The following is a 230686-nucleotide window of genomic DNA, read 5'->3' on the forward strand; positions in this document are numbered from 1 at the left end:
ACAGGACATCGTTCCCGAACATGGCGGCTGGCAGCATTTCTGACGCCGCCCTGTAAAAATCCGGCCTTCAGGCCGGATCGTCGATTGGTCGTTCATAGAGCCGATAGCGCTTGTATGGCTCGGGAACGATGCTTTCAGCCAGATTACGCATGTTGGAATCGGAAGCCTGAATCCACCCCAGTTCCACCCAGGAATAGGGCAGGGACTTCCGGCGACGCATCAGTTCGGCAATTGCCAGCGAAGGCAGAAGCGCACCCAGAACGGTGCCACGCAAACGCTGCGTCACACCCAGCAGAATGACACGCGCCGAATGAAAGCGGTGCGTTGTCAGACGGGCCGCAAGTTTTACCCAGCCCAGAGGAGAGGGAGAGCCTCCAAGATCGCCAGCAATGTCGTAAAGATTGGGAACCACCAGCGCCATGGCAACAGGTTCGCCATCCTGGTCGATCTGGACATAATGCTCAGGACGAAGAACCGGACCAAGCTGTTTGATCATGGCCTTCATTTCGTAGTCCTGAAGCGGTACGAAATTGAACTTGTCGCTCCAGGCATCATTGTAAAGCTGGCGCAGGATTTCGCCCTGATCGGCGATCTGCTTCTTCGACAGGCGCCTGATGGCAATCGAGCCGAGTCGGCCTTCGCCAATCTTGAGATCGCCTGGAACCTTGAAACGCGACTCCGTCTGGTCATCGAGATCGAGCTTGTAGCTGAGCAGATCCTCAACCGGCGTATAGCCCGCCTCTTCGACCAGCTTGCCCATCAGGCGCGGGTGCCAGGGCATGGCAACCATCAGAGGCTGATCCTGCCCTTCGATCATCAGGCCGGATTCGCCATTGCCGCTCAGCGTGACAGGGCCGCGCATCGTCTGCATCCCCTGAAGACGCAACCAGTTCCGGGCCGTCTCCAGAAGCGCACTGACGACACTGCCTTCAGGAACGGCGTCCAGTGCGCCGAAACATCCGATTTTCATGCCCCAGTGCTCGATGGCACGATGATCCACAATTGCCGCGATACGCCCCACAGCCGTGTTTCCACGCCATGCCAGGAAGTAGCGAATGCTTGCATGCCGAAAAATCGGCGCTTTTTTCGGATTCAGAAGGTCATCCTGTTCCATGTCGAAAGGCGGGACAAAACCTGCCATTCCAGCATAAATGCGACGGGGTAGCGTCGTGAACAGTTTGAGATCAGCCCGCGTCGTTACTGGCCGGACCACAAGATCATCATGCGGCGCAGGGATGTCAGTCCTGTCGGGCAGTGTCATAATGGCAGGTGTACCTCTGATCGAAAAAAACATCCCGTCCAGCGGGGTGATGTGCCAATACGGCACGGGGTCGCATCTTGTTGCATGGGAGGGCTATACCCTTCCAGTCCCGATCCGACCACGAATAAAGCGGTTTCCCATGTCAGATGCTTCTGTTTCCTCTTCAAACGCTTCGTTTCACGTCCTCATTACCGGAGGATCGAGCGGTATCGGCGCTGCTCTGGCCCTCCAGTACGCCCGACCGGGAACGCATCTGACGCTCTGGGGCCGCAATCCCGCACGCCTTGAAGACATTGCCGCACAGGTCGTCCGCAAAGGAGCCTCGGCAGAGACACTGTCCCTGGATCTCTGCCGGACTGACGACGCCCTGGCCGCCCTGCGCAAAACGGACGATACACAAAAGATCGATATCCTGATTCTGGGCGCCGGACTGGGCGATATCCGCCCTGAAGGCGCCCTGACGGAAACAGCCGAGCAGGTCCGCGACATCTCTCTTGTCAATTTCACAACGCCTGCGACCCTCGCCACAGAAATGGCCTCGCGCATGGCCGTCCGCAAAGAAGGCCGGATCGCGCTGGTGGGTTCAGTTGCAGCCTTCCACGATCTCCCGGTTGCCACGGCCTATAGCGGCTCAAAAGCAGGTCTGGCACGCTTCAGCACGGCCCTGCACGCCGCCATGACCCCGCACCATGTGTCTGTCACACTAATTTCACCGGGTTACGTCGACACACCGATGAGTCAGCGGCTCGAAGGGGCGCGACCTTTTCTCGTATCCTCGAAGCATGCTGCCCGCATGATCGCACGTGCCATCGGGCAGGGAAGGGCGCATCTGCTTTTTCCATGGCCTTTTGCCATCGCCCGTTTTCTTGAAATGATCGTGCCACGCGCCATTGTTCACAGGCTGCTGCGGACGGCGGAGGTCCGGCAGCGCCCAGTCCGCTGAATTACGACTTCCATCACATCCGGAACTTGACGCGGAGGAACCGGTAGGCAACTGCTGCGCATAGAAAAAGCGCAGGCCGTCGGCCAGCATCGCCAGAGGACTTGAGGTGCCATGAGGGAAATCGTCGCCGTCGATATCGGTGGAACGCACGCACGTTTTGCAATCGCGACCATCGAGGATGGCAGGGTCGTCACGCTGGGTGAGGCCACGACACTGAAATGTGCGGAACATGGCAGTCTGGCGCTGGCATGGGAAACATTCGGCCGGTCCCTGAACCGTGACCTGCCGCGCGAAGCCGGCATTGCGGTAGCCTGTCCGGTCAGCGGAGAAATCCTCAAGCTGACCAACAACCCCTGGATTATCCAGCCCAGTCAGCTCCCCGCGCGCCTGCACCTTGATAATTTTGTGCTGGTCAATGACTTCGGCGCTGTGGCCCACGCCGTGGCACAGGTTGATTCATCCTACATGAAGCATCTGTGTGGACCGGACATCGACCTCCCAACCGAAGGCGCCATCACTATCGTCGGACCGGGAACGGGTCTGGGAGCCGCCTGCCTTCTCCGCCGCAACGACCGGTATTTCGTAATGGAAACCGAAGGCGGCCATCTGGATTATCCTCCCCTCGACGAGCTGGAAGACAAGATCCTCAGTGCGCTGCGCCTGCGTTTCCGCCGCGTTTCCGCCGAGCGCATCGTCTCCGGCCCGGGACTGACCAACCTGTATGAAGTCATCGCGGAAATGCAGGGCTGGCCCATCACCCTGCGTGACAACCGGACCCTGTGGCAAAACGCGCTTGACGGCTCAGACACCGTGGCCGTTGCCGCGCTGGAGCGATTCTGTCTCAGCCTGGGCGCCGTTTCCGGCGATCTGGCTCTGGCCCATGGCGCACGTGGTGTTGTCATCGGCGGCGGACTGGGCCTGCGCCTCGCAGACAGTCTCGGCCATTCCGGATTCGCCGAACGCTTCGTCGCAAAAGGACGCTTCGAGACCATGATGACCGAAATGCCGGTCAAGATCATCACTCACCCACAGCCCGGCCTGTTCGGAGCTGCCGCCGCATACGCAGAAGCTCATCCGTAAAAAAAACTACTGTCTGGATTTCTGGGGAAAGTCTCTGGAGGTCCGGGCGGGAATCGAACCCACATACGCGGATTTGCAGTCCGCTACATCACCATTCTGCCACCGGACCTCGATGGAGACAGGCGCTATATCCCTCTTAGCGCCTGAAGGGTCAAGACCGATAATTGATCTGCAGAAGGATTTTTCTTCTGCCTTCGAACAGGCTATTAAGAACTCATTCACATAACGTTGTGATATGATGCAGACTTCAAGAGCAGGAAATCTCATGACTTCAGGGTGCAATGGCGCGACGAAACTGACGGCCCCGCTCGGGCTCGGTCTACTGTCGCTTCTCCTGAGCGGAACTGCTCTTGCCCAGAAATATGATGGCAGTGGCTCACCAAATTTCATTCCACATACGCTGCAGGAAGCTCTCTCAACAGCATATCTGACCAATCCGACACTTCGTGAAGAACGCGCGCATTTGCGGGCAACCGACGAGCAGGTGCCTACCGCACTTGCAGGCTGGCGTCCGACTGTTCAGACGAGCATGAATCTTACTTACTACGACGGAAGCACGAACTATGCTTCAAGCGGCGGCTATCTCGGAAGTTCCCGGCGCTATCAGACGCCTGGTTACATGGGAAGCGTCACCATTACACAGCCGCTCTATCAGGGTGGGAAGACCGTCGCCAGCGTTCACGCCGCAACAAACCAGATCATGGCTGAACGTGCCCATCTGATCCAGACGGAGCAGGAGGTCTTCACCGATGTTGTCAACGCTTATGTCGGCCTTATTGAAGACGAACAGCTACTCCAGATCGCAATCAACAACGAGCACGTCCTGCAACAGCAGGTCGAGGCAACCCAGGAACGTTTTCACATTGGTGAAATCACCCGGACCGACGTAGCACAGGCGCAGGCTGCCCTTGCAAGCGCCACGGCTGAACGACAGCAGGCCGAAGGCACGCTCCAGAGTGCTCAGGCAACGTATCTTCAGGTCGTTGGGATCGCAGCTTCTCCCAATCTGGAAGCGCCCCAGCCGCTTAACCTGCCGGTACACAGCGAACAGGAAGCCGTTGCCGTCGCAGTCCAGAACAATCCTCAGGTCGTGAATGCGCTCTTCACCGAAGCGCAGCGCAAAGACAACATTTCCGTCCAGATCTCCCAGATCATGCCTAAGGTTTCGGCAAGCCTGAACTATCAGCGCTCTGTCAATCAGGCTTACGGCGATTCCCTTCAGGATAACAAATTCGGCGAAATCGAATTTTCCGTTCCTCTTTATCAGGGCGGATCGGAATATGCTTCCATCCGGGGCGCCCGTCAGGATGCTCAGGCTGCCCATCGGGAAGTCGATGTACAGCGTAGAACAGCGCTGCAGAAGGCAGCATCCAGTTGGCAGCAGATGGTGGCCTACAAACAGTCCATTTCCAGCGATCGTATGGCGATTTCCGCAAACGTGATTGCACTGGATGGCGTCGAACGGCAGGCCCTCCTCGGAACGAGTACCACGCTCGCGGTTCTTCAGCAGCAGCAGACCCTGCTACAGTCCCAGAGAACGCTCGTTCAGCACCTTTCGAACCTCGTGACATCTTCATACTCTGTTGCAGCCTCGATCGGACGACTGACAGCAGTGGACCTCAAGCTGGGCGTCCCGCTTTATGATGAAAAAGCCTATTACAACGCCGTCAAGAACAAGCTCTGGGGCATGAGCGACTACGCGATCAACCAGCCCGGTCGCTAATTTCAAGCAAAACGGAATATCCGACATCCATGACCACTTCTGATTTGAACCAGCATGAACATCACGACGGCGAAGACATGACGGACGTCCTGAGTTCCATCAGGCGTATTCTTCACGACGATCCCGCCCCGGCTGCGACAACCGAGGAGACACAGAGCATGCCACATCATGCAGAAGAACTGACCCTTGACAGTTCCATGATGGTCGCCCCGCCTGCACCCTCCGCAGCAACCATATCCACTCCGGAAGCCGCTCCTTCAACAGGAGACGGGACAACTGCACCTTCCGCAGAAACCGAGCAAAGCCAGAATGATCTTATGAACGCCCAGACCGTCGCAGCGGCGGAGCGCTCCCTTGATGAGTTGCATGCGGCATTCAGCGGCACGACGCCCCTGGCATCCGATACCGTCATCAGCCGTGGAAGCGGCCTGACGATCGAAGACATGGTTCGCAGCGAAGTCCGCAGCATGGTCCGGACATGGCTGGACGCCCATCTGCCGTCACTGGTTGAAATTCTTGTCCGTGCAGAAATTGCTCGTCTGCGTCCACGAGAGTAAGAAGGGAGGTGGAAGAGAATTCTTCCACCTGCTGTACTGACTGTCCTGGATAACCATGCTCGAAAAAAGCTTCGTCCCCGCCGACCATGAAAACGCCCTCTACGATGCGTGGGAGAAAAGCGGCGCTTTCCGGGCTCACCCCGACAAACCCGGTGAGCCTTTTTCGATCATGTTTCCCCCACCGAATGTCACGGGAACGCTTCACCTCGGACATTCGCTGAACTTCGTCCTTCAGGACATGCTGATCCGCTGGAAACGGCAGGAAGGGTTCAACGTTCTCTGGCAACCCGGAACGGACCATGCCGGCATTGCGACGCAGATGGTTGTCGAACGTGCCCTGGACAAGGAAGGTACCAGCAGAACCGCTCTGGGACGCGAAGGCTTTCTCGAACGCGTCTGGGACTGGAAGCATGAGTACGGTGGCACCATCGTCCAGCAGCTTCGCAAACTCGGCGCGTCAGCGGACTGGGAACGTGAACGTTTCACGATGGACGATGGACTGTCCCGCGCGGTCCGCAAGGTTTTTGTCACCCTTTACAAGGAAGGGCTGATTTATCGGGACCGCCGTCTGGTCAACTGGGATCCGAAATTCCGCTCGGCCATATCGGATCTGGAAGTGGAAAACCACGAGACCAAGGGGTCCATGTGGTACATCCGCTATCCGCTGGATGATGGCCGGACCATCACTGTTGCCACGACACGTCCGGAAACAATGCTCGGCGACGTCGCGGTCGCTGTCCATCCCGAGGATGAACGCTACGCCGACATGATCGGCAAGAGCGTGACCCTGCCCCTGACAGGACGACGCATCCCCGTTGTCGCGGATCTCCATTCCGATCCGGAAAAAGGCACAGGCGCCGTCAAAATCACGCCTGCCCACGATTTCAACGATTTTGAAGTCGGCAAGCGTCACGAGCTGCCGGCTCCCACGGTTCTCGATGAAACCGCCTGTCTGTGGATCGAAGAAATACGTCCTGAGCTGCGGGATATTGAGGGGCTGGCTTCGGTCGCATTCGTCGAAACCCTGAATGGCCTGAGCCGTGAAGAGGGGCGCAAGCAGGTCGTCGCAGAGCTTGAGCGTCTGGAATGGCTGGAAAAAATCGAGCCGCACAAGCTTCAGGTGCCGCATGCAGAACGCGGCGGGGCCATCGTTGAACCACGACTGACGCTCCAGTGGTACTGCGATGCCAAAACGCTCTCCGGCCCTGCGGTTGAAGCGGTTGAGAGCGGGAAAATCACGTTTGAACCTCGCCAGTGGGAAAATACGTTCCATGCCTGGATGCGTGATATCCAGCCTTGGTGCATCAGCCGTCAGCTTTGGTGGGGACATCGCATTCCGGCCTGGTACGGGACGGACGGCAAGGTCTATGTTGCCGAAAACGAGCAGCAGGCTCAGGCTCAGGCCGGTGAAGGCATAACGCTCTCACAGGATGAAGACGTTCTGGACACCTGGTTCAGTTCCGCGCTCTGGCCATTCACCACGCTCGGCTGGCCGGACAAGACGGAAGAACTCGCCCGCTATTATCCGACCAGTGTGCTCGTCACGGGCTTTGACATCATTTTCTTCTGGGTCGCCCGGATGATGATGATGGGGCTGCACTTCATGGATGATGTTCCGTTCCGGACTGTCCTGATTCATGGGCTGGTCCGGGACGAAAAAGGGCAGAAAATGTCCAAGTCCAAGGGCAATGGCCTGGACCCGCTGGACCTTGTTGCCGAGTTCGGGGCAGATGCCACGCGTCTTGCGATCTGTGCAGGAACGGGGCCGGGGCGGGATATCAAGCTCGGGCGCAAGCGCGTCGAAGAACATCGCGCGTTCATTACAAAACTCTGGAATGCGGCGCGTTTCCTTGAAATGAACGGGGCGAAGCCAACAGAAGGCTTTGATCCGGCAAGCGTCAAAACTGCGCTTGGGCGCTGGATCCTGACGGAAGCAAATGACGCGGTGGCGGAAGCTGGACGCGCTCTTTCGGCGTATCGTTTCGATGAATATGCCAACTGCTGCTACCGTTTCGTCTGGAGCCGGTTCTGTGACTGGTTCGTGGAGTTCTCGAAGCCCATCTTTGCGGCTGAGAACGAGGAAACCCTCGAATTGCGGGCTGTCAGCGCGCATGTCCTGGGGCTGATCCTGCGGCTGATGCAGCCGGTTATTCCGTTTGTGACGGCCACGCTGTGGAAAGAACTGGGCTATGCGGGGGCTTTTGAAAACAGCCGCTGGCCGGAACGGATGAATGTTGATCAGGCAGACGCGGCCCGTTCAGAGCTGGACTGGGTCATTCGTCTAATCAGTGATGTCCGGACCGTGCGCTCGGAAATGAACATCCCGCCTTCGCAGAAAGCGCCGCTTCTGCTGCGCGATGCGACTGCAGAAAATCTGGCTCGCGCCCAGACCTGGGCTGAGGCCATTGGACGGATGGCACGTGTGTCCGAGGTTGGCGTGGTGGGTGACGATGCGCCCCGTAACGCCGCACAGATCGTGCTTGATGAGGCGACCGTTTTCATCCCGCTTGAAGGACTGATTGATCTTGATGCGGAGCGGGCCCGTCTTGCCAAGGAAGCTGCGCGGATCGAAGGCGAGATCCTTAAAGTGACGCGCAAGCTGGATAACGCGGATTTCGTTGCCCGCGCCAAGCCGGAAGTGGTGGAAGAGAACCGGGAGCGTCTGGCATCCTTTCAGAGCGATCTGGCCCGTCTCAAGGCGGCTCTGGGGCGTCTTGCCTGACTTAAAAACCTCTGCCTGCCTTGGCGCGGTCATTCTTGCTGTCATGGCAGGAACGGCCGCAGCCCGGGCACTGCCGGAAGGCCGAAGCCTTGAGAATGCCGTCATAGCGGGCGAGCATCTCGATGTTTCGGTCTTTCGGCCTGCGTCCTGCCAGATCCGGGCCATCCTGATCGTTCTGGCAGGAAAAGAGCGGAACAGCGCGACATATCGTGACGACGCCATTCCGCTGGCCAGACATGAATGCAGTCTAGTGTTTGCGCCTTATTTTTCCATATCCCGTTTTCCCGTCCAGCAGTATCAGCGCGGGGGGTTTCCAGCCTCGGCACAGAGCATGGTTCCTGCCGCCCTGTATATGAGGCCGCTGGAACAGTGGGCCCGCAACGTTTCCGATGAGCCGCACGTGCCGATCATTCTGGTAGGGCATTCTGCAGGAGCCCAGTATCTGGAACGGGTTGCAGCTTATGCTCCGGGAGAAGAGGTCATGACGATCATCATGAACCCCTCCACCTATGTCGAACCTGAGACGAATACGGCCGTTCCTTACGGCTTCCGCAACTGGCCCGAAGCGGCCAGCCTGCCGGACCTCCGGCGCTATCTTTCAAGCAATATTGCCGTCATTCTGGGCGCGGAAGATACGGAAACCTCTTCGGCGACGGAACATCTGGCCGCCGCGACCGAACAGGGGCGCAACCGTCTTGAACGGGGACAGTGGGCCTATGCGCAGGCCCGGGAGCAGGCCGACAAGCTCAATGTTCCGTTTGGCTGGACGATTACCCTTGTTCCGGCAACGGGACATGCTTCCGCCAAAATGCTGGCGTCCGCCGAATTGCAGGACGCCGTCGAGAGTGCAATCAGGTCCGCGTCTTCACGATGATCTGTGACAGGTCGCGGACGGCGCCATGGGCGGCACTCGTGGTCATGGCGGCATAGGCCTGAAGGGCTTTCGAGACCACGCGCTCCCGGTTGGGCTTCCACGCATCTACGCCACGCGCATTCATCCGCTCCCGCCGATCGGCGATGTCGGCATCCGAAACAGCGAGATGCAGGCCGCGCCTGGGGATGTCGATCTCGATACGATCGCCGTCCTCGACCAGTCCGATCAGGCCGCCTTCGGCAGCTTCGGGAGACATGTGACCGATGGAAAGACCCGAGCTTCCGCCTGAGAAGCGGCCATCCGTGATGAGGGCGCAAACCTTGCCCAGACCTTTCGATTTCAGATAGCTCGTCGGATACAGCATTTCCTGCATGCCGGGGCCGCCCTTGGGGCCTTCATAGCGGATGACTACGACGTCTCCGGCCACGATGCGGTTACCAAGGATCGCCGCCACGGCGTCATCCTGGCTCTCGAATACGCGCGCCGTTCCCGTGAAGGTCAGGATGCTGGCTTCGACACCAGCCGTTTTGACGATGGCTCCATCTTCGGCGAGGTTGCCGTACAGCACGGCCAGTCCGCCATCCTGCGAGAAGGCATGGGCCTTGTCGCGAAGCACTCCGGCTTCACGGTCCTGATCCAGCTCATGATAGCGGCTGGACTGCGAGAAAGCGTGGACCGTGCGGACGTTGCCCGGCGCGGCCTTGAACAGATGGGCGGCTTCCTCATCCCCGTTCAGGATGTCCCATTTCTTCAGCGCATCGCCGAGTGTGGGCGCGTGAACAGTGGGGACGTCCGTGTGGATCAGGCCCGCGCGGTTCAGTTCACCCAGAATGGCCGGGATGCCGCCTGCGCGATGGACGTCTTCCATGTGCACATCATTCTTGGCGGGCGCGACCTTGCACAGATTGGGAACACCACGCGACAGACGGTCGATGTCGTGCATGTGGAAATCGACGTCGCCTTCGCGCGCAGCGGCCAGAAGATGCAAGACCGTGTTGGTCGAGCCACCCATGGCGATGTCGAGCGTCATGGCGTTCTCGAAAGCCGCGCGGGTGGCGATGCTGCGGGGCAGGGCGGAGGCGTCGTCCTGTTCGTACCAGCGACGTGCGAGTTCCACGACCAGACGGCCAGCGCTCAGGAACAGTTCGCGGCGGTCGCTGTGCGTGGCGAGCAGGGAGCCGTTGCCGGGAAGGGACAGGCCCAGCGCTTCGGTCAGACAGTTCATGGAATTGGCGGTGAACATGCCCGAGCATGAACCGCAGGTCGGGCAGGCGGAGCGTTCGATCTGTTCGGATTCGCTGTCGGATACGTCCGGATTGGCGGCGGCGACCATGGAGTCAATCAGGTCCAGCTTGCGCGTCACACCCGGGCCGTTGATTTTGCCGGCCTCCATCGGGCCGCCGGAGACGAACACGACGGGGATGTTCAGGCGCATGGCCGCCATCAGCATGCCGGGCGTGATCTTGTCGCAGTTGCTGATGCAGACGATGGCGTCAGCGCAGTGCGCATTGACCATATATTCCACGGAATCCGCGATCAGCTCCCGCGATGGCAGGGAATACAGCATGCCGCCATGGCCCATCGCGATGCCGTCATCGACTGCAATCGTGTTGAATTCCTTGGCAATTCCGCCGACTTCCTCGATCGCGGACGCCACCAGACTACCCATATCCTTCAGATGGACATGGCCCGGGACGAACTGCGTGAAGGAATTGGCAATGGCGATAATGGGTTTGCCGAAATCGCCATCCTTCATACCCGTCGCCCGCCAGAGCGCACGGGCGCCAGCCATGTTGCGGCCGTGAGTGGTGGTGCGGGAGCGATAGGCAGGCATGGAACAGACTTTCATGACGGAAGAAGGCCCTGATCCATAGCGAATCAGACGCGCAGAAGCCAGTGCAGGAAAGATATGAAAACCGGAGCCTGCTCCTCTTGCCCGGATGTCGCCCTCCGGTCCAAACTCGGGACAAAGATCAGGAGCCCTTCGTGAGACGTCATTTTCTGAGCCTCGGCACAGCTCTGGCCGTAACCTGCCTGTGTACAGCGCAAGCCGCCGAACCCGTTCCCAGCCTGCCGGTCACGCCCGACATGATCCAGACCGGCAGCGACATCCCTGCCCATGTCAGCATGCCACCGGTCGAGCGCGACTACATCAAGCGCGACGTCATGATTCCGATGCGCGACGGTATCAAGCTCCATACCGTCATCGTCATTCCCAAAGATGCCAAAAACGCGCCGATGCTGCTGACGCGCACGCCCTACAATGCCAGCAAGCGCGCCAGCCGCGATGCCGATGCGAAAACCATGCGTGCGCTCCTGCCGCAGGGAGACGACGTGTTCGTGGACGGGGGCTATATCCGCGTTTTTCAGGACATCCGCGGCAAATACGGCTCACAGGGGGATTACGTAATGACGCGCCCCCCGATCGGTCCGCTGAACCCGACGAAGACGGATGATACGACCGACGCCTGGGATACGGTCGACTGGCTGGTCAAGAACGTACCGCAGGGAAATGGCCGCGTCGGCATGACTGGATCGTCCTATGAGGGCTGGACGGTCGTCATGGCGCTGCTGGACCCCCATCCGGCCCTGAAGGTCGCGTCTCCGGAAAGCCCGATGGTTGATGGCTGGATGGGCGATGACTGGTTCCATTACGGCGCATTCCGCCAGCCCAGTCTGGACTATTTTGCCGGACAGATGGCTGCGGCGGGTTCCGGCGTCTCTCTCGACCGTCCTGATGAGGACGACTACACGACGTTCCTTGCGGATGTTTCCATCGGCAATTTCGCGACGAAAGCCGGGCTGGACCAGTTCCCCTGGTGGCGCCGTACGAAAGCGCATCCGGCCTACGACGCCTTCTGGCAGGATCAGGCGCTGGATCAGCTGATCGTAAAAAAGCCGCTCAAGGTTCCGACCATCTGGGAACAGGGGCTGTGGGACCAGGAAGACATGTGGGGGGCAATCCATTCCTGGATGAACCTCAAGGCGCACCATACGCAGGTTCCGAACATTCTCGTCATGGGGCCGTGGCGCCATAGCGGCGTGAACTATGATGGCTCCACGCTTGGTCCACTGCATTTCAATGGCGATACCGCGCTGTGGTATCGCGCCAATGTCATGCGCCCGTTCTTTGACCACTATCTGAAGAACGCGCCGGATCCGCATCTGGATGAAGCCATCATTTACAATACCGGCGAGAACCGCTGGGATCACTTCCGCAACTGGCTGAGCGACTGCGGAACGTCCTGCATGCAGAAGGGCGAGCGCCTGTACCTCCAGCCGGATCACGGCCTCGCGTTCAAACGGACTTTGCCTGGAACGGACAGCTATGTGGCCGATCCGGCGCATCCGGTGCCGTTTGTCGAGCGTCCTTACATGATGGACGGAGATCCGCGCTGGAAGCCCTGGCTTGTGTCGGATCAGCGTTTCGCCGAAAGCCGTCCAGATGTCCTGACCTACGAGACCCCCGTTCTCGATGCGCCGGTTCGGGTGTCTGGCGTACCGACTGCGGATCTGTTCGCCACGACCACCGGGACGGATGCGGACTGGGTTGTGAAGATCATCGACGTCCAGCCGGGACACACGCCGGACAATCCCAAAATGGGCGGCTATGAACTGCCGATGTCCATGGATATTTTCCGGGGCCGCTACCGGCAGAATTTTGCCCATCCGTCCGCTATTCCGGCGGGGCAGGTGCAGGAATACCACTTCACGCTTCCGGCCATGAACCATGTGTTCCTCAAGGGACACCGGATCATGATCCAGATCCAGTCGAGCTGGTTTCCGCTCTATGACCGCAATCCGCAGACCTTCGTGCCGAATATCTTCGACGCCAAGGCACCGGATTACCATTCGGCCACGCAGACCATCCACCGGGGTGGCGACCATGCCAGCGCCGTGTGGCTCCCGATCGTCACGGCAGCCCCATAAAATCCAGCCTGAAACTCGTCAGACAGGTTCAGCCTCCCCATATGGGGAGGCTGTCCTTTTAATGGAGCATCATCATGACGACCCCGTCTTCCAACCTGTCCTCCATTCTCCTTGGCGCAGGCTGCTTCTGGTGTGTCGAGGCTGTCTTTACAGGTCTGCGCGGCATTATTTCGGCTGAGCCGGGTTACGCTGGCGGCAGCGTCGATCACCCCAGCTACGAAGCCGTCTGCACGGGTCGGACGGGCCATGCCGAAGTTGTGAAAGTCGTGTTCGATCCGGCCGAGATCGGGCTGGAGGACGTACTGCGCGTATTTTTCACGACGCACGACCCCACACAGCTCAACCGCCAGGGCAACGATATCGGGACGCAGTACAGATCCGTTATTTTCGGAGATGACGACCAGCAGGAGACAGCCAGCAAGATTCTGGAAGAAATTACGGCGGAAGGCCTCTGGCCGGAGCCGATCGTCACGTCCATTGAAGGCGTGGCCCATTTCTGGCCAGCCGAAGAAAAGCATCACGATTATTTCGCCCGCAACCCGCAAACGGCCTACTGTGCAGCCGTTGTGGCTCCCAAGGTTGCCAAGGCGCGCAAGCTCTATCGGGATCGTCTCAAACAGCCTGACTGAAGAGCGCAGGGTGCTTTGTCAGAGAGCGTTTTTCGGATAACGTGACAAACCATGACAAAAACACCCATGTTTCCCACGCTCCGCACCCGTCAGGCCCGTTACGCAGCGGGCGTCGCACTGCGCAAAACCGTCAAGCGTAGCAGCCACGCTCTCTGGACGGCTCCAGCCAAACGGCCTGATCCGATTGGAATTCTGCTGGAGCAGGGGAAGAGCCGGATTGCGGACCTGCTTCCCATCCGCCATCAGCGCATGAAAGCCTCGCCCTTTGCATTCCTGCGCGGGGCGGCGGCGGTCATGGCCTCGGACCTGTCTTTTACGCCTGCGACCGGGATACGCGTCCAATCCTGTGGGGACTGCCATCTGGATAATTTCGGGTGCTATCCGTCTCCGGAAGGGCTGCCGGTTTTCGATATCAATGATTTTGACGAAACGGCACCCGCGACATTCGAATGGGATCTCAAACGTCTGGCAACCAGCCTTGTGCTGGCCGGACGCGAAGCGTCTCTGCCTGAAAAGCACTGTCGTCGTCTGGCGGTTTCCGCGGTCCGACATTATGTCGAGGAAATTACCCGTCTGTCGGAGCTGCCGCCGCTTCAGGCCTGGAACGTGCGGATTGATCTGCGTGCGGTCATAGACGGCATCAAGGACGACACGACGCGCACGGGCATGATGGAGAAAATCCAGTCCGAACTGGGGGCAATTTCCGGTCATTTCGGAATGATCGACCCCAAATCTTCGGTGCGCCTGAAAGAACATCCGCCTTTCGTCACGCGCCTGCCGCAGCATAACGATATCGTCCGTGGGGCCTTCGCCCGCTACGTCAGCGACATGCCGCCCGAGCGCAGGATCGTGCTGGAACGCTATGCGCTGCAGGATGTGCTGTTCAAGGTCGTGGGGATTGGCAGCGTCGGGACGTTCTGTGCGCTCGGACTATTCACGACAGCCGATCACGAGCCGCTGATCCTTCAGATCAAGGAAGCCCAGACATCTGTGCTCGAACCTTTTCAGGGTGCCGTCGACATGACCAATCATGGCGAGCGCGTCGTGACGGGGCAACGCATCATGCAGGCCAGTTCGGACACGTTTCTGGGCTGGACCCATACCAGCGGCAAGCGCACGACGGCCCAGACCGGCCGTAAGGCGGGTGGCGGGCGGGATTTTTATGTCCGCCAGACCAAAGACGTGCGGCTGGCCATGATCGGCGAGAAAATCGAAAACGGTCTTCTGCCTGAATATGCGGCGTTGTGTGGACGCACGCTTGGGCGGTCGCATGGCCGATCGGCCGATCTTCCGCTGTTGGCCGGGTATCTGGGGAAGGGTCATTCCTTTGCCCGCGCCATTGCCGATTTCGCGGTTCACTACGCCGATCAGAGCGAAAAGGACTGGCAAGCCTTCACGCAGGCAATTGCGGACAAGCGCGTTTGCTGCGCCTGAGGGTGGAGCTTACTCCTCGTTCTCCAGATGGAAGCGGTCGGACTCTTCGTCATAGTCGAAGAGTTCGGCGTAACGGGCCCAGCCGATCGCTGTGGTGAGGGTCTGGCGTGCGTAATCGGGCGACATACTCTCTTCCATCGCCTTACGGAAGCGTGCGGCATCAACGACATGGCTCGAACGCTCGTCCAGCGTGCCGCGGATGGAGCGCAGCAGGGGCAGGTGATGCAGCAATGCCGTCCGCATCAGGTCCTTGCGGGTGTCGGAATCGCCTTCGACGAACGCCTGGCCATCAGGCGTGAGCAAAATATCGCCGTCTTCCAGTTCCGCCAGATCCAGAAGCTGGAGCGATTCTCCGAGCGGCAACAGGTCATCGAGCGTCATCTGAAGGCGCTGCGCCAGTTCGGGCAGATCCGCACGGCCTGACAGCGGTTCACTTTGCAGAACTTCCATCAACCCGACCAGAACCTCGACCGCGAGATCGGGGAGCACGATGGAAAATGGCGGGAGGGTCATGCCAGAGGCAGAGGCCTGCTGGACGGGGTCGGCTTCGGACACGATCGGGGCACGGCGTGTCATGAGCGTATAGATCTGGTCCACGAAACGGCGGAAATCCTCGTCCTCGCGATTGCGCGGATGGGGAAAAGGCACCGCGATTTCATGTGTCACGCGCCCGGGGCTGGACGAGAAAATGAGGATCCGGTCACACATCAGAACTGCCTCCTCAATCCCGTGCGTGGCCAGAAGCATGGCCTTGAGCGGCAGGCGCTTTTCGTCCCACAGTTCGATCAGGTCGGTCCGCAGGTTTTCCGCACTCAGCATGTCCAGCGCAGAAAACGGCTCGTCCAGCAGCAGCAGCGAGGGCTGAAGGGCCAGCGCACGGGCAAAGGAGACACGCTGACTGAGGGCGTCTGAGAGTTCCTTTGGATAGGCGTTTTCGTAGCCCTCAAGTCCCATAACCGCGATGGCGGCGTCCGTCATGGACTCGCGCTCGGCACGGGGCAGACGGCGCATTTCCAGACCCAGAGCCACGTTCTGTCTCAGTGTCAGCCAGGGGAACAGTGCGCCGGACTGAAAGACGGTCGCCACGCCATCCAGCGGACCTGTCACTGGCGTGCCCTGCCAGAGCACCTCTCCCGACACCGGCGGCGTCAGCCCGGCCATGATCCGCAGCAGGGAGGATTTTCCGGAACCCGAGCGCCCAAGAAGGCCAAGGATTTCTCCCGTTCTCACATCAAAGCTGATGTGATCAAGGACGACCAGATCCGTGCTGCTCTCCTTGAGATAGGTCTGGCGACATTCGCGAAGGGACAGGAGGGATTTCATGGATCTGTGGATTTCAGCCTGAGGTTCAGATGGTATATTTCTGGGCCGCGTTCACGGCGAGGGGTTGCAGGACCAGACGATCCAGCAGCATGGACAAAAGCGTCAGCAGCATCAGCGCAAGGATCTGCGCGCCCATGGCACCGCCGAGCACTTCGGAAAGCAGCGTGGCGCCGAGCCCGCTGTCGGATGGGACGAAAGCCTCCGCCACCATCACGGCATTCCAGACCGGAACGACGGCCGTCAGCAAACCGCCGCAGAGTTCGGGGGCGATGGCAGGCAGGAGCAGTCTGCGCCACAAGAGGAAGCCCCGCAGCCTCAGGCCGATGGCGACCTGCCGCAGGCCTGAGGGAATGGCTTTCGCCGCATCCAGCACCACGATCCCGACCAGCCAGTGCGCGCCCAGAAACAGAAGCACGACCGCGGAGTTGAGCCCCAGTTCCCGGCACAGAGGATAGAGAAGCACGGCAGGGAAAAGACCGCAGGCCGCCACGGCACTCCGGCACAGATTCCGTAAGGCGGGTTTGCGTTCGCTGATCAGCAGACCCAGCGGCACCCAGACCAGAAGACACAGAACCAGCGTTTCACACACATGCGACAGGGTCAGGATGCTCTGGGCCAGATCCGACGGAACAAGCCGCAGAAGACCGGCATGGTAGACCGCATAAATGAGCAGAAGCAGCGAAATGCCGGGCAGGAGCGCTCTGGGGAGTTCCGGGGAAGCGCCGCTGTCCTGTTCGGGAAGAATGCTCCGAGGGCGGCCGATGCGCCAGTTTCCGATCCAGGTGAGAGCTTCCCCCACCATTCCGCTGAGCCAGAGCATCGGCTTTGTCCGTCGCCAGATCGTCAGAAGCCATGACTGGGGACGCGGACGCTCCTCAATCGGGCCTTCCGGTCGATAGCGCTGCGCCCAGCCAAGAACCGGGCGCATGACAGCCTGATCGACGAGAAGAATTAGCAGAAGAATGACGAGCGATATTTCAACGATCCTGAACGGATGGTGATCCAGCATGGCGTGCAGGACCGCTGCGCCACATCCTTCGTTCGTCTGATGGCTCATCAGCATCATCAGACCTTCCACAGCCAGCAGGCGCACCCAGAACGCCGGCATGGCCTGCATGGCCCTGAAGGTTGTCAGCGGCACTGCGACGGGAATCTGCAAGCGCCAGAAACGCTGCCATCCCGTCATCCGCAGGCCGGTCGCCACTTCGTCAAGCGCAGGCGAAAGCGTATCTTCCGCATCCAGAACTGCTGTTACGATCCGCCAGATCATGCTGGAGGCCGCAACCAGAACGATGGTCACAGAAGCAGGAAAAACAGCCGCACAGATCCCGATCAGGCCAAGGCCTGGGACAGCGCGAGCGACCGAGAGGGCCGGGATCAGGAAGGCCCTGAAACGCGGCCACTGGCATGCGGCTCCTGCCACGAGCAGGGACGCCGCCACGACGGTCATGAGCGACAGCGCAACATGCAGCAGGGTCAGGGCTGCGATGACCCAGAGTCCCACAGAGACACCCGGTAACGCTCCCGTCACGACAGGCACGGCTGGAGCATGCCGGACGACAAGAAGCGCGACTGCGGTTACACAGAACAGGATCGAGAGTTCAACGCCACTCATGCGCTGGCGCCAGCGATGCATGATCCGCAAGGGCATGGCCATCGGGCTGCCCGTCATGGTGAGTGCTGTCCCCGTTCCTTATGGAAACCAGAGGTTAAAAAGAGACCTCTGGAAGTCTCAAGTGTTTTCTGCATGCTCGGAAAAATTCTGAGGCCGTTGAGGAATCAGTGACCGGTGCTGCCAAAACCGCTGTGGCCACGAACCGTCTCGTCCAGCGTTTCGACTTCCGACCAGCGCAGGCGCGAAACCGGGGCCAGAATGCCCTGCGCGATCCGGGTGCCACGCTCAATCGTAAAGGGTTCGGTCCCCGCGTTCATGACGATGATGCGAAGCTCGCCACGATAGTCCTCGTCGATAGTGCCGGGCGAATTGGGCAGGGTGATGCCATGCTTGAGCGCCAGGCCTGAGCGCGGACGGACCTGAAGCTCATAAGCCGCGGGCAGAGCGATACACAGGCCCGTTGGAACGAGAACGCGCTCGCCCGGAGCGATCGTCATGGGCGCATCCACTGCGGCCAGGAAGTCGAAACCCGCGGCACCGGCTGTGGCGTAGGCAGGGAGGGGAAGCCCCTCGGAATGAGGCAGGCGCGTGATGCGCACATCAATCAGGTCTGTCGTCATGGCCTCTGTCTTACCCCGGATTGCGCGCCCTATGAAGGCGGATTGACAAAGAACGCTGCAATACGCTGAACGAGCTGTTCCGCAACTTCTGTCTTGTCCATTTCCGGCCAGTTCTGAAGGCCGTAGTCGTCAATCAGGCTGACGGTATTGCGCATGGCACCGAACACGCCGTGGCGGACATCATTGGCCACCAGCCAGTCACATCCCTTGCGCAGACGTTTGGCCTGCGCGTTTTGCAGCACATCGTCCGTCTCGGCCGCAAAGCCCACGACGAGGCGCGGACGTTGAGGCGCATGGCAGAGGGTTGCCAGAATGTCCGGGTTTTCCACCAACTCGAGCGTGGGCGGCACGTCGCCGGTTTTCTTGATCTTGCCGGGGGCGAGGTCTTTTGCGCGCCAGTCGCTGACGGCCGCTGTGCAGATTGCGGCATCGGCTGGCAAAGCGGCTTCACAGGCGGTCAGCATGTCGCGCGCTGTCTGGACTGGGATGCGGCGTACACCCTCGGGGACAGGGATCGAAACCGGACCGCTGACCAGCGTGACGCTCGCGCCCCGCTTCGCCAGAGCCGCCGCGATGGCATAGCCCTGTCGGCCTGAAGAATGGTTCGACAGGAAACGCACGGGATCGAGCGGCTCAACCGTCGGGCCCGCCGTTACCAGAATGTGGCGCCCGAAAAGGGAACGATCGGGAGTCAGAAGACGCAGAATCGCATCGCGCATTACCGGAGGTTCGCTCAGACGTCCGGCGCCGACTTCACCACAGGCCATGCTGCCCACATCGGGACCAATGACGGAGACACCCCGCGCCTCAAGCAGTTTCAGATTGGCCTGTGTGGCAGGATGCTCCCACATCCGCACATTCATGGCCGGGGCCAGCAGAATGGGAGAGGTAGTGGCGAGAAGCAATGTAGTCGGCAGATCATCCGCGAGCCCATGGGCCATGCGGGCCAGGATGTTGGCTGTGGCGGGGCAGACAACGACCAGATCCGCGCTCCGGGCCAGAGCAATATGGCCGATCTCGCTCTCCTGCGTGGGTTCGAACAGCGCGTTATGCACGCGCTCGCCTGCCAGCGTCTCGAGACTGAGCGGCGTGACGAAGGCTTTGGCAGCTTCAGTCATGACTGGCGTGACGGCAATGCCATCCGCCCGCAGCAGGCGCACGAGTTCGAGCGCCCGGAACGCCGCAATCCCTCCCGAGACGATCAGCAGGACGCGGCGCATGGTTTTACAGGCGCCAGCCGGAATGGATGGCGGCAATACCACCGGACAGATTGCGGTACTGGACCTGCTCCAAACCGGCATCGCGCATCATCTGGGCCAGCGTTTCCTGATCGGGGAACATGCGGATGCTCTCGGCGAGATACTGGTAGCTCTCGGAATCCTTGGCGATGATCTGTCCCATCTTGGGCAGAACCTGGAAGGACCACAGATCATAAATCGGTGCGAGAGCCGCGATCTCGACTTGCGAGAATTCGAGGCAGAAAAAGCGTCCGCCCGGTTTGAGAACGCGACGCGCCTCGCGCAGGACAGCCGACTTGTCCGTGCAGTTGCGCAGCCCAAAGGCAATCGTCACGCGATCAACGGAGCAGTCGGGGAGGGGGATGGCTTCCGCGTCTACGACACAGACCTCGATCTTGCCGATCAACCCGGCCTTGATGGCGCGGTCACGGCCCACGGACAGCATGGCGGCATTGATGTCGGACAGGATGGCCGGACCACCCCCGGCACGCAGCCAGCCAAATGTGATGTCGCCCGTACCGCCTGCCAGATCCAGCAGCTTCATATTGGGGCGCGGATTGAGCATCCCAACGAAAATGCGCTTCCAGACGCGGTGGATTCCCAGCGACATCACGTCATTCATGATGTCGTATTTCCCGGCGACGCTCTCAAACACCTCCCGGACCATCGTCTTTTTCTGGCCACGCGGGACATTGCGGTAGCCGAAATCAATGGTGTCCTCGGCCTGGGCGGAGGACTGGAAGGGCGAGGCGTTGTGTTCTGCGCTATCGGTCATGAGGCAACCGATATATCGTTGAGGCCAGCCATGCCAGAGCTTCCAGAAGTCGAAACCGTCATGCGCGGGTTTCGTGATGCCTTTGAAGGGCATCGAATCAGCCATATTTCTGTCAACCGCCCGGACCTTCGATGGCCGTTTCCCGCAGATCTGCGGGAGAAGCTGGAAGGCCGGCGCATTCTCTCGTTCCGCAGGCGCGCGAAGTATATTCTCATGCGTCTTGAGGGCGGGTGGAGCATGCTGCTGCACCTGGGCATGTCGGGCCGGCTCACGATCGGCAGGGCAGGGACGAATGCGACTCCGCCAGCCCACGAACATCTGGTTCTGGAGACGGACAGCGGTGCGCGGGCAGGGCTTGTCGATCCCCGGCGCTTCGGAATGGTCGATCTTGTGCGGACATCTGGCGAGGACGATCACCGCCTTCTCGCGCATCTGGGCATGGAGCCTCTTTCTCCCACGATGACGGGACAGGCACTGACGGCACTGTTCCGGAACAGGCGTACACCAGTGAAATCCGCCCTGCTGGACCAGAAACTGATTGCCGGGCTTGGCAACATCTATGTGTGTGAGGCGCTGTTCCGCTGCGGTATCCATCCTGAACGGCAAGCCTGTACCCTGACCGCTCCGGAGACCGCAGCGCTTTCAGAGGCCATCCCGCAAATTCTGGAACAGGCCATCGCCTCCGGAGGGTCGTCCCTGCGCGACTACGTGCAGACTGACGGCACCAAAGGCGGGTTTCAGGACCTGCACCTCGTCTATGGGCGGGAAGGGGATCCATGCCCCAATTGTGGAGAAGCCAGCCCGATCCGGCGCATCACACAGGCGGGCCGTTCGACGTTCTTCTGCCCGACCTGTCAGAAATAACCAGGCACGGAAAGATGCCCCCATCCTGTGTAAAATGTGCAAAACGCTTGACGGGACCCGTCCGGGGGGAGTAGAGGGCGCCAACCATTTACGCGACCAAAACGCAAAGTGAACCGAAAGATCCATGGCAAACACAGCTTCTGCCCGCAAGCGCATCCGTCAGAATGAACGTCGCCGTGAGCGCAACGTTGCCCGCATGTCCCGCATGCGTACGTTCATCAAGAAGGTCGAACTCGCCATCCAGTCCGGCGACAAATCCGCTGCTGCGGAAGCCTTCAAGGTTGCACAGCCGGAAATGCAGCGCGCAGCAGGCAAGGGTGTGATCGCAAAGAACACGATCAGCCGCAAGCTGTCCCGTCTGTCCGCCCGCGTGAAGGCTCTGGCAACCGCCTGAGCTTCACCTTCGGGTTGGAACTGAAGAACGCGCTCCCATCCGGGAGCGCGTTCTTTTTTGACCGCATCCCAGAACTTTCCCCAAGCGTCTGACTTTGGGTTGCTTATGGGGAACACCCTCATGACATCCCGCTGAACCCTTCGTGTTCCAGCTTGCTTCGGGCAGAGCGGGCGCCTATCCTGAGCGTTCGACAAAAAAGTATCGGATGCCCGGCTCTCCGGAAATTCTCCTGCGTTTCTGCTGCAGATTTTCTGTCGAGAGCACAACCGCCCTGCGCGCAGGGAACCACAACTGATGCCCGCCTGCTGCGGGACTGGACATGAAAGGGGGTACAATGGTGGAAAACGCTCAGTATCTGGACGCCAGCGCCTCCGCCCCCGGTTCGACGACATCGCTTGAGACCGCCTGGGTCCGCGTTCGTGAGAAACTGAAGAGTGAGGTTGGCGAGGTCGAATACCGGACATGGCTCCGGCAGATCGTTCTGGGGCCACTCGACGAAGATGAACTGACACTCTATCTGCCCACGCGATTCCTGCGCGACTGGGTTCGCAGCCAGTATGAGGAGCGCCTTCAGACGCTCTGGCGTACTGAACGCGAAGACATCAAGGGCGTGGAGCTCCAGGTCAAGCGGGGGCTGCCCGAGGTCCCCGCGGACGATGCTGAAGATACAGAGGACGCAACCGGCCCCTCCAGCGACAGTACGCCGCAAAGCGTTGTGTCCGAGAGCCGCAGCGATCTGGCCGTACCGCTTGATCCGCGCTTCACGTTCGACACCTTCATCGTCGGCAAGCCGAACGAGTTTGCCTATGCCTGCGCACGCCGCGTGGCCGAGAAGCCTTCAAGCCCCGGCTTCAACCCGCTTTTCCTGTATGGCGGTGTCGGACTGGGTAAAACGCATCTGATGCATGCCATCGGAACGGAGCTGACCCGGACAGGCAAAGTCTCCGTGGCCTATATGTCTGCGGAAAAATTCATGTACCGCTTCATCGCGGCCATCCGCTCGCAGTCCACAATGGAGTTCAAGGAACAGCTCCGTTCCGTTGACGTGCTGATGATTGACGATCTTCAGTTCCTGATCGGCAAGGACAACACGCAGGAAGAATTCTTCCACACGTTCAATGCTCTCGTGGATGCCGGCCGTCAGATCATCGTCAGTGCCGACAAGAGCCCGTCCGACCTTTCGGGTCTTGAAGACCGCCTGCGGACCCGCCTGGGCTGCGGGATGGTCGCGGATATCCACGCTACGACCTTCGAGCTGCGTATTTCCATTCTGGAAGCCAAGGCCAAGGCCTCGGGGACGCATGTTCCGTCCAAGGTTCTGGAATATCTCGCGCACAAGATCACGACCAATGTCCGTGAACTTGAAGGCGCGCTGAACCGCCTGATCGCCCATGCGGATCTGGTCGGACGTCCGGTCACGCTCGATACGACACAGGATGTTCTCAAGGACATGCTGAAGGCACATGATCGCCGCGTTACGATCGAGGAAATCCAACGCAAGGTTTCCGAGCACTGGAACATCCGCCTGACGGACATGTCCTCTGCACGCCGCGCCCGTGCCGTTGCACGCCCACGTCAGGTGGCCATGTATCTCGCCAAGCAGCTGACGAGCCGTTCGCTTCCGGAAATCGGACGCAAGTTCGGCAACCGCGATCACACGACGGTCATGCACGCCGTCAACCGCGTGACCGAGCTGATGGATCAGGATGCGTCCTTTGCCGAGGACGTGGAACTGCTGCGCCGGATGCTCGAAGGCTGACCTCTGCCAGCCCCCGATCCCTCTCTTTCCCGAGGGGCGGGAGTCTGCTAGGTTCTCTCAATTAATTCAAGATCTTCCTGAGGCCCGGAATGAAATTCAAGGTTGACCGTACCCTGCTGCAACGGGCTCTGGCGCATATTCATGGCGTTGCGGAAAAGCGGAATACCATTCCCATTCTGGCCAACGTTCTGATGAGCTTTGAGAACGATGTTCTGCGCCTCACAGCCACGGATATGGAAATTGCCGTCGTGGAAGACGTTCCCGCCACGGGCGAGCGCTCCGGCTCCACCACCGTGCCTGCCGCGGTACTTTTCGAAATTGTCCGCAAACTGCCGGATGGTGTCGCACTTGAGTTCGATCATCAGGACAGCGAAGCACCGCTGGCCCTGCGTGCAGGCCGTTATGCCACCAGCCTGAACGTTCTGCCGGTCGATGATTTCCCGGCCATGGTCGCCGGAGATCTGCCGCACCGTTTCTCGCTGCCCGCAGCAACGCTTCGCGGTCTGATCGACCGCACCAAATTCGCCATTTCAAACGAAGAAACGCGCTACTACCTGAACGGCATCTATCTGCATGTTGCAGAAAACGGGGCCACTCCGATGCTGCGAGCCGTCGCCACGGACGGTCACCGTCTGGCACGCGTTGAAACGGACCTGCCCGAAGGTGCTCGCGGCATGCCCGGCGTCATCATTCCCCGCAAGACCGTCAACGAACTCCGCAAGCTTCTGGACGAAGGGGCGGCTGATCTGGAAGTCTCCCTGTCTGACACGCGGATCCAGTTCCAGGCTGGCCCCGTCCTTCTGACCTCCAAGCTGATTGACGGAACCTTTCCAGAATATGAGCGCGTCATTCCCAAGGGCAATGACCGCATCCTGCGCGTCGGCAAGCGTGATTTCGCAGCAGCTGTCGGCCGCGTTGCGGCCATCAGCCAGGAACGCTCGCGCCCGGTCAAGCTGTCTGTCACGCAGAATATGCTGAATCTCTCCGCCACCAGCCCCGATCAGGGCGTGGCTCATGAGGAACTGGACGAAAACGCCGTCTCCTACGATGCCGCTCCGATCGAGATCGGCTTTCAGGCGCGTTACCTGACGGACATCACCGATCAGATCGACGTGGAAGTGGAATTCGCATTTTCCGACAGCTCTGCGCCCACCATCGTTCGTGACACGGCATCGCCTTCGGCGCTGTATGTCCTGATGCCCATGCGGGTCTGAACACGAGCCGCGATTGAAACTGACCCGGCTCGCGCTGACGGATTTCCGGAATTACACCCATGCCGTCTGGACCCCGGATGCTTCCATTCTGGTCCTGACGGGAGAAAACGGGTCCGGAAAGACCAATCTGCTGGAAGCCGTTTCGCTGCTGGCTCCAGGGCGTGGATTAAGAGGCGCGCCACTTCCCGCACTGTGTCGCACTGGCGCCGAGCGCTGGGGCGTTGCGGCGACGCTCCAGTCCGGTCTGGATGAATTCCGGATCGGAACAGGAAGTGAGTTAAACGAAAAACAGCGTCGGACATTCCGCCTCGATGGGGAAAATATCCGCTCTCAGGCCGCGATCGGCCAGAGATTTTCCTGCGTCTGGCTGACCCCGCAGATGGATCGGCTGTTTCAGGAAGGGGCCAGCGGTCGGCGGCGCTTTCTGGATCGGCTGGTCATGGCCCTTTCTCCCGATCATGGTCGCCAGATTGCCGCCCATGACCGCTCGGTTGTCAGCCGCAACAGGGTTCTGGCCGACCGCCCGACCGAGACGGCGTGGCTTACATCCATTGAAGATTCCATCGCCCGTCATGCAGTTGCGGCGTCTGCTGCGCGCCTCGCACTCGTTGAGAGCATGAACGTTCATCCGTTTGAAAATGCTGGATTTTCTTCCAGCACCCTCCATCTGGACTGCGCCATTTCCACCCGTTTGGCCTGTCAGCCCGCACTGGACGTCGAGGACTGGATCAGAGGCAGTCTTCAGCAGTCCCGCACCGAAGACCGGCAACGCGCCACCACGTCCATCGGGGCGCACAGGGCCGATTTCACCCTTTCGGACACCGCCACGGGACGTCCTGCAGAACTCTCCAGCAGCGGTCAGCAGAAAGTCATGCTGACCGGCACAGTTCTGTCCCATGCGCGGCTGATGACGCAGGAACGGGGCCATGCTCCGGCCATCCTTCTGGATGAACCTCTGGTCCATCTGGACGAAACCCGCCGCCATGCCCTTCTCGACAGTCTTGAGAAACTGCGCGCGCCCGTTCTGATCACCGGCACGGACCACGCGCCTTTTGCAGCACTAGAAGGCCGGGCCCAGTTTTTTTCGGTCAGAAACGGAAGCATATCTCCGGCCTGACGCATGCCCACCGCTGGTCTAACCGTCCGGCGCAGGCTATACTGACCCAACAGTTTTTCAGAGTACCACGGAGACCGTCACGCGCATGTCAGAGACCCAGAACCAGCCCGAGACCCCAGGCGCAGACGGTGAAGATTACGGCGCGTCGTCCATTTCGGTACTCAAGGGGCTGGATGCCGTCCGCAAACGTCCGGGCATGTATATCGGCGACACGGACGATGGCTCGGGCCTGCACCACATGGTTTTCGAGATCATTGACAATGCCGTCGATGAAGCCCAGGCCGGGCACGCGACATACTGCATCCTGACCCTGAACGGCGATGGTTCCGTCTCGGTCCGCGACAATGGCCGTGGTATTCCTACCGATTTGCATCCTGAAGAGGGCATCAGCGCGGCTGAGGTCGTGCTGACCAAACTCCATGCGGGCGGCAAGTTCAATCAGAATTCCTACAAGGTTTCCGGCGGTTTGCATGGCGTGGGTGCGGCCGTGGTGAATGCCCTGTCCGAATGGATGGAGGTGCTCATCTGGCGCAATGGTCTGGAGCACAAGATCCGCTTCCAGCATGGCGAACGCGATGAAGCCCTGCACGTCATCGGTCCGTCCACGGAAGACCGTGGCACTCTGGTCACGTTCAAACCCAGCAAGCAGACCTTTACGAAGGTCGATTTTGAGCTCTCCATTCTTGAACGCCGCGTCCGCGAACTGGCGTTCCTGAACTCCGGCATGCTGATCATCCTGCGCGATGAGCGTCATGCAGAGCCAAAGGAACTGCGTTTTCATTATGAAGGCGGCCTGAGCGCTTTCGCGGAATGGCTTGATTCTTCAAAAACTTCCATCGTCACGCCACCGATCGTGGGCGAGATCGACAATCCGGAAAGCGGCATTCGCGTCGAGTTCGCACTAACCTGGAACGACAGCTATCACGAGACGATGCTGTGCTTCACGAACAACATCCCACAGCGCGATGGCGGTACGCATCTGGCGGGCTTCCGTCAGGCTCTGACCCGTGTTGTGGGCAAATATGCCGAAGGGGTGGCCAAGCGTGAGGCGGGCTCGCTGACGGGCGAAGACATGCGTGAAGGCATGACAGCCGTGCTGTCCGTCAAGGTACCGGATCCGAAGTTCTCGTCCCAGACGAAGGACAAGCTGGTCTCGTCCGAAGTCCAGCCCGTTGTGCACGCAGCTGCCTCGGATGCGATCTCTCACTGGTTCGAGACCCATCCCAAGGAAGCCAAGGCGATCGTCGCCAAAATCATCGACGCCGCCAGCGCCCGTGAGGCCGCCCGTCGTGCGCGTGAACTGACGCGCCGCAAGGGCGTGCTGGATGTTTCGTCGCTTCCGGGAAAGCTCGCGGACTGTCAGGAGCGCGATGCGTCCAAGGCTGAAATCTTCATCGTCGAGGGTGACTCTGCAGGCGGCACGGCCAAGCAGGGCCGGGACCGTCGCTTCCAGGCCATCCTGCCGCTGCGTGGCAAGATCCTGAACGTAGAACGCGCGCGCTTTGACCGGATGCTGGGCTCTGCGGAAATCGGTACGCTGATTACGGCTCTTGGCACCGGCATTGGCCGCGGTGAAGTTGATCAGGGTGGTTTCTCGGCCGAAAAGCTGCGCTACCATAAGATCGTCATCATGACAGATGCCGACGTGGACGGCTCGCACATCCGCACGCTGCTGCTGACGTTCTTCTTCCGCCAAATGCCGGAGCTGATCGAGCAGGGCTATCTCTACATCGCCCAGCCTCCGCTCTATCGCGCCAAGCGTGGTCAGGAAGAGCGTTACCTCAAGGATGACGCCGCTCTTGAACAGTATCTGCTGGACAAGGCGCTGACGAATGCAACCTTGCGTTTTGCTGACGGTCGGGAACTTACGGGCGAGGCGCTGGCCGAAGAAATCACATTCATGTCGGCTGCGGCCCGTCGCCTTCAGAGCATTGCCTCCAAGGTGCCGGTCTGGGTCATGGAGCAGGCAGCCATTTCCGGCGTTTTGGACAGCAATATCGCTGTGGCGACCTCGCGCATGGCGGAATTCCAGCAGCGGCTTGATGGTGCCTCACTGCCCAACGAACGCGGCTGGAAAGTCTCCATTTCAGAAACCGGCCTAGAATGCGCGCGTTCCGTCCGCGGCGTGGGCGAAGTGTACCGCATCGAGCCTTCGCTCCTGCGCTCGGTGGAATCCCGCTGGCTGGTTTCGGAATGGGAGCGTCTGGCCCGTGATTTTGCAAAACCCGTCACCCTGACACTTGATCCCACGTCCTACGACCTGTTCGGTCCCGCAGCTGTCATGGAGCGTATTTTGCTTCAGGGACGTCGCGGACTGACCATCAACCGGTTCAAGGGACTGGGCGAGATGAATGACGAGCAGCTGTGGCACACAACGCTCGATCCTTCGACGCGGACCCTGTTGCAGGTCAGGATCGGGGATGTCGAAGATGCCGGTCAGGTTTTCTCGACGCTGATGGGGGATGTCGTGGAGCCGCGCAGGGACTTTATCGTCGGTAATGCCCTGAAAGTTGCCAATCTTGACGTTTAAGGCTTTTGCAGTCGCAGTCAGCCTTGCCCTGATGGCGGGACTGGCTTGTGGTTCAGCCGCCCGAGCTGAGCCGCAGGTCAACGCGACTTATGCTGTCTATATCAAGGGCTTTCACGTTCTGAACGCCAAGACGTCCTATCAGCTCCAGCCTTGGGGCTATGGCGGCAGCACCCAGATCAAGCCGGCAGGCCTGATCAGCTGGTTCGTAACGATGGATGTGACGTCGCATGTGCAGGGGCAATTCATTCCGGACGGCAATGTGCAACCGGTGCTGTTTGACAGCGGTGGCATTTCGCGCGGCAAAAACAGGCATGTCCGGCTGGAGTTCTCGAACGATACTCCGAAGGTGGTGGACCTCCAGCCACCGGAAACCGATCGCGAACCTATTCCTGCAGATTTGCTGCCTCACACGGTCGATACCTTGAGCGGCATGGCGCATCTGCTACATTCCCTCGCGACAACGGGAAAATGCGATGGCTCGCAGGTCATTTTCGATGGCCTCCGACTGACACAGATGGTGGTGCACGGCCCCGTCATGGTCGATATCCCGCAGGGTCAGGACGAAGCCTATTCCGGGCAGGCCATGCGGTGCGATTTCGTTGGTCGCCAGGTTGCAGGGTTCATCAAGGACTCTCCGAACAGGGAAAAACTGGCTGCTCCCCAGCCAGGTGCTGTCTGGTTCAGAAAGATCGACGGTCTGGGAATTGTTCCAGTGCGGATCGAGTTCAATCATCCCAAACTCGGTCACGTCATGGTCGTCATGCAGCATGCCGTGGCTCCGTGAGCGAGCACTCGAACGAATTGCAATAATCGGCAATTCGAAGTGATGACACAGTCTGCGGGCTTCATTTGACGCGAACCCGCGGTTTGGATACCCCGGGCAGGACATGACCGACACAACCCATCGCACCACCGCCATCATTCTTGCTGCGGGCCTCGGCACACGCATGAAATCCAGCCTGCCAAAGGCACTTCATCGTCTGGGCAACCAGCCCATGATCAACCACCTCATCACAACCGCCCGGCAGGTCTTCGACAATGTGGTCGTCGTCACGGGACCGGATATGCCGGAACTCGAACAGGCTGTCAGTCCGTTCAGAACAGTCACGCAGACCCAACGGCTCGGCACGGCCCATGCGGCCAATGCAGCGCGGGATCTGTTCGGGGATGGGGATATCGCTGTTCTTTATGCCGATAATCCGCTGATTACCGCAGAGACCATGGAAAGCCTGCTCGCGGCCCGCAGACAAGGTGCCAGTCTGGCGTTGCTGGGAATGCGTCCGGCTGTACCGGGACGTTATGGCAGGATTATCGAAGATCACGGCAAGGTTGTGAAAATCGTCGAGTTCAAGGACGCAAGCGAAGACGAACGCGGCATCACGCTGTGCAATGCCGGCGTCATGTGCGCCGGAGCAGAGGACTTCCGCAACTGGCTGGAAGAAGTTCGCAACGAAAACGCCCAGGGCGAATATTACTTGACGGACGTCGTTGAAATGGCAGCTAAAGCCGGTTCGGTTGTTTGCGTGGAAGCACCTGAAGACGAACTGGCTGGCGTCAATTCCCGCTCTGAACTCGCGCGTGCTGAAGCGACCCTCCAGACGCGCCTGCGAAACGCGGCGATGGATGCCGGAGTGACGCTCGTTGCACCGGACACCGTCTTTTTCAGCACAGACACTGTCCTTGAAGCGGATGTAACGGTCGAACCGAACGTCTTTTTCGGGCCGGGTGTGACAGTCCATTCAGGCGCACTGATCCGCGCTTTTTCGCATCTTGAAGGGTGCACGGTGGGTGAAGGCGCGATGATCGGCCCCTATGCCAGGCTCCGTCCCGGAACGGTCTGTGCTGCACACACGCATGTTGGCAATTTCGTCGAGCTCAAGAACGTGGAGTTGGGCGAGGGCGCAAAGGCCAACCATCTGACCTATCTGGGCGACACTTCGGTCGGACGCGGCACCAATGTCGGGGCAGGGACAATCACCTGCAATTATGATGGCGTTTTCAAACACCGGACTGTCATCGGGGAGCGGGTTTTCGTCGGGTCAGACGCCATTCTCGTGGCACCTGTGACCATCGGAGACGATGCGCTCGTGGCCGCGGGCAGTGTGATTACGGATGATGTGCCTGCCGGTGACCTGGCTCTGGGCCGGACGCGCCAAACACTGAAATCCGGACGCGGCCTTCAGATCAAACAGTCTCTCAAAGCTCGGAAGGAACAGGGCTGATGTGCGGTATCTGCGGTATTGTCGGACACAAGCCTGCCAGCCCGATCGCATTCGAGGCGCTGCGACGCCTGGAGTATCGGGGATATGATTCTGCCGGGATCGCAACCCTGACGGCGTCCGGCGATATCGAACGCCGCCGAGCTGCCGGAAAGCTCGACAATCTGGAGCGCGTTCTCAAAGAGCATCCGCTACACGGCACCACGGCCATCGGGCACACCCGTTGGGCGACGCATGGTGCTCCCACTGAAAACAATGCTCACCCCCACGAAGCCGGGCGTGTCGCAATCGTCCATAATGGGATTATCGAAAACTTCTCGGCCCTCAAGGAAGAGCTGGAAGCGAAAGGCTGCGTGTTTCGGACCGAAACGGATTCAGAAACCGTCGCCCATCTGGTCGATGACTATCTGGGACAGGGGCTGGAACCGCGGGAGGCGGCGTTTGCGGCCATCAAGCGGCTGGAAGGGGCCTATGCAATCGCCATGATCTTCAAGGATCATGAAGGTCTGCTGATTGGCGCTCGTCATGGCGCGCCGCTTGCTGTCGGTTACGGCAATGGCGAGATGTTCTTGGGCTCAGACAGCATTGCACTGGCGCCCATGGCCCGGAAAATGACCTATCTCGAAGACGGGGACTGGTGCGAACTCACGACCGACAATGTCAGAATTTTCGACATGACCGGTGCTGAAGTCAGCCGTCCGGTTCAGGATCTTACCTTCATGGCAGGGCAGGTCGGCAAGGATGGCTACCGGCACTACATGGAGAAGGAACTCCATGAACATCCGGTCGCCATTGGGCAGACGCTGAAGCGGATCACCGATCCAGCGTCAAAGCGTATTACGCTGCCGCCAATGCCTTTCGATCTGGCACAGGTTCCGCGTGTCACCATCACGGCCTGCGGTTCCGCCTACTATGCCGGTATGGTCGGCCGGTACTGGCTGGAATCCCTTGCGCGTATTCCGGTTGAAATCGACGTCGCATCCGAAATGCGCTATCGCGAGCCGCCCCAGCCGGACAAAGGTATGGCGCTGCTGATTTCACAGTCCGGCGAGACTGCGGATACGCTGGGTGTTCTGCGCAGCCTCAAAAAGGCCGGTCAGAGCATCGTCTCGGTCCTGAATGTCGAACACTCCACAATCGGGCGGGAGAGCGATCTCGTACTGGGCATGGATGCAGGACCGGAAATTTCCGTTGCCTCCACCAAGGCCTTCACTGCGCAACTCTCTGTTCTGGCGGCGCTGGCGATCGAATTCGCCCGGGCTCGTGGGACCATGGATCAGGCCCGCGAAGAACGTCTGACAGCCAGTCTGTTGGATCTGCCGTCCCGGGCGGCAGAAGTTTTCACCCGGACCAAAGACATCCAAACCATGGCCGCCGTTGTGGCGCAGGCACGCGATGTCCTGTATCTGGGGCGTGGGATCTGTACGCCGATTGCGTTTGAAGGTGCATTAAAATTAAAAGAAATCAGCTATATCCACGCGGAAGCTTATGCCGCCGGTGAACTGAAGCATGGCCCGATCAGCCTGATTGACCAGACCGTTCCGGTCGTCGCCATTGCTCCCTCTACGATCCTGTTCGACAAGACCCTGTCCAATCTTCAGGAAGCAAAAGCGCGTGGCGGGCGGATCCTTGTTTTCACGGATGCCGCAGGGGCCAAACGTCTGGAAGGCGTGGCGGAACAGATCGTCATCATGCCCGATGTGGACGCTTTCGTCGTGCCGATCCTCTACGCCATTCCTGTTCAGATGCTGGCCTATGAGGTCGCGCTTCTGAAAGGCACAGATGTGGATCAGCCGCGTAATCTTGCGAAATCCGTGACGGTCGAGTGAAGAATTTTCCTGTCCGGAGAGCTTATTTTTCATTCATTATCACGGTATGGACCATGAAACACTAAAAGGGACGTAAAGATGGGTGGAGACGCAATATCCGGAACACCAGCCGGAAATTCAGGCCTTTCCCCCAGCGCTCCCGAAATCGTCCTGCGTGAAGCTTTCGTCAGAAGGCTAAACGAGCAGGGCTTTGAAGGGGATATCGACCTGCGGGTCTCCTCGCGGCTGGTTTCTTCAACCGATAACAGCATTTACCAGCGCCTCCCGGCTGCCATCATTCATCCCCGCACTGGCGAAGACCTCAACCGGGCCGTGCAAGCGGCTTCTGAAGGTGATCTGACGCTCGCAATCCGGGGCGGTGGAACAGGCACCAACGGCCAGTCCCTGACCGATGGCGTCGTGGTTGACGTCTCACGCCATCTGGACCGGATCCTCGATTTCGATGCCGAAACAGGCACAGTCACCGTTGAGCCGGGCGTTATTCTGGCGCGGCTCAACGCCTTTCTGAAGCCACATGGGTTTTTCTTCCCGCCAACCGTCTCAACTGCCACCCGAGCGACGATCGGAGGCATGATTGCGACGGATGCCTCCGGCAAAGGGTCCCGGATCTATGGAAGGACATCCGATTATATCGAGACGCTGGATGTCGTTCTTGCGGATGGAAGCGATCTTTCAGTCGGCCAACTGACTGCTGAAAAACTGAAAGAAGCGATGAACGGGGCGGGGCTTGCAGCACAGGCCTACCGCGAGGTCCACCGGGTTGTTACGGAACGTGCGGACGAAATCCGGCGCGTTTTCCCGGACATGAACCGTGGTCTGACCGGATACAATCTGCAGAATGTCCTGCTCGAAGACGGGAGCTTTCATCTCGCACGACTGCTGGCGGGATCGGAAGGCACGCTTGCCCTGACCAAAAAAGTCGTTCTGCGAGTCAGACGATTACCGAAATACCGTCAGCTTATCGTCGTCCGCTATGCCAGCTTCAATGATACTCTTCAGGACGTCCAGACACTTCTACCTGCCAACCCTTCAGCCGTTGAAGTGCTGGATGACCGTGTCCTCGCCAAGGCCCAGCAGGACGTGACATGGCATGCTCTTGAACGCGTTCTGGGCAACACGTCAGCCCTTCCGGTCAAGGGAATGAGCTTCGTCGAGTTCGTGGGAGACAATCTGGAAATCCTGAAGGGGCAGATGGCTCATGCTATCATGCTCCTTGAGAGCTCCTCTCAAAAACCCATTGATCATAAAGCAGTTTCTGATCCGGAAATCATTGCGAATCTCTGGACGCTCCGGGAAAAATCCGTAGGGCTGCTCGGGCGTCCGGACGGTCACAGGCAGGGTGTTCCCTTCGTAGAAGATACGGCTGTCCCTCCCGAAGTCCTGCCGGAATATGTCAGCGAGTTCCGTAACATTCTGGACGGTTACGGGCTGTCCTACGGCATGTTCGGTCATGCGGATGTCGGGTGCCTGCATGTGCGCCCGTTTCTGGACATGCTGACGGCCGAAGACCGGTCGCTGATCCGTCCAATCTCAGACGCGGTGGCTGAGTTGACGAAGCTTCATGGCGGTCTGCTCTGGGGGGAACACGGTCGGGGATTCCGCGGGGAGTTTTCGCCACTGTTTTTTGGAGAAACGCTTTTTGCAGAGCTTTGCCGGATCAAGGATGTCTTTGATCCCAAAGATATTTTCAATCGTGGCAAGCTGGCTCCGGGTGGGGCGGGTTATCCTGTTGACCGGATTGATGGCATTCCATTCAAGGGCGGGTTTGACGAGGAGATCACGCCGGCACTGCGTGCCCCCTACAGCCTGTCCGTAAGCTGCAACGGCAACGGTGCCTGTTTCAATCGTGAGCCGGACATGGCCATGTGCCCGTCTTACAAGATCACGAAAGACCGCTCGCAGTCTCCGAAAGGCCGCGCCCTGCTGCTTCGAAGCTGGACCAGACTGCGCTCCCTGCCGGAAGATGCTCCAGACCGGGCTATGCTTCCCGTTCTGACAGAAGAACTCAAGGCCTCGCTGGATACGTGTCTGTCGTGCAAAGCCTGCGCCACACAATGTCCGATCCGCGTGGATATTCCGTCCATGCGTTCGAAATTTCTTTCAACGTATTTTCGTGAGAACCGCAGACCCGTCCGGGATTATCTTGTCTACTGGCTGGAACCACTTCTGGCGGCAGGGCGAATGGCCCCCAGGCTCGCCAATCTCCTGATGCACAGTCCTGCATCGCAAGCCATTCTCTCCCGTCTGGGGCTGGTGGATCTGCCGCATCTGAGACCGGCGCGACTGAAGACGGGCAGTCAGGTCAGCCGTTCATGGCTGCGCCGCAACCGCGGCAATTCCCGCGCTGTTATTGTGGTTCAGGACTCATTCACCGGCAGTTTTGATGGTGTTCTTGTCGAAAAGATTCATGCGCTTCTGACGCAGCTTGGGTTCGATGCAAAACTCACCCCAGTCTGGGACAACGGCAAGGCGCGCCATGTTCTTGGATTTCGCAAAGGCTTTGGGGTGACGGCACGCTTAACCCTGAAGAAACTCAGGGCACTGGCCGCGTTCGATATTCCTGTTGTTTCTCTGGATGCCGCCACCGGCCTCATGTTCACGCAGGAATACCGGGACATAGCAGGCGCTCAGCCCATACCGACAGTTCTTCCGCTGGAGACTTTTCTCCGGCAGCAGATTTCCAAGGGAACGCTCCAACCTGTTTCGGCCAGCAGCGAAAATTCTGGCATGACTGTGATTTCGCATTGTACGGAACAGGCTGCCCGACCGGAGAGTGCAGGGGACTGGGCCTTTATTCTCCGACACTTTGGCGTTCCGGCAGATGCCGGGAAAGCAGGCTGCTGCGGAATGGCCGGGCTGTTCGGTCATCAGACGGAACATGCCAAGATGTCGCGAGATATGTTTGAGCAGAACTGGGCCAGAAAAGTTGAGATGCCGGTTCTTGCGACCGGTTTTTCCTGCCGCTGCCAGACCGAGCGCATGGCCGGAATCCGTCCGTCCCATCCCGCAGAAACACTGATTTCCGTTTTGCAGGAACGCTTGTGAAAACAGGGCGTTGATAACGATGTCACGCCTCTGGACGCGTAGGGTCCAAACTGTAACAGTGTTGCCCGATCTCAAGAGGTACGGCCTTGCCTGCGGGCCCTGTGGAGTATGAACGTCATGTCGTCCCTTCCATCCCGGATCTACGCCGTTGTTGACCAGCCCCGATGGGTGGAGCGGCTTGGTGGAGCCGGACTGCGCTTCATCGAATTGTATCTCCGGGATCTGTCTGAAGAGGACGTCCGTGCGCAGGCTCTGCTGGCTCAGGAACTTGCGGTCCGTTTCAATGTGTCACTCGCCCTGAACCGCTACTGGCAAACTGCCATCGAACTGGGCTATGAGTGGTTGCACCTTGGTCCGGAAGATCTGGAAACCGCTGATCTGGAGGCCATCCGGACCGCAGGTATCAGATTTGGTATCTCGACCCATACCCGGCAGGAGCTGGAAACGGCTTTGGCCTGCAAGCCGGATTATATTTCCTTTGGTCCTGTCTGGTCCACGGAGCTTCGGGGCGTAAAGCTGACGGGCAGGGGCCTGAAGCAGCTGGCGGAGTGGCGGGAGCTGTGCGGCGATGTTCCGCTCGTAGCGATCGGTGGCATTACGGTGCCGCGGCTGGCGGAGTGCCTTGAAGCCGGAGCGGATACGGTGGCTGTGATGAGCGATTTCATCGCCCATTCCGATCCGGAAGGACAGGTCCAGCGCTGGATGAACGCCACTTCCGAAGAAGCCATGCCAACTTGAAACATGCCACCTCGTCTGCGGACGATCTGATGAAAGAGCCGAGACAACGATGATGGTGACAGGACTTGCAGCCGTACTCCTAGCGCTCGCGTTCCTGCTCACGCTTGTCAGCATCATTCAGCCTCTCGCGAAACGTCTTGAAATTTCAGAGGCTGTCCTGCTGGCCCTGACCGGGATCGGGCTGGGGCTGATTGCGTCTCTGATCGTCCGGTCGTCTGCGACCGATCTTCTGGACGGCGCGGCGGAAGCGCTGATCTATTTCCCAGTCAACAGCGAAGCCTTTCTGCTGATTTTTCTGCCCGTGCTGGTTTTCCAGGGCGCAATGGCCATTGATGTGCGCCGTCTGGCCCATGAGACGGCGACGGTCCTTCTTCTGGCGGTCGTGGCGGTCATTGTGTCCACGGCAACAATCGGCTTTGCGCTTTATCCTTTTGCCAAACAGAGCCTTGTCGTCTGCCTTCTTCTGGGCTCCATCGTCGCCACGACCGATCCATCCGCCGTGGCCGGAATTTTCCGCGAGATCGGCGCGGCGTCACGCCTGACACGCCTCGTCGAGGGAGAGGCACTCCTGAACGATGCCGCGGCCATTTCGATCTTCTCAATCCTGCTCGCCGCCGTCACATCCCATCATCAGATCCACCCCACCGAAGCCCTGATGGATTTTCTGACGGCCTTCATCGGGGCCATTGTGGTTGGCGTCTGTCTGGCGCGACTAACACTGTTACTGATTGCGGGCTTGGGCGGGTCAGCGGCTTCGGAAGTCACACTGACGCTGGCGCTCCCCTATGCCGTTTATATCCTGTGTGATGAGATGCTTGGCTTTTCGGGAGTAGTTGCGACGGCTGCTGCGGGTCTGACCGTTTCCGCTTACGGGCCGTCAACCTTCCGCCCACAGGTCTGGCGTTTTCTGAACGAGATGTGGGAGCAGCTCGTTTTCTGGGCCGGTTCGCTCGTGTTTCTTCTGGCGGCCATGCTGGTTCCGCGCCTGCTGATCGGCATGACGAAATGGGATTTCGTGCTGATCCTGATCGCAAGTGTGGCTGGTCTGATCGCGCGCTCGGCCGTGATTTTCGGCATGCTGCCTCTTCTGGCCATCACGAAACTGTCGCCGCCTGTTCCCAACCCTTTCAAGGCCACGATGGCCTGGGGTGGCATCCGCGGCGCCATCACGCTTGCTCTTGCCCTTGCAGTAACAGAGAACCAAAGCGTTTCAAGCCCTGTGGCCCATTTCGTCGGTATCATCGCCACCGGCTTCGTTCTCATCACGCTTCTGATCAACGGCACGACGCTGCGGGCTCTGGTCCTGTTTTTCAAACTGGATCAGCTTTCGCCCATTGATCAGGCCATCCGCCAGCAGATCGTGGGAATTGGATTGGGTGAGGTTGCCGAACGAACGCGGGAACTGTCCGAAGAGCTTGGCTTCAGCGAGCAGACCCGTGCGGGTGTCATCAGCCGTCTCGAGCGTCGCGCCGAGAAGGAGAGGGCGGCCAATAATTTCGAATCTGCGCTGAGCGACCGTAACCGCGTCAACATCGCCCTGATTACCATCGCCAATCAGGAACGCTCCCTCCTGCTGGACCTGTTCCGAATTCAGGGACTGTCACGGCGTGTGATGGAAACACTGCTGAGAACAGCGGAATCCATGGCGGATGGTGCCAGACTGGAAGGGCGCTACGGCTATGTGCGCGCGCTCAAGCGGCGCCTTCAACCCTCCCTGCGATTTCGCATCGCGCAGGAACTTCACAGCCGCCTGCATATTGATGAGCCCCTGACGAACTGCATGATGGAGCGCTTTGAGATGCTCATCATCGCGCATCTCGTCTCGCTTTCGCTTCAGCGCTTTGTTCGCCAGCGTATGGAACCTACGCTTGGCCCGCGCATCACGGAAATCGTGTCCGAAGTGCTCGGCCGCCAGCGCAAGCTGCTGGACGATGCGCTGGAGACTCTTCGCCTGCATTATTCAGGTTATTCCGAAGCGCTGGAAAGCCGCATCCTGCGACAGATCGCCCTGCGTCTTGAGGACGAGGAATACGATGCCCTTGAAGCCGACAGCCTGATTTCCGAAGAACTTCATCGCGAACTGCACCGTGAGATCGAACGCCAGCGTGCCCGGCTGGACGCTCCGCTACGCTTCAATCTCAAGAGTGGCATCGAACAGCGTCTCCGGGCGTTCCCTGCATTCAACGGCGTTCCCGACAGTGTACTGCAAAAACTGTCAGCCAAGGTTTCGATGCATTTCGTTTCTCCGGGAGAGGTGCTGTTCAAACGCGGACAGCGCGTCCGTGTCGTGTATGCCCAGGTCGCGGGACTGGCTGAGGTCAATCTGGCCGAGCAGGAAATCCTGTTCGGGAGCGGGGATCTGATCGGCGCGGCGTCCGTCATCCGCAACGACACGATGCCCGGCACCGTCCGCTCCCTTCAGTTCAGCCATCTGCTGGCCATTCCGCGACCGGTTTTCGAGAAGCTGATCCGGGATTACCCGATCGTTCAGCGCCTGATTATTCAGCGTAGCCAGAAAAGAGCGGATGGGCTGCTAATGCCTGTCACGGTTCGCACGCTGGACGGGGACGCCGTCTCCACGGCCTCCGCCTCAGAGATGCGCCATCTGGTTTCGCCTCCTTAAAGATCTGGAGACGATGTCTCTTTTTCGGGAGCAAGCAGGTCGCGGAACCGGAGCGCACAAAAACAAAGAATGGCCGCCGCCAGCAGCGCCGCTCCCGAGTGCAGCAGCCAGAACGAAACATCGGAAATACGCCCCAGAAGCGTCGCAAGCTTTCCAATCAACAGATTGGAGAGAAACAGATGCAGCGAAAAGCAGGCCACGAGAATGGTATTGACGCTCACAGGAGCTGCCCGTGAGAAAAGCGCCATTCCGATTGCGTAATTCATTGCAAAGCCGATGTCATTGATGATGTGAAACGCCAGTCCCCAGAGCAGGCTGACCTCATGCGGCCCCGGGCTGATCCATGACCCCAAAGCCAGCATCAGGGGGCCAAACGCCGCGATAAACGTTCCCAGTGCGACCTTGGCAATTTCGGAAAGATCCTGCCGCCGTCGGGAATAGGCCTTCCAAAACCAGAGGACTGCCACGGCACACAGGGTGCTGATGAAACCGTCCAGGGAGATCAGGTCGCTCACTGGCATCTCGTGTCCCAGAAGACGAAGCTGGAAATGCTCGCGCCCCCAGAGCAGATACCCGTCAAAAATTTCCGAATTCGGGATAGCGCCAACAGCCATGACCGGAACAAGCGCCAGAAGGAGCAGGATCGTCTTTTTTTCCTGAGATGTCAGGGCAGGGCGCGTGGGCTTTGAAACGTCCAGGGCATCCGGCGTCTCACGCACTGCCATTTCTGATGCAGGAAGCCAGCGGCGCCCGAAAAGATAGACGACAAGCCCGATCAGCATGCCGACGCCAGCAGCCAGAAATCCCCAGTGCCAGTCGATCTGCGCAAGACTTCCACACAGCACCGGAGATACGATGACAGCAACCTGAAGCCCCATCATGTAAATCTGGTAGGCATCCGAACGTCTCCGGTCGCCTAGAGCATAAAGCGCACCGACCTGCGCCCGCAATCCTCCTGCCATGCCCAGACCTGTCAGCAGGAACCCCAGCGCCAGCACGAAACTCCAGTCAAATGACAGCAGGAAGTGACCGGCCGTCATCAGAACAGCCCCGAGCAGAATGGTTCTTGTCTGGCCGAGCACGCGGTCCGCCAAGAAACCGCCGAGGAGAGGGGTGGCATAGATCAAGGCCAGAAACAGCCCCGTAATGGCGCCGGCCATGGCCCTCGGCCCAACCGGCGCATACAAAGCCGAAACAAACGTCTCCAGCGGTGCCAGCCCAAATACATGCCCGGAATGGTCCGGCTGGAGCAGATGGTCGGTCAGATAAAGCGCGAGGATGGCCTGCATGCCATAAAGAGAAAACCCGACCCAGCCTTCCGTCAGCGTTAGAACCCACAACCCGATGGGATGCCCCCAGAGTTCACGCTGCTTTGTGGAGACAAACGGTTCGATGAGGGGGGAAGCAGGAAGGATCTCGGTCATGCAGCCTCAGTGACGCAGGGGAGGAAGATCCTGCGTAACGGCAGAAACCCACAGGGGTAAAGGGGAGAGATGAGTATGGCAAAATGCCAATCATCATGCTTATGGCATTTTGCCATGGTTTCTTAGTCGAATATTGCCGTGGCAAAATGCCCCAATCTGACTAGTGGCATTTTGCCATAGGTCTGAATTTATCATCTGACGTGTGATCTACGACTCAAAATCCGGCTCAAAAGAGCCGAAAACCGGGATAAATCCTTACACATGGCAAAATGCCACATGCAGAAACTTTATAGTTCTGCGGCTCAATGCTTTTTGGGCACGGATTTAGAAAATTTGAGGATCCGGACATGGATAAGAAGCGGGATCTCGAGCACACGAATGTCGTATAATATATATTATGCCAACTTATAGGCTCAAAAACTCTAAATTTCTGACTTTTTTGTGAGAACACATCCTATTGTTGCGAAGAATGTCTCCATTCGCGCTAGGAAAAGCGGTGTAGTCCATTCTGCCGGTGAGAGCACATACTCGATCACCGGTATATCCGCGGGAGCGGCTGTTTATATGTCATCTATGTCCCTGTGCCGCCTGAGTCTTCTGGGAAGCACATTCTGCGTTGCTGTTCTCTCCGCCCTCCCGACCATCGCACGGGCTGATGATTATACGGAACTGCTCGACATCCTTCGCGCCAAAGGCAGCCTGAGCCGTTCGGAATACAACGTACTGCTGTCACATCACCAGCATCACGCGCACCCCTCGCTGCAACGTGACGACGACGGGGCATCCCCGGCCCCCGCACGCCATCGCAACCGTTACATGCGCTATGGCCCCCAGAACGAAGGCAGCAGCCTCGATGCTCCTCCGGACGTAACGACGATTGCCGCCGTTTCTGCAGCGCGCCGCGCTGCCATGGAAGCCTCGGCGAGCGCACAGGATGCTCGCAATTCCCTGATGGAAGCACGCAGGACGTATAATCCGGACAGTATCGTGCGCGTGAAGCCCTATGTTGCGGGCAAAGGCGTTACGATCCAGGCAGGCCAGATCGACATCAACATCTCGGGCTTCGTGAACGCCTATTACACCTATAACAGCCCCAGCGGCGGTCGCCCTGTCGCAGGCGGTGTTTCGACCGGCAGCAGCGGGTTCGATTCCTCGTCCGTCCGTAACGGACTTCTGCCGGGTGGTCTGATCCTCAAGCTGAATACGGTGCAGGAAGGAATCAAACTGGGTGCCGTCTTTGGGATGTATCCTGGCATCAACAACAACGATCCCAGCACTTTCAATGCCAATTCCGGCGGCAGCCCGGTGGGTCTCGGAACCGCTGGCCTCGATTTCCGTCAGGTCTTCATGACTGCGGGAACCGACGAACTCGGTACGGTCAAGCTCGGTCGCGATATCGCGCTGTTTGCTTCGGATGCCATCCTCAACGACGCCACGCTTCTCAGCGTTGGCAGCACCGGAAGCAACGCCAATCCCGCCAATACGTCTCTGGGCCGTATCGGCGTCGGTTACGTCTATACCGACTGGCTCCCGCAGATCACCTATATCTCGCCGAAATGGAAAGGCTTTCAGGCCTCGGTCGGTGTCATGACACCGCTTGACGAATTTAACTTCGCAGGCGGCGGACTTTCTGCGACCACCACCCAGCACAGTTCTCCCATGCTTCAGGGCAAGGTCACGTATGATGGCAATATCGCGGGCTTCACGACACGCTTCTGGAGCAGCTTCCTCGTTCAGCACCAGCAGAACCTGACCAGTGCAACCCTGGGTAGTAGCAGCCGTAAAGGTACGACCGTTGAAGCCGGAGATGTAGGCGTAAAGCTTTCGCGCGGACCGTTTGAAGGCGTGGCCTATTACTATTACGGCAGTGGCCTCGGCACGACGGGTCTGTTTTTTGATGGCGTTTCCGCCGAAGGGCGCAAGCGCAATTCGGAAGGCTACTATGTTCAGGCGGCCTACAAGATCCTGCCAAGGCTCAAGGTTGTCGGAAGCTATGGTGTCAGCAATCTCTATCAGGCACCGGGTGAAGACAATCCATCCATGGTTCGCCGCAACCAGTCAGAAGTCGGAGCAATCTATTACAACCTGACGGACTGGTTCACGCTCGTGGGCGAATACGCTCATACGGAATCCGATGCCCACGGGATTGCTCATGAGAGCGACCACACGATGTCGGCCGGTGCGATGATGACGTTCTGACCTGAAAGACCGGGCCAGTGCTCCCTGCCCGGTCTTTTAAAGGAACATTCTCATGAGAATGTTTTTATTCTACGTCCTATGTGCTCAGTTCATGCTTCATGGACAGGCTGATGCAGCACCTCCCAATCCGATGCCGTGCATCATAAAGGCGAAGCTCGGGCTATCACTTTATCAGGGCGCAGGCGCCGCGCTCGACGCGACAGGCAAGACGCAGCAATATCTCGTTTATGCGCGGACCAGCGAATGGTGCGGTGCAAGCGGTGGCTGCACACTCTTCATTCTTACGAATAACAGGGGTACATGGCACCTTCTGTCACGCATAACGCTGGTTCATCTGCCGGTTCGCATCCTGCCTAACCTGACTCATGGCTGGCACGATCTCGAAATTTCCTATTCTGGACAGTTGCCAGATGGGCGCCCTGCCCTTGTCCTCAGCCGCATGCGGTTTGACGGAAAACGATATCCGCTCAATCCCTCAGTTCCTCCAGCCGAACCGCTCGCACACCCAACAGGACAGAGTGTTCTCTCACCAGACAGCCCGCTCCATTAAGCCTGGAGTTCGAGAACCATCCCGTCATAGGCAGGCTCAACACCCTCGGGCAGCGTCTTGCACAAGGTCTGGTAATCCATGTCCGGACCCATATGTGTCAGAATCACATGCTTCACGCCAAGACGCTCGCGCCATTCCAGCACGCGTTCGAGCCAGGCATGGGCGGGGTGCGGATCATACTGGAAGCAGTCCACAATCCAGGCCTGAACCCCTTCGAGCAGCAACAGCGCCTCATCTGAAAGCGTTTCGACATCTGTGCTGTAGGCAAAGTTTCCGCACCGTACGCCCAGAGATGTGATCCGCCCGTGGCGCTGTTCGAAAATCTGAGCATTCAATCCGGGGAACAAAACTGTCTCCCCAGTCTGCACGATCCGTTCATCAAAAACCGGCCGATAGAAGTCCGGGCCCTTCCAGGGCGCGAACGCATAGGCATAGCGCAAGCGTAGTTCCTCAAGCACGTCCTGCGTGCCGAGAAGTGGCAGTGGCGTTCCGATCACGCGGTTGATGGCCCGCAATTCATCCAGACCACCAATATGATCGCTATGCGGATGCGTATAGAGGACCGCATGAACATGACTCAGGCCACAGTTCAGCATCTGATCGCGGAAATCCGGCCCTGAATCTACCAGAAGCCGAAAGCCGCCCTCGCCTTCGATCACAACTGAGGAGCGCGTCCGACGGTTACGCGGCTCCGTGGGGTCACACGCACCCCAGATCCCCGTCTGTGGTCCCTCTTCGCCCCCGATCATGGGAACCCCAGCGGAACCTCCACATCCAAGGATCGTCACCTTCATGCAGCGATCCTCGTGAACAGACGACGGGCATTTTCGGTCGTAATCCGTGTGATCTCGTCCAAAGAAACACCGCGCTCCTCTGCCAGACGTGCTGCCGTGTAGGCAACATATCCCGGCGTGTTGGGCTTTCCGCGTTTCGGGACAGGCGCAAGATACGGGCTGTCCGTCTCAACCAGAAGACGATCTTCCGGCACCATCCTTGCGACTTCGCGGATTTCCTCGCATTTCGGAAAGGTCAGCAGGCCAGAGAAGCTGATATAACCCCCCAGTTCCAGAGCGGCTTCTGCCAGTTTCGGACCAGATGCGAAGCAGTGGATCAGGAACGGAAACGCGCCCTTCGCATGCTCTTCGCGCAGGATGCCTATCATGTCGTCATCGGCATTACGTGTGTGGATGACGACTGGCAGTCCCGTCTGGCGTGCAGCCGCGATATGGGTGCGAAACGCAGCATGCTGGGCCGGTTTAGCCTCATCGCCGCTATGGAAATAATCCAGCCCCGTTTCCCCAATCGCCACGACGGAAGGCGCTGCGGTCTTGGCAACAAGCTCTTCAACCGATGGTAGGCGCTCCTCACCCGCATAATCCGGGTGAATGCCGATTGCACACCAGATCCGAAGATCCGGCGTGTCATGCTGCGTCAGGGCAATCTGCGTATCTGCTTTTGAAAACCGTGTCCCGATCGTGATCATTCCGGACAGACCCGCTTCCCGCGCCTGCGCGAAAGCGGGCGCAAGGTCGTCGAGCTTGTCCAGATGACAGTGCGTGTCGATCAATCCTGTCATGCCTCTTCCTCGACAAAGCGGGGAAACAGGCCTTCGGGTTTGGGGAGCGTCCGGCCAGCCGGAAGCAGGGTTTCAAGAGCGGCGAATGTCCGTTCGTCGTCCTGCACACCGAGCTGGACCAGCATCTTGTCCATTGTGTCCGGCATGAAAGGCTGAAGCATGGTTGCGATCCCGCGGATCATATCCACCAGAACCCGCAGCACATCCGCCATCCGCTCCGGATCGGTCTTTTTCAGCGCCCAAGGGGCCTGGCGGTCGATATAGGAATTGGCGGCGCGAATGACCTTCCAGACTTCTTCCAGCGCATCGGTGATCGCCTTGCGCTCGATCTGTTCGGACATGATCGTCGGCAGCAGCGTCACCATCGCCAGCATGGCTTGATCGTCTTCGGTCAGCGTGCCACGCTCGGGCAGAACGCCGCCCAGATTACGGGCCACCTGGCTCAGCGTACGCTGGCACAGATTGCCGAGATCATTCGCCAGCTCGACATTCGTGCGCGTGATCATGGAGCGGCGGCTGAAATTGGAATCGCCGCCGAACGGCACTTCGCGCATCAGGAAGAAGCGCAGCGCATCCAGCCCGAATTCGTCGGCCAACGCCTTCGGATCAAGGACATTGCCGAGAGACTTGCTCATCTTCTCGCCCTCGACCGTCCACCAACCATGGGCAAACACGCTCTTCGGCAGATCAATGCCCGCCGCCATCAGGAACGCTGGCCAGTACACGCAGTGGAAGCGTGCGATTTCCTTGCCCACGACATGCACATCCGCCGGCCAGAACTTCGCCCGCGGATCGTTGAGATCGGGGTAGCCCACGGCCGTTAGATAGTTCGCCAGTGCATCGAACCAGACATACATGACATGGTCCGGATCGTTTGGAACCGGCACGCCCCATTTGAAGCTCGTGCGGCTGACGGACAGGTCGCGCAGCCCCTGACGGACGAAGCTTTCGATTTCACGACGCGGGCCGACGGGACCGATGAAGTCGGGATTGTCTTCGTACAGCTTCAGGAGGCGGTCCTGAAAATCGGACAGACGGAAGAAATAGGACGGCTCCTTGACGCGCTCGACCGGCGCACCGGACGGCGCCACGAACGTTCCGTCGGACTTCTTGACCAGTTCGTCCTCCCCGATGAACGCTTCATCGCGCGTGGAATACCAGCCCTCATAGGCGCCCAGATAGATATGCCCGTTCGCTGCGACCTTCTCCCACAGCGCCTTGGCCGCGCCCTTGTGGCGCTCTTCGGTGGTGCGGATGAACTCGTCGGTCGAAATCGCCATATCCTTCTGCATCTGGCGGAAGGAGGCCGAAACCTCATCGGCGTAGGCCTGCGGGTCCATGCCCTTGGCCACGGCCGTCTGCTCGACCTTCTGGCCGTGCTCGTCGGTGCCGCTGACGAACAGGACCTCTTCGCCGTTCAGGCGATGGAAGCGGGCCAGAACGTCGGCCGCGATGGAGGTATAGGCATGCCCGATATGCGGAGCGCCGTTCACATAGAAGATCGGGGTCGTGATGGTGAAGCGCCGCGTCATGTCCACTCGTTTCATAACGCCCGGACCATCTCAGCTGCCGACAGCGAGTTCCGCTGCCTGACGGATGGCCTGGGCCTTGTCCAGGTTTAAGCCTTCGGTCTGACGCCTCAGCGTGTCCAGTTCGGAACACTGCCGCGCCGCCAGATCAGCCTTTGCAAGATCCCCGCGCCGCGCTGCCGAGCGCGCACGGTCTGCCAGTCCCTCGCCTAGCAAATCGCAGAGCAATGCGAAACCTTCAGCCTCTCTCGCAATACGTTCGCTCAGGGCCATGGTTTCCGATCCACGCACCTGTCCGCCAAGGATTTCCGCCACAAATGATGCAATCGCGCCGTCCCGGTCCTGCGAGAGAAAGAGTGCCCGGCCCGGCGATCCGTGGGCCCGTGCCAGCACATCCGCAGAGATGCCGGGAAATGCGGCGCGCATATCCGCGTCTGACAGCGCGGACAGCGAAAGCATCCGGCATCGGCTGCGGATCGTGGGCAGAAGCGCCCCCGGAGAAGACGTGGTCAGCAGCAGAACGCAGCGTGGGGGCGGCTCTTCAAGGATCTTGAGCAGGCCGTTGGCTGCGAAGCGGTTCAGATATTCCGCGCCGTCCACGATCACCACGCGCCAACCGCCTTCGGTCGCCGTGTGATGCAGGAAGGTTTGCACCGGGCGGACATCAGCCGCCGTGATCTCCCCACGCAGACGGCCTTTTTTCTCGTCAACGGCCCGCGAAATTTCCAGCAGGTCCCCGTGCGTGCCCGCCGCAATGCGCCGTGCCTGCGCCAAGTCCGGATTTTCCGCATTCAGCAGCAGTCGGGCCAGACGGAAGGCCAGCGTCGCTTTGCCAATTCCCGCCGGACCGCAGATCAGCCAGGCATGATGGAGCTTGCCGCCGGCCAGAGCCTGCCGGAACGTCGCTTCTGCTTCGCCGTGACCGTACAGACCCAGAGTATGACGCGGATCGCTCACACGCCCTGAACCGTCAGGTGGTTCTGCACCGCCCGCAGAAGAGCTGCACTGACGGCTTCCGGCGTCTGTCCCGCATCCACGCGTTTCACACGCGCCGGGTCAGAGGACGCAATGGCCTCAAAGCCGGCCAGAACGCGCTCGTGAAACGCTTCCGCCTGACCTTCGTAACGGTCCGTCTGACCGCCGCGGGCGTTAAGACGCGCAAGCGCCTGCGTCCGGGGGAGTTCCAGCATGAGTGTCAGATCGGGCTCGAAATTCACGAGTTTGCGCGCACCATTCAGGAACGCCAGAACCTCAGGTGCACCCTGACCGACACCATGGCCCTGATAGGCCAGCGTCGAATCATGGAAGCGATCGCACACTACGATCTCACCACGCCTCAGTGCCGGAAGAATGGCATTGTCCAGATGGTCCGACCGGGCAGCCATATGCATCAGGATTTCCGCCCGCCAAGAGAGATCGACCTTCCCGAACAGCAGCAGGTTGCGGATTTCTTCCGCGCCCTGCGTGCCACCGGGTTCCCGCGTCAGAAGGACATCGTGTCCCTCCGCACGCAGGGCTTCGGCCAGAAGGCGGGCCTGGGTTGATTTCCCGGCGCCCTCGCCGCCTTCAAGCGTAATAAACAGTCCTGTTCCAGCCATGCCCTTACTGCGCGGTGCCATGGCCCAGACGGGTCATGGCACGGGCGACCAGTCCAAGTTTCGCAACCGATTCGCCGGCTTCAAGCGGCACACGGATATCGGCCATGTTCGGCGCGGAAATCACGAGAGCTCCACAAACCTGCCCCTTCGTCACCGGTGCGATAACCGGCGACGCGTAATCCACGGCGATATGAGAGCGCTGCTGCCAGCCGACGGGCAGAGTCATGACGATATCGGCCCCGGCAACCAGCGGAACCTGACGGTGTTCGCCCATCCACACAGGTGCGGAGTCCACGACCTGCCCGCGACGGAACAGCGTGGCGTTCTCGAAATTCGCAAACGCCCAGGACATCAGACGCTCGCCTTCATGGGCGCGCTCGTTGCTCGACGCCGTGCCGTTGATGACGACGATCACGCGGTTGCCGTTGCGCTTGGAACTGGCACAGAGACCAAAACCGCCCGCATCGGTGTGACCGGTCTTCAGGCCGTCAGCAAGGCCCTTGTCCACCAAGACGTTCCGGTTGCCCTGACGGATGTGATTGTAGGTGAACTCAAGTTCGCCGAAATAATGGTAATACTGCGGGAAATCGCGGATCAGATGCGAGGCCACGGTCGCGACATCGCGGGCCGTCATGTAGTGCCCGTCCGCCGGAAGGCCCGTCACGTTGAGGAAGTGCGAGTTCATCATGCCGAGCTTCGGCGCTTCCTCGTTCATCATCGCGACGAAGCGCTCTTCGGACCCGGCGATTCCTTCGGCGAGCACGATGCAGGCATCATTGCCGGACTGGATCAGCATACCCTGGATCAGGTCGGACACCAGAACGCTCTGGCCCAGCGGCACGAACATCTTGGAGCCCTGCGTGCGCCAAGCCTTCTCGCTGACCGGCAGGCTCTGTTCCAGACGGATACGGCCCGTCGCGAGCATACCGAACACGATATAGGCCGTCATCATCTTCGTGAGCGAAGACGGGGCCATACGCTCGTCAGACGCCTTGTCGAGCAGGACGGCGCCCGTGTCATAATCCACGACATAGGCCCAACGCGCCACGGTATCGAACGGGCCGATCGGCGTGTTCGCGGGCGTTCCAGCCGGCGCGTCTGCCGCAGGAGCCGCAGCAGCTTTCGCAGCGTGCGCCGCATGGTGGTGCGGGCGGGCAAACGCCTTCAGGGGTCCCGCAAAAGAAGCACAGGCCGCAATGCCTGCCACCCCACCGAAAAGAGAGCGTCTAGTCCGCACGTTCGTCCCCAGTTCCACGGCCTTCAGACAACGGGCCGTCATTCCACAATGATCCGCGCGCCCTCTACCCCGCACAGGCGGGTGTGGTCCAGTGCCGCATCCGCCTGTGCGATGTCAGCAAAGGGTCCACCAAGAACACGCCACTCAAGTCCAGCACCTTCGGAGGCATGCAGAACCGTACCGTTACAGCGCAGGGCGACACCTGCCGCCGCCGCATGACCGGAAAATATTCCCATCAGGACATACAGCCCGGCTGGCCCCGGACTGCCCTGCATCCATGTTACGGGCAATGGCCCTACGGCCACGGACGTCGCCGCAGCGGACGAGTCGTTGCCATAGACGTGCGAGGACCCGTCACTCAGCGATGTTTCGCGCACTTCGCCCACCGGAGCGGCAGAAATGCTCTGTGCGGCGGGTCTGCCACCCAGTCCTTCCGCCAGTGTACGACTGGCAAACTCGTCTTCCATGACTTCGACAGGCGTGTCTGCCGTCATGCCCAGCAGGTCAGCCGCTTTTGGGGAAAGTGCGATAATGCGCCCCTGCCCCTGTGGTCCACGATCCGTCAGGCGGATGCGCACGATCCGCCCGTTCAGCAGATTGCGGACGCTAACGATCGCCGGAAGCTGGAGCGTCTGATGTGCGCCGGTCATTCCCTCTGCGGACCAGATCTCCCCATCGGCGGTCAGGCCCGAGGCAGGCGCTTTCTGACGCGTTGCCAGGCCTGTCATGCGGTAGTCGAACTGCTCGCCGGGATAGAACCATCCCTGTGTGCCATGCCAAGCAGCGCCCAGTTCATAATGCGGATGCGCAACAGGCGCGGGTTCGTCGCGATGACACGCGCCCAGAACCGGCAGAAGGGCCAGAACGGCCCCGCAATTACGCAGAGACAATGCCCGTCCCCAGAAGCCCGACGCCCAGTGCATAGTAGTCCGACGGGTTGTAGCGGCGGATCACGTTGAAGTTGTGATAGACCATGAAAGCCTGCGTTCCGGGGCCATCGGGCTGCACGACAGCGCCCTTCACGTCCCGGCGCGAGAACGCTGTCCCGTCCGCACGGCGCACGCCCAGCGCCATCCATTCGGCCAATGTTCGCTGCCTTGTCCGGCCGGTCTCGGTCTTGTCGAGCGCTTTGGTGAGAGTGATTTCCTGCCCCCAGGGCTCGTTGACCTGCCAGCCGCACTTGCCGAGATAATTGGCGATGGACGCGAACACATCGGCTTCCGACGTCCAGATATTCCGCTTGCCGTCTCCGTCTCCGTCCGCCGCATAGCGCAGATAGGCGCTGGGCATGAACTGCGCCTGCCCCATGGCCCCGGCATAGCTGCCGATCATGGCGGCCGGTGCGATGTCGCCGTCATTGAGGATCTGGAGCGCTTTCATGAGCTCGTTACGGAAAAATGCCGAGCGTCGTCCGTCGAAGGCCAGCGTCGCCAGCGCGTCTATGACGGAATACGTTCCGTCATGGGCGCCAAAACCCGACTCGAGTCCCCAGATTCCCATGACGGCACGGTCGTCGCATCCAAAGCGCGCACTTACGGGAGACATCACGGACTGCTGGGCACCATAGACACTCCGCCCTTTCGCAAAACGCGACTCCGGCAGAACGCGGTCCCGGTACTGCGCCCAGGTCAGGGTAAACTCCGGCTGATGACGGTCCAGCTTGAGGACAGAGGCATTGGGGGTGCGGGTCAGGGCGAGCGCCTGTGAGACGATCGACGGCGCAATCCCCTGTGCCAGAGCCTGCGTCCGGACGCTGTCGAGAAAAGCTGCGTAACTCTGCGCCGAAGTCTGGGCCGCAGCCTGCGCTCTGGCAGAGGAAAGCCCCATTGCGGCCGAACCGGCAACGGAGGTCAGGGTGGCAAGCAGATGACGTCTTTGAAGCACGGTCAGGACCAGTCCCTTGCAGGGAGAAATGATAGGGCACACGCTAGCAATCCGCAGCCCGGACCGCCAGCCTCGCCAGAACTCTCTCAGGACCCTGGCAGAGCATTCGCGCCGAAATATGGCACGGCAAGATTGTCGCGGGCGCGCTGGCGTGCGAAACCGGCGACTGAATGTTCATGGACCCTCCCCACTCGTGATCGCCATCGGCCCCGCCATGGCCTCGCAGCCAGCATGGCTGAAGGCAGCCACCATCATTGTGGGCACCTTCATCCTTGAAGACGTGGCCACAGTGCTTTCCGCTGTCGCGGCCCGTGCCGGCGAGGTCAGTATTCCGCTGGCTCTGATGGCGCTCTATTTCGGCGTGGCGGTCGGAGACCTTGGCCTGTACGGCCTTGGGGCCGCCGGTGCACGCTGGCCTTACCTCAGGCGCTTCCTGACGCTCCCCAAGCGCGAACGCACACAGGACTGGTTCAGCGCCAATGTCATCCGCATCGTCGCCATCTCCCGCTTTGTGCCCGGCGCCCGGCTTCCGCTCTATACGGCCTGCGGTTTTTTCCGCGCGCCCTTCCTGCGCTTTGCCCTGACGGCAGTTCTGGCTACGCTGGTGTGGACGACATGTCTTTTTCTGCTCGCCATGCGGGTCGGCGGCTGGCTTCTTGCCCATCAGGGCGGCTGGCGCTGGGCCGGACTGGCGGGGTTTGTCCTGTGTATCGTCGTCGTCGGGCGTCTGATCGCCCGTCTCCAGACCGTGAGCCAATAACAGCAATGTCCAAGCCAGAAGCCGATCAGAACCCGCTTTCCCTCTTCGAGTTCTGGCCCGGTTCCATCTTCTACACGCCCATCGTCCTGTACTGGATCGTCATGGGGATCAAATACCGTGATCTCAGCATCTCGACCGCCGCCAATCCGCGCATCGAAACGGGTGGCCTGTGTGGTGAGAGCAAATCGTCCATTCTCGACATGGGGGGCGCCACGGCACAGTCCTTTATCGCGCCCTATGCCGTCTTCCGCAGCGGCAAAGGGGCGGACCACCGTGCGCTGGATGCCATGACGCGCAAGGGCCTGTCCTTTCCCGTCGTCATCAAGCCCGATATCGGCTGTAATGGGACTGGCGTGAAACTCGTCCACTCCCGTGAGCAGCTTGAAACGGTCCTGCCGCAGTTTCCCGACGACGTGGACATGCTGGTGCAGGAACTCATCACCTATCCCGTCGAGGCCGGACTGTTCTACATCCGCCATCCCGACGAGCCGCATGGCCGCATCACCTCCATTACCTACAAGGAAGCACCGGTCCTGACAGGCGACGGCGTTTCCACAATCGAGGAACTGGTCCTGAGCGACGCGCGCATGAGCCTCGTCCCGCAGATCTATCTGCCCCGCCTTGCGGGGCGGGAAAAGAACATTCTTGCCAAGGGAGAAGAGATGTCGCTGGTCTTCGCGGGCAATCACTGCAAGGGGTCCGTCTTCCGGGATGGCCGCGCCGATACGACCGACGCGCTGACGGCTCGTCTGGACGCCATCATGCAGGATATTCCGGATTTCCATTTCGGGCGCGTGGACGTGAAAGCCGCCTCCATCGAGGATCTGCGGCGTGGCGAGAATTTACGGATTATTGAAATAAACGGCGTCGGGTCTGAAGCCACCCATATCTGGGACCGGCGGACGACGCTCTGGGAAGCCTATCGCGCCCAGTTCTCCCATTACCGCCAGACCTTCCTGATCGGTGCCGCCAACCGGGCGCGGGGCTGGAAAACGTCAGGCGCGTTCTCGATGCTGCATTCCTGGCGCAAACAGCGTCGCCTGCTGGCGTCCTATCCGCTCAACGACTGAAGGGCCGCGGGCCTTACTGGCCCAGCTTGCCACCACCGAAAATATAATTGCTGACCTGCTGCTCTAGCGAGAGCTGATCCTGCGTATCGGTGATCTTGCCCTCGCTGGAGAGCGTCGTGCGGGAATGACCCGGCTGGATCTGCAGGGCGTTGTCGGCCGTCATGGTCGGGGCACCGATTCCCACAGCCGTATCCACCGGAAGATGCAGGCGCTGGTCCACCGTAAAGGCAACATCCGCCATCTGCGATCTGGGGTCGAGCGTGATGGACACGACGCGCCCGACTGGAACACCCGCGAGATCGACATTCGCCCCCGCATGAAGCCCGTTCGCGGAATTAAAGGCAGCATGCAGGACGGAGCCCTGAAAATCCGGTCCCTTGCGCAGGGCATTGCCGTAGGCGAGGAACGTTCCGGCAATCGCCAGCACCAGACCACTGGCCAGGATGGCGCCCCCGCGGCCGCTCAATGTTGACTGCATGCCAGCCTCGCCTTCCGGAAAATCTTGAACAGACCGGGAGTTAGTCCTCCCATGACCGACCGGTCAAGGCTACATCCGTGGTTGCGTCGATTGTAACCATCGGGCAAGTGATTTCTTTTCCGCCTTTGTAAACGAAGGCCTTCACCGAGACAGGCTCCATGACGCTTCTTCAAGCCCTCATTCTCGCCGTCGTCCAAGGAATTACCGAACCCTTTCCGGTAAGCAGCCTTGGTCATGCCGTTCTCCTTCCCGCGCTTCTGCACTGGGATCTGGATGAGCACGCACCGATGTTCCTGCCGTTCCTGACCATGCTTCACGTCGGAACGCTGGTCGCACTGGCGGGTGTGTTCTGGAAAGACTGGGTAGCTATTCTGACCGGAATGATGGGCCGTCATGGCCGCCACGCCCAGATGGATGCGATTCGGGTCTTCCTGCTCCTCGTCATCGCCACCATTCCCGCCGTGCTGGTCGGCTGGCTTCTGGAGCATCGTCTGCGGAATGTTTTCGGCTCTCCCATCGCGGTGGCGGGTTTCCTGATCCTCAACGGATTCCTGCTGATGGCTACCGAGTGGCTCCGCCGCCAGAAAGGCCAGCGCGACCATCGACCCATTTCGACACTCGCTCCGAAAGATGCCGCCATCATCGGCGTCTGGCAGTGCCTTGCCCTTCTGCCCGGCCTGTCGCGCTCCGGCGCCACCATGAATGGCGGTCTCCTGCGGGGGCTGGACCATGAAACGGCCGCGCGCTTCTCCCTGCTGATGGCCCAGCCGATTGTGCTGGCCGCAACGGTCCGGGAAGCCTGGCAGATGCGTCACATGACGATCTCACATGATGTCATGGTGCAGTGCGTTGCAGGCGCCATCGTCGCGGGGATAACTGCGCTGATCTGCTCGCTCCTCATGCTGCGTTTCTTCCGCAACCATGACGGATGGGCGCTCACACCGTTCGGCGTCTACTGCATCGTGGCCGGGACGTTTTCCGCAGCCGTCATCCTTCTCTGAACTTTCCAGCCGCCGTTTTTCGCGGCACATTGCGGATCATGCCAGCTTCGATACAATCTCCTCCTGACGTTTCCGGATCAGGTCGCCGGAAGACCCTTGAACAGGTCCTGTTCGAAAACGATACGAACGGCCTCAAGCGCAGCCTGACGGCGACCCAACTGGTCATTCTTGGCGTCGGATCCACGATCGGCGCTGGCATCTATGTCATGACAGGCACGGCCGCTGCCGAATATGCCGGTCCGTCCGTCCTGATCTCTTTCGTCATCGCCGCCCTCGCCTGCCTGTTCACGGCGTTTTCCTACGGCGAGCTGTCTTCGACCCTGCCTGTCTCGGGATCGGCCTACTCCTACGCCTATATCTCGATGGGCGAGAAAGTGGCGTGGATGGTGGGCTGGCTGCTGCTTCTGGAGTACGGCATCTCATGTTCCGCCGTTGCCGCCGGTCTTTCGGGCTATGCCAGTTCCCTTCTGGGCATCACCGGACTGCACATCCCTGCGGCCCTGACCCACGCCACACTCCAGCCTGTCGCGGGCACGGCCGGTGCACAGATCAGTGCCGGGTGGCGGTTTGACCTGATCGGTTTCGGGGCAACACTGCTTGTAACCGCACTGCTGGTCCGGGGCGTTGAGGAATCCGCCCGCATCAACACCCTGATCGTAGCACTCAAGGTCGGCGTTCTGTTCGTCTTCGTGGCGTTCGGTATCGGTGCCATCAATCCGGCAAACTGGCATCCGTTCATTCCCCCCAGCGAAGGCGGATTTCATTATGGCGTGCGCGGCATCTTCCGTGCGGCATCTGTTATCTTCTTTGCCTATGTCGGGTTCGAAGCCGTCTCCACGGCGTCTGCGGAAGCCCGCAATCCCACACGGGACGTCCCGATCGGCATCATCGGCAGTCTGGTGATCTGCACGGTCGTTTACATGATCGTCGCGACTGTCCTGCTCGGCATCGTGCCCTATCGCGAACTGGATGTTCCCGACCCGCTCGCCATTGCCGTGAAAATCATGCATACGCCCTGGCTGGCTCTGCTGGTTAATGTCGGTGCAACAATTGGCCTCTGCTCTGTTCTCATGGGCCTGATGTACGCCCAGTCGCGCGTTCTGTTGACCATCAGTCGTGACGGCCTGATCCCGCAGATGTTCTGCGTCATTCATCCGCAGTTCCGCACACCGTGGATCGGCACGATCGTGCTCGGCCTTGTGGTGGCGCTCATCACTGCGACACTGCCGATCGACATCATCAGCGACCTCGTTTCTATCGGTACGGCCGCTGCTTTCGGAATTGTCTGTTTCACGGTCATCTGGCAGCGCAACACACGCCCCGATATCGTCCGTCCTTTCAGCGTTCCACTGGGCGGCATCCGTATCCGGGGAATCTGGATCGGCACCACGCCTGCGCTTGGGATCCTGTTCTGTCTGGTCATGACCATTCCACTGGTTTCGGACATGATCCATGCCGTCAGCAGCGGAAACCCTGTTCCGCTCATCCTTCTGGTGTCCTATCTGACGCTCGGGATCGCCACTTACGTTTTTTATGGACGCAGGCACTCGAAAATGCGCCCGAGGCTGCCCTCAGTCTGAGGACATTGACGCACTACTGGGGCCCATTCCTGGCCCCATACTCGGGCCCATATAGCTTCCCGGTGGCGGGCGCCCGATCGGAGGCGCCATCCGCTCCCACGGCTCCTGACCACCTGCGCCGGGAGGCATCATGGAAAAACGCGAACGCGGCAATGCTTCGGGGCATTCATCACGGATCCGTGCAATAATCTTCTCCCGGATATCGCACCGCAGATCCCAGCTCTGAAGCGCCGTCCGCGCACTCGCGATGATACGGATGGACATGACATGCGCGTCGCAGTCTGCCACCTGCACATCAAACACGCGCCCGTCCCATAACGGACAGCCCCGCACGATCTCGTTCAGCATCTCGCGGATCTTGTCCATCGGCGCCTGATAATCGACCCATAGAAACACAACGCCGATGATGGCTGCGGAATTATGCGTCCAGTTCTCGAACTGGTTCTCCAGAAAATACGAGATCGGTACGATATGCCGCCGCCAGTCCCAGACGCGCAGCACCACATAGGTCGCGTTGATTTCCTCCACCCAGCACCAGTCACCATTGATGATGATCAGGTCCTCCATGCGGATCGGCTGTGTCAGTGCGATCTGTACGCCTGCGATCAGATTCGTCAGAAGTCCACGTGCTGACAGGCCGACGATCAGGGACGCCGCTCCCGCCGAAGCGAACAGTGACAATCCGTATTGCTTGACGGACGGGAACAGCATCAGGGCCGATGCCACCGTCACGATCCCCACCAGAATCTCCGTCAGACGCCGCAGAACACGGATCTGCGTCTGGTGCGAACGGATCATGATGTCGTCGGTCTCTTCCCTCGCAGCCAGACGGTTGAGATAAACCTCCGTCATGATCCGAAAGACCATGATCGCTGAAAATCCGAATGTCAGGATCAGCAGGAACAGGAAAAAAAGCTGAAGATCCTCTTCCTGCGTCGCCGTAAAACCCGTCGCCGCCGGAAGTGCGGACAGCATGGCCAGCAAAGCGACCATCAGCCGCGTCGGCCTGCGCAGGGACGAGACGATGCGCCGGATCAGCGCGGCCTTGCGCGATCCCGGAATTTTCAGAAGCTGTGTCGTGACAAGATTGCCGCAATAGAACGCCAGCACCCCCACCATCACAAGCATCAGCACCGAGACGACAGAAGCCGGAAGCCAGGTGAAATAGGATCTTATGGCAAACAGGGTGCTGACGAAGTGTTGCGTCACCAGATGAAAGACTCCTTGCATTGAGAGAAATTGAGAACGCCCCGAAGGCCGGATTGATTGGAAAACCGTGATACCTCAAATGCCACGGGCAGCCGCAGGAATGCGACCCGTAAAAAACATCTTATTTTACGTCCTATTTTCCTGAACCTAACGTGTTGACACCCGGAAAGATCCCCCTTAAAACCCCGCCACAACGCCGGTTCGACCGGCAGGATGGCGGTGTAGCTCAGTGGTAGAGCAGGGGAATCATAATCCCTTGGTCGGCGGTTCAAATCCGTCCACCGCTACCATTCTTTCTTCCAAAAATAAAAAATCGTCGTGACCGGTCTCTATTGTGCAGGTCTGTTTCCTGTATTCTGCGGGGCATGATCAAAAAGCCCCTCGCCGTCGTGACCATGGTTTACAACGAGCCCGAGCATCTTCAGGTCTGGCGGCGTCATTATGGCGCACAGGTTGGGGAAAGCGCCTGTTACGTCATTGATCACGGCTCCGATGACGGGTGTACGGCCCATCTGGGACAGGTGAATGTCGTCCGGATTCCCCGCTCCCCCCAGGACGATGAGCGCCGCACCCGGGCTATCGGGAAATTCTGCGACAGTCTGCTCGAATGGTATGACAGCGTCATCTATGCGGATGTGGACGAAATTCTCCTCGCGGACCCGGCATTCGTCCCGTCCCTGACGGAATTCGCGCTGCTGAACCGAAGTCCCGTGGTCACGGCGACCGGCTTTGACGTCATCCACCTTCCAGATGAGGAAGGCCCGTTCGACTACAGCCGCCCCTTCTCCCTGCAGCGCCGCCATCTCCGCTTTTCGAGCGCGATGTGCAAACCGGTCCTGACTCGAATTCCCATCACCTGGGCTCCCGGTTTCCACTGCTGCGCAGAAGCCGTTCCCAGTCTCGCCGCTCCCCTTTTTCTCTTCCATCTGCGTTATGCCGATCTGGGCTCAGGCCTGGCACGGCTGGAGCGGACCCGCAGGCAGCCCTGGGTCTCGGAAGATGTCGGACGCCATCAGCGTCTCGAAAATATGGACTGGAAAAACATGCTGCTCGCAATGGCGGGGCTGCCCAGAACGGAAGGCACGCTCGACAACCGGGACGGGCGCCTCACGCACTGGCGGCAGCAGGTTGAGGACAGCGCCCGGACACGCCTGCACGACCTCTACCGCCTTGACCTGCATCTGAGTGGGACAGAGCTCTGGCGCCTGCCCGACCGCTTTATGGCGCGTGTCTGAGGCATAAAAAAACCGGCTCCTTGTAGGGCCGGTTTTTTTTATGCGCTGAAAACTGAAAGCCTTACTCTGCTTCCACTTCCGCTGCACGGCGATCGTGGCTTTCCTCGGAGGGGCGCTCCGAAGCATAGTCCGCCTCCTGCTCGGATGACGGAGCCTCATCCTCGCCCCGTTCACCGCGCGGTTCACGACGGTCCTCATAGGCCCGCTGCCGCTGCTGCTGACGCTCGGTGCGTTCCTGCTGGCTTTTCTCGGCGGCCTGATTCATGGCGTTGAGAATACGGAAATAATGCTCCGCGTGCTGGAAATAGGCTTCTGCAAGAATGCGGTCGCCAGTTCCGGTTGCGTCGCGGCCGAGCTGGAGATACTTCTCGAACAGCTGCTGCGCCGTACCACGGACCCTCAGATCAGGCCCGTTACTGTCAAACACATGGTTGCGGTTCAGAGGTGTCTGGGCACTGCTGCTGCGTGACGGCCCACTGCCCGCACGATGATGCCGGCCTCTTATGCGCTTCATATTCATCGACCCGTGATGCACTTTCATGATGACGTGGACCGTTCTGCAACCGCAGAAAGTTCCGACCGCCGCTATCGAAAAAGACGTCTGTCTGTTCCGCTATGGCTGAACCCGGCTCAGCCAGTCTTCCATCGTCAGTGCAGGATGACGTGAACGATGGGCAAAGATACGTCTGAGAGTGCCTGTAAAGCACTTTCAAATCGCATGCATTGGCTTTAGCCATACCAAGTTCCGTCAGTCAAGCCAACGGTTTTTCGTCATCTGACGCTCCTGACTGCGTCCTTATCTGGGTAATTGCAGGACGAGCGCTCTTTCCACGCCGCCAAGATCCTTTCGGCGCGCCACTTCCCGCAGACCGTTCTGCACCCCCAGTGCGGAGACGTCGTCGATCTGTCCGACCCCCATCTCAAGGATCGCATACCCTCCCGGCACCAGAAGATCCGGCAGGGCTGCGCACAGGACACGATACGCTTCCAGCCCATCCACCCCACCATCCAGCGCCCGCGCCGGTTCATAGCGCACGACTTCAGGCATCAGCCCCGACAGATCTCCGCTCTCAATATAAGGCGGGTTGGACAACACGATATCGAACCGGGCGTTCAGCGCGTCTGCCCAGCTTCCGGCCAGAAAGGCACTCCGGTCCCCAAGCCCCGTACGCTTGGAGTTCCGCCGCGCCAGAGCCGCGGCCTGAGGAGAAAGATCGACACCCACGCCTGTCGCCTGCGGATATTCAGACAGGGCTGCGAGCAGCAGACAGCCCGTTCCGGTCCCCAGATCCAGAACGGACAGCGGCGCCTTACGATCCGGCCTGATATCCAGCAGCGCTTCGATCAGCGCCTCGCTGTCGGCACGGGGGATCAGCGTGTCACGCCCCGTCTCCAGATCCAGCGTCCAGAACCCTGTCTCGCCCGTGATGAACGCCAAGGGCTCGCGCCCCAGTCTGCGCTTCAGGGCGTCTGCGAATCGCGCTTTCTGTGACGCATCCACAGCATCCAGAGACAGTAGTCCGCCCAGATCCCGGCCTGTCGCCCAGCCCAGCAGAAGCCGCGCCTCGCGGCGCGCATCTTCGATCCCGGCCTTCTCCAGTGCCTGTGAGGCCTCGCGCAAAAGATCATCTTTGGGCATCATCTTAAAGCGAACCTGCTATAGTTGGTGTCATGAAGTCCAAACGTGCGCTCCTCTTTTCCGCTCTGCTGCTTGGCTGCACCCTCACACCCGTTCAGGCACAGTCAGACCTGTCGCGGGAACTACCCCCGTCTTTTACGGTAACGGACGAGCGTGCGCCTGAAGAAATTTCAGAAGTCTCGCGCCTCTATCTGGATGGCAATCTGGTTGCAACGTTCAGACTCGGGTTGTCCAAGGCACATGAGACGCAGACGATCGCGCTTCCGGTCGGCCGCTCAGATGTGGATTACGCCCTGTGCGGGGAAATCACCATTGTGCGAAACGGCCATCAGGAAACCCATCAGGTGAGCAGCGAAGGCCAGCTTCACCATCCGGAAGGCCATTCGCTTGATGCCGTGGGGACTAACAATTTCACCGATTTCTTTCTGGTAGATTACGACGATGCCGCCGTTGCAACGCACCGACATGGGCGTGCTGCCGTCTGCGCCACACCGAACACCTGAGTTTCAGAACCCTGCAGCGGCGAGCAGTTCGGTCTGCTCTTCCCGCGTCAGGGCGTCGATGATCTCGTCGAATTCACCGCCCATGATCCGGTCGATCTTATAGAGCGTCAGGTTGATCCGGTGGTCCGTCACGCGGCCCTGTGGGAAGTTATACGTCCGGATGCGCTCCGAACGGTCGCCGGTCCCGACCTGTGATTTCCGGTCCGCCGCCCGCGTGGCATGGAGCTGCGCGCGTTCGCGCTCATAGAGCCGGGCGCGCAGGATCTTCATAGCCTTGGCCTTGTTTTTGTGCTGGCTCTTCTCTTCCTGCATCGCCACCACAATGCCGCTGGGCATGTGGGTCACGCGCACCGCGCTCTCGGTCTTGTTAACGTGCTGACCACCGGCACCAGAGGCGCGATAGACGTCAATCCGCAGATCGTCGTCATTGATCGTGACATCGACATCTTCGGCTTCCGGCAGCACGGCGACAGTCACGGTCGAGGTATGGATGCGGCCCTGACTTTCCGTTGCCGGAACACGCTGAACGCGATGCACACCGGATTCGTACTTCAGACGGGCAAAAACCGAGCGGCCTGAAATGGTCGCCATACCTTCTTTGAGGCCTGCGACTTCATTTTCGGAATATTCCATGACCTCGAAACGCCAGCCATTCTGCTCGGAAAAGCGGCGATAGGCATCGAAGAGTTCGGCCGCGAACAGTCCGGCTTCGTCTCCGCCAGCGGCCGGCCGGATTTCGAGAATGGCGCTGCGCTCATCTGCCGCATCTTTCGGCAGAAGCGCCAGACGCAGGGCGTGCTGGAGATCGGGCAAGGTCGCCTCGATCTCCGCAAGCTCCATCTGCGCCAGCTCGCGCATTTCCGGATCGTCAAGCAGGGCCTGCGCCCCCGCTTTCTGTTCCTCAGCGCTTTTCCAGGCCTGGATGGACGCGACCACCGGCTCCAGTTCGGCATATTCCTGCGACAGACGGGTGAAATCCTCACCCGTCAGATCGCCCGAAGACATCAAGGCCTGAACTTCCTCCGAACGCGCGACAATCCGCTCAAGCCTGTCATCAAACGCCATGTGCTCAGGCGCGTCCTGCGCTTAGAACACGCACCAGATCCGCAAACGGAACTTCCTGCTGCTCGCGGCTGGACAGATCCCGAAGCTGCACGACGTCTTTGGCAATTTCTTCATCACCCAGAACGACGGCATGCGATGCGCCGGATTTCACCACCCGCTCCATCCGCTTCTTCATGTTGCCACGGGTCTCGATTTCGGCCCGTAGCCCGGCCGAACGCAGCGCGCGCGCGAGCGACGCGGCTTTGAGAACAGCCTCGTCTCCCATCGGGACCAGTGCAATTCCGGCAGGAAGTTCAGGCACAGAGTCCAGCAGCATCGCCAGACGTTCGATCCCGCCAGCCCAGCCGATCGCGGGTATAGCCGGACCGCCCATCTGCTCCACAAGACCTTCATACCGCCCACCGGCCAGCACGGTGCCCTGAGCACCAAGCTTCGAGGTCACGAACTCAAAGGCCGTATGGCTGTAGTAATCAAGCCCACGGACGATGCGCGGGTTCTCAACGAAATCCACGCCGAAGGCCTGAAGGCTGGAGCGCAGCGTGTCCCAGAACTGGCGGGATTCATCGTTCAGATAGTCCGCGAATGCCGGGGCGTCGTCGAGCAGCTTGCGGTCCTGCTCGGACTTGCTATCCAGAATCCGCAGCGGATTGGCTTCGAGCCGGACGCGGCTTTCTTCCGACAGCGCATCGGCATGATCGCGGAAATACGCCACCAGAGCTTCCCGCCAGGCCTGACGGCTGGCCAGATCACCAAGGGTGTTGAGTTCCAGCGTGACGTGATCGCCCAGACCCAGTTCGCGCAGGATGTCCTGGGCCATGGCGATCGTCTCGGCATCGCGCAGCGGACTTTCCGCACCGATCAGTTCGGCACCGATCTGGTGGAACTGGCGGTAACGCCCCTTCTGCGGGCGTTCGTAGCGGAACATCGGCCCGTGATAGAACACCTTCTGCGGCAGGGACTGCGTCAGGCCGTTCGTAACCAGCGCGCGGCAGATCGCCGCCGTGCCTTCGGGCCGCAGGGTGATACTCTCACCGCCGCGATCCTCGAACGTATACATCTCCTTGGACACGACATCGGACGTCTCGCCGAGCGTACGCGAAAAGACGCGCGTGTCCTCGAAGATGGGTGTGCTCCATTCCTCGAAACCATAGGTCCGCAGAACCCGGCGCGCCGTCTCCACGACATGGTGGTGGCGGCGCATGGTGTCGCCGATGAGATCGTGGGTTCCGCGGGGGGGCTGAAGTCCGGACATCAGTGCGCTGCCGGGTCCATCTGCTTGGCCGTGGAAGCCTCGACCTTGCCCGCCTCGATGTCTGCGACCTTCTTTTCCACGAGGTCCACGATATGCTCGATCATGTCGCCACCCGGCATCGTGTGATCCTGACGACCGGCCGCATACACCATGTGACGGCCATTGCCGCCACCGGTCACGCCGAGATCGGTCATCAGTGCCTCACCGGGTCCATTCACCACGCAGCCGATGATGGACAGCGTCAGCGGCGTTTTGATGTGCTGAAGGCGATCTTCCAGCGTCTGGACGGTCTCGACGACATTGAAGCCCTGACGGGCACAGGACGGGCAGGAAATGATCTTCACACCGCGATGGCGTAGACCGAGGGACTTCAGGATATCCCAGCCGACCAGCACTTCCTCTTCCGGCGCGGCGGAAAGCGAGACGCGCATCGTGTCACCCACGCCGGCCCAGAGCAGATTGCCCAGACCGATGGACGACTTCACGGTGCCCGCACGCTTGGAGCCTGCCTCGGTGATGCCGATATGCAGCGGGTGATCACAGCAATCCGCAAGCTGCTGATAGGCTGCAACCGCCATGAACACGTCGGAAGCCTTCACGCTGATCTTGAACTCGTGGAAATCGTGATCCTGCAGGATCTTCGCGTGTTCCAGAGCGCTCTCGACCAGAGCCTCGGGGTTGGGCTCACCGTATTTTTCAAGCAGGTGCTTTTCCAGCGAACCGGCGTTCACGCCGATCCGGATGGAACAGCCATAATCCTTGGCGGCGTTGACGACTTCACGCACGCGCTCGGCGCTGCCGATATTGCCCGGATTGATTCGCAGGCACGCAGCACCGGCTTTGGCCGCCTCGATGGCGCGCTTGTAGTGGAAGTGGATGTCCGCAACGATGGGGACGTTCACTTCGCGCACGATCTCCGCCAGAGCCTCGGTGCTGGCCTCGTCCGGACAGGACACGCGGACGATGTCCACGCCGGCCAGTTCGGACAGACGGATCTGGTCGATTGTGGCCTGTGCGTCAGACGTCAGGGTGTTGGTCATGGTCTGCACGGAAATCGGGGCATCACCACCGACCGCGACCTTGCCGACATGGATCTGGCGCGACTTGCGACGTTCGATGTGCTGATACGGACGGTAGCTGCTCATGATTTACCTCTTCGTGCCCGGTGGAAACCGGAAGCTCTAACGCAGGGGGCTGTATTCAGGGGCACTGAGCCCCCCTGACGGATATAAGGGTTTAATGCGGTGGCGACGATTGTTCCAGCGGCTGATGTTCAAGCTGCCGGGCATTCAGGTCATCGGCCGAAACGTCGTGCTCCGGCGGCGGGGCTTTGTGCGGAACAGGTGCAGACGCCGGTTTGGCAGCCACAGGGGGCGCCAGCGCCGGTGTGGCCGTGGTGCCCCCTGTGGCCGGAGCTGGTGCCGGGGAACTGGGCTGAACCGGTAGGGCTACACCCGATCCGAAAGAGCCGGAGCGGATGGCGTCTGCTGTCACTTCCACATTGCGGCGGACCTGCCCTTCCCGGCCCAGAGGCGCACTGGTCGCCCCCGCCGTGGTTAGGACCACACCGCCCGCATTGCCGAACGACATGTGGAAAGGCGCGCCTGCCGGATCACCCTGCCAGCTTTCGCCCGGCTGCATCACGCGCGAGATCAGGACATGTCCGTCCTTGTCCCGGACCTGCGTCCAGACCTGGGACAGCGCCCGCACGACAACGGCCCCTTCGGGAACAGCCGGAGGCAGGTCCGTGGCGGGCTGTCCGGCTGTTGGGATCTTTTCAGGCGCCACGGTCTCAGGCGCAACTGTACCAGCCGGCGGCGGGACAGTCGTATCATCTTCGTCAGAAGAGGGAGCCAGTGGTGCAGCCTGTTCAGGAACAGGCGTAGGCTGACTTTGCGGAGCCGGAGCCGTCTGCGCCAGACCGGAAACTGCGGATGCCCCCACAGGGGCTGACGACGCGACAGCCGGAGCGTGAGGCTCCGGCGTTGGTGCACGTCCCGGCATGACGGAGGCGACCTGCGGAGAGGTCGTGGCAGGGGTTGCAGCGCCCGGCATCAGCTCTGCAACGGCCGGAACCTGTCGCTGGGCTGGGGTATCATGTGCCGTAAAGCGATACCAGCCGACATATGCCGCAACCACAACCACAAGTCCGGCGCCAACCAGAACACCAACTGGCAGGCCCCGGTCCCCTTCGGGTTGCGGGAAAACCAGTTCCGTTTTGCGCGTCACGGCCCCACGCGTATCGCGCCGGAAACGCTCGACCAGCGCATTCGCATCAAGCTGCATGGCATGCGCATAGGTCCGAAGAAAGCCTACCGCATACGCCACACCTGGCAGGCCCGACAGATCGTCCGCCTCAAGAGCCGCCAGAAGTTTCGGGCGGATTCGCAGCCATTCCGCCACGTCCTCAAGCTGCCAGCCCAGTTCCTCACGACGCTCGCGCAGCACCTTTCCGACACTGGGCTGGTCGGAAGGCGGCGACAACGGGCGGCTGGAGGACGAAGAGGACATGACCGGACAATCCGTTAGCTGGAAGCGTGAATACGGGTTTCACGCTGCTTTATGGCATCAACGGCCTGCTGCACCAGCGTTGCGAGAATGTCGGCGACCGGACGGATTTCCTTGACCATGCCAACCGACTGGCCGGCCATGACGGAACCCGTTTCCACGTCACCCTCGATAACGGCACGACGCAGCGCACCAGCCCAGTAATGCTCGATCGAGAGCTGGGCTTCTTCCTTGGTCAGTTCGCCGCTCTGGAACTTCTGGAGCGCCTCACCCTGAAGGCGAGCATAACGGCGACCACCTTCATTCGACAGGCCGCGCACCGGAATGACCGGGAACAGCTCGTCGAGCTGCACGGTCGTCACGGCATCGCGGGCATTGGCGCGGAGGAAAGCCTTCTTGAAGTTTTCATGCGCGATGCTCTCTTCGGATGCCGCAAACAGCGTTCCGAGCTGCGCACCAGCAGCTCCCTGCTCCAGATAGGACAGGACCGCATCACCACGCCCAAGGCCACCGGCAACAAACACAGGCACATCGCGGATATGGGGCAGGATTTCCTGAGCCAGAACCGTCAGTGACACCGGCCCGACATGGCCACCCGCTTCCGAACCTTCGATCACGAGAGCCTCGATCCCCATCCGCACCAGCCGCTTGCCCAGTGCCAGAGCCGGAGCAAAACCGATCGCCCGCGCTCCGCCATCACGGACCTTGCGGATCGTGGCGCTGTTCGGCACCCCGCCTGCCAGCACGATGTGGGAGACGTTGTGCGCCAGACAGACATCTACGAGACGGTCCAGCTCGGGGTGCATGGTGATAAGGTTCACGCCGAACGGGCGCTGCGTCATTGCCTGCGTGGCAACGATTTCCTCTTCCAGACGCTCGGGCGACATCGCGCCACAGGCAATGACACCAAACCCGCCAGCATTGGAAATGGCGGACACGAGATGCCGCTCGCTGACCCAGGACATAGCGCCGCCGAGGATCGCGACCTCACTGCCCAGGAAGTCACAGCCTGGCTTCCACAGCCGGTCCAGCGTCGCGCGGGCGTCCAGGGTCTCGCCCCGGGTTTGGCTCAGGGTTTCGCTCACGCGTCAGCTCCCTCTTTGGCATCAAGGCCGTAAGCCGTGTGCAGTGCGCGCATGGCCAGTTCCGTATATTCGGAATCGATCAGTACGGAGATCTTGATTTCGCTCGTGGAGATGACCTGCACGTTGATGCCCCGATCGGCCAGCGTGCGGAACATCCGCGCGGCCAGACCGGCATTGGAGCGCATGCCGATACCCACGACACTGATCTTTACGACGTTGTGGGACGTAATCAGCTCGCCATACTGGACGTATTCGCGGGCCTTCTCCAGCACAGAGCGGGCCGCAGCCTCGTCGGCCTTACTGACCGTGAAGGTCATGTTCGTCATGTTGTCCACGCCAACACTCTGGACGATCATGTCGACATTGATGTTCGCGGCCGCCAGCGGATCAAAAATCGCAGCAGCAATGCCCGGACGGTCCGGAATGTTCCGCACGGAGATTTTCGCTTCGTCATGCGAGTTGGCAATCCCCGCAACCAGTTCCTTCTCCATGATCTCGTCCTCATCAACAACAATCGAACCACTGTCGTCATCCGTCTCGGCGAATGATGACAGCACCCGCACCCGGACATTCTCGCGCATGGCGAGGCCGACACTGCGGGTCTGAAGTACCTTGGCGCCTACGGAAGCCAGTTCAAGCATCTCTTCATAGGTGATGCGATCCAGCTTCTTGGCACGTTTCACGATGCGCGGGTCGGTCGTGTAGATCCCATCAACATCGGTATAGATATCACACTGATCGGCATGGATGGCAGCTGCGACGGCCACGGCGGATGTATCCGACCCACCGCGCCCCAGCGTTGCGATCCGTCCATCCGGCCCTACGCCCTGAAAGCCTGCGACAACCGGCACGACGCCGTCATCCAGACAGGCCAGCAGCGCCGCTCCGTCCACGCTCTCAATGGCAGCCTTGCCGTGGGCGTCATCCGTCACAAGCGGGATCTGCCAGCCCTGAAAGGACCGCGCCTTCACACCGAGCGCCTGAAGCGCGATGGAGACAAGTCCGCTTGTCACCTGTTCGCCTGCCGCAACCACGGCATCATATTCCTTCGGATCGGCCAGCGGATCGAGTTCCGCACAGTATCCGACCATCCGGTTTGTCACGCCAGCCATCGCCGATACAACGACCGCCACGCGGCGGCCGCGATCATGTTCCGCCTTCACGCGTTTTGCAACGTTCCGGATACGCTCGATATTTCCGACGGATGTGCCGCCAAATTTCATGACAACCGTCTTCCGTTTCCCAATTTCGCCAGTCATGGCGGCATGAGGATCGGCACGACCGGAAAGCTGGTCGTGGACGGGAGTATCGGGCATGGACATCGCGGATAAGGCTCCAGTACGTGTCTGGCGTTGCGCGCTCGGGTCTGGCATCGGGTAACGCAAAACACCCGGCGCCTGAACAGACTCTGCCGGTCCACATACTCGTCTCGCTCCGCCACGTCCAGATGACGCACGGCAGACAGGCACACAGAAGGACAGTTCTGATGCCCACAGAAACATCCCGGGGACAGGATTTCAGACGTTCATCCGTTTCGGAATCCGAAATTGCCCATTTCAGCGCTCTGGCAGAAGACTGGTGGAATCCGCGCGGCCCGATGGCCCCGCTTCATGCCATGAACCCCCTGCGGACCGAATGGGTCAGCCGGCATGTGGCTCCCCTGCGCAAGGCATCCACCGGGCCTCTGAGCCTGCTTGATATCGGTTGTGGCGCGGGGCTGGCCAGCGAGGCTTATGCCAAACTCGGATTCAAGACACTTGGAATCGATGCCAGCGCCCCCGGCATCCATGCGGCACAGGCGCATCTGGCCGAACATCCCTTGCCGCCCGAAGCCGCCCCCCTGTCCTATCGCAATGGCAGTGCGGAAGACCTTGTTGCGGAAGGTGCGCGCTTTGACGTCGTCAATGCGCTTGAAGTCATCGAGCACGTCAACGATCCCCAGGACTTCCTGACCATGCTGGCGACCCTGACGAAGCCGGGCGGCATGGTTGCGGTGTCCACACTGAACCGCACGCCGCGCTCTTTTGCCGTCGCAAAGCTCGGCGCGGAATATCTGCTGCGAATGCTGCCCGTAGGCACGCATGACTGGAAGAAATTCATCAAGCCGGACGAACTGGCCGCCATGGCCCGACAGGCTGGCCTACGCCTGCTTGATATCGCGGGTATGAGCTATGTGCCGTTCAAATGGCGCGAAAGCCGTGACATCGGCATCAACTACATCGCGATTTTTCGTAAGGACTGAACAAAAAAGGCGATTGCAGCGGAGTACCCCGTCGCAATCGCCCTTGCCGGAAAAACAACCGGTCAGACCTGCGTGTTCATGAACGCGAAGGTTGTCGGGCTTCCCACCGGCGTGAAATTATTCGTAAAGGCAATTTCACCCGTTTTCTTGTCCACCTTGAAGGACGTCACCGCATCAGAGCGCTGGTTGGCGCAGAACAGGAACGTTCCGGACGGATCGAACATCAGGGCCCGACCGTAATCCGCATGCATCCAAACTTCGTCCTGAAGCGTGAGCGTTCCATCAGTACCGATGGCGAACACGGCCAGGGAGTCGCCCAGCCGGTTGGAGACGTAAACGAACTTGCCGCTGGCCGAGATCAGGATTTCGGCCGCAAGCGTCGAGCCGCGGAAATGCGACGTGACCGTGCTGACCGTCTGGATATTGCTGATCGCGCCGGTGACCGGATCGAAATTGGAAACAACGACTTTCGAATCCTGTTCACACAGATTGTACAGGATCCGGCCGGAATGGTTGAACTGGAAGTGGCGCGGCGCCGACCCCGGCTCCATGTCGTAATACGGCGTCTTGGCCGGGATCAGCTTGCCAGTGTCGATGTTCAGCGTCCAGACATACACCCTGTCCAGGCCCGCATCATCGGCCAGCACGAATTTGCCACTCGGATCGGAATGGATCATGTGGGGATGCGAGCCCGAATGATCGGAGACGGCAAAATTGCCCTGCGGATTATCCGCGGCGCGCTCCGGCTGGCGCGGCCCCGTGTTGTGCACGACATCCGATGCCTCCCCAAGAGACCCGTCCGAACGGATGGGCAGAACCGCGACGTTGCCGCCCACATAGTTGGCCACCAGCACATACCGGCCTGAATGATGGATGCTTACATAGGCCGGAACAGCCCCCATCGAGCTGACGACATTCAGCTTGCGCAGTGAACCCGTCTTGGGGTCGATCGCAAACGCCGTAACGGACCCGTCACCATCCTTGTTGAAATCGTCGATTTCGCTAAGCGCATAGAGGAAGCGCTGGTCTTTCGAGATCGTCAGAAAGGACGGACTGGCAATATCCGTGAACGTCGTGATCGGCGTCAGAACGCCCGTATCGCGGTCCATGTCGAAAACAGAGATGCCCTGCCCGTTTCCGGTTCCGCCCCCTGGAGGTCCGTGTTTCGTATATCCGCCGACAAAGCAGATCGTTTTCGAAACCGGCTTGGGTGGCGGAGGCGGCGTTGGAACGGTCTTTTCAGGATCGGCGGCACCAGCAACACCAGTACCGGCAGCCGCAACACCGGCAACCAGTCCGGCCGCAAAGCTGCGGCGGGAGACAGGGTGGGACATGATGGGTCTGCATTCCTTTCAGTATGGCGGGGATAACGCCCGGGCCATGATGCAGGTTTCCCAGCAACAGGCCTAGCGCGCGTCTTTCGGCAGCTTGCATTGTGGCCCGACGGGCGGACCAGTGTAGCGGCTCCATGTCTGGGTTTCACCCAGAAGAGGCATTCCCAGAACGAATCCGCGCAGCTTCAGAACATTGGGTTGAGAAACCCATATCCGCGCCTGATAGACCCGTCCGGTTCTTGGATCAAGAATATGGCCCTGCCACTTGCGATCCTCGATTGGGACAAAGTCTGTCAGCATGCGGATACCGCATTGCGAGCGTCCCCAGACGTCCTTCGGCATTTCCCCGTCATAGGCCATGCCAATCAGCTGCCCGCAGAGCGCATGACCGCAGGGCTGGATCGAAAAAAGCCCGTCATGCCCTTCCGACAGCCACAAGCCCTGCTCGGGAATATTCTGCGGCAGAGCATCCGCCGGACCGGGGGACTGGGCCCGGACACCTGAAAGTGACAGCACAGCCATCAGGAAAGCAGCGAAAAGGCCCGCACCGCGCATTCAGACGGTGCCCAGCAGGGCATCAAGCCGCCCGGCGCGATCAAGCGCCATCAGGTCATCGCAACCTCCGAGAGACTCTCCGTCAACAAACGTCTGGGGCACCGTGCGACGCCCCGAACGACGGATGGACTCCTCACGTTCGACGGATCCGTGCGGGGCGTTGATTTCCTGAAACGTCACGCCCTTGGAGCGGAGAAGACTGACGGCATGCACACAGTAAGGGCATCCAGGCTGGGTAAAAATCTCGATTTTCGACATAGGATTCTCATTCCTGGACAAAGCGCGGGTTCTGTTCATCCACTCTACCGGTCCGGGCTGCAACCAAAATATCCACGCTCGCCGCACCGGCCTTCATCAGAGCCAGCGTACAGGCAGTTGCCGTGGAGCCTGTTGTCAGCACGTCATCCACCAGCAGAACAGCCTGTCCCCGTATCCGGGCGTCCCGCCCTTTTCTGATCCGAATTGCCTGCGCCATCTCCCGCTCGCGCTCTGCGGCGAACAGGCGGGCCAGCGCTTTTGTGGGACGGACGCGCTGAAGGGCGTCCACAGCACAGGGCAGCCCCGCGAGCCGGCCTAGACCCTGCGCCATCAGACCGGCCTGATTGTAACGCCGTTTCCACAACCGGGTACGATACAGCGGAACGGGAACGACAAGCGTTGCCTTCCCGAGCAAATCTTCGGCCGCAGCAGCCATATGCTGTGCCAGAACCGCAGCATTTTCAGTATGATCGGAATATTTCAGAGGCAGGATCAGGCGTCGGGACCAAGCGTCATAAACAAACGCGGCCCGGGCGGAACGCCAGACAGGAGGATGAGCCTGACAGGCGGCGCAGCAGTTCTGCGTGCCCCCCAAACCCTCGTTTTCCAGCGGGACACCACAACGATCACAGTGGGGGGAAACAATCCGGTGAGCGGTTTTGAAACACGTGCCGCAAAAAGCCCCCTCGGTCATGACTTCTGTGCCACAGGCCGCACATACGGGAGGAAGGAGAGTATTGAAAAGCGTGCGGACGCTACGGGCGACAAGGCCACCTGTCAGCATCACCGTGATTTCGGCAGCAGTCTGAGCGTAACGCGTGACGCATCAATCAGGACTTTGCCCTGATGCTGGAAATTGACCGTCACCCGCTCGCCCACCGCAGACTGCACCTGCCCCCAGCCCCAGTCCGGGTAATCGGGATGCAGGACAATCTGCCCCGGCTCAAGAAAGGACTGCAACGGCCCGCTTACTGACATACTTGCCAGACTCCTTGCCGCAGGGTCTGCCCTGACCGGATGTAGTCTTTTGTCCGATGTCCTGCAAATAGCATGCCTTGCAGGACAACCGGATCAAATCGTACCTGAGAGGAATCAGGGCGCTTCTGTGTACTGCTTGTACTTCTTGAGGAACGCCTTCACCGACGATCCAAGATCCTCGCGGTCGATCGAGAACGCGATCTGTGCCTCAAGGAAGCCGGCCTTGTCGCCACAGTCATAACGGGTGCCTTCGTAGCGCAGACCGTGGAACGGCACTTCACCGATCGTTTTGGCCATCGCATCCGTGAGCTGGACTTCGTTGCCTGCGCCACGCTCCAGCTTCGCCAGGTACTTCATGACGTCCGGCGTCAGCACGTAACGTCCGATAATGGACAGGTTCGATGGAGCATCTTCAGGAGCAGGCTTTTCAACCAGCCCCTTCACTTCCACCAGCTTTCCGTCGTCGCTGCCAACATCAAGGATGCCGTAACGGTTCGTGTGCTCGCGCGGCACTTCCGTCACGGCGACCACATTACCACCGGTCTTGTTGTAGGCTTCGACCAGCTGGCCAATGCAGCTGCGTCCCTTGACGATATCGTCCGGCAGCAGGATCGCAAACGGATCATCGCCGATGAAGGAGCGGGCGCACCAGATCGCATGACCCAGACCCAGCGGCTCCTGCTGACGCACAGCTACGAGAGACCCGGCCTGCACGCTGCTGGGAGCCAGCGCTTCAAGCGCGCTCTTCTTGCCGCGCTCACGAAGCGTGGCTTCGAGCTCGTAAGCAATATCGAAATAATCAATCAGGCTGTCTTTGCCACGGCCGGTAACAAGACAGAATTCTTCGATGCCGGCTTCACGAGCTTCGTCGATCGCGTACTGGATCAGAGGCTTGTCGACGACAGGAAGCATTTCCTTCGGCATGGCCTTCGTCGCGGGCAGAAACCGCGTACCGAGTCCGGCAACGGGAAGGACAGCTTTTTTCAGTGGCTTGATCACGAAACCTCACACATCAGACGAGATGACGCCCGACTGCCGAACGGAAGCCCAGACGTTCTTCAAAGACGCAAGAGGAATACCCATGTCTTAATAGTCTGGCAACAAGATGGCACAGACTATCGGAGCCTTAATAAAATCTTCCCCCTTGAGGGAGAAAATAATCAATTCAGGGATCGCTATTTTTTTGGGATACACCGACATCTGAATGTCAGTGGTGCGGCCGAGAAGACTCGAACTTCCACGGGGTTGCCCCCACAAGCACCTCAAGCTTGCGCGTCTACCATTCCGCCACGGCCGCCCCGTGACAAACGATCCTGCTTGGTGCATGACCGTCCGGTGTGGGAGGGGCTATAGCCGATGACAGAAACGAGGGCAATGACCCGCGACGAGATTTGTGAAGAAATTTTGTGGACGGCCTCACCGGGGCTGACACCTTACCCTGATGCGCTGGCGTTCATGGAGGAGCGTGCACGCGCGATTCATCAGGGAACATCTGACCCGCTGGTCTGGCTTGTCGAACATCCACCCGTTTTTACGGCTGGGACGTCAGCCAAGGACGCCGATCTCTACAATCCCCGCGGCTATCCAACCTATGATGCGGGACGCGGAGGGCAATGGACCTATCATGGACCGGGGCAGAGGCTCGGTTATGTGATGATGGATCTAACGAAGTCGAACGGCACTGTCCCTCCCCGCGATCTGCGGGCGTTCGTGGCGGGTCTGGAGGGCTGGATGATCGACGCCCTCGCCCGGCTTGGTGTAACGGCCTTTACTCGTGAAGGACGGATTGGCGTCTGGACGGTTGATCCGCTGAGCGGACTTGAAGCCAAGATCGGCGCCTTAGGTATCCGTGTCAGCCGCTGGGTGAGCTGGCACGGCGTGTCGATCAATGTCAGTCCTGACCTAAACGACTTCGACGGAATCGTGCCCTGCGGCATCCGCGAATTCGGCGTCACCAGCCTTCAGCGATTCGACAGCAGTCTGACAATGAAGGATCTGGATGACGCGCTGGCCGCCGTATGGCCAGAGCGCTTCGGTTCTATCCCGCAGGAGGCGTGAAAACGGAGGGGACGATCACCACCCCCTGCTTCACATCAGACAGCAGAACACCGAAATGATGCTGCCGGGCATCCACACCCTGCAACCCGATCAGGCTGAGCTGACCGTTCACGTCCGAAAACTGGAGCGTCAGCAGGCCCTGCGAAGGATTATCGGCCTGTGCGACGGAAATCTGAAGCGATCCGTTTCCATGCCGCACATCCGTGACCTGAATGTCGCCATCAAAGCGGATCGGGTGTTTCAGCAACAGCCCAAGCGGATTGTGCCGCAGCGACAGATGCGTGACGGCGCCCGTTCCCTGATCGTCCAGAACGAGATGCCCTTCCCCGGCCACGAGCTCCATTGGATGCGGCACGACATAATCCAGCCTCAGATGGCCCGGAATATACGAAAAGCGGCCGCCGCTTTCACCTGCGTCCGGTCCATGCTGGACAAAAGCCGCCTGCAATCCCTGGATGCCGTTCAGATAGGCTTCGATACGATGCACATCATTCTGGTCGGCTTTGGGAAGACGATCATATCCACTGGTTGCGCAGCCCGAAAGCAGCATCAGAACGAGAAGAGCGCGTTTCATGGGGTCTGTTCTCCATGCAGGACAAGTGACAGCGCATGCAGCCCGGAGCGGAACTCCTCCGCCAGCAGGTCATTGACCAGCCGGTGCCGCGCCACCCGGTTCAGTCCATCAAAACGCGCGCTCGTGATGGCGATATTGAAATGCGTTTCGCCTCCTCCCCCAAGAGCCTTGGCTCCGGCATGATGGGCATGGCGGGCGCTGTCATCATGGATTTCGAGATTTGTGGGTGCCAGTCCCTGCTGCAGGAGGATCGCAATCCGTTCGCGTCGGCTGGAGGGCTGTGCGGAAGGGTGTGAAGCTGTTTCAGACATGATGAAAATCGTCCGGCTTGAGGAATGGCCGCTTGCATCGGGCCGCGGTGATTGCCCATATCAGACACCATGCAGCGCAAATCCACCAGACACCGGGCCTTCGATCCCGATCCTGACGCGCCGGAACAGGTCTGCGACCATCCGGGCTGCAACGAACCTGCCGGCTACCGTGCGCCGCGCGGGCGTGACGCCCTGCGCTCGTATTTCTGGTTCTGTCTTGAGCATGTGCGTGAATACAACTCCCGCTGGGATTTCTATCGCGGCATGACCCCGGGCCAGATCGAAGCGCATCTGCGGGCCGATGTTTCATGGCAGCGGCCTTCGTGGAAGCTGGGCACCGGCACGGCCAACAAGGCGGAGTTCAATGAGGACGACGTCATTGATCCGCTCGACATCCTCGGTGCGACCCGTCACAGCCGTGCGGAACGTGCAAAAGACGCGGCAAGACAGCGCGCGTCCGCCCAGGCCGCCGGTATTCCCGAGCCTCTGCGGCAGCCGCTCGCCACACTGGACCTGACATGGCCCGTTTCTTTCGATGACGTGAAAAGCCGTTACCGTGCTCTCGCCCGTCAGCATCATCCCGATGCCAATATCGGCGATGAGAAATCCGAAGAGCGGTTCAAAGCCATCGGTTCGGCTTATGCCGCGCTCAAAGTCCATTTCACGCGTCAGGACGATTTCGTTTCCTGAATTTTTAGACTGGAACAGAGGGCGCCGAGGCTCCATCTTCTCCAGAACGTCCTGTATTCAAAGATCCAACGAAAGCCTGACAGTCCCATGAGTGATTTCGCGACGATTGACACCCCGGAAGCCGTGACCACCGCTGAAAATGCCTCGGTCCCGACCAGCGTTCTCGGCGCGCCGGATCTCATGGTCTCCTCGGCAGACGTTTTCGGCATTCGCACGGACATGCAGGTTCCGGCGTATTCCGTCCGTACGGAACACGTCCCCGACATCGACCCGTCCTACAAGTTCGACGAAGACACGACTCGCGCAATTCTGGCCGGGTTCGCCTTTAACCGCCGCGTCATGGTTCAGGGCTTTCACGGTACGGGCAAATCGTCCCACATCGAGCAGATCGCAGCACGCCTGAACTGGCCCTGCGTCCGCATCAATCTGGACAGTCACGTCTCGCGGATCGACCTGATCGGCAAGGACGCCATCGTGCTCAAGGACGGCAAGCAGGTCACGGAATTCCGCGAGGGTCTGCTGCCCTGGTGTCTCCAGCATCCCTGCGCCCTGATCTTTGACGAGTATGACGCGGGTCGTCCGGACGTAATGTTCGTCATCCAGCGCGTGCTGGAAGCCGAAGGCCATTTGACCCTTCTGGACCAGAACCGCGTCATCCGTCCGAACCCTGCTTTCCGTCTGTTCGCCACAGCCAACACGGTCGGACTGGGCGATACGACCGGTCTGTATCATGGCACCCAGCAGATCAATCAGGGCCAGATGGACCGCTGGAACATCGTCGCCACACTGAACTATCTACCGCTGGAACAGGAAGTTGGCATCGTCACATCCAAACTGAAGATCCCCGCAGAGGACACGGACGCCACGACACTCGTGGAACGCATGATCGCACTGGCAAACCTCACGCGCTCCGGCTTCATGGCCGGTGACATTTCCACGGTCATGTCCCCGCGGGCTGTCATCGCATGGGCGGAAAACAATCGTATTTTCAATGACGTGGCGTTTTCTTTCCGCCTGACCTTCCTCAACAAATGTGATGAAGCCGAGCGCGGAATTGTGGCGGAATACTATCAGCGCTGCTTCAACACCTCGCCGCTGGCCTGATCCCTTGTCCGCTCCCCAGACTTCCCTCACCGACGAAGAACGGCAGGAACGCTTCCGTCAGGCCACCATCGCCACCCTGCGCGCCATGGGTGGCGCCCCGGAACAGGGCGTGGATTTTCAGGGTGCCGTCAGCGGAAACCGCAAGGCAGCACCAGAAGCCGGAAACGTGGAGCTTCCCTATCTGTCGCGCCATATGCACGACTGGGAAATCCGCAAGATCCGGGGGGCTGCGGACGCCGCTGCACTGCGGATGCGGTATCATGCGGACAGAAACGCAAACGCACCAGCTGAACCTGTAGCCCGGCAGGCTTTCGATGCGCTGGAACAGGCGCGTTGTGAAGTTTACGGCTCCCGCCACATGGCGGGTGTCCGCGCCAATCTGGAGCAGAAACTCGCCCAGCATTGCGCCGAAATCGGCTGCAACCGCATGAAAACCCGCGAAGACATGCCAGCCCCCGTGGCGCTGGATCTTCTCGCGCGTGAAGCCATGAGTGGCCATTCGATGCCGGTTCAGGCCGGACCCGCGCTCGATGAATGGCGCGCGACCCTGACGCCTGCGGCAAAGGCCGCTCTTGCCGACATGGCACGCACCCAGAGCGACCAGACAGCCTTCGCCCGCGCCACAACCCGCTTCCTCGGAGCGTGCCAACTCACGACCGTCCCTGATGAAGACGAGGAGCAGACCGCACCGTCCGATCTGCCCTCCGATGAAGAGGAGACAACCGAGAGCGATGCTCCGGAAACCGAAGGGCAGGATCAGCAGGCTCCCGCCGCGACGGAAGAAGAAGACGGCTACCAGCCCGAAAGTGGCGAAACCGGCCTTTCTGGAGAAAGCGAGGCTACGGACGCCGCTGAAATGTCGGAAGATGGCACGGAAGAAGCTGCTGGTCCTTCGGAGCAGCAGGCAGACACAGGTCCGTCCGAAGCGCCAAACACCTACAAGGCGTACACCACGGATTTCGACGAGGAAGTGAATGCGTCCGATCTGTGCGATCCGGATGAGCTGGACCGCCTGCGCCAGAAGCTCGATCAGCAGATGTCCCAGCTTCATGGGCTTGTGTCGCGCCTCGCACACCGACTGCAACGCCGCCTCATGGCGCAGCAGCAGCGCCGGTGGGAGTTCGAGCAGGAAGAGGGCATTCTCGACGCCGGGCGCCTTTCGCGCGTCGTGACGAATCCGACCCTCCCGCTATCGTGCAAGCATGAATGCGAGACCGAGTTCCGCGATACGGTTGTCACCCTCCTGATCGACAATTCAGGCTCCATGCGTGGCCGCCCTATCGGAACGGCAGCCATCTGCGGCGATATTCTGGCCCGGACGCTCGAACGCTGCGGCGTGAAGGTCGAGGTTCTTGGCTTCACCACACGGCAGTGGAAAGGCGGACAGAGCCGTGAACGCTGGCTCAAGAGCGGTCGTACGGCCCAGCCGGGACGTCTGAATGATCTGCGCCACATCATCTACAAGGACGCGGACACGCCTCTGCGGCGGGCCCGGCGCAATCTGGGCCTCATGCTGCGTGACGGGCTGCTGAAGGAAAACATTGATGGCGAGGCCCTGCTCTGGGCCTGGAAGCGCCTGCGCCGCCGTTCGGAGCACCGCCATATCCTGATGGTGATTTCAGATGGCGCGCCGGTTGATGACAGTACGTTCTCGGCCAACCCGCACAACTATCTGGAAGACCATCTCAGACAGGTGATTGCCCGGATCGAAGCGGACCGTGGCACGGAGCTTCTGGCCATCGGCATCGGGCACGACGTGACGCGCTATTACCGCAACAGCGTCACCATCAGCTCCGCCGAGGACCTCGGCGGGACCATGATGGCACAGCTCAGCGCGCTGTTTGCGCCTTCAACCGGTCGTCGCGCAGCGCGATAACGGCGTCCAGCATCCGGTCGGTATGGGCGGTCGTGGTCCGGTGATTGACGATTGCCGCCCGGACCGCCAGCCGACCGTTGATCCTTGTCGTGGACGGCGCAGCGATCCCGCTTTCATGCAGATCCTGCACCAGTTCCGAGACTTCAACATCTTCCAGACCGTCGAGGCCGAAACAGACGATATTCAGCGTCACGGGTGCCAGTAAAGCCAACCCTTCGGTCCGTTCTACGCGCCGCGCCAGATCAGCCGCGACATCGCAGCATGTCTCGACCATGTCTCCCATACGCTCGGACCCGTAATGGCCCAGCGTCATCCAGACCTTGAGTGCCCGAAACCCACGCGACAGATCCGGGCCAAAATCGCAGAACCATGGGGCTCCTGCGGCAAGCCCGCGCTCTTCACGCACGAGATAATCGAGGGACTGCGCAAAAGCCGCAGCATGCTTATGGCTGTCGCGCACCAACACGCAGCCGGCGTCGTAAGGAACCTGCGCCCATTTATGGAAGTCGAACGCCAGACTATCCGCTTTTTCGATTCCGGAAAGCTGCTCTTTGAAACGGGGCGAGAGACAGGCCAGCGCTCCAAAGGCTGCATCCACATGGAACCAGATCCCCGCTTCATGAGCGACAGCCTCGATCGCAACGAGATCATCAATCGCCCCGCAATCAACCGTGCCCGCCGTACCCGCAACCATGAACGGCACAAAGCCCGCTTTCCGGTCCGCTGCGATCATGTCGGACAAGGCCCCGACGTCCATGCGATGATCGGCCAGAACCGGCACCCGACGAAGCGCCTCGCTCCCAAGCCCCGCCAGATCAAACGCCCGCGGCAGGCATCCGTGCGCGGTCGTTGCAGCATAGCCGACAAGCCCGCGACCGCCGATCCCGTTTTTGCGGATCGCAAGGTCCTGCGCGCGGCTCGCCGTAATGACGCTGATGAAATTGGCCATGGACGACCCCGTCACCAGACAACCCGATCCGTCCTGAGGCATTCCGACCATCTGCAGGGCCCAGCGGATCACTTCACGCTCGACTTCGATCGGCGCGTGGTCCCGCCCACCACAGTTGGCGTTCAGCCCCCGGCCAGCATCTCGGCGAGCATGCCGACCGGCGTTCCCGCACCATGTACCCATCCCATGAAACCGGGATGGGTATTCCCCACGCCGTAAGGCACGACAAGTTCCTGATAGCGGGCGTACAGAGCGTCGAGAGGATGTCCTTTTTCCGGCAGGCCTTCTTTCAGACCCTGCCGGGCAGCAGCAGGCATAGGCCGCCAGACAGGGCCCTCGCCCATATGCTCCATGCGGTCAAAAACTTCATCCAGCATCCGATGCCCGATCTCACGGATACCGCGCCAGTCCGTGGGGTCCAGTCCGGCCATGAAAAATATCCCTTCACCTGAAATCCGTCAGGTGTCTGCGATACAGGGCCTCACACAGGATGTCACGTCAGAGAGACAGGTTCAGAACAGCGCCGAATACAGGGAAGAACTGCTGTCCGAACTGTCACTCGTGAAAAGGGAAAGGATGCTGGTTGTGGAGCCGTTTCCTCCGTAAAGGGTCAGCATACTTGCGGGGGTCGTGGTCTTTGTTGGGTGGATCTGCAACAGCGCCAGATACTGCTGGGCGAACTGCTGGATTCCCTTGGTCGTACTGAGCTTGGACAGATCGAGTTTGGAGCCGAGCAGACGAACCTGCTGATCGTAATCCAGCGCACCGAACTGGGTCGTATCAAAGCCGGACACGACTTCCGCCACTTTCAGGAGTTTCGGATCAGCCATCACGTTTTCAAGCGTCATGTCCGTTTTGGCAGTCCGGGTAAAATAGAGCGCATCCCCCAGACCCGGCGTTTCCGTTTGCAGACTGTCTTCATAACTGTTGGTCAGGTAGCTCTGGGTGATACTCTGGATGGTATCGGCAGACGCCAGCGGAGAGGTCGACCAGTCGGAAAATGCTTTTGCAAACGCTTTCCAGGACGAGTTGCCGCTGGTCTGAGCCAGGGATTTCGCCGATGTCGGGTCCTGCGTCATCAGCTTCGTCAGAACGGCTGTCTCGCCAATGGCCGAGGACATTCCATAGGCGCCCAGAACGACCTTGAGGGCCTTGTAATTTTTCAGAAGCTGCTGCGGGGTCTTGATCGAAGACGCATCACTCTGGAACGCTGCAACCGCCTGCTGGGTCGAGACGCTTGTTTTTTCCCACTTGTTCGCTGAAGACTCTTCATTCTTGATAATGGAGACATACTGCGGAATGGCGGGCATGGCGGAAATGGAGGACGACACGCGCATTTCTCCGAAAGAGGAGGAGGTGCCATCATTTTACCGCTTCATTCCCTAATACGGTCTTAACGCTTCTTTCTCCTCTCCACAGTCCGGAACCCTCTCATGTCCCTGCGCCTTACCCTGCTCGCCGCGACGGCCGCACTCCTGACACCTGTCATGGCCAGTGCGTCCACACCCGGCGGCCTTCCCGCTTCGTGCGTGACCTATGAACTGGGAGGCACCCAGACCACTGCACATGGCCTGACGGCGAAGACCCTTCATGCGACACTCACCGGAACGGACATCACGCTCGACATCCATGGTGTGACCCTCTCCGACCCTTCCGGCCACGTCGAGACTGCAACTCTGCAGCGGTTCAATGCCGTTGCGGCCTACGCCGCGCTCAGCGCCTTTCGCGGCGGCATCAGTCCCGCCTGCAAGGACCAGAGCCTGACGATCAACAGCAGCGACATCCGCGGCGGCACTCCGCAGGCCACCTGGACGAATGTGACCCTCGCCCGCCCCGGTCACGACATGACGATCCGCAAGGCGTCGATCCAGGCGGTCCAGACAACGCCGGACCTGCGTCTGAAGGTTGAGGGCAGCGGCATCCACGACACCAAGCAGCCGCTCATGCCTACGCAGCTTTCGGCAGACCTAACGATTCAGGGCCTCGACACCGCCCGCCAGCAGATCACGATCAACGCCCTGCATGCCGTCACGGGCAGCAGCGCCATCGACGGCAAGGGCACCATCGAGCCCGGCGCAACGGCATCCACCTCGGCTGCGGACCTGCATATCGGCGTGACCAACGTTGATACCCTGATCGGCCAGATCCGTGACACGGCCCCCAAGAAAGTCGTGGCCGCGCTCACGATTGCCCGCCTGATGGGCCGTCAGAGCGGTGATGCGACCCTGTGGGATGTCGGACTGAGCGGCGGCGTCGTGACCGTCAACCGCATCCCGCTGCCGTTCTCAGTCCCCTGATGTCTGGACCTCAAGCTTGCGGATCATTTTGCATAGGACGGTCGTGACCTTCTTGGCGTAGCCAATACGCGTCGCATTCGTCATTTCACGGATGACCGCAAGCTTGTGATCGGGGCGGATCTTTACGCCCGATTCCTTCTTGCGCGTTACCCAGTCTATCAGCGCGGCGGGGTTGCCGAACCGGTTGCGGCGGAACTGGATCACCATGCCCTTCGGCCCGGTTTCCAGACGCTCTACTCCGGCCTCGCGACACAGGCGCTTGATCAGGACCACATCGAGCAGATTTCCCACTTCCGGCGGAAGCGATCCGAAACGGTCCACCAGTTCCGCGCGCATCGCCTCGACCTCGGCCTCGTTCGTCAGCGACGCAATCCGGCGATACAGCCCCAGACGCACCGGCAGGTCCGGCACATAGGTTTCGGGGATCAGCACCGGCAGGCCCAGAATGATGGTCGGGGTCCAGCTGTCCTCTTCCTCCAGACGCTTGCCGCGCTCGCGACGCATGTCGATTACGGCGTCTTCCAGCATCTGCTGGTAGAGTTCGATCCCGACTTCCTTGATATGCCCGGACTGCTCATCCCCCAGCAGGTTGCCCGCGCCGCGCAGATCCAGATCGTGAGAGGCCAGCGTGAAGCCCGCCCCAAGCGAGTCCAGCGTCTGCATGACCTCAAGCCGTTTTTCAGACGAAGCAGACAGCGGACGGGTCTGCGGCCAGGTAAGGTAGGCGTAACCACGCTGCTTGCCACGGCCCACGCGTCCGCGAAGCTGGTAGAGCTGCCCCAGACCGAACATGTCCGCACGGTGGATGATGATCGTATTCACGCTGGGCATGTCCAGCCCGCTTTCCACAATATTGGTGGAGAGCAGGATGTCGTATTTCCCGTCCGCGAACTCCGTCATGACACGTTCGAGTTCGGTCGGCGTCAGGCGACCATGTGCCTGAACGGTCTTGGCGTCCGGCACGATTTCCGCCAGACGCTCGGCCATCCGGTCCATATCCGCCAAACGCGGCACGACACAGAAGACCTGACCGCCGCGGAAGCGTTCGCGCTGGATCGCCTCGCGGATCATGACGCTGTCAAACGGCGTGATGAATGTGCGGACCGCCAGACGGTCCGTCGGCGGCGTCGCGATCAGACTCATTTCCCGCACGCCGGACAGCGAAAGCTGAAGCGTTCTTGGCAGCGGCGTGGCGGAGAGCGTCAGGACATGCACGTCCTCCCGCAGCGCTTTGAGGCGTTCCTTGTGAGAGACGCCGAAATGCTGTTCTTCGTCGATGATCAGCAGGCCCAGACGCTCGAATGCCACGGTCTTGGCCAGCAGCGCATGGGTGCCGACAACGATATCCACCGTGCCGTTCGCCATGCCCTCGCGCACCTTCGTGGCTTCCTTGGGCGTTACAAGACGCGAAAGCTGCACCACATTGACGGGAAAGCCCTCGAAACGTGCCGTAAAGCTCCGGAAATGCTGGCGGGCAAGCAGCGTCGTCGGCACCACGACCGCAACCTGCATTCCCGAAAGGGCGGCCACGAACGCCGCCCGCAGGGCGACTTCCGTCTTGCCGAAACCCACATCGCCGCAGACCAGCCGATCCATCGGCCGCCCGGCGCTCATGTCTTCCAGAACGTCGGCAATCGCGCGGGACTGATCCTCCGTTTCCACGAACGGGAAGCGCGCGCAGAACTCGTCCCACAGCCCCTCGGCGGGCGCGAGCATTGGCGCATCCTTCATGGCTCGGGCTGCTGCCGTCTTGATCAGCTCGCCCGCCATGACGCGGATGCGGGATTTCATCTTGGCTTTGCGGGCCTGCCAAGCAGTTCCGCTCAGCTTGTCGAGCTGAACCCCGGCCTGCTCGGAACCAAAACGGCTGAGAAGTTCGATATTCTCGACGGGCAGAAGCAGGCGCTGCTCCCCATCATACAGGATCGACAGATAGTCATGCGCGACCCGGCCTTCGACGACCGTCTCCAGCCCGACATACCGCCCGATCCCGTAATCGGAATGCACGACCAGATCGCCTTCCGCAATCTCGCCGACCTGCGAGATGAACTGCTCTCCACGCTTGCGGCGGCGCGGCGGACGCGAAATCCGCTCGCCCAGAAGGTCCTGTTCGGAGACGAAGCACAGACGGTCCGAGACGAACCCGCGCTCCAGCCCCAGCGTCAGCAGTCCGGTCGTGCCTTTCGGCATTCCCGCCGCATCTGGCCAGTCGTCATAGGACGTGACCGTAACGCCATGTTCCGCCAGCAGATGGGAAATCCGCTCCCGCGAGCCCCGGCTCCAGGCCGTAACATAAGTCCGTCGTCCGGCTTCGGCCCAGGTTTTCACCTGCTGCCCAAAAGCCTCGAACATCCCTGCCCGGCTTCCATCCTTTGCCCGTGCAAAGAGCGGGCCAGGCCGATAGCCTGCATCCACGCCCTGTGCCGTATCCGGCATGGCGAACGCATTGAGGATGACAGAGGGCACATCCGCCAGCATCGATTCCCAGCCGTGCGTATCCAGATAGAGCCGGTGTGGCGGCAGCGGACGGTACGGGATTTCCCCTTCACGCGTCGGAACACGCCGGGCCTGATAATGATCGGTGATCATATCCAGCCGGGCCTTGAGGATCTCCGGCGCGTGTTGATCGAAGCTGACCGCCCCGCTCGGCAGATAATCCAGCAGCGTTTCCATCTGGTGCCCGTCACCGTCATGGAACAGCGGCAGGTAATGCTCCAGCCCCGGATACCGCCGACCGTCCGAGACGTTCTCGTAAATCGTATCGGATGTCGCCGCCGGGCCGAACGAATCGCGCCAGCCGGTGCGGAAGCGACTGATGCTGTCGGGGCCCAGCGAGAATTCGGACACCGGGCGAAGTTCGAAGCGTTTCAGCGTTTCGGTTGAGCGCTGCGTTCCGACGTCGAACGCACGGATGTTCTCGACTTCATCCCCGAACAGATCCAGCCGGATCGGATCGCTTTCCCCGGCCGGGAACAGATCGAAAATGCCACCCCGTGTCGCGAACTCACCCGCTTCCATGACTGTATCGGTCCGGGTGTAGCCATTGGCCACCAGCAGTTCGATAAGCATCGCCTGATCGAGGCTCTCGCCCGTTTTCACGCTGATGGACTGCCCTCGGAACGCCGAGCGTGGAGGCACGCGCTGGATCAGGCTGTGCACGGTCGTCAGGACAATGCGACGTGCCTTGGTGGGCTCTAGCAGACGACACAGTGTCCCGGCCCGTTCGGCAATCAGAACCGGATTGGGCGAAACGCGGTCATAGGGCAGACAGTCCCAGGCCGGGAGGCGCAGGACTTCCACTTCCGGCACCAGCCAGGCCAGCATGTCGGCCAGCGCGGCCACGGCAGCGTCATCGCGCGCAACATGCAGCAGTGGTCCGTCATGCTCGGCAAGGCGCTGACGGAGAAGAAAGGCCACACTGCCATCAGGCACGCCCCAGACAGTCGGCCCGAAAGACCTATCGAAGGACGTTGTGGACATTTCACGGGTCATGGTTTCGTTTTGTTCCATCCTGCTCATGCCCTATACCTTCCGTTCCATCGCCTGTCAGCCCGAGGAGCACGGGAAGCGCCCGTTGTCACGATGCCGTCCGAACAGTTCCCGTCCCCTTCCGATCCCAACTCCGAAACGGAGCATGCGCTCGCACCGCTTTTTGCGCCGCTGACAAGCCTGCCCGGAATTGGGCCGCGGCATGCCAGCCTGCTGGAAAAGATCGCAGGTGGCCGAAAGGTGCTGGACCTGCTGTTCACCCTGCCCGAACGGGTGGTTGACCGGCGCATTCTGCGCACAGTTGCGGACGGACACAATCTCGCCCCCGGCGAAATCCTGACGGCCCATGTCCGGGTGCTGGCCCTGCGCAAGGCCGGACGCCCTGGACAGCCTTCCATCATCCGCACCGAAGACGATACCGGAACGCTCGATCTGGTCTTTTTCCAGACACGCAACATGCCCAGCCCGACCGTGGGCGCCGAACTTCTGGTCTCTGGCAAAACCGGCAGCTTTCAGGGCGAGCTGACGGTGCCGCAGCCCGATCATGTCGTGAGCTGGGCCAAACGCGACAGCTTCCCCTCGCTCGAACCCGTCTGGCCACTCACCGCCGGGCTTTTCCCCTATACGGTCCGCAAGGCCATGCGCGCTGCACTGGGCCTTTTGCCCGACCTGCCGGAATGGCTGGACCCGGCCCTTGTTACCCAGCGGAAATGGCCGTCCTTCACCCAGGCCCTGCGCCTGATGCAATCGCCTGAGATCATTCCACCGGACATCGCGTGGGAGCCTGTCCGCAACCGCGCCCTGTCCCGCCTTGCAGCGGATGAACTGCTGGCCGATCAGCTTTGCTTCGGGCTCGCGCGTCTCAAGGCCCGCGAGAGGCACGGGCGCAGCTTTCCCGGCACCGGTGCACTTCAGGCCGAAATGCTCCAGCGCTTCGGACATAAACCAACTCACGCCCAGACCATGGCCATTGCGGAAATTGCCGCCGACCTCTCTGCGTCGACGCCCATGATGCGGCTGCTTCAGGGGGATGTCGGCGCAGGCAAGACGTTCGTGGCCATGAACGCCATGCTTCAGACCGTCGAGTCCGGCGCGCAGGCCGCGCTAATGGCTCCCACCGAGATCCTTGCCCGCCAGCATTTTGAAACGCTCTCCCGTCTCTGCCCGACGGAGTGCGCCTATCTGAGCGGCACGATCAAAGGCGCGGCCCGGCGAAAGGTGCTCGCAGCCATTGCAGATGGCACGGCAAAAATCATCGTCGGGACGCATGCACTGTTTCAGGATGGGGTGACTTTTCACGATCTCGGCCTCGCCGTCATCGACGAACAGCACCGATTCGGTGTCCGGCAGCGCATGAACCTGAGTGCCAAGGGCGAAGCAACCGACATCCTTGTCATGACCGCAACGCCCATTCCCCGCACGCTTCAGCTCATGGAATGGGGCGAGATGAGTGTCAGCCGTCTGGACTCGAAGCCCCCCGGCCGCCAGCCGATCCGCACGACCCTGCACAGCATGGACTCGCTCGACAGCGTTCTTGCAGGCATCAGCCGGGCGATACGCGACGGAGTTCAGGTTTTCTGGGTCTGCCCGCTCATCGAAAACAGCGAAACGCAGGCCGCGGCTGCCGCGGAAGAGCGCTGGGCCTCACTGGAGCAGCGCTTTGAGGGGCTTGTGGGTCTCGCGCACGGCAAACAGGACATTACCGTTCGTCAGGAGGCGCTGGATACGTTCCGTCTGGGCAAAACGCGGCTTCTTGTCGCCACGACCGTCATCGAGGTCGGCGTGGACATCCCCGCTGCATCCGTCATGGTGATCGAACAGGCCGAACGGTTCGGACTGGCCCAGCTTCACCAGCTTCGCGGTCGCGTCGGACGCGGCTCGAAACAGTCCTTTTGTCTTCTGCTGCATGACAGGACTGCCACACCCACCGCCGTGCGACGTCTGAGCCTGCTGCGCGACACGAATGACGGTTTTCTGATTGCTGACGAAGACTACCGGATCCGTGGAGGGGGAGACATTGCGGGAGACCGTCAGTCCGGTCTTCCCGGTTTCCGTCTGGCGCAGGGCGCTCGCCTTGCCCTGCTGCTGGCCGCCATGCAGCAGGACAGCGAGCGCGAAATCGTCCGCAACCCTCAACTTAAAGGCGTCCGTGGCCATGCACTCAGGCTTCTGCTCGAAATATTCGACCGGAATGATCCCGAAAGGCTTCTGATTTCCGGTTAGACAGAAAAATTCGCACCGATATAATACTGTGAATTTATCAGTAATGCGCTTAACCGAGTTTTATGGAGTCTTCGAATGACAGGCAGTCCGGCCAGAGACGTTCAGGAGAAGACTCCTCACGAATACTCCGCCCCCTCTCCGGACAGCCGATCGCTGCTCTTTCGTCTGCTTCTGGCCGCAACTGGCGGGTCGGCTGTCGCATTGCTGGAAATCCCGGCAAACGGAATACCCTCCATCCTCCAGTCCGCAGGATCGCTTCCGGTCGCCCTGTACAAGCGGGACGCGGGGGAGATGATCTTCGCAGCCGAGCAGAAACGGAATGGCAAAGCCTTTTTTTCATGTCCCTTCTTCAAAGACTGGTCGCTCATCGGCCGTCCGATCGCCAGCAGATCAGATGACGGCCGCTCCGGACAGTTTCTCGTAGCTCTCCGCCTGAACGGCAGCAGCTTCCTGCCGACGGCCGAAGACTCCCTTCAGGACGTGGCAAGGCAAATTGCGGGCGAAGCGATGGAAGAGACCGGAAAATCTTCGCTTCCCGACCGCGAGGAAAGCCTGCTCGTTCTGCAGCAGTTCATTGAAAGAACCGGAAAGCTCACGCGCCGGGCGGTTTTCAGCCTCATTCATCTCAATCTCGATCACCTCTCGCTAATTAACGAACGTTATGGATGGGACACAGCTGACCTGATCCTTGCGGAAATGATCCGGCGCCTGAAATCCGTTCTGCCCGAGGGAGCTTTCCTCAGCTCGATCGGAGGCGGACATTTCATGGTTCTCACCCCGCCTGGCACAACGGCCGTCACGACCCGTACCCTGGTCAACGCCATCCTCCAGATTTCCAGCACCCCTGTTCCTCTGGACATGGGAGCGGTCCCTTTCTCGATTTCCGCCGGCTGGAGCGTCTATCCGCAGGATGCCGAAGATGCGAACCAGCTGATCCTCGCTGCGCGGGCTGCCCTGACCGAAGCAAACCGCAACGGTGGCGGCCATGAGCGGCGCGCGACTGCAGAACTCACCAACGCCTACACCATCACATCCAATCTTGAGCAGGATCTCCTCAAAGCCGTTGAGGACGACGCGCTCTTCCTCAAGTGGATGCCCATCGTTGATACGGAATCCCAGAAAATTGTCGGGCATGAAGCCCTGCTGCGCTGGATGCGCCCCGGACATGGCGAAGTCGCGCCCAACCTCTTCATCCGTTACGCCGAAGAGGCCGGCATGATCGAGGCCCTCGACAGCTGGAGCCTGCGGAGCGCCTGTCTGGCTGCCCTGCGCTGGCCTGCTCCGCTGCGGGTCTGCGTGAATGTTTCTCCGGTCTGGCTGGTCAATGAGCGCCTTGCCCCTCTTGTCGATACGATCCTGACCGAGACCGGCCTCCCTCCCGGCCGTCTGCAGATCGAGCTGTCCGAATGTCGGCCCTTTGGCCCGTCCGACATTGCATTTCGCGAACTCTCCCGCGTTCGTGCCCTGGGCGTCCGTCTCGCCATCGACGATTTTGGAGCAGGTTATTCTTCGCTGGAGCGCCTCCGGATTTATCCACTGGATCAGATCAAGCTTGATCGCGCCTTTGTTCAGTATCTGGGCGAAGACATACGCGCCGACGAAGTAATGTACGCCATCCTGTCGCTGGCACGGTCCCTGAACATTACCTGCTGCGCAAAGGGTGTTGAAACCGAACACCAGATGGCCCTGCTGGACGCCAATGGCTGCGAGGAAGTCCAGGGCTACCTTCTGGGCGCACCGGTCCGTGACAGCCACACACCCCATCTCGCCCTGACATAAAAAAAGCCGCCTTCACTATAGAAGGCGGCTTTTTCAGATCGTCCGTCGGCTCAGATCAGAACTTTACGGAAAGCTTGAGCGATCCGTAGTTGAACAGGCCGGCCTTTTGCGTCTGGAACTGTGCTGTTTGCCAGTTCTGGCTGTAGGACAGGCGTACACCATGCCACATCACCGCGACACCGGCATGAACCTCACCCACATCCCAGACCTTGCTCACATGCGGCGCATTCGGTCGGACCGTGCTGCCCTGAAGCGTCACGTCATAGCCCACGGCCTGCCCCTCAACGCCACCATAGAAATACCAGGCAAAAGGACGAGTCGCACGGAACGCATCCGTTCCATCCAGCCCTGGTCCGATTGTCGCATTGCCGAAATCGCTGTCGAGCCCCTGACCGATGCGGAATGTCGTGGCCACGTCGGCATAGGTCCGGTAATCACCCGCGGCGCCCGAGATGGCGGGCAGCACGTCAGCATGAATGCCATAGACATTCAGAACCGGCAGACGCCAGATCCGCCCGGCCTGAACCTGGAAGATCGGCTGATTCGCAAGCTGGTGGCCCCAGCCCGTGCTCGGCGTATCGCTGATGGCCTTGTGGAACCCGTTCTGCACCTGGCGCCCGAGTCCTGCCGGACCAAGCATGCCAAACTGGATCCCCATCACGGTCCGGGAACGATCGGTGTCGTTGATGAGGTTGACCGTTCCCAGCAGCAGGCCCGCGTAAGGCCGGTCGCCCTGCGGCGGATTGTCAGCCTGCGTGTCGCGTGGGGTATCAATGATCTGCTGCAGACCGATGCTGATGCGCTGGACGCCTTCCCCCATCAGGATGCGGTTCAGCTTCGCAATCGGACGCGGCAGATTGTCGGTTCCAGACGTCCAGTTGATCCGCAGACCAGACGTATAGTACTGATCCGACGTCCCTTTCAGTGTGGAGATGGCATCATTCTCACCCTGAACAGTCCAGGTTCCGTAAGGATCCTGCAACGGTGTCGCCATGGCGGATGAAGACAGCGCCAACACGGCAGTGGCTCCAATAGAAAAAGTCAGTCTGCTTCGCATGGACACCTCTGTTACGCGCGGGATCGGGAACCATCAAATACTGGAAAACGTGTGTATGTCATTTCCCCGACCGAAATCAAAGTGTCGGCGGCGCACTTCATAATCTTAAAATCAGCGCGAGTTATGTTTCAGCCTGATATTCCCTGTGGCAGAGAAGGAAAAAACCGTGCTACAGCTTATTTCAGGGGAAAAGCAGCATCGTTTTTTTCCAAATTTTTGAAATTACGTCACGGCAGGGTCCGCCCTATCATGACACCCCAGTCTCGGGATTAGACCGTTGAGAAACAACAGAACCGACCGCAGCAGCTTCAACTCACCTCGCCGCGGCGGGTTTGACGACACATACTCGTCCCAGCCGTCCTATGGCGACCGTGGAGGCTTTGGTGGTGGAAATGGTGGCGGTGGTGGCGGCTACGGCGCACCTCGTCGCAGCAACAGCTTCGTCGCAGCTTCAGGCCCGGAAATCAGCTCCCGCGTGAAGTGGTTCAACACCGAAAAGGGTTTCGGTTTCGTTGAACTGTCCGACGGTTCGGGCGACATCTTCCTGCACGCCAACGCGCTCACCAATGCTGGCGTCAGCGCCGTGAACCCGGGTGCAACCGTCGTGGTCCGCATCGGCCAGGGTCCGAAGGGCCGTCAGGTCGCTGAAGTTCTCTCCGTTGACGAGAGCACGGCAGAAGCACCGCGTCCGCGCGCTGCTTTCGGCGACCAGCCCCGTTTCGGTGGTTCGGCTCGTCCGGGCCGTCCGGCTCCGGACCTTTCCCGCGCTGAAGAAATGCGTGGCACGGTCAAGTGGTACAACGCCACGAAGGGCTTCGGCTTCATTACGCCGGAATCCGGCGGCAAGGACATCTTCGTCCACGCTTCCGCTCTCGAGCGCTCCGGCCTGCCGACACTTGACGAAGGCCAGACGATCAACGTCAAGGTTGTTCAGGGCCAGAAGGGTCCGGAAGCTGCTGAAATCAGCGCTGACTGAACGACCCGGACTTCGGTCTGAGTAATAAAAAACCGCTGCCAGCTTATGCTGCAGCGGTTTTTTTATGCCCGGAATTGCGGACATTGTCTCAAGCCATAAAAAAGGCCGGATCTGATCCGGCCTTTCAGGTTCTCACCCATAATCTTTACCACTACTGCGGACCAGCCTGGCTTTGTCCCGTTTCCAGTCCCGCTCCGCAATAGCGTGCCGTTTGTCTTCCTTGCGACGCCCCTGACCCAGACCAAGCGTCACTTTTGCCATTCCACGATCGTTAAAGTGGATATCAAGCGGCACCAGACTGGCGCCTGCACGACTGACCGAATCCAGAAAATGCACGATCTGTTTACGATGCATCAGGAGCTTTCGTGGCGCCCGAGGCTCGAAACGCGAGAGGACACCGCCCTGATATTCGGGAATATAGGAATTGAAGAGCCAGATTTCGCCATCACGCTCAGCCGCATAAGCTTCCGTGATTGTCGCCCGTCCAAGACGCAGGCTTTTGACTTCTGGCCCCTTCAGGACAATCCCGGCTTCCGTCGTTTCCAGAATCGTATAATCAAACCGCCCTTTGCGGTTCTGGGCGGCAATGCCATGAGAAATCATGCCGCTCTTGGTTTTCTTTCCCGCCATGCCTGCACTCAGTCCAGAAGCTCAAGGGCACGCAGGGCATCATCAACAGCCCGCCGAGTCGCTTCCTGGGGCTCTGCCAGAGGAAGACGCAGCGTCGCGCCACACAGACTGAGCCGCGACATCGCGTACTTGACCGGCCCAGGATTACTTTCCATGAACATCGCATCATGCAGCGGGGTCAGATGGTCCTGAATGGCGATCGCATCCTCAATCCGCCCTTCCTGCCAGGCCAGATGCATATCAGCGCACAGATGCGGCACGACATTGGACGTCACGCCAATACATCCGTCGCCGCCCGCCGCCAGAAACGACAGAACGGTATTGTCATCACCGGCAAGCTGGTTGAAAGGTTTGTCCACCGCCCGACGCACCGCGATCGGCCGTGCCATATTGGCCGTTGCATCCTTCGTACCGACGATATTGGGGTGTTTCCCCAGACGCGCCATGGTCGCCACCGAAATGTCGACAACGGAGCGGCCCGGAATGCAGTACAGGAAGATCGGGAGCGGCGTCGCATCTGCAATCGTCATGAAGTGGCGATACAGCCCTTCCTGAGATGGCTTGTTGTAATACGGCACGACGACCAGCAGACTGTCTGCCCCGACAGAATGGGCATGCTTCGCCATAAGAACAGCTTCAGAGGTACTGTTCGAGCCAGCCCCCGCCATGACACGCACCCGGCCATTTGCCGTCTCGACACAGTGTGCGACAACACGGCCGTGTTCTTCATGCGACAGCGTGGGGCTTTCACCTGTCGTTCCGGCAGGGATCAGTGCCGTAGTGCCGGCGTCGATCTGACGCTCGATCAGCTTTGTCGAAGCGTCGAAATCAATCCGCCCGTCCGTATGCATCGGGGTCACCAGAGCCGTCAGAGACCCCTGATACATGCTCGTGTCAGCCATTGTTCCGTCTTCTGTCATGGGTTCCTGTCCTGCCGTCACGCGGCGTGGCGTGAGAGGCTGCTTGGGTAAACACCCAGAATTCTGAGATCATCGCTGACCTGCTCCAGTTCCGCGAGCGCGCTGGCCAGAGCCGCCTGTTCGGGATGTCCTTCGACATCCATCAGAAACTGCGTCGCCGTGAACGAGCCGTCCAGCATGTAACTTTCGATCCGCGTCATGTTGATACCATGCCGGGAAAATCCACCCAATGCCGCATAGAGCGCACCCGGACAGTTTCCGACCCTCATCAACAAAGTCGTCAGAACATCTGTGCGTTCGGGCGAAGGAATGCAAGGCTTGCGGGAGACACGATAAAAGCGCGTCGTGTTGTGAGAGGCATCTTCCACATTGCTTCGCAGCACCGTCAACCCGTTCAGTTCAGCCGCGAGAGAGGAGGCAATGGCCGCATCTGCTTTCCGTCCCCACTGCGAGACCATCTCAGCCGCGCCTGCCGTATCGAACTGCACCACCGGTTCCACGCCAAGCTCGCTGATGAGCTTGCGCACCTGCCCCAGAGCCACCGGGTGCGTGTGAATTCGCCGAATATCCCCGATCTCTGCTCCCGGCACCCCCAAAAGACAGTGCTCCACGCGCTGGAAATATTCTCCGACGATATGAAGCCCTGCGTCAGGCAGCAGGGAATGAATGTCCGGAACCCGCCCGGCGAGCGTATTCTCACAGGCCAGCAGCGCTTCATCGGCCCGGCCATCATGCACGGCATCAATCGCGTCAGCAAAGGTCGGGCACGGCAGCGTCGTCCAGCCCGGACGCGCCTGACGGCAGGCCAGATCGGAATAGGCACCCGGACGGCCCTGAAATGCAATGACGGGCATCAGACCAATCCTCTCACATGCTCAAGATCAGCAGGCGTATCCACGCCCTGGGGGGCATGGTCAATCCTTGCACACCCAATTGCCATCCCAGCCTGTAGGGCACGAAGCTGCTCAAGGCTCTCCCGGCGCTCCAGAGCGGAAGGCGCGAGCGTCACGAAACGCTCAAGCGCAGCCCGGCGCCAGGCGTATACGCCCACATGATGCCAGTGGAGTCCAACACCCCATGGAATGGGCAGGCGCGAGAAATACAGCGCCCGCGCTACTTCCGCCTCCTTAAAATCACACGCAATCTTGACGACCTGTGGGGCGTCGCGTTCGGCATCGCTTGTGACAGGAGCAGCCAGTGTTCCGATGTCGAAGGCCGGATCTTCCAGCGGCTTGAGAACAGCGACCAGACTGGAAGGCGCAATCAGAGGCAGATCGCCCTGAAGATTGATGACCACATCATGAGCTCCATCAGGATCCACTTCCGCCAGAGCTGCGTGGACACGGTCCGAGCCGCTCGCCAGCTCCGAATCGGTCAGTACGCCCTTTACGTCAGGTATCCCTCTGATGGCCTCCAGAATTTCTTCGTCTCCCGCGGCCACGACCACCGGACCGATCTGCGCTGCCAGAGCCTGACGCACGACCCGGACAATCATGGGAACCCCCCCAATATCAGCGAGGGGCTTGCGCGGCAGACGGGTCGAAGCAAGTCTGGAGGGAATAACGATGATCGGATGCATGGTTCCCCTGATGCCGCCCGCCACCACGGGCGTCAATCTCATGCAGCGCTCACAGGACGGGAATAGACACAAATCATGAATGAAACCGTGGTGCAGACTGCCATCGACGCAGCAACGGCCTGTGCGGACATCGCCCGCAAGACTGTCCTGCCCTATTTCCGAACCTCCCTGCGCGCGGACGCAAAATCCGATGACAGTCCCGTCACCATTGCCGACCGGCAGGCAGAACAGGCCATGCGAGACATTCTCACACAACGCCTGCCGGAACACGCCATTCTCGGTGAGGAAAATGGCATGAGCGGCGCGAACGGAGACTGGCTGTGGGTTCTCGATCCCATTGATGGTACCCGCGCCTTCCTGACCGGCCGCCCCACCTTCGGCACGCTCATTTCGCTCTTTCACAAGGGGCGTCCCGTGCTCGGGCTGATCGACCAGCCTGTGACCGGGGAGCGCTGGATTGGTGTTTCGGGACGACCCACGCAGTTCCTATCCGACCGTCTTCCCGGAGCCATCGGCACCCGCCCGTGCCTGCAGGCCTCTGAGGCCGAACTCTCCTGCACGGCACCCGAAATCATGACCGCCGATCATGCGCCGCGGTTTGCCAATCTGCAGAAGCACACCCGCCGCACGTCCTGGGGCGGAGACTGCTACGCTTACGGCCTCCTCGCCCTTGGGCAGATCGACGTCATTGCGGAATGCACCATGAATCCATGGGACTGGGGGGCGCTCGTTCCGGTTGTGGAAGGTGCGGGGGGCCGCATTACCGACTGGCAGGGACAGAGCCTGACCCTCGAAAGCGATGGCACGGTCCTGGCCTGCGGAGACGCAACCCTGCTTCCCGAACTTGTCCACCATCTTTCCTGAAACCCGCTGATCGGCTAGGGAGGGGGCCCCGGCGGACGTGGCGGCAGACATCAGCCGGGGCCGGTCTGGTCACGGCCAGATCTGGTGAACCAGTTTGAATTGAAACCGGAGCCTTCCGGTTCATGACCGGGACGGATTTATGGAAACGCAGTTCTCTCTCCCCAAGAACAAGATCCGCATTCTTCTTCTGGAAGGCATTCACGAAAGCGCCGCTTCCCATTTCGCCGCAGAAGGATATGCAGAGGTAACGCGGGTCAAGGGCGCCCTTGAAGGCGACGCGCTGAAGGAAGCCCTTCAGGGCGTGCACATGGTCGGTATCCGCAGCCGGACCCAGCTCACGCGCGAAATCCTTGAAGCCGCAGACCGCCTCATGGCCATCGGCTGCTTCTGCATCGGCACCAATCAGGTCGATCTGAATGCTGCCCGCATGCTGGGTATTCCGGTGTTCAACGCGCCTTTCAGCAACACCCGTTCCGTGGCCGAACTGGTCATGGGCGAGGTTGTTATGCTGCTCCGTCGCATCCCGTCGCGTTCGGAAGCCTGCCACAAGGGCGGCTGGGACAAATCCGCCACCAACGCCTGGGAAGTCCGCGGCAAAACGCTCGGTATCGTCGGCTATGGCTCCATCGGCTCGCAGCTTTCCGTCCTTGCCGAAGCTTTCGGCATGCGCGTCCTGTATTTCGACGTGATGCCTCGTCTGCCGCACGGCAATGCCATTGCTGTTCCGACTCTGCATGATCTGCTGGCCGAGTCCGACATCGTGAGCCTCCACGTCCCGCAGACTCCGGAAACCGATCTGCTGATCGGAGAAACAGAAATCCGGGCCATGAAGCCCAATTCCATCCTACTTAATAACGCACGCGGCAACGTCGTGGACCTCGACGCCCTCGCCGCGGCCCTGAAGGACGGCCATCTCATGGGCGCGGGCGTGGATGTATTCCCCGTGGAGCCCAAAAAGGCTGGGGAAGCGTTCAAATCCCCGCTCCAGGGTTTGGAGAATGTCATTCTCACGCCGCATATCGGCGGCTCCACCATGGAAGCGCAGGAGCGCATCGGCGTCGAAGTCGCGCGCAAACTGGTCGATTATTCCGACGTGGGGTCCACGATCGGGTCGGTCAACTTCCCCAGCGTCCAGCTTCCCGAGCGTCCGCGTGGCACGCGCTTCATGCATGTCCATGCCAACCGTCCCGGCATCATGCGACAGATCAACGATCTGTTCGCGGCGCAGAACTGCAACGTGACCGCCCAGTATCTCCAGACGGATGGCGAAGTGGGCTATGTCGTCGTCGAAGCCGAGTCGGAGGGCCCTGAGATGGACACGAAGCTTCTGGACGGCCTCAAGGCGCTTGACGGCACACTCCGTGCCCGTCTGCTCTACCAGCGTTCCTGACATCTTTTCCGTTAACCAACAGGAAATAATTTCGGGCTAGGATTTGTCTCATGACGAGTCCCAGCCCGCATGCACCTGCCCTCGCCCGTATCCAGAGCTTCGCCTTTTCGGGGATCGAAGCCGTTCCGGTCACGGTCGAGGTTCAGGTGTCCAGCGGCCTTCCGGCGTTTCTCGTTGTAGGGCTAGCGGACAAATCCGTCGGTGAGGCGCGCGAACGTGTCCGCGCCGCACTGACGGCCATGGGACTGGCGCTCCCACCCAAACGTATTCTCGTTAATCTCGTGCCCGCTGATCTTCTCAAGGAAGGCGCACATTTTGACCTTCCCATCGCGCTTGGCCTGCTCTGCGCCATGGGGATCCTGTCTTTCGAGGCAGTCTCGGCCTATGCCGCTGTCGGCGAACTCTCGCTGGATGGTCGGATCAATCCCGTTGCGGGCGTCCTTTCAGCCGCGATTGGCGCCGTCGCGGACGAACTCGGCCTGATCTGTCCGGCCGCGCAGGCTCTGGAAGCACGCTGGGGTAATGGTAGTACGGACGTTCTCGGGGCACCGACGCTCGCCACTCTCGTCTCCCATTTTCAGGGACAGCAGATCCTGCCCCCGGCACCGCCACCAACGGGACAGGTGATCGAATACGGCCCCGATCTGGCGGACGTCAAAGGCATGCTGCTTGGACGGCGCGCTCTGGAAATCGCTGCCGCAGGAGCGCATTCCATGCTCATGAGCGGACCGCCTGGTGCCGGAAAATCCATGCTCGCCAGCCGTCTGCCCGGTATTCTTCCCAATCTGACACGCGAAGAAGCCCTGGAAACAAGCCGCATTCACAGTGTCTCCGGCATTCTGCAGAACGGCAGGCTGGTCGTCCGGCCACCCTATCGCGCACCGCATCACAGCGCGAGCCTTCCCGCCATTGTGGGTGGTGGCGCGAAAGCCCGGCCCGGCGAGGTCAGCCTTGCCAATAATGGCGTCCTGTTCCTCGACGAACTTCCAGAATTCTCACGATCCTGTCTGGAGTCTCTGCGCCAGCCGATCGAAACCGGCAGCATTTCCATCGCCCGCGCGGCCCATCACACGACCTATCCCGCGCGCTTTCAATTCATTGCCGCCATGAACCCGTGTCGCTGCGGCTATCTGGGCGATCTGGAGCGAAGCTGCCGTAAGGCGCCGCGCTGTGGGGAAGACTATACGGCCAAGATTTCCGGCCCGATGCTCGACCGTATCGACCTGTGCGTGCAAATCGATCCGCTCTCCCCCATCGAGATCAGCCGCGCCCCGAAAGGTGAAACCAGCGCGACGGTTCGGGCCCGCGTGGAAATTGCCCGCAGGCGCCAGATTGTCCGTCAGGGCGTTCCCAATTCGCAGGTCTCCCCTGACGATCTCGACATGGACGACGACGCCCGGTCCATCGCTGAACAGGCGGCTGAAAAACTACGCCTGTCCAATCGCGGGATCACGCGCCTGATCCGCGTCTCCCGCACAATCGCCGATCTGGAAGGTACCCAGAGCATCCAGCGCCATCACGTCGCTGAAGCCCTGACTTTCCGCCGCCGCTAAGGTTCAGAACTGAAGGCCATCCAGTCCGCGTGCCAGATCGGTCTTCAGGTCCTCAACGTCTTCAAGTCCGATATGGAGGCGGAACGTCGCGGATGTCGGGCCGCCCTCACCCGTGACGCGCCGGATATGCCCGGTCGTTGGCAGGACAAGACTTTCATAACCGCCCCAGGATGCCCCGATCCCGAATAGGCTCAGCCCGTCGATCATCCGTTCGGTCGCCTCAATGGAAATGTCCGGCTGAAGCTCTACGCCGAACAGTCCACAGGCCCCCGTAAAATCCCGTTTCCAGAATTCATGCCCCGGGCAGTCCTGCAGTGCCGGATGCAGAACCCGCGCGACTTCAGGGCGCGTTTTGAGCCACTGCGCGATTTCCAGTGCCGAACGTGCCTGATGCGCCAGCCGCACGCCCATCGTCCGCAGTCCCCGCAGCGTCAACCAGCAGTCATCCGGACCTGCGCATTGTCCGAGCTGGATCGCCGCGTCACGCAGCGTTTTCCAATGCGCTTCGTCGTTGACCGTGACCGACCCCATGATGACGTCCGAATGCCCGGCGGGATATTTCGTCAGCGCCTGAATCGACACGTCCACGCCATGGACGAAGGGCTGAAACACGCCAATGCCCCAGGTGTTATCAAGCATCAGAAGTGCCCCAGCCTCATGCGCCACTTCGGCCAGCATCGGCACGTCCTGCACTTCAAACGTATGACTGCCCGGGCTTTCAGCGAACAGGACCTTCGTCTCTGGGCGTATAAGTGCTGTGATCTCGGCGCGTGAGGCCATGGGCGGATAATAGGTCGTCACCACGCCCAGCCGCTGAAGCATCGTCCCTGCAAAACGTCGCGTGGGGCCATACACCGAATCGGGCAGAAGCAGGTGATCGCCGCAGCCCAGAAACGCCAGAAGCGGCATCGTACACGCCGCCAGCCCCGAATTGACGACCTGCGTATGCGTCCCGCCTTCGATCAGGCTGAGCATTTCCTCAAGCTGGTGCTGGATCGGCGATCCCATCGCCCCGTACACCGCCTTGTGCGCGTGGCTGCGGCCGTCCGTCCTGTTCATGGCCTCCAGCGTCGGGAACAGGACGGTCGAACCCCGGCTGACCGGTGCGTTTACGAACGTTCCTGTTTCGGGAAGCTCATGCGAACGCCCTTCCCGCACCAGCATGGAGCCCATCCGGCTCCATCCCGCACTCACCCGCTGTTCCAGATCACTCATTCTTATGCCTCTCCCGTCACAACCGGCGCGTCGGGGTCGCTTCCCCATTCCGCCCAGGATCCATCATACAAAGCTGCGTCGCCATATCCCGCGATGGCCAGAGCCGCCACGATCGTTGCGGCTGTCAGACCCGAACCGCAGCTCGCAATAACGGAACGTCCTTCCGCACCTGCGAGGACCCGTTTCAGCTCGACGGTGGGCAGAAAGCAGCCATTTCCGTCCACAAGGCGCGTCCAGTCCATGCTCTGCGCGCCTGGCATGTGACCGCCACGCACACCCGGTCGGGGCTCAGGTACCGTCGCAGCAAAACGGCCCGCACTTCTTGCATCCAGCACCATCGCATCGGTCCGTTTCAGCGCCTGACGGACATCGCCCGAACCCGCCAGGAGCCCATAATGCGGACGGGGACGAAAAACTGCCGGTTCAATTACAGGTGGTGCACCACTTTCAACCGCACCGCCCGCCTTCACCCAGGCCTCAAGACCGCCATCCAGAATCCGCGCATTCCGATGCCCGAACAGCCGTGCAAGCCACCATCCACGACAGGCACCCACACTTCCACGCCCGTCATAAAACACGACCGGTATTTCCTCACTCACGCCTAGTTCACCCATCAGCCGGGCAAACCGTGCCGCGCCCGGCACCGTATGAGGGAGCGGACTCTCCGGATCGGCGAAAACGTCGATATCGAATCGGCGTGCACCGGGAAGGTACTGCGCGATAAACGCGGAATCGGGATCGCCCTTCTGCCCCGGCAAAAGCACGCTGGCATCAAGGGGAATGAACCGGCCGACCTCCGGGATCAGGGTCGCGGCATCAACAAGTGGCGAGATCGTCATGACCACACCATAGGTCGAGGGATGCGTCCGGCGCCAGAGCGTGCCAATGTGTCATTCCATGAGCACGCAGCCCACACCGTCATGCCATCCGTGTCGTCCCTTCGCCTTCGGATCGGGGCATATCCGCGCATGACGACCGAACGGATTATCCTAGGCTTGGTCCTGGCGGGAATCGCCTATGGATGCGGCATCATCCTGTGGCCGTTCCTTTCAGCCATCCTGTGGGCGGCAATTCTCGCCTTCACGACATGGCCGATCTATCGCCGCATGCGCCGCCATGTCCGCCCCGTTCTCGCAGCCCTTGCCATGATGGCCCTGAGCGCCCTGTTCATTCTGGTCCCGATGACGGTGCTGACAAGCGCGGGCATCAACGACATTCCCGGCACGATCTCGGAAATCGACACCCTGATCCTGCATGTCACCAGCGCCAATCCGCCTCCGGAGTGGATGAACCGCATTCCCATGGCAGGCCCGCATCTCGTCAATGCCTGGCACCATTTCAGCCATGATGTCGGTGCTTTTGCGACTGAAGTCCTGCGTCCTTATGCCGGACAGATCGCGCATCTCACCCTGACGGTCCTCCTGCGGCTCGCAAGCGGCCTCGCTGAACTCGTCATGGCGTTGTTCGTCGCCTTCTTCCTGTGGCTGAACGGCGATACGCTCGGCAATACCATTGCGGCCCTGATCGACCGCATCGCGGGTCCGCAGACCACGCCAAGGCTCATCAACATCATTGGCCGCACCGTACGCGGGACGGTCTATGGTATCCTCGGCACGGCGCTGATCCAGGGCGTGCTGACGGGAATCGGCCTGATGCTAGCAGGAGTGCCGTCTCCCGTTCTGCTAGCGGGCATCACCGCTTTCGTTGCAGTCTTCCCGATCGGCGCACCGCTGGTCTGGGTGCCGGCCGCCATCTGGCTGGGCATGACGCATCATGTCGGGCACGGACTGTTTCTCGCGATTTATGGCGTTCTCATCATCTCCGGCGCGGACCACATCATCCGTCCGGCCTTCATTGCGCGTGGCGCCCAGCTTCCCTATCTGCTGACCGTCCTCGGCGTTCTGGGGGGGATCGTGACCTTTGGCGGCGTAGGCATCTTCCTCGGTCCTGTCCTGCTGGCGGTCGGCTACACCCTGACCAGCGAATTCGCCGCCGGTCCCCATCACCGCGGGCGTAACCCTCTCTACCTGTCGGAGCCTCCGAAATGACGGCATTTCCTCAATCCGGAGCCTCTTTCAAAATCCTGAGCTGGAACCTCTATCGCTGGGAAGGCGCCTCGCTTGAGGACGTCCTGACCGTCATCCGCGCGGAAAATCCGGACATCGTCGTGATGCAGGAGGCGCAGGAGGCCGTGGACGAACTCCCCGAAATTCTCGGCGGCTATTATGACCGCATCCCGCTTCCCGGCCGTCCGCATGGCACAGCCTGCTGGAGCCGCCTGCCCTTCACGCGTCCGCCGTCATTCTGCCGCCTGCCGCGCGGCCTGCTGGTCAAACGCACGGCACAGCTTATTGATTTCGGCAGTTTTTCGCTCGCCAACGTTCATCTGTCTCACGGCCAGCTGCTCAACCGGCGGCAGCTTCGCAGCATCAGCACCAATATGCGCCACCGTGCCGTCATCATGGGCGATTTCAATCTGGTCGGCCCTGTTCTGCTTCCCGGATTTCTCGATGTCGGTCCGCAGGAAAAGACACATCGGATGCTGAACCATCTTCCCCTGCGGCTTGACCGATGCCTCGTGCGTGGACTGGCGCGCATGGAGGCACGCGCCCTGCCGCGCTTCGGCTCGGATCATCGCCCCATCTGCGTCACCCTGAGGCTGGGCGCCTGATATCTCTTACCTGACATCTCTTAGAGGTACGGCAGCAAAAGCCTGACGGCATTATTGCGCATCCGGATCAGGAACGGCTTGCTGTCCAGATCATGATGTGTCAGCCGGTTGCGACGATGCGTTTCCATGAATGTGGCCAGTTCTTTCGCCACGTCCCGGTCATAAATTTCCAGATTGATCTCAAAATTCAGCCGCAGGGAACGCATGTCGATATTCGCACTTCCGACAAAACTCCATTCATCATCCACGACCATCAGCTTGGAATGATTGAACGGCGGATCTGCCATCCAGACCCGGCACCCTGCATCCAGAAACTGCCGCAGATTGGCGTCCCGTGCATGATCTATCAGGGCGTGATTGCTGCTTTTCGGCACGACAATATCAATCACCACGCCCCGAAGAGCGGCAAGAACAAGCTCCGTCGAGAAACGGTCGTCCGGCAGGAAATAGGGCGTCATCACCCAGATATGGCTCCGCGCCAGTGAGAAAGCCTGCAACATCCCGTATTCGATCTTTTCCAGATCCGTATCTGGCCCGGAGGTGACAATCCGCATGGGGACGTCTCCCTGCGGTAACGGTTCAGGCAGATAACGCTCGCCCTGAAGTTCTTCGCCCGTCGTAAATGACCAGTCCCACGCGAAGGCAACTGCAAGCTGATGCACGATCGGCCCCTGAAGACGGAAATGCGTATCCGCCACCGGCAGTTTCGTCCGCAGGCGGAGCATGTTTTCTTCGCCGATGTTCAGGCCGCCCATGAAGCCGACCGTACCATCTACCACGAGGATTTTGCGGTGGTTGCGCAGGTTGATGAACGGCATGCGCCAGGGCCAGACCGAATGCATGAAGCGCGCGCAGGCAACCCCCTCACGCCGAAGGCGGCGCTCGATACCGCATCGGAAATACCCGCTCCCGATCCCATCCACCAGAACCCTGACCTCGACGCCGCGCCGTCTGGCCGCTACCAGCGCCTCCGCAAAACGCTGGCCGACTTTGTCGTCACGGAAAATATAGGAACACAGGATGATCGACGTCTTCGCCTGCCCGATCGCCTCCAGCATCACGGGATAGGCGTTATCTCCGTCATGCAGGCAGGTGATGGAGTTGCCCCGCATCAGGGGCCGTTCCGTCAGACGTCCCAGCATTTTTGAAAGTGGCGCCAGAGTGCCATCCACGGTCTGCCGGTACTGCGCCAGCGGGTCGCGCCCCTCCCACAGGTGACGGTTGACCATTTTCTGCGCCCGGCGTCGGACGCGATTGATGCCGAACATCAGATAGAGAACCGTACCCAGAAACGGCGCGATCCAGCAGATGCCGATCCATCCTGTGCAGGACGCCGTATTCCGCTTGTGCACGAGTGCATGAACCGTCACCAAAAGAGGAAGAGCCCAGCGCAGGATCTGCACAAGAATATGGAAAACAGTCCAGTGCAGCATAAATTTCCCTGTTATGGACGCCCGAACGAAGCACGAGCGACCGCCGTGCGGATAGTCTTTCGTCATCCTTTCGCAAAGATGATGGATGCGCCAGCCCCCGTCCTTGCGATAGGATCATCTTTCAGCCCGTCATCTGAAAAGGAGAGCGTCTTATGCAGCACCGCCCACAGCTCTTCTACACGACGGCTCCGGCCCCGTGCCCCTACCTGCCCGACCGCACAGAACGCAAGGTTCTGACCGAGCTGGCTGGCCCCGACGCCGTTGCCCTGCATAACCGTCTGTCACAGGCCGGCTTCCGCCGCAGCCATGCCATCGCCTACGCGCCGGTGTGTGTGGGTTGCCGCGCGTGTACGCCCATGCGCATTCCGGCCGCAACGTTCGCCCCGACCCGGACCCAGAAAAAAATCCGCAGCCGCCACGCTGATCTTATCGCCAACATGGTGCCTCCGGTTCCCACGGACGAGCAGTTCCGCCTGTTCGAGATGTATCAGGCCGTCCGCCATCCTGATGGCGACATGGCCCATATGTGCTGGCGCGATTATGCCGAGCTGATCGCCAACACGCCGGTCGAAACGTTTCTGGCCGAGTTCCGTCGTCCGGATGGCACGCTTGTCTGTGTCAGCCTGATTGACCGTCTCTCGGACGGACTGTCTGCGGTGTACACGTTCTATGACGTCAACGATCTGACGGCGTCGTGGGGGACGTTTTCGATCCTGTGGCTGATCGAACAGACCGCCCGGATGGGGCTGGAACACCTGTATCTGGGCTATTACGTCCCTGGCAGCCCAAAGATGGCCTACAAAGCCGCCTTCGGGCCAGCCGAAGTTTTTCGTGACGGTCACTGGAGCCTGTTGGGGAGCCTGCTGGCCGGGACACTCCCGGCCTGAGCAGGCCCCGGTTCATTTTCAGCCTTTGTTCCGCAGCATCCATTGGGGCGCAGCGCGGCCCACGGCGCCACGGCGGCCTTCAAGCGGTGTCAGATCTGCGGTCGGCCGGACCCGCTGGCCCTCCTGCCACAACAGACCCTCGGACAGTGTCAGGGTCCGCATGTCACGCAGCGTGCTGTCACCCAGCTTCTGGAACGCGACACCACCTCCACGGGTCATTTCCGGAACCTGTTCCAGCGGGAAGATCAGCGCCCGCTTGTTCTGCCCCAGCGTCAGGACATGCGTGCCACTGACCGGGATGCAGGCAAAAACCTCATCACCGTCCTTGACGTTGAAGACCTGCTTGCCCGTCCGCTTTTCCGCCACGAGGCCTGCTTCGGACACGATCATCCCACGCCCTGATACGGATGCGATCAGGCGGCGCCCCTCGTCCGAAACGGGGAACAGGGTCACAATCCGGTCTTCCTGCGGCACGTCAACCACGGTCCGGAACGGCTGCCCGAAGCCACGCCCGCGCGGCAGATCGGCCGCCTTGATCGTAAAAGCCTTACCGCTGCTGGAAATCAGGCACAGCCTGTCCGTGCTCTGACATTCCACAGAAAGCCAGGCCTCGTCGCCTTCCTTGAAGCGATGTCCCTGCGGGTCGAGACCGTGGCCCTTCATAGCCCGGATCCACCCCTCGCGGGACAGCAGAACCGTCAGAGGCTCACGGTCGATCTCCAGAGCCGCCGAAATATCCACCGGTTCCGGGGCTGCCGCAATCAGCGTACGCCGGTCCCCAAGCGGGCCGGAGCCGAACTTCTTGATGGTGCCATCCAGATCCTTGCAGATCCGGGTCCAGCGCCGACGCTCCGAACCCAGCAGCGTTTCAAGCGCCTTCTGCTCGTCGGCGAGCTTGTCCCGCTCCCGCCGGATTTCCATTTCCTCAAGCCGCCGCAGTGAACGCAGGCGCATGTTCAGCACGGCCTCGGCCTGAACATCCGTCAGGCTGAACGTTGCCATCAAGCTGACCTTGGGCTCGTCTTCCTCGCGGATAATGCGGATGACCTCGTCAAGGTTCAGATAAACCGCAAGGAAACCTTCAAGGATTTCCAGCCGTCGCAGCACCGCCGCCAGACGATGGTTCGACCGCCGCACCAGCACTTCGTGCACATGGTCCAGCCACGCCCGCAGAACCTCTTTCAGAGACAACACACCCGGAACGCGATCACCGCCCAAAACATTCATGTTCAGACTGAAACGGTTCTCAAGCGCCGTATTGCGGAACAGCGTCTCCATCAGGACTTCGGGCTCGACACCCTTGGTCTTGGGTTCCAGCACGAGGCGGATATCGGTCGTGCTCTCGTCCCGCACATCGCCCAGAAGCGGCAGTTTACGCTGTTCCATCAGGTCCGCGATCTGTTCGATCAGGCGCGATTTCTGCACCTGATACGGGATCTCGGTGACAATAATCATCCAGGTGCCGAAACGTCCCTGTTCGACTTCCCAGCGCGCGCGGGTCCGGAAACTCCCGCGTCCTGTTTCATAAGAGCGGATAATGGAGTCGCGCTCTTCCACCAGAATGCCACCCGTGGGGAAATCCGGCCCCGGCATCAGATCCACCAGCTCGGCGATCGTCACATCCGGCTTTTCGATCAGAAGCTTCGCGGCCCGGCAGATTTCAGCGGCATTATGGGGCGGAATGCTCGTCGCCATGCCCACGGCAATGCCTGCGGCACCATTGGCCAGCAGATTCGGGAACGTCCCCGGCAGCACGATCGGTTCGTGATCTTCGTTGTCGTATGTCGCGCGGAAATCGACCGCATCGTCCTGAATGCCGTCCAGCAGCGCCTGTGCGACTTCCGTCAGGCGGCTTTCCGTGTATCGCATGGCTGCCGCGCCATCACCGTCGATGGAGCCGAAATTGCCCTGCCCCTCGACCAGCGGGTATCGGACCGCAAAATCCTGCGCCAGACGCACCAGTGCCTCGTATACGGACGCATCGCCATGCGGATGGAATTTACCAATCACATCACCGACGACACGTGCACACTTTTTAAACCCTGATGTGGGATCAAGGCGTAACTGCTGCATCGCATAAAGGAGGCGGCGGTGGACCGGCTTCAGGCCATCACGCACGTCCGGAAGGGAACGCGACATGATTGTCGACATCGCATACGCAATATATCGCTCGCTCAGAGCCTCAGCGAGCTTGGTATCCTCGATATGACCCGCCAGATCCGTTCCCATGCTTCTCCCCTCTTTCGTGCAGGACTTAGACACTGGCATGCTCTTCTGTCCAGCGCTCTCCTCATCGGTATGGCCGCCTGCTCACCATACCGTCCGATCCAGAAAGCCGAGATGTCTCTCGCACTGGCAGGGTTTACGGCGCACCCGGCCGACACGACGGCACGCTGGGCGATGATGAACCTCCTGCCCCCCGACACGCTGGCCTATCGCATGCAGAACGGACAGCCGGTCCTGCTCTACGCCGACCCCATCGCGTGTGGTTGCGTCTATATGGGCGACAAAAGCGCCTATGCTGCCTACAGAGCCAGCCATCCGGTCGACCTTGCGCAGGAACAGCGCATGACAGCCGAGATTAATCAACATCCTGGCTGGGACTGGTCCGTCTGGGCGAGTACGGCCGACGTGGATGTCGTCAGCGGCCTGCGTCCCGGCCCCAGCCACGTTTCCTACTGAGCCGGGTCCGCGGCATTATCCGGACCAATCTGAAGCCGCTGCACATAATCGACCAGCCTCTCCCGCGCTGCCGGCAGGGGCTGATGCCGCACACCGAAGACCCAGCGCGACAGGAAATGCCCTGTCAGCGCAAGACCGTTTTTCCAGTCTTCAGGCGTCCCGTCATCGGCCTCATCCATCATCAACGCCGGCAACGGCAACAAACGGTCCCGCCACTCTCCTGCGGCATTCCGACTTACGGCGTGACCAGAGCGTGGCGACACGTACACCAGATCGTCCGCCGAACCTGTCACCGCACAGTCCGAAAGATCCAGTCCATAACCGAGCCCGGTCAGAAGCTGGCTTTCCCAGCGCAGATAGGCGCCCATTGGGGCCGGTTCCGGGGCTACACTGATCAGCGTCAGAAGCCGCACCAGCCGCATGAACAGTTCCGGATGCGCCTCGCCCTGTGGCAAGGCTCCGTCCACCAGGGCGCAGGCACTGCTCACCATCTCCAGCTGTAGCGGTGCATCCAGAATACGCCCTGCCACACATTGCACAGGCTCGGCTGTTAATGTGCCGAGCTGATCCGCCAGCCGCGCCCGCCAACGCGCCATAACCAGATTGCCCGTCTGCCACAGGGATGCCTGCCGACGCGAAGCACCGCCCCTCACCATTCCATGCGAGACGCCCTGCTCCTCGCTGAACAGATGGACCAGTGCACTGCCCTCGCCATAAGGCCGGACCGACAGAACCAGCGCCGCCGCTTCCCATTCCATCCCTGATCCTTCCAAAACGGCCAAAAACGAAAAAAGCCCCCGTACGCCAAAGCGCACAGGGGCCTTTCTACAGACTTTCACCTCCGACCTGAACCAGACAGACCCGGCTCAGGGCAGAAACGGAAAACCTTACTTGGTGCCAGCGGCAGCAGCGACTTCGGCAGCGAAGTCGTTCTCTTCCTTCTCGATGCCTTCACCGAGCTGGAAGCGCTCGAAACCGGCCAGCTTTGCGCCAGCCTTTTCGACGACCTTGGACACGCGGCTCTCGCCGTCCAGCACCCACACCTGCTCCAGAAGAACGACTTCTTCATAGAACTTGCGGATACGGCCTTCGACCATCTTCTCGATGATGGCTTCCGGCTTGCCGGACTCACGGGCCTGCTCGATCAGAACAGCGCGCTCGCGCTCCAGGGACTCCGGATCGACGCTGGCAACGTTCAGGGCAGCCGGACGGGTTGCCGCAACATGCATGCCGATCTGGCGACCCAGCGTCAGCAGCGCATCGGACTCGGACGGAGCTTCCAGAGCGGCGAGAACGCCGATCTTGCCAATGCCCGGGCGCAGTGCGCTGTGGACATAGCTGGCAACAACGCCGGACTCGACCGACAGGACCTTGGCCCGACGGATGGCCATGTTCTCGCCGATCGTGGCGATCAGGTGTGTCAGTTCGTCAGCAACCGTACGGCCGGACGGAACCTTTGCAGCCTTGATGGTGTCCAGATCGTCACCGACTTCGAGCGCAACATGAGCAACCTGCTCGACGAATGCCTGGAAGGCTTCGTTACGACCAACAAAGTCCGTCTCGGCGTTGACTTCAACCATGGCGGCGCGGTTCTTGGCGGACACAACGCCAACCAGACCTTCAGCCGTCGTGCGACCGGACTTCTTTGCAGCCTGGGACAGACCCTTCGTGCGCAGCCAGTCGATGGCGGCGTCCATGTCGCCGGCAGCTTCCGTCAGGGCCTTCTTGCAATCCATCATGCCTGCGCCAGTGGCTTCGCGCAGTTCGCGAACCAGGGCTGCTGTGATTTCTGCCATTTATCTCATCCCTCAAAAAAGATCATGCGGCCGGACGAACTCGCCCGGCCGCATGCCATGTTTCAGTTGCCGTTTTCCATGACCGGACCCCGGCAGTCTGTTCAGCCTGCGGAAGCGGGAGCTTCTGCGCCTTCAGCAGCGGCGGCTTCCAGAACAGCCGTCTCAGCCGGCAGTTCCTCGGCAGCACCGATGTCCTGACCTGAAGCAGCCATCTCGGCGGAAATGCCGTCGAGAACCGCGCCGGAAACCAGATCGCAATACAGGGTGATGGCGCGGATGGCGTCATCGTTACCCGGGATCGGATAGGTCACGCCGGCAGGGTTGGAGTTGCTGTCCAGAACGCCGATGACCGGAATGCCGAGCTTCGTGGCTTCTTCAATCGCCAGCTTTTCCTTGTTCGTGTCGATCACGAACAACAGGTCAGGCAGGCCGCCCATTTCCTTGATGCCACCGAGGGAACGCTCGAGCTTCTCGCGGTCACGCGTGATGTCGAGAACTTCCTTCTTCGTCAGACCAGCCGTGCCACCGGAGAGCATTTCGTCGATCTGGCGCAGACGCTTGATGGAACCCGTGATGGTCTTCCAGTTGGTTAGCATACCGCCGAGCCAGCGGTGATTGACATAGTACTGGCCGCAACGCTGTGCAGCTTCAGCAACATGGTCAGCCGCAGCGCGCTTGGTGCCAACGAACAGGACGCGACCGCCGTTTGCAACGGTGTCACGAACAACCTTCAGGGCGCGGTCCAGCATCGGGACCGTCTGCTGCAGGTCAATGATATGAACCTGGTTGCGCACACCGAACAGGTACGGCGCCATGGCCGGGTTCCAGCGACGGGTGTGGTGACCGAAATGAACGCCGGCTTCGAGCAGCTGGCGCATGGTGAAATCAGGCATTGCCATGATTCAGAATTCCTTGCGTCTGGTTGAACCTCCGCATGGCAACGTCCTTAAAATCAGGACACCAGAAAACCCGAGAGCCATGCGTGCGGATTGTTCCCATCGAGAGATCCCGATGAAGAACGGTCGCGATATGACGGAAAATCCTTGCGGACGCAAGGTCTGTCCGCAGGATTTCACACAGTATCCGCACACGGGATCAGACCTGTTGCGCCTTTTCGACGCCCCGGATTGTCCGTAGTCGTTCCGCCAGCCGGGGGGTCACGCGATACAGCCCCGGAATGGAGATTTCCACGTCCTGCGTCTCCTCAACGGACGGCAGGAGTTTCACCCGGCCAAAGCCGCCCTGAACTTCTTCGAGAAGAGCCGTGAGCTCGGACAGAGCGCTTTCCTGCTTCAGCCAGACCCTGATTTCAGAACGCTCTGCAGCGGCCGCAGCCTCGAGATCAATGACGCTCTGGGCTGTAATCCGCAGCGCATCCCCGTCAATCTTGAGTTCGGCATTCACCAGAATGGCCTGTCCGGCCACCAGCAGATCGCGGCAGGAAATCAGCGTTTCCGAGAAGAGCGTGACCTCACATCCTCCGCCGCTATCAGACAGATTGACCCAGGCCATCTTCTTGCCCGTCCGGGTTGGACGCTCCTTACGATCTACAACACACCCTGCGATTTTGACACGGGTAGTGCCTGTTTTTGCAGCATTTTCCAGAGCGTTAGATGGGGTGACCCCAAGCCTGCGCAACACGCTGCGATAGGCATCCAGCGGATGGGCACTCATGTGAAAACCGATAGCCGAAGCCTCAAGCGAAAGACGCTCGAAATCCGGCCACGGGCGACCTTCGTTCAGTCGCAGGATCTCGCGCTCCTGTCCCGCTCCACCAAAAAGTCCGGTCTGGCCCATTTTTTCTTCCTGCGCACGCGCCTGCGCGCGCCTCAGAAGAATGTCCGCACTGGCAAAAACAGTATGTCTGTCTTTAAGAAGACTGTCGAAAGCCCCTGCTTTTGCAAGACTTTCGATCTGGATCTTGTTCAGGCTCCGGGGATCACAGCGCTCTGAAAAATCCGTCAGATCCTGAAACGGACGATCCCCACGCGAAGCAACAACGCTTTCCATCGCCGCGGCTCCCACACGCTTGATCGCGGAAAGCGCATAGCGAATACCCTGCTGTCCGTCCCCCAGCATCTCGATGGAGAAATCCGACATAGATTTATTAATATCAACGGGTAACACGGGAATTTTCATCCGGCGTGCTTCCTGACACAGCGCCGCCAGTTTATCCGTCTTTTCCCGAGCCAGAGACATACAACCCGCAAGAAACGCTACAGGATGGTTCGCTTTCATCCAGGCCGTCTGATAGGATACCAGTGCATAAGCAGCCGCATGCGACTTGTTAAAGCCATAATCGGCAAAACGAGCCATAAGATCAAAGACTTCGACGGCTTTATCCTGCGGAATTCCTCGCGCCGTTGCACCTTCGGTAAAGATCGCGCGCTGCTTTTCCATTTCAGAGGCAATCTTCTTGCCCATCGCACGCCGCAGCAGATCAGCGCCACCTAAACTGTAGCCAGCCATCTTCTGCGCGATCTGCATGACCTGTTCCTGATAGACCATGATGCCATAGGTCTCTTCAAGAATATCGCGGATTTCCTCGTGCGGAGGCTCCCAGTGCTCTCCATGTTTGCGACGGCAGTAATCCGGAATATTGGCCATTGGCCCCGGACGATACAGCGACACACCCGCAATCAGATCTTCGAGCCTGCTGGCCGCCATCTGCTTGAGCATGTCCCGCATGCCTGCGCCTTCGAACTGGAACACGCCGGCCGTATCGCCTTTGGCCAGCATTTCGAAGGTTTTGGCATCATCCAGTGGAATGCGTGAGAGATCGACTGTAATGCCCTGTTCTTTAAGGAAATCCAGGCCACGTTTGAGGATCGTAAGTGTCGTCAGACCAAGAAAGTCGAACTTTACCAGACCGGCCTGCTCGACATATTTCATGTTGTACTGCGTAACGAGCATGTCGCTCTTCGGGTCACGGTACAGTGGGACAAGTTCCACCAGTTCTCGATCACCGATCACCACACCCGCAGCATGGGTGGAGGCATGACGGTACAGCCCTTCGAGTTGCAACGCGATTTCCATGAGACGCTTGAGCGACTCATCACTGTCGCGCATTTCCTGAAGCCGTGGCTCTCCATCAATCGCGTCCGAGAGCGACACGGGCTTGGCGGGATTGTTCGGGATCAGTTCGGCAACACGGTTGACCATGCCATAAGGCAATCCCAGAACACGGCCCACGTCCCGAACCGCCGCCTTGGCCTGAAGCTTACCGAACGTGATGATCTGCGCCACACGACTTCCGCCGTATTCCTCGCGCACATAACGGATCACCTCGTCGCGGCGATCCTGACAGAAATCGATATCGAAATCCGGCATCGAGACACGTTCGGGGTTCAGAAACCTTTCGAACAGCAGCCCGAACGGAATGGGATCGATATCCGTAATCGTCAGAGCATAGGCCACAAGTGACCCTGCGCCTGACCCACGCCCCGGACCGACCGGAATGTCGTGCGCTTTTGCCCACTGGATAAAGTCGGCAACGATCAGGAAGTAGCCGGGGAAACCCATCCCTGCGATAATATCGAGTTCAATCTGAAGACGTTCGGAATAAAGTCTGCGCTTTTCTTCATCCGCACTCACTGCTTCAAGACGCTTTTCGAGCCCTTCCCAGGCCATGGCCCGCAGAGTCTCTTCTTCCGTCGAGCCTTCCCGAACCTTCGGGCAGATTGGCAGAAGCGGCTTGCGCGTACAGGCAGCCACAGCGCATTTCCGGGCAATGATCAGCGTATTGTCGCATGCTTCCGGCAGATCATGAAAGACAGCCCGCATCTCCCCCGGGGTCTTGAACCAGGCCTGCGGAGACACATGCCAGCGATCATCTTCAGCAATGGTCCGCCCCTGTGCGATGCAGAGAAGAGCGTCATGGGCCTCATGCATTTCAGGCTTGGGAAAAAAGCATTCATTGGTCGCCACCAGAGGAATGTTCATCTCATCCGCCATCGGGATCAGAACGCTCTCGACTTCCTGTTCTCCAGCCTCTCCAAGCCGGTTCAGTTCGACCGCGATATTTCCCCGGAAAGCCTCTTCCAGCCGTGTCAGAAGCGCTTTTGCCTCAGACTTCTGCTCTTCAAGAATCAGTCTGTTGATCGGACCGCGATTGCCGCCCGTCAGCAGGAACAGCCCCGCCGCGTGCTGACAGAGAAATTCGACCGCAATGGAAGGATCGGCAGGATCTCCGTTCAGAAACCCTTCGGAGGACAGGATCTGAAGATTTGCGAGCCCTTCCTCATTCCGCGCCAGAATGACTAGGGGTTCTGAAACGGCTCCGGGTTTGGTCGAGCGCGCTGGAAGCGAAATCTGACAGCCCACGATAGGCTGCACCCCATTGCTCCGACAGTAGAGCGAAAATTCCAGCGCTCCGAAAAGATTGCCGCTATCCGTAAGGGCCACGGCTGGCATTGCGTTTTTGGCGGCCAGACTCACAAGTTCCGGAATCCGGATCGCCCCCTGACTCAGGGAATAGGCAGAGTGATTTCTGAGATGAACAAAATCGGCATGAGACATGCTACAAGTCTATCAGGGACGGGCATCAGATGCAGGGGTTTTTGAGACCTGACGCTCCGATTCAGCGCCTTACAGCGAAACCAGTTTTCCGTCCCGCAATGTCACTGTCAGGTCCATACGTGAGGCCAGTTCGTCGTTATGCGTGGCAATCAGCGCCGCTGCGCCCTCTTCCCGCACAACGCGCAGGAGCTCCCCAAACACATGATCGGCGGTTCCGATATCCAGATTACCTGTCGGTTCGTCCGCCAGAAGAAGCTTGGGCCGATTGGCCAGAGCACGCGCAATCGCGGTCCGCTGCTGCTCTCCGCCGGACAGACGACCGGGCAGCGACTCAAGGCGATGGGAGAGGCCAAACCGTCCGAGAAGGTCTTTGGCACGTTCACGTGCTTTTCGGGGGGAAACGCCCGCAATAAGCTGCGGGAGCATGACGTTTTCGCAGGCAGTGAACTCACCCAGAAGGTGATGGAACTGATACACGAACCCGATCTGGTCCCGACGGATCGCCGTTCGCAATGTATCGCTCAATCCGCTTGCCGGACGATCCGCCACGAAAACCGTACCTTCTGACGGCGCTTCCAGCAGACCTGCAAGGTGCAGAAGCGTGGACTTTCCGGTACCACTCGGTGCCACCAGAGCCACAATCTCACCAGCCCGCAGGTCGAACTCGGCACCGCTCAGAATTTCAAGCGTCTCTTCACCCGACCGGAAACGGCGCTTCAGACCTTCAAGACGCAGGGCACTTGCCCCGACGGAATGCTCATTCATGACGCAGGGCCTCGATCGGATCGGTTCTGGCCGCGCGCCAGGACGGATAGAGCGTCGCCAGAAGCGAGAGAGCCAGAGACATTCCGATCACTTCCCACACCTGAGACCACACCAGTTTCGCGGGCAGACGCTCCAGAAAATAAACTTCCGGGTTAAACAGGTTGGTTCCGGTCAGCGACTGCAGCCACTGACGGATTCGTTCGATGTTCAGCGCAAAAGCAATTCCCAGCGCAGATCCCGCCACGGTTCCCACAATCCCGACAGACGCACCGCACATGAGGAAAATCCGCATGATGGCACCCCGGCTCGCTCCAAGCGTCCGCAGCACCGCGATATCCCGCGTCTTGTCCTTGACCATCATGATGAGAGACGAAATCACGTTGAACGCAGCCACCAGAATGATGAGCGTCAGGATCAGGAACATGACGTTCTGCTCGACCGTCACCGCATCCAGAAAACCGTTGGCGCTCTGGGTCCAGTCCAGTACCCGCAGGCGCGGATCTTCCAGACGCTCGGCAATCGCCTTGCGCGTCGGCTGGACATTGGACGGATCATCCGTCGAAACCTGAATGAGGGAAACAGCGGAAGATCCCAGCATCAGGAATTTCTGTGCGGCAGGCAGCGGCATCAGGACGATGCTGGAATTGTAATCGTTCCAGTTCGCGTCGAAAATGACGGCCACATGATAGGTTTTGACCCGTGGCATTGTTCCGAACGGCGTGGCCTGCCCGTCTGGCGACAGAAGCGTGATCGGAGAACCGATCGACAGCCCGGCCCGATCAGCCATCGTCGTGCCGATCGCAACCGCATCGTCACCCGTGAAATTGTTCAGGCTTCCAGCAATGATCCCGCTGCTCAGCGCCGTCCAGTCCCGCAGAGACTGCTGGGACACGCCCTGCATTTCCGCTCCGGACGAGAAACGCCCCGCTTCCACCAGCACGGTTCCCTGCGCCATGGGAATGACGGATTTTACGCCCGGAACCTGCCGGATGGCAGCTACGTCATTTTCGTAAACTTCGATAGGACGCCCGTAGCCATACACTGTCAGATCCCCGTGTAGCCCGAGGATGCGCCCCATCAGATCGGCCTTGAACCCGTTCATCACCGACATGACGATGATGAGCGTCGCCACTCCGAGCGCTATCCCGATCAGGGAGAAAATGGCGATGATCGAGGCGAAACGTTCGCCACGGCGGGCACGGAGATACCGTCCCGCCACCATGCGCTCGAAGCGGCCGAACATCAGGCGGCTCCGATTTTGGCCAGAGCATCCTCGACCGACAGTTCAAACCGCTCGCCCGTGGCGCGCTGCTTGAGTTCGACCTTGCCTTCTTTGGCCCCACGCGGGCCAACGATGATCTGCCAGGGATGTCCCATCAGATCCGCATCGTTGAACTTCACGCCCGCACGTTCGGAGCGGTCATCATACAGCAGGTTCTCGGGATCGGTGCCGTAGATGCCGTCACAGATCGCATCGCAGGCCTCATCGCCCTGACGCAGATTCAGGATCGCGGCCCGATAGGGCGCGACCGATGCAGGCCAGATAATACCTGCGTCATCATGCGACGCCTCAATGATCGCGCCGACCAGACGCGACACGCCCACACCGTAGGAACCCATGTGCGGGTGGAACGGGGCACCGTCCTGACCACTCACTTCGATCCCCATGGACGCGGTATATTTCGTCCCGAAATAGAAGATATGGCCGACTTCGATCCCGCGGCCTTCGCGCTTGCGCTCGCCCGGGACCTTGGCCCATTCGGCCTCGTCGTGCTTTTCATCCGTTGCCGCATAATGATCGGTGACGGTCGAGAAGAACGTGGCGAGGCTTTCAGCGTCGTCACAATCAACCGGACGGCCCAGCCAGTCCTGTTCTTCAAGCGCTGCATCAAAAAACACGCCGCTCTCGCCCGTGGGTGCCAGAACGAGGAACTCATGGCTCAGGTCGCCGCCGATCGGCCCCGTATCGGCCACCATCGGCACGGCCCGAACCCCCAGACGCTGGAAGATGCGCAGATAGGACAGCATCATCTGGCGATAGCTGGCGACGGCACCTTCATAAGACGCATCGAAGGAATAGGCGTCCTTCATCAGGAATTCACGCCCACGCATCACACCGAAACGGGGCCGCACCTCGTCACGGAACTTCCACTGGATGTGATAAAGCGCCTTGGGCAGATCCTTGTAGGACTTCACGGACGCTCCGAAGATGTCCGTGATCATTTCCTCGTTCGTCGGCCCGTACAGCAGATCACGGCCATGACGGTCCTGAACCCGGAGCATTTCCGGACCATAAGCGTCATAACGCCCCGAGCGACGCCACAGATCAGCGGACTGCAGGGTCGGCATCAGGACTTCCTGTGCGCCGATAGCATCCTGCTCTTCGCGGACGATCTGCTCGATATTGCGCAGAACCCGCAGGCCTGCCGGCAGCCAGGCATAGATGCCTGAAGAGGTCTGGCGCACAAGGCCAGCCCGCAGCATCAGGCGGTGAGACGCGATCTGCGCCTCGGCCGGAACTTCCTTCAGCGTCGGCTGAAAGGCTTTCGTCAAACGCATGTGTTACTTCTCTCAGACGCGCAGCAGATGAACATCGACAAGCGGGCGCTTCTGAAGCTTGCGCCCCAGAGCACGACGCAGGGCCGTTTTGGCCGCATCCCGGAAGGCTGCATCGTCCTGACGCAGTTCGTCGGGGATCTGGTCGATGGAGTCGGCAAATTCCTCCTGGATCCGGATGCTTTCGGGATCGTCGGATTCCAGAAGACCCGGTGCACTGATCTTCGGCTCGCCAATGACATAACCTTCGTCATCGACGGCAAAGCTGGCCAGCACGATGCCGTTGAACAGCATCTTGCGACGCGCAGCCAGAACACCGCCCGTCATGGGCAGCAGACGGCCCCCGTCCAGGGCCAGACGGCCCGTCGGCGCCGTATCAACAACCTTCACCTCGCCCGGTGAAAGGTTCAGGATATCGCCATCTTCCAGCAGGATCGGCTCGGAACCCATTTCATGCGCCAGTGCGGCATGGGCCGTCAGGTGACGCCATTCGCCATGGGTCGGGATGCTGTATTTCGGACGAACGATCCGATAGAGCGTGCGGATATCTTCGCTGGTCGCATGACCGGACGTGTGGACCTTCGCATCCTTGTCCGTCAGGACTGTCACGCCACGACGCGACAGATTGTCCTGCACGGCCATGACGGCCTGTTCGTTGCCCGGGATCATCCGCGAGCTGTAAATCACCGTGTCGCCTTCACCGAGAGCGATGTTCGGATGCGTGTCGGACGCAATCCGAGACAGGGCCGAGCGCGGCTCACCCTGACTGCCCGTGATGATCATCAGCAGGCTGTCATCATCCACGTCCCGCGCATCCTGCTCGGTCAGGAATGGTGGCAGGTCCTGAAAATAACCGCACTCACGCGCCGCCGTCTCAAGGTTGCGCAGCGAACGGCCGACGATCATGACTACACGTCCCGAAGCCTGGGCCGCCTTGGCGATGCTCTCGACGCGCGCCACGTTACTGGCAAAGCACGTCACGGCAATGCGGCCTTCCAGCCCCATGATCAGATCCGTCAGGCCCTTGCGGACGTCTGCTTCGGATTCAGACTTACCCGGCTTGAGCACATTGGTGCTGTCGCCGACCATGGCCAGAACGCCTTCGTCACCCAGCTTGCCGAACGTTTCGAGATCCGTCACCGGGCCAACCAGCGGGTTCTCGTCCAGCTTCCAGTCACCCGTATGCACGATCAGGCCATGCGGCGTTCGCAGTGCCACCGCCTGCGCCTCGGCGACGGAATGCGTCACGGAAACGAACTGAAGATCGAACGGCCCCACCTCAAAGCGCGAAGCCGGACGGATGACGTGGATCTTCACCTGGTTGTTCAGATGCGCTTCCTGCAACTTACGCCGCAGAACGGCAGCCGCGAACGGCGTTGCGTAAACCGGGCAACGCAGATACGGCCACAGATGCGCCACCGCACCCAGATGGTCTTCATGCGCATGCGTAATCACCAGACCACACAGGTCCCGCGCGCGATCCGCAATAAAGGTCGGGTCCGGCATCAGCACTTCGGCTTCAGGTGTGTCGTTGCCCGAAAACCCGATACCGCAGTCAATGGCAAGCCAGGTGTCGCGACCGTTCTTCGTGAGGCAGTAGAGATTGAAATTCATGCCGATCTCGCCCGTCCCGCCCAAGGGCAGGAAAGACAGACCGTCCGGTTTTTCCGTCATGATTGTTCCTTACAGATGCGATATAAAATCAAAGCGAGAGTCATTGCCCGGCGCCCTGTGGGCGCTCAGGGGAATAGGAAAGGGGCGGACCCGTATTGCGGTCGGCCAGAAGGCGCAGGCCATCCAGTGTCAGATCAGGCGCCAGCACATCAAAAAGCGGCGTTCCCTCAGAGAACAGTGGAGCCAGACCGCCCGTTGCGATCACAGTCGGTTTTGCGTCCATTTCATCGGAAATACGACGGATCAATCCTTCAACCAGGCCGACATAGCCCCAGAACAGGCCAGAGCGCATCGCAACGCTCGTGTTGCGGCCAATCGCCGTTGAAGGACGTCCGATGCTCATACGTGGCAGTCGCGCCGCAGCACGATGCAGCGCATCAATCGACAGGTTCACACCCGGAGCAATAGCGCCCCCACAGAACTGGCCTGCCGTATTGACCACATCGAACGTCGTCGCAGTGCCAAAATCAACAACGATCAGAGGCGTGCCATAAATTTCACGTCCTGCCAGACCGTTCAGACGCCGGTCGGCACCCAGTTCGTTCGGATTTTCCACAAGAACGTCGATCCCCCAGTCCAACCTTGCATTGGCGACAAGAGGCACGACATCCAGCCATTCACGACAGAACCGACGGAGTTCATACAGGGCAACGGGAACAACGGTCCCAATGATGGCGCGGCTGACCTTTGAGGCATCCAGACCCACCCGGTCAAAAAGCGTCAGAAGCCACGCCGCATATTCATCCGCTGTCCGTGCTTCATTCGTCGAGATTCGCCATTGCCCGAGCCACGACTTCCCGTCGTGTACAGCGAACACGATGTTGGTGTTTCCAGCATCAATGACGAGAAGCACGTTGCGGTCCGGTCCTTCAGTCCAGCAGGATATCGCCGGTTACAACCGGAATGGTTTCACCGTTGGGAAGGGTCAGCAGCAGGCGTCCCTGCGCGTCGAGCCCTGAAAACGAACCTGTAATATAGGTTTCACAACCCTGAACCGCAAGCCGCGACCCGACAGGGTGCGCACGGGCCAGCCACGCCGCCCGGATCGGTGCAAACCCCTGCTTTGCCAGAATGGCGGTCCAGCGCTCGATCTGCGCGACCAGAATTTCACCAAATGCTTTCGCAGACGGTGCGGCAGTTTTTTCAGAAAGCGCCGCAAGACTGCGACCGGGGATCTCGGGGGCCTGCGTCAGATTGGCTCCGATTCCCACTACAACCCACGGCCTGCTCTGCGGGCCTCCCGTCTCAATCAGGACACCAGCCATCTTCCGACCGCCCAGCAAAAGGTCGTTTGGCCATTTCACCATAAAAGGGGTAGGCCCCACAGTTGCGGGACAGAAATGCATGGCGGTCTCGTACAAGGTAACCGCGGCAAGAAATGGAAGAGCTGCTATGAACGTCGCAGGATCAACGGGCCGGAACAGGAGCGAGATCGCAAGGTTCCCACCCGGATCAGTCCAGGTTCGTCCGCGTGTACCGCGCCCTGATGTCTGGGAAAAAGCCTGAACAGCCAGATATTCCGGCTCACCCGCTTCAGCTCTGATTTTACACAGATCGGAAGTGGAGCCGAGCGTTTCATGGTATTCGAAACGCCAATTCATGGCCGCATAGTATTCATGATGGTGGGCGATGACGGGATTGAACCGCCGACCCTCTCGGTGTAAACGAGACGCTCTACCGCTGAGCTAATCGCCCTCAGAATGTTTGTGAGGTCTATATACACGGTTCCGGATGGCGGTAAAGCCACCCAGAACCGTTTTGTGAGCTTTCTCAGCTCACGGCGTCCTTCAGACCCTTGCCCGGCTTGAAGCGGACAGAGGTGGATGCCGGAATGTCGATCTCTTCGCCCGTACGCGGGTTGCGGCCCTTGGCAGCCTTACGCGTTGCGGTCACAAAGCTGCCGAAGCCGACGAGACGGACTTCCTGCTTCTTGGCAAGCGTCGCTTCGATCGTGCTGAACACCGCATCGACAACTTCGCTAGCCTTGGCCTTCGGAAGATCGGCAGCGTCTGCAACGGCGGCGATCAGTTCCTGCTTGTTGAGGGGCTTCTCCATGATGTGCCTTTCTGGTGTTAGAGGGCCTGAGCCGGGCTCTGGTGAGTCCCTTCTGGCTCAGGCGCCTTGTTCGATCTGCGGCCGCACTATGAAGCGGATTTTGCCCGCGTCAACTGTCAGAATCGCAGAAGATCATCCGTGTTAGTGGGGAAGTGCCTGCGGAGCCGCTTTATCCACCGTTATTTCACTGATCGGATCAACATTTTCATCCCATTCAATGGCTTCCGGCATACGAGTCAGCGCAATCTTGAGCACCTCATCCACATGGCTCACCGGAATGATCTTGAGCGCATGACGGACATTGTCCGGCACCTCCGCGAGATCCTTCTCGTTGTCCTTGGGAATCAGGACCGTCTTGATTCCAGCCCGCAGGGCCGCGAGCAGCTTCTCCTTGAGCCCCCCGATCTCCAGAACCCGGCCCCTCAGGGTGATCTCACCCGTCATGGCCACATCCCTGCGGATGGGGATCTGCGTCATGATGCTCACCAGGGACGTCGCAAGCGCAATACCGGCGGACGGACCATCCTTGGGGGTCGCACCTTCAGGAAGATGGATATGGATGTCCCTCTTCTCGAACAGCGGCGGCCGGATTCCGAAATCCTGGGCCCGCGAGCGGACATAGGAGAGCGCGGCAGAAATGCTTTCCTGCATGACTTCGCCGAGCTTGCCGGTCTGCTTGACGTTCCCCTTGCCCGGAACCATCACGCTTTCAATTGTCAGGATCTCGCCACCAACCTGCGTCCAGGCCAAGCCTGTCACGACGCCGACCATATCTTCCGTCTCGGTCTCACCATGACGGAAACGGCGGACGCCCGCATATTTCTCGAGATTTGCCGGAGTGATCTCGACATGACTAACGCCGGTCGTGATGATTTCCTTGACCGTTTTGCGCGCCAGCTTGGCAAGCTCACGCTCAAGATTTCGCACACCGGCTTCCCGGGTATACGCCCGAATAAGTTCACGGATCGTATCATCCGTAACCGTCCACTCACCAGGCTTGAGATTATGTGCTTCGGCCTGCTTGCCCAGAAGATGACGGCGCGCGATCTGCACTTTCTCATCTTCGGTATAGCCGGACAGGTTGATGATCTCCATGCGATCCAGCAGCGGCTGGGGCATGTTCAGACTATTGGCCGTCGTGACAAACATCACATCCGACAGATCATAATCCACTTCAAGATAATGATCGGCGAACGTAGCGTTCTGTTCCGGATCCAGCACCTCAAGCAGCGCCGAGGACGGATCACCACGCCAGTCGGCACCCAGCTTGTCGATCTCGTCGAGCAGGAACAGCGGATTGGACGTCCGCGCCTTCTTCATGCCCTGAATGATCTTACCCGGCATGGAGCCGATATATGTCCGTCGATGACCACGGATTTCGGATTCATCGCGAACCCCACCCAGTGACATACGGATATAGTTACGGCCCGTCGCCTTGGCGATGGAGCGTGCCAGAGAGGTTTTACCCACGCCCGGAGGCCCGACAAGACACAGAATTGGCCCCTTGAGCTTCTGCGAACGCGTCTGCACCGCAAGATACTCAAGGATCCGCTCCTTGACCTTTTCCAGACCGTAATGCTCGGCTTCCAGCACATCTTCAGCATGCTGGAACTCGCGTGTGATCTTTGAACGCTTCTTCCAGGGAATTCCCAGAAGCCAATCGAGATAGTTGCGGACAACCGTGCTCTCGGCCGACATCGGGCTCATGCCACGCAGCTTCTTTAGCTCGGCATGGGCCTTTTCCTTGGCTTCACGGCTCAGGCGGGTCTTGTTGATCTTTTCCTCAAGCTCGGAATTCTCATCCTTACCATCCTCGCCCTCCCCGAGTTCCTTCTGGATCGCCTTGAGCTGCTCGTTCAGGTAGTACTCGCGCTGGGTCTTCTCCATCTGCCGCTTCACGCGGTTGCGGATGCGCTTCTCGACCTGAAGAACACCGATTTCCGTCTCGATATGCGCGAAAACCTGTTCCAGACGACGCGCAGGCGAAGCAGTTTCAAGAATTTCCTGCTTTTCGGAAATCTTGAGATTCAGATGGCTCGCAATCGTGTCAGCCAGCTTGGAAACACCCTCGATCTGGTTGATCGAGACCATGACTTCCGGCGGAATTTTCTTGTTGAGCTTGATATACTGTTCGAACTGCGAAACCGTTGAGCGGCTCAGCGCCTCAATTTCGCTTCCCGGCGCCGCATCAACGGCCTCTTCGGGAATTTCCTCGATTTCAGCTTCGAAATGCCCGTCCACATCGAACAGACGCGTGATGTGCACACGACGCGTCCCCTCGACCAGAACCTTGACGGTCCCGTCCGGCAGCTTCAGCAGCTGGAGGATCGTCGAGACCGTCCCGTAACGGTAGATATCATCGACCGAAGGATCATCCAGCGAGACGTCCTTCTGCGCCACAAGCAGGATCTGCTTGCTTTCACGGGTCACGGTTTCCAGCGCCTTCACCGACTTTTCACGCCCGACAAACAGCGGCACGATCATGTGGGGGAAGACCACGATATTGCGCAATGGCAGAACAGCCATCACATCGTGGCGCACTGGCTCCTGTACGGTTTCCGCCACCACAGGCGCCGCAGTTTTGCGAGGCTTGCGAACGGCTTTCTTTGGAGCCGCCACGGGCGTTTCGGTAACAACCACGTCATCCGTTTTTTTCGTCCGGCGACGGGTTTTCGGCTTGGTATCGTCAGTCATTCACTTGATCTCCAGAGGGACGATCTTGCGATGCCAACCTGCCTTGCAGCGTCAGCATCGCATCTCTTTCATGCCTGAGAGGCATGAATTGGGACAACCTCAGTCAGTTATGTCGAAACCCGGAAGCTCCGACACAAGAGCCGAAACCATTTTTACGCAGACTGCTCAGCGGGCTCGGACTTGCCTTTCCCATAAACATAGACCGGCTGCGCCTTGCTTTCGGCCACTTCACGGTTGATGACGACTTCTTCCACGCCCTCAAGGCCGGGAAGATCGAACATCGTACCGAGCAGGATATTTTCCAGGATCGAGCGCAATCCGCGTGCACCGGTTTTGCGCTCGATGGCACGCTTGGCGATGGCCGCAAGTGCATCATCCGTGAAGGTCAGCTTGACGCCTTCCATCTCGAACAAACGGCCATACTGCTTCACCAGAGCATTCTTGGGCTTGCTCAGGATCTGGATCAGAGCAGATTCGTCCAGATCATTCAGAGCAGCGATCACCGGCAGACGGCCAATAAATTCGGGGATAAGGCCAAATTTCAGCAGATCTTCCGGTTCAACGCTCTGAAGGATGGCTCCCAGACGCCGCTCATCCTCGGAACGCACATCTGCGCCAAACCCGATCCCCGAACCCTTGCCGCGAGCCGAGATAATCTTGTCCAGACCGGAGAACGCTCCGCCGCATATGAAGAGCATATTGGTCGTATCGACCTGCAGGAACTCCTGCTGCGGATGCTTGCGCCCACCCTGCGGCGGCACGGAAGCAACAGTGCCTTCCATGAGCTTCAGAAGCGCCTGCTGCACGCCTTCGCCCGAGACGTCACGGGTAATGGACGGATTGTCGGACTTGCGGGAAATCTTGTCGATCTCGTCGATATAGACGATGCCGCGCTGCGCCCTGTCCACGTTGTAGTCCGCGGACTGGAGCAGTTTGAGAATGATGTTTTCCACGTCCTCGCCGACATATCCGGCTTCGGTCAGGGTCGTGGCATCAGCCATCGTGAAAGGTACGTCGAGAATACGGGCCAGCGTCTGGGCGAGCAGCGTCTTGCCCGAGCCTGTCGGACCAATCAGAAGGATGTTGGACTTCGCGATCTCGACATCGGAGCTCTTCGCGGCATGGGCGAGGCGCTTGTAGTGATTGTGAACCGCTACGGAAAGCGCACGCTTGGCCTCGAACTGACCGATCACGTAATCGTCAAGAACCTTGCATATTTCCTTGGGCGTCGGAACACCGTCACGCGACTTCACGAGATGGGTCTTGTGCTCCTCACGGATGATATCCATGCACAGCTCGACGCATTCATCACAAATGAAGACCGTGGGACCCGCGATCAGCTTACGGACTTCGTGCTGGGATTTCCCACAGAACGAGCAATACAGGGTGTTCTTGGAATCGCCGGATTTGTTGCTCACTGCTGCTTCCTTTCCCTTGCGCACGACATGACCGCATTCACGCAGCAGACATGCGAAAGAACTTTAACTTTAGGCCGAGGTCAAAGCCTTCGGCAACCCCGGAGCCTGAAAGCCCCAAGACACGAAAAGCGGCATATCGGGATGCCGCTTTTCGGTTCCAAGAGGAGCATCAGGCTCCCCGCGCTGGAAACGCCTTAACTCGGGTCTGCTGTCGTCTCATGCGGATTACGCTCAACGACCTTGTCGATCAGGCCGAATTCGCGTGCTTCACGCGCCGAGAGATAGCTGTCACGCTCGAGCTTCTGCTCGATCTGTTCCAGTGTCTGACCGGTATGCTCGCGATAGATCTCGTTCAGGCGCTGACGGATAATGAGGATTTCGCGAGCCTGGATCTCGATGTCCGAAGCCTGCCCCTGCGCACCGCCGGACGGCTGATGGACCATCACGCGAGCATTCGGAAGGGCGTAACGATGTCCTTTCTCGCCACCTGCGAGCAGCAGCGACCCCATGGAGGCAGCCTGACCGATACAGACGGTACTGACCGGGCAGCGGATATACTGCATGGTGTCATAGATCGCGAGACCGGCGGAGACGACACCGCCCGGGCTGTTGATATAGAACGAGATTTCCTTGGTGGGATTGACGCTCTCAAGATAGAGAAGCTGCGCACAGATCAGGGAGGAAACCTGATCGTAAACGGGTCCGGTCAGGAAAATGATGCGCTCCTGAAGGAGACGCGAAAAGATGTCGAAAGCGCGCTCTCCGCGGGCAGTCTGCTCGACCACCATCGGCACCAGAGAGTTGCTCAACACCTCGAGGGGATCACGATCCCGAATGGCCATGCTGTCTGTTCCTCAATGCCCGATGGGCTTTCTTCTGCTCCCTAACATGGACCCGACATGGCGTTCCGTCAAAGGGAGCAGGCAGGAAAAAACGGGCACCCCGAAGAGTGCCCGCTGGTTCCCCCGCCGAAAGATCAGAGTTCGGCGGGCGGGATTTCTGCCAGTTCTTCCGGCGTCACGTCCTTGTCGGTGACGTCGGCCAGCTCGATCAGGTAATCGACGACCTTGTTTTCCAGAATCGGGCCACGGAGCCCTTCGACGGCCTGCGGGTTCTTGGAGAAGAACTCGAAAACCATCTGTTCCTGACCCGGATAACGCTGCGCTTCCTGCTGCATTACACCCAGAAGCTCTTCACGGGAAACCTGAATCTCCTGCTTGCGGCCGATTTCAGCCAGCAGCAGACCCAGCTTCACGCGACGCTCTGCAATGCGGCGGTAGTCGGTCTTGAGGGTCTCTTCGTCCTTGCCAGCATCTTCCTCGTCCAGACGACCGGCCTTGCGGTCTTCTTCGACGCGGGCCCAGATCTGGTTGAACTCGGCGTCAACCATGCTGGACGGTGCTTCGAAGTCTGTCTTCTCGGACAGGGCATCCAGAAGATCGCGCTTGATGCGCAGACGCGAGAGCTGCTGGTATTCGCCTTCAGCCTGCTCGGTGATGATCTTGCGGATCTGCTCGAGGTTCTCGAAACCGATCGTCTTGGCAAGCTCGTCGTCGATGGCCGGATCAACAGCCTTCTTCAGGGACTTCGCCTTGATGTCGAAGGTCACGGCCTTGCCGGCCAGCTCTTCAGCCTGATAATCGGCGGGGAACGTCACGTTGATAACGCGCTCTTCGCCAGCCTTCATGCCTTCCATCTGCTCGGCGAAGCCGGGGATGAAGCCTTCGCCGCCGATTTCGACATTCACATCGTCAGCCGTGCCACCATCGAACGGCGTGCCATCCAGCTTGCCCACGAAATCAACACAGACGACATCACCCTTGGCGGCCGGACGGTCTTCTTCGATCGTCTCGAACTTGCGGCTGCGACGGGCCACGTCGTTCAGGGCCTTCTCAACGGTCTCTTCGCTGACCTTCGCACCGAGGCGTGTCAGCTTGAGGCCGGACAGATCCGGAACCGTGATTTCGGGCAGGACTTCGGTTTCAATCTTGAACTCGAGATCCTTGCCGTCTTCGATAGCAGAGGTCACTTCGACCTTCGGCTGCATGGCCGGGCGGACCTTCTGCTCTTCGAACACTTTAGCCGTCGCGTCGTTGACGATTTCTTCAAGCAGTTCCGCATTCACGGAATCGCTGTAACGCTGCTTGACGAGGGAAGCCGGCACCTTGCCCGGACGGAAGCCGGGAAGCTTGATCGTCTTGGCGACTTCAGCGAGTCGTGCATCGCGGCGGGCCTGCAGGTCAGCAGACGGGACAACGACGGTGAAGGCGCGCTTAAGTCCTTCGTTGAGCGTGGGCGTAACCTGCATGAGCCAGGCGATCCTCTCGGTCGGTAGGTTGGTCAAATCTCTTTCTCGGGAAGCCGGGTTGGTGCGGGCGGAGGGACTTGAACCCCCACGACTTGCGCCACCAGAACCTAAATCTGGCGTGTCTACCAATTTCACCACGCCCGCAGCGCTCGGCTTCCTGGCTCGTGTTACCGAACCTCGGAAGCGCGGCCTTTAGCGCATGAAACGCGACTTCACAACAGGGAGCCGACCGCCTTTTTGCGTCCAGCCTCCTGCGCGAGGCGTGTGGCGGTCGCGCGGGCCGGACCGAGCGGCAGGTCCAGATCCTCCGCCACAGGCCAGCCGCCATGGGCTTTACCGGCTTCAATTCCCGCTTCGCCATGCAGCCACACGCCAGCACAGCAGCCTTCCCAGACGTCCATCCCTGCGGCCAGCAAGGCGGCGATCACACCCGTCAGCGTGTCCCCCGAGCCTGCGGTCGCCAGAGCAGAAGACGCATGGGTATTGATGGCGACGCGCCCGTCAGGCGCCGCGATCAGGGTATCAGGCCCTTTCATCACAATGACCGCATCAAGGCGTTTTGCAGCCTCGCGAGCGGCGTCGATCCGACTGCCTTCAACGGGGCCAAACAGCTTCCGGAACTCTCCGATATGGGGCGTGATGGCCGCAACGCCTTTCAGGCGCGTGAGATCGCCGGCACCCCAGGTAAGCGCCCCGGCATCAGCGAGGACCATGCGACCGGACTTCAGAAGCTGTGGCAGGGTTGCCGCGACTTCCCCTTCGGTCAGACCAGGTCCACAGATCCAGACTTTGCGTCGGGCATCTTCCAGCAACTCAGCGAGGGGTGCTCCATCCACAATCAGGCCGGGATCGCCGAGTCGATAAGCCGGAGCGCCCTCACCCGCCGAGATCCTGACCAGCCCCGCGCCGCTTCGTCGGGCCGCTCCCGCCGCGAGACGGGTCGCGCCCGGCATTTCAGTTCCACCACACAGGCTAACGACCCCACGGCGGTATTTGTAATCGCCCTCACCCGAGATCGGGAGGCTCCACAGGCCAGGCTCATTATGCTGGATGGTAGGCGCTATCCCGTCCCAGGCACGCTCGGGCATACCGATATCGACGCAAATCACTTCGCCACACAGACCGGCGCCAGGTTGCAGGAGATGACCGGGACGCGGGCGAACAAAGGTCACCGTAAAATGACAGTCGCGCGCCCGGCCAAGAATTTTACCCGATGCCCCCGAAACTCCACTGGGCATATCGATCGCAACAACCTGAGGAGCCGCAGCAAGAACGGAAGCGATCTCGTCCGAAACAGGCCGTTTCAGCCCAGAGCCGAAGACCGCATCCACCACCAAATCAGCACATCCGATTTCTTCAGCCGTGAACGGAACCACTGGACCCGTCCAGCGGTTGGCCATTTCGGCTGCGGGCGTGCCGGATCTGGGGCTGGAGAGTGCAGCCACACGGACCGGCCAGCCCCAGCGCGCCAGATGACAGGCAACGACATAGCCATCGCCGCCATTGTTTCCCGGCCCGCAGGCCACGGTGACGCGACACGGCGAAAAACGGTTGCGTATGATGCGTGCAACGGCCCACCCGGCGTTTTCCATCAGAAGCACGGGCGTAAGGATGGCTGCGGCCGCACGGTCCATCCGGTCGCTTTCCTCGGGAAGCAGCAGAGCAAAAGGATAGCGGGACATATCGAGGCAATCTCCTGCCGGACTCATCATGCAAAAGCGTAAGCCGCTTCTGCGCTGTCCGGTTTACAATGACACTTTTGCAATCACTCTGGCGCAATGAGGGGTGCGTCAGGTATTCAGGGGAAACGCATTTCGGGAATGATCTTTCCCTCTCTTTCAATTTTCAACCCTGACGAGGATCAATGACAGGATCGATCATCTGGAGCCTCGTGCTCGCAATTCACGTGCTGTGCATGACCTATTGGGTTGGCGGTTCGATCTATTCGACGCTGGTCGTTCGTTCCACAATCGGGCTGCTTGACCCCGGACCGCGCAATTCAGTGCTGCTTCAGGGCTATACGCGCTTTTTCCGCGGCCTGTATCAGGTTGTACCGTTTTCGCTGCTGAGCGGCTGGGGGCTGGTTTTTCATGAAGGTGGATTTGCAGCGGTACCCTGGCCCGTCAATGCGATGCAGCTTCTGGGGCTGGTCATGGCAGTGGTTTTCATCCTGACCGTTCAGGGCCCCTTCCGCCGCGCACGCCGGGCCATGCGCCCCCAGCCTGCCCTGTTCGATACGCTGCGCAGCCGCACTGCAATCATGGCGGCACTGGGTGTCCTGACCATCCTTGTCGCCGCAATGGCACGCGGCATCTGAAATCGTATGCGATACGGCGCTTTTAGGGCCGTATCGCTTGCCATTTCCGCCATTTGTCGATAACGCACCAGTTATAGCTGCGGGTCACTGCCCCGCCCTCAACTCCGGCCCGCATCCATTGGGGTGCGCACCGTCAACGAGAGTCTCGAGAGTCATTTGAGCGCGAAAACGACCTCCGGTCCTTCCAAATCCCGTACGACTGCCACGCCCAAGCGTGGTCGCCCTTCCGCTTCGCGCAGCGCCGCAGCCGAGGTTTCCCCGACGCCTGCCGATGAAGGCGACAAGCCTGCGACACCGGAAGCCCCTGCCGCCAAGGCCCCGCGAGCGCGGCGCTCGAAGACCGCAGTTCCTGCAATCCCGGATGCGACAGACGCGGCAAAGCCTGCCACACGCCGCGCCCGCAAGGTGACCTCTCCGGCTGTCGAGACCCTGACCGAAGACGACGCTCCCGTTGCCAAACCTGCCGTACGCCGCAGAAAGGCGGTTGCGGAGCCGAAGACAACCGTCGATACCGACGAAACATCTCCTGCCCCCCGTCGTCGCACCACGAAAGTGGCTGATGAAACGGTCACCGAAGCTGCTCCCAAACGCCGCGGCCGTCCACGCAAGGTCGCCGCCGTCGAGCAGCCCGCACCCGAAATCGTAACTGAAGATACTCCGAAGCCTGCCGAAGCTCCGCGTCGCCGCGGTCGTCCGCGCAAAACGGACGTTGTCGCCACGGAAGCTCCTGTGGAAAAACCTTCTGCAGAAAAAGCCGAAAAGAAGGCACGTCCGACACGTCGCAAGGCGAGTGTCCCGGTTGAGGAGGTCGTCGCTGCGCCCGTCTCCGAAGAGACGCCTTTGGCACAGGTTGAGCCGGCAAAGAGCGAGAAAGACACGGCCCGTCGCAGACGCGCCAGGACTGTTGTCGCTACGGAGCCCGCCGTCACCGTAGAGAACATTGCGGTCCCCCCTGCCATCATTGAAACCGTCGCTGTCGCCGAAGAATCGTTCGACAAGCCCCGTTTTGCCGATCTGGGGCTGGGCGAACCGATCATGCGCGCCATTGAGGAACTGGGTTACGAGCACCCTACCCCCATTCAGGCACAGGCTATCCCCGAAGTTCTGAAGGGCCATGACGTTCTGGGTGTCGCCCAGACCGGCACCGGCAAGACGGCTTCCTTTACGCTTCCAATGCTTCAAAAGCTGTCCGGATCGCGCGCGCGCGCACGGATGCCGCGTTCGCTGATCCTTGAGCCGACGCGTGAACTCGCTTTGCAGGTCGCTGAGAACTTCAAGCTCTACGGCAAGTATCTTCGCCTGACGCACGCCCTGCTGATCGGCGGCGAAAGCATGGCCGAACAGCGCGATGTCCTGAATCGTGGCGTCGATGTGCTCATTGCAACGCCGGGACGCCTGCTCGACCTGTTCGGGCGTGGCGGCCTGCTGCTCACGCAGACCAGCACGCTCGTGATCGACGAAGCCGATCGCATGCTGGACATGGGATTCATTCCCGATATCGAGAAAATTGTCGGGCTGCTGCCGACCCATCGCCAGACCCTGTTTTTCTCCGCCACCATGGCTGAAGAAATTCGCCGCCTGGCCGATGCATTCCTTCGTCATCCGGTTGAAATCACGGTCTCGCGCCAGTCTTCCGTCGCCACGACGATCGAAGAAGCGCTGGTCATTGTTCCCGAAGACGAAAAACGCCGCACCCTCAAGAAGCTTCTGCGCCGTGAAAACGTCCAGAGCGCGATCGTTTTCTGCAACCGCAAACGCGATGTGGACATGATCCAGCAGTATCTGACCAAACACGGGATAGAGGCCGGGCATCTGCACGGAGATCTGGCCCAGTCGCTGCGTTTCTCGACGCTGGAGCGTTTCCGTTCCGGGGAACTGAAGTTCCTGATCTGCTCTGACGTGGCTGCACGCGGTATCGACATTGGCGGCCTGTCTCATGTCTTCAATTACGATCTGCCGTTCAATGCCGAGGATTACGTCCACCGGATCGGACGCACCGGACGGGCTGGCAAGGAAGGTCATGCCTTCAGCCTGGCCACACCACGGGATCGCAGACTGCTCGAAGCAATCGAGACCCTGACGGGCAAGATCATCGCACGCCCGGTTCTCGAAGGCATCACGACTGTTGACTGGGCTCCGGAAGAGGGCGAACGCGAATCTATCTCTACTCCTGTTCCTGCCCCCCAGGAGGCTTCGGAAGACGGCGAGCATCGTGCGCGCAAGCGCCGCCGAGGTGGTCGCAAGCGCAACCGTGGCGAGCGTGACGAACACGAGAGCGTTCAGCAGGCGGTGCCTGTTGCAACTCCCACACCTGTCTCGGTGATCGAAGCCCCCGTGAGCCATCGTTCCGTTGAACTGGCTCCTGCATTCGAGAACGATGGCCCGAAGACCGGCTTTGGCGGAGATACGCCCGCCTTCATGCTGGTCCCGCGTCGTCGGAAAATTACGGTCTCCGGCGAGACCGATCTCGCTGCTCCCGTTCAGCATGATGGGCGCCATTACGGTAATGAATGATACCTTGACCGGAGTTGCAGAACTCCGGATTGAAGGACTGGGTGCGGCAGGCGACGGCGTTGCGCATCTTGATGGCCAGAGCGTCTTCATTCCGGGTACATTGCCCGGAGAAGACATTCGGGTCCGCCTTGCTTCCGGCCATCCTGAACTGATTGAAATCGTTCACTCATCCCCCGAGCGCGTCACACCCCCCTGCGACCTGTTTGGCGAGTGTGGCGGCTGTGCGTTGCAGCATCTTTCCCTCCCGGCTCTGCTGGAATGGAAGTCGCAGCGCGTCCTCCAGGCCCTGATAGCCGCTGGTTTTACAGACCTGCCCCCGGCGCGGATGTTCCAGACAGCGCCTGAGACACGGCGACGGATGGATTTTGCCGTCCAGCGCGTGCCGGGTGGCGTGATCATCGGGCTGCACCGCCGTAACGGAGATCCCGTGGACATGACGGAATGTCGTGTTCTCCACCCAGCGATTTTTGGACTTCTCGCGCCTTTGCGCGACGTTCTGGGCAGCTTGGGAGCCCTGACAGGCCGCGGCAGCCTGATGGTCAACCTGCTTGATAGCGGCCCGGACCTGACGCTTCAGACGTCTGCTCCGCTAACGAGTGCAGACCGTATCAAGCTTGCGGCCTTTGCACGCGAGCATGATCTGTCGCGAATTTCCTGGCAGGACCCGAAAGATCTAGGCATCGAAGCAGTGGCCCAGTCTGGGGCTGTGCGGGAAAATTTCGGTGGTGTGACTGTCTCGCCACCCCCTTCGGCATTCCTTCAGGCAGCGGCGGACGCCGAGAAAGCTATTGTCACAGCCGTTCTGGACGGTCTGCCGTCGCTGAACAAAAAGGATGTGACGGTCGAACTGTTTGCCGGTTGTGGTACACTCACCTTTCCGATGTCGGAGAAGGGCCGGGTCATGGCCTATGAGGGCAATCTGGCTGCAGCGAACTGCCTCAAGGCGGCAGCTGGCGGTCGACGCGTGGATGGTTTTTATCGTGATCTTGGGCGTCAACCCCTGCTCCCGCATGATCTGAAATCAACGCGGGCTGTCGTCTTGGACCCGCCTTATGCAGGCGCAGGTGCACAGACTGTGCCACTGGCAAAATCTGCCGTGCCGGATATGGTCTATGTGAGCTGCAATCCTGCCGCGCTTGAAAAAGACGGCAAGTTGCTTTGGAATGCAGGATTTTCAGTCGTTGGTCTGACCATCGTGGACCAGTTCCTGTGGTCCACGGAAGTCGAGGCCGTTGTCGTGCTTTCGCGGGATGCGAAGCGGATTAGACGTGAAAACTCTCGCCGCAGCCACAGCGCCCCTTCTCGTTCGGATTCCTGAACGTGAAGCCGGATTCGAGGTCCTTGACCTCGTAATCCATGACGGTGCCGGTCAGGAACAGGGTGGCTTTGCGATCCACCAGCAGGGTCACGCCCTGATCCTCGACCCGCTCGTCGGCAGGCTGCGGGTCTGTGACGAAATTCATTTCGTAAGACAGTCCCGAGCAGCCTCGCGTCCCCACGCTGATGCGCAGGAGCTGCCCCTGATGAGAGCCTTCATAAAGGGCTTTCAAACGTCTTGCTGCCTGATCTGAAACAGTCATGAGAGCAGGCAGCGGGCGACGCATTGCAACATCGGACATGATGGTTTTTTCCGGATCAGAACATGTTGAGGGCAAGACGGGCATCATCGCTCATACGGCTCATATCCCACGGCGGATCCCAGACGATCTCGATCGTCGCCTGAGTGACGCCCGGAACATGCGACACGGCATCACGTACCATCTCGGGCAGTTCCTGCGCGCTGGGACAGTTCGGCGCCGTCAGCGTCATTTCCATATGGACGCGACCATCGTCATGCAGGTCAATCGCGTAGATCAGGCCAAGTTCGTAGACATTTACCGGAATTTCCGGATCATAAACCGTGGCGATGGCGGCGATGACCGCCTCCTGATCCGGCGCAGTTCCGGTGGCGGGAACGCAGGCTGTGTCTTCACTGGTGGAGATATCGGTCATGGCTACACTCATGTGAGCATCATCCGGGCCCGTTCAAGGCCTTCGATAAACGTGTCGATTTCATCGGTCGTGGTATAGATGCCAAAGCTGGCACGCGCTGTTGCCTGCACGCCCAGACGCCGGATCAGCGGCTCCGCACAATGCTGCCCCGCACGGATGGCAATTCCCAGCTGATCGAGCAGCGTCGCCAGATCATGCGGGTGCGCGCCATCCATAATGAAGGAAATCACGCCCCCGCGTTCCTGAGGCTCCCCCAGAACACGCAGACTGTTGATTCCACGCATTTTTTCCAATGCGTAGCGGGTGAGTTCCGCTTCATGACGGGAGATGGCCTCATAGCCGATCTCTTCCACGAAGCGGACAGCAGCCCCCAGACCAATAGTTTCCAGAATGGCCGGCGTTCCGGCTTCAAACTTGTGCGGAACATGCGCCCAAGTGGCGCGCTCGAACGACACGGTTTCGATCATGTCACCGCCACCCATGAAAGGCGGCATGGCGTCCAGAAGCTCCATTCTGCCCCAGAGCACACCGATGCCTGTGGGACCATAGAGCTTGTGCCCGGTGAAGGTGAAGAAATCCGCGCCGAGGTCCTGCACATCAATCCTGCGATGCACGACAGACTGCGACCCATCCAGCAGAATGCGCGCGCCGTAAGCATGGGCAATGTCCGCAAGCTTGCGAGCCGGCGTGATGGTCCCAAGCACGTTGGACATATGCGTGATGGCCACAAGCGCCACTTTGCCATCCGACAAAAGCGCCTCATAGGCATCCAGATCAATGTCGCCAGCGTCATTGATGGGCGCGACCCGCAGATCAATCCCCGCCCGGTCCCGCAGCATGAGCCAGGGCACGATATTGGCGTGGTGTTCCAGTTCGGAAATCAGAACCGCCTGCCCTGGCTTCAGCAGACTGCCGAAACTGTAGGCCACGAGGTTGATCGCCTCGGTGCTGTTGCGGGTGAAAACGATTTCATGGTGGTCGGGAGCATTGAGAAGACGGGCAACGTCATGACGGGCGCGCTCATAGGCTTCCGTCGTGCGTTCACTCATCCAGTGCAGGCCACGATGAATATTGGCATACTGGTGATAGGCCGCATCCCGCATAGCCTCGATCACGGCATCCGGTTTCTGCGAAGATGCCGCACTATCGAGGAAAACCAGCGGGCGGCCATGAACGGTTTCGTTCAGGATCGGAAAATGGGCGCGGATTTCAGCCGTTGTTTTTCCGGACGGGGTGCTGCTGCCGGTCATGACTCCATGCTCCGGCCCAGCAGATCACGCAGGGTCTCATCGGCAACGAGATCCAGCGCGTCTATCAGGAACGCCCGCACAAGAATATCGCGGGCCTGCGCTTCGGGAACACCCCGGGAGCGCAGATAGAAAAGCTGCTCATCATCAAGGGCGCCTACAGTGGCACCATGGCTGCACTTGACGTCGTCAGCATAGATTTCCAGCTCGGGCTTGCTGTTGATCTGCGCCTTTTCAGACAGCAGAAGCGCCTGGTTCATCTGATAGCCATCGGTTTTCTGGGCCACACGATCCACAAGGATCTTGCCCTGAAACACGCCCTGCCCGGCGTCTGACAGAACCGTCTTGACGGTCTGGCGCGAACTACCATCCGGAGCCGCATGATGGATCATGGAGGTCAGGTCGTTCAGCCGCTGGCCGTCCACGATCTGCACCCCATTCACATGAACTATGGCATGGGGGGCATTCAGCGTGACGACAGCTTCGTGCCGGGCGAGGCTCCCGCCCTGATTCAGGGTAAAGCTGTCATACTCGCCCTTCTCCGACACATCAGCAGACACGATGGCAAGATGCGTACCGCTCAGGCTCTCGCGCTGCAGCTTGATGTGACGCAGCGCAGCCCCCTTGCCCACGACAATGTCGAAACGCGGATTGGCGACATACCGCCCCTCGCCAGCATTGACGTCATAGAGCGTGAGCGATGCACCGTCTTCCAGCACGATGCGATGCTGCAGATGCGTCGAAACATCCGCGCCATCGCAGAGGCTGATGAGGGTCAGCAGTCCCGCGTCCGTTCCTGCCGGAATACGCAGATCGAGCCCCTTTTCGCCCAGCGCCATATTCAGCGTGGCGGAGAAAACACCCCTGAGCGGAGAAACAGGGTCCGAACCCTGTCCGGCGGCTTCCGGCAGAGCGGACAGACCGTCCAGCAGCCTGCCATTGCCATAGACCATCCGTGCGCCGCTTTCGGGCAGCGGCAAACCATCAAGGAGCGCAGCAACGGATTCAGACGCCAGAGGCGCGGCCTGTTGCCAGGCCGTTTCCGCGATAGTGCGCAGCGGCGTATAGCGCCACGCTTCGACACGACGCGTTGGCAGGCCGGTTTCGGCAAGAGCCGTCCCGTGACCGGAAGCGCGCTGGATAAACACCTCCAGAGCCGGGGTCTCCTTCGCCACGCTTGGCTGTACGCTCACGCTGCCGCCTCGAGGAACTGGGTATAACCCTGCTTTTCAAGCGTCTTGGCGATCTCAGGGCCGCCGCTATGGATGATGCGGCCATGCGCCATGACATGCACCCGGTCCGGCACGATATAGTCGAGCAGACGCTGATGATGCGTGATGACCAGAGCAGAGAAATCCGGGCTGCGCAGCGAATTCACGCCTTCCGCGACAATACGCAGGGCGTCGATGTCCAGACCGCTATCCGTCTCGTCAAGGATGGCGAAAGACGGCTGAAGCAGGCGCATCTGGAGCACTTCGTTGCGCTTCTTCTCGCCACCCGAAAAGCCGACATTGACCGCACGCTTGAGCATGTCGTCGGACATGGACAGGTGCTTGGTTTCGGCGCGGACGGCCTTGAGGAAGGCCACGGCATCCAGTTCGGCTTCACCACGCGCCCGGCGAACGGCGTTTACGGCAGTCCGCAGGAAATTCGCGTTGTTCACACCCGGTAGCTCAACCGGCGACTGGAACGCCAGGAACAGGCCCAGAGCAGCGCGTTCTTCAGGTTCAAGAGCCAGAAGATCCTGTCCCTTGAACGTGGCCGACCCACCCGTAACTTCGTAGTCGTCACGACCGGCAAGCACATAGGACAGCGTGGATTTACCCGAGCCGTTCGGCCCCATGATGGCGTGGACTTCACCCTTGGGGATTTCTAGATCGAGCCCCTTGAGAATGTCCTTGGGCGTGCCATCGGCGTCGATACGGGCCTGAAGCCCCTGAATTTTCAGAAAATCGCTCATATTAACCCACACTTCCTTCGAGGCTGATCTGCAGAAGCTTCTGCGCCTCGACCGCGAATTCCATCGGCAGCTCCTTGAGCACCTCGCGGCAGAAACCATTGACGATCAGACCAACCGCATCTTCTTCCGAAAGGCCGCGCGAACGGCAGTAGAAAAGCTGGTCTTCAGAGATTTTTGACGTGGTCGCTTCATGCTCCACGCGTGCCGTCATGTTGCGGCTTTCGATATAGGGCACAGTATGCGCGCCACACTGATCGCCGATCAGCAGGCTGTCGCACTGCGTGAAATTGCGCGCGTTCCGGGCCTTTGGCTGCATACGCACCAGACCGCGATAGGTGCTGTCCGACTGACCGGCCGAGATCGTCTTGGCGATGATCGTCGAGCGCGTATTGGGCGCAAGATGGATCATCTTCGTGCCGGTATCGGCCTGCTGGTGGTTGTTGGTCACCGCAACCGAGTAAAACTCGCCGACCGATCCTTCACCCGCCAGCACGCAGGACGGATATTTCCATGTGATCGCAGAGCCGGTCTCAACCTGCGTCCACGAAATCTTGGACCGTGCGCCACGGCAGATGCCACGCTTGGTGACGAAGTTGTAAATGCCGCCCCGACCTTCATCATCGCCCGGATACCAGTTCTGGACGGTGGAATACTTGATCGAGGAGTCTTCCATCGCGATCAGTTCGACCACGGCCGCATGAAGCTGGTTCTCATCACGCTGCGGCGCCGTGCAGCCTTCCAGATAGGAGACGGTGGCGCGGTCTTCAGCGATGATGAGGGTGCGTTCGAACTGCCCCGTATTGCGCGCATTGATGCGGAAATAGGTGGACAGTTCCATTGGGCAGCGAACACCCTCGGGGATGTAGACGAAGGAACCATCGGTAAAGACGGCGGAATTCAGCGCCCCGAAGAAATTGTCGGACACCGGCACGACCGTACCCAGATATTTCCGGACCAGCTCGGGATGTTCGCGGATAGCTTCGGAGATCGGGCAGAAGATGACGCCGGCTTCCGCAAGCGTTTTGCGGAAGGTCGTTGCGACGGACACACTGTCGAAAACGGCATCAACGGCAACAGGCAGACGCGCCTCTTCCGCCCCTTCCACGCCAGCCAGAAGGGCCTGTTCGTGCAGGGGAATGCCCAGCTTGGCATAAGTCTTGAGAAGTTCGGGATCAACTTCATCAAGGCTCTTGGGGCCAGGCTTTTTCTTAGGCTGGGCGAAGTAATGCGCGTCCTGATAATCAATCGGCGGGTGATGGATATGAGCCCAGGTCGGCTCTTCCATTTCCAGCCACGCACGAAAAGCCTTCAGACGCCAGTCCAGCATCCATTGCGGCTCGCCCTTGCGCTCGGAGATCAGGCGCACCGTCTCCTCATTGAGACCCTTGGGCGCGATATCCATTTCGATATCGGTCTCAAAGCCCCATTCGTAGCTGGATTTCGCGAGTTTTTCGACTGTCTCGCGGGTTTCCGTCACGGCTGGCATGGTGTGTTGTCCTTAACTGACCGCTTCGGTCACGGAGGGAGACTCCGCTCCAACGGTGGCGACAGGGGCCAACGCGGGGCCGCGCCTTGGCAGGCGCTCCGCATGTCGGCCCATATCCGCCAGTGTAATGCTGTTGAGTGTGCTGAGGATGGCATCGTTCACAACGTCCCACTGGCCCGACAGGCCGCACAGGGAACTGTGTTCGCATTCGCGCCCGTCACAGCAGGCGGTAATGGCGATGGGTCCGTCCACGGCTGCGATAACGGCGGCGACGGTCACCTTTTCAAGCTCGCCCGCAAGGCGGTAGCCGCCTCGGGCGCCGCGATGGGACAGCACCAGGCCGCTGGAGGCCAGCCCTTTGAGGAGCTTGGCCACGGTGGGTTCTGGAACACCGGTTTCTACTGCAAGGGCTGCGGCTGTTGCCAGTCCTTCATGACGACCGAGATGGACCAGAAGGACAGTGGCGTAATCGGCCAGTTTGGAGAGCCTCAGCATCGCTTGCACACTCGCATCTTGTTCTAATTCAAGACTTGGTAAGTCCTGATTTGTTCCAAATGGCCCATACCGGAGCAAAGGTCAAGGCTTCTGTGCCCGACCTTTCCCTGACATGGAATGTCACACACCAAAAAACAGTCGGGAAACGCCGTCAAGCGCGGCTCCGGCCAGAAAACCCACGACCGTGCCATTGATGCGGATATAGGCAAGGTCACGGCCGACACGCGACTCCAGTCGCATCGCCAGATCGTTTCCGTCCCATCCTGCCATGACGGCGGCGATGAACCCGGAGAGCTTCTCGCGCAGACCTGGCAGGATCCGCTGGACCGTGCTTTCAACAGCCTGATTGACTTTCAGACGCAGGGCATCACTGGACCGCAGCGCACTCGCAAGCTGAACGATCGCGGCATCAATGACCGTGGCGCTCCAGCCCTCTTCGCGGCCACTGTCTTCCTCAACCATGCGCCGCAGACGGTCCCACAGTTCTGAACTCCAGCCCTTGAGGCTGGTATGGGTCAGGACGGAGGTAATGGTGTCGGCCATGTCCTTGCGACGGACGGGGTCATGTTCGATCCGGTCGATTTCGCCACGAACCCATGTCGTAAATCCGTGCCGCAGGTCCGAGTCCATGGGATCGACCCGTTCAAACTCGGCATGGAGCGCCATCAGCACACGGCTGGCGACGGAGCCGCCGATCGCCCAGCCCAGAAAACGGCCGCCCTGCTCCCGCACGCGCTCCTCAACGAAATGCCGCAGGTCCGACTCCCGGGACGTTACGGTGGTCTTGATGCGCTCAAGCAGAAAAGACAGCACCTCCTGGTGCATCTCGCTGTCCACCATGGCACGCATGCCACGGGAGACCAGCGGCGCCATTTCCTCACCATTGAGCAGGACCGGAAGGGCACGTGAAATCGCAGCCTTCGCACGTCCGTCCTCAAGACGGTCGAACATCACGGGAATGGCGGAGCGCATGCTGTTGACGAGTGTCTGGCGTGTCGCAGGTTCGCTCAGCATGTCGGCGATCAGGCCGGAAAGATCAATTTTTGACAAAGCACGGCGCACATCTTCTTCAGTGAAGAACTGGCCCGAAATGAAGCGGCCCAGCGCCTGTCCGAGACGCTCTTTCTGACGCGGCAGAATAGCCGTGTGGGGAATGGGGAGGCCAAGCGGGTGCCGAAACAGCGCAGTTACGGCGAACCAGTCGGCAAGACCACCGACCACGCCCGCTCTCGAACCCGCCCGTAGCAGACCGAACGCCAGACTGCCATCGCCGATATGACGGGCCGCCGCCAGCGTCGTGCCTGCGGCAAGCACTCCCATGCCAACGAGCAGGCCACCGGCCATGAACCGGGGCGAAAGACCTGCGGGGCCGGATTTGGAGACGGGATGGGGCGTGTCCGCATGCATCTGCGGACAGATAGCATCATTCCGACGGGCTGTCGCGTACAGAGCAAGGTTGCGCTTGGCAGCAGGGCGTGAAAAGTATTGCGGCCCGTTTTCGGTCCATTTTTTCTTTTTTCCGCAGAAGCGAGACTGCTCCCGATGTCTGACTGCGCCTCCCGGCTCGATCCGTCTCTCCATGACCGTATTGACGCGATGACGTCCCGGCTGCTCCACGAACGTGATGGTCTCGAAGACCTGATTGCCTCCATCGGGCAGGATCTGTCCAACGACGATCCGGACGCCAGCAGAGCGCGCCTTGCCGAGATCGGGAACGTCGTACGCGCCCTGCGTGACGAGCATTTCGTGGACCGCGCCGCACATCTGCGCGCCTATGTCGGCCTTGATGAGACTGCCCCGCAGGAGCGGCTTGAGGCCGTGGCAAAGCGTCTGGTGGCTCAGGTTCCGGACGCGGTTTCGCTGACCGTGCCGAAGATTGCCGCGGTTTTCACCGCACATCCGACGTTCGCACTGGCAGACGGGGTGTATGACATCCTGACGCAGCGGGCAGAAAATCCGGAAACGCCGATCCCGTGCCTGAAAACGCACCGCCGTCCCGGACCGCCGACACTGGCGCAGGAGCAGGCCCTTGCACTGGCGGCCATCCTGCGGGGCCGGGATGCCCTCGATGACCTGACAGCAGCGCTCCTGCGGGAGATGTCCCAGCGCTGGTCGGGCGAAAACAGCCACGTTGATCCCGCTCCCGTGATTCTGGCGAGCTGGGTCGGCTTCGATACGGATGGACGTAACGATATCGGCTGGTGGGATACGCTGCGCATCCGGCTCGAACTGAAGTCGTCCCAGCTTCATCGTCTGACGGATGGGCTGGAGCGGCTGGGTCTGCAGGAAAGTGCGCTGGCCATGCGCACGCGCCGGGCCATCGAAGCTGTCAAGACGCAGCATGCGGCTTGCCCGACCGGACGGGATGCCGCGCCGGAAACCATCCGTGATTTTGCCCAGACGCTGATTTCACACCGCGACAAGGCGCTTCTGGATGCCGCCGAGCTTCTGCCGCTCTTTCAGGATGCCGCTTCCGGACTGGATGAAGACAGCCTGCTACACCTGCGGACGCTGCGTGCCGGGTTCATGAACCACGGCCTCGGAATTGCCCGCATCCATACCCGTCTGAACGCGGCACAGATCTATAATGTCGCGCGCACACGACTGGGCCTGACCGACGATCCGGCCCTGCCCTCGCGTCGTCGCGTTCTGCTGACGAAGATCGACGAGGCCCTTTCGAACCTGACGCCCCGTGCCGTGGATTTCGGCTCGCTGCTGGTCGAGCCTGCCTCCGCCGCGCGGCTGATGATGACCATGGCGCAGATCCTCAAGCACATCGACTCAGGATCGCCGATCCGCTTCCTCATCGCCGAGACCGAAAGCGGGTATACGCTGCTGGCGACGCTCTGGCTGGCACGGCTGTTCGGGATCGAGGATCACCAGATCGAAATTTCGCCGCTCTTTGAAACGGAAAGCGCGCTCGAAAATGGCGAGACCATTCTGGAAGAAGCTTTCCGTTCAAGCCATTGGCGCGATTATCTGAAGGCGAACGGACGACTATCGCTTCAGTTCGGCTATTCCGATTCGGGACGCTATGTCGGACAGCTTGCCGCCACCAATCTGGTCGAGCGCCTGCGGATGCGGACCCTTTCCCTGCTGGCGGAACACGGACTGGAGGATGTTTCCCTCACGCTGTTCGATACGCACGGCGAAAGCATCGGACGCGGCGCGCATCCTTTCAGCCTGCGTCAGCGCCTGGATTATTTCTCCCCTGCCCGCACGCGACTAGCCATGCGCGAAGCCGGGATCGGCTGCCGCGTCGAAACCGCGTTTCAGGGTGGCGACGGCTACACGCTGTTCGGAACGAAGGCTCTTGCGGCGTCCACGATTGCCACTCTTGCCGAACATACGGCCGAAGTCCCGCAGGACACGAAAGATCCGGTCTATGCACGTCCCGATTTCGCAGCCGATTTCTTCTCCACCATCGCACTCGACATGGGCGCGCTGGTCGATGATCCGGGCTATGCCGCATTGCTCAGCGCATTCGGGCCGTCACTGATCGACAAGACGGGCTCCCGCCCATCTGCACGTCAGTCGGATGCCGCGACCGTGACGCGCATCACCCATCCCGGCCAGCTTCGGGCCATTCCCAATAACGCGATCCTCCAGCAGCTCGGCTGGTGGGCGAATGTGCTGCACGGGCTGGGCAATGCGGCGCAACGCCATCCCGAGACGTTCGAGCAGTTCGCAACAGAATCATCGCGCTTCCGCGAAGCCATGGATTTCGCCCGTCAGGCACTGGCTCATTCCGATCTGGACGTCCTGCGGACAACGATCCATCAACTCGACCCCGGAACCTGGCTGGACCGCGCAGCCAAGGCCCAGAGCGACGAGGAACGGCAGAGCCTGCTAGGCATTTCGCACGGACTGGAGCTGCTGCGTTTCTGGACGAGCGGCCCTGCAATGTTCCGGCGTATTCAGGCAGACCATATCGCACTGCGCGCTGCATGGCCTGATGCGCCACGCATGGCAGCTCGTGAAAAGCTGCTCCATGCGATCCGCTTCGCTCTTATCGACCGTCTGTGGGGCCTCTCGACGCGCATTCCGTATTTCGGGCCGCGCAACAGCCTGACACGGGAGTCCATCACGAACCTGATCCTCTGCCTGGATGTGCCGCGTGCGCTGCACCTTCTGGACGACCTGTTCCCCCTCACGGTTCCCAGCGTTGCCAATCTCGATTTTGGAGAACCGGGCGATGCGGCTGAGGCTGGCGGTTTTGCGCGGGAGCATCAGGAAATTTTCGAGCCGCTGTCGCAGTGCTTTGCATTGCTGCGCGAGGTGGGGATCGCCATCATGCACGCCAACAGGGCTTTCGGCTGAAGAATGATACGTAGCCGGAACCCTTGTCGGTGAGGGCTACGTCCGTCTAAAAGCTCCCTGTAACAAACCCTAACGGAAAGTTCCTCTGCATGCTTCGCAAGGCCCTTCTTCTGGGCGCAGCCATGATGGCTGTGCCTGCTCTGGCCGCAGGTCCCGCGACACCGGCACCCAATGCTGACAGCGTGACGAACGGGACGGTAACGGTCAATGGCGCCACGATCCCCTACCGGGCCGTCGCGGGAACCATTCTGGTACATGGCGCCGACTACAACGATTCCAGCGACGTTCTGGCCAAGCGCGGCACGAAGATTGATAGCGGCAAGGACGACGACAGCAAGACCGCACCGGTCGCGTCCATGTTCTACACCGCCTATTTCAAGGAAGGCGTTCCGTCGGAAAAACGTCCGATCACGTTCCTTTATAATGGTGGGCCGGGATCAGCTTCGGTCTGGGTGCATATGGGCACGTTTGGTCCGCGTCGTGTGAACACACCGGGTGACACACACCTTCCGGCCGCACCCTATGCGCTCATCAACAACCCGCAGTCCCTGATGGATGTTTCAGACGTGGTGTTTGTCGATGCGCCGGGAACAGGTTTTTCCCGAATTGCCGGGAAGGATGCCGACAAAGAATTTCTGGGTGTTGACGGTGACGGCGAAGCTTTCACACATTTCATCTCAAAGTTCCTCGCCAAGTATCATCGCTATAATTCGCCGAAATACCTGTTCGGCGAGAGCTATGGCACGATGCGTTCGGCCGTGGTCATCAATGACCTTGAGCAGGACGAAAACATCGACTTCAACGGTGTAATCCTGCTGTCGCAGATCCTGAACTACGACAACAGCGATGACAGTCCGCAGTTCAATGCCGGCATGGACGATCCCTATGTGCTGGCCCTGCCGACCTATGCAGCAACAGCATGGTATCATCACTGCCTGCCTGCCGAACATCCGGATCTGAAGGCGTTCCTGCGCGAAGTCGAGCATTTCGCGATGACCGACTACACGCTGGCCCTGCGTCAGGGTGCTGATCTGCCGGAAGACCAGCGTCAGGCGATTGCGGCGAAGCTGCATGACTACACGGGCCTGCCGGTCGATTACATCCTGCGGGCAGATCTGCGCGTTAATGGCGGCGAATTCGACCAGCAGCTTCAGGCCAAGACCGGAATGGCGACGGGCCGTCTGGATACGCGCTATTCAAGCCCGACGATTGACCCGATGAGCCAGGAAGTGGATTACGATCCGCAGTCCAGCGCCATCAGCTCTGCTTATGTCACGGCCTTCAACGACTATGTCCGCAACACACTCAAATATGGCACGGACGAGGACTATCGCCTCTATAACAGCCAGGGCCACTGGGACAGCCACCACCGGCAGCCCGGTCACGGCTACCAGCCCAAGGGCGAGCCGAACGTCATGACGGATCTGGCCATGGCGATGAAAACCAATCCGAACCTGCACGTGATGCTCAACGCAGGCTACTACGATCTCGCAACGCCGTATTTCGAAGGCGTTTATGAGATGAAGCACCTGCCGATGGCAAAAAGCCTGCAGAAGAACATCGAATACGCCCAGTATCCTTCCGGCCACATGGTCTATGTGGATCCGGCGACGCTCCAGCAGTTGCATGACAATGTAGCGGCCTTCATCCGCCGGACAGACAATCTGCACTGATCCCTGAAAAATCAGACAAGGCTGCGGAGGGGAAACCTTCCGCAGCCTTTTTTATGCTCAGACTGTACGAGCAGGCCAGCCGATGCGGACCAAAACACAATCCGGTCCATTGACCGCGAATTCATACATGCCCCAGGGCTTGATCGACGGCCCTTCCTTTTCAAGAACCTGGCCCGCGAAGAGCCGTGCCAGCGCATCCACATCCGGACGGCGGAAATAGAGACCGAAAGGATTGCGTCCTGCTTCGACCCAGCCGGAAACGGCCTGCGTCAAATGAAGCTCCTCTCCGTCCGGGGTTTGCAAAAGCCGGTATTCAGCTGAACTGCCAGCCTGGGGCGAAAAGCCCAGTGCCGCAAAGAACTGCTCGGCCTGCAGAAGATTGTTCACGGGCAAAATAGCAATAACGGATCTCAGAGGCTCACACGAGGACATCGCTCTCTCTTTGACGGTACTGGACACAAAAAACCCCGCCAGATTGCTCTGGCGGGGTCTGATGTTTCACCGGGGCGAAAAAATCAGGCGGACTTCGCGATGATTTCGTCAGCCACGTTACGAGGAACGGCTTCGTAGTGATGGAACTGCATGGTGAAGGACGCACGGCCCTTCGTTGCAGAACGCAGGTGCGAGATGTAGCCGAACATTTCCTTCAGCGGCACCTGTGCACGGATCATCACGGTCGAACCAGACGTTTCCTGGCTCTGGATGATGCCGCGGCGGCGGTTAAGATCGCCCACCACGTCACCGACGTGATCGTTCGGGGTCGTGACTTCAACGTCCATGATCGGCTCGAGGATCACCGGACCGGCGTTCTTCATGCCTTCACGGAAAGCAGCCTTGGCGGCGATTTCGAAGGCCAGAGCCGACGAGTCAACGTCATGGTACTTACCGTCGAGAAGCGTGAACTGGAAGTCCACGGTCGGGAAGCCGGCCAGAACACCCGTGGTGCTCTGCATGCGGATGCCCTTTTCGACAGCCGGGATGTATTCCTTCGGAACCGTACCGCCGACGACCTTGTTGGTGAAGATGATCTCGTCCGGCTTGTCAGACGGAGCGAACTCGATCTTGACTTCAGCGTACTGACCCGAACCACCAGACTGCTTCTTGTGGGTGTACGTCTCGATGTGGGTCTTCGTGATCGTCTCACGATAGGCCACCTGAGGCGCACCGATGTTGGCATCAACGCCGTATTCACGACGCAGACGGTCAACGATGATGTCCAGGTGAAGCTCGCCCATACCGGAAAGGATGGTCTGACCCGTTTCCTGATCGGTCTTGAGGTGCAAGGACGGATCTTCAGCCGTCAGCTTCTGCAGAGCCAGCGTCATCTTCTCGACGCCGTCCTTGGTCTTCGGCTCGACGGAGATGTCGATGACCGGAACCGGGAACTGCATACGCTCCAGAACCACCGGATCGGCGGCGTCGGCAAGCGTGTCACCCGTAACGGTGTCCTTGAGGCCCACGAATGCGGCGATATCACCGGCACCGACGGACTTCACTTCCTGGCGCTTGTCGGCATGCATCTGGAACATGCGGCCGACGCGTTCCTTGTGACCCTTCGTCGTGTTCAGGATGGTGTCACCGGAGTTCAGAACGCCACGATAGACACGAACGAAGGTCAGCGTGCCGTACTTGTCGGAGATGATCTTGAACGCAAGGCCAGCGAACTTGCCATCCGGATCGACCGGAACGATCGGCAGGAAGTCTTCATCGACTTCTTCACCTTCCGGCGGAGCAATACGGATGCCTTCGACTTCGTCAGGAGCCGGCAGGTAGTCGATGACTGCGTCGAGCAGGGGCTGCACGCCCTTGTTCTTGAAGGCCGTACCGCACATGACGGGACGGAATTCACCGGAAATGGCACCCTTCTTGATGCACTTCTTGAGGGTTGCAACGTCCACGTCGCCCTTCTCGAAGTACTCTTCCATGGCTGCGTCGTCGACGGCCAGAGCCGTATCGAGCAGGACCTGGCGGGCTTCGTCAGCCTTTTCCTTCAGGTCAGCCGGGATCTCTTCGTAGTGGAACTTGGCGCCGAGTTCGCCGCCTTCCCACACGATGGCGCGCATCTCGACCAGATCAACCACGCCAACGAAGTTTTCTTCGGCGCCGATCGGGAGCTGCAGCGGCACGGCCACGATGTCCAGCTTCTCTTTCAGCGTGCTGAAAGCGTAGTAGAAGTCGGCGCCGGTACGGTCGAGCTTGTTGATGAAGATGACGCGCGGAACGTTGTAACGGTCAGCAAGGCGCCAGTTCGTTTCGGACTGCGGCTGCACGCCGGCCACGCCTTCGATCACGAAGATCGCGCCATCGAGCACGCGGAGCGAACGGTTGACTTCGATGTTGAAGTCAATGTGGCCCGGGGTGTCGATGATGTTGATGCGGTGGTCGTTCCACTCACAGGTCACGGCTGCCGAGGTGATCGTGATGCCACGCTCACGTTCCTGCGCCATATAGTCAGTGGTGGTGTTGCCTTCGTGGACCTCACCGATCTTGTGAGAGACACCCGTGTAATACAGGATACGCTCGGTCGTCGTGGTCTTACCGGCATCAATGTGCGCGGTAATACCGATGTTGCGAATCTTCGAGAGAGCCGACTTGGCTTCCTGAACGCTTTCGGACACGGAGAACCTCCAAAATACAATGAAAGGTGTTTCAGCCTGGACCGAAACACCTCCGCTGCGGCCCTGTGAAAGGACCGAACCTGATTTATCCCAGTGGCGGCTGAATGACCCAGACCGCCATGGTTTTCAAGAGCAATCTTGTTACCAAACAAAGTTCGGCAAAGATTCCTCAGGCGGTCTGGGCAGCCTTGCGTTCCTGAACGCGCAGGATACGGCGCTTGATGACCTGGGCTTCCGTCGGAAGCTTGCGGTTCGGCGTACCCAGCAGGAACGAATCCAGCCCACCGTTGTGCTCAACCGTGCGGATACCGTTGGTGGACAGGCGCATACGCACCGAAGCACCGAGAATATCGGAGATCAGCGTGGTCTCCTGCAGGTTCGGGAGAAAACGACGGCGGGACTTGTTATTGGCGTGGCTGACGTTGTTGCCCGTCAGCACGCCCTTGCCCGTGATCTGGCAACGGCGAGACATGGTGGTACTTTCCTCGATGCTGGATGACGCAGGACAGCGAGGTCCGGCGTGTTCCGTAAATCAGGCGCGGCTTATGACGTATGGTTGGGGGCTTCGTCAACCCCCGGAGACGTTTTCCCCGGCCTGTGCGGCCCACATTGCGGCATAATGACCACCTGCGGACAGCAGTTCCATGTGGCTTCCCTGCTCCACCACACGCCCCGCGTCAAGTACGACAATGCGATCGGCATCCTGAACGGTAGACAGACGATGTGCGACAATGATCGTCGTGCGCGCCCGGGAGAGGATCGCCAGCTCCTTCTGGATAGCGACCTCGGTGCGGGTATCAAGCGCACTCGTAGCCTCGTCCAGCAGCAGGATGCGCGGGTCCTTGAGAATGACGCGGGCAATAGCCACACGCTGCTTTTCCCCCCCTGAAAGCTTCAGCCCCCGCTCCCCGACCACGGTCTCATACCCGTCGGGAAGCCCCCGGATGAACGCGTCGATCTGCGCACTTCGGGCCGCGCTTTCAATATCTTCGCGGGAGGCCGACAGATCGCCATAAGCAATATTGTCGCCAATGCTGGAGTTGAAGAGCACCGTATCCTGCGGGACCGTCCCGATGATGTTCTGGATGTCGATTGGTGCGATGTCACGCAGGTCATGCCCGTCAATACAGACCGAGCCCTCCGTGGGATCGTAGGCGCGGGTCAGCAGGCGCCCCAGAGTGGATTTCCCGGAGCCTGTATGGCCGACAATGGCGAGAGACGTCCCTGCGGGTACGCTGATGGAGACATCATGCAGGATCTGCCGTGCAGGACTGTAGCCGAAGGAGACGTGACGGAACGCCACCGCAGCGGCTCCGGCCTCCGACAGTTTTCCCGCCAGATGCACGGGCTGCGGAGCCTGGGTGATTTCCGAGCGGATGGCGAGCAGTTCGAGATAGTTCTCCAGATCGACGCGGGCATTGCGCCATCCGGCACTGACATAGTTCAGGGCCCCAACAGACGAATAAAGCCCGCTCAGATAGCTGCCGATCAGGACGAACTGCGCCACTGCGAGACGGTGCAACACGATATCATGCGCCGCCATGGCCAGAAGCGTGGTCGTCGTCACAGCGATCAGGATACCCCGGCTGATCTGGGACAGGCTGACATAACGCTGAAGGCTGATTTCCGCCTTCCGGAGATCCCTGCGAGCCGCGTCGTAACGGTCAATTTCATGGGTTTCATTGGCAAAACTTCGCACCGTCTCGAAGTTGAGGATACTGTCCACAAGCTGGTGCTGGGCCTGATTGCTGGCACGGTTCCGCGCCCGCCTGGCCGTCATCCTCAGGCGGGTAAAAACGTAAGACACGGCGGAATACAGCCCCAGCGCCACCAGAAGCAGCACAACATATCGCCAGTCGAAAATTTTCAGGATGACGGTCAGTGTCATGATGAGTTCAATGACGTTGGGCAAAACGTTGAACAGCGCCAGTGACAGCAGCGTTCCGACAGCATCGGCCCCACGATCGAGCGTCCGGGTCAGTGAGCCCGTCTGCCGGTCCAGATGGAAGCGGACACTCAGATCATGCAGATGCCGTAACCCGAGGACAGCAACACGACGCTCAAGATCCGTTTCAACCGGCTTGACCAGAAATTCCCGCAATGGGCTCGCCAGTCCGGAAATAATGCGGATGACGGCATACTGGGCTATCAGCCACACCGGGACAGCCAGAAGGGTTTCCGGACGCGAAAGACTGCTCACCATACGACTGAAGAGCCAGGGCGTCGCAACGGCGGTCGCACTTTCCACCAGAAGAATGACCAGTGCAAAGCCGATACGCGTCGCGTCGGGCCAGAGCTTCTCAGGACGGATCAGGGGCCACAGAACACGAAGGGAAAGCGCTTCAGACGTCGAATCGGTTTTTTTGAGCATGGATCGACTATGTGGAAGTGCTGACGGTGCTTTGCAAATGGCCGCCCTGCATGCGACATATCTTGCTGTGTCGAATAAATCTTTCTCCCGCCCCCTTGAGCCGTTTCTGCGGCATATCGCAGCCTGCAACAGCGCCGTCCTGCCAGGCAGCCGCACTCCGTTCTTCTGCGCTGACTCACAGATCGGCTGGATCACCCCTTCTACGATGCAGGCGCTTGAAACCCTTGAGGCTCACAAAGCGGGGACATTCGGAGTGAGTTCCGGAGCAGGCCTCTTTCCCCTGTCCCGCACGCTCTGCGAAATGGGTCTCTACACCTCCCATCACGAAGCCTTCGACGTACGCGATGACAGCGGCGCCGTTCTCGGACAGGTGGACCGGGGGGCCATTCCGGTTCTGGGGCTTGCGGCTGAAGGCGTACATCTGAACGGGCTGGTCGAGCGTGCAGACGGACTTTTCCTCTGGGTCGCGCGACGCAGCATGAGCAAACGGCTTGATCCGGGAAAGCTGGATCATCTGGTTGCCGGGGGCATGAGTGCCGGCCTCGATCCGCAGACGACCGTAATCAAGGAAGCGCAGGAAGAAGCCGGTATCCCCGCCGGACTGGCCGCAAAAGCACAGCGTGTTGGGCGGATCCATTATGCTCTTGAGCGGCCTGAAGGGCTGCGGCGTGATGTCCTGCACTGCTATGATCTTCTGCTTCCCGAAGACTTCGTGCCCGTCGCGGAGGACGGAGAAGTGGAAAGCTTCCATCTTCTGCCCATTCAGCGGGTCATGGCACTGGTCCGGGATACGGATGACTTCAAGTTCAACGTCAATCTCGTCCTGATCGACCTCTTCCTCCGGCGTGGTCTTTTCGATCCCGCCGACGCTTCCATTCTACGCCGCGCCCTCTCCGGACAGGCATCGTGAGAAGAGCATTCGCTTCCCTGATCCTGGCGACTCCTCTGCTGGGCGGATGCATTGTGCCCGTCAGCGTCACGCCCAATCTGTGTCGGGAAATCGGCGCGAAAGACGGATTGCAGATCCGTCTGGCATTCGGCCTGACCCGCCCTGATGGCAGCGTGATTGACACGCAGGACTGGCAACAGTTCGTGGACAGTGAAATCACACCACGCTTTCCGGCAGGTTTTACCGTGATCGACGCTCAGGGGCAGTGGTATGATGCTGCCGGACACAGGGTCATTCAGGAAAGATCGCGAATCGTCTGGATTGTCGCCCCTGCCACAGACCGTAGCCTTCAGGCTCATTTAAGAACCATTCGTCAGATCTATCAGAAACGTTTCAGCCAGCAGGCAGTCGGACTGGCCATCCAGTCCGGCTGCTCTTCATTTGAAAGCCTTCCCGTGGAATAGTTCCGCCCATGCGGAACAACGTTTCCCGGTTTTTTTTGACGCCTCTTTTCATCCGGACTCTTTTCGTCAAGGCAGTTCTCCCTGCGCAAGACGACAGTTCAGGCATGTTTTTCTTCCGGAAGTCCCATGACCGATCTTTCTTCTTCTTCATCACCCGACACCATCACGATAGAGGCTTCAGCCTCCACGGGAACGATCCAGCGGCGCGCACGGGGCTTTCTGGCACTCTTTTTCGTGGCGATAGGCCTTTATACCCTCAAGGGCTTCCTGCCGGCCCTTCTGTGGGGCTGCGTGTTCACAATTTCGATCTGGCCGCTTTACCGCCGAGCTGAACTGCGCTTCGGCCGCAGCGACTGGCTGCCCATGATCTTTACCCTGGCCGTGGCGCTGATCTTTCTGGTGCCTGTTTCGCTGGTTGGGGTGAAAGTCGCGGATGAGGCACGAAGCGCGCTGGAATGGATTGATGACGTGCGCAACAACGGCATTCCGATGCCGGAATGGGTGCCACACCTGCCTTTCATGGCCACCCAGGCCACCAATTGGTGGCAGAACCACATGACCAGCCCGCAGCGCCTCTCCCATCTGCTTCATTCCGTCGACGTCGGACATGGAATGCAGATGACCAGACAGGTAGGCACGCAGCTCGCCCGCCGGGGCACCCTGTTCGCCTTCTCGCTACTGACACTGTTTTTCCTGCTGAAAGATGGCGACAGTGTTATCCGTAAATGCCTTCTGGGATCACAGCGGCTGTTCGGTGAGCAGGGAGAAAGCCTCGCCAAGCAGATGATTTCCTCAGTCCACGGGACGCTGGCCGGACTTGTTCTGGTCGGTCTGGGCGAAGGGGCGATCATGGGGATCGTCTATATGTCGACGGGCGCCCCACAGCCCCTGCTGTTTGCGATGGTCACGGCTGTCGCCGCCATGATCCCGTTTCTGGCATGGCCGACAGTCGGGCTGGTGGCGCTGCTGCTGCTGGCAAAAAGCAGCATGATCGGAGCAATCGTCGTGGCTGCCATCGGCTCCGTCGTGATCTTCATCGCGGACCATTTCATCCGCCCCGCACTGATTGGTGGCAGCACGAAAATGCCGTTCCTGTGGGTTCTGTTGGGAATTCTTGGGGGCGCCGAGACCTGGGGTCTGCTGGGCCTCTTCCTTGGTCCGGCCATCATGTCCGCCCTGCATCTGCTATGGACGCTCTGGACAGAGACAAATCCCCGCAAAGGGATCTATGCAAAAGACACTGAGTTTTAAGGAAGAAATATTACCGCAGGACTGGTCGGGCAGGCGGGATTCGAACCCACGACCCCCAGTCCCCCAGACTGGTGCGCTACCAGGCTGCGCTACTGCCCGTCGTCCTGCGGTGGCGGTGGTTTAGCAGTGTCCCACCCTCACCGCAATGGGGGATTGTGACTAAACTGGCAGAAGATTTCGCAAATTCTGAAGCTCTTCGAAAATTTCCCGCAGTTCCGCCCGCAGCAGGCCGTTTTCGGCCTCGGTCTTTTCGAGCGCGCTGAACAGAAGTTCGTTTTCGTCACGCAGGGTCAGAAGAAGTGCAGAATCGTGGGCTTCGGCTTCGGCTTCGGCTTCGGCTTCGGCTTCGGCTTCGGCTTCGGCTTCGGCTTCGGCTTCGGCTTCGGCGATCTCATTTTCTTCCGGAGGGTCAAGCGTCTCGGCTACGATAACATTGTGAGCTTCGGCTGGACGTTCCGGAAAAGTAACCTCGTCGTCAGGATGGATTGCGGGAGCAGCATTAACGTCTTCATCGCCGACAATGTCTGCAACCAGCGGCGTTTCCGCAAATGACTGATCTTCCTCAACCAGCGCAACAGCAGTCACCGCCGGAGCAAACACCGGCTCCACAGCCGCGGCTGGAATCTCAGGCAGCGCTTCCGGCACGATCTCGGCAACGGCTTTCTGACCGGCCCGTGCTTTCTGAGCGCGGCGCTCTCGCAGCACCCGCAAAACTCCCTGCCCTTTGTAGCCCTGCACGTAAAGCAGGTCCGAAATCAACCGAAGCGTCTCGATATGCTCGGGACTGTAATAGCGCCGTCCACTTTCCCCGCGAAACGGCTTTACGCCCGGATAGATGGTCTCCCATGACCGCAGGCGATGCTGGGGAATATGCAGTTCCTCGGCAACTTCGCTGATGGTCCGATAGGCATCCGGGGCCTTTCTAACCTTTTCCAGACCTGTCGGGAGATCGTCATTCGGCGGCAACGCATTGGCCTCGGATATGGACTTATCTGTCATGGAACGATGCCTCGGTAACGGCGTTCTCGGAACCGTTCATCCGATCCCTCAGCAATTGGGAAGGTCTGAACACCAATACGGCTCTGGGAAGGATAGGAACCTCCACACCAGTCTTGGGATTGCGTCCGATGCGCTCTCCCTTCTGGCGGACGGAGAACGTTCCGAATCCGCTCAGCTTCACGGATTCGCCTGCTTCGAGGCGATCGGAGATCACGCCCAGAAGGCTCTCGAGAATCATGGAGGAGTCGTGTCGGGAAAGACCAACACGGCTATAGAGATGCTCAACAAGATTCGCGCGCGTGACTGTGCTCATGTCACTTGCGTATCATGACGCACAGAACAGTCAAAGGAATCAATCATTAACCAGCCCCGAATGGGGCACGGGCCTACATCCGGACGAGAGCGGACCCCCATGTCAGTCCGCCACCCAGCGCCTCCATCAGGACCAGATCTCCCTTACGGATCCGGCCGTCCCGCACAGCCTCATTCAGGGCCAGCGGAATAGACGCCGCAGAGGTGTTGGCATGACGGTCCACCGTCACCACGACCCGATCCGACGGCAGTGCCAGCTTCTTCGCCATACCCTCGATAATCCGCAGATTGGCCTGATGCGGTACCATCCACTGGATATCCTGACCGGTCAGACCATTGGCCGCCAGCGCCTCATCCACGGCCTGCGAGAGCTTGACCACGGCGTGACGGAACACCTCGCGTCCTTGCATCCGCAACTGCTGCGTTGCTGATGCACATCCCGCAGCACCGTCCACATAAAGAATATCGCCCGTCCGGCCATCGGAGTGCAGATGAGTGGAGAGGATACCCTCCTCGCCCTCACTACTGGCTTCCAGCAGTACCGCGCCCGCACCATCCCCGAAAAGGACGCAGGTGGAGCGGTCCGTCCAGTCCAACAGGCGCGAGAAAACCTCACTTCCGATGACAAGAATCTTTTTCGCCTGACCAGCCTGCATCAACGCCCGGGCCGTCGCCAGAGCATAGACAAAACCCGAGCACGCGGCGCTGAGGTCGAAGCCAAAACCTGTCGTCATGCCCAGGAGAGCCTGAACCTGCACTGCCACGGCGGGGAAAACCTGATCCGGAGTAGCCGTGGCGACCAGAACCGCATCGACCTCGGAAGCATCGACGCCTGCGTAGTCCAGAGCCTGCCGGGCAGCCTTGGCAGCCATGCTGGCCGTGGTTTCGTCACCGGAAGCGATATGCCGCTGGGCAATGCCGGTTCGGGTCCTGATCCATTCGTCCGAAGTCTCGATGCCGTATTTCAGGGCAAGATCGTCATTGGTCACGACGTCGCGCGGCAGATAGCCCCCGACACCCGTCAGGCGGACACGAATGGGATCGGACATAATTTTTCAGCTCACAGGTTCGGGAACAGCCCTGGTGGATACGGTCTCAGTTGGCTCGGACGTTCCCATCCCAAGCTGCTCCAGACGATCACGGATCTTGTCGTTCAGGTGGTGCGTGACGGCATCCATGGCAACATCTACGGCTGCGGCAAAGCTTTCGCCGTCCGCTCCACCATGCGATTTCACGACAATTCCGTTCAGACCGACAAACAGGGCCCCGTTGTAGCGACGCGGGTCAATCCATTCCCGCATCCGCTCCAGTCCCGGTTTGACCAGAAGATATCCAAGGCGGGTCAGCAGATTGGTTTCAAAAACGCGCCGCAGGAGTCCGAAGGCAAGTTTCAGTGCACCTTCGCCGGTTTTCAGCGCAATATTGCCGGTAAAACCGTCCGTCACGATCACGTCGGTTGTTCCGGCCGTAATGTCGTGTCCTTCGACAAAGCCATGAAACTGTGGCGCCAGAGGGCTTTCTCTCAGACGTTCAGAAGCCTGCCGCAGCCGATCGTCTCCCTTCAGCTCCTCTGAACCGACATTCAGAAGGCCGATGGTCGGAGACGGAAGACCGAGCGCGGCCTGAGCGAAAGCTTCGCCCATAATCGCAAATTCGACCAGATTGCGCGCATCGCAGGCAATGTTCGCACCCAGATCAAGCATCACGACATCACCACGGGCCGACGGCTGAACCGCGGCCATGGCAGGCCGGGAAATCCCCGGCAGGGCTTTGACGATGATTTTCGCAAGAGCCAGCATGGCACCGCTGTTGCCTGCAGAAACAACACCGCGAGCTTCACCTGCGGCGACCGCTTCCATAGCCATGCGCATGGAAGAGCCCCGAACGCGCAAAGCGGACGTCGGCTTCATATCCATGGGGATACTGGCTTCTGAGTGACGGATATCACACAGGCCTGCAGCTTTGGGATGTTTGGCCAGCGCGGCCCTGAGAAGGGTTTCATCTCCGATCAGGAGAATACGGGCCTTAGGGTGCCGGTCGGCAGCCAGATCAAGTCCGGCAAGGACGATATCCGGGGCCCTGTCACCACCCATTGCATCGACGGCGAGGGCATAAGGCCCGGAGGCCGCGATGTCACGTTCGGGCGTGACAGGCGCTTTGGTCATTGAGACAGTTTCCCGGACAGCATCACAGATGCGGGGCCGTACTCCTGAGAGATGACGGACCCGCAGGTAGGGATCAGGCGCGGACGGCGGTCTTCAGGCCCTTGCCGCTGTTTCCAGCAGCGACCACTTCACGGCCGTCATAGTGACCGCAGTGGCTGCAAACGTGATGCGGACGCTTCAGTTCGCCACAGTTCGAGCACTCTGCGTGAGCCTCGACGGTCAGGGCATCGTGGCTGCGACGCATGCCACGACGGGACGGCGTAGTCTTTCTTTTAGGGACGGCCATGGCTTTTATGCCTCTTTCTGCTTCTGTGTCGGCACCCCTGCTCCGCTCCCCGCGGCATCCGGTGCCCTGTTGTTCGTCGTCTCGTATTTACGTCGAGTTCAGGCGGGCGGCTCTAGCAGAGCCTGAGGAAACCCGCAAGTCAGACGTGGGATTTTATTCTTTCCTGTCCCCGCTTTTCAGCGCGGAAAGTGCTGAAAACGGATTGGGACGGCGTGGACCATCCGGCCCTTCGCCAGACAACTCAGCCCCTTCTTCCCCTTCTGCGGGCGCCACGTCAACCGCATTTTCCAGACCGACGCCGGGTTTGCGCGGATAGGGGTCCAGCATCAGGGCAAGCTGTTCCGCTGTGGCTTCACCGATATCAAGGGCCTTTCCATCATGCGGAACCTCGTCAGGACCATCCAGATCAATGGAATCAATGTCGAATTCGTCCTCGGGCATGTCCTCCAGGGGGATGAACCGCAGGAAAAAAGTCTCGGCCAGAACATCCTTGAAAGGTTCGGACGTGATGACGCAGGTCTGCGTGACTTTCGCCGCAAGGTGGCCTTCTGCCAGAACGCTCCGGTTGTCTGCGGGCGTCAGACGAAAGCGACAGGTCAGCGCTTCGATTTCGGGGAGTCCCAGACGGGCTGCAAGGGCCGCACGCTCGGCAGGTGAAGCCTCGATCGTCTCGTCCAGCCCCGATCCCAGCCGGTTGAAAGGGATGCGTCGGGAAAATTCAGGAGAATGGGACATTCAGACACTCCAGCCCCCGGAATATGGGGGAAATCGTTGACATGCAGGCGCCATTCGGGCACGCGCTCAGTGAAGCGGTTCTCTTGCACAGGATAGTTTCCGGATCCATGAATAACGCATCTTCCCCGACGCCCCAAAGCAGAACACGCTTCCTTCGCCGTTTCGCACAGGCCGGAGTGGCATGCGTTCCGCTGCTGCTCGGCGGATGCTCGTTCTTTTCCCCGATTCCCGAGCCGCGTGGCTCCCTGATCGAAAAGACCGACTATGCTCAGCTCGTGCCCGGAACGAGCACACGCACGGACGTGCTCGATCTGCTGGGATCGCCGACGGCGCATGCGACCTTCGACGACAATACCTGGATCTACGTCTCGATGATCACGTCGCCTACGCCGCTGACCTTCCCGAGCGTCAAGAAACAGGAGGTTGTCGTCCTGAATTTCGATAATGGCGGCGTCCTGCGCAAGGTGGACACACTCAACAAGAAGAATGCGATGTATGTCGGCATGGTGGGCGCGAAAACACCAACGCCAGGCACCAGTTCGTCCATCCTGCAGGAACTGCTGGGCAATGTCGGCCGCTACAACCCGATGAGCGGCATGAGCAGCCAGTTCGGCGGAAGCACCGGACCGATGGGCGGTCAGGGCACCGGCAATGGCGGCGCCGGCAACTCGCTGCCTTAAGTTTCTGAAAGCCTGATTATTTCGGGAGGCTGAGCAGAACGCCCAGACCTCCCAGCGGGCTATCCATCAGGCGGATGGACCCGCCATGGGCATGAATGATGTCCCGTACGATCGTCAGCCCCAGACCCCCGCTTTGTCCATCTTGGCTGCCACTCGTGCCATTGAGTTCAGAAATGGCGGCACGACGGCTGGCGGACAGGCCCGGTCCGTTATCCTCCACAGCGATTTCGATATTCCGCGTCCCTTCACGCAGGGAAAACCGCATCGCCCCTCCATGACGGCGGGCATTTTCTGCCAGATTCGTCAGAACGCGTCGCAGGGCATCAGGCCGGACCACAGCTTCCACGCCCTCCCGGCCTTCGACCCCCAGCACATGCCCGCCCGCCCGCAGCGTGGCAGCCGCAACATCCTCAAGCATCCCCCTCAGATCAGTCAGGACGGGATCTTCCGCCCCCTCTCCACGCGCAAATGACAGATAGCTGCCGATCAGGCGCTCCATGTCCTCGATATCCGCGACCATATCCGCCAGATCTGGCTTGAGGCTTTCGGCACGGATCGGGCCGAAGGTGGGGATCATGGCAACCGTCAGACGCAGTCGTGTCAGGGGCGTCCGCAGATCGTGCGAGACCCCGGCCAGAACAGCCGTACGTTGCGCCACAAAGCGGTTCACCCGCGCCTGCATGCGATTGAACGCAACGGCGGCCTGCCGTACCTCCCGCGCGCCCTGAGGGCGGATCGGTCCTTGATCCCGCCCCATCCCGAACAGTTCGGCAGCATGCCCCAGACGACGGATGGCGCGCACCTGATTGCGCATGAACAGCCCGGCGATCAGGAACAGCAGAATGGAACTGCTGACAGCCCAGACGACAAAAAGCCAGATCGGCCCGATATTCAGGCGTTTGGCCGGGACCATGACCACCATCACGCCCTGCGGCAACTGGATCGAGGCGCGCACGGTCTGGGGCGCTCCAGACCAGTCCACATCATAGGAGCTGCCGAGAGTCTGCTGGATGGAACGGGCGAAATCGTCATCCATCGGACCCAGAACATGATTCGTCCCGTGCCGGGAGAGCGTTTCGGCAGGATGGAACGAAAAGCCCAGCTGGGTCCGTGAGGACGCGTCCTGAAGAATGAGCGCCCGTTCCGCGCCGGAAGAAGTATGCTCGATCATGGCAATGACAAGCGAAATTTCCCCCGTCACGCCATCTGACAGACGGCGGGAGACGACGTTCAGATAGGTCCCGTAAAACAGGCCAAGCGCGATCGCCTGCGTGACCAGCAGGGGAATAAGCACAATCAGCATCGACCGCCCCATGAGGGAGCGCGGCAGGATACGCCTTAACGGACGGTCCAGCTTCTGCCAGGCATCGTCCCGCTCGAGCGCCGGGTCAGCGTCCCGGTTTGAGAACATAGCCCTTGCCCCGCACGGTATGAAGGAAACGGGGTTCCTTGGGGTCCACCTCGATCCGCCGCCGCAGGCGCGTGACCTGAACGTCGACGGCACGTTCGCCGATCTCGTCCATCTCCAGCGCCCTGGCGATGGCTTCACGCGAGAGAACCGTTCCCGGCTGGCTTGTGAGAACGCCCAAGAGTGCGGATTCTCCTCCCGTCAGATGCACGGCTCCCTGAGGGCCACTAAGGAGCCCGCGTTTGACATCGAATTCCAGCTCTCCCAGCCGCAGGATGTCGGGAACTTCGTCCACCACTGGCAATGAGGGCACCACACGTCGAAGATGGGCCCGCAGACGCAGCAGAAGCTCACGCGGTTCGAATGGCTTGCCCAGATAATCGTCCGCACCGGCTTCAAGGCCACCGATCCGATCCGCAGGCTCTCCCCGTGCCGTCAGAAGCAGAATCGGAAGCGACAGACCATCCCTGCGCAGGCTGTTGGTCAGGGACAGACCGTCCTCGCCCGGCATGGTCACGTCGAGAACGAGTGCATCGGGCTGAATCCGTTGCAGGACGTCGCGGGCCGCCAGAGCATCAAGGGCCGTACTCACACGATAGCCATTCTCGGACAGATAACGCTGGAGAAGCCGCAGAAGGCGCGGATCATCATCAACGACCAGAATATGCTCGTCACTCATGGGACAGGATTTCCGACTGGTGCCTGCAGGGGCGTGAGGACACGGCGAAACCCTTCCACGGCCGTCATGCCTGCTTCACGATAGGCTCTGGTCATGACTTCGCGGATCATAAGGAAAAGCTCGCGTTCAAGGGCTTCCCCGGTTTCCGTCAGGCGCAGAGGACGTTTGCGGCGGTCGTGACGGTCTTCTTCCTGCACAAGCAGCCTGCGCTCCCGAAGATCCCCCAGAGCGCGGCCAAGAGACTGTTTGGTGATACCGAGGCTGTTCAGAAGCGCGCCCGGGGTAATTCCCGGATGCGCGGCTGTCAGAAAAAGAATGCGGTGATGCGCCGGCCCCAGCCCTCTCTCGCGCAGAAGAATTTCGCAGTCGGCATTCAGGGTCCGCCAGGCCAGCATCATGGCCTCATAGGACTGCCGGATACGGTCTTCCCGCAGATAAAGATGCGCCGTCGCAGATGATGGAATGTCCATGGACCTGGCTGTCACCGGAGAGCTTCCTCCACATATCCAAAGCGATCGAAGTCGGTAATCCGCTGCGGATAGAGAATGCCGTTCAGATGGTCGTTTTCGTGTTGCAGGACATTGGCATGAAACCCCGTCGCCTCGCCTTCGACGAGCACCCCGTCCTGATCCAACCCGGAATAGCGCACCGCTGCATAACGCGGCACGTCCGCCCGCAGCCCCGGAATCGACAGGCACCCTTCGGTGCAGATCATCATCTCTTCCCCAAGAGGCACAATTTCGGGGTTGATGAGAACGCGGGGCAGCAATGCCTCCTCGGGATTCGCCACACGGCTTGCAGGAACGTGATAGACGAACATCCGCAGCGGCTGATGGACCTGAGGCGCTGCCAGTCCTGCCCCGCGCGCATCGGCCATCGTTTCCAGCATGTCTGCGATGAGAGACTGGATTTCCGGGGCTTTCGGGTCAGAAACGGCCCGTGCCACCTGATGCAGGACGGGGTTGCCCATCCGGGCAATCTTGAGCAGGGCCATGAAATCATCTTCCTTCCGACGGGCTGTGCATCCTAGGGAACGCAAATGCACGCCACAGAGTGCGCTTTGCGAAGAATCCATTCAAGCATGGCCGAATGAATTGCGTTCCCCGCAAAAGATGTGTTAAGGGCACCATCCTTAGTTGGATTGCCATATCACGGGTGGCGCTGAAGAGCGGGCCCATAAGGAGTTGACGGCACCGTGCAGGTTCTCGTTCGTGACAACAATGTTGACCAGGCGCTTAAGGCGCTCAAGAAGAAGATGCAGCGCGAAGGCGTGTTTCGTGAAATGAAGCTGCGTCGCCACTTCGAAAAGCCCTCCGAAAAGCGCGCCCGCGAAGCAGCTGAAGCTGTTCGTCGCGCCCGCAAGATGGAGCGTAAGCGTCTGGAGCGTGAAGGCTTCTAAGCCTTCACGTCCTCCGAACGGAAAAAAAGCCGCCTCCTTCGGGAGTGCGGCTTTTTTTATGCCTGAAATGCTCCCGCTCCCCTGCCCGCCATGCGGACAGGGGATGCGTCCAGCTTACTGCGCGTCCATCAGTCGATGGCTGAGATAGATGGCTTCCAGAGCCCGCTCATGCGCGACTTCGGCCGCATTGACCGTACCGGCATGGCCGCCTTCCACATCCTCATAATACAGGAAGGGTTGTTTCAGGCTTTCCAGCCGGGCCGCGAAGCGACGCGCATGGATCGGACCGACCCGGTCATCACGCGTTGAGGTAAAAATAAACGGCTCCGGATAGGACACGCCCGCCTTCAAGTTCTGCAAAGGCGACATCTTCTCCCAGAACGCGCGCGGCCCCGGCTCCGAGACGCTGCCATACTCGGCGGCCCAGGACGCTCCTGCCGCCATCTGCTCGTAATTCATCATGTCCAGAAGCGGCACGCCGATAATGGCAGCATTCCACAGCTCCGGATGCTGGGTGAACTCCACACCCGCCAGCAGACCGCCATTGGACCGTCCCCGCAGCCCCAGATGCCGTGGCGATGTGATATGGCGTGCCGTCAGATCCCGGGCAACGGCCGCAAAATCGTCATAGGCTTTCTGCCGCCCTTCCCGACGAGCGACATCATGCCATGCGGGTCCGAATTCTCCGCCACCACGGATATTGGCCATGACGTAAACGCCACCCCGGTCAAACCATGTAATCCCGAGATCGGGATGATAGACCGGCAGATAGGACAGCCCGAAACCACCATAAGCCGTCATCAGCGTCGGACGGGCGCCATCCTTCCGCCAGTCTTTGGCATGCACAATGAAATAAGGAATGGCCGTACCATCCGCGCTGGTGGCCGACATCTGCTCGACAGCCAGATTGGATGCCTCGAACAGATCGGGCTGGCGATACAGAGGCTGAGCGGTCTGGGCCGTCGTATTCAGGCTCCAGATCTGTGGCGCCTGAATAAAGCCTTCAAGCTGGAGATAGGCCTGCGACAGTCCGGGATCTGACGAAACGATTTCAGCCGCCATATTCCTAGGTAAGGAAATCGACCGCGACGTCCACGCTCCGCTCGCGCCGTGACGATAGAGCTTCAGGACAGGCTGGACGTTGTCGTACACAACAACAACCAGACCATCTTTTGTCACCGCAAGCGCATCCCCCATGCCATCCCCGATCGTCTGGCGGGATGTCGGCGAGAGGATGGTCCGGGGAGCCGCAGGATTTTTCAGGTCGAGCGCAACAATGCTGTCTGCATGAAATGTCTGACCGGCCAGTGTCCAGTCCTGCAACAGATGCAGAACCAGTTGGCCATCCAGATAGGACAGGCTGTCATATTTTTCCGGCAGAGGCAGCCGGGTCAGCGTCTGCGTTGCAGGATTGAACAGACTGACTTCCGTGTGGAAGAAATCCCGATGACGGCTGATCAGGAAGAGTTCACGGCCCTTTTCATCACGCAGGCGCTCTGGCGCCACATCCATATCCGTGATCTGACCACGATAGACTTCGACAGCCTGGGCCAGTTTCTGCCCACGATGCAAAAGCCGAACCGAATAGGGATAGCCCGAACGCGTCAGCCCGGCGTTGCCTGCCCCCCAGTCTCGCGAGACCAGAAGTGTATTGGCGTCAACCCAGATGGCCGTCTGCTTTCCGGAAGGAAGATCAAAGCCGTCTTTAACAAAAGTATCTGCCTGTGTGTCGTATTCCCGGACCACATGAGCATCTTCTCCCGCCTCTGACAGCGACATGAGACAGAACCGGTCCTGCGGGCTGAGACAGTCCAGACCCTCCATGACCCAGTTGGCATGCTCATTCTGTGCCAGCGCATCAAGGTCGAAACGCATCTTCCATTCCGGATGGCCGGACTGGAAGGAGGATGTCGAAGTGCTACGCCATATTCCGCGTGTATGGCGATCATCCTGCCAGAAATTCCAGATTTCCCCACCCTGCTGTGTAGGGAGCGCAAGACGTGCCGGGGATTGCTGGGCCGTCAGGATTTTCTGGTAGAGAGGCTTGTAGCTGGGATCAGAAGTAAGCGTTGCTTCTGTGTTGGCGTTCTGCGCCCTCACCCATTCCAGCGCCATGGCACCGTCCGTTTGGCTCAGCTCGGCAGGTGATGGAAGAGAAGATGGACCCGCATAGGCCGCCAGAGGCAGGATGGAGAGAGACAGACAGAGTGCTCTCGCAAGAACAGGAGACATGGAACGCCTTTACGATACCGACAATATCGGCATCGTAAAGACATCCGGACAATCAGGCCACAGCCGCTGCGCTGACAGCTTCCTCTACTTCCTGAAAGCTCGGCATCAGATCGGAGGGAATGCTTTTACGACCGATTTCGACACTGACCTGAGGGGCATTCCCCTGAAGATGCGCCACAATCACGGATCGCACGAGATCGAGATAAGAGGATTCTTCCTCCACCACGCCCCCCAATCGGCTGGCAATCGGCGCGACAATTCCGTAGGCTAGAAGAATACCAAGGAATGTTCCGACCAGAGCGCCCGCAATCATTTCACCCAGAATGATTGGAGGCTTGCTGATGGAGGCCATTGTCTTGATCACGCCGAGAACCGCCGCCACGATCCCAAGTGCCGGCAGCGCATCAGCGATAGACTGGAGTGCGTGGGAGAGGTGCATTTCCTCCCGCATGTTTTTTTTGAGTTCATTCCCCATCACCTCATCCATCTGATACGGATCGGTGGCATTCATGCCTGCCATACGCAGATAGTCACAGATGAACGAACAGACATGGGAATTGTCCCGGATTTTCGGAAAAGCGCCAAAAACCGTGCTGCCCTGTGGATCTTCGATATGGGATTCAAGCGCCATGAACCCCTTGGAAGAGGCCAGTTTCGAAATATGGAACAACAGACTCAAAAGATCGACATAGTCTGACCGGACATACTGCGAACCCTTCATGGCCTTCTTCAGGCCACCCGGCAGGTGCTTCACGGCAGCTATGGAGTTGGCCATCAGAAAGGTTCCGACAGCAGCACCCAGAATGGTCAGAAGCTCGAAAGGCATTGAGGAGACGAGAGGGCCAATGGCCCCGCCGGATGCTACGAACGATCCGAAAACACAGCCCAGAACAACAACCAGACCGATAATGATGAACATCCGAAAACTTCCTGACTGACCTGAATTTATTGAGAAATATCGGGCGACAGCACCAGCACGATGCGACGGTTCCGGGGATTGAGAGGCTGAGTGGGGTCAAACAAGTTCCGGTCGGCATATCCGCTGACGGATTTCAGGCGTCCATCCGGAAAGCCGTTCTGAACCACCAGATCCCGCACGGCGACTGCCCTTGCACTCGACAGGCTCCAGTTGCTCATCTGTCCGGGACGATAAGGTGCGGCGTCCGTGTAACCGGCGATGGACAGCTTGCCGTGCAGTTTCTCGAGATAGGGCACGATTGCCTTGATCAACTGAACCGCATGGGCATCAGGAGAAGACTTGCCGAGGGCGAACATCGGCTGATGTTCGGAATCTGCAATCTGGATATGAAGACCGTCATCACCCGCCGTAACCGAAACCTGCGAGCGGACGTCGGCGAGTTCCGGCATTGTGCCGATCAGAGCCTGAATTTTCTGGGCCGCAGCCACTCTGGCAGCCAGTTCGGCCTTCTGATCCGGGCTCGGAGGAGAGGACGTAACAGGCGGTTCGCCTGGCTGGATCTGGCTGTCATGCAGAACAACGATCTGGGCCGTATGAGCGCTGGAGGCGCTCTGGTCCCTGGCCGTCTGTGCACCCGAAGCGCCTCCTTGGACCGGTTTCCCGTACTGGTCTTTGCCCGGTTTCAGGGCCACGGCCTTTGTTTCCAGGGAAACAGGCTCAGGAGCCGCAGGCAGAACATTATCGACGGGAGGAGGCATGTCCTTCCAGACGGCCATCGGATTGAAGAAGTTGGCGATACCCTTCCGCTGCTCTTCCGTCGTGGCGTTGATGAGCCACATAACCAGAAAGAACGCCATCATGGCCGTTACGAAATCGGCGTAGGCGATCTTCCAGGCCCCGCCGTGATGACCACCTTCAACAACGTCAAAACGTTTGATGATGATCTTTCGTGCTTCTTTGCCGTTCTGGTTGGACATCCCGCCTCCTGAGTGGCCTCAGTATGACAGGCGAGTTCTTAAGGAGAGGTTTAAGAACGCCCCGGAAGCTGCACGCCAGCGACAAAATCCGGCCCGTGTACAATATAACAGCGGATGGCCTGCCCCCGGACTTTACGGCAGAATGTTGCGGCCTCCTGCGCCTCCACACCATGCCTCTGCTCTTCAACCATGACCGTTTTGGCCGCCTTTACCGCAGGAAGGTGGAAAAGATGCCAGCGCTGATCCGTTCCGGTAACGGGAAGAATATTCTGCGTGAATGCCAGACGGGATGCCAGACCGTAATCCTTCGCGGCCAGAGCCGTCGCGCCCTGCGCTTTTGCCTGCATCGCAACCTTACGGGAAAACTCATCCCATCCTCCCGTAAGGCGCAGCACAGGGTCACGATGCGGGGCGAGATGAAGCGGCGAAAACATTGCCTGGATGCAAACAATCATGGTGATGACCAGTCCGCTGGTTACAGCCCAGCGGATGCGCCATCCGGTTTCCAGTGCTGCGAGGGCAAGAACCGGATAGATGACGGCAGGCCAGTTGGGCTGTACGCGATCCCCGAAAGCATGGGTCACGAACACGACCGTGGGTACCAGAGCCAGCCACGCCAGAAGCCTGTTACGCCTGAGACAGGCCCAAAGTCCGGCCGCAAACAGAATGAAAACCAGCGGCGTGGCAAGCCCGATCTGCCCGCCCAACAGTTCCCCCAGGAACTGGAGCGCCCGCGCCGGATGCCAGTCTCCTGTCCGTCCGCCCTGCCTGAGAAAACTGGCCCAGTGATGCCTCGCATTCCACACGATGACAGGGGACATCGCCAGACACAGTCCCGGAAGAGCCAGCCAGGGACCGGGCTGCTGACGCAGGCGCTTCGTCGTCAGGACCGCCCCCCCCAACCCCAGACCGATCAGGACAGCGGTATATTTTGAATCAAAAGCCAGACCCAACAAAAGGCCCGAGCCAATCCACCACGGAAGAGCCGCGCGCGATGTCAGCTCCGGATCAATCGCGCGGCTGAGTGTGTAGAGAAACAGCGTAATGAAGAACAGCAGTGGCGTATCGGGCGTCATCGTCGCCGCACCCAGTCCGAGCATCAGGGTGGCATTCAGCAAAAGCGCGGCACTAAGTCCCGATTGTGGCCACGGACAGCCGGGGAGAAGCCGCCGGGCCGCCTGATACAGCGCCCAGCTTCCCGGCAGGACAGACAGGGGGCCCAGCAGACGGACTCCCACTGTCGTATCCCCGGCGACCCACGTTCCGATACGGATCCACAGGGCCACCATGAACGGATGGTCCAGATAACCGGGCTGAAGATTGCGCGACCAGACCCAGTAATACGCCTCGTCCGGCGTCAGCGGAACGCTGGCGGCAAGACACAGACGGATGATCGTCAGTCCCGCAAGAAGCCCCCAGAACAGCCGGATATTCCGCATATTTTCACTCACGGTTTCAGCGCCAGACAAGTGTGGAGGACACCGCGTAATTCCAGACCACACCAACGACAGCTCCCGCAGCAGACGAGCGGTCCCAGTGACCATGACCCGCGCTGTCCAGCATCATGCGGGCAATGCCGATATTGGCGACCGCCCCCAGCGAACAGACTGCGACGAAGATGGCCAGCCCCCTCCAGAGTTTCTGCCCTTTGAGGCGGCGATCATGGTAGGTGAAGCGATTGTTGAGCAGAAAATTCGTCAGAATGGCAGCCGCGGTTCCGGCGAGCTGTGCCCAGGAAAAGCTCAGGCCACACGCCCCCGCAAAATTCATGACGCTCACATTCACGACCACGCCCATAAGACCGACCAGCGCAAAGGCCATGAAGCGTGTGGGCAGCCAGCCATGGGCCAGCTTGTCGAGCACCATGGTCGCAAACTGGATCAGGACCATGACATCAAGCTTGCTCTCGCCCGCCAGCCGGGGGCGAAACACGAACGGCACTTCGACGATCCGGACAGTTCTGGGAGCAGACATCACCAGATCGAGCAGGATCTTGAACCCGGTCCCGGACAGGCGTGGCAACAAGGATTCAAAAAGATCCCGTCGCATGGCGAAGAAGCCGCTCATCGGATCGCTCAGCGGGTGCGGCATGACGGCCTGTGCAGCCCGGATCCCGGTATCGGAGAGCATATGCCTCCAGCGTCCGGCCAGCCCTCCACTATCGCCACCATCCACATGTCGGCTTGCCACCACAAGCTCGGCGCCACCCTGCAATTCAGCAAGCATGGTTCGCAGAACGGATTCATCGTGTTGCAGATCCCCGTCCATGACCGCCACCCAGGGTGCACTGGACGAAAGGATGCCTTCGATGACAGCAGAAGAGAGCCCACGGCGCCCAACCCGTCGCAACACCCGGACCCGAGGGTCCAGACGTGCAAGACGGACAACTTCGGACGCGGTGCCATCCGGTGAGTTATCATCAACAAAAATGACTTCCCATGCCCTCCCCTCAAGCGCGCCTTCCAGTGCGGCAACCATCGGTGCCACATTGGAAACCTCGTTGTAGCAGGGAACGATGACGCTCAGTTCGGCCGGAAGAGACAGCAACCGGGAAGCGGTCATGGGTTCAGCCGGTCAGATCGGCACGCCGGCAAGATCACGGCTCGTATGGATGGTCTGGAGGGTCTGGACACGGACGACATGCGGGCTGTCCGTCAGCAGGCGTGTCAGGGCATTCTGATGGGCGGCGTCACGGGCGACCAGACGCACGAGAAAATCGCCGCCCCCCCGGATCATGTGACATTCGCGCGTTTCGGGCCATGCGCCGACCTGGGCTTCGAAGGCCTCAAGGACACTCCCCTTCTGGCTATCAAGGCCGATCAGGGCATAGAAATTCAGGGACCACCCCAGCAGGGCGGCATCGACTTCGGCATGATACCCCTTGACGATTCCCAGCTCCTCGAGCCGACGGACCCGCCTCAGGCAGGGAGGCGCGGAAATCCCGGTGCGGCGGGCGAGTTCCACATTGGTCATGCGTCCATCGGCCTGGAGTTCGGCGATGATCTGCCGGTCGATGGCATCCAGTTCAATCGGTGCGGAGTGCGGAGAAGCGTTCATTTCAATCTGACGTATATGTCAGCCGACATGATCCGCAAAGATGGCACATGCGTCCGAAGTCCCTATATGAAGGGGCCTGATATCATTTGAGGACCAATCATGCCCGAAATCCATCATACGGATCTGCTGGTTGTGGGCGCTGGCCCTGCTGGCTACACGGCGGCAATCTACGCGGCCCGCGCAAGTCTTAAGCCGATTCTCGTGACCGGAATGCAGCCCGGTGGACAGCTGACCATCACGACGGATGTGGAAAACTATCCTGGCTTTGCGACTCCTGTGCAGGGGCCCTGGCTGATGGAACAGATGCGCGCTCAGGCCGAACATGTCGGAACGCGCCTGATCTATGACCTGATCGTTCAGGCTGACCTGAAAAAAGGTCCGGGGCCGGACGGATACTTCCGGCTGACCGGAGATTCGGGAGACGAATTCCGGGCCCGCACTGTCGTGATCGCGACGGGCGCGCAGGCCAGGTGGCTCGGTCTCGAATCGGAAAAGCGTCTTCAGCGCGGCGGTGTCTCTGCCTGCGCGACCTGTGACGGCTTCTTCTATCGCGGCAAGACGGTAGCGGTGATCGGTGGCGGCAATACGGCAGTCGAGGAGGCGCTGTATCTGACGCATCACGCGGACAAGGTGCATCTGATCCATCGCCGTGACAGCCTGCGCGCCGAGCGCATCCTCCAGGAACGCCTGTTTTCCAACCCGAAAATCGAAGTTCACTGGAATCAGGCCGTCGAAGAGGTTCTGGGCTCAGGCGAACCGGAAGTGGTCTGCGGGATTGCACTGAAGGACACCCAGACGGGCGCGCTTTCGCGACTGGATGTCGATGGAGTTTTTGTCGCCATCGGTCACACGCCGAACACGGGTCCTTTCCTGCACGAAGTCGCCTGTGACAGCGACGGATATATCCTGACCGAAAGCGGTGGCACGGAAACCTCCATCAAAGGCGTGTTCGCAGCCGGCGACATTCAGGATCGCGTTTTCCGACAGGCTGTTACGGCGGCGGGAACAGGCTGCATGGCGGCTCTGGAGGCCGAACGATATCTTTCTGGCATACCTGCCATGACAAAAACTTGACCCTCGCGCGTGGTTCAGACAGTTTCGTCCATTCAACGACATATCTTGACGGATAACGCCGGGACATATGGGTAAGAAGGACGAAGACCGTCGCCTTGGCGAACGGGGAGAAAACCAGATGGACTGGGACAAGCTGCGGATTTTTCACGCCGTGGCGGAAGCCGGGTCCTTCACCCATGCCGGGGATCGGCTGGGGCTGAGCCAGTCAGCAGTCTCGCGCCAGATCTCCGCGCTTGAAGATGTACTGCGCGTGCCGCTGTTCCATCGGCATGCGCGTGGTCTGATCCTGACGGAGCAGGGCGATGTCCTGAACCGTACGGTCCGTGAAGTCTTCTCGAAACTGGCCCTGACACAGGCATTCCTGAGCGAAAGCAAGGAGCGGGCCGCCGGAAAAATCAAGATCACCACGACCACAGGTTTTGGGCTGTCATGGTTATCTCCGCGCCTGAACCGGTTTCTGGAGCTGCATCCCGATATTGAAGTCACGCTTTTGCTCGAAGATGCGGATCTGGATCTGGGCATGCGTGAAGCGGATGTCGCCATCCGACTGCACCCACCCACACAGCCCGATCTGGTGCAGCGTCATCTCGCCAACTTTCCCATGCCGATCTATGCCAGCGCCGCCTATCTTGAGCGCCACGGCACCCCGCAGACGCTCGAAGATCTGGCCAACCACCAGATCATCAGCTTTGCGGGCTGGCATCTGCCTTTACCGAATGTGAACTGGCTGCTTGATCTTCTGCGCCAGGAAGGCGTTGCGCGGCAGGGCAGCCGTCGTCTGGCGATCAACAACATCTCGGCCGTCGCGAATGCCATTGCGGCCGGAACCGGCATCGGCTCCCTGCCCCTTTATGCCGCGACAGGCTATCCCGACCTTGTCAGGATCCTGCCGAACCAGCAGGTTCCTCTGGTTGAGGCGTATTTCGTCTATCCGGAAGAATTGCGGACTTCAAAGCGGATCGCAGTATTCCGCGATTTCCTTCTTTCCGAAATCAGCAATCTCAAAGGCCAGGAGTAAGGGGAAGAAACCAGGAGGCTTTTGTGCCTCCTATCCCCTGCGACCATGGGTCGGGGTACAGGCGTGAGGCCGATTGCTGGATCGGAAGACTGCTTCCCCAATTGGCGCAAATCCGCCGCCCCGCCCAAGGCGGCGCGCATTGTTGGGCATCTGTTCGAGTACAATAACGCCTGAGGCCATTCGGTAGCAGACAGCCGCCTGCGATGCACGGGTCTTTTCCCTATGGTGGGACAGGGATTTCCCGACAGGCTTCACCAAGCCATGAGCCCATGCCGCCGAGGGGGCCAGAAACGAAACCCCAAGAGACAAACCCACAACCCAGACAGATACCACCAGAAAATGCGGAAAAGGCTTCATGACCTCATCATACCGCAGAAACCGTCTGCCAAACCAGCCTTGAGCGGTTCCAGCCATCACCTTGCAAGGCACCTGATGCTGCCTGGACACAATGGGATTAGTTTCTGGATTTAGGTGTGGACAGGCGCTGGTTGACACGCTCCCGGAGTTCCTTGCCAACCTTGAAGAACGGAACACTCTTTTCCTCAACAGGCACGATATCGCCTGTCCGGGGATTCCGCCCTGTCCGGGCGGCCCGTTCACGGGGAAGAAATGCCCCAAATCCGCGCAGTTCCACACGATCTCCACGAGCCAGTGCGGAGCCGATTTCGTCAAAGACCGCGTGAACGATGCGTTCTATATCGCGGGTGAGAAGGTGCGGATAAGCTTCCGCCAGTTCGGCGATAAGTTCGGATCGAGTCATGACAGTTGTTCCACCTGACTCCGCCTTCTGAAACAGGTCATCAGAGTTGCAAAATCGCAACGGCTCCGTCAAGGCCTTCGCGGTCAAGAGCACTGGAGAAACTTCCCCCGAGCAACCCTGTCAGCATCGCCTTTTTTCCCGGCCACTGATACCAGCGCTTCGAGCGTTCAGGAATCAGCGGCACCACAGGGTAGGAGGACATCCCGATATTCAGCCGCTTTCTGAGCCACAGCCGGGCCGCATCTTCATCTCCAAGCTCGTCGACAAGTCCCAGAGAGATGGCCTGCCGTCCCGTATAGGCACGTCCGTCCGCCATACTGCGGACTTTTTCTTCCGTCAGATGACGGCCATCCGCAACCATCGAAACGAACTGGGCGAACAGATCATTAACAATGCCCTGAAGCATCTGACGCCCTTCGGGAGTCAGGGCGCTGGTCGGATCTGTCTGGTCTTTCATGGCGCCGGATGTAATCGCATCCACGCCAATGCCCAGACGCCCCAGACCAGCCGAGACATCAGGACGCTGGAAAATAACACCGATCGACCCGGTCAGTGTTGAAGGCAAGGCAACAATATGCTGCGCCGGCACGGAGAGCATATAAGCCGCAGATGCCCCCATATCTCCCATCGAAACAGATACCGGCTTGACTGCGGCAAAGCGCTTGACCGCGTCATGAAGCCTTTCACCGCCTGTTACGCCTCCACCCGGACTGTCCACAACCAGAAGCAGTCCGGTCACATCGGGTGCGCCCTGAGCCTGTTTCAGGGCACGGACGATCTGCGTCACATCGTTCTGGACGACACCGTTGATGGCAAGACGGACGATATGCGGTTTGTGGCTGAAATTCGGGCCGACAGAACCACGATGACCCATCATGGAAATGACGACCGCGCCGAAAAAGGCAATGAGCGCTCCGATCCGCCAGAACAGTAATTGACGATGCTTCACCTGATTGGTCAGGAAAAGATTCAGTTCAGCACTCATGACGGGAATTCTGCTCCTGCTTTCCGGACGCGGTCAAATAAAGATCAGTCTTCTTTCTTGGCACGACGTCCACGAGCGGCCTCTTTCTTGCCCTCGCCGGTTGCCGCACTGATCTTCCGTCCCAGACCGATTTCACGCGCCAGGGCAGAACGGCGCTGTGCGTAGTTCGGAGCCACCAGAGGATAGTCCGCGGGCAGACCCCAGCGTTCGCGATACTGTTCCGGCGTCATATCATAGGCGCTCTGAAGATGGCGCTTGAGCATCTTCAGCTTTTTGCCGTCTTCGAGACAAATGATGTAGTCGGGGAAAACAGAGCGTTTGACGGGCACTGCCGGCTGCGGGCGCTCGGGCTGCGGCGCTTCTTCAGGAACTCCAGCCTTTGACAATGCGTCATACACCTGCCGGATCAGGGTTGGCAGCGCTTCCGCTTCGAGCGATCCGCGGGATGCCTGGGCAGCAACGATTCTGGCCGTAAGTTCCAGAAGACCTGTATTGGAAGTATTTTCAGACATAATATCTCATCCTATCCGTTCGAATGATTTTTCAGTCCCTTAACGCCTGCAAAGGGTCAGGTAAATGCGGCATGGAAATATTTGACGTATTCCTGTTCCTAACCTTGATTATCACCATATCAAAATAACCCGCAAACAAAAATAGCCGTATGCGCCTACAAAAGTCTCCTGTGTTGAGCCTTACAACTGGAACGACGACATGACCCGAGAAACTGTCACGCTTTCAACAACAAGTGATTTTTCCGGCTGGCGTGCATGGGCGCGCAAACTGCTCCATGACAGGGTTCCGGCCGATTCAATACAATGGATCATAAAAGCCCCACCGTCCCTCTATGCCCCCTCTGCCATGCGGGACCTTCCTACGGCCCCCTCGACGACCAGTCTCCCGCGCGCGCTTGCTGCGCTGTTTCCGGCTGTCTTCGTATCTGAAGCCCCTGACAGGCTGCATCTTCTGTATCTCACACTCGAGACTTTACGTGACGGCATGCCATTACCTGATGAACTGACTCAGCGCCTGCAAGGGCTCGCACGGGAAAGTCGGGAAAAAGCGCTCGACCTACGCTGTCAGATGCCCGATGCCCGCAATCCGGAATGTCAGGTTATTCGCACGTCTCATACGGCGGCCCTGATCGACAGTCAGGCAGAGGCATTGTCAAATCTGCGTCCCGCACCCTGGATCGTGATATCGCCTGAGCGGACGCTGTACTGGGACGGTCGACATCCTCACTTCGGACCGGGTTTTACAGGCGATGATCTGCCCTCATCCGGGCTTGTCGAGTCTGCACGCAGTCTCGCCACCGCTGGCAGCAGCAATGCCTGGTGGAACGGAATTGCGCCGGTGCCCCTGCATCCTGCCCCCGAAGATATTGCGTCTTCTCCTGCACTTGCCAGCCTCCGCGCCGGGGCGATCGACTGCCGAATGTGTGAACTGTGCGGGCCAGCGACCCGGACCGTTTCCGGAGAAGGCAACCCCAAGGCCCGCATCATCTTCGTTGGCGAACAGCCTGGAGATCAGGAAGACCTTCAGGGACGCCCCTTCGTCGGACCAGCAGGACAACTGTTCGATCGTGCCCTGCGCGATGCTGGCGGGCATCGTGCAGACGCGTGGATCACCAATGCCGTCAAGCATTTCAAATTCACTCTCAAAGGGAGCCGCCGCATTCATCAGAAACCGGATGTCTCCGACGTAGCCGCCTGCGCGCCGTGGCTCGCCGCAGAACGACGGGTTCTGGCTCCCGGAGTTACGGTCATGCTGGGCGTTACAGCCGCCAGTGCTGTTCTTGGACGTCCGGTGACAGTGTCGCGCGAACGCTCAAGACATATTCCTCTGGAGGACGGAAGTATCGGTCTGGTAACCGTCCATCCGTCTTATCTGCTCCGCCTGCCAGATGAGGAGTCGAAGACACGCGAATATACAAAATTCGTAACCGATCTCAGAATGGCAATTTCAGCCCTCGCCGGATAATGCCGTTAGGGCTAAGAAACCCTCGCAATGAGTGGCAGCACCATCTCCTCGGGACAACCGACTCCGGATAATACGACCACACGGCCCGCACCTCTGCGGCCGCGGGCGCGTCCTTTTCTCTCGTGGCTGTATGCGCCCAGCCCTTCATCCGTCACGTTTGCACTGCGCAACACCATTGCAGCCTGTCTGGCGATCGGAATTGCGTTCTGGATGGAACTGGACGACCCGGCCTGGGCCGCCATGACCGTCTGGGCCGTCGCGCAAACCAGCCGCGGCGAAAGTCAGTCCAAGGCTAAATGGCGTATCGTCGGCACCATCAGTGGCGGTATTGCGGCCATCACCATCATGGCCATTGCCCCACAGGCGCCATGGCTGTTCTTCCCCATGATCGCGCTCTGGATCGGCCTGTGCAGCGGGTTTGCGACATTCGTTAGCAACTTCCGCTCCTATGCCCTTGTTCTTGCAGGATATACCTGTTCCATCATCTGCATGGGCGCGGCCTCCAATCCCGACAACATCTTCATGGTCGCGATGTCGCGCGGCACATACATCGTGCTCGGCGTGTTGTGTGAAGCCTTCATGGGGCTCATTTTTGCCACGAGTCAGGAACGACATGCCCGCGCACAGCTCAGACAGAAACTTGAATCGGCACTTGTTCTCGTCACGACCACTCTGTGCAGCCTTCTGGGCGAAGAACGCGGCGCACTGAACGCAGCCCGCCGTCAGTTCGGCACGATCCTCACCATCAATGACCAGATCGAATTTGCCGAAGTTGAAATGGGACCACACGGTCATGAAGGCGACCATGCGCGCGCTGCCCTCGCCGCTGTCTCAGCCCTTTTGTCACGCGGCTTCGGCATGGCCATGCGCCTTCAGGTGCTCAACCATAATCACCCGGCATTTACCCGAACCGCAGACGAGATCCTCGCTTTTCTGAAGCAGTTTCCAAAGCGCCTGCCCGACCAGAATTCCGTCCCTGCCCTCCTGGCGGATTTACAGCATTTTCGCGATGTCTGCCGCCTGTACGCTGCACCGCATCGCGAAACCGATATTCGCCCCGATCTTGAACCCATCCCCGGGCATGAGCCCTTTGACGCGGCCGATGCCAGCCCGGAGATGCTGGATGACCGGCTGGACGAGCGCGTTCTTTTCGTCTCGCTCGGAGAGCTTCTGGGCGATCTGGAACAGGCCATCAAGGAATACGAGGCCAGCACGCATCGCATCAAAGGCGATCACTTCCATTTCCAGCTCGAAACCCATCGCGACACCCGTGAAGCCGTACATAACGGCCTGCGTGGTGCCTGCGCGGTTCTGATCACAGCCTATATTTATGAAGTAACGGCCTGGCCGAACGGCCTTGGCTTCATTGCCATCACGACGCTGGTCTGCGGGCTTTTCGCCACGAAGGAAAATCCCGTCCTTGGCACCACGGAATTCCTCAAAGGCGCCGTGGCAGCCTATATTGTCGCGTGGTTTCTGGTCTTTGTCCTGATGCCGAAGGTCACGACCTTCGAGACCCTGACGCTCTTTCTGGGCCCCGCAATGTTTCTGGGCGGACTGGCCAAAGGAAATCCGGCCACAGCCGGCGGCTCGGCGGCGTATGGGCTTCTGCTCCCTGCCATGCTCGGTCTGGAAAACCATCATGTCATGAATGAGCTGGCCTTTTATAATGGCAATATGGCGACCGTTCTTGCTGTCGCCGTCAGTGTAATCGTTTTCCGGAGCGTCCTGCCGTTCAGCAGCGACGCCGAACGTCTCCGTCTTCGCCGGGTCATGCTGGGAGAGTTGCAGCATCTGGCCCATCCGGGCTTTACGCCCCGCATCAGCGTCTGGATCGGACGCAATACGGACCGCTTTGCCCGCCTGATCCGTCATGCAGGCCCGACCCCTGCCCCGTTGATCGAGGCCTGTATTCTCGGGACGCTGGCAACACTCACCCTTGGGCTGAATGTCATCAGGCTCCGCGCATTGCTGGATCGGGAATACCTGCCTGAAAGCGCAAGACGTCCCATCCTGCTGGTTCTGCACTACGTTGAAGAATCCACCCGTCGTCACGACAAAGCCGCCCGCATCGCAGAGGCTGCGGTCCGGCGGCTACGCGTTCTCGATGCCCGGGAAACCGACTTGGTGACCCGCCTCGAGCTCACGCGAGCCATCACCTATCTGGTTGTGATCGCCTATACCATGCGGACGAATGAAGACTTTCTCGATGCAAGCAAACCCTTCCGAGGCGAAAAAAACAGCCGACTGCTCAATTCAGGGCAAAGCTGAACTTTTTCCAGCGAGCACCAAAGTCGCAAATTATTCTTGAAGATTTTTACACCCTGAAGTCGTCAGGGCAGATGTCCGCAAGGCGGACATCTGCACGGTTGTTTCTCAAGCCCGCATGTGTGACGCAGGAACAAGCGTCAATCAGATTTAATGCGCGGATCTTTTGGAAAGTACCTCTTCCTTCACCCGGGCTCCAATAGCCGCGTCAACGTTCGACCAGTATTCGAACACCCGCGACAGGACGGGCTCCTCGACACCCTGCAACACATGTCCGACAATATTGTTCACCAGTCGGTCGCGCGCGGCATCATCCATAACCCGGTTGACCAAGACATTGGCCTGACTGAAATCGTTATCGTCCTGACGCAAGGTATAGGCCGCCCGCACGAAGTCACCATCCGCTGCCCAGACCGCGTTTTCCGGAAAGCGCTGCGGGTTGGCCACCGGACCGCCCTTGGAATTGGGAACGTAGACAGGATCATGCGCATCACGCATCCGCATGACGCCTCCTTTCGTGTAGCCATGAACCGGACATTTCGGGGCGTTGACCGGAATTTGCTTGTAATTCACTCCCAGCCGCGCCCGATGGGCGTCAGCATAGGCGAATGAACGTCCCAGCAGCATCTTGTCAGGAGACAGTCCTGTCCCCGGTACAAAATTGTTCGGCTCGAACGCGAGCTGCTCGATCTGGGAATGAAAATCCGTCGGGTTGCGGTCGAGTGTCAGCCTGCCGACTTCGATCAGCGGATATTCGCCCTGAGGCCAGACCTTGGTCAGATCGAACGGGTTGATGTGATAGGTCTTGGCATCTTCATACGGCATGATCTGCATCTTGAGCGTCCAGCTCGGATGCTCGCCGCGCTTGATCGCCATATGGAGATCGCGCCGATGATAATCGGCGTCCGATCCTGCAAGCTGGCCCGCCTGCTCCTGCGTCAGACACTTGATACCCTGATCGGTCTTGAAGTGATACTTCACCCAGAAGCGCTCTCCGGTCGCATTCACCCACAGATAGGTATGGCTGGAGAACCCGTCCATGTGACGCCAGCTTGCCGGGATACCGCGGTCGCCCATCAGCCACGTTACCTGATGTGCGCTCTCGGGGCTCAGCGTCCAGAAATCCCACTGCATGTCATTGTCGCGCAGACCATTATCCACCCGACGCTTCTGGGAATGGATAAAATGCTGGAACTTCAGTGGGTCACGCACGAAGAAGACCGGCGTGTTATTGCCGACCATGTCAAAATTGCCTTCCTCCGTGTAGAATTTCAGCGCAAAGCCACGCGGATCGCGCCATGTGTCCGGGCTTCCGGCTTCACCGGCAACCGTGGAGAACCGCGCCACAGCTTCGGTTACTGCACCGGGCTGAAGGAATTTCGCCGAAGTATAGCGACTGACGTCATGTGTGACTTCGAACCGGCCGAACGCCCCGCTTCCCTTGGCATGGGGCTGACGGTCGGGGATCATCTCGCGATTGAAAGCTGCCATCTGTTCGATCAAATAATGATCATGCAACAGGATTGGTCCATCCGCGCCGACCGTTAGGGAATGCTCGTCACTGGAGACAGGAATGCCGGAGTCCGTTGTATGAAATGGTTTCGCCTGCTCATTCGTCATAACATTTTCCTTCAAACGGTCTTTCTGGATATAGATCCGCGTTTTTTCAGGCAGCACCCGCTGGGTGATACCGACTAGACATCCAGACTACGCGCAGCGGGGTGAAGAGGTTCCAGGCCAAAGTCGATCACATGGGCAACCCTGGCCATTTCTGCCAGGTCGTTTTTGGAACGCGATATTCATTTATTTAGTGGCGCGGCAGTATTTTAGGCGTAGCAACAGGAGACCCCGCCGTCAGTTGCGGCGCTGCCTAACGACGTAGAAGACGGCCCTCGGATGAGAGGCAATGTGGAGACCAGAACATCCGGCACCGTTAAAGCGATATTTTACTATCTGTTCTTTAAATTTCTGGCGGAGAGGGTGGGATTCGAACCCACGGTACCCGCGAAGGCACAACGGTTTTCGAGACCGCCCCGATCGACCACTCTGGCACCTCTCCGTACGGCTCTGCTGTTGCGCTGAACCTGATCGACGGAGGGGCTTATGACGGGCTTTATCCAATATTGCAAGAGGGTAGAAACGCCTTCCTTCGAGAAATATGGTTGCAGGGCTGTTTTTTAGTCGTTTCTGATTGACTGAAAGCCCTCATATCTGTATCGACCGCGGCTGTTCCATACGGCCGCATTGCAGTGGCTGCCTTGGAGCCAACGACAAAAAGCGACTGGGTCGCACGAGACCGGGACCACCCGGCAGAAGCGGCCACGAGATCGGAACAGAGAGAGTTTCCAGAATGTACGCAGTCATCCGCACCGGCGGTAAGCAGTATCGCGTTGCTCCCGAGAGCATCCTCAAGGTCGAGAAGCTCGAAGCTGAAGCCGGCAGCACCATCACCTTCACCGACGTCCTGATGGTTGGGGGCGAAGGCACGCTGACCGTTGGCGCACCGCTGGTTGCTGGCGCAACCGTGACGGCAACCGTCGTCGCTCAGGATCGTCTGCCGAAGGTGATCATCTTCAAGAAGCGTCGCCGTCAGAACAGCCGCCGCAAGAATGGCCACCGTCAGCCGGTGACCGTCCTGCGCATCAACGCGATCAACGCGGCCTGATTGGCCAGACACTTTAGGTAAGGACAAACAGTCATGGCACAAAAAAAGGCAGGCGGCTCGAGCCGTAACGGACGCGACAGTGCAGGTCGTCGTCTGGGTGTAAAGAAGTTCGGCGGCGAAAGCGTCATCGCAGGCAACATCATCGTCCGTCAGCGCGGCACGAAGATGAAGGCTGGAGCCAATGTCGGTATCGGTCGCGACCACACGCTGTTCGCGCTCGTAGACGGCCACGTTCAGTTCCAGCGCCGCGCAGAAGGCCGCGTCCACGTTTCCGTGGCACTGCCGGAAGCTGCTGAATAAGCAGCCCGCTGTTCCAGCGCGAGCAGAAAGGGCCGGTCCTGTTCGGGACCGGCCTTTTTGCGTATAAAGCGCCCCTCACCTTTTCTTTCGGACAATACAATGAAGTTTCTCGACCAGGCCAAGATCTATGTGCGTTCCGGGGACGGCGGGGACGGCGTGATCGCATTCCGGCGCGAGAAATACATTGAATATGGCGGTCCGGACGGCGGTGATGGCGGTCGTGGCGGTGATATCCTTTTCCGCGCGGTTCCCGGCCTGAACACACTGATCGACTTCCGCTACACGCAGCATTTCAAGGCCCGCAAGGGCGGCAATGGCGCAGGTTCCAACCGGACCGGTGCTGCCGCCGCAAATGTCACCATCAATGTCCCTGTCGGCACGCAGATCTTCGACGAGGACCGCGAAACCCTGCTGGCCGATCTCGACGCCGAGGGCAAGGAAGTCCTTTTGTGCCGTGGCGGTGATGGCGGCCTTGGTAACACCCATTTCAAGAGCAGCACCAACCGTGCGCCACGCCGGGCCGACAAAGGCTGGCCGGGCGAAGAGCGCTGGGTGTGGCTGCGCCTCAAGCTGATTGCCGATATTGGTCTTGTGGGCCTTCCAAACGCGGGCAAATCCACGCTTCTTTCTGTCGCATCCCGTGCGCGTCCGAAAATTGCAGATTACCCTTTCACGACCCTGCACCCGCAGCTTGGCGTGGTCCGGCTGAACAATACCGAAGAATTCGTGATCGCCGACATTCCCGGTCTCATCGAAGGCGCCAGCGAAGGCGCGGGTCTTGGGGACCGTTTCCTTGGCCATGTAGAGCGCTGCGCAACACTCCTGCATCTGATCGACGGAACGGAAAGTCAGGTCGTCAAGCACTGGCGCCTGATCCGCAGGGAACTCGAGGCCTACGACCCGGAGCTTGCAGCCAAACCCGAGATCATCGTTCTGAACAAGTGCGATTCCCTGACGCCCACACAGCGCTCTGCTAAAAAGCGGGCCCTCGCCAAGGCGTCCGGGGCCGAAGTGCTGATGCTGTCCGGTGCGACGCAGGAAGGCCTGCCGGAACTGCTCCGGATGCTTCAGGATCGCGTGACGGCTGCCAAAAAGGACCGGCAGGGATGAATGCTGCGGCTTGTGCTCCTCATCTGGCGCAGGCCCGCCGGATCGTCATCAAGATCGGAAGCGCGCTTCTGGTCGATTCCGCCAACGCCGCGCTGCGGCAGCAATGGTTGCAGAGCGTCTGCGCCGATATCGCCGATCTACGTGCACACGGCGCAGAGGTGATTGTCGTCTCATCGGGAGCGATCTCCCTTGCACGGCATCGTCTTGGCCTCACATCCCGCAGGCTGCGTCTGGACGAAAAACAGGCCATGGCCAGTGTCGGACAAATCGGGCTGGCACAGGGCTGGAGTGCGGCGCTAGCGGACCACGATCTGGTCGCGGCACAGCTTCTCCTGACGCCGGATGATACGGAAAACCGTGAGCGTCATCTGAACGCCCGCGCCACGCTTCAGACACTGCTCGATCTGGGCTGTGTGCCGGTCATCAACGAAAACGATGCTATCGCCACCAGCGAAATCCGGTTCGGTGACAACGACCGTCTGGGCGCCCGCGTCGCCCAGATGACGGGTGCGGACTGCCTGGTGCTGCTGTCGGATATTGACGGGCTCTATACGGCCGACCCCCGACAGGACCCGTCCGCACGACATATTCCCGTTGTCGAACAGATGACCGACGACATCATGGCCATGGGAGGCGAGCCACCACCCGGCTATTCGTCAGGCGGCATGCGTACGAAGCTTTTGGCCGCAAGGATTGCGACGCGCGCAGGTGCGAACATGGTCATCGCTGCCGGACAGGAACACCATCCGCTGCGTCGGCTGCAGAATGGCGGTCCCTGCACCTGGTTTCTGGCCCAGACCGATGCGGGTTCAGCCCGCAAGCGCTGGATTGGCGGCGGCCTCCAGCCCAGAGGATCCCTCACGATCGACGCGGGAGCCTGTCGCGCCCTTCAGGAAGGCGCCTCACTCCTTCCCGCAGGCGTAACGGGACTTGAAGGGACGTTCGGACGCGGCGATCTCGTCGCTATTCGCGATAGTGAAGGCATCATTATCGGACGCGGTCTGATCGGTTACGACTCGGACGAGAGCCTGAAGCTGATCGGACATCGTTCGGCAGAGATGGAGCAGCTTCTGGGATATCGTGGACGGGATGCCCTCATTCATCGGGATGACCTGGCTCTCGATCATCCCTGACACCCCCTGCCCTGCTGATCTTCAGCCCTTCGGAGGCCAGCGCAATTTGGGTTCCGAACGCGAGCGGTAGGCGTCATTCTCCGCAACCGTTTTCACGACCTGCTTTCTGTCGATACCACGACCCAGAGGCTGACGCCTGGCCTCGGTTTCGTCGTGCTCCCATGGCGCACGTGACCAGACCCGCTCGGACGCGCCGGACAGGTCGTCCCTTCCGGTCGCGGACGCAGCATTAAGGTTTCGACGCGGCAGGGTTTCAGGGTCCCCCCGGCCCGCAGCGATCTGCCCCGGACCGTCCTCATACGAAGGCAGATCGGGGCGCAGGGTCCGCGCTGGCATCAGATAGTCTTCAGCCATCTGCGCCATGCGTTCCTGAGGCGCCATGACGGTCTGCCCGCCCGGAACGGCAGAAGGACCGTCCGGACGCGTCGAAACCGCCAGACGCAGATTCAGGGCCCGGAGTTCAGCGCGCATCTCGGCAATCTGGAACTCCAGATCCTGCAACCGGGGCTTGGTACCGAACACGGCGAACGGCATGCACAGCAGCGCCAGTCCGAACAGTGCGGCCACCACGACCAGGCACCCGATGGCCCAGCCTGGCAGCCATGAGAAATCAGACATCATGAGGAGGCCCGGTCCAGTCTGAAATTAGCGTGTTCGATCGTCCGGCAGCCGGAATTACATTCCAAGGGCACGACGATAGATGTCGAGCAGGGTTTCCTGCTCCTCGATTTCCGCCGGCTCCTGCTTGCGCAGGCGGATGATCTGCTTGATGACTTTTACGTCAAATCCGGCCGATTTGGCTTCTGAGAAAATATCCTTGATATCGCCCGCCAGAGCCTTGCGCTCCTCTTCCAGACGCTCGACACGCTCGATGATGGAGCGCAGACGGTCCGCAGCGATCCCGCCCGTGGCAGCGCCTTCGTTCTTGGTTTCTGCATCCATGGTCCGGTTTCCTTATGTCGTCTGGGCTATGTTTCGCCGACGCTGCGCAAACACAGCATCCGCCGCGCGGCTTATCGTGAGGAGGGCGGGACGGTCAACGGAATTATGTGCACGTTTCATGAACGCATGGGTCTGAAGAAACCTTTCTCCCGATGTCGTGCACGGCTCGTCCCTTGACAGAAAGCGCCCCGGCAGGGATCTAGACGGTGCCTGAAAAGGCCTGAACCCTAACCCTTTTTTCCCGGTCTGCGGGTTCGAGAGGTCAGAGAGTCTTCCATGGAACATTTCCAGCAGGTCGAGCCCTTCGACTATGTCATCTTCGGCGCCACTGGCGATCTCACGATGCGCAAGCTGCTGCCCGCGCTCTATAACCGCCTCCGGCTGGGGCAAATTCCGGATGATGCCTGCATCATCGGAGCCGCCCGGACGGAGCTGAGCCGGGAGGCCTATGTTGCGCGTGCCCGTGAGGCGCTCGAGCGTTTCCTTCCTTCGGATGTCCTGAGCCCTGGACTGGTGGACCGCTTTCTGGCCCGCCTGGACTACGTGACCCTCGACAGCAGCCGCGAGAGCACACAGTGGGACAGCCTGACGTCCCTGTTCGCCAAGGCTCAGCCTGATCGTGTACGGGTCTTTTATTTCGCAACTGCGCCGCAGCTTTACGGCAGCATCTGCGAAAACCTGCACCGGTACGGGCTGATTACAGCCAGTTCGCGGGTGGTGCTTGAAAAGCCCATCGGAACGGATATGGCGACCGCAACCGCCATCAACGACGGCGTGGGCCAGTATTTTCCAGAAAAGCAGATCTACCGGATCGACCATTATCTTGGCAAAGAGACGGTCCAGAACGTTCTCGCCCTGCGCTTTGCCAACCCGCTCATCAATGCGGCATGGTCGGCAGAGCATATCGAGAGCGTGCAGATCACCGCCGCCGAGACGGTCGGCGTGGAAGGTCGCGCGGCCTATTACGATACGTCAGGCGCACTGCGCGACATGATCCAGAACCATCTGCTTCAGGTTCTGTGTCTGGTCGCCATGGAAGCGCCCGACTCCCTTGAGGCCGATGCCGTCCGCAACGCCAAGCTGGCCGTCCTGAACGCGCTGCGCCCGATTACGGAAGCCAGCGCAGCTACCGAGACCGTCCGTGCCCAGTACACGGCCGGCGTGATCGGCGGCGAAAACGTTCCGGGCTATCTTGAAGAACTCGGCCAGCCCAGCACCACGGAAACCTATGCCGCTGTCCGCGCCTGGGTCGATACACCGCGCTGGAAGAACGTGCCTTTCTATATCCGCACGGCCAAGCGCTCGGCTCGCAAGGTCAGCGAGATCGTCGTGACGTTCCGCCCGGCGGCGACCACGATGTTCGGCGCCACACCTGCCAGCAACAGGCTCGTCCTGCGCATCCAGCCCAATGAAGGCGTGGAACTGCGGCTGAACGTCAAGAACCCCGCGCTGGACGTGTTCAACCTCCATACGGCGGATCTGGACGCCTCCATTCGCATGGAAGGCGGCATGCCCTTCCCCGACTCCTACGAGCGACTGCTGCTTGATGCGGTCCGGGGCGATCCGGTCCTCTTCATCCGTCGCGACGAGGTCGAAGCGGCATGGCGCTGGGCCGAACCGGTCCTTGATGCGTGGAAACATAATACGGTACCCATGCAGACCTACAGCGCCGGCTCCTACGGTCCGGAGCAGGCCACCCGTCTGCTCGCCGAGCATGGCGACACCTGGCACGAAGCCTCGGAGTGACCACATTTGAGTGACGATAAAAGCGCAACGCCCCGTCTGGGCCGCGCGCCGGGCAAAAACACACGCCGCCAGCCCCGCAGCTTCAAGCAGCTTCTGCTGCGGCGGCTTCTGGTAGTCATCCCGGCTTTTCTGCTCATGTTCATTGCAGTCCGGAGCGGACTGCTGGACATGTCCTATGACAAGATCACGTTTAGCAAGCTGAGCTGGTTCGACAACACGGCACTGGTGGAGCATCTGCGTCTTGCGGTGGTGAAAGACAACCTGACGGATCTGCCACGTAACTGCCTCGTCTTCGTCGTCAACGGAAGTGCGTCCGACAATACGCCGACGATGGACGTTCTCGGACGTCACGGTAACGGCTGCCCCGGCGAGAAACCTTCGGCCGACAAGCTGTTCAGCCTGAAAATCAACCGGGCCGACCGGACCGTACAGACCGATGCGGGAACCCCCGGTTCCTTTCACGATCTGCCTCTCTGACGTGCTCTGAAAAAGGCGGAGCCTCCTAGGACGCTCCGTTTCTTTCCAGCGCAAAAGCTTCGCGCAGGAACAGCCCCCCCTCCCTCAACGCCTGACGGCCGTTCCGAAACAGCGCATAGCCGTTCAGGAACCCATGAATCATGCGCGGGAAGTTTTTTAGCAGAACTGGTATTCCGGCCTCATCGAGACGCCGGGCATAAAGCTCGCCCTCACCCCTGAGCGGATCAAACCCCGCCGTGACAATCATGGCAGGTGGAAGTCTGTCGAACTCATCCGCGAGTAACGGCGAAAACGCCGGGTCAAACAACTGCTCTGGCCTCGCCAGTGTCTGGCCGCAATACCAGTACAGAAGCTCCGCACTCAGCATGTAACCGTTCGCATAAGTCTGCCGGGACGGCGGAACGAACGGACCGCTAAGGGCCGGATAATACAGAAGCTGGGCGCTAAGCGGGCGTGATCCCCGCCCCCGAACCCATTGCGTGAGTGCAGCGGACAGATTGCCCCCCGCGCTGTCACCCGCCACAGCCACCGGCAGATCGGCTGGCACAGTCCTGAAAATCCAGTCCAGCGCAGCCTTGGCGTCATCCAGAGCGGCTGGAAAGCGGTGCTCTGGCGCAAGACGGTAATCCAGCGACAGCACCATTGCCCCTGAAGACGCTGCAAGACGGCAGCAGATCCCGTGATGCGAGACGAGGTCGCAATGCACGAATCCGCCACCGTGCAGAAACAGAACAACACCCCTGACTTTCCCCCGTGGGCGATACAGACGCGCAGTCCGCTCTCCCTCGCCTCCGGGAACACGGATCTCGCGCCACCGCCGGATCCGCAGCGACGAGAGCCTGACGGGAAAACTCGGACGCCCCGTCACACGGCGGATCTGCCGCAGAACATCTACAGAGGGCTGTGGAGCAGGGATGGGCGGGATTTCATCAAGAACGATTGTGCGTGGCGCAATACCACGTCTGCGGCTCTGTTGGGTCAGCCAGAACAGGAAGATCCGCAATGTTAGGGTTGGGCGCATCCATCCCTTATGCCCCGGGTATCAGAAAAAGTCTGCCCTTGACCCCGCAGGCGTCCCGGAGCAGTGTCTGCGCCGCCAGACGGCTGGACGATCGCTGTGTATGCGATGAGGATCGCATACAGGGAGGAAAGTCCGGGCTCCACGGGAAAACGGTACCGGTTAATTGCCGGCGGGGGCGACCCCAGGGACAGTGCCACAGAAAACAGACCGCCCGCCGGACTGTTTTTTCAGCGATTTATCGCCGGGAAAATACGTTGCGGGTAAGGGCGAAACGGTGCGGCAAGAGCGCACCGCATCTCCGGCAACGGCGATGGTCATGGTAAACCCTACCGGGAGCAAGACCGAATAGGAACGGCAGGTTTCCGCAAGGAAGCCGGGGGCTTCTCGCCCCGTCGTTCGGGTTGGTTGCGTGAGGCCTGCAGCGATGCAGGTCCCAGAGGAATGATCGTCCCGCTTTCGGGCGGACAGAACCCGGCTTACAGGCCGTCTGGCACCCTCTGAAAATCTGTTCTTCCAGTAATTGTTCCCCTCACCAAAGAAGAACAAAAACGGAACAAATAACGGCAGGTATAGATCCGCCTCCGCGATTATCCCTGATAAACCCTAACAAACAGCAAAAATTTTTGTCACATTTCAACTTTCAAAAATGTCGCAGTTTTCTGCGGTTTTCTGACGATATCTGTTTGACGTCCCATGAAATCCCATGATATCCCAATGAAGACCAAGCCAAATAATCAGCAGCCGAATACCCGGTTCTGAATGCAGGAAGGAGGCACATCGTTCATGAGCATGTTCCTCGGCACGCATCAGAACCGTTTCGATGCCAAGGGACGCGTCTCTATTCCCGCATCCTTCCGCGCCGCCCTGAAATCCCAGGCCCAGCCGGGCGACCCGCTGGTTATTCTCCGGCCGTCCCACCTCCACCCATGCATCGAGGGCTGGACGGTTGGCGCCTTCGCCTCCCTCGCCACCCCGCTTGACGAATACGATCCGTTTTCGGAAGACCATGAAGATCTGGCCGCCAGCCTCTATGCGGATGCCTATCCGCTGGACAGCGACAAGGAAGGCCGCATCATCCTTCCCGAGACCCTGCGCACGCACGCCTCGCTGACGGACGAAGTCTCTTTCATGGGGCTGGGACGTACGTTCCAGATCTGGCATCCCGCTGCTGCTGAAGAGCGCCGTCAGGCCGCCCGGAGCCGCGCAAAAACGCTTGCAACCAGACGTCATTCCATCAGCGCGCCCGCCACCACAAACACTGCGGGAGCAGCCGAATGAACGCGATCACCCTGGTTCATTCGGGCCACGTCCCCGTTATGCTGCACGAGGTGCTCGAAGCCCTCGCCCCCCGTGCTGGCGGACGGTATCTGGACGGCACGTTCGGCGGCGGTGGCTATGCCCGCGCCATTCTGAACGCGGCTGACTGCACCCTCGACGGCATCGACCGTGACCCGACAGCCATCGAACGTGGAAACGCCATGGCTGTACAGGCCAACGAGCGGCTGCGGATGCATCAGGGCACATTCGGTGACATGGAAGCCCTGGTTGGCGCAGAAGGACCTTTTGACGGCATCGTTCTGGATCTGGGCGTGTCGTCCTTCCAGATCGATCAGGCCGAGCGCGGTTTTTCGTTCCGCAACGATGGCCCGCTGGACATGCGCATGGGCTCGGACGGCCCTTCCGCCGCCGATCTGGTCAATGACCTCAAGGAAGCGGAAATTGCGGACATCCTTTACCGATATGGTGAAGAAAAACTCTCACGCCGCATCGCACGCGCCATCGTGGCTGCCCGCGCCGAGGCTCCAATCACCACGACCGGCCAGCTTGCCCATATCATCCGCTGCTGCGTGCCCCGTGATCGCGCCAATATCGACCCCGCAACCCGCAGCTTTCAGGGACTGCGGATTGCCGTGAACGACGAGCTTGGCGAACTGGAACGGGCGCTGGAAGCCGCACCGCGCCTTCTTGCCCCGGGCGGTATTTTCGTGGTTGTGACCTTCCATTCCCTCGAAGACCGTCTGGCAAAACGCGCCATGGCCGTTCTTGCAGGGCGGACGGGAAATCCTTCCCGCCACGAACCGGCGCCGCTTCGTCAGAACGCACCGGCCTTTTCCCTTCTCCATTCCCGCCCCCTCTCCGCTACGGACGAGGAAGCCCGGGAAAATCCGCGCGCCCGCAGCGCCCGTCTGCGTGCACTGGTCCGCAATCCCGTCTCCCCGATGCCCGTCTCAGGAATGTCCTCATGATCCGGCCCTTCACCGTCGCCTGTGCCGTCCTTGCCGCAGGATCCGGCCTGTTTCTCTATACGAAGAAGCATGAGACCACGGTTCTGGACCAGCAGATCACGAAAATCGTGCAGGACACACAGCGCGTGCGGAGCCAGACCGCCATGCTGCGGACGGAATGGGCGCTCCTGAACCAGCCGGACCGCCTCAACACGCTCGCCGCCCGCTTTGTTCCGACCCTGCATCCGATGGAGCCGGACCAGTTTATCCGCATGGCGTCTCTTGAGGCACATCTGCCGGCTCCCGGCTCGAAATCACAGGCAGCGGATCCTCGCGAAGGGCTGCACGAGGTCGTCAACAGGGCCGCAGAAGCTGCACATCTGCCCCTTCCCGCCCCACAGCAGCCTGCTGTGCATGCACAGCCTCCCGCCCAGAGTGCACCAGCACCCCGGCCTGTGGTCGTAGCCATGGCAAGCCACCCTGCCCCGCTTGCTGCCAAACCTGCGGCGTTCCCGACGCACCCCTCCCATGCTCGCGCTGCCGACGTCCAGCTGGCCTCCGCCACGCCCCGGCCGGTTACAGCGTCCGTTCACAGCCATGCGGACATGGCGCCGAACGTCCATCTCGTCAGCTATCGTGAGAGTCACCCTGCTCCGCTGATGGTTGCGGCCTGGCATCCCCAGGCTGTTCATGTCAGCCATGCTCCGGTGACGACGCGCCTTGCGGAAGAACGCCCGCGAGCACATCACACTCAACTTTCCGCTCTGGCAAATGCAAATGACGCATTGCCCGCGCCGGTGCCGTTGGCTAACTGAAAGCCCTTCCGTCGTTAACCGCTCGTTCAGCATTCTCGGATAGCTTAGGGCGAGCCCTTCCACAGGACGCACCCCCGCACGATGCCCCAGGACGTGCCACCTTCTTCCGGTTCGCAGCGCCCCGCGCATCAGGATGCCCCGTCAGGACGTCCCCGGAAAGGTGCGTCCCCGCGGGGATTCCGCAGGCTGAATCTTGACCAGATGCACGGACGCCTGCTGGGCGTAGGAATGGGGTTTCTGGCAATTTATGGTGCCGTAGCCCTCAAGGCGACCGTTGCCACTGTCCTGATGCCAATGGAGCCTGAAAAGCGTCAGATCGCCCCTCAGGTCCCCGAAATTCCCAAAAGCGATCCGCGCGGGGAAATGTCCGGCGATTTTGTCCTGCCGACCGTCAAGCGCGCCACCATCACCGACCGAACGGGCCAAGCGTTGGCGCTCTCGCTGCCCGTGGCGCAGGTCTATGCCAATCCAATGGAACTGATCGACCCGGCAGACGCAGCGGACAAACTCCGGAAAGTTCTCCCTCAGCTTGACCGGGACGAGACGATCCGGCGCCTGTCGCTGAAGAAACAGTTCGTCTATCTCGCACGCGATATTTCCCCCGTTCAGGAAATCGCCATCAACAATCTGGGCATTCCGGGCATCTATTTCGAAGCAGGCGAACGCCGTCACTATCCGCTGGGCCGGACGGCCGCCCAGATCATGGGCAGCGTCGATATCGACGATCATGGCATCGCGGGCGTGGAGCGCTATTTCGACAAGCGCCTGAACTCCGACAAATCTCCGCTGCGCTTGTCGCTGGACGTGCGCGTGCAGACCGTCGCGCATGACGAACTTCAGGCCGCAAAAGACGAGTTCTCCGCCATCGGCGCCAGCGCGATCGTCATGGATGTTCGCACCGGCGAAATTCTGGCGATGGTCAGCCTGCCCGATTATGACGCCAACGATTTCGGACACGCCCCCAACGATGCGCGCTTCAACCGCGCCGTCACCGGCATGTATGAACCCGGTTCGACCTTCAAGCTCCAGACGGCCGCAATGGGCCTGCAACTCGGCGTTGTTCACCTGTGGGACCGCTTTTCGACCATCCCCATTCGCGTCGGCCGTTTCACTATCCGGGATATGAAGACGGACCATTTCGCTCCATGGCTCTCGCTGCCCGGCGTTCTGGCCTTTTCGTCCAACCCCGCCGCCGCGCATATCGCACTTGATGTCGGTGCAGCCCGGCAGCAGGACTGGCTGCGGAACATGGGCTTCTTCAACCGCGTTCCCGTTGAACTGCCCGAAGCCGGACGTCCGCTCGTACCAGCCTCGCGCAACTGGGGCATTTCCACCGTCATGACGGTCGGTTTCGGTCATGGTGTCGCCGAGCCGCCGCTTGCGATCGTGCGAGGAACAGCCGCGACCGTAAACGGTGGCATCCTGCTCAAGCCAACGCTCGTAGCCCGCGATACCGAAGACGATAGCAAGCCGACACCCGATGCTGATGCAGCACAACTGCGTCCGGTCGCTTACCGGCCAGGTACCGACAGCGACGAAATCGGCGCTGAAACACCTGTGGGCACAAGGGTTCTGTCCGAACAGACGTCAGCCCTCCTGCGCAAGCTGCTGCGCCTTGACGTTACGATGGGAAGCGGCAAGTCCGCCGAAGTTCCGGGGTATTATGTCGGCGGCAAGACCGGTACTGCGGAAAAGATCGGCGCCCATGGCGGCTATCTGAAACACGTCAACGTCTCGGCCTTCACCAGCGTCTTCCCGATGAACAATCCGCATTATGCCGTCTATGTCATGCTCGACAGTCCGCAGGGAACTGCGGCGACCCATGGATGGACGACGGCCGCTTGGAACGCGGCTCCGACCGTGAAAAAAATCATTTCCCGCGTCGGCCCGATCCTGAACCAGTTCCCGGATCTTGCAAACAAAGACGCCATTGATGCCTCTCTGGCCATTCCGATGAACCCGGTCGTTCCCCCCGGCTATCATGCCCTCGGTCCCGGAAATGATCCCGGAGACCCGCGCAATCAGGCGCACGAACCCAAGACCCCTTCCTCCAAGACCAAGACACAGCACTGAACCGTCCCATGCGCCTCTCCCAGCTCTTCGCCCTCTGTGGCAAATCGCAGTCTCTGACGGGCGACCCTGACATTCTGGCCGTCACTGCCGACAGCCGCAGAGTTGGCCGGGGCGCGCTGTTCTTTGCCTTGCGCGGCGCAAAACAGGACGGAAGCACCTTTATCGCACAGGCTCTCTCACAAGGCGCCGCCGCGGTGATCATTGATCATGACGGCGCAGAAACCGCAGGCCCGGTTCCTGTGATCAGACGCCCGGATGCCAAACATCTTCTGGCCAGCATGGCCTTCGCCCTTGCTGGCCCGCAGCCTTCCTGCATCGCGGCGATCACCGGAACAAACGGAAAAAGCAGCACGGCCGATTTCCTCCGCCAGCTCTGGATCCTTCAGGAAAACCGCGCGGCCAGTCTTGGAACGCTGGGGCTCGTGTCAGATACGGACATCCCCGCTCCTCCGAGCCTCACCACCCCCGATCCCGTCTCGCTGGCCCAGACTCTTGCCGCTCTGGCCCGGAACGGAGTTGATCACGTCGCGCTTGAAGCTTCCTCGCACGGACTGGAACAGCACCGGCTGGATGGCGTCTCCCTGACAGCCGCCGGCTTCTCCAACCTGACACGCGATCATCTCGACTATCATCTGACGCTGGAAGCCTACCGCACGGCTAAATTGCGCCTGTTTGAAGAAGTCCTGCCTACGGGCGGCATTGCCGCTGTCAACGCCGATATGGACGGCGAGACCTTCGTGGCCCTTCAGGCGATTGCCGCCAGACGAAACCTGAAACTTCGCAGTGTCGGGCGCAATGGCACGGCTCTCCGGCTGATCGAGGCCCGCCCCACGCCTTCCGGTCAGATCCTCCGTCTGGCCCTGCATGGCGAAGAACTGCCCGAAATATCCCTTTCTCTGCCGGGCCGCTTTCAGGCCGACAACGTCATGCTGGCAGCAGCCATGTGCTGGACGGACGATTCCGATGCCCGGCAGGTTGTCGACCTTCTGCCGTGCCTGAAAGGCGTCCACGGGCGATGCGAACGCACGGTCGAACTGCCTAACGGGGCCGCGGCCTATGTCGATTACGCCCACACGCCCGATGCCCTCGACTGTGTCCTGTCCAGTCTGCGCCCGCATACGACAGGCCGTCTGGTCGTGGTGTTCGGCGCAGGTGGCGACCGTGACCGTGGCAAACGTCCACTGATGGGAGAGGTCGCTGCACACATGGCGGATCTGGCCATCGTCACGGACGACAACCCCCGCACGGAAGATCCTATGGCGATCCGCTCCGAAATCCGCGCGGCCTGCCCGGACGCCCTGGAAATCGCGGACCGTCGCAGCGCCATCGCAGCAGGGCTTGAAGCCCTGAATCCCGGCGATATTCTTGTCGTAGCCGGCAAGGGGCATGAACAGGGACAGATCGTGGGCACGGATATCCTGCCTTTCGATGATCGTCTCGTCATCCGCGAACTGACAGGTGCCGCATGAGCGTGCTGTGGACCAGTGCCGACCTGCGGGCCGCGACGGGTGGTAGGCTTGAAGCGGACGTCAGCGTCACGGGCATTTCGATCGACACACGGACGCTCGCCCCCGGCGACCTGTTCATTGCCCTGCGCGGCGAAACCAGCGATGGCCACGCCCATATCCGGCAGGCTCTGGACAGGGGTGCGGCCTGCGCTCTCGTGCATGACACTGCCGGTCTGGACGATCCGCGCCTCCTGATCGTTCCCGACACCATGACCGCATTAGTGGATCTGGGCCGCTACGCCCGCTCCCGTTTCCACGGGAAAGTCGTGGCCATCACCGGAAGCGTCGGCAAGACAACGACCAAGGACATGCTGACCGTCGCCCTGTCCGCGATCGGCCCGACACATGCCGCCGTGGCGTCCTACAACAATCACTGGGGCGTTCCCCTTACCCTGGCCCGGCTGCCACAGGATGCCCGCTTCTGCATCAGCGAGATCGGCATGAACCATGTGGGAGAAATCGCTCCCCTTGCCGCTCAAGTCCGTCCCGATGCGGCCATCATCACCACGATCGGCACGGCACATCTCGGCCATATGGGCAGCATCGAAGCGATTGCGCGGGAAAAAGCCTCCCTGTTCGGCGCCCTTCCCGCCCATGGGATCGCAATCGTCCCTGATGATGCTCACGGGCAGACAGTCTTTACAGACGCTCTTCCTGAAGGCTGCACTCTCTGGCGGTCTGGCTTCTCCGCCGCAGCAGAACTCCGCCTTGAAGACGTGAGGTGCACGGCGGAAGGCAGTCATTTCTCGCTCCACACTCCCTGCGGAACGCAGAACGTGACGCTCACCGCGCCTGGCGAGCATCTTGCCAGAAACGCGGCCCTGGCCCTAGGCGCAGTTGTGGCCCTTGGCGAAGACGTCGCAGTAGCATCGCGCGCTTTGCACGGTTTCGTGCCGGGCGCGGGACGCGGACAGATCCGCACGATCCTGAACGACGTACGCCTGCTCGACGAAAGCTACAACGCCTCCACACCCAGCGTCCGCGCGGCTCTGGCCACGCTCGCCCTGCTTCCGGCCCAGCGGCATGTCGCGGCCCTCGGAGACATCCGCGAACTCGGCATATTCGCCGATGCCGAACACCGCTCTCTGGCAGATGCCGTGCAGAATGCAAATGCCCTCGCATTCTGCTGCGGCCCCCATATGCGCGCACTTTATGATGCGCTGCCGTGCGGGCTTCAGGGTGGATACGCCGCCGATGCTGCCTCTCTTGCCTCTGTGCTCCTTAACGCCCTTCGCCCCGGTGATCTCCTGCTCGTGAAAGGCAGCTTCGGCAGCCGGATGCGTGACGTGATCTCAGCCCTCGACAACGCCTCCAGCCCGGTTTCTGCCTGATGCTCTTCAATCTTATTGCCGCTCACGACACGTCTCATGGCGGGTTCTTCAACCTGTTCCATTACCTGACGTTCCGCTCGGGCTGCGCCTGCCTGACGGCACTGGTCATTTCGCTGGCTCTGGGCAAACCCTTCATCGCACAGCTCAAACGCATCCAGCGTGAAGGCCAGCCGATCCGTTCTGTCGGACCGGAGCGCCACATTCTGGAAAAGGCCGGCACGCCAACAATGGGCGGAATGCTGATCCTGATTGCGCTTTTTTCGGCAACACTGCTCTGGGCGGATCTGACAAATGGCTTCGTCTGGGCCGTCATGCTGACCACGGCAGCCTTCGGAGCGGTTGGCTTTGCCGACGATTATCTGAAACTCTCCAAGCGCAATACGACCGGCGTCTCCAAACGTACCCGACTGGGCTGCGAATTCCTGACATCGCTGATTGCCGGAATCTGGCTGCAACATTTGACGCCGCCAGAACTGCGCAACATGGTCGCCTTCCCTTTCGTCAAGGATGTGCTGCTTCCGCTGGGTTATGCGTTTCCGATCTTCGCCATGATCGCCATCACCGGCTTCGGCAACGCCGTGAACTTCACGGACGGTCTGGACGGACTGGCCATCGTGCCAGTCGTGATCGCAGCACTGGTCTTCGCCCTGATTTCCTATCTGGTCGGCAATCACGTTTTTGCAGACTACCTGCAACTGCACCCCGTTCCAGGCACGGGCGAACTGGCAGTTTTCTGTGCGGCGCTGATTGGGGCGGGCCTAGGGTTCCTGTGGTTCAACGCCCCGCCAGCAGCCGTTTTCATGGGCGATACCGGCTCCCTGTCCCTCGGCGGAGCACTTGGCGCCATTGCCGTCGCCACGAAGCATGAGCTTGTCCTGTGCATCGTGGGTGGCGTTTTCGTCGCCGAAACCCTGTCGGTCGTCATTCAGGTCTTCTGGTTCAAGCGAACGGGACGCCGCGTCTTCCTCATGGCGCCGCTGCATCACCATTTCGAGAAAAAGGGCTGGCAGGAGCCAAAAATCGTCATACGCTTCTGGATTGTCTCCATCGTGCTCGGCCTGTGCGGCCTGGCCACCCTGAAACTACGATGAACGGCTTCCCGCCCAACCTTCTTGCAGGCGAGCGTTATGCCGTCTGCGGTCTGGGGCGCAACGGCGCGGCTGTCGTCCATGCCCTGCTCGGAATGGGCGCACAGGTGCAGGCCTGGGACGATCGCAACGCCGATCTGCCCGCACATCCGAACCTGACGCTCGGTCCCCTGACCGATCTGTCAGGGATGACGGCCCTCATCCTGTCACCGGGCATTCCGCACCTGCTGCCGAAGGCACATCCTGCCGCGGACCTCGCCCGCGCACAGGACGTCCAGATCCTGTCCGATGCCGAAATCCTGTATCGGGCGGTCCGGAAATCCGGCTCAAAAGCCGCGTTCGTGGCCGTCACAGGCACAAATGGCAAATCGACGACAACAGCCCTGATCGCCCATCTTTTTACGGTGGCCGGACGCCCCTGTGTTGCAGGCGGCAATCTCGGGACAGCGTCTCTGGCGCTCCCGCTCCTGCCCGATAACGGCGTTTATGTGATCGAAATGTCGTCCTACATGCTTGAACGGCTGGACAGTTTCCATGCCAGCGCGGCTTGCCTGCTGAACCTGACGCCCGACCATCTGGACCGGCACGGCGACATGACCGGCTATGCCGCAGCCAAGGCACATGTCTTCGACAATATGGGCTCCGGCGATCTGGCTGTGATCGGCACCGATGATGACTGGTGCCGCGCCATTGCCTCAAAGGTCGCAGCGCGCGGCGTGCAGGTCTCGGAACTGGATGCCGATGCGCTGCCCCCCTTCGACGGTCCGGCGCTTCCGGGCCGGCACAACGCCCAGAATGTCGGCGCAGCCTGCGCCATCGCGCGTCATCTTGGCCTTGATGATGCGGCCCTCCGCGCCGGTCTGAAATCCTTCCCCGGCCTGGAACATCGCCTGCAGAAAGTGGCGGAATGCGACGGCGTGTCCTTCATCAATGACAGCAAGGCCACCAATGCCGAAGCCGCCTCCAAGGCCCTCACTTCGTACGACAAAGTCATGTGGATTGCGGGCGGCGTTGCAAAAGCGGGCGGCATCGAAAGCCTTGCGCCATTCTTCGGACATATCGCACAGGCCTTTCTGATCGGACAGGATGCTGACACGCTCGCTGCGACACTGGCCATGCACGGCGTACCCTTCCAGCAGTGCGGAACGCTGGAGAATGCCATTCCGGCGGCTTTCAGCGCGGCTCTCGCCCAGACTGTTCCGGTTGTCCTGCTGTCCCCCGCCTGTGCAAGTTTCGATCAATTTCGCAGTTTCGAGGATCGTGGGTCACACTTTCTTCAGATTTGCGATAATATTGTGAAATCAGGCCATTCGGGCGCCACGCTCACCCCAAAGCTGGAGGATTGACACCATGTCGGGACTATCCCGCGTCGAGACCTCCGCTGTTGCCCGCTGGTGGCGAAACCTTGATCGCGTCACGCTGGCCTGCGTCGGCCTGCTGATTGGACTTGGATATGTGCTGATGCTCGCCGCCAGTCCTGCGGTGGCGTCGCGTATCGGCGCTTCACGCAACATGTTCATTCTCAAGCAGGTGATCTTTCTGGCGCTGGCTGGCGGGATCGTGCTCGGTACGTCCTATCTGTCACGCAAGGCCATCAAGAGACTGGCGATCATCGGCGGGATCATCGCACTGGGTGCAACGGCCATGACGCTGGTGCATGGCATGGAAATCAAGGGCGCGCGCCGCTGGATCGCGCTCCCGATGATGTCCGTGCAGCCCTCCGAGTTCCTCAAGCCCTGCTTTGCGGTCGTGACCGGCTGGCTGCTTTCCGCACGACGTTCTGTCGTCATGTGGGGCAATATCGCGTTTCCGGGGATGCTGATTGCGTTCCTGTGCTTCGGTTTCATCCTGCTCCTGCTGAAATCGCAGCCTGATATCGGAATGCTTTCCGTCATCACGATGGTCTTCATGACCCAGCTTTTCGTGGATGGCCTCAAGCTCTACTGGGTCGGACTGTGCGTGGCGGGCATGGCCGGAGCCTTTGCGGTCGCCTATATCGTCTTTCCGCACGTCCAGTCCCGCGTCCAGCGCTTCCTGCATCCCGATGTCGGTGACCATTACCAGATCGACACCGCACTGCGTGCCTTTGGAAACGGCGGCCTTCTGGGACGCGGCCCGGGTGAAGGACGGGTAAAGGACCTGCTGCCAGACGCCCATGCCGACTTCGTCTTCGCGGTTGCCGGTGAAGAATACGGCCTGATCCTGTGCGTGATGATCATCCTGCTTTTCGGAACGATCGTTTTGCGGACCCTCCTCAAGCTAATGCATGAAGACGATCCGTTCGTCATTGTCTCTGCTGCGGGACTGGTGACGGGTTTTGGCCTTCAAGCCTTCGTCAACATGGGTTCGACGTTGCATCTGATCCCGACAAAGGGCATGACGCTCCCCTTCATTTCCTATGGTGGCAGTTCAGCAATGTCGGTAGCCCTGACCATGGGAATGGTTCTGGCTTTGACCCGCCATCATGTAGGCCAGGGCAGAATCGGGCAAAGAGCCGCCGCGTCTTACGGCCAGAACCCGTTGTTTGAGAGGAATGCGCCGTGAGCCGCCCCATCGTTATCGCCGCCGGTGGCACCGGAGGGCACTTCTTCCCCGCTGAAGCCGTCGCGACTGTGCTCGCGGAACGGGGCCATGACCTCGTCCTCATGACCGATGCCCGGCATGGCCGCCGGGACACAGGCCTGTTCAGGGACCTGCCCCAATATGTGCTGGATGGTGCCGGTGTGGCAGGCAAGGGCCTTGGCGGCAAAGTCCGTGGGGTGCTCGCCCTGCTGCGCGGTATTGGAGAAGCACGTCGCGTCCTCAAATCCCTTGATGCGGCAGCTGTGGTGGGTTTTGGCGGATATCCGTCTATCCCCCCCCTGACCGCATCCCGTTTTCTGCCCTCCGCAAAGCGGCCCCGCATGGTCATTCATGAGGGCAATGCGGTTCTTGGACAGGCCAATGCCTTCCTGTCCCACTTTTCTCCGCTGATTGCCACCTCTTACGCTACGGTCGCGCGCCTCCCGCAAAACGCCCAGACGACGCTTACCGGTATGCCCGTACGCGCAGGCATCGAAGCGCTCTTTGAAAACACCTACGCAACTCCCGAAGAGCGGATCAACCTTCTGGTCTGGGGTGGCTCTCTGGGAGCACGCGTATTTTCCGAGGTTGTCCCACAGGCCCTCGCTGCCCTGCCCGAAGAACTCCGCAAGCGCCTCAAAGTCACGCAGCAGATCAAGGCTGACGATCTGGACCGCGTCCGCGCCATCTATACGGACGCCGGTATTGAGGTCGAAGCCGCACCGTTCTTCACCGATGTGCCAACCTGTCTTCGCGATGCACATCTCGTGATCGGTCGCGCGGGCGGCTCTTCGATCGCGGAACTGACCATGTCCGGCCGCCCCTCCATTCTCGTTCCGCTTCCCATCGCAGCCTCCGATGAACAGGGTGCGAATGGTCAGGCGCTCGTGGATGCGGGTGCCGCCTGGATGATCCGCCAGCCGGATTTCACGCCCACAGCGCTGACAGCTCTGCTGACGGATCTGTTTTCCCATCCTGAAAAGCTCGAAAACGCAGCAAAAGCCGCTCAGTCCTGCGCGCGCCCTCATGCTGCCGCAAAAGTCGCGGATCTGATTGAATCCGCTCTTCGTCCCTGATCCTCTGCTTCTACCCAAGAGTACCTGCCCCATGCGCGCCCTGCCCCTGAACATTGGAACCATTCACTTCGTCGGTATCGGCGGCATCGGTATGTCCGGTATTGCCGAGGTGCTGCACATGCTGGGCTACAAGGTACAGGGGTCGGACATCGCGGAAGGTGCGAATGTGCAACGCCTGCGCCAATCCGGAATTGTCGTTCATATCGGCCATGACGCCGCCAATCTAGGCGATGCGCAGGTTGTCGTGACGTCGACGGCCGTGAAAAAAGACAACCCCGAAGTCGTGGCGGCACGCGCCAAGCTCATCCCGGTCGTCCGCCGCGCGGAAATGCTGGCCGAACTGATGCGTCTGCGCTGGTCCGTCGCCATTGGTGGCACGCACGGCAAGACCACGACAACCAGCCTCGTGGCCTGCGTTCTGGAACATGCCAAGCTGGATCCGACCGTCATCAACGGCGGCATTATTGAAGCCTATGGCACCAACACACGCATGGGTTCAGGCGACTGGATGGTTGTCGAGGCCGACGAAAGCGACGGCTCGTTCCTGCGTCTGCCCGCCGTGATCGCGGTCGTGACGAACATGGACCCGGAACATCTGGATCACTGGGGCACAGAAGAGGCCATGCAGGCCGGCTACGACCAGTTTGTGTCCAACATCCCGTTCTACGGCTTTGCGGTCCTGTGCGTGGACCATCCCCAGGTCCAGCAGATGATCCCGCGCCTGTCCGATCATCGTGTCATCACTTACGGCTTCAGCCCGCAGGCCGATATCCGCGCTGAAAAAGTCGTTATGGACAAGCGGGGTGCCACATTCGAGGTCGTCGTCACGAACCGTCAGCGCAACCGCTCGCGCCGGGCGGGACCCTTCCGTTTACCGATGCTCGGACACCATAACGTCCTGAATTCGCTGGCCGCCATCGCCGTCGCCCTTGAAATGGAAATCAGCGATTCCGTCATCGCATCCGCCCTGACGACCTTCAAGGGCGTCAAGCGCCGCTTCACGCGCACCGGCGACTATAACGGTATCTCCATCATCGACGATTACGGTCATCACCCGGTTGAAATCGCCGCCGTTCTGAAGGCCGCGCGTCAGGCTGGCGCAAAGAACGTCATCGCCGTCGTGCAGCCGCATCGCTATTCGCGCCTGAAAGTCCTGTTCAACGAATTCTGCACCTGCATGAATGATGCCGATACAGTCATCGTGGCGGACGTGTACGCTGCGGGTGAAGCCCCGATCGAAGATGCGGGCCGTGATGCACTCGTCGAAGGCCTGCGCGATCGCGGTCACCGTTCCGTCGTGCCACTTCCCGATCCCGCGCATCTGCCGGAAATGATCAACGCCATCGCCAAGCCGGGCGACTATGTTGTCTGCCTCGGTGCCGGGACCATCACCCAGTGGGCGCAGGCGCTCCCTGCCCAGCTCGAAGCGCTGAACCGGCAGCCTGCAACCGAAGGCGCAGCATGACGGGTAGCAGCGATTTTCCAGTCAAGAGCCTCCGGGGAAGACTGACCGCGAACGCACCTCTGGGGCCCCGCGCATGGTTTCGCGTCGGCGGCCCGGCGGACTGGATGTTTATCCCTGAGGATCAGGATGACCTGGCCCGTTTCCTGCGTGAAAAACCTGCGACCATGCCGGTCACGGTTCTGGGGGCATGCTCGAACGTCATCATCCGCGATGGCGGCATCGCAGGCACAGTCATCCGCCTTGCGCGTGGCTTCGCAGATATCGACGTCGAGGGCAGCAGCCTGATCGTCGGGGCTGCTGCCCTCGACGTCACCGTAGCCGAACATGCCGCCGCAGCCGGTCTGGCCGGTCTGGAGTTTCTGGCCGGCATTCCGGGTTCGATCGGCGGCGCTGTCCGCATGAATGCAGGGGCTTACGGATCGGATCTTGATGCCATTCTCGAATGGGCCGAAATCCTGACAGAAAAAGGCGATCTGCGCCGCCTCTCACATGACGAACTGGGCTTTGCGTATCGTCATTCAGAGCTTCCAGAAGGCAGCGTGGTGATCCGGGCCTGCCTGCGTGGGACACCGGACGAGGCAGACGCCATCCGGAGCCGCATTGCGGACATCCGGGCCTCCCGCGAAGCCTCGCAGCCCGTACGCGCACGAACCGGCGGCTCCACGTTTCGCAACCCGGAAGGTCACAAGGCCTGGCAGCTGATTGACGAAGCCGGATGTCGCGGCCTTCAGATCGGAGATGCGCAGGTCAGCGAAAAGCACTGCAATTTTCTGCTCAATCTGGGACAGGCCAGCAGCGCGGATCTGGAAACTCTGGGAGAGACCGTGCGAGAAAAAGTTCTGGCACGCAGCGGCGTCAGTCTGCACTGGGAAATTAAACGGATCGGACGTCAGTCCGAAGGAGAGCAGACGTTATGAAAGTCGCAGTCCTGCTGGGCGGAACATCCAGCGAGCGCCCCGTCAGCCTCGTCAGTGGCGAGGCCGTGATCAAGGCCCTGCGCGACACGGGTCACGACGTCACGCCGATCGACGTCGGCCCGGATATTGCCGCGACAATCGCCAGCCTGAAATCCACAGCACCGGACGTCGTCTTCAATGCGCTGCACGGCCCGCGCGGCGAGGATGGAGCCATTCAGGGCGTTCTGGAATGGCTCGGCCTGCCTTACACGCATTCCGGAATCCGGGCCTCTGCCGTCGCGATGGACAAAGGCGCCACGCGGATCCTTCTGGCCGCCGCAGGTCTGCCCGTGGCACAGGGGCGTGTGGTCACGGTCGAGGAACTGGCCGAAGCCGATCCCCTTCCCGCACCCTATGTCATCAAACCGGTCGCCGAAGGGTCATCCGTGGGGGTCGAAATCGTGCGGACGGGCGACAATCGCCGTGCGGAAATCGCGCAGACATGGCGCTTCGGAAAGGACGCACTGGTCGAAAGCTTCATCCCCGGCCGCGAACTGACCGCCAGCGTCATGGGAGACCGTGCCCTCGCCGTCACGGATATCCTGCCCTGCGAAACAGCCGCGTTCTACGATTTCGAAGCCAAATACAAGGCTGGCGGCTCGCGTCATGTCGTTCCTGCAGATATTCCGCAGACCGTGACCGATCGCGCGCTCAACTACGCCCTGCGCGCCCATCGGACGCTGGGCTGTCAAGGTGCGAGCCGTACCGATTTCCGTTATAACGAGGATACCGACACGCTCGTCATTCTCGAGGTCAACACACAGCCGGGCATGACGCCCACATCCTTGCTGCCGGAACAGGCTGCCTATTGCGGCATTCCCTATCCGGACCTGTGTGACTGGATGGTCCGGGAGGCACTGACGCGCTGATGCGGGAAGACCCGTCCTTTCAGAAAAACGATTTTATCCGGGAGCGTTATTCCGGGGCCATGCCGCCTCAGGAAGACCGTCCTTCCCGGGCAAAGCTGTTCTGGCGCCGGCAACGGCGGCTGGTCCGGCCTGCGATCGTATTTCTGGTCGTGATGGGTCTGGCAGGTGCAGGTATGCGTCTGCTGTATGACGCGGCTTCAGAAGAGCGCTTTGCCCCCCTGCGCGAACGGCTGGTTGCAATGGAGCCATTGCCCATCCGCCATATCGTCATCAACGGCCGCGGCATGACCAGCGAGGCCTCGATCCAGGACGCACTGGGCACGTCCATCGGGCATCCGATTTTCGGCTTCTCCGTCGAGGCTGCCCGCCAGCGACTGGACGAGCTTCCCTTCATCGACCATGCGACGGTTGAACGGCACATGCCCGATACCGTCATCATCACGCTTGTCGAGCGCACCCCGATCGCCGTCTGGCAGGACCGCGGGCATTTCATGCTCATCAACCGCGCCGGTGAAGAAGTTCCCGATCAGGGACTGACGGGAAAAAATGCACAGGCCTTCCTCCAGCTCCCGCTGGTGGTGGGCGAAGGCGCCAATACCGCCGCCGCAGGCGTCATTGATGCCCTCAACCACGAACCGCTGGTCAAGGCTCAGGTCACGGCGCTGATCCGCGTCGGAGGCCGCCGCTGGAATGCGACCCTCAAGGACGGCACCACCGTTCTGTTGCCTGAAGGTGAAGAAGCCGCAGCTTTTGCGCGTCTGGCGCGTTACCAGCAGAGTATGCGCCTTCTGGAACGTCCGGTGCAGTCGATTGATCTGCGTCTTCCGGACAGAATGGTCGTCCATCAGCCTTCGCAGGCCATCCCACCTGCCGAAGGAGCGAAAACCGATCCGTCTCCGTCCTCTCCTCCACCCCCAGCAGACAGCGCGAAGCAGCCATGAATGACCTTACCTCCATGTCAGATCTTCCGGCATTCCGTCGCCGGGGCGGTCTGAGGGGCCGGTCCCTCATCCCCGTCGGCGGCGAGCGTGACGTCAGCGTCAACCGTGTCCCGCGCGACATCCTGCCGCTTCCACCGGAAGAGACGCATCGCAGTATCGCATGGCGTCCAGGCATTTTCGGCGCGCTGGATATCGGCACGACGAAAATGACCTGCCTGATCGGCAAGGGCGAGGCTGACGGCTCCATCCAGGTTCTGGGTCACGGATGGCGCCGCTCCCACGGTATCCGCTCAGGATCAATCGTCGACATCCGCGAAGCCGAAGCCGCGATCCGCGCCACGGTCGGCCAGGCCGAGGAGGCCGCCGAACGACGCATGGACTCCCTGGTCGTCAACCTGTCCTGCGGCAGGCCGCTGAGCCGGCTGGTGGACGCCCAGATCCCGATCGGTGGACGGGAGGTAACGGCTGGAGACGTGCAGCGTCTCATTGCGGAAGGACAGGCCCGCGCCTGGATGGAAGGCCGCGAGGTCATCCACACCCTTCCCATCGGGTATGTCGTGGATTCCATTCCCGGCATTGCCGATCCCGTCGGCCACCAGTGCGAAGAACTGGCGACCCGGATGCATGTCGTAGACATGAACTCCAGCGCCCTGCGCACTCTGGATGCCGTTCTTCAACATGCCGAACTCAAGCTGGACGGGCTGGTTGCAAGCCCCTTTGCCTCGGGCATTTCGGTTCTGGCGGCCGAAGAGCGGGAGCTTGGCGTCACGGTTGTGGAAATGGGCGGCGGCACCACATCTCTGGCGGTTTTCTGTGAAGGAAAACTGCTGCACACGGCCCAAATCCGCGTCGGCGGACTGCATGTCACGCGCGACATCGCAGGCGTCCTGTCGACGTCCCTGGAAACGGCCGAGCGTCTCAAGACGATGTATGGCGCAGCCCAGATGGGTTCGGACGACCAGCGGGAAATCCTGTCCGTTCCCCTGATCGGGGAAAACAGCGACCGGCTGGTACGTTTGCAGCGTTCCAAGGTTATTTCCGTCATCCAGCCCCGGATCGAGGAAACGCTGGAACTCGTCCGGCAGTCGCTCGATAATGCGGGACTGGGCCGGCTGGCCAATGGCAGGGTCGTCCTTACAGGCGGAGCCTCCCTGCTGGAAGGGATCGTTCCCGTTGCAACCCGCATCCTTGGACGCCCCGTACGGATGGGGAAACCCCAGAACATCTATGGCCTGCCCGAGACGGCCGCGGCTTCGGCAGGCTTTTCAACCGCTGCGGGGCTCCTGGCCTGGGCAGCGGGTGCGGATCGGGATTTCGGAGATATTTCCGCACCCGAACCAAGACCTCGCGGACTTGTTAAACGTCTCGTAGGCTTCATACGCAATAATGTATAAGCTATTACATATCATAACGCCCTCACCTGTCGCTTTCATGAAGTTCCGGACCAGATCATGACGCTGAACCTTACCCCTACTCCCAATTCCCACGTTGAGCTGGCGCCACGGATTACCGTGATCGGCGTTGGCGGAGGCGGGACGAACGCCGTCGACAACATGATTGCGTCTGATCTCAAGGGCGTGGAATTCGTCGTTGCCAACACCGACGCCCAGCAGCTTGCCCATTCCAAGGCTGAACGCCGCGTCCAGCTTGGCCCGCATCTGACCCGCGGCCTGGGTGCAGGCGCGAAGCCGGAAATCGGTCGTGAAGCCGCCGAAGAAGCCGCTCAGGAAATCGACCGGCAGCTTGAAGGCGCGAATCTGGTCTTCATCACCGCTGGCATGGGTGGTGGCACAGGGACGGGTGCGGCGCCGGTCATCGCACGCATGGCACGCGAACGCGGCGTCCTGACGGTCGGCGTCGTCTCGAAACCTTTCAATTTCGAAGGGCGTCGCCGCACGACAGCTGCTGAAAAGGGCATTGCCGAACTTCAGAAGCACGTCGATACGCTGATCGTCATCCCGAACCAGAACCTTTTCAATTCCGCAACGCAGAACACGACATTCCGCGAAGCCTTCCGGATGGCCGACAATGTCCTGAACATGGGCGTTCGCGGCATTACGGACCTTATGGTCTCCCCCGGCCTGATCAATCTCGATTTCGCGGACGTCAAGGCCGTGATGGAAGAGATGGGCAAGGCCATGATGGGTACGGGCGAAGCGTCCAGTGAAGAAGACGCAGAAGACCGTGCCGTCCTCGCAGCCGAACGTGCGATTTCCAATCCGCTGCTGGAAGACGCCTCCATGGCGGGCGCACGCGGTCTTCTCATCAACATCACGGGCGGTGAAGACCTGACGCTTTATGAAGTCAACGCCGCCGCTGACCGCATCCGTGAGGAAGTGGCCGACGATGCAAACATCATCTTCGGCGCGCTGATCGACGAAAAGCTGAATGGTCGCGTCCGCGTCTCGGTCGTCGCAACCGGCATCGACACGCAGCCCTCCCAAGACCCGTCCGCGCCTCCCGAGCACCTTCAGACATCCACGCCGCACGCAAACGCAGCCTCGCAGGCGGCCCCCCGGGAGACATCTTCTTCCCGGGCCAGCGCACCGTCCTTCCAGCCCGGTTCAACCTATGCCGGCGGTCCGCCGCGGCCGAATTTCGCGCTCGACGCTCAACAGGCACCAACTCACAACACAGCACCCCTGTCTGCGCAGGAACCGCCTGCTCCCGAGCAAGCCGCCCCTGAAAACCAGTCACCCCGGCAGGACAGCGTCCATCAGCCCTCTCCCCGGGCCGGTCTGTTTTCCGACCCGTCCCGCCATGCTCCCCAGCAACAGGCCGAAGCACCCCGCAGCCTGTTCGGTATGGTCACAGGCGCTTTCCGCAGCCGTCCGGCCCAGCCGCAACAGGGCCAGCAGCCAGCCCAGCGTGCCGAGCCGAACACACGCGACGGGTATCAGCACCAGGCTCCGCAGCATCCCGAACAGCCCTCCAGCGGCGGCGATGATTCCAACCTGGATATCCCCACCTATCTGCGTCGCTGATCAGCACACCCCTCTTGTGGGCAACACAAGAGGGGTAATATCCGGCAACAATCGTTGACTGGAACCAAAGTCCGGTATCTGTTTTCTAGTCTCCGGAACAAGATTTTTCGGAGGCTTTATGCAGGTGACGCCCAAGCAAGGTATAAGAACGGCGAGTGGCGTTGATGCAGAGCGCCCTGAAATGGCATCAGGTTCTGATGCCTCGTCTTCCCGCCTGGAGCGCACCAGTTCGAAAAACCTTCAGACCACTCTTGCACAGCCTATTCACTGTCAGGGGATCGCCCTGCACAGTGGTGTCACGGTCAACCTTCTTCTTTCTCCTGCTTCCGCCAATACGGGGATCAGGTTCCAGCGTTCGGACAAGGAGGGCTCACCCTCTTTCCCCGCGACCTATGACCATATTGTGGATACACGCCTTTCAACGGTTGTCGCGTGTCAAAACGACCCGTCCCTCCGCGTCGCCACGATCGAACACCTGATGGCAGCCCTCAATGCCTGCGAGATCGACAATATCCTGATCACGGTCAGCGGACCGGAACTGCCGGTTCTCGACGGGGCTTCTGACGCCTTCGCGTTCCTGATCAAGTGCGCTGGCCGCAAAATCCTCGATACACCCCGCCAGGTCATCGAAATCCTGCGCAATGTCCGCGTCGAAGGCGAAGACGGCGCTTTTGCCGAACTGCGTCCCGCACAGCGTGGACTTTCACTGGCCATCTCCCTGAGTTTTGCGGCTCAGGCCATTGGAAACCAACGTTACGCCATGCAGCTTAACGAGCAACGCTTCATGGAAGAGGTCGCTTTCTGCCGGACATTCGTCAATCGTCAGGATATCGAATATCTTCAGAGTATCGGTCTGGCGCGCGGGGGATCACTGGAGAATGCCGTCGTCGTGGATGGAGAAAACATTCTCAACCCCGCAGGGCTGAAAATTGAGCGCGAGTTCGCCCGTCACAAATTACTCGACGCTATTGGCGACCTCTATTGTGCCGGACACCGGATGCAGGCGGGTTTTATTGGCCATAAATCCGGCCATACACTCAACAACCGACTCCTGCGCACCGTTTTTTCGGACGCTGCCAACTGGCGCTTCGTCTCCACGGCCCCTGCCCGATCCGTTACAAAAGCCCTGCGCACACGCGTTGCCGCCTGAGACACATGGCAGGTCTTTCGTCAGCGCATTCCCGTGATATAAGACGGGCTTCCACGGGAAGAGCAGGTATGACAAGCAGCACTCAGCGTCATTTTGAAGCATCGGTCACGAATGGTGGTTTCATTCTGAGAGCTGCGGCTGTCAGCGGGCTTCTGCTGCTGTCCGGCTGCTCCATGTTTTCGCATCAGCACGAAAAACCCGCGATTCCAAAAACCGCTGACGCCGAGACCCTGTACAATTACGGAATCGACGCGCTGCATACCGGCCATTACGAACTGGCTGGCGGCGAATTCGAACTGCTTCAGCAGAATTATCCCTATTCCGGCTTCACAGGAAACGCGGAGCTGATGGAGGGATATTCCTATTACCTTCAGGGCGAATACGCACTTTCGGTCCAGCAGCTCGAACGTTACCTCCAGCTGCACCCGACCAGTCCGGACGCTGCCTACGCCTTCTATCTGCGGGCACTCTGCTATTACGAACAGATCGCCAATGTCGAACGTGACCAGCAGGGTACGGTTGAAGCACTGGACGCGCTGGAAGAAGTCATCACCCGCTTCCCCCAGACCTCCTACGCCCGCGACGCCCAGCTGAAGATCGACCTGTGTCGTGACCATCTGGCAGGCAAGGAAATGCTGGTGGGCCGGTGGTATCAGCAGCAGCGCAACTACGAAGCCGCCATGACACGTTATCAGCGCGTCGTGCAGGATTATCAGACAACCAACCACGTCGCCGAAGCTCTCGAGCGTCTCGTGGAAGTCTATCTGTCCCTCGGGCTCAAGGATCAGGCCCGCCAGACGGCCGCCGTTCTCGGCTACAACTATCCCGACAGCCAGTGGTATCGTTATGCCTATAATGATCTTCGGGACAACAAGCTGCTCAATGGCGACCTCAAAAAACCAGTCGTCCGTCCGGGGCAGCCTGACCATCGTGGATTTTTCTCCCGGATGTGGCACAGCGTCTTCTGATACCAGCCCTTTGAAACAGGGCACCACCCTCCCAACATTGCTGTCATGCTGACCCATCTCTCGATCCGCGACGTCGTTCTGATCGAAAAGCTCGATCTCGGCCTTTCCCCCGGTCTGACCGTCCTGACCGGCGAGACCGGGGCGGGGAAATCCATCCTGCTCGACAGTCTGGGCCTGGCCCTCGGAGAGCGTGCCAGCGGTGGCCTCGTGCGCTCAGGCGCCACGCAGGCCAGCGTATCGGCTATTTTTGAAATCGACGCCCGCCATCCGGTTCTTGCCCTGCTCGACGAGCACGGCATCGTCCGCGAAGACCCGTCGGACCCGATCGTCCTGCGACGCATCGTGACGCCCGATGCCCGCTCCCGCGCCTATGTCTGCGACCAGCCGGTCGGCGTTGGTCTGCTGCGTCGCGTGGGCGCCCACCTCGTGGAGATTCAGGGCCAGCACGAGCAGATGGGCCTTGCCGACCAGAGCACCCATCTCGATCTGCTGGACGCTTTCGGAATTGCCCCGCCACTCCGGGAAAAGACAGCCAGCACCTTCCGGCAATGGGCCGCAGCCCGCAATGCCCTCAAAGCCGCGCGCACCGATATGGAAGCCGCAGCCCGCGAGGAAGAATGGCTGCGTCAGACGGTCGATGATCTGGAACGTCTGGCCCCACAGGAAGGTGAGGAGGACGCGCTCGCCGCCACGCGCGTCAGCCTCCAGCGTGATGAACGCCGTGGTGAAGCCGTTGCCGCCGCCCTGTCAGAACTGACCCCCCGTGACCGCCGCTCGTCCGCTCCGGCCGCTGCCCTGCGTGCAGCCAGCCGTGCACTCGCAAGACTGCTGCCAGCACCGACAGAGACGGAAACCCTTTCAGACAGCCACCAGACACAGGCACAGGACGCGCTCGACGCTCTTGGAAAAGCCGAAGAAGCCCTTGCCGAAGCGGAGATGCTGCTGAGCCGCCTTGCCGCAGATACGGAAGGCGATCCCCGTCTTCTGGAAGAAACGGAAGAGCGGCTGTTTGCACTCCGGGCCGAGGCCCGCAAACACAATATTTCCGTGGCCGAACTGCCAGCCTTTCTCGCCGCTCTGAAAACACGGCTGAGCGCACTGGACTCCGGAAACGCCGAACTGGCCCGTCTTCAGACAGCCCTGACCGAAGCCCGTCTGGCTTACGAAGACGCCGCGCGCACCCTCTCTGCCGCTCGCCAGAAGGCTGCCGAAAAGCTCGAAAAAGCAGTCAGCACGGAATTGCGCCCCGTCAAGCTCGAACGCGCGCGCTTCATCGTCTCGCTTCTGGCTCTGGACCCCGATCACTGGAACAGTCAGGGCATGGAACAGGCCTCGTTCCTGATCGCAGCCAACCCGGGACAGTCTCCCGGACCGCTCGCCAAAGTGGCATCAGGGGGTGAACTATCGCGCCTTATGCTGGCATTGAAAGTGGTTCTGGCAGAACGCTCCGACATCGGCACGCTGGTCTTCGATGAGGTCGATTCCGGCGTGGGTGGCGCTACGGCATCTTCAATCGGCGACCGGCTGCACAAGGTTGCTCAGGACGTGCAGGTTCTCGTCGTCACTCATAGCCCGCAGGTCGCGGCGCGTGGCGATCATCACCTGCGAATCGCCAAACGTGTCCGCAACGACCGGACCGAGACCTTGGCCGAACCGTTACCCCATGACGCCCGGCGTGAAGAAATCGCCCGGATGCTCGCAGGCGACATCATTACCGACGCAGCCCGTGGGGCTGCCGACAGCCTTCTTGGACATCAGATTTCATGACCACTGCCCCAGTCTCCGCCGCCGAGCGTCACGCTGAACTCGAAGCGGACCTCGCACGGTGGGATGAGGCCTATCACGGGCGCGACGAGCCTGAAGTCTCTGACGCCGCCTATGATGCGGCCAGACGCGAACTTCTGGCGCTGGAAGACGCACACCCGGACCTCCGCTCGGAAAACGGCTTTAGCCAGCGGATCGGATCGGCTCCTGATTCCGCTTTCGGGAAATACCGTCACCTCGTCCCAATGCTGTCCCTCGACAACGTTTTCGACCCGGAAGGCTTCGACGGCTTCGTCTCAAAAGTCGGGCGTTTTCTTGGTCTGGACGAACAGCAGCTTCAGGCCCTCCAGTTCGTGGCGGAACCGAAAATCGACGGTCTCTCCATCAGCCTGACCTACGAGCACGGACGTTTCGTGCGCGGCACCACGCGCGGAGACGGTATTGAAGGCGAGGATGTCACCGCCAACCTCCTGACCCTGCACGATATTCCTCATGAACTCCCTGGCACGGCACCCGAGCGTCTCGAAATCCGCGGGGAGGTCTTTCTCTCCAAAAACAGCTTTCTGACCCTTAACGAACAGCAGGTCGCTCGCGGCGCACGTCCCTTCGCCAATCCCCGTAACGCGGCCGCAGGGTCTTTGCGACAGCTGGATGCCGAAATCACGCGCAGCCGACCGCTCTCGCTCTTTGCTTATGCTCAGGGCTACACGTCCTCGCCCGTTGCCACGACGCACTGGGACTATCTCGAAAAACTGCGGAGCTGGGGCTTCAGGGTTAATCCACTCTCCGAGATGATCGCCCATGCCCGCGACATTCCCGCCTATGTCGACAAGCTGGCCCGTGAACGCTCTGGGCTGGACTACGATATCGACGGTATCGTCTTCAAACTGGACGATATTAGTTTGCAGGAGCGTCTGGGTTTCGTCGGCCGCGCACCGCGCTGGGCCATCGCCTGGAAATTCCCAGCCGAGCAGGCCATCACCCGCCTTGTGGACATCGAAATCCAGGTCGGCCGCACAGGCGCCCTGACGCCTGTGGCCCATCTGGAGCCTGTGAATGTCGGCGGCGTCATCGTCTCGCGCGCAACACTGCATAACGAAGACGAAATCGCACGCAAGGACGTGCGTGTGGGCGATCTGGTCCGTCTCCAGCGTGCCGGAGACGTCATTCCGCAGATCCTCGGCCCGGTGCCAGGCGAGGGCCCGCGCTCAGAACCGTTCGTCTATCCCGATCACTGCCCGGTCTGCGGATCCCTCGCCGAGCGTGTTCACGGAGAAGCTGTCCGCCGCTGCACGGGCGGCCTGACCTGTGAAGCCCAGGTTGTGGAACGTCTGATTCATATGGTCTCGCGCAATGCCTTTGATATTGACGGCCTTGGCGAACGCAGCATCCGCGAATTCCATGATGCAGGCTATATCCGGACACCGGGCGATATTTTCCGCCTGCGGACCCATGAAGAGGCCCTGCTTCAGCGCGACGGCTGGGGGCGACTATCCGTGGACAACCTGCTCCGCGCGATTGACGAGCGGCGGACAATCCCGCTGACGCGGCTTATTTTCGGCCTCGGCATCCGGCGCATCGGCGAACGCAATGCCCAGCTTCTGGCGCGGCACTACCAGACTTTCGAAAACTGGCGCGACGCCATGCTGGCTTCCCGGCCGGACTCTGAAGAGCGGGCCGCTCTTGGCGCGATCATGGGGGTGGGCGATGCGATTGCCGATGAACTGTCCGCCTTTTTTGCCGAAAGCCATAATGTCGAGACCCTTGATGATCTGGCAACGGAACTGACGGAGATCACGCCCGAAGATGCGCCTGTGGAGGGTCACCTCTCAGGCAAGGTCATCGTGTTCACAGGAACAATGACGACCATGAGCCGACCGGAAGCCAAAGCCATCGCCGAGCGACTGGGCGCACAGGTGACAGACAGCGTTTCAAAAAAGACATCACTGGTTGTTCTGGGTGAAAAGGCGGGTTCCAAAGCGAAGAAAGCCGCCGAACTCGGGATCGAAACCACGGATGAGAGCGGCTGGCGCGTACTCGCAGGACTGTAATAGAACTGCAAAATCAAAACCGTGAGAAAGTTGGTAATATTTCACTTTTTCAGGGTATAACGCCTCCCGCATGTCAGTCTCCCCTTCTTCCCAGCATCAGATCGTTCTCCTCCTGCTGGGCTTCGCCGCCACGGTCGCGCTGATTGGCGTCTCCGTCCTGATCTCACTCTCCGAGATCTCCTTTGCCGCGGCCCGCGATGTGCGTCTTCGTTCCCGAGCCGAAGCGGGAGACCCTCGCGCTGTCGCGTTTCTCAAGCTGCGGCGCAACAGTGGTCAGGTCATTACGGTCCTTCAGATCTGTCTGAATGCTGTGGGTGTTCTGGGCGGTATCATCAGCGAATCCATGCTGAGCGACCCGATCGCGGCGGGCTTTCTCGCCATGGGAACAGGCCCGGCGTTAGCCAGCAAGCTGGGGTCGGCCTGTTCCTTTATCCTGATCACGGGCCTTTTCGTCCTGTTTGCGGATCTTCTGCCCAAGCGGATCGCCATGAACGCGCCAGACCGGATCGCGCTCAAGGTTGGCTGGTTTCCTGCCGTCGCCCTGAAAATTCTCTACCCGGCCGTCCTCGTCTTCTCGAAGATATCCGACTGGCTGCTCAAGCTCCTCAAGATCCCGGCCGCCGCAACCGTCGAGCCCGTAACGCCTGAAGACCTCCGGGCCATTCTTGCGGCCGGAACAGCCTCCGGTGTGCTGCTGGAAGAAGAGCACCAGATGATCCAGAACGTGCTCGGCCTTCAGGACCGCGCGGTCACGTCCGCCATGACGCCGCGCGACGAAATCGTTTTTCTGGACGTGCAGGAAAGCCCGGAAAGCCAGCGCGACAAGGTGCGGGTTCGTCCCTATTCGCGCTACCCGCTCTGCGACGGCGGCCTCGACAAGGTCATAGGCTCCATCCGCGCGGAAGACGTTCTGGTTGCCGTGGTTGACGAACCCCAGCCCAAAAGCACCGGCTTAGCTCCCATCGCCAGCCAGATCTTCCGCATGCGGCGCGACGTTTTGTCGCTGCCTGACACACTGAACCTGTGGGAAACCCTGGCCCAGTTTGAGGCTCATTCGGCAGGCTTTGCCCTGATCGTCAACGAATACGGCCTCGTTGTCGGTCTCATCACCTACAAGGACATCATGGGCGCCCTGATGGACGGTCTGGTGAGCCCGTTCGAAGAACAGGCCATCGTCCGCCGTGACGACAAATCCTGGCTGATCGACGGCGCAGCTCCCATCGGCGATGTCATCCGCGAACTGGACATCCCCATGTTCGACGACGCCCAGAACTTCGATACGGTCGGAGGCTTTGTCATGAACCGCCTGCGCCGCATGGCGCGCAAGGCGGACAGCGTGCAATCCTCAGGCTTCCGGTTTGAAGTGGTGGACGTGGAAGGCTTCAGAATCAACCAGTTGCTGGTGACACGCCTGAACTGACTTCCTCTCCCGGACGCAGGCTGCTTAGATCATCGCATGATCGATCTCAGCCACTCCGCTCTTATCCTCGTCGATATCCAGAATGACTTCCTGCCGGGCGGCGCACTGGCTGTCCCGGACGGGGACAGGATCCTGGAAGCCGTCAATGCCCTTGCCAGGCGTCCATTCAGGGCTGTGATCGCCACACAGGACTGGCACCCGCCCCATCACTGTTCCTTCGATGCTCAGGGTGGCCCTTGGCCGGCTCACTGTGTTGCAGGCGCCAATGGGGCTGATTTTCCCAAGACACTCAGATCCGGGCCCATAACGCACATCATACGCAAGGGTGTTCTGCAGGAGCGGGACAGCTATTCCGGGTTTCTCGACAATGATCGTGCAACTTCAACGGGGCTCGACGGGTTACTGAAAGGCCTTGGCATAGACCATGTGGTTATCTGCGGGCTGGCTCTGGATTACTGTGTCATGGCCACAGCGCTGGATGCGGTGGGTTGCGGCTATCAGACGGACGTTATTCCCGAAGCCTGCCGGGGGATTGCCGCTGATCCAGAAGCCACTCTGGAAACACTTGAAAAACAGGGCGTTCGATTGAAAAGCGTGAATGCCTTCTGAAGGTCATGATCATGAACATAACCAGACTGATTCCTGCCCTACTTGCATGTGCAGCATTCCAGGCCGCCTCGGCGGCGACACCTCCGACAACGGCGGATCTGGCTAACATGCAGGGGTTTCGACAGGCCTATCAGGCTATGGTGACACTGCCATCATGGGTGATGACGGCACATGCGACATCCGTGCCGGTCAGCGATCTTAGCATTGGAGGCAAGTCCTATCTTCTGGGACATATGTGCCGTCAGCATGACTGCGCGGCAGAGCAGCTTGAGGTTGTTTTCGCGAAAGACCATTCAGCAGCCTGGGGGCTGTTGAGCATCAAACGGAATGGGCCATTGAAACAGGATTTCTTAGGCGCACCCGATGCAGAGATGCAGAAGGTTCTTCTCAAAGCCTATCAGGATAATAATCCAGCAGACTGAATTTAAAGGAGAATGGAGCGCCAGCCGTTTTTTTTGGAATGGCTGGTGCGCCCTGATGGATTCGAACCATCGACCCACAGCTTAGAAGGCTGTTGCTCTATCCATCTGAGCTAAGGGCGCATCAATGAGGCCATTAACTGGTCGGGGCGCCCGGACTCGAACCGGGGGCCTCTTGTACCCAAAACAAGCGCGCTACCAGGCTGCGCCACGCCCCGAACCGGCCGGAACCTAGGATGTCTGGCCGGTCGAGGCAAGAGGGTTTTTTTTATTCGCCTTCGCTTCGTACAAGCGGCGGTACGAAAAGCGGCGCAGTATCCCACGGAAACAGGACCCATGTGTCCTGCGCGACTTCGGTGACATAGTGGTCCGTGAAGGGCTTGCCTTCCGGCTTTGCGTAGAGGCAGGCAAAGACTGCCTTTGGAAGCAGTTCGCGCACAATGCGGGCCGTAACACCCGAATCCACGAGATCGTCCACAATCAGGAAGCCATCGCCATCCCCTGCGGCAACAGGCGGTTTGACGACCTTCGGCTCGTGCTGCGTGCCTTCTTCGCCCGCATAGCTGATAACTGAAACACTCTCGATCAGGCGGCAGCCCATTTCGCGGCCAAGAATGGCAGCGGGGATCAGGCCGCCACGGGTAATGGCAACGATTCCACGGAAAGGCCCATGTTTCTGCATGAGGGTTGAGGCCAGAAGGCGCGCATCACGATGGAGCTGATCCCAGGTGACGGTCGCATAATGAACGGTTTGGGGAGTCTGATTGGCTGTCATGATCTTCCTCTGCCTTCCGTCTCGCAATTTTGCAATAAACTTGAGAGCCGGAAGTGCCTAAAGTGCCGCAATGATCGATCCGGCCCTGCGCACCCTTCCCGGCCTTCCGGCACTTATAGTCGGAAGAATTTTCTCCCAGCTTTCCGCGACCACCATGACGATCGCCATCGGATGGCAGATCTATGCGCTGACGCATGACGTTGCCTCTCTGGGCTATCTGGGGCTGGCACAGTTCCTGCCCATGATCCCCCTGACATTTGTCGCGGGGCACGTCGCGGACCGTTTCAACCGGCGCACCATCGTCCTCATCTGTCAGATCTGCGAAATTCTTTCTACGGCTGCCCTCGCGGTTGCCGCCGCATGCCACGTCCTGACAACAGGGGGCATCTATGCATTCGCAGCCTTCTATGGCGTTCTGCGCAGCTTTGAGATGCCCTGCCAGCAGGCATTTCTGCCTGCCATCGCACCTCCATCCCTTCTGCCCCGCGCGCAGGCGCTGCTCTCCTCGCTCTTCATGACCGCATCCATCGTCGGCCCCAGCCTTGGCGGCCTGCTGTACGGTATCGGGCCGGTCGTCTGTTACGGCCTCTCGACCATCGGGTTCGTGATGGCTTTCTCTGGAACATTGTCCCTGAAGCTGGTGCACACCGTCCCACCCAAAGAGCCAGTCACATTCGCCTCGGTTTTTGCGGGGCTCTCCTTTCTCAACAGGCGCCGTGACCTGCTGGGCGCTATTACGCTTGATCTGTTCGCCGTACTTCTGGGGGGCGCTACAGCCATGCTTCCGGTTTATGCGGACGGAATCCTGCATGTGGGTCCGGTCGGCCTGGGCCTCCTGCGCGCCGCTCCTGCGATTGGTGCGCTGATGATGTCCTGGGGTCTGTCCCGCTACCCTCTCAAAGGCCGTGCGGGCCTTGTGATGTTCGTGTCGGTCGTCGTGTTCGGGGTGGCAACGATTGTTTTCGGAGCATCCCATACGGTCTGGCTCTCGATTGTCGCACTGATGATCCTTGGGGCCTCCGATGTGATCAGTGTCGTGATCCGTTCCTCGCTGATCCAGCTTGCAACGCCGGATTCAATGCGTGGACGTGTTTCAGCCGTGAACACGCTGTTCATCGGATCCAGCAACCAGCTTGGCGAATTTGAGAGCGGAATGCTCGGAACGGCAATCGGACCGGAAGCCGCCGTGATCATGGGCGGGGTCGGCACCATTGTGGTCGCAGCCGCATGGGCGCGGCTTTTCCCGCGACTATGGACGCTGGATCGTCTGGAAGACGTCTTCCCGGAGGAACAGTAAGGCCTGAAACGCAAAAAGCTCCCGGAAGGGAGCTTTTTATTGCGGCCGAAGCAGCTTTTCAAAAGAAAGGCTGGCTCCCGAAGTAGGACTCGAACCTACGACCCAGCGATTAACAGTCGCTTGCTCTACCAACTGAGCTATTCGGGACCGGCGAGGTGGTATGTAGCCAAATGGCCGGGGTCGGTAAAGCCCCTAAATGAACTTTTTTGGAGATTTTTTCGTTTTTCTTCAAAGACCTGAGAAAAACCGTCATTTTTCAGAGCTCTTCACGCCCCCGCGTTGCAAGCTGATCCACGCGTTCGTTGTTTTCGTCGCCCGAATGCCCTTTGACCCAGAGCCATTCAATCTCGTGCGGCTTTGCGGCTTCCAGAATACGCTGCCAGAGATCCATATTGGCGACAGGATCCCCTGCCGCATTCCGCCATTTCCGTCGCACCCAGCCCGTATGCCAACGGGTAATCCCATTCCGCAGATATTCGCTGTCCGTATGCAGCGTCACGATACAGGGACGTTTGAGCGCCTCCAGCGCCTCGGCTGCGGCGGTCATTTCCATACGGTTGTTGGTCGTCTCCGGTTCACCGCCCAGAAGCTCTTTTTCCTGACCACGGCAGACCAGAAGCGCGCCCCAGCCCCCAGGGCCGGGATTGGGTTTGCACCCGCCATCCGTCCAGATTTCAACCTGAGGCCGCTCCGCAGAGGCCTCAGACATGGGAAACACCTGCAAAATGGCGCAGGCGCACCAGATAAGCCAGCGGGTCCTTGCGGGTTACAAGCGCATTGGCGGGGGTGTTGATCCAGTCATACAGGCGCGTCAGCAGAAAGCGGATCGAAGCCCCCTGACACAGGAGGGGAAGCGCCGATTTCTCCGCCTCGGTCAACGGACGAACGCTCTCATAGCCCTGGAGAATGGCTACAGCAAATGACGGTGCAAACGTCTTTTCGTCACGGAAGCACCAGGCATTCAGGCAGATCGCCAGATCGTAAGCCAGAAAATCCGTACAGGCGAAATAGAAGTCGATCAGACCCGAAACCTGCCCGTTCTGGAAGAAAACATTATCCGGAAACAGATCCGCATGGATCTGCCCGCGCGGCAGCTCATCCGGTAGCGGCCATGCCGCTTGGATCCGCTGAAGCGCGCCCCGGACTTCAGCCGTCAGACCGGGAGATAATGCGTCTCCACTCTCACCACAGCTTTCGAGCAGCGGCCCCCATGCCGCCGGAGACAGCGCATTCGGACGAACGGCACTATATCCTTCGCCAGCAATATGCAGCCGGGCCAGCGCCTTGCCGAGTTCCAGACACAGCCCTGCATCGAGGTGGGTTGCAGACACACCGGGAAGAAAAGTCGTGATGGCAGCCGGACGGTCTGCGAGAGTCCGCAGCGCCGTTCCACTCCGGTCCGATACGGGAAGCGGGCAATTCAGCCCCCTGCCCGCCAGATGCTGCATGAGCCCCAGAAACCACGGAAGCTCACTGGCATTCACCCGACGCTCGAACAGCGTGAGAATAAAATCCCCCTCTGTCGTACGGAGGAGGAAATTACTGTTTTCGACACCCTCGGCGATGCCATGAAACGAGACCAAATTGCCCATCGCGTAAGTGCCAAGAAACGCCTCAAGCGTCTCGGCCGCCAGTTCCGTATAGACGGCCATGAGAAATCAGTCTTCCTCGCCAGCCAGCGGGCCGGGCAGGCGGAAATTGATGTTCTCTTCCTTGACGATCCGCTCTTCGATCTTGAGCGTGTATTTTTCGGCCAGAGCCGTCACCATTTCCTGCACGAGGCTCTCGGGAGCGGACGCACCGGCACTGATGCCCAGCGTTTCCACGCCTTCAAGGACGCTCCAGTCCAGATTCTCGAGCTTCGGCACCAGAAGCGCACGGCGCGCGCCAGACCGCTCGGCCACTTCCCGCAGGCGCTGCGAGTTGGACGAGTTGGGCGAGCCGATCACGATCACCAGATCGCTCTCGGGGGCAATCGCCTTCACCGCTTCCTGACGGTTGGTCGTCGCATAGCAGATGTCTTCACGCTTCGGCCCTTCGATGAGCGGGAAGCGTGAGCGCAGGATGTCCACGATCTCGGCCGTATCATCGACCGACAATGTGGTCTGCGTGATGAAAGCCAGCTTCGCAGGGTCTTCCGGCTGGATCGTGCGGGCTTCTTCCGCATCGTTGATGAGCGTGACGGCACCCGGCGGAAGCTGTCCCATCGTGCCGACCACTTCCGGATGGCCCGCATGGCCGATCATGAGGATGTGGAGCTGGTCCGGGCCACCGCCCGCGAAGTGACGTTCGGCCTCACGATGCACCTTCGAGACCAGCGGGCACGTCGCATCCAGATAAAGCAGGTTACGGCGCTGGGCTTCTGCTGGAACGGCCTTGGGAACGCCATGCGCCGAGAAAACGACATGTCCGTCTTCGGGGACCTCGTCCAGTTCCTCGACGAAAATGGCACCCTTGGCTTCAAGTCCTTCAACGACCGTCCGGTTATGGACGATCTCGTGACGGACATAGACCGGAGCGCCATAACGGCGAAGGGCCTCTTCCACAACACGGATGGCGCGGTCCACACCGGCACAGAATCCCCGCGGACCGGCGAGCAGAACGCGGAGGGTTGGAGGAGCGTCCACACCATCGGTGCGGGCAGGAGCGAAAGTCGTCTGTTCTGACATGGTGTTCCCCAAGCGGGCGGAGTTCGATATGTAGGACCAGTATCGACCGGATTGCCGCTCGTCGCAACGTCCGGGCCTCTTTGCCGAGCCTCTTTGTAGGAGTTTCTTCAGCTGATGCCAGCCATCCGGCGCTTCGCCTCGCCCCTGTTTGCTCCGGCTTTCGCCCTCCTGGCCCTTTCGAGTCTGGCCGGCTGCGACGAATCCAACCAGAGTTTCTTCGCACCTGCCTGTCCGGCCCTCGATATCCCGGGATCTGCAGCGGACCAGTTCGTCTATGACGGCAAGAGCGCGGATATCGGAAGCCTCGTCAGCCATGCGCAGATCACCTCCCTGTCCGGAGACTGCGAGCGGGGCCCAGAAGGACCGCACGGCCACCAGACGGTGCGCACACGCCTGAGCCTTGCCATGAACCTGACCCGGGGCCCGGCGGCGACCAGCGGTATGATCGACGTGCCATATTTCATCGTCATCATGCGGGACGGCAAGATTGTGGACAAGAAAGTCTTCACGGACACCTTCCGCTTCCCGCCCAATGTCAGCACACAGTCTGTCCGCACGGACCTTCGCCTGATTGACCTTCCCGCCACCGACAACATGGCGCAGGAAAATCCTTATACGCTCGAGATCGGGTATCAGCTGACACACGGCGAACTGGGCTATAATCGCGAGCATCTGGCCCCGGTCGCTTTCCACAGCCACACACAGTAAAATTACGTCAGGAAAAATATGCCGGGGCTGAGGCCTTAGCCCCGGCATGCAGGCACAGCGGGCTGCCCTGTGCCTGACATCATTTCGGAACAGAAACACATGGACAATCGCGAACTGACCCTCCGCGGGATTATTCTCGGAGCCCTCATCACGGTCGTCTTTACGGCAGCAAACGTCTATCTGGGCCTGAAGATCGGTCTGACTTTCGGATCATCCATTCCAGCCACCATCATCTCGATGGCCATCCTGCGTCTCATGGGCGGTGGGACCATGCTGGAAAACAATATGGTCCAGACGCAGGCTTCTGCTGCCGGTACTCTATCCTGCGTGTTTGCGGCCCTGCCGGCTCTCATCATGGTCGGATACTGGCATGAATTTCCCTATGCCATCACACTGCTGCTGACGATGGCAGGCGGCATGACGGGGGTTGTTTTCACCATCCCGCTGCGCCGGGCGCTCGTGAGCAATTCCGATCTGCCCTACCCCGAAGGCACGGCCTGTGCGGAAATCCTGCGCGCTTCTTCTCCGGAAGGCGATGCGCGAAGCCTGAAATCCCTCACCCTCGGTACAGTCGTCTCGGGTGTCGTGGCGTTTGCCACATCGGGACTGCGCCTCCTGTCGGACGGGTTTTCGGCGTCCACCGTCGTCGGATCATCGGCATTCCGTCTGAACGGAAGCTTTTCTCTGGCCCTTCTTGGCACCGGCTATCTGGTCGGCATCGGGGGCGGTATTGCGATGCTGCTCGGGGTATTTCTGGCCTGGGGCATCATGGTTCCGGTTCTGGGACATCTTTCGCCGTCAGCCACACCGCTAACCGAAGCATCGGGTCTCTGGCTGCACAAGGTCCGTTTCATCGGCGCCGGGACCATTGCGATTGCAGCGGTCTGGACACTGCTCGCGCTTGCCCGTCCGGTCGCGCGGGGACTGAAAGAAGCGCTCTCCGTCACCCATCTGGCAAACGGCGATGACAGCGATCGCGATCTGGCACCCCGCACACTGATTGCCCTGTGTGCAGGGCTGGCAGTGCTGCTGGCAGGACTGTTCAGCTATTTCCTGTGGCCCGTCATGCCGCATGGCGGCGCTCTGGGCACACTGGTCGTTCTGGGACTGATCGCCTGTTTCGGGCTGGGCTTTCTGGTCGCCAGTGCGTGCGGCTACATGGCCGGTATCATCGGGTCGTCGTCGTCACCGATATCCGGCGTCGGGATCATCGCCATCATTGCCATTTCGGTTGCCCTCTGGGGGCTGGAAAGCAGTGGCGTCCTGACGGTGGAACAACGCCCGATCGCCATTGCGTTCGGATTGTTCGTCCTCTCCGCCATCACCGCCTCGGCCGCCGTCTCCAACGATAACCTTCAGGACCTCAAGACCGGTCAGCTCGTCGGCGCAGCGCCCTGGAAACAGGAAGTTGCCCTGCTGATCGGCTGTGCCGTTGGCGCGATCGTCATCCCTTGGGTGCTTCAGGTGCTGTATCAGGCCTACGGCTTCGTGGGCGCCATGCCACGCACGGGCATGGACCCGACGCGCGCACTTGCCGCACCACAGCCCGCCCTGATGGCCGCCATTGCAACCGGCATCCTGACGCATCAGCTTGACTGGCTGATGCTGGAAATCGGAGCAGCGCTTGGCGTCTGTCTGGTCATTCTGGATATCGCGCTACATCGCCGGAACCTTGCGCTCCCGCCTTTGGCCGTGGGGATGGGCATCTACCTTCCGGCGGATGTCTCGGTCACCATCGGGATCGGTGCGGGGCTTGGCTGGCTGTTACGTCGTTTCCCCAAGGACCAGGGAACAATGATCGCTTCAGGCTTCATTGTCGGAGAAAGCCTGATCGGCGTGGCCCTTGCCGCAATGGCGGGCGCCACGGGAAGTTCCGAGACACTGGCGCTTCCCGTCCCGGCCCTGCTGAATGCCGGGCTGGGCTGGGCGGTGTTCTGCGGTGTTTTACTCTGGTTCGGACGTCAGGTCAGACATTCAGAGTAAAAGCCTGCTTTTAGAAAAACGTCAGATCAGGCCTTGACCCACCACTGCACAGGTTCCTGCTCGGCAACCTCGGCTTGTGGCATCTCCACGACTTGCGGAGCGGCCTCCTTGCGGGGGCGCCCAACCGGGCGCGGGGTGCGGCGTGCCGCTTCGGCGGCCTGCTCGCGCGCCTGATGAAGCGACGCCTTCAGTGTCTGGATCGTGTCCTGATTCTCGCGTAGTTCGCGGTTCAGTTCGCTGATCTGGATTTTCGCATGAGCTTCGCGTGTCTCGAACGCCTTGAGCTGGGCCCGGACATCCGTCAGGCTCCGCTCGGCTTCTTCCCAGCGACGCTGTTCACGCTTGACCGACTGACGCAGGCGCTCAAGTTCTTCCTGATCATCCTGTCCGGCATTGCGTGCCGCAATCCCACGACCGCCCTGATGTTCGACCACGACCTGTCCGTCACGCACGAAGCGGCGACGGCGTTCAGCGGTTGGGGGAACCGGTCGTGATTTGGGAGTACGGGAGGACGCTCCAGCACCGAGACGGGCAAGAGCCTGTCGCAGTTTATCTTCTTCGTTAACCTGATGCTCGTCCTGCATTCTGTATTCTTCAACCAATATGATATTTATGGATTTTCCCCTGCTGAACAGGCCTGCCGAAAGGCAGAAAAGCTGACCGGATTTGAACCCGCTCAGCAGCCACATGTCCTGACAAGGATATGAAAAGTCGACTCGTCTGGAAGAACCCCAGCGTTCTGACGAAGATTTTCTAGCACTTCACGTGCATTCTGTCATCAGGGCAATAAGCGGATATTTATATTTTCTTCTGATTCCAGCGTCCCGGCGACCAGAGAATATCCGTTTCACCATGATTGTTGGCATGTCGCGCAAGAACAAAGAAGTAATCGGACAATCTGTTCAAAAAACGAAGTCCGTCTGCCGGTCTCTGCTCCAGTACCGCCACACGTCGTTCGGCCCGGCGCGCAACGGTGCGGACGAGATGCGCCTGCGCCGCGACAGGGCTGCCACCTGGCAGAACAAAGCTTCTGAGTTCCTGCTGGTGACGGCGCAGATCCTCAAGACGGACTTCCAGCCATGCAATGGCCTCCGAGGGCAGGCTGGGGGTACGTTCTGGGTCAGGCAGGCACAGGTCCGCACCAAGATCGAACAGGCAGGACTGGATCTGACGGATTTCGTCTTCAAGCACAGCCATCCGGAAATCCTGCACCATCGAACAGCACAGAATTCCCAACTGGGCATTTAGTTCGTCCACAGTCCCCATCGCCTCGATCCGGTCTGAAGACTTGGGGACGCGTGTACCGTCCCCAAGAGACGTCTGCCCCCCGTCTCCACCCCGTGTCACGATCCTGTCGATGCGGATAGTCATGACCTGCCTATACCCTCCGCGCTATTTTCAGCGGCTTCTTTTGTGCTTCGCGTGATGACCGATGCTGCGATTGCCCATCAGGTCGCGGGCGCGGGACGTGTGATCCGTCAGCATCTTGTCCGTGTCCTTGGCAAGGGTCTTGATGTCCGGCGAGCCGCCCGAAGCCTGAGCCGTCGCGATGGCCTTGCTCAGATCCGGTGTCCGGATACTGACGATATCGCGCAGGAACATACGATCAAACGCGGCACCGTAAAGATGGGAAAACGACTCGACATGTTCCTGATCGGCCGCGTCAATCTTGGCGGCAACCGTCAGATTGGCGTCTGAGGCGATCTTGGCGACGGCTTTCTGATTGGTCGTGTAATCACCCTGAACGGTCGAGCCGAATGCTTTTACCACGTCACTGTTGCTATGGGTCGCGGCCAGCGTCGCAATAGCGATCTGGGTCTGGTCCATCTCGTCCACCTGCTGGAGGAACGCCGCATCTGCCGTCGTCAGCTTGTAGGTCGAAGCGACGCTCGGCAGCGCCGGCGCCGGAGGGGCATCGGGAGCATTACAGGCCGCAAGACCGGCCAGAAGGCCCGCAGACAGACACAGGCGGAGATACGAAACAGTCATCGAAGCTTCCTTTTTCAAACGCGCCTACCCTGAAAAGGCAGGCCGCGACAGACTGACAATGCACTCATGACAGTCTCTCATTCGCTGTTCAGACAACACATGATACATTCACGGCATGTCCGCAAACCCCATCCAGCCCGGCACGTCAGTTCTGCTTCGGGGCAGTTTCGTTTTCGCTGCCCTGTCCGCCGCGTCCGGCGTCATGCTCGGCGCCTTGTCCGCCCATCTGCCGGACCGGCTGTTTGCCGTTCCGGGTGGCAGGGCCATGCTGCATTCCGCAGTCGAAATCCAGATGTGGCACGCCCTCGGACTGTGCCTGCTTTCCCTGAACGCCGCGCGCCTGTCTCCCCGGTGGATCCGCATGGCGTGTCTGTGCATGGCGATCGGCATGGTTCTGTTCTGCGTCCCCGTCACGCTCCTCGCGCTGTTTGACCTGAAGCTGGGCCCCGTCTCGATTGGCCGGATCGCGCCTTATGGCGGGACAATGCTCATACTTGCGTGGTGTCTGGCAGCCGTTTCCGCCCTGCGGGTCAGGCCCGGTTTTTTCTGAGTTTCCGAAAGATCAGGAAGCCAACGGACTGGACAGCAAGCGCCAGCAGAAAACAGGCAACCATGATTCCGGTCAGGATCAGTTGCTCGCGTCCAACCCCCGATTCAATATGAAACAGGCTGTAGAGTTCCTGCCAGACGGACGTTCCAGCGATATGCTGCGCAGCTTTGATGGCCGGTTGCCAGAAACGGAAGACCGATGCGAAAGCAAGCGTCAGCGCCACGAGGACTGCAGTCCGGATCAGGGTTTCCGTAACACTGACTTCGCGTGGAGATGCTGCTTGCGGGCGGGGTACTGCTTTTTTCAAACGCATGACCTTTCCTGAAAATTGGGCTTTAATCATCTGTTCCTGTCATTCTGCGTTATGGCATGCAGAGGACAACATCAATGAAAGCCTTTTTCATGAACCGTTCCCTTCTTGCCGCCGGCCTTGGTCTGGCCCTGACTGCAACCCTTCCGGCACATGCCGCGTCCACAACGCCAGCAGTCCCTGCCCCCAAACTGACCGAAACATCCGCTCCTCCCGTCGCCGAACCCTATCCTGACACGGCTGTGGCGCACGAGCAGGTGGAACAGGCCTTCGCGCTCGCGCAGAAGACGCATCGCAAGGTTCTGCTCGATTTCGGTGGCAACTGGTGCCCGGACTGCAAGATGCTCAGCGGCATTTTCGCGCTGCCTGACGCGGCACGCTGGCTGGACAGCCAGTTCGTAGTGGTGCCGGTCAACGTAGGACGCATCAACACCAATCTCGATCTGGCAGAACGCTATGGCGTGACCATCAAGTCTGTCCCGACCGTCATTATCGTTACCCCGGAAGGCCATGCCCTGAACGGTGACGGCTCCAAGGCGCTTGGCAATGCCCGCAGCATGTCTCCGCAGGCTGTCCTCGACCTCATTTCCGACTGGAACAAACGCGGATAAGTCCCTGAGGCTCCGGTTTTTTCCGGAGCCTCATCTCATCTTCAGAGCGCGAGCACCTGCTCGGCTTCATGAACGACTTCAGCCAGAACATCGGCTTCGAACGGAGAGGTCAGCCCTGCTTCGGACACAAGTTGTGCAAATGGCTTGGAGCCTCCCTCGGCACAGAGCCTGCGGTAAACTTCCAGCGTCCCTTCCCGGTCAAGACGAGATCCCAGCCACAGTTGCAGCGCACAGCACTGCGCCAGCGCGTAGTCGATATAATAGAACGGCAGCCGGTAGATATGAAGCTGGGCCTGCCAGCGGCCACCCTTTGCAGGATAGGCCAGATCGCCCCAGTCCCGCCAGGGCATGTAGAGTTTTTCAAGCCGCTGCCAGGTCTGATGCCGCTCTTCCGGCGTCATGTCCGGATGGGCATAAATCTCGTGCTGGAAGTGATCCACGCAGACGCCGTACGGAAAGAACGACAGCGCATCAATCAGATGCATGCGCCGATACCGTTCTGCCGCACCATCCTCGACCAGGTCTCCAATCTGCGGCCAGCTCAGGAATTCAAGGCCCATGGAATGGATTTCTGCCGCTTCCATGGTTGGCCAGAGCTGGTCGATCCACGGCAGCTCACGGCTTTTCCAGTTCTGGAACGCGTGGCCCATTTCGTGGGTGAAAACGCCGATATCGTTATGGGTGCCGTTAAAATTGGCGAAGATATACGGTGTCCCAACCGTCGGAAAAGACGTGCAGAAGCCACCACCTGCCTTTCCCTCGCGGTTTTTCAGATCGAGATACCCAAGATCGCGCATCTGGACATAGAAATCCGCCATTTCGCCTGAAGGATCGAGGTCGCGGAACATGGTTTCAGCGCGCGCCACCAGCAGGTCATGATCACCTGCGGGCTCGGGGTTGCCTTGAAGGTCAATCAGGGCTTCATCCCATGCCATCACCTTGTCCCAGCCCATTTTCAGACGACGACGCTCCATGAGCGCACTGATCAGGGGCGTGACATACGCCAGAACCTTCTCCCGAAAGGCTGCGACCTGTTCAGGGCCGTAATCCGTTCGACGCATCCGGCGATACCCGAGTTCGATATAGTTCTCGAAACCAAGGGTTTTCGCCATCCGGTCCCGCAGAGCGACCAGTTTGCCGTAAAGGGCATCCAGTTCAGCGCCGTTCTGCTCGAAAAAATCCCAGCGCGCCTTCTCCGCCGCATGACGGACATCCCTGTCCATACCCTGAAGATAAGGCACCAGCCCCGGCAGGTTCAGAACTTTGCCATCGAAAGGAATTTTCGCGGCCGCCAGAAGGGCCGTGTATTCTCCAGAAAGACGGGCTTCTTCCTCAAGATCTGCACTGATGCGCGGATCAAACGTGGTCGTATCGGCTTCCCAGAACCGCACCACATGCGGTGTTACGATGGCTTCGAGGCCAGCGCGGTCAGGATCGGCCAGCAGGCGCTTTTTGACCGTCACCTCATGATCGGTCGCGACCGGAGATAAGCGGTCCGCATAATCCCGATCGGCCTTGGCCGTCTCATCCTGCGTATTGCGCGAGAACTGGAGATGCACATGCGAGGCCCAGGACTCATACTCGCGACGGACGGCGTCAAAAGCCTCCAGCGCCTCGACCCGGTCCCCGGCATCAAGCAGCGATGCAATGACATCGTAGCGCGTTTTGAGCAAGTTCTCGTCAGGCCGGGGGAAAGACAGTTCGGAAAAGGGAGGGATTGTCTTCGTCATGATCCAATTCTGACATTCCCTCGCTTCGGCGTCCATGCCCTGCCGCGGCTCCTGTCAGACGGGCCGGATAGCGCCCACGAACTGCGCAATACGGCGACAGGCTTCTCCCAGCTGTTCATCAGACGCCGCAAAGGACAGACGAAGATACGGACTGTATCCAAAGGCCGAACCCGGAACGGTCGCGACATGCGCCTCTTCGAGAAGGGCCTCCGCAAACGCCACATCCGTATCCAGAAGACGCCCCTCTCCGGATGTTCTGCCAATCAGGGCCGCGATCCCCGGATAGGCATAAAACGCACCTTCCGGCATGACGCAGGTCAGTCCGGGCACGTTCTGCAATGCACCAACGACCAGAGCCCGACGGCGCTCATACGTCGCCAGCATCCGTGCAATTCCGTCAGTATCCCCATCCAGAGCGGCAACCGACCCGGCCTGTGCAAGCGTGCAGACACCAGATGTAGAATTGCCCTGAACGGCAATCATGGCTTGGATCAGTGGTACGGGACCGCAGGCAAACCCGACACGCCACCCTGTCATGGCATAGGCTTTCGCCATGCCGTTCACGATCAGGATCCGGTCCGCCAGATCAGGCGCGATGTTCAGCAGAGAGAGATGTTTACGGCCGTCGAATGTGAGATGCTCATAAATCTCGTCGCTCATCACGAGAACATGCGGCGCCTCGCGCAGCACATCTGCAATGGCTTCCAGATCCTGTCGTTCCAGGATGGCGCCCGTCGGGTTATTCGGGAAATTCAGAACCAGCCATTTCGTACGCGGCGTAATGGCGTCGCGGATGGCCTCCGGGTCCGGACGAAAGCCGTCCTCTTCCCGACAGAGGATCTCGACCGGAACCCCACCCAGCATCCGGGTGATTAGCGGATAGCTTACCCAGTACGGCGCGGGAATGATAACCTCGTCGCCAGCTTCCAGCGACGCCATCAGCGCATTGAAAATAATCTGTTTGCCACCATTCGCGACCATGATCCGACTGGACGCAACGTCCAGATCGTTATCACGCCCGAACTTGCGGATGATGGCGTCGATCAGCGGTTTTTGTCCGGGAATCGGAGGATACCCGGTATCCCCGGCCTTTGCGGCCGCATAGGCGGCGTCAATCGCCTCTGGCGGCGACGGAAAGTCCGGCTGCCCCAGAGCGAGCGAAATGACATCCGCCCCCTGTACCCTCAGTTCGCGGGCGCGGGCAGCCATGGCGATCGTTGCAGGCCGGGGCAGGTTTGCAAGGCGTGATGCGATGGTAAAACTCATGAAAGACCCTGACAGAAATTCTGGATCCGGGTGCAGGCCTCAACCAGGAGTTCCGTGCTGGTGGCATAGGAAATCCGGAAATATCCCGGCGTCAGAAACGCCGTTCCGTGCACCGCCGCAACGCCGGTTTCTTCCAGAAGAGCCGTTACGAAAGCCTCGTCACTATCAATCAGGCGGCCGCCCTTGGTGGTCTTGCCCAAGACGCCCGCAATGGACGGAAAGGCGTAAAACGCCCCTTCAGGAAGAGCACAGCTCAGACCGGGCGCATCATTGAGCATACCAATCACCAGATTGCGCCGCTCCTGATACACCTTCACCATATCCGAAATGAAGTCCTGAGGACCGGACACGGCTTCCTGCGCTGCCGCCTGCGCGATAGAACAGGGATTGCTCGTGCTCTGTCCCTGAAGCTTGATGAGCTGTTTTGTGAAGTCCACCGGGGCCGCTGCAAATCCAATCCGCCAGCCCGTCATGGCATAAGCTTTGGACACACCATTCATCGTCACGGTGCGGGAACGCAGCCGCGGCTCAACCTGCACGACGGTCTTGGCCACAGCACCATCATACAGAAGCTTGGCGTACATATCGTCGGTCAGGATCCAGATGTCCGGATAGTCCAGCAGGACATCCGTCAACTCCTTCAGGGCGGCCTCATCATATGCTGCCCCCGTCGGATTGCACGGTGAATTGAGGCAGAGCCATTTCGTCCGGGGCGTGATGGCTGCGCGAAGCTGTTCTGCCGTCAGGCGAAAGCCATTTTCGGGGTCAGTCTGGACAATGACGGGCGTCCCATCGGCCAGTGTTACGATGTCGGGATAAGACACCCAGGCAGGGGCTGGAATGATGACTTCATCGCCTGCATTCAGGGTCGAGACCATGACGTTGTAGATAACCTGCTTGCCACCCGTGGAGACGCAGATTTCTTCAGCCTTGTAGTCCAGATCAAAGTCGGCGTTCAGACGGGCCGCGACAGCCTTGCGCAGTTCGAGCGTCCCAGGAACATCCGTATATTTTGTCTTGCCGGCCTCGATCGCCCGGATTGCCGCACGCTTGATGAAGTCAGGAGTATCGAAATCCGGCTCACCTGCGGAAAGGCTGATGATATCGCGGCCCTGAGCCTTGAGGGCACGAGCTTTCTGGGTCACGGCAATCGTCTGACTGGGAAGAATACGGTTCAGACGGTCGGCAATAAAGGACATGACAGGGTTCCGGATCATTTCGATGACGCGATCCTAGGCATGTTCCAACAGTTTTGACCACAGGCAGCCGGGCTGCGATCAACAAAAAAGGCGCCTTCCCTAAGGAAGGCGCCTGATATGTGTCAGACAGGTCCCGTAAAAGGTCAGGCGAGCTTTTCCATCTCGCGCAGCACGGCCTGTCCCATCATTTCGGTTCCGACTCGAGCCATGCCGGGAGACATGATATCCCCGGTCCGCAGGCCCGAAGCCAGCACGTTCGACACCGCCGTTTCAATCAGATCGGCATCCTCGGCGCGATTGAGCGAATAACGCAGCAGCATTGCAAAAGACAGGATTTGCGCCAGCGGATTGGCGATCCCCTTGCCTGCAATATCCGGTGCGCTGCCATGAATCGGCTCGTACAGAGCATTGCGCTTACCATCGGCGCGAACCGGGCCAAGCGTTGCGGAAGGCAGCATTCCGAGCGAACCCGTCAGCATCGACGCCAGGTCGGACAGAATGTCCCCGAACAGGTTGCCCGTTACAATAACGTCGAACTGATTCGGGTCACGCACGAGCTGCATCGCGCAGTTATCGGCCAGCATATGCGAAAGCTGGACGTCGGGATATTCGCGCTTGTGAATGTCGGTCACGACCTCCTTCCACAAAAGGCCACTTTCCATGACATTGCACTTTTCGACCGAACACACGCGGTTGTCGCGCTTGCGGGCCAGGTCGAACGCCACGCGAGCCACACGCTCGATTTCGGACGTCGTGTAAACTTCCGTGTTGATACCGCGACGGGAGCCATCGGGCAATGTCTCGATGCCACGCGGCTCACCGAAATAGATGCCACCAACCGTCTCGCGAACGATCATCAGGTCAAGCCCGCGCACCACTTCAGGCTTCAGCGCGGAGGCGTCAATCAGGGCATCGAACAGCTTGGCCGGGCGCAGATTGGCGAATAGTTCAAGTTCCTTGCGGAGCTTGAGGATCGCAACTTCCGGGCGCTTGTCGAACCCGACATGGCTCCAGGCCGGATCCCCCACAGAGCCAAACAGAACCGCATCAGCCTTGCGGGCCAGTTCAATGACCTCATCGCGGATCGGCACGCCGTGTACGGCAAGCGAGGCTGCACCAACGAGTTCTTCCGTGATTTCAAGCTTCAGTCCGCGATGCGCACTCATCCAGTGCACAATCCGCGCAACTTCGCGCATGACTTCCGGGCCGATTCCGTCTCCGGCCAGAACCAGAAGCTTGTGTGCGTCGCTCATTTCACAGTCCCTATGGTAATTGACGGCACCCACGCACGGCTGGGGCGATGTTCGAAGCTGCTGATTTCGGCATCATGCGCCATGGTCTGACCGATGTCGTCCAGCCCTTCCAGCAACATGTGGCGACGGAACGGATCGACCTCGAACGCGATGGTCTCGCCATTCGGACGTACGATGACCTGACGCTCCAGATCTACTGTCAGACGCGAATTCGAACCCTGACGGGCATCGTCCATCAGTTCGTCGCAGATCTCGCGAGGCAGCGGGATCGGCAGAATACCGTTCTTGAAGCAGTTATTAAAAAAGATATCGGCAAAGCTGGGCGCGATCACGCAACGGATGCCGAAGTCCAGCA

203 protein-coding genes, 10 tRNA genes, 1 other RNA gene and 1 pseudogene (2 of these 215 running past the window's edge) are annotated in these 230686 nt (G+C 60.1%); 96 read left to right on the forward strand and 119 right to left on the reverse strand.

Translation table 11 applies throughout. The features are described 5' to 3' along the window. Positions 1-43: the 3' portion of a thiamine-phosphate kinase gene (thiL, locus tag A0U94_RS06965; RefSeq protein ID WP_077802921.1), read on the forward strand. Its footprint begins 935 nt before the window's first position; only the last 43 of its 978 coding nucleotides appear in the window; its start codon lies off the left edge, out of view; it ends in the stop codon at positions 41-43. 24 nt (positions 44-67) lie between these two features. Here the strand turns inward: thiL and A0U94_RS06970 are convergent, their stop codons facing one another. Further along, a complete protein-coding gene (locus A0U94_RS06970; protein ID WP_077803890.1) occupies positions 68-1261 on the reverse strand; it encodes a hypothetical protein in 1194 nt (397 codons plus the stop codon). A 139-nt stretch (positions 1262-1400) separates the two neighbouring features. Between A0U94_RS06970 and A0U94_RS06975 the strand changes: the two genes are divergently transcribed. Both A0U94_RS06975 and A0U94_RS06980 read left to right on the forward strand, forming a co-directional pair. Beyond that, on the forward strand, positions 1401-2204 hold the full coding sequence (locus A0U94_RS06975) for an SDR family NAD(P)-dependent oxidoreductase (protein WP_077802922.1): 804 nt from the start codon (positions 1401-1403) through the stop codon (positions 2202-2204). Between the two features lie 111 nt (positions 2205-2315). Continuing rightward, the gene (locus A0U94_RS06980) at positions 2316-3284 is read left to right on the forward strand and encodes a glucokinase (RefSeq protein WP_062028669.1); all 969 of its coding nucleotides are present in this window, start codon (positions 2316-2318) and stop codon (positions 3282-3284) included. A 35-nt stretch (positions 3285-3319) separates the two neighbouring features. Here the strand turns inward: A0U94_RS06980 and A0U94_RS06985 are convergent. Further along, positions 3320-3393 (reverse strand) — tRNA-Cys (locus tag A0U94_RS06985). 156 nt (positions 3394-3549) lie between these two features. Between A0U94_RS06985 and A0U94_RS06990 the strand changes: the two genes are divergently transcribed. The 4 genes from A0U94_RS06990 to A0U94_RS07005 are packed head-to-tail and all read left to right on the forward strand — an operon-like array spanning position 3550 to position 9160. Continuing rightward, positions 3550-5007, forward strand: coding sequence for a TolC family outer membrane protein (locus A0U94_RS06990; protein WP_077802923.1), 1458 nt, complete (start codon positions 3550-3552; stop codon positions 5005-5007). Between the two features lie 29 nt (positions 5008-5036). Next, positions 5037-5564 (forward strand): DUF2497 domain-containing protein, encoded by a 528-nt coding sequence (locus tag A0U94_RS06995; RefSeq protein ID WP_077802924.1) that lies wholly within the window; start codon positions 5037-5039, stop codon positions 5562-5564. 55 nt (positions 5565-5619) lie between these two features. Further along, positions 5620-8286, forward strand: coding sequence for a valine--tRNA ligase (locus A0U94_RS07000; RefSeq protein WP_077802925.1), 2667 nt, complete (start codon positions 5620-5622; stop codon positions 8284-8286). Beyond that, entirely contained in the window at positions 8279-9160 is an 882-nt protein-coding gene (locus A0U94_RS07005) for a hypothetical protein (protein WP_077802926.1), read from the forward strand. The genes A0U94_RS07000 and A0U94_RS07005 overlap by 8 nt, the downstream gene beginning before the upstream one ends. Here A0U94_RS07005 and ilvD read toward each other — a convergent pair. Continuing rightward, complete coding sequence (ilvD, locus tag A0U94_RS07010) at positions 9138-10994, reverse strand: dihydroxy-acid dehydratase (RefSeq protein ID WP_077802927.1); 1857 nt, start codon at positions 10992-10994, stop codon at positions 9138-9140. The genes A0U94_RS07005 and ilvD overlap by 23 nt on opposite strands. A 152-nt stretch (positions 10995-11146) precedes the next feature. Here ilvD and A0U94_RS07015 point away from each other — a divergent pair, with 152 nt between their 5' ends. The 3 genes from A0U94_RS07015 (at position 11147) to A0U94_RS07025 (ending at position 15153) form a co-directional block, all read left to right on the forward strand. Beyond that, positions 11147-13090 carry a CocE/NonD family hydrolase gene (locus A0U94_RS07015; protein ID WP_077802928.1) on the forward strand — a complete coding sequence of 648 codons (1944 nt, stop codon included), beginning with the start codon at positions 11147-11149 and terminating at the stop codon, positions 13088-13090. Between the two features lie 74 nt (positions 13091-13164). Further along, entirely contained in the window at positions 13165-13719 is a 555-nt protein-coding gene (gene msrA, locus A0U94_RS07020; protein WP_077802929.1) for a peptide-methionine (S)-S-oxide reductase MsrA, read from the forward strand. Between the two features lie 51 nt (positions 13720-13770). Then, positions 13771-15153, forward strand: a complete 1383-nt coding sequence (locus A0U94_RS07025; protein WP_077802930.1) for a DUF2252 domain-containing protein — start codon at positions 13771-13773, stop codon at positions 15151-15153. A 9-nt stretch (positions 15154-15162) separates the two neighbouring features. Here A0U94_RS07025 and A0U94_RS07030 read toward each other — a convergent pair whose 3' ends face one another. The 5 genes from A0U94_RS07030 to A0U94_RS07050 all read right to left on the reverse strand — a co-directional run bounded on the left by A0U94_RS07030 (position 15163) and on the right by A0U94_RS07050 (position 20724). After that, positions 15163-16476 (reverse strand): ABC transporter ATP-binding protein, encoded by a 1314-nt coding sequence (locus A0U94_RS07030; protein ID WP_077802931.1) that lies wholly within the window; start codon positions 16474-16476, stop codon positions 15163-15165. Positions 16477-16501: 25 nt separating this feature from the next. Continuing rightward, a complete protein-coding gene (locus tag A0U94_RS07035) occupies positions 16502-18148 on the reverse strand; it encodes an ABC transporter permease subunit (protein WP_077802932.1) in 1647 nt (548 codons plus the stop codon). Positions 18149-18255: 107 nt separating this feature from the next. After that, a complete protein-coding gene (dut, locus tag A0U94_RS07040; RefSeq protein WP_077802933.1) occupies positions 18256-18711 on the reverse strand; it encodes a dUTP diphosphatase in 456 nt (151 codons plus the stop codon). A gap of 29 nt (positions 18712-18740) precedes the next feature. Continuing rightward, on the reverse strand, positions 18741-19931 hold the full coding sequence (gene coaBC, locus A0U94_RS07045; protein WP_077802934.1) for a bifunctional phosphopantothenoylcysteine decarboxylase/phosphopantothenate--cysteine ligase CoaBC: 1191 nt from the start codon (positions 19929-19931) through the stop codon (positions 18741-18743). A gap of 4 nt (positions 19932-19935) precedes the next feature. Next, entirely contained in the window at positions 19936-20724 is a 789-nt protein-coding gene (locus A0U94_RS07050; RefSeq protein WP_062031345.1) for a class I SAM-dependent methyltransferase, read from the reverse strand. A gap of 30 nt (positions 20725-20754) precedes the next feature. Here A0U94_RS07050 and mutM point away from each other — a divergent pair, with 30 nt between their 5' ends. The 12 genes from mutM (at position 20755) to A0U94_RS07110 (ending at position 39056) form a co-directional block, all read left to right on the forward strand. After that, a complete protein-coding gene (mutM, locus tag A0U94_RS07055; protein ID WP_077802935.1) occupies positions 20755-21588 on the forward strand; it encodes a bifunctional DNA-formamidopyrimidine glycosylase/DNA-(apurinic or apyrimidinic site) lyase in 834 nt (277 codons plus the stop codon). Between the two features lie 124 nt (positions 21589-21712). Then, a complete protein-coding gene (gene rpsT, locus A0U94_RS07060) occupies positions 21713-21982 on the forward strand; it encodes a 30S ribosomal protein S20 (RefSeq protein ID WP_062031354.1) in 270 nt (89 codons plus the stop codon). 337 nt (positions 21983-22319) lie between these two features. After that, the gene (dnaA, locus tag A0U94_RS07065) at positions 22320-23741 is read left to right on the forward strand and encodes a chromosomal replication initiator protein DnaA (protein WP_086648487.1); all 1422 of its coding nucleotides are present in this window, start codon (positions 22320-22322) and stop codon (positions 23739-23741) included. 89 nt (positions 23742-23830) lie between these two features. Continuing rightward, entirely contained in the window at positions 23831-24955 is a 1125-nt protein-coding gene (gene dnaN, locus A0U94_RS07070; protein WP_062031361.1) for a DNA polymerase III subunit beta, read from the forward strand. A gap of 13 nt (positions 24956-24968) precedes the next feature. Further along, positions 24969-26072, forward strand: coding sequence for a DNA replication/repair protein RecF (recF, locus tag A0U94_RS07075; RefSeq protein WP_077802936.1), 1104 nt, complete (start codon positions 24969-24971; stop codon positions 26070-26072). An 85-nt stretch (positions 26073-26157) separates the two neighbouring features. After that, complete coding sequence (gyrB, locus tag A0U94_RS07080) at positions 26158-28602, forward strand: DNA topoisomerase (ATP-hydrolyzing) subunit B (protein WP_077802937.1); 2445 nt, start codon at positions 26158-26160, stop codon at positions 28600-28602. Continuing rightward, the gene (locus A0U94_RS07085; protein WP_077802938.1) at positions 28592-29386 is read left to right on the forward strand and encodes a DUF3108 domain-containing protein; all 795 of its coding nucleotides are present in this window, start codon (positions 28592-28594) and stop codon (positions 29384-29386) included. Before gyrB ends, A0U94_RS07085 begins: the two co-directional genes overlap by 11 nt. A gap of 103 nt (positions 29387-29489) precedes the next feature. Then, entirely contained in the window at positions 29490-30824 is a 1335-nt protein-coding gene (glmU, locus tag A0U94_RS07090) for a bifunctional UDP-N-acetylglucosamine diphosphorylase/glucosamine-1-phosphate N-acetyltransferase GlmU (protein ID WP_077802939.1), read from the forward strand. Continuing rightward, positions 30824-32650, forward strand: coding sequence for a glutamine--fructose-6-phosphate transaminase (isomerizing) (gene glmS, locus A0U94_RS07095; RefSeq protein ID WP_077802940.1), 1827 nt, complete (start codon positions 30824-30826; stop codon positions 32648-32650). Before glmU ends, glmS begins: the two co-directional genes overlap by 1 nt. A 78-nt stretch (positions 32651-32728) precedes the next feature. Beyond that, positions 32729-35695 carry an FAD-binding and (Fe-S)-binding domain-containing protein gene (locus A0U94_RS07100; RefSeq protein WP_077802941.1) on the forward strand — a complete coding sequence of 989 codons (2967 nt, stop codon included), beginning with the start codon at positions 32729-32731 and terminating at the stop codon, positions 35693-35695. A 117-nt stretch (positions 35696-35812) separates the two neighbouring features. Continuing rightward, a complete protein-coding gene (locus tag A0U94_RS07105; RefSeq protein WP_077803891.1) occupies positions 35813-36433 on the forward strand; it encodes a thiamine phosphate synthase in 621 nt (206 codons plus the stop codon). A gap of 49 nt (positions 36434-36482) precedes the next feature. Beyond that, complete coding sequence (locus A0U94_RS07110) at positions 36483-39056, forward strand: cation:proton antiporter (RefSeq protein ID WP_077802942.1); 2574 nt, start codon at positions 36483-36485, stop codon at positions 39054-39056. On the opposite strand, the gene A0U94_RS07115 is transcribed toward A0U94_RS07110, so the two are convergent. Then, positions 39053-40480 (reverse strand): peptide MFS transporter, encoded by a 1428-nt coding sequence (locus A0U94_RS07115; RefSeq protein ID WP_077802943.1) that lies wholly within the window; start codon positions 40478-40480, stop codon positions 39053-39055. The two genes, A0U94_RS07110 and A0U94_RS07115, sit on opposite strands and share 4 nt — an antisense overlap. Before the next feature lie 573 nt (positions 40481-41053). On the opposite strand from A0U94_RS07115, the gene A0U94_RS07120 reads away from it, so the two are divergent. After that, entirely contained in the window at positions 41054-42679 is a 1626-nt protein-coding gene (locus A0U94_RS07120) for a porin (protein ID WP_149026809.1), read from the forward strand. A 52-nt stretch (positions 42680-42731) separates the two neighbouring features. Further along, positions 42732-43229 (forward strand): hypothetical protein, encoded by a 498-nt coding sequence (locus A0U94_RS07125; RefSeq protein ID WP_077802944.1) that lies wholly within the window; start codon positions 42732-42734, stop codon positions 43227-43229. Here the strand turns inward: A0U94_RS07125 and A0U94_RS07130 are convergent. Genes A0U94_RS07130 through A0U94_RS07165 form a run of 8 tightly spaced genes read right to left on the reverse strand, consistent with a single transcriptional unit; the run spans position 43226 to position 51053 of the window. Next, entirely contained in the window at positions 43226-44023 is a 798-nt protein-coding gene (locus A0U94_RS07130) for an MBL fold metallo-hydrolase (protein ID WP_077802945.1), read from the reverse strand. The genes A0U94_RS07125 and A0U94_RS07130 overlap by 4 nt on opposite strands. Continuing rightward, positions 44020-44805, reverse strand: a complete 786-nt coding sequence (locus A0U94_RS07135; RefSeq protein ID WP_077802946.1) for a TatD family hydrolase — start codon at positions 44803-44805, stop codon at positions 44020-44022. Before A0U94_RS07135 ends, A0U94_RS07130 begins: the two co-directional genes overlap by 4 nt. Further along, a complete protein-coding gene (gene metG / locus A0U94_RS07140; RefSeq protein ID WP_077802947.1) occupies positions 44802-46337 on the reverse strand; it encodes a methionine--tRNA ligase in 1536 nt (511 codons plus the stop codon). Before metG ends, A0U94_RS07135 begins: the two co-directional genes overlap by 4 nt. A gap of 30 nt (positions 46338-46367) precedes the next feature. Then, on the reverse strand, positions 46368-47291 hold the full coding sequence (locus A0U94_RS07145) for a DNA polymerase III subunit delta' (RefSeq protein WP_077802948.1): 924 nt from the start codon (positions 47289-47291) through the stop codon (positions 46368-46370). Next, positions 47288-47932, reverse strand: coding sequence for a dTMP kinase (gene tmk / locus A0U94_RS07150; RefSeq protein ID WP_149026810.1), 645 nt, complete (start codon positions 47930-47932; stop codon positions 47288-47290). Before tmk ends, A0U94_RS07145 begins: the two co-directional genes overlap by 4 nt. A 4-nt stretch (positions 47933-47936) precedes the next feature. Next, positions 47937-49211 carry a D-alanyl-D-alanine carboxypeptidase family protein gene (locus A0U94_RS07155; RefSeq protein WP_077802950.1) on the reverse strand — a complete coding sequence of 425 codons (1275 nt, stop codon included), beginning with the start codon at positions 49209-49211 and terminating at the stop codon, positions 47937-47939. Then, positions 49208-50059: an RlpA-like double-psi beta-barrel domain-containing protein gene (locus A0U94_RS07160; RefSeq protein ID WP_077802951.1), complete on the reverse strand. Its 852-nt coding sequence runs from the start codon at positions 50057-50059 to the stop codon at positions 49208-49210. Before A0U94_RS07160 ends, A0U94_RS07155 begins: the two co-directional genes overlap by 4 nt. Next, entirely contained in the window at positions 50046-51053 is a 1008-nt protein-coding gene (locus tag A0U94_RS07165; RefSeq protein WP_077803893.1) for a lytic murein transglycosylase, read from the reverse strand. The genes A0U94_RS07160 and A0U94_RS07165 overlap by 14 nt, the downstream gene beginning before the upstream one ends. Positions 51054-51246: 193 nt before the next feature. Between A0U94_RS07165 and A0U94_RS07170 the strand changes: the two genes are divergently transcribed. Continuing rightward, positions 51247-51813 carry a DedA family protein gene (locus A0U94_RS07170; RefSeq protein WP_077802952.1) on the forward strand — a complete coding sequence of 189 codons (567 nt, stop codon included), beginning with the start codon at positions 51247-51249 and terminating at the stop codon, positions 51811-51813. A gap of 5 nt (positions 51814-51818) precedes the next feature. Continuing rightward, positions 51819-52883: an ATP-grasp domain-containing protein gene (locus A0U94_RS07175; RefSeq protein ID WP_077802953.1), complete on the forward strand. Its 1065-nt coding sequence runs from the start codon at positions 51819-51821 to the stop codon at positions 52881-52883. A gap of 13 nt (positions 52884-52896) precedes the next feature. Here the strand turns inward: A0U94_RS07175 and A0U94_RS07180 are convergent, their stop codons facing one another. Further along, on the reverse strand, positions 52897-53361 hold the full coding sequence (locus A0U94_RS07180; RefSeq protein WP_077802954.1) for an MlaD family protein: 465 nt from the start codon (positions 53359-53361) through the stop codon (positions 52897-52899). A 158-nt stretch (positions 53362-53519) separates the two neighbouring features. On the opposite strand from A0U94_RS07180, the gene A0U94_RS07185 reads away from it, so the two are divergent. Further along, on the forward strand, positions 53520-54362 hold the full coding sequence (locus tag A0U94_RS07185) for an undecaprenyl-diphosphate phosphatase (RefSeq protein ID WP_062109516.1): 843 nt from the start codon (positions 53520-53522) through the stop codon (positions 54360-54362). Between the two features lie 38 nt (positions 54363-54400). Continuing rightward, positions 54401-55942: an APC family permease gene (locus A0U94_RS07190; protein ID WP_077802955.1), complete on the forward strand. Its 1542-nt coding sequence runs from the start codon at positions 54401-54403 to the stop codon at positions 55940-55942. Here A0U94_RS07190 and A0U94_RS07195 read toward each other — a convergent pair. Further along, complete coding sequence (locus tag A0U94_RS07195; protein WP_077802956.1) at positions 55934-57151, reverse strand: mechanosensitive ion channel family protein; 1218 nt, start codon at positions 57149-57151, stop codon at positions 55934-55936. The genes A0U94_RS07190 and A0U94_RS07195 overlap by 9 nt on opposite strands. A 215-nt stretch (positions 57152-57366) precedes the next feature. On the opposite strand from A0U94_RS07195, the gene A0U94_RS07200 reads away from it, so the two are divergent. Both A0U94_RS07200 and A0U94_RS07205 read left to right on the forward strand, forming a co-directional pair. Next, a tRNA-Met gene (locus tag A0U94_RS07200) sits at positions 57367-57441 on the forward strand. A gap of 75 nt (positions 57442-57516) precedes the next feature. Continuing rightward, positions 57517-58386: a glycosyltransferase family 2 protein gene (locus tag A0U94_RS07205; RefSeq protein WP_077802957.1), complete on the forward strand. Its 870-nt coding sequence runs from the start codon at positions 57517-57519 to the stop codon at positions 58384-58386. A gap of 61 nt (positions 58387-58447) precedes the next feature. Here the strand turns inward: A0U94_RS07205 and A0U94_RS07210 are convergent, their stop codons facing one another. Then, positions 58448-58906 carry a DUF4167 domain-containing protein gene (locus A0U94_RS07210; RefSeq protein WP_062031565.1) on the reverse strand — a complete coding sequence of 153 codons (459 nt, stop codon included), beginning with the start codon at positions 58904-58906 and terminating at the stop codon, positions 58448-58450. Between the two features lie 276 nt (positions 58907-59182). Then, complete coding sequence (gene prmC / locus A0U94_RS07215) at positions 59183-60028, reverse strand: peptide chain release factor N(5)-glutamine methyltransferase (protein WP_062109525.1); 846 nt, start codon at positions 60026-60028, stop codon at positions 59183-59185. A gap of 29 nt (positions 60029-60057) precedes the next feature. Here prmC and A0U94_RS07220 point away from each other — a divergent pair, with 29 nt between their 5' ends. Next, the gene (locus A0U94_RS07220; protein WP_077802958.1) at positions 60058-60528 is read left to right on the forward strand and encodes a hypothetical protein; all 471 of its coding nucleotides are present in this window, start codon (positions 60058-60060) and stop codon (positions 60526-60528) included. A 3-nt stretch (positions 60529-60531) separates the two neighbouring features. On the opposite strand, the gene prfA is transcribed toward A0U94_RS07220, so the two are convergent. The 6 genes from prfA to A0U94_RS07250 all read right to left on the reverse strand — a co-directional run bounded on the left by prfA (position 60532) and on the right by A0U94_RS07250 (position 67760). Beyond that, on the reverse strand, positions 60532-61593 hold the full coding sequence (gene prfA, locus A0U94_RS07225) for a peptide chain release factor 1 (protein ID WP_077802959.1): 1062 nt from the start codon (positions 61591-61593) through the stop codon (positions 60532-60534). Between the two features lie 4 nt (positions 61594-61597). Then, positions 61598-62845, reverse strand: a complete 1248-nt coding sequence (gene hisS, locus A0U94_RS07230) for a histidine--tRNA ligase (RefSeq protein WP_062031449.1) — start codon at positions 62843-62845, stop codon at positions 61598-61600. Beyond that, entirely contained in the window at positions 62845-63990 is a 1146-nt protein-coding gene (gene ispG, locus A0U94_RS07235) for a flavodoxin-dependent (E)-4-hydroxy-3-methylbut-2-enyl-diphosphate synthase (protein WP_062031453.1), read from the reverse strand. Before ispG ends, hisS begins: the two co-directional genes overlap by 1 nt. A 91-nt stretch (positions 63991-64081) precedes the next feature. Then, positions 64082-65356 (reverse strand): helix-turn-helix domain-containing protein, encoded by a 1275-nt coding sequence (locus tag A0U94_RS07240; RefSeq protein WP_077802960.1) that lies wholly within the window; start codon positions 65354-65356, stop codon positions 64082-64084. Positions 65357-65370: 14 nt separating this feature from the next. Continuing rightward, a complete protein-coding gene (locus A0U94_RS07245) occupies positions 65371-66438 on the reverse strand; it encodes an NAD(P)H-dependent flavin oxidoreductase (protein WP_244177969.1) in 1068 nt (355 codons plus the stop codon). Continuing rightward, the gene (locus A0U94_RS07250; protein WP_077802961.1) at positions 66435-67760 is read right to left on the reverse strand and encodes an aspartate kinase; all 1326 of its coding nucleotides are present in this window, start codon (positions 67758-67760) and stop codon (positions 66435-66437) included. The genes A0U94_RS07245 and A0U94_RS07250 overlap by 4 nt, the downstream gene beginning before the upstream one ends. Before the next feature lie 164 nt (positions 67761-67924). On the opposite strand from A0U94_RS07250, the gene ubiG reads away from it, so the two are divergent. Beyond that, positions 67925-68680, forward strand: coding sequence for a bifunctional 2-polyprenyl-6-hydroxyphenol methylase/3-demethylubiquinol 3-O-methyltransferase UbiG (ubiG, locus tag A0U94_RS07255; protein WP_077802962.1), 756 nt, complete (start codon positions 67925-67927; stop codon positions 68678-68680). Between the two features lie 62 nt (positions 68681-68742). Here the strand turns inward: ubiG and A0U94_RS07260 are convergent, their stop codons facing one another. From A0U94_RS07260 to A0U94_RS07290, 7 genes are all read right to left on the reverse strand, one after another. Next, positions 68743-70014: a lactonase family protein gene (locus A0U94_RS07260; RefSeq protein ID WP_062031462.1), complete on the reverse strand. Its 1272-nt coding sequence runs from the start codon at positions 70012-70014 to the stop codon at positions 68743-68745. A gap of 72 nt (positions 70015-70086) precedes the next feature. After that, positions 70087-70569 (reverse strand): DUF2147 domain-containing protein, encoded by a 483-nt coding sequence (locus A0U94_RS07265; RefSeq protein ID WP_077802963.1) that lies wholly within the window; start codon positions 70567-70569, stop codon positions 70087-70089. Next, on the reverse strand, positions 70570-70827 hold the full coding sequence (grxC, locus tag A0U94_RS07270) for a glutaredoxin 3 (RefSeq protein WP_062031468.1): 258 nt from the start codon (positions 70825-70827) through the stop codon (positions 70570-70572). It abuts the gene before it with no gap. 7 nt (positions 70828-70834) lie between these two features. Then, positions 70835-71611: a ComF family protein gene (locus A0U94_RS07275; RefSeq protein WP_231865393.1), complete on the reverse strand. Its 777-nt coding sequence runs from the start codon at positions 71609-71611 to the stop codon at positions 70835-70837. Then, on the reverse strand, positions 71611-71805 hold the full coding sequence (locus A0U94_RS07280; protein ID WP_077802964.1) for a DUF3553 domain-containing protein: 195 nt from the start codon (positions 71803-71805) through the stop codon (positions 71611-71613). The genes A0U94_RS07275 and A0U94_RS07280 overlap by 1 nt, the downstream gene beginning before the upstream one ends. A 114-nt stretch (positions 71806-71919) precedes the next feature. After that, the gene (gene galU, locus A0U94_RS07285; RefSeq protein ID WP_077802965.1) at positions 71920-72804 is read right to left on the reverse strand and encodes a UTP--glucose-1-phosphate uridylyltransferase GalU; all 885 of its coding nucleotides are present in this window, start codon (positions 72802-72804) and stop codon (positions 71920-71922) included. Positions 72805-73016: 212 nt separating this feature from the next. Further along, positions 73017-73102, reverse strand: a tRNA-Leu gene (locus A0U94_RS07290). 77 nt (positions 73103-73179) lie between these two features. Between A0U94_RS07290 and lipB the strand changes: the two genes are divergently transcribed. Continuing rightward, positions 73180-73863 carry a lipoyl(octanoyl) transferase LipB gene (lipB, locus tag A0U94_RS07295; protein WP_077802966.1) on the forward strand — a complete coding sequence of 228 codons (684 nt, stop codon included), beginning with the start codon at positions 73180-73182 and terminating at the stop codon, positions 73861-73863. Here the strand turns inward: lipB and A0U94_RS07300 are convergent. Together A0U94_RS07300 and A0U94_RS07305 are read right to left on the reverse strand one after the other, a co-directional pair. Continuing rightward, positions 73844-74437, reverse strand: coding sequence for a LolA family protein (locus A0U94_RS07300; protein ID WP_062031483.1), 594 nt, complete (start codon positions 74435-74437; stop codon positions 73844-73846). The genes lipB and A0U94_RS07300 overlap by 20 nt on opposite strands. Beyond that, on the reverse strand, positions 74434-74748 hold the full coding sequence (locus tag A0U94_RS07305; protein ID WP_062109542.1) for a BolA family protein: 315 nt from the start codon (positions 74746-74748) through the stop codon (positions 74434-74436). The genes A0U94_RS07300 and A0U94_RS07305 overlap by 4 nt, the downstream gene beginning before the upstream one ends. A gap of 69 nt (positions 74749-74817) precedes the next feature. Between A0U94_RS07305 and A0U94_RS07310 the strand changes: the two genes are divergently transcribed. From A0U94_RS07310 to A0U94_RS07320, 3 genes are all read left to right on the forward strand, one after another. Continuing rightward, positions 74818-75438, forward strand: a complete 621-nt coding sequence (locus A0U94_RS07310) for a DnaJ domain-containing protein (protein ID WP_062031489.1) — start codon at positions 74818-74820, stop codon at positions 75436-75438. Between the two features lie 87 nt (positions 75439-75525). Then, positions 75526-76542: a cobaltochelatase subunit CobS gene (gene cobS, locus A0U94_RS07315; RefSeq protein ID WP_077802967.1), complete on the forward strand. Its 1017-nt coding sequence runs from the start codon at positions 75526-75528 to the stop codon at positions 76540-76542. A gap of 4 nt (positions 76543-76546) precedes the next feature. Next, a complete protein-coding gene (locus A0U94_RS07320; protein WP_062109547.1) occupies positions 76547-78418 on the forward strand; it encodes a cobaltochelatase CobT-related protein in 1872 nt (623 codons plus the stop codon). Here the strand turns inward: A0U94_RS07320 and A0U94_RS07325 are convergent. Both A0U94_RS07325 and A0U94_RS07330 read right to left on the reverse strand, forming a co-directional pair. Next, a pseudogene (locus A0U94_RS07325) lies at positions 78372-79798 on the reverse strand (pyridoxal phosphate-dependent decarboxylase family protein). The gene A0U94_RS07320 and the pseudogene A0U94_RS07325 overlap by 47 nt on opposite strands. Positions 79799-79879: 81 nt before the next feature. Beyond that, a complete protein-coding gene (locus tag A0U94_RS07330; protein ID WP_062031581.1) occupies positions 79880-80698 on the reverse strand; it encodes a DUF1217 domain-containing protein in 819 nt (272 codons plus the stop codon). 102 nt (positions 80699-80800) lie between these two features. Between A0U94_RS07330 and A0U94_RS07335 the strand changes: the two genes are divergently transcribed. Continuing rightward, positions 80801-81664 (forward strand): DUF2125 domain-containing protein, encoded by an 864-nt coding sequence (locus tag A0U94_RS07335; protein WP_077802968.1) that lies wholly within the window; start codon positions 80801-80803, stop codon positions 81662-81664. Here A0U94_RS07335 and mfd read toward each other — a convergent pair. Beyond that, entirely contained in the window at positions 81653-85174 is a 3522-nt protein-coding gene (gene mfd, locus A0U94_RS07340) for a transcription-repair coupling factor (RefSeq protein ID WP_077803894.1), read from the reverse strand. The two genes, A0U94_RS07335 and mfd, sit on opposite strands and share 12 nt — an antisense overlap. A gap of 72 nt (positions 85175-85246) precedes the next feature. On the opposite strand from mfd, the gene recG reads away from it, so the two are divergent. Both recG and A0U94_RS07350 read left to right on the forward strand, forming a co-directional pair. Further along, positions 85247-87376, forward strand: a complete 2130-nt coding sequence (recG, locus tag A0U94_RS07345) for an ATP-dependent DNA helicase RecG (protein ID WP_077802969.1) — start codon at positions 85247-85249, stop codon at positions 87374-87376. Positions 87377-87451: 75 nt separating this feature from the next. Continuing rightward, positions 87452-89155 (forward strand): putative bifunctional diguanylate cyclase/phosphodiesterase, encoded by a 1704-nt coding sequence (locus A0U94_RS07350; protein ID WP_062031512.1) that lies wholly within the window; start codon positions 87452-87454, stop codon positions 89153-89155. 55 nt (positions 89156-89210) lie between these two features. Here A0U94_RS07350 and A0U94_RS07355 read toward each other — a convergent pair whose 3' ends face one another. Next, positions 89211-90212: a lipid A deacylase LpxR family protein gene (locus A0U94_RS07355; RefSeq protein WP_062031516.1), complete on the reverse strand. Its 1002-nt coding sequence runs from the start codon at positions 90210-90212 to the stop codon at positions 89211-89213. A 277-nt stretch (positions 90213-90489) separates the two neighbouring features. Between A0U94_RS07355 and A0U94_RS16250 the strand changes: the two genes are divergently transcribed. Beyond that, entirely contained in the window at positions 90490-91188 is a 699-nt protein-coding gene (locus A0U94_RS16250) for a cold-shock protein (protein ID WP_062031519.1), read from the forward strand. A gap of 132 nt (positions 91189-91320) precedes the next feature. On the opposite strand, the gene smpB is transcribed toward A0U94_RS16250, so the two are convergent. From smpB to A0U94_RS07380, 4 genes are read right to left on the reverse strand one after another with little or no spacing between them, the layout of a single operon-like run. Next, positions 91321-91818: an SsrA-binding protein SmpB gene (smpB, locus tag A0U94_RS07365; protein WP_062031523.1), complete on the reverse strand. Its 498-nt coding sequence runs from the start codon at positions 91816-91818 to the stop codon at positions 91321-91323. Positions 91819-91826: 8 nt separating this feature from the next. Continuing rightward, complete coding sequence (gene dapA / locus A0U94_RS07370; protein WP_077802970.1) at positions 91827-92738, reverse strand: 4-hydroxy-tetrahydrodipicolinate synthase; 912 nt, start codon at positions 92736-92738, stop codon at positions 91827-91829. A gap of 17 nt (positions 92739-92755) precedes the next feature. Next, positions 92756-93592 carry a prephenate dehydratase gene (locus A0U94_RS07375; protein ID WP_077802971.1) on the reverse strand — a complete coding sequence of 279 codons (837 nt, stop codon included), beginning with the start codon at positions 93590-93592 and terminating at the stop codon, positions 92756-92758. Further along, positions 93592-94317 (reverse strand): 3-deoxy-manno-octulosonate cytidylyltransferase, encoded by a 726-nt coding sequence (locus A0U94_RS07380; RefSeq protein WP_208611699.1) that lies wholly within the window; start codon positions 94315-94317, stop codon positions 93592-93594. Before A0U94_RS07380 ends, A0U94_RS07375 begins: the two co-directional genes overlap by 1 nt. A 75-nt stretch (positions 94318-94392) precedes the next feature. On the opposite strand from A0U94_RS07380, the gene A0U94_RS07385 reads away from it, so the two are divergent. From A0U94_RS07385 to A0U94_RS07395, 3 genes are all read left to right on the forward strand, one after another. Further along, a complete protein-coding gene (locus A0U94_RS07385) occupies positions 94393-95181 on the forward strand; it encodes an inositol monophosphatase family protein (protein WP_077802973.1) in 789 nt (262 codons plus the stop codon). 139 nt (positions 95182-95320) lie between these two features. Beyond that, complete coding sequence (serA, locus tag A0U94_RS07390) at positions 95321-96571, forward strand: phosphoglycerate dehydrogenase (RefSeq protein WP_077802974.1); 1251 nt, start codon at positions 95321-95323, stop codon at positions 96569-96571. A 50-nt stretch (positions 96572-96621) separates the two neighbouring features. Further along, complete coding sequence (locus A0U94_RS07395) at positions 96622-98124, forward strand: YifB family Mg chelatase-like AAA ATPase (RefSeq protein WP_062031537.1); 1503 nt, start codon at positions 96622-96624, stop codon at positions 98122-98124. Positions 98125-98127: 3 nt separating this feature from the next. On the opposite strand, the gene metC is transcribed toward A0U94_RS07395, so the two are convergent. After that, positions 98128-99339, reverse strand: coding sequence for a cystathionine beta-lyase (gene metC, locus A0U94_RS07400; RefSeq protein ID WP_077802975.1), 1212 nt, complete (start codon positions 99337-99339; stop codon positions 98128-98130). Positions 99340-99341: 2 nt separating this feature from the next. Beyond that, positions 99342-100178 carry a sulfurtransferase gene (locus A0U94_RS07405; RefSeq protein WP_077802976.1) on the reverse strand — a complete coding sequence of 279 codons (837 nt, stop codon included), beginning with the start codon at positions 100176-100178 and terminating at the stop codon, positions 99342-99344. Between the two features lie 129 nt (positions 100179-100307). On the opposite strand from A0U94_RS07405, the gene A0U94_RS07410 reads away from it, so the two are divergent. Next, positions 100308-101387 (forward strand): AI-2E family transporter, encoded by a 1080-nt coding sequence (locus tag A0U94_RS07410; protein WP_062029721.1) that lies wholly within the window; start codon positions 100308-100310, stop codon positions 101385-101387. Then, on the forward strand, positions 101384-102010 hold the full coding sequence (locus A0U94_RS07415) for an endonuclease/exonuclease/phosphatase family protein (RefSeq protein ID WP_062029707.1): 627 nt from the start codon (positions 101384-101386) through the stop codon (positions 102008-102010). Before A0U94_RS07410 ends, A0U94_RS07415 begins: the two co-directional genes overlap by 4 nt. Positions 102011-102030: 20 nt before the next feature. Here A0U94_RS07415 and cls read toward each other — a convergent pair whose 3' ends face one another. Continuing rightward, complete coding sequence (gene cls / locus A0U94_RS07420) at positions 102031-103443, reverse strand: cardiolipin synthase (RefSeq protein WP_077802977.1); 1413 nt, start codon at positions 103441-103443, stop codon at positions 102031-102033. Between the two features lie 152 nt (positions 103444-103595). On the opposite strand from cls, the gene A0U94_RS07425 reads away from it, so the two are divergent. Beyond that, on the forward strand, positions 103596-104330 hold the full coding sequence (locus tag A0U94_RS07425; RefSeq protein WP_077802978.1) for an arginyltransferase: 735 nt from the start codon (positions 103596-103598) through the stop codon (positions 104328-104330). Positions 104331-104348: 18 nt separating this feature from the next. On the opposite strand, the gene parC is transcribed toward A0U94_RS07425, so the two are convergent. Further along, on the reverse strand, positions 104349-106559 hold the full coding sequence (parC, locus tag A0U94_RS07430; RefSeq protein WP_077802979.1) for a DNA topoisomerase IV subunit A: 2211 nt from the start codon (positions 106557-106559) through the stop codon (positions 104349-104351). Between parC and A0U94_RS07435 the strand changes: the two genes are divergently transcribed. Further along, complete coding sequence (locus A0U94_RS07435) at positions 106536-107012, forward strand: hypothetical protein (protein WP_062029718.1); 477 nt, start codon at positions 106536-106538, stop codon at positions 107010-107012. The two genes, parC and A0U94_RS07435, sit on opposite strands and share 24 nt — an antisense overlap. Here A0U94_RS07435 and recO read toward each other — a convergent pair. The 18 genes from recO to A0U94_RS07525 form a co-directional block, all read right to left on the reverse strand. After that, positions 107006-107770 (reverse strand): DNA repair protein RecO, encoded by a 765-nt coding sequence (gene recO / locus A0U94_RS07440; RefSeq protein WP_077802980.1) that lies wholly within the window; start codon positions 107768-107770, stop codon positions 107006-107008. The two genes, A0U94_RS07435 and recO, sit on opposite strands and share 7 nt — an antisense overlap. A gap of 129 nt (positions 107771-107899) precedes the next feature. Beyond that, on the reverse strand, positions 107900-108808 hold the full coding sequence (gene tsf, locus A0U94_RS07445; RefSeq protein ID WP_062029699.1) for a translation elongation factor Ts: 909 nt from the start codon (positions 108806-108808) through the stop codon (positions 107900-107902). Between the two features lie 101 nt (positions 108809-108909). Beyond that, entirely contained in the window at positions 108910-109707 is a 798-nt protein-coding gene (gene rpsB, locus A0U94_RS07450; RefSeq protein ID WP_062029697.1) for a 30S ribosomal protein S2, read from the reverse strand. Between the two features lie 196 nt (positions 109708-109903). Beyond that, positions 109904-113326 carry a DNA polymerase III subunit alpha gene (dnaE, locus tag A0U94_RS07455; RefSeq protein ID WP_077802981.1) on the reverse strand — a complete coding sequence of 1141 codons (3423 nt, stop codon included), beginning with the start codon at positions 113324-113326 and terminating at the stop codon, positions 109904-109906. A gap of 69 nt (positions 113327-113395) precedes the next feature. Next, complete coding sequence (locus A0U94_RS07460; protein WP_077802982.1) at positions 113396-114091, reverse strand: ABC transporter ATP-binding protein; 696 nt, start codon at positions 114089-114091, stop codon at positions 113396-113398. Beyond that, positions 114084-115334, reverse strand: a complete 1251-nt coding sequence (locus tag A0U94_RS07465; protein WP_062029687.1) for a lipoprotein-releasing ABC transporter permease subunit — start codon at positions 115332-115334, stop codon at positions 114084-114086. The genes A0U94_RS07460 and A0U94_RS07465 overlap by 8 nt, the downstream gene beginning before the upstream one ends. After that, positions 115334-116650 carry a proline--tRNA ligase gene (proS, locus tag A0U94_RS07470; protein ID WP_077802983.1) on the reverse strand — a complete coding sequence of 439 codons (1317 nt, stop codon included), beginning with the start codon at positions 116648-116650 and terminating at the stop codon, positions 115334-115336. Before proS ends, A0U94_RS07465 begins: the two co-directional genes overlap by 1 nt. A 12-nt stretch (positions 116651-116662) precedes the next feature. Beyond that, positions 116663-118321, reverse strand: a complete 1659-nt coding sequence (locus A0U94_RS07475) for a ribonuclease J (protein ID WP_062029683.1) — start codon at positions 118319-118321, stop codon at positions 116663-116665. A gap of 40 nt (positions 118322-118361) precedes the next feature. Next, positions 118362-119174: a type III pantothenate kinase gene (locus tag A0U94_RS07480; RefSeq protein WP_062029681.1), complete on the reverse strand. Its 813-nt coding sequence runs from the start codon at positions 119172-119174 to the stop codon at positions 118362-118364. 16 nt (positions 119175-119190) lie between these two features. After that, complete coding sequence (locus A0U94_RS07485) at positions 119191-119922, reverse strand: biotin--[acetyl-CoA-carboxylase] ligase (RefSeq protein ID WP_077802984.1); 732 nt, start codon at positions 119920-119922, stop codon at positions 119191-119193. 19 nt (positions 119923-119941) lie between these two features. Continuing rightward, positions 119942-120016, reverse strand: a tRNA-Val gene (locus A0U94_RS07490). Positions 120017-120091: 75 nt separating this feature from the next. Further along, positions 120092-120376, reverse strand: coding sequence for an HU family DNA-binding protein (locus tag A0U94_RS07495; protein WP_011251684.1), 285 nt, complete (start codon positions 120374-120376; stop codon positions 120092-120094). A 141-nt stretch (positions 120377-120517) separates the two neighbouring features. Then, positions 120518-123070: an endopeptidase La gene (gene lon, locus A0U94_RS07500; RefSeq protein ID WP_077802985.1), complete on the reverse strand. Its 2553-nt coding sequence runs from the start codon at positions 123068-123070 to the stop codon at positions 120518-120520. 152 nt (positions 123071-123222) lie between these two features. Then, positions 123223-124488: an ATP-dependent Clp protease ATP-binding subunit ClpX gene (gene clpX, locus A0U94_RS07505; RefSeq protein WP_062029674.1), complete on the reverse strand. Its 1266-nt coding sequence runs from the start codon at positions 124486-124488 to the stop codon at positions 123223-123225. Positions 124489-124682: 194 nt separating this feature from the next. Further along, positions 124683-125330, reverse strand: a complete 648-nt coding sequence (locus A0U94_RS07510; protein ID WP_077802986.1) for an ATP-dependent Clp protease proteolytic subunit — start codon at positions 125328-125330, stop codon at positions 124683-124685. 134 nt (positions 125331-125464) lie between these two features. Further along, positions 125465-126796 carry a trigger factor gene (tig, locus tag A0U94_RS07515; RefSeq protein ID WP_077802987.1) on the reverse strand — a complete coding sequence of 444 codons (1332 nt, stop codon included), beginning with the start codon at positions 126794-126796 and terminating at the stop codon, positions 125465-125467. 59 nt (positions 126797-126855) lie between these two features. After that, positions 126856-126940, reverse strand: a tRNA-Leu gene (locus tag A0U94_RS07520). Positions 126941-127008: 68 nt separating this feature from the next. Continuing rightward, the gene (locus A0U94_RS07525; protein WP_077802988.1) at positions 127009-128478 is read right to left on the reverse strand and encodes an NAD(P)H-hydrate dehydratase; all 1470 of its coding nucleotides are present in this window, start codon (positions 128476-128478) and stop codon (positions 127009-127011) included. A gap of 182 nt (positions 128479-128660) precedes the next feature. Here A0U94_RS07525 and A0U94_RS07530 point away from each other — a divergent pair, with 182 nt between their 5' ends. From A0U94_RS07530 to A0U94_RS07540, 3 genes are all read left to right on the forward strand, one after another. After that, on the forward strand, positions 128661-129113 hold the full coding sequence (locus A0U94_RS07530) for a hypothetical protein (protein ID WP_077802989.1): 453 nt from the start codon (positions 128661-128663) through the stop codon (positions 129111-129113). 156 nt (positions 129114-129269) lie between these two features. Further along, positions 129270-131627, forward strand: a complete 2358-nt coding sequence (locus A0U94_RS07535; RefSeq protein ID WP_244177970.1) for a DEAD/DEAH box helicase — start codon at positions 129270-129272, stop codon at positions 131625-131627. Continuing rightward, positions 131602-132945, forward strand: coding sequence for a class I SAM-dependent RNA methyltransferase (locus A0U94_RS07540; protein ID WP_077803896.1), 1344 nt, complete (start codon positions 131602-131604; stop codon positions 132943-132945). Before A0U94_RS07535 ends, A0U94_RS07540 begins: the two co-directional genes overlap by 26 nt. Here A0U94_RS07540 and A0U94_RS07545 read toward each other — a convergent pair. The 8 genes from A0U94_RS07545 to A0U94_RS07580 form a co-directional block, all read right to left on the reverse strand. Further along, positions 132890-133246, reverse strand: coding sequence for a HesB/IscA family protein (locus A0U94_RS07545; protein ID WP_077802990.1), 357 nt, complete (start codon positions 133244-133246; stop codon positions 132890-132892). The genes A0U94_RS07540 and A0U94_RS07545 overlap by 56 nt on opposite strands. A gap of 16 nt (positions 133247-133262) precedes the next feature. Next, positions 133263-133619, reverse strand: a complete 357-nt coding sequence (locus A0U94_RS07550; protein ID WP_086648458.1) for an SUF system Fe-S cluster assembly protein — start codon at positions 133617-133619, stop codon at positions 133263-133265. An 8-nt stretch (positions 133620-133627) separates the two neighbouring features. Beyond that, positions 133628-134869, reverse strand: coding sequence for a cysteine desulfurase (locus tag A0U94_RS07555; RefSeq protein ID WP_077802992.1), 1242 nt, complete (start codon positions 134867-134869; stop codon positions 133628-133630). Further along, entirely contained in the window at positions 134866-136059 is a 1194-nt protein-coding gene (sufD, locus tag A0U94_RS07560; protein WP_077802993.1) for a Fe-S cluster assembly protein SufD, read from the reverse strand. The genes A0U94_RS07555 and sufD overlap by 4 nt, the downstream gene beginning before the upstream one ends. Continuing rightward, on the reverse strand, positions 136056-136826 hold the full coding sequence (gene sufC, locus A0U94_RS07565) for a Fe-S cluster assembly ATPase SufC (RefSeq protein ID WP_062029658.1): 771 nt from the start codon (positions 136824-136826) through the stop codon (positions 136056-136058). The genes sufD and sufC overlap by 4 nt, the downstream gene beginning before the upstream one ends. A gap of 1 nt (position 136827) precedes the next feature. Beyond that, positions 136828-138312, reverse strand: a complete 1485-nt coding sequence (gene sufB, locus A0U94_RS07570; protein WP_077802994.1) for a Fe-S cluster assembly protein SufB — start codon at positions 138310-138312, stop codon at positions 136828-136830. Between the two features lie 12 nt (positions 138313-138324). Beyond that, on the reverse strand, positions 138325-138807 hold the full coding sequence (locus A0U94_RS07575; protein WP_062109609.1) for an SUF system Fe-S cluster assembly regulator: 483 nt from the start codon (positions 138805-138807) through the stop codon (positions 138325-138327). 120 nt (positions 138808-138927) lie between these two features. Then, on the reverse strand, positions 138928-140214 hold the full coding sequence (locus A0U94_RS07580) for a DUF445 domain-containing protein (protein ID WP_077802995.1): 1287 nt from the start codon (positions 140212-140214) through the stop codon (positions 138928-138930). Between the two features lie 135 nt (positions 140215-140349). Between A0U94_RS07580 and A0U94_RS07585 the strand changes: the two genes are divergently transcribed. Next, positions 140350-143127: a phosphoenolpyruvate carboxylase gene (locus tag A0U94_RS07585; RefSeq protein ID WP_077802996.1), complete on the forward strand. Its 2778-nt coding sequence runs from the start codon at positions 140350-140352 to the stop codon at positions 143125-143127. Positions 143128-143216: 89 nt separating this feature from the next. After that, positions 143217-144800: a S10 family peptidase gene (locus A0U94_RS07590; protein ID WP_077802997.1), complete on the forward strand. Its 1584-nt coding sequence runs from the start codon at positions 143217-143219 to the stop codon at positions 144798-144800. 57 nt (positions 144801-144857) lie between these two features. On the opposite strand, the gene A0U94_RS07595 is transcribed toward A0U94_RS07590, so the two are convergent. The 4 genes from A0U94_RS07595 to A0U94_RS07610 all read right to left on the reverse strand — a co-directional run bounded on the left by A0U94_RS07595 (position 144858) and on the right by A0U94_RS07610 (position 149789). Further along, positions 144858-145187: a VOC family protein gene (locus A0U94_RS07595; protein ID WP_197458984.1), complete on the reverse strand. Its 330-nt coding sequence runs from the start codon at positions 145185-145187 to the stop codon at positions 144858-144860. A gap of 128 nt (positions 145188-145315) precedes the next feature. After that, positions 145316-147418: an elongation factor G gene (gene fusA, locus A0U94_RS07600; protein ID WP_062109615.1), complete on the reverse strand. Its 2103-nt coding sequence runs from the start codon at positions 147416-147418 to the stop codon at positions 145316-145318. Between the two features lie 169 nt (positions 147419-147587). Next, entirely contained in the window at positions 147588-147890 is a 303-nt protein-coding gene (rpmB, locus tag A0U94_RS07605; RefSeq protein ID WP_041110511.1) for a 50S ribosomal protein L28, read from the reverse strand. 96 nt (positions 147891-147986) lie between these two features. Then, positions 147987-149789: an ABCB family ABC transporter ATP-binding protein/permease gene (locus tag A0U94_RS07610; protein ID WP_077802998.1), complete on the reverse strand. Its 1803-nt coding sequence runs from the start codon at positions 149787-149789 to the stop codon at positions 147987-147989. Positions 149790-149826: 37 nt separating this feature from the next. Between A0U94_RS07610 and A0U94_RS07615 the strand changes: the two genes are divergently transcribed. The 3 genes from A0U94_RS07615 (at position 149827) to A0U94_RS07625 (ending at position 152393) form a co-directional block, all read left to right on the forward strand. Continuing rightward, positions 149827-150699 (forward strand): NUDIX hydrolase, encoded by an 873-nt coding sequence (locus A0U94_RS07615; RefSeq protein ID WP_077802999.1) that lies wholly within the window; start codon positions 149827-149829, stop codon positions 150697-150699. Further along, complete coding sequence (locus A0U94_RS07620; protein WP_077803000.1) at positions 150696-151142, forward strand: DUF3574 domain-containing protein; 447 nt, start codon at positions 150696-150698, stop codon at positions 151140-151142. Before A0U94_RS07615 ends, A0U94_RS07620 begins: the two co-directional genes overlap by 4 nt. A 126-nt stretch (positions 151143-151268) precedes the next feature. Further along, entirely contained in the window at positions 151269-152393 is a 1125-nt protein-coding gene (locus A0U94_RS07625) for an AI-2E family transporter (protein WP_062029635.1), read from the forward strand. Between the two features lie 22 nt (positions 152394-152415). Here the strand turns inward: A0U94_RS07625 and A0U94_RS07630 are convergent. The 7 genes from A0U94_RS07630 to A0U94_RS07660 all read right to left on the reverse strand — a co-directional run bounded on the left by A0U94_RS07630 (position 152416) and on the right by A0U94_RS07660 (position 156890). Beyond that, positions 152416-152492: transfer RNA gene (locus A0U94_RS07630), tRNA-Pro, on the reverse strand. A 60-nt stretch (positions 152493-152552) separates the two neighbouring features. Then, positions 152553-153392, reverse strand: a complete 840-nt coding sequence (locus A0U94_RS16005; RefSeq protein ID WP_208611621.1) for a MerR family transcriptional regulator — start codon at positions 153390-153392, stop codon at positions 152553-152555. Then, a complete protein-coding gene (locus A0U94_RS07640; RefSeq protein ID WP_062029633.1) occupies positions 153382-153705 on the reverse strand; it encodes an integration host factor subunit alpha in 324 nt (107 codons plus the stop codon). Before A0U94_RS07640 ends, A0U94_RS16005 begins: the two co-directional genes overlap by 11 nt. Before the next feature lie 73 nt (positions 153706-153778). Continuing rightward, positions 153779-154753, reverse strand: coding sequence for a beta-ketoacyl-ACP synthase III (locus A0U94_RS07645; protein WP_062109629.1), 975 nt, complete (start codon positions 154751-154753; stop codon positions 153779-153781). A gap of 6 nt (positions 154754-154759) precedes the next feature. Then, the gene (plsX, locus tag A0U94_RS07650; RefSeq protein WP_077803001.1) at positions 154760-155869 is read right to left on the reverse strand and encodes a phosphate acyltransferase PlsX; all 1110 of its coding nucleotides are present in this window, start codon (positions 155867-155869) and stop codon (positions 154760-154762) included. A gap of 73 nt (positions 155870-155942) precedes the next feature. Next, complete coding sequence (gene rpmF, locus A0U94_RS07655; RefSeq protein WP_062026921.1) at positions 155943-156155, reverse strand: 50S ribosomal protein L32; 213 nt, start codon at positions 156153-156155, stop codon at positions 155943-155945. A gap of 153 nt (positions 156156-156308) precedes the next feature. After that, complete coding sequence (locus A0U94_RS07660) at positions 156309-156890, reverse strand: DUF177 domain-containing protein (RefSeq protein ID WP_077803002.1); 582 nt, start codon at positions 156888-156890, stop codon at positions 156309-156311. Between the two features lie 107 nt (positions 156891-156997). Between A0U94_RS07660 and A0U94_RS07665 the strand changes: the two genes are divergently transcribed. Then, a complete protein-coding gene (locus A0U94_RS07665) occupies positions 156998-157570 on the forward strand; it encodes an outer membrane protein assembly factor BamE (RefSeq protein ID WP_062109799.1) in 573 nt (190 codons plus the stop codon). A gap of 16 nt (positions 157571-157586) precedes the next feature. On the opposite strand, the gene A0U94_RS07670 is transcribed toward A0U94_RS07665, so the two are convergent. Genes A0U94_RS07670 through def form a run of 4 tightly spaced genes read right to left on the reverse strand, consistent with a single transcriptional unit; the run spans position 157587 to position 160651 of the window. Continuing rightward, on the reverse strand, positions 157587-158981 hold the full coding sequence (locus A0U94_RS07670; protein WP_062109636.1) for an ATP-binding protein: 1395 nt from the start codon (positions 158979-158981) through the stop codon (positions 157587-157589). Next, positions 158959-159657, reverse strand: coding sequence for a response regulator (locus A0U94_RS07675; RefSeq protein WP_062027279.1), 699 nt, complete (start codon positions 159655-159657; stop codon positions 158959-158961). The genes A0U94_RS07670 and A0U94_RS07675 overlap by 23 nt, the downstream gene beginning before the upstream one ends. Next, positions 159654-160142, reverse strand: a complete 489-nt coding sequence (locus A0U94_RS07680; RefSeq protein WP_062109638.1) for a MarR family winged helix-turn-helix transcriptional regulator — start codon at positions 160140-160142, stop codon at positions 159654-159656. The genes A0U94_RS07675 and A0U94_RS07680 overlap by 4 nt, the downstream gene beginning before the upstream one ends. Further along, complete coding sequence (gene def / locus A0U94_RS07685) at positions 160139-160651, reverse strand: peptide deformylase (RefSeq protein WP_077803003.1); 513 nt, start codon at positions 160649-160651, stop codon at positions 160139-160141. The genes A0U94_RS07680 and def overlap by 4 nt, the downstream gene beginning before the upstream one ends. Positions 160652-160852: 201 nt before the next feature. Here def and rpsU point away from each other — a divergent pair, with 201 nt between their 5' ends. Beyond that, on the forward strand, positions 160853-161056 hold the full coding sequence (gene rpsU / locus A0U94_RS07690) for a 30S ribosomal protein S21 (protein WP_011251722.1): 204 nt from the start codon (positions 160853-160855) through the stop codon (positions 161054-161056). Positions 161057-161170: 114 nt separating this feature from the next. Here rpsU and A0U94_RS07695 read toward each other — a convergent pair whose 3' ends face one another. From A0U94_RS07695 to A0U94_RS07720, 6 genes are read right to left on the reverse strand one after another with little or no spacing between them, the layout of a single operon-like run. Continuing rightward, the gene (locus tag A0U94_RS07695; RefSeq protein WP_077803004.1) at positions 161171-163288 is read right to left on the reverse strand and encodes a prolyl oligopeptidase family serine peptidase; all 2118 of its coding nucleotides are present in this window, start codon (positions 163286-163288) and stop codon (positions 161171-161173) included. Between the two features lie 52 nt (positions 163289-163340). Continuing rightward, positions 163341-164207: a flagellar motor stator protein MotA gene (motA, locus tag A0U94_RS07700; RefSeq protein ID WP_062027286.1), complete on the reverse strand. Its 867-nt coding sequence runs from the start codon at positions 164205-164207 to the stop codon at positions 163341-163343. Between the two features lie 26 nt (positions 164208-164233). Beyond that, positions 164234-165184 (reverse strand): flagellar motor protein MotB, encoded by a 951-nt coding sequence (locus tag A0U94_RS07705; RefSeq protein ID WP_077803005.1) that lies wholly within the window; start codon positions 165182-165184, stop codon positions 164234-164236. 50 nt (positions 165185-165234) lie between these two features. Next, positions 165235-166635 carry an ArnT family glycosyltransferase gene (locus A0U94_RS07710; protein ID WP_244177971.1) on the reverse strand — a complete coding sequence of 467 codons (1401 nt, stop codon included), beginning with the start codon at positions 166633-166635 and terminating at the stop codon, positions 165235-165237. 4 nt (positions 166636-166639) lie between these two features. Beyond that, positions 166640-167746: a glycosyltransferase gene (locus A0U94_RS07715; RefSeq protein WP_062027291.1), complete on the reverse strand. Its 1107-nt coding sequence runs from the start codon at positions 167744-167746 to the stop codon at positions 166640-166642. Positions 167747-167758: 12 nt separating this feature from the next. After that, positions 167759-168241: an Lrp/AsnC family transcriptional regulator gene (locus A0U94_RS07720; protein WP_062109651.1), complete on the reverse strand. Its 483-nt coding sequence runs from the start codon at positions 168239-168241 to the stop codon at positions 167759-167761. Positions 168242-168340: 99 nt separating this feature from the next. On the opposite strand from A0U94_RS07720, the gene trxB reads away from it, so the two are divergent. Both trxB and A0U94_RS07730 read left to right on the forward strand, forming a co-directional pair. Then, positions 168341-169315, forward strand: coding sequence for a thioredoxin-disulfide reductase (trxB, locus tag A0U94_RS07725; protein ID WP_077803006.1), 975 nt, complete (start codon positions 168341-168343; stop codon positions 169313-169315). A 118-nt stretch (positions 169316-169433) separates the two neighbouring features. After that, complete coding sequence (locus A0U94_RS07730; protein ID WP_062027243.1) at positions 169434-170333, forward strand: LysR family transcriptional regulator; 900 nt, start codon at positions 169434-169436, stop codon at positions 170331-170333. A 454-nt stretch (positions 170334-170787) separates the two neighbouring features. Here the strand turns inward: A0U94_RS07730 and A0U94_RS07740 are convergent, their stop codons facing one another. Genes A0U94_RS07740 through A0U94_RS07750 form a run of 3 tightly spaced genes read right to left on the reverse strand, consistent with a single transcriptional unit; the run spans position 170788 to position 172590 of the window. Further along, on the reverse strand, positions 170788-171093 hold the full coding sequence (locus A0U94_RS07740) for an integration host factor subunit beta (protein ID WP_077803008.1): 306 nt from the start codon (positions 171091-171093) through the stop codon (positions 170788-170790). Positions 171094-171133: 40 nt separating this feature from the next. Continuing rightward, a complete protein-coding gene (sppA, locus tag A0U94_RS07745; protein WP_077803009.1) occupies positions 171134-172078 on the reverse strand; it encodes a signal peptide peptidase SppA in 945 nt (314 codons plus the stop codon). Between the two features lie 44 nt (positions 172079-172122). Further along, the gene (locus A0U94_RS07750; protein ID WP_062109656.1) at positions 172123-172590 is read right to left on the reverse strand and encodes a Ros/MucR family transcriptional regulator; all 468 of its coding nucleotides are present in this window, start codon (positions 172588-172590) and stop codon (positions 172123-172125) included. Positions 172591-172789: 199 nt separating this feature from the next. On the opposite strand from A0U94_RS07750, the gene A0U94_RS07755 reads away from it, so the two are divergent. Then, on the forward strand, positions 172790-174055 hold the full coding sequence (locus A0U94_RS07755) for a UdgX family uracil-DNA binding protein (protein WP_077803010.1): 1266 nt from the start codon (positions 172790-172792) through the stop codon (positions 174053-174055). A 27-nt stretch (positions 174056-174082) separates the two neighbouring features. Then, positions 174083-176326: an FUSC family protein gene (locus A0U94_RS07760; protein WP_062027240.1), complete on the forward strand. Its 2244-nt coding sequence runs from the start codon at positions 174083-174085 to the stop codon at positions 176324-176326. 147 nt (positions 176327-176473) lie between these two features. On the opposite strand, the gene A0U94_RS07765 is transcribed toward A0U94_RS07760, so the two are convergent. Both A0U94_RS07765 and A0U94_RS07770 read right to left on the reverse strand, forming a co-directional pair. Next, on the reverse strand, positions 176474-177943 hold the full coding sequence (locus A0U94_RS07765) for a catalase (protein ID WP_077803898.1): 1470 nt from the start codon (positions 177941-177943) through the stop codon (positions 176474-176476). Between the two features lie 349 nt (positions 177944-178292). Further along, a tRNA-Ser gene (locus tag A0U94_RS07770) sits at positions 178293-178382 on the reverse strand. 291 nt (positions 178383-178673) lie between these two features. Between A0U94_RS07770 and rplU the strand changes: the two genes are divergently transcribed. The 4 genes from rplU to proB all read left to right on the forward strand — a co-directional run bounded on the left by rplU (position 178674) and on the right by proB (position 181531). Next, positions 178674-178988 (forward strand): 50S ribosomal protein L21, encoded by a 315-nt coding sequence (gene rplU, locus A0U94_RS07775; RefSeq protein WP_011251736.1) that lies wholly within the window; start codon positions 178674-178676, stop codon positions 178986-178988. Between the two features lie 33 nt (positions 178989-179021). After that, positions 179022-179288: a 50S ribosomal protein L27 gene (rpmA, locus tag A0U94_RS07780; RefSeq protein WP_062027139.1), complete on the forward strand. Its 267-nt coding sequence runs from the start codon at positions 179022-179024 to the stop codon at positions 179286-179288. 99 nt (positions 179289-179387) lie between these two features. Further along, positions 179388-180398: a GTPase ObgE gene (obgE, locus tag A0U94_RS07785; protein WP_077803011.1), complete on the forward strand. Its 1011-nt coding sequence runs from the start codon at positions 179388-179390 to the stop codon at positions 180396-180398. After that, the gene (gene proB, locus A0U94_RS07790; RefSeq protein ID WP_077803012.1) at positions 180395-181531 is read left to right on the forward strand and encodes a glutamate 5-kinase; all 1137 of its coding nucleotides are present in this window, start codon (positions 180395-180397) and stop codon (positions 181529-181531) included. Before obgE ends, proB begins: the two co-directional genes overlap by 4 nt. A 21-nt stretch (positions 181532-181552) precedes the next feature. Here the strand turns inward: proB and A0U94_RS07795 are convergent, their stop codons facing one another. Together A0U94_RS07795 and A0U94_RS07800 are read right to left on the reverse strand one after the other, a co-directional pair. After that, positions 181553-182152: a hypothetical protein gene (locus A0U94_RS07795; protein WP_077803013.1), complete on the reverse strand. Its 600-nt coding sequence runs from the start codon at positions 182150-182152 to the stop codon at positions 181553-181555. A 54-nt stretch (positions 182153-182206) separates the two neighbouring features. Continuing rightward, a complete protein-coding gene (locus A0U94_RS07800; RefSeq protein ID WP_062027147.1) occupies positions 182207-182473 on the reverse strand; it encodes a DUF2312 domain-containing protein in 267 nt (88 codons plus the stop codon). Between the two features lie 276 nt (positions 182474-182749). On the opposite strand from A0U94_RS07800, the gene zwf reads away from it, so the two are divergent. Together zwf and A0U94_RS07810 are read left to right on the forward strand one after the other, a co-directional pair. Then, positions 182750-184219 (forward strand): glucose-6-phosphate dehydrogenase, encoded by a 1470-nt coding sequence (gene zwf, locus A0U94_RS07805; RefSeq protein ID WP_062027148.1) that lies wholly within the window; start codon positions 182750-182752, stop codon positions 184217-184219. A 6-nt stretch (positions 184220-184225) separates the two neighbouring features. Beyond that, positions 184226-184696, forward strand: a complete 471-nt coding sequence (locus A0U94_RS07810; protein WP_174694494.1) for a hypothetical protein — start codon at positions 184226-184228, stop codon at positions 184694-184696. A 25-nt stretch (positions 184697-184721) separates the two neighbouring features. Here the strand turns inward: A0U94_RS07810 and A0U94_RS07815 are convergent, their stop codons facing one another. Then, positions 184722-185717, reverse strand: coding sequence for an alpha/beta hydrolase (locus A0U94_RS07815; protein WP_077803014.1), 996 nt, complete (start codon positions 185715-185717; stop codon positions 184722-184724). A 75-nt stretch (positions 185718-185792) separates the two neighbouring features. On the opposite strand from A0U94_RS07815, the gene rnpB reads away from it, so the two are divergent. The 24 genes from rnpB (at position 185793) to A0U94_RS07935 (ending at position 213994) form a co-directional block, all read left to right on the forward strand. Beyond that, positions 185793-186212, forward strand: an RNA gene (gene rnpB, locus A0U94_RS07820) — RNase P RNA component class A. 288 nt (positions 186213-186500) lie between these two features. Continuing rightward, positions 186501-186995, forward strand: coding sequence for a division/cell wall cluster transcriptional repressor MraZ (gene mraZ, locus A0U94_RS07825; protein WP_077803015.1), 495 nt, complete (start codon positions 186501-186503; stop codon positions 186993-186995). Next, positions 186992-187963 carry a 16S rRNA (cytosine(1402)-N(4))-methyltransferase RsmH gene (rsmH, locus tag A0U94_RS07830; RefSeq protein ID WP_077803016.1) on the forward strand — a complete coding sequence of 324 codons (972 nt, stop codon included), beginning with the start codon at positions 186992-186994 and terminating at the stop codon, positions 187961-187963. Before mraZ ends, rsmH begins: the two co-directional genes overlap by 4 nt. Beyond that, on the forward strand, positions 187960-188757 hold the full coding sequence (gene ftsL / locus A0U94_RS07835; protein ID WP_062109672.1) for a cell division protein FtsL: 798 nt from the start codon (positions 187960-187962) through the stop codon (positions 188755-188757). The genes rsmH and ftsL overlap by 4 nt, the downstream gene beginning before the upstream one ends. Positions 188758-188838: 81 nt before the next feature. Beyond that, positions 188839-190830 (forward strand): peptidoglycan D,D-transpeptidase FtsI family protein, encoded by a 1992-nt coding sequence (locus A0U94_RS07840; RefSeq protein WP_077803017.1) that lies wholly within the window; start codon positions 188839-188841, stop codon positions 190828-190830. 8 nt (positions 190831-190838) lie between these two features. Then, positions 190839-192299, forward strand: coding sequence for a UDP-N-acetylmuramoyl-L-alanyl-D-glutamate--2,6-diaminopimelate ligase (locus A0U94_RS07845; protein ID WP_077803018.1), 1461 nt, complete (start codon positions 190839-190841; stop codon positions 192297-192299). Beyond that, a complete protein-coding gene (locus A0U94_RS07850) occupies positions 192296-193669 on the forward strand; it encodes a UDP-N-acetylmuramoyl-tripeptide--D-alanyl-D-alanine ligase (protein WP_077803019.1) in 1374 nt (457 codons plus the stop codon). Before A0U94_RS07845 ends, A0U94_RS07850 begins: the two co-directional genes overlap by 4 nt. Further along, positions 193669-194760 carry a phospho-N-acetylmuramoyl-pentapeptide-transferase gene (gene mraY, locus A0U94_RS07855; RefSeq protein ID WP_062028551.1) on the forward strand — a complete coding sequence of 364 codons (1092 nt, stop codon included), beginning with the start codon at positions 193669-193671 and terminating at the stop codon, positions 194758-194760. Before A0U94_RS07850 ends, mraY begins: the two co-directional genes overlap by 1 nt. Next, complete coding sequence (gene murD, locus A0U94_RS07860) at positions 194757-196103, forward strand: UDP-N-acetylmuramoyl-L-alanine--D-glutamate ligase (protein ID WP_077803020.1); 1347 nt, start codon at positions 194757-194759, stop codon at positions 196101-196103. The genes mraY and murD overlap by 4 nt, the downstream gene beginning before the upstream one ends. 4 nt (positions 196104-196107) lie before the next feature. Beyond that, complete coding sequence (locus A0U94_RS07865; RefSeq protein WP_062028555.1) at positions 196108-197301, forward strand: FtsW/RodA/SpoVE family cell cycle protein; 1194 nt, start codon at positions 196108-196110, stop codon at positions 197299-197301. Further along, the gene (gene murG / locus A0U94_RS07870) at positions 197298-198395 is read left to right on the forward strand and encodes an undecaprenyldiphospho-muramoylpentapeptide beta-N-acetylglucosaminyltransferase (RefSeq protein ID WP_077803021.1); all 1098 of its coding nucleotides are present in this window, start codon (positions 197298-197300) and stop codon (positions 198393-198395) included. Before A0U94_RS07865 ends, murG begins: the two co-directional genes overlap by 4 nt. Before the next feature lie 31 nt (positions 198396-198426). Then, complete coding sequence (murC, locus tag A0U94_RS07875) at positions 198427-199860, forward strand: UDP-N-acetylmuramate--L-alanine ligase (RefSeq protein WP_077803022.1); 1434 nt, start codon at positions 198427-198429, stop codon at positions 199858-199860. Then, positions 199857-200777 carry a UDP-N-acetylmuramate dehydrogenase gene (murB, locus tag A0U94_RS07880; protein WP_077803023.1) on the forward strand — a complete coding sequence of 307 codons (921 nt, stop codon included), beginning with the start codon at positions 199857-199859 and terminating at the stop codon, positions 200775-200777. The genes murC and murB overlap by 4 nt, the downstream gene beginning before the upstream one ends. Further along, positions 200774-201685 (forward strand): D-alanine--D-alanine ligase, encoded by a 912-nt coding sequence (locus A0U94_RS07885; protein WP_077803024.1) that lies wholly within the window; start codon positions 200774-200776, stop codon positions 201683-201685. Before murB ends, A0U94_RS07885 begins: the two co-directional genes overlap by 4 nt. Then, the gene (locus A0U94_RS07890) at positions 201685-202626 is read left to right on the forward strand and encodes a cell division protein FtsQ/DivIB (RefSeq protein WP_077803025.1); all 942 of its coding nucleotides are present in this window, start codon (positions 201685-201687) and stop codon (positions 202624-202626) included. The genes A0U94_RS07885 and A0U94_RS07890 overlap by 1 nt, the downstream gene beginning before the upstream one ends. Further along, positions 202623-204020, forward strand: a complete 1398-nt coding sequence (gene ftsA, locus A0U94_RS07895) for a cell division protein FtsA (protein ID WP_062109694.1) — start codon at positions 202623-202625, stop codon at positions 204018-204020. The genes A0U94_RS07890 and ftsA overlap by 4 nt, the downstream gene beginning before the upstream one ends. Positions 204021-204077: 57 nt before the next feature. Continuing rightward, the gene (gene ftsZ / locus A0U94_RS07900; protein WP_062109696.1) at positions 204078-205610 is read left to right on the forward strand and encodes a cell division protein FtsZ; all 1533 of its coding nucleotides are present in this window, start codon (positions 204078-204080) and stop codon (positions 205608-205610) included. 181 nt (positions 205611-205791) lie between these two features. After that, positions 205792-206760, forward strand: coding sequence for a UDP-3-O-acyl-N-acetylglucosamine deacetylase (gene lpxC, locus A0U94_RS07905; protein ID WP_244177972.1), 969 nt, complete (start codon positions 205792-205794; stop codon positions 206758-206760). A 68-nt stretch (positions 206761-206828) separates the two neighbouring features. Continuing rightward, positions 206829-207728, forward strand: coding sequence for an outer membrane protein assembly factor BamD (locus A0U94_RS07910; RefSeq protein WP_062109700.1), 900 nt, complete (start codon positions 206829-206831; stop codon positions 207726-207728). Between the two features lie 45 nt (positions 207729-207773). Beyond that, positions 207774-209495 (forward strand): DNA repair protein RecN, encoded by a 1722-nt coding sequence (gene recN / locus A0U94_RS07915; protein ID WP_077803027.1) that lies wholly within the window; start codon positions 207774-207776, stop codon positions 209493-209495. Next, the gene (gene ligA, locus A0U94_RS07920; RefSeq protein ID WP_077803028.1) at positions 209492-211543 is read left to right on the forward strand and encodes an NAD-dependent DNA ligase LigA; all 2052 of its coding nucleotides are present in this window, start codon (positions 209492-209494) and stop codon (positions 211541-211543) included. The genes recN and ligA overlap by 4 nt, the downstream gene beginning before the upstream one ends. Positions 211544-211613: 70 nt before the next feature. Next, positions 211614-212963, forward strand: coding sequence for a hemolysin family protein (locus A0U94_RS07925; protein ID WP_062028581.1), 1350 nt, complete (start codon positions 211614-211616; stop codon positions 212961-212963). 36 nt (positions 212964-212999) lie between these two features. Further along, positions 213000-213572, forward strand: coding sequence for an isochorismatase family protein (locus tag A0U94_RS07930; RefSeq protein ID WP_077803029.1), 573 nt, complete (start codon positions 213000-213002; stop codon positions 213570-213572). 11 nt (positions 213573-213583) lie between these two features. Beyond that, a complete protein-coding gene (locus tag A0U94_RS07935) occupies positions 213584-213994 on the forward strand; it encodes an Ivy family c-type lysozyme inhibitor (protein ID WP_077803899.1) in 411 nt (136 codons plus the stop codon). A 43-nt stretch (positions 213995-214037) separates the two neighbouring features. On the opposite strand, the gene A0U94_RS07940 is transcribed toward A0U94_RS07935, so the two are convergent. The 3 genes from A0U94_RS07940 to gpt form a co-directional block, all read right to left on the reverse strand. Beyond that, positions 214038-214114 (reverse strand) — tRNA-Arg (locus A0U94_RS07940). Positions 214115-214132: 18 nt separating this feature from the next. Further along, positions 214133-214209: transfer RNA gene (locus A0U94_RS07945), tRNA-Pro, on the reverse strand. 50 nt (positions 214210-214259) lie between these two features. Beyond that, positions 214260-214766 (reverse strand): xanthine phosphoribosyltransferase, encoded by a 507-nt coding sequence (gene gpt, locus A0U94_RS07950; protein WP_062029496.1) that lies wholly within the window; start codon positions 214764-214766, stop codon positions 214260-214262. 70 nt (positions 214767-214836) lie between these two features. Here gpt and A0U94_RS07955 point away from each other — a divergent pair, with 70 nt between their 5' ends. Next, positions 214837-216063, forward strand: a complete 1227-nt coding sequence (locus A0U94_RS07955; RefSeq protein WP_077803030.1) for an MFS transporter — start codon at positions 214837-214839, stop codon at positions 216061-216063. 71 nt (positions 216064-216134) lie between these two features. Here the strand turns inward: A0U94_RS07955 and A0U94_RS07960 are convergent. The 4 genes from A0U94_RS07960 to ispH form a co-directional block, all read right to left on the reverse strand. Then, positions 216135-216210: transfer RNA gene (locus tag A0U94_RS07960), tRNA-Asn, on the reverse strand. 109 nt (positions 216211-216319) lie between these two features. After that, positions 216320-216772 (reverse strand): ribonuclease HI, encoded by a 453-nt coding sequence (rnhA, locus tag A0U94_RS07965; protein WP_062109710.1) that lies wholly within the window; start codon positions 216770-216772, stop codon positions 216320-216322. Continuing rightward, the gene (locus A0U94_RS07970) at positions 216765-217715 is read right to left on the reverse strand and encodes a homoserine kinase (protein ID WP_077803031.1); all 951 of its coding nucleotides are present in this window, start codon (positions 217713-217715) and stop codon (positions 216765-216767) included. Before A0U94_RS07970 ends, rnhA begins: the two co-directional genes overlap by 8 nt. A gap of 6 nt (positions 217716-217721) precedes the next feature. Then, the gene (gene ispH, locus A0U94_RS07975) at positions 217722-218732 is read right to left on the reverse strand and encodes a 4-hydroxy-3-methylbut-2-enyl diphosphate reductase (RefSeq protein ID WP_062029505.1); all 1011 of its coding nucleotides are present in this window, start codon (positions 218730-218732) and stop codon (positions 217722-217724) included. A gap of 114 nt (positions 218733-218846) precedes the next feature. On the opposite strand from ispH, the gene A0U94_RS07980 reads away from it, so the two are divergent. Together A0U94_RS07980 and A0U94_RS07985 are read left to right on the forward strand one after the other, a co-directional pair. Continuing rightward, on the forward strand, positions 218847-219440 hold the full coding sequence (locus A0U94_RS07980) for a hypothetical protein (protein ID WP_062029506.1): 594 nt from the start codon (positions 218847-218849) through the stop codon (positions 219438-219440). Positions 219441-219539: 99 nt separating this feature from the next. Continuing rightward, positions 219540-221423, forward strand: coding sequence for an OPT family oligopeptide transporter (locus A0U94_RS07985; RefSeq protein ID WP_077803032.1), 1884 nt, complete (start codon positions 219540-219542; stop codon positions 221421-221423). A 26-nt stretch (positions 221424-221449) separates the two neighbouring features. Here A0U94_RS07985 and A0U94_RS07990 read toward each other — a convergent pair whose 3' ends face one another. From A0U94_RS07990 to A0U94_RS08000, 3 genes are all read right to left on the reverse strand, one after another. Then, on the reverse strand, positions 221450-222007 hold the full coding sequence (locus A0U94_RS07990; protein ID WP_062109811.1) for a hypothetical protein: 558 nt from the start codon (positions 222005-222007) through the stop codon (positions 221450-221452). Positions 222008-222221: 214 nt separating this feature from the next. Next, positions 222222-222794, reverse strand: a complete 573-nt coding sequence (locus A0U94_RS07995) for a cob(I)yrinic acid a,c-diamide adenosyltransferase (RefSeq protein ID WP_077803033.1) — start codon at positions 222792-222794, stop codon at positions 222222-222224. Positions 222795-222821: 27 nt separating this feature from the next. Beyond that, complete coding sequence (locus tag A0U94_RS08000; protein WP_077803034.1) at positions 222822-223412, reverse strand: DUF4142 domain-containing protein; 591 nt, start codon at positions 223410-223412, stop codon at positions 222822-222824. 115 nt (positions 223413-223527) lie between these two features. Here A0U94_RS08000 and A0U94_RS08005 point away from each other — a divergent pair, with 115 nt between their 5' ends. Beyond that, the gene (locus A0U94_RS08005; protein WP_062029510.1) at positions 223528-223962 is read left to right on the forward strand and encodes a DUF423 domain-containing protein; all 435 of its coding nucleotides are present in this window, start codon (positions 223528-223530) and stop codon (positions 223960-223962) included. Here A0U94_RS08005 and A0U94_RS08010 read toward each other — a convergent pair. Then, positions 223943-224275 carry a hypothetical protein gene (locus tag A0U94_RS08010; protein WP_077803035.1) on the reverse strand — a complete coding sequence of 111 codons (333 nt, stop codon included), beginning with the start codon at positions 224273-224275 and terminating at the stop codon, positions 223943-223945. The genes A0U94_RS08005 and A0U94_RS08010 overlap by 20 nt on opposite strands. Before the next feature lie 89 nt (positions 224276-224364). On the opposite strand from A0U94_RS08010, the gene A0U94_RS08015 reads away from it, so the two are divergent. Continuing rightward, entirely contained in the window at positions 224365-224883 is a 519-nt protein-coding gene (locus A0U94_RS08015; RefSeq protein ID WP_231865292.1) for a TlpA family protein disulfide reductase, read from the forward strand. 41 nt (positions 224884-224924) lie between these two features. Here A0U94_RS08015 and A0U94_RS08020 read toward each other — a convergent pair whose 3' ends face one another. The 5 genes from A0U94_RS08020 to leuD form a co-directional block, all read right to left on the reverse strand. After that, positions 224925-226613: a M3 family oligoendopeptidase gene (locus A0U94_RS08020; RefSeq protein WP_077803900.1), complete on the reverse strand. Its 1689-nt coding sequence runs from the start codon at positions 226611-226613 to the stop codon at positions 224925-224927. Positions 226614-226667: 54 nt separating this feature from the next. Beyond that, on the reverse strand, positions 226668-227879 hold the full coding sequence (locus A0U94_RS08025) for a pyridoxal phosphate-dependent aminotransferase (RefSeq protein WP_077803037.1): 1212 nt from the start codon (positions 227877-227879) through the stop codon (positions 226668-226670). Then, a complete protein-coding gene (locus A0U94_RS08030; RefSeq protein WP_077803038.1) occupies positions 227876-229078 on the reverse strand; it encodes a pyridoxal phosphate-dependent aminotransferase in 1203 nt (400 codons plus the stop codon). Before A0U94_RS08030 ends, A0U94_RS08025 begins: the two co-directional genes overlap by 4 nt. A 143-nt stretch (positions 229079-229221) precedes the next feature. Beyond that, positions 229222-230331: a 3-isopropylmalate dehydrogenase gene (leuB, locus tag A0U94_RS08035; protein WP_062029522.1), complete on the reverse strand. Its 1110-nt coding sequence runs from the start codon at positions 230329-230331 to the stop codon at positions 229222-229224. Continuing rightward, a protein-coding gene (gene leuD / locus A0U94_RS08040) for a 3-isopropylmalate dehydratase small subunit (RefSeq protein ID WP_062109733.1) crosses the window boundary here: on the reverse strand, positions 230328-230686 show its 3' portion. It continues 268 nt past the right edge of the window; the window shows 359 of its 627 coding nt (coding positions 269-627); its start codon lies beyond the right edge, outside the window; the stop codon is at positions 230328-230330. The genes leuB and leuD overlap by 4 nt, the downstream gene beginning before the upstream one ends.

It is taken from the genome of Gluconobacter albidus, assembly GCF_002005485.1.
GTDB classification, from domain to species: Bacteria; Pseudomonadota; Alphaproteobacteria; order Acetobacterales; family Acetobacteraceae; genus Gluconobacter; species Gluconobacter albidus.

Coding starts and splice junctions, on each gene's coding strand:
- A0U94_RS07675 (WP_062027279.1), bottom strand. CDS start 159,657: ATGAGTGACGAGCATATTCTGGTCGTTGATGATGATCCGCGCCTTCTG.
- A0U94_RS07730 (WP_062027243.1), top strand. CDS start 169,434: ATGGACTGGGACAAGCTGCGGATTTTTCACGCCGTGGCGGAAGCCGGG.
- A0U94_RS07840 (WP_077803017.1), top strand. CDS start 188,839: ATGCCCCAGGACGTGCCACCTTCTTCCGGTTCGCAGCGCCCCGCGCAT.
- A0U94_RS07935 (WP_077803899.1), top strand. CDS start 213,584: ATGAACATAACCAGACTGATTCCTGCCCTACTTGCATGTGCAGCATTC.
- A0U94_RS07435 (WP_062029718.1), top strand. CDS start 106,536: ATGACCCGCCAGATCCGTTCCCATGCTTCTCCCCTCTTTCGTGCAGGA.
- zwf (WP_062027148.1), top strand. CDS start 182,750: ATGGAACATTTCCAGCAGGTCGAGCCCTTCGACTATGTCATCTTCGGC.
- parC (WP_077802979.1), bottom strand. CDS start 106,559: ATGGGAACGGATCTGGCGGGTCATATCGAGGATACCAAGCTCGCTGAG.
- A0U94_RS07405 (WP_077802976.1), bottom strand. CDS start 100,178: ATGACGATCTCGCCACTTGTTGATGCCGCGACCCTGATCCCGGAGGTC.
- obgE (WP_077803011.1), top strand. CDS start 179,388: ATGAAGTTTCTCGACCAGGCCAAGATCTATGTGCGTTCCGGGGACGGC.
- A0U94_RS07220 (WP_077802958.1), top strand. CDS start 60,058: ATGAAGTCCAAACGTGCGCTCCTCTTTTCCGCTCTGCTGCTTGGCTGC.
- A0U94_RS07575 (WP_062109609.1), bottom strand. CDS start 138,807: ATGCTGAGGCTCTCCAAACTGGCCGATTACGCCACTGTCCTTCTGGTC.
- A0U94_RS07355 (WP_062031516.1), bottom strand. CDS start 90,212: ATGCGAAGCAGACTGACTTTTTCTATTGGAGCCACTGCCGTGTTGGCG.
- A0U94_RS07415 (WP_062029707.1), top strand. CDS start 101,384: ATGACGGCATTTCCTCAATCCGGAGCCTCTTTCAAAATCCTGAGCTGG.
- msrA (WP_077802929.1), top strand. CDS start 13,165: ATGACGACCCCGTCTTCCAACCTGTCCTCCATTCTCCTTGGCGCAGGC.
- A0U94_RS07715 (WP_062027291.1), bottom strand. CDS start 167,746: ATGACCGCTTCCCGGTTGCTGTCTCTTCCGGCCGAACTGAGCGTCATC.
- A0U94_RS07205 (WP_077802957.1), top strand. CDS start 57,517: ATGATCAAAAAGCCCCTCGCCGTCGTGACCATGGTTTACAACGAGCCC.
- A0U94_RS07050 (WP_062031345.1), bottom strand. CDS start 20,724: ATGACCGATAGCGCAGAACACAACGCCTCGCCCTTCCAGTCCTCCGCC.
- A0U94_RS07350 (WP_062031512.1), top strand. CDS start 87,452: ATGACAGGCAGTCCGGCCAGAGACGTTCAGGAGAAGACTCCTCACGAA.
- A0U94_RS07755 (WP_077803010.1), top strand. CDS start 172,790: ATGACCCGAGAAACTGTCACGCTTTCAACAACAAGTGATTTTTCCGGC.
- A0U94_RS07695 (WP_077803004.1), bottom strand. CDS start 163,288: ATGTCTCCTGTTCTTGCGAGAGCACTCTGTCTGTCTCTCTCCATCCTG.
- A0U94_RS07530 (WP_077802989.1), top strand. CDS start 128,661: ATGACAGGATCGATCATCTGGAGCCTCGTGCTCGCAATTCACGTGCTG.
- rplU (WP_011251736.1), top strand. CDS start 178,674: ATGTACGCAGTCATCCGCACCGGCGGTAAGCAGTATCGCGTTGCTCCC.
- A0U94_RS07310 (WP_062031489.1), top strand. CDS start 74,818: ATGCAGCGCAAATCCACCAGACACCGGGCCTTCGATCCCGATCCTGAC.
- A0U94_RS07130 (WP_077802945.1), bottom strand. CDS start 44,023: ATGAAGGTGACGATCCTTGGATGTGGAGGTTCCGCTGGGGTTCCCATG.
- prmC (WP_062109525.1), bottom strand. CDS start 60,028: ATGATGCCCAAAGATGATCTTTTGCGCGAGGCCTCACAGGCACTGGAG.
- A0U94_RS07305 (WP_062109542.1), bottom strand. CDS start 74,748: ATGTCTGAAACAGCTTCACACCCTTCCGCACAGCCCTCCAGCCGACGC.
- A0U94_RS07175 (WP_077802953.1), top strand. CDS start 51,819: ATGTCCAAGCCAGAAGCCGATCAGAACCCGCTTTCCCTCTTCGAGTTC.
- metG (WP_077802947.1), bottom strand. CDS start 46,337: ATGACGCGGCGCTTCACCATCACGACCCCGATCTTCTATGTGAACGGC.
- dapA (WP_077802970.1), bottom strand. CDS start 92,738: ATGACAGAAGACGGAACAATGGCTGACACGAGCATGTATCAGGGGTCT.
- coaBC (WP_077802934.1), bottom strand. CDS start 19,931: ATGCGCCGCGTCCTGCTGATCGTCTCGGGAGGGATTGCGGCGTTCCGG.
- A0U94_RS08020 (WP_077803900.1), bottom strand. CDS start 226,613: ATGACGAAGACAATCCCTCCCTTTTCCGAACTGTCTTTCCCCCGGCCT.
- A0U94_RS07300 (WP_062031483.1), bottom strand. CDS start 74,437: ATGAAACGCGCTCTTCTCGTTCTGATGCTGCTTTCGGGCTGCGCAACC.
- tig (WP_077802987.1), bottom strand. CDS start 126,796: ATGCAGGTTACGCCCACGCTCAACGAAGGACTTAAGCGCGCCTTCACC.
- serA (WP_077802974.1), top strand. CDS start 95,321: ATGGAAACGCAGTTCTCTCTCCCCAAGAACAAGATCCGCATTCTTCTT.
- A0U94_RS07720 (WP_062109651.1), bottom strand. CDS start 168,241: ATGAACGCTTCTCCGCACTCCGCACCGATTGAACTGGATGCCATCGAC.
- A0U94_RS07850 (WP_077803019.1), top strand. CDS start 192,296: ATGAGCGTGCTGTGGACCAGTGCCGACCTGCGGGCCGCGACGGGTGGT.
- A0U94_RS07510 (WP_077802986.1), bottom strand. CDS start 125,330: ATGGCCATTCGGGATCGTGATCCCCTCGAGGTGTTGAGCAACTCTCTG.
- A0U94_RS07795 (WP_077803013.1), bottom strand. CDS start 182,152: ATGATGTCTGATTTCTCATGGCTGCCAGGCTGGGCCATCGGGTGCCTG.
- A0U94_RS07475 (WP_062029683.1), bottom strand. CDS start 118,321: ATGACGGAAAAACCGGACGGTCTGTCTTTCCTGCCCTTGGGCGGGACG.
- grxC (WP_062031468.1), bottom strand. CDS start 70,827: ATGTCGAAAATCGAGATTTTTACCCAGCCTGGATGCCCTTACTGTGTG.
- A0U94_RS07120 (WP_149026809.1), top strand. CDS start 41,054: ATGTCCCTGTGCCGCCTGAGTCTTCTGGGAAGCACATTCTGCGTTGCT.
- leuB (WP_062029522.1), bottom strand. CDS start 230,331: ATGAGCGACGCACACAAGCTTCTGGTTCTGGCCGGAGACGGAATCGGC.
- rpmA (WP_062027139.1), top strand. CDS start 179,022: ATGGCACAAAAAAAGGCAGGCGGCTCGAGCCGTAACGGACGCGACAGT.
- ligA (WP_077803028.1), top strand. CDS start 209,492: ATGACCACTGCCCCAGTCTCCGCCGCCGAGCGTCACGCTGAACTCGAA.
- A0U94_RS07210 (WP_062031565.1), bottom strand. CDS start 58,906: ATGAATATGAAGCGCATAAGAGGCCGGCATCATCGTGCGGGCAGTGGG.
- A0U94_RS06990 (WP_077802923.1), top strand. CDS start 3,550: ATGACTTCAGGGTGCAATGGCGCGACGAAACTGACGGCCCCGCTCGGG.
- A0U94_RS06970 (WP_077803890.1), bottom strand. CDS start 1,261: ATGACACTGCCCGACAGGACTGACATCCCTGCGCCGCATGATGATCTT.
- A0U94_RS07250 (WP_077802961.1), bottom strand. CDS start 67,760: ATGTCCATGCCCGATACTCCCGTCCACGACCAGCTTTCCGGTCGTGCC.
- A0U94_RS07660 (WP_077803002.1), bottom strand. CDS start 156,890: ATGTCCCATTCTCCTGAATTTTCCCGACGCATCCCTTTCAACCGGCTG.
- A0U94_RS07540 (WP_077803896.1), top strand. CDS start 131,602: ATGGGCGCCATTACGGTAATGAATGATACCTTGACCGGAGTTGCAGAA.
- mutM (WP_077802935.1), top strand. CDS start 20,755: ATGCCAGAGCTTCCAGAAGTCGAAACCGTCATGCGCGGGTTTCGTGAT.
- A0U94_RS07625 (WP_062029635.1), top strand. CDS start 151,269: ATGACCGATCTTTCTTCTTCTTCATCACCCGACACCATCACGATAGAG.
- A0U94_RS07185 (WP_062109516.1), top strand. CDS start 53,520: ATGACGCTTCTTCAAGCCCTCATTCTCGCCGTCGTCCAAGGAATTACC.
- A0U94_RS08010 (WP_077803035.1), bottom strand. CDS start 224,275: ATGCGTTTGAAAAAAGCAGTACCCCGCCCGCAAGCAGCATCTCCACGC.
- A0U94_RS07460 (WP_077802982.1), bottom strand. CDS start 114,091: ATGAATGAGCATTCCGTCGGGGCAAGTGCCCTGCGTCTTGAAGGTCTG.
- A0U94_RS06980 (WP_062028669.1), top strand. CDS start 2,316: ATGAGGGAAATCGTCGCCGTCGATATCGGTGGAACGCACGCACGTTTT.
- A0U94_RS07640 (WP_062029633.1), bottom strand. CDS start 153,705: ATGAGCACAGTCACGCGCGCGAATCTTGTTGAGCATCTCTATAGCCGT.
- recN (WP_077803027.1), top strand. CDS start 207,774: ATGCTGACCCATCTCTCGATCCGCGACGTCGTTCTGATCGAAAAGCTC.
- lpxC (WP_244177972.1), top strand. CDS start 205,792: ATGGCATCAGGTTCTGATGCCTCGTCTTCCCGCCTGGAGCGCACCAGT.
- A0U94_RS07670 (WP_062109636.1), bottom strand. CDS start 158,981: ATGTTCTCAAACCGGGACGCTGACCCGGCGCTCGAGCGGGACGATGCC.
- A0U94_RS07115 (WP_077802943.1), bottom strand. CDS start 40,480: ATGACCGAGATCCTTCCTGCTTCCCCCCTCATCGAACCGTTTGTCTCC.
- A0U94_RS07760 (WP_062027240.1), top strand. CDS start 174,083: ATGAGTGGCAGCACCATCTCCTCGGGACAACCGACTCCGGATAATACG.
- A0U94_RS07590 (WP_077802997.1), top strand. CDS start 143,217: ATGCTTCGCAAGGCCCTTCTTCTGGGCGCAGCCATGATGGCTGTGCCT.
- mfd (WP_077803894.1), bottom strand. CDS start 85,174: ATGGAACAAAACGAAACCATGACCCGTGAAATGTCCACAACGTCCTTC.
- A0U94_RS08015 (WP_231865292.1), top strand. CDS start 224,365: ATGAACCGTTCCCTTCTTGCCGCCGGCCTTGGTCTGGCCCTGACTGCA.
- dnaE (WP_077802981.1), bottom strand. CDS start 113,326: ATGTCTCATGCCGATTTTGTTCATCTCAGAAATCACTCTGCCTATTCC.
- proS (WP_077802983.1), bottom strand. CDS start 116,650: ATGCGTTTGACGAAAGCCTTTCAGCCGACGCTGAAGGAAGTTCCGGCC.
- ftsA (WP_062109694.1), top strand. CDS start 202,623: ATGAATGACCTTACCTCCATGTCAGATCTTCCGGCATTCCGTCGCCGG.
- mraY (WP_062028551.1), top strand. CDS start 193,669: ATGCTCTTCAATCTTATTGCCGCTCACGACACGTCTCATGGCGGGTTC.
- motA (WP_062027286.1), bottom strand. CDS start 164,207: ATGTTCATCATTATCGGTCTGGTTGTTGTTCTGGGCTGTGTTTTCGGA.
- glmU (WP_077802939.1), top strand. CDS start 29,490: ATGACCGACACAACCCATCGCACCACCGCCATCATTCTTGCTGCGGGC.
- A0U94_RS07555 (WP_077802992.1), bottom strand. CDS start 134,869: ATGACCGGCAGCAGCACCCCGTCCGGAAAAACAACGGCTGAAATCCGC.
- A0U94_RS06995 (WP_077802924.1), top strand. CDS start 5,037: ATGACCACTTCTGATTTGAACCAGCATGAACATCACGACGGCGAAGAC.
- A0U94_RS07125 (WP_077802944.1), top strand. CDS start 42,732: ATGAGAATGTTTTTATTCTACGTCCTATGTGCTCAGTTCATGCTTCAT.
- sufC (WP_062029658.1), bottom strand. CDS start 136,826: ATGAGCGATTTTCTGAAAATTCAGGGGCTTCAGGCCCGTATCGACGCC.
- A0U94_RS07395 (WP_062031537.1), top strand. CDS start 96,622: ATGACGAGTCCCAGCCCGCATGCACCTGCCCTCGCCCGTATCCAGAGC.
- A0U94_RS07035 (WP_077802932.1), bottom strand. CDS start 18,148: ATGACGGGCAGCCCGATGGCCATGCCCTTGCGGATCATGCATCGCTGG.
- tsf (WP_062029699.1), bottom strand. CDS start 108,808: ATGGCAGAAATCACAGCAGCCCTGGTTCGCGAACTGCGCGAAGCCACT.
- A0U94_RS07585 (WP_077802996.1), top strand. CDS start 140,350: ATGTCTGACTGCGCCTCCCGGCTCGATCCGTCTCTCCATGACCGTATT.
- A0U94_RS07275 (WP_231865393.1), bottom strand. CDS start 71,611: ATGCTGACAGGTGGCCTTGTCGCCCGTAGCGTCCGCACGCTTTTCAAT.
- A0U94_RS07180 (WP_077802954.1), bottom strand. CDS start 53,361: ATGCAGTCAACATTGAGCGGCCGCGGGGGCGCCATCCTGGCCAGTGGT.
- A0U94_RS07545 (WP_077802990.1), bottom strand. CDS start 133,246: ATGTCCGATGTTGCAATGCGTCGCCCGCTGCCTGCTCTCATGACTGTT.
- A0U94_RS07105 (WP_077803891.1), top strand. CDS start 35,813: ATGTCGTCCCTTCCATCCCGGATCTACGCCGTTGTTGACCAGCCCCGA.
- ftsL (WP_062109672.1), top strand. CDS start 187,960: ATGATCCGGCCCTTCACCGTCGCCTGTGCCGTCCTTGCCGCAGGATCC.
- A0U94_RS07765 (WP_077803898.1), bottom strand. CDS start 177,943: ATGACGAATGAGCAGGCGAAACCATTTCATACAACGGACTCCGGCATT.
- A0U94_RS08025 (WP_077803037.1), bottom strand. CDS start 227,879: ATGAGTTTTACCATCGCATCACGCCTTGCAAACCTGCCCCGGCCTGCA.
- A0U94_RS07380 (WP_208611699.1), bottom strand. CDS start 94,317: ATGCATCCGATCATCGTTATTCCCTCCAGACTTGCTTCGACCCGTCTG.
- A0U94_RS07885 (WP_077803024.1), top strand. CDS start 200,774: ATGAAAGTCGCAGTCCTGCTGGGCGGAACATCCAGCGAGCGCCCCGTC.
- A0U94_RS07265 (WP_077802963.1), bottom strand. CDS start 70,569: ATGCGCGGTGCGGGCCTTTTCGCTGCTTTCCTGATGGCTGTGCTGTCA.
- A0U94_RS07190 (WP_077802955.1), top strand. CDS start 54,401: ATGCCAGCTTCGATACAATCTCCTCCTGACGTTTCCGGATCAGGTCGC.
- recG (WP_077802969.1), top strand. CDS start 85,247: ATGCCGTCCGAACAGTTCCCGTCCCCTTCCGATCCCAACTCCGAAACG.
- A0U94_RS07425 (WP_077802978.1), top strand. CDS start 103,596: ATGCAGCACCGCCCACAGCTCTTCTACACGACGGCTCCGGCCCCGTGC.
- ispH (WP_062029505.1), bottom strand. CDS start 218,732: ATGTCAGAACAGACGACTTTCGCTCCTGCCCGCACCGATGGTGTGGAC.
- ilvD (WP_077802927.1), bottom strand. CDS start 10,994: ATGCCTGCCTATCGCTCCCGCACCACCACTCACGGCCGCAACATGGCT.
- A0U94_RS08030 (WP_077803038.1), bottom strand. CDS start 229,078: ATGTCCTTTATTGCCGACCGTCTGAACCGTATTCTTCCCAGTCAGACG.
- ftsZ (WP_062109696.1), top strand. CDS start 204,078: ATGACGCTGAACCTTACCCCTACTCCCAATTCCCACGTTGAGCTGGCG.
- A0U94_RS07030 (WP_077802931.1), bottom strand. CDS start 16,476: ATGAAATCCCTCCTGTCCCTTCGCGAATGTCGCCAGACCTATCTCAAG.
- ubiG (WP_077802962.1), top strand. CDS start 67,925: ATGCCCACAGAAACATCCCGGGGACAGGATTTCAGACGTTCATCCGTT.
- A0U94_RS07240 (WP_077802960.1), bottom strand. CDS start 65,356: ATGTCCTCTTCGTCCTCCAGCCGCCCGTTGTCGCCGCCTTCCGACCAG.
- A0U94_RS07110 (WP_077802942.1), top strand. CDS start 36,483: ATGATGGTGACAGGACTTGCAGCCGTACTCCTAGCGCTCGCGTTCCTG.
- A0U94_RS16005 (WP_208611621.1), bottom strand. CDS start 153,392: ATGACAGATAAGTCCATATCCGAGGCCAATGCGTTGCCGCCGAATGAC.
- A0U94_RS08005 (WP_062029510.1), top strand. CDS start 223,528: ATGTCCGCAAACCCCATCCAGCCCGGCACGTCAGTTCTGCTTCGGGGC.
- A0U94_RS06975 (WP_077802922.1), top strand. CDS start 1,401: ATGTCAGATGCTTCTGTTTCCTCTTCAAACGCTTCGTTTCACGTCCTC.
- A0U94_RS07550 (WP_086648458.1), bottom strand. CDS start 133,619: ATGACCGATATCTCCACCAGTGAAGACACAGCCTGCGTTCCCGCCACC.
- A0U94_RS07135 (WP_077802946.1), bottom strand. CDS start 44,805: ATGACAGGATTGATCGACACGCACTGTCATCTGGACAAGCTCGACGAC.
- A0U94_RS07485 (WP_077802984.1), bottom strand. CDS start 119,922: ATGAATTGGCGTTTCGAATACCATGAAACGCTCGGCTCCACTTCCGAT.
- A0U94_RS07155 (WP_077802950.1), bottom strand. CDS start 49,211: ATGACGGCCCGTTGTCTGAAGGCCGTGGAACTGGGGACGAACGTGCGG.
- A0U94_RS07705 (WP_077803005.1), bottom strand. CDS start 165,184: ATGTCCAACCAGAACGGCAAAGAAGCACGAAAGATCATCATCAAACGT.
- glmS (WP_077802940.1), top strand. CDS start 30,824: ATGTGCGGTATCTGCGGTATTGTCGGACACAAGCCTGCCAGCCCGATC.
- A0U94_RS07995 (WP_077803033.1), bottom strand. CDS start 222,794: ATGACTATCCGCATCGACAGGATCGTGACACGGGGTGGAGACGGGGGG.
- A0U94_RS07890 (WP_077803025.1), top strand. CDS start 201,685: ATGCGGGAAGACCCGTCCTTTCAGAAAAACGATTTTATCCGGGAGCGT.
- smpB (WP_062031523.1), bottom strand. CDS start 91,818: ATGGCGGGAAAGAAAACCAAGAGCGGCATGATTTCTCATGGCATTGCC.
- A0U94_RS07845 (WP_077803018.1), top strand. CDS start 190,839: ATGCGCCTCTCCCAGCTCTTCGCCCTCTGTGGCAAATCGCAGTCTCTG.
- rsmH (WP_077803016.1), top strand. CDS start 186,992: ATGAACGCGATCACCCTGGTTCATTCGGGCCACGTCCCCGTTATGCTG.
- A0U94_RS07815 (WP_077803014.1), bottom strand. CDS start 185,717: ATGCGCCCAACCCTAACATTGCGGATCTTCCTGTTCTGGCTGACCCAA.
- proB (WP_077803012.1), top strand. CDS start 180,395: ATGAATGCTGCGGCTTGTGCTCCTCATCTGGCGCAGGCCCGCCGGATC.
- rpmB (WP_041110511.1), bottom strand. CDS start 147,890: ATGTCTCGCCGTTGCCAGATCACGGGCAAGGGCGTGCTGACGGGCAAC.
- rpsB (WP_062029697.1), bottom strand. CDS start 109,707: ATGGCAATGCCTGATTTCACCATGCGCCAGCTGCTCGAAGCCGGCGTT.
- A0U94_RS07580 (WP_077802995.1), bottom strand. CDS start 140,214: ATGCATGCGGACACGCCCCATCCCGTCTCCAAATCCGGCCCCGCAGGT.
- A0U94_RS07615 (WP_077802999.1), top strand. CDS start 149,827: ATGGCCGCCCTGCATGCGACATATCTTGCTGTGTCGAATAAATCTTTC.
- sppA (WP_077803009.1), bottom strand. CDS start 172,078: ATGAGTGCTGAACTGAATCTTTTCCTGACCAATCAGGTGAAGCATCGT.
- A0U94_RS07750 (WP_062109656.1), bottom strand. CDS start 172,590: ATGTCTGAAAATACTTCCAATACAGGTCTTCTGGAACTTACGGCCAGA.
- murC (WP_077803022.1), top strand. CDS start 198,427: ATGCGCGCCCTGCCCCTGAACATTGGAACCATTCACTTCGTCGGTATC.
- gyrB (WP_077802937.1), top strand. CDS start 26,158: ATGTCAGAGACCCAGAACCAGCCCGAGACCCCAGGCGCAGACGGTGAA.
- A0U94_RS08000 (WP_077803034.1), bottom strand. CDS start 223,412: ATGACTGTTTCGTATCTCCGCCTGTGTCTGTCTGCGGGCCTTCTGGCC.
- A0U94_RS07990 (WP_062109811.1), bottom strand. CDS start 222,007: ATGCAGGACGAGCATCAGGTTAACGAAGAAGATAAACTGCGACAGGCT.
- A0U94_RS07955 (WP_077803030.1), top strand. CDS start 214,837: ATGATCGATCCGGCCCTGCGCACCCTTCCCGGCCTTCCGGCACTTATA.
- A0U94_RS07465 (WP_062029687.1), bottom strand. CDS start 115,334: ATGTTCGGCCGCTTCGAGCGCATGGTGGCGGGACGGTATCTCCGTGCC.
- A0U94_RS07865 (WP_062028555.1), top strand. CDS start 196,108: ATGTCGGGACTATCCCGCGTCGAGACCTCCGCTGTTGCCCGCTGGTGG.
- A0U94_RS07280 (WP_077802964.1), bottom strand. CDS start 71,805: ATGTCAGTAAGCGGGCCGTTGCAGTCCTTTCTTGAGCCGGGGCAGATT.
- rpsT (WP_062031354.1), top strand. CDS start 21,713: ATGGCAAACACAGCTTCTGCCCGCAAGCGCATCCGTCAGAATGAACGT.
- A0U94_RS07375 (WP_077802971.1), bottom strand. CDS start 93,592: ATGCCCGTCATTGCATTTCAGGGCCGTCCGGGTGCCTATTCCGATCTG.
- tmk (WP_149026810.1), bottom strand. CDS start 47,932: ATGGCTGGAACAGGACTGTTTATTACGCTTGAAGGCGGCGAGGGCGCC.
- prfA (WP_077802959.1), bottom strand. CDS start 61,593: ATGGCGTTTGATGACAGGCTTGAGCGGATTGTCGCGCGTTCGGAGGAA.
- rnhA (WP_062109710.1), bottom strand. CDS start 216,772: ATGTCTGAGGCCTCTGCGGAGCGGCCTCAGGTTGAAATCTGGACGGAT.
- A0U94_RS07800 (WP_062027147.1), bottom strand. CDS start 182,473: ATGGATGCAGAAACCAAGAACGAAGGCGCTGCCACGGGCGGGATCGCT.
- A0U94_RS07925 (WP_062028581.1), top strand. CDS start 211,614: ATGTCAGTCTCCCCTTCTTCCCAGCATCAGATCGTTCTCCTCCTGCTG.
- metC (WP_077802975.1), bottom strand. CDS start 99,339: ATGAGTGATCTGGAACAGCGGGTGAGTGCGGGATGGAGCCGGATGGGC.
- hisS (WP_062031449.1), bottom strand. CDS start 62,845: ATGTCCGGACTTCAGCCCCCCCGCGGAACCCACGATCTCATCGGCGAC.
- ispG (WP_062031453.1), bottom strand. CDS start 63,990: ATGAGCAGCTACCGTCCGTATCAGCACATCGAACGTCGCAAGTCGCGC.
- A0U94_RS07610 (WP_077802998.1), bottom strand. CDS start 149,789: ATGCTCAAAAAAACCGATTCGACGTCTGAAGCGCTTTCCCTTCGTGTT.
- recO (WP_077802980.1), bottom strand. CDS start 107,770: ATGGAATGGGAAGCGGCGGCGCTGGTTCTGTCGGTCCGGCCTTATGGC.
- dut (WP_077802933.1), bottom strand. CDS start 18,711: ATGACGACAGACCTGATTGATGTGCGCATCACGCGCCTGCCTCATTCC.
- A0U94_RS07260 (WP_062031462.1), bottom strand. CDS start 70,014: ATGTCCCACCCTGTCTCCCGCCGCAGCTTTGCGGCCGGACTGGTTGCC.
- A0U94_RS07970 (WP_077803031.1), bottom strand. CDS start 217,715: ATGGCCGTCTATACGGAACTGGCGGCCGAGACGCTTGAGGCGTTTCTT.
- plsX (WP_077803001.1), bottom strand. CDS start 155,869: ATGACCAAAGCGCCTGTCACGCCCGAACGTGACATCGCGGCCTCCGGG.
- lon (WP_077802985.1), bottom strand. CDS start 123,070: ATGACTGACGATACCAAGCCGAAAACCCGTCGCCGGACGAAAAAAACG.
- A0U94_RS07980 (WP_062029506.1), top strand. CDS start 218,847: ATGCCAGCCATCCGGCGCTTCGCCTCGCCCCTGTTTGCTCCGGCTTTC.
- A0U94_RS07335 (WP_077802968.1), top strand. CDS start 80,801: ATGTCCCTGCGCCTTACCCTGCTCGCCGCGACGGCCGCACTCCTGACA.
- A0U94_RS07910 (WP_062109700.1), top strand. CDS start 206,829: ATGACAAGCAGCACTCAGCGTCATTTTGAAGCATCGGTCACGAATGGT.
- trxB (WP_077803006.1), top strand. CDS start 168,341: ATGCCCGAAATCCATCATACGGATCTGCTGGTTGTGGGCGCTGGCCCT.
- A0U94_RS07985 (WP_077803032.1), top strand. CDS start 219,540: ATGGACAATCGCGAACTGACCCTCCGCGGGATTATTCTCGGAGCCCTC.
- lipB (WP_077802966.1), top strand. CDS start 73,180: ATGACCCGCGACGAGATTTGTGAAGAAATTTTGTGGACGGCCTCACCG.
- cobS (WP_077802967.1), top strand. CDS start 75,526: ATGAGTGATTTCGCGACGATTGACACCCCGGAAGCCGTGACCACCGCT.
- murB (WP_077803023.1), top strand. CDS start 199,857: ATGACGGGTAGCAGCGATTTTCCAGTCAAGAGCCTCCGGGGAAGACTG.
- A0U94_RS07740 (WP_077803008.1), bottom strand. CDS start 171,093: ATGACTCGATCCGAACTTATCGCCGAACTGGCGGAAGCTTATCCGCAC.
- murD (WP_077803020.1), top strand. CDS start 194,757: ATGAACGGCTTCCCGCCCAACCTTCTTGCAGGCGAGCGTTATGCCGTC.
- A0U94_RS07645 (WP_062109629.1), bottom strand. CDS start 154,753: ATGTCCGATCCCATTCGTGTCCGCCTGACGGGTGTCGGGGGCTATCTG.
- A0U94_RS07100 (WP_077802941.1), top strand. CDS start 32,729: ATGGGTGGAGACGCAATATCCGGAACACCAGCCGGAAATTCAGGCCTT.
- A0U94_RS07385 (WP_077802973.1), top strand. CDS start 94,393: ATGAATGAAACCGTGGTGCAGACTGCCATCGACGCAGCAACGGCCTGT.
- rpmF (WP_062026921.1), bottom strand. CDS start 156,155: ATGGCCGTCCCTAAAAGAAAGACTACGCCGTCCCGTCGTGGCATGCGT.
- def (WP_077803003.1), bottom strand. CDS start 160,651: ATGGCCCTGCTCAAGATTGCCCGGATGGGCAACCCCGTCCTGCATCAG.
- A0U94_RS07025 (WP_077802930.1), top strand. CDS start 13,771: ATGACAAAAACACCCATGTTTCCCACGCTCCGCACCCGTCAGGCCCGT.
- dnaN (WP_062031361.1), top strand. CDS start 23,831: ATGAAATTCAAGGTTGACCGTACCCTGCTGCAACGGGCTCTGGCGCAT.
- A0U94_RS07930 (WP_077803029.1), top strand. CDS start 213,000: ATGATCGATCTCAGCCACTCCGCTCTTATCCTCGTCGATATCCAGAAT.
- A0U94_RS07410 (WP_062029721.1), top strand. CDS start 100,308: ATGACGACCGAACGGATTATCCTAGGCTTGGTCCTGGCGGGAATCGCC.
- A0U94_RS07525 (WP_077802988.1), bottom strand. CDS start 128,478: ATGTCCCGCTATCCTTTTGCTCTGCTGCTTCCCGAGGAAAGCGACCGG.
- sufB (WP_077802994.1), bottom strand. CDS start 138,312: ATGCCAGCCGTGACGGAAACCCGCGAGACAGTCGAAAAACTCGCGAAA.
- mraZ (WP_077803015.1), top strand. CDS start 186,501: ATGAGCATGTTCCTCGGCACGCATCAGAACCGTTTCGATGCCAAGGGA.
- gpt (WP_062029496.1), bottom strand. CDS start 214,766: ATGACAGCCAATCAGACTCCCCAAACCGTTCATTATGCGACCGTCACC.
- A0U94_RS07495 (WP_011251684.1), bottom strand. CDS start 120,376: ATGGAGAAGCCCCTCAACAAGCAGGAACTGATCGCCGCCGTTGCAGAC.
- A0U94_RS07665 (WP_062109799.1), top strand. CDS start 156,998: ATGAATAACGCATCTTCCCCGACGCCCCAAAGCAGAACACGCTTCCTT.
- cls (WP_077802977.1), bottom strand. CDS start 103,443: ATGCTGCACTGGACTGTTTTCCATATTCTTGTGCAGATCCTGCGCTGG.
- A0U94_RS07000 (WP_077802925.1), top strand. CDS start 5,620: ATGCTCGAAAAAAGCTTCGTCCCCGCCGACCATGAAAACGCCCTCTAC.